Source organism: Acidovorax sp. 1608163 (genome assembly GCF_003669015.1).
Classification (GTDB): domain Bacteria; phylum Pseudomonadota; class Gammaproteobacteria; order Burkholderiales; family Burkholderiaceae_C; genus Acidovorax.
The window spans coordinates 2,047,844-2,278,529 of the sequence record NZ_CP033069.1 but is presented as its reverse complement, the minus strand read 5'-3'; the positions used below and the strand labels follow the sequence as shown (position 1 = coordinate 2,278,529).

The 230,686-nt window shown below is 63.3% G+C and carries 197 protein-coding genes and 7 pseudogenes (2 of these 204 cut by a window edge); 108 read left to right on the top strand and 96 right to left on the bottom strand.

Features of this window, described 5'->3' with window-relative positions:
• The 3 genes in view from EAG14_RS10190 to EAG14_RS10180 are tightly spaced (at most 5 nt apart) and all read right to left on the bottom strand, a layout consistent with a single transcriptional unit that may run on beyond the window.
• Positions 1-190, bottom strand: partial view of a hypothetical protein gene (locus EAG14_RS10190; protein WP_240456988.1) — the 5' portion only. The gene continues 146 nt to the left of window position 1, outside the view; only the first 190 of its 336 coding nucleotides appear in the window; its start codon is at positions 188-190; its stop codon lies beyond the left edge, outside the window.
• 5 nt (positions 191-195) lie between these two features.
• Positions 196-1,707, bottom strand: coding sequence for an HNH endonuclease (locus tag EAG14_RS10185; RefSeq protein ID WP_121728766.1), 1,512 nt, complete (start codon positions 1,705-1,707; stop codon positions 196-198).
• Positions 1,650-15,353, bottom strand: coding sequence for a LysM peptidoglycan-binding domain-containing protein (locus EAG14_RS10180; RefSeq protein WP_121728765.1), 13,704 nt, complete (start codon positions 15,351-15,353; stop codon positions 1,650-1,652). The genes EAG14_RS10185 and EAG14_RS10180 overlap by 58 nt, the downstream gene beginning before the upstream one ends.
• Before the next feature lie 255 nt (positions 15,354-15,608).
• On the opposite strand from EAG14_RS10180, the gene EAG14_RS10175 reads away from it, so the two are divergent.
• A complete protein-coding gene (locus tag EAG14_RS10175; RefSeq protein ID WP_162995953.1) occupies positions 15,609-16,250 on the top strand; it encodes a lipopolysaccharide assembly protein LapB in 642 nt (213 codons plus the stop codon).
• 7 nt (positions 16,251-16,257) lie between these two features.
• Entirely contained in the window at positions 16,258-16,680 is a 423-nt protein-coding gene (locus tag EAG14_RS22750) for a hypothetical protein (protein WP_162995952.1), read from the top strand.
• A gap of 209 nt (positions 16,681-16,889) precedes the next feature.
• Here the strand turns inward: EAG14_RS22750 and EAG14_RS10165 are convergent, their stop codons facing one another.
• Positions 16,890-17,969, bottom strand: a complete 1,080-nt coding sequence (locus tag EAG14_RS10165) for a tyrosine-type recombinase/integrase (protein WP_121728762.1) — start codon at positions 17,967-17,969, stop codon at positions 16,890-16,892.
• 162 nt (positions 17,970-18,131) lie between these two features.
• Between EAG14_RS10165 and EAG14_RS10160 the strand changes: the two genes are divergently transcribed.
• Positions 18,132-19,082, top strand: a complete 951-nt coding sequence (locus EAG14_RS10160) for a DNA-binding protein (RefSeq protein ID WP_240457048.1) — start codon at positions 18,132-18,134, stop codon at positions 19,080-19,082.
• A gap of 663 nt (positions 19,083-19,745) precedes the next feature.
• On the opposite strand, the gene EAG14_RS10155 is transcribed toward EAG14_RS10160, so the two are convergent.
• Complete coding sequence (locus EAG14_RS10155) at positions 19,746-20,696, bottom strand: DNA-binding protein (protein ID WP_240457047.1); 951 nt, start codon at positions 20,694-20,696, stop codon at positions 19,746-19,748.
• 157 nt (positions 20,697-20,853) lie between these two features.
• On the opposite strand from EAG14_RS10155, the pseudogene EAG14_RS10150 reads away from it, so the two are divergent.
• Positions 20,854-21,927: pseudogene (locus tag EAG14_RS10150) on the top strand (site-specific integrase).
• A 30-nt stretch (positions 21,928-21,957) separates the two neighbouring features.
• Here the strand turns inward: EAG14_RS10150 and EAG14_RS10145 are convergent.
• The 4 genes from EAG14_RS10145 to EAG14_RS10130 are packed head-to-tail and all read right to left on the bottom strand — an operon-like array spanning position 21,958 to position 23,562.
• Complete coding sequence (locus tag EAG14_RS10145; RefSeq protein WP_099655504.1) at positions 21,958-22,302, bottom strand: TIGR01244 family sulfur transferase; 345 nt, start codon at positions 22,300-22,302, stop codon at positions 21,958-21,960.
• 1 nt (position 22,303) lies between these two features.
• The gene (locus tag EAG14_RS10140) at positions 22,304-22,744 is read right to left on the bottom strand and encodes a YeeE/YedE family protein (protein WP_099655505.1); all 441 of its coding nucleotides are present in this window, start codon (positions 22,742-22,744) and stop codon (positions 22,304-22,306) included.
• Between the two features lie 33 nt (positions 22,745-22,777).
• Entirely contained in the window at positions 22,778-23,209 is a 432-nt protein-coding gene (locus EAG14_RS10135) for a YeeE/YedE family protein (protein WP_099655506.1), read from the bottom strand.
• Between the two features lie 2 nt (positions 23,210-23,211).
• Positions 23,212-23,562, bottom strand: a complete 351-nt coding sequence (locus tag EAG14_RS10130; protein WP_121730408.1) for a helix-turn-helix transcriptional regulator — start codon at positions 23,560-23,562, stop codon at positions 23,212-23,214.
• A gap of 105 nt (positions 23,563-23,667) precedes the next feature.
• On the opposite strand from EAG14_RS10130, the gene EAG14_RS10125 reads away from it, so the two are divergent.
• The 6 genes from EAG14_RS10125 (at position 23,668) to EAG14_RS10100 (ending at position 30,277) form a co-directional block, all read left to right on the top strand.
• Positions 23,668-24,528 carry an MBL fold metallo-hydrolase gene (locus EAG14_RS10125; RefSeq protein WP_121728760.1) on the top strand — a complete coding sequence of 287 codons (861 nt, stop codon included), beginning with the start codon at positions 23,668-23,670 and terminating at the stop codon, positions 24,526-24,528.
• Positions 24,529-24,624: 96 nt separating this feature from the next.
• A complete protein-coding gene (locus EAG14_RS10120) occupies positions 24,625-24,816 on the top strand; it encodes a DUF2892 domain-containing protein (RefSeq protein WP_099655508.1) in 192 nt (63 codons plus the stop codon).
• A 29-nt stretch (positions 24,817-24,845) separates the two neighbouring features.
• Positions 24,846-25,199 (top strand): carboxymuconolactone decarboxylase family protein, encoded by a 354-nt coding sequence (locus tag EAG14_RS10115; RefSeq protein WP_121728759.1) that lies wholly within the window; start codon positions 24,846-24,848, stop codon positions 25,197-25,199.
• 241 nt (positions 25,200-25,440) lie between these two features.
• Positions 25,441-25,977 (top strand): molybdopterin-dependent oxidoreductase, encoded by a 537-nt coding sequence (locus tag EAG14_RS10110; protein ID WP_121728758.1) that lies wholly within the window; start codon positions 25,441-25,443, stop codon positions 25,975-25,977.
• 18 nt (positions 25,978-25,995) lie between these two features.
• Positions 25,996-29,034: a hybrid sensor histidine kinase/response regulator gene (locus EAG14_RS10105; protein ID WP_121728757.1), complete on the top strand. Its 3,039-nt coding sequence runs from the start codon at positions 25,996-25,998 to the stop codon at positions 29,032-29,034.
• A 52-nt stretch (positions 29,035-29,086) separates the two neighbouring features.
• On the top strand, positions 29,087-30,277 hold the full coding sequence (locus tag EAG14_RS10100) for a two-component system response regulator (RefSeq protein WP_121728756.1): 1,191 nt from the start codon (positions 29,087-29,089) through the stop codon (positions 30,275-30,277).
• A gap of 34 nt (positions 30,278-30,311) precedes the next feature.
• On the opposite strand, the gene bioB is transcribed toward EAG14_RS10100, so the two are convergent.
• Complete coding sequence (bioB, locus tag EAG14_RS10095) at positions 30,312-31,400, bottom strand: biotin synthase BioB (RefSeq protein ID WP_371414412.1); 1,089 nt, start codon at positions 31,398-31,400, stop codon at positions 30,312-30,314.
• Between the two features lie 107 nt (positions 31,401-31,507).
• Between bioB and EAG14_RS22745 the strand changes: the two genes are divergently transcribed.
• On the top strand, positions 31,508-31,780 hold the full coding sequence (locus EAG14_RS22745; protein ID WP_162995951.1) for a hypothetical protein: 273 nt from the start codon (positions 31,508-31,510) through the stop codon (positions 31,778-31,780).
• 124 nt (positions 31,781-31,904) lie between these two features.
• Here the strand turns inward: EAG14_RS22745 and EAG14_RS10090 are convergent, their stop codons facing one another.
• The 9 genes from EAG14_RS10090 to scpA form a co-directional block, all read right to left on the bottom strand.
• Positions 31,905-32,411, bottom strand: a complete 507-nt coding sequence (locus EAG14_RS10090) for a YegJ family protein (protein WP_162995950.1) — start codon at positions 32,409-32,411, stop codon at positions 31,905-31,907.
• 190 nt (positions 32,412-32,601) lie between these two features.
• Positions 32,602-33,072: a VOC family protein gene (locus tag EAG14_RS10085; RefSeq protein ID WP_099741174.1), complete on the bottom strand. Its 471-nt coding sequence runs from the start codon at positions 33,070-33,072 to the stop codon at positions 32,602-32,604.
• 98 nt (positions 33,073-33,170) lie between these two features.
• Positions 33,171-34,016 carry a YdcF family protein gene (locus EAG14_RS10080; RefSeq protein WP_240456987.1) on the bottom strand — a complete coding sequence of 282 codons (846 nt, stop codon included), beginning with the start codon at positions 34,014-34,016 and terminating at the stop codon, positions 33,171-33,173.
• Entirely contained in the window at positions 34,013-36,061 is a 2,049-nt protein-coding gene (locus EAG14_RS10075) for an acetyl/propionyl/methylcrotonyl-CoA carboxylase subunit alpha (protein ID WP_121728754.1), read from the bottom strand. The genes EAG14_RS10080 and EAG14_RS10075 overlap by 4 nt, the downstream gene beginning before the upstream one ends.
• A gap of 9 nt (positions 36,062-36,070) precedes the next feature.
• A complete protein-coding gene (imm45, locus tag EAG14_RS10070) occupies positions 36,071-36,481 on the bottom strand; it encodes an Imm45 family immunity protein (protein ID WP_116749834.1) in 411 nt (136 codons plus the stop codon).
• Between the two features lie 15 nt (positions 36,482-36,496).
• Positions 36,497-38,029 carry an acyl-CoA carboxylase subunit beta gene (locus EAG14_RS10065; RefSeq protein WP_121728753.1) on the bottom strand — a complete coding sequence of 511 codons (1,533 nt, stop codon included), beginning with the start codon at positions 38,027-38,029 and terminating at the stop codon, positions 36,497-36,499.
• Between the two features lie 37 nt (positions 38,030-38,066).
• Positions 38,067-39,128 carry a methylmalonyl Co-A mutase-associated GTPase MeaB gene (gene meaB / locus EAG14_RS10060; protein WP_255408824.1) on the bottom strand — a complete coding sequence of 354 codons (1,062 nt, stop codon included), beginning with the start codon at positions 39,126-39,128 and terminating at the stop codon, positions 38,067-38,069.
• Positions 39,125-39,589, bottom strand: a complete 465-nt coding sequence (locus tag EAG14_RS10055; RefSeq protein ID WP_369803813.1) for a GNAT family N-acetyltransferase — start codon at positions 39,587-39,589, stop codon at positions 39,125-39,127. Before EAG14_RS10055 ends, meaB begins: the two co-directional genes overlap by 4 nt.
• A gap of 49 nt (positions 39,590-39,638) precedes the next feature.
• The gene (gene scpA, locus EAG14_RS10050) at positions 39,639-41,810 is read right to left on the bottom strand and encodes a methylmalonyl-CoA mutase (RefSeq protein WP_099741176.1); all 2,172 of its coding nucleotides are present in this window, start codon (positions 41,808-41,810) and stop codon (positions 39,639-39,641) included.
• A 128-nt stretch (positions 41,811-41,938) separates the two neighbouring features.
• On the opposite strand from scpA, the gene EAG14_RS10045 reads away from it, so the two are divergent.
• Entirely contained in the window at positions 41,939-42,574 is a 636-nt protein-coding gene (locus EAG14_RS10045; RefSeq protein WP_099741177.1) for a GntR family transcriptional regulator, read from the top strand.
• Positions 42,575-42,765: 191 nt separating this feature from the next.
• Positions 42,766-44,655: a long-chain fatty acid--CoA ligase gene (locus EAG14_RS10040; protein ID WP_121728752.1), complete on the top strand. Its 1,890-nt coding sequence runs from the start codon at positions 42,766-42,768 to the stop codon at positions 44,653-44,655.
• A gap of 12 nt (positions 44,656-44,667) precedes the next feature.
• Here EAG14_RS10040 and EAG14_RS10035 read toward each other — a convergent pair whose 3' ends face one another.
• Positions 44,668-45,771 carry a saccharopine dehydrogenase family protein gene (locus EAG14_RS10035; RefSeq protein WP_121730406.1) on the bottom strand — a complete coding sequence of 368 codons (1,104 nt, stop codon included), beginning with the start codon at positions 45,769-45,771 and terminating at the stop codon, positions 44,668-44,670.
• A 139-nt stretch (positions 45,772-45,910) separates the two neighbouring features.
• Between EAG14_RS10035 and EAG14_RS10030 the strand changes: the two genes are divergently transcribed.
• A complete protein-coding gene (locus tag EAG14_RS10030; RefSeq protein ID WP_240456986.1) occupies positions 45,911-46,396 on the top strand; it encodes an Lrp/AsnC family transcriptional regulator in 486 nt (161 codons plus the stop codon).
• Positions 46,397-46,599: 203 nt separating this feature from the next.
• Here the strand turns inward: EAG14_RS10030 and EAG14_RS10025 are convergent, their stop codons facing one another.
• Positions 46,600-47,187, bottom strand: coding sequence for a lysophospholipid acyltransferase family protein (locus EAG14_RS10025; protein WP_099655522.1), 588 nt, complete (start codon positions 47,185-47,187; stop codon positions 46,600-46,602).
• A 294-nt stretch (positions 47,188-47,481) separates the two neighbouring features.
• On the opposite strand from EAG14_RS10025, the gene dusA reads away from it, so the two are divergent.
• Positions 47,482-48,486: a tRNA dihydrouridine(20/20a) synthase DusA gene (gene dusA / locus EAG14_RS10020; protein WP_369803814.1), complete on the top strand. Its 1,005-nt coding sequence runs from the start codon at positions 47,482-47,484 to the stop codon at positions 48,484-48,486.
• A 42-nt stretch (positions 48,487-48,528) separates the two neighbouring features.
• Here the strand turns inward: dusA and EAG14_RS23295 are convergent, their stop codons facing one another.
• The 3 genes from EAG14_RS23295 to EAG14_RS23285 are packed head-to-tail and all read right to left on the bottom strand — an operon-like array spanning position 48,529 to position 51,262.
• On the bottom strand, positions 48,529-49,785 hold the full coding sequence (locus tag EAG14_RS23295; RefSeq protein WP_240456985.1) for a bifunctional diguanylate cyclase/phosphodiesterase: 1,257 nt from the start codon (positions 49,783-49,785) through the stop codon (positions 48,529-48,531).
• Positions 49,779-50,651, bottom strand: coding sequence for a CHASE domain-containing protein (locus EAG14_RS23585; protein ID WP_256371483.1), 873 nt, complete (start codon positions 50,649-50,651; stop codon positions 49,779-49,781). The genes EAG14_RS23295 and EAG14_RS23585 overlap by 7 nt, the downstream gene beginning before the upstream one ends.
• A complete protein-coding gene (locus EAG14_RS23285) occupies positions 50,651-51,262 on the bottom strand; it encodes a CHASE domain-containing protein (RefSeq protein ID WP_256371482.1) in 612 nt (203 codons plus the stop codon). The genes EAG14_RS23585 and EAG14_RS23285 overlap by 1 nt, the downstream gene beginning before the upstream one ends.
• A gap of 285 nt (positions 51,263-51,547) precedes the next feature.
• Between EAG14_RS23285 and EAG14_RS10010 the strand changes: the two genes are divergently transcribed.
• The 3 genes from EAG14_RS10010 to rsxB all read left to right on the top strand — a co-directional run bounded on the left by EAG14_RS10010 (position 51,548) and on the right by rsxB (position 54,955).
• Positions 51,548-52,621, top strand: coding sequence for a GTP pyrophosphokinase family protein (locus tag EAG14_RS10010; RefSeq protein ID WP_121728750.1), 1,074 nt, complete (start codon positions 51,548-51,550; stop codon positions 52,619-52,621).
• A gap of 226 nt (positions 52,622-52,847) precedes the next feature.
• Positions 52,848-54,251, top strand: coding sequence for a polyhydroxyalkanoate depolymerase (locus EAG14_RS10005; RefSeq protein ID WP_121728749.1), 1,404 nt, complete (start codon positions 52,848-52,850; stop codon positions 54,249-54,251).
• Entirely contained in the window at positions 54,248-54,955 is a 708-nt protein-coding gene (gene rsxB / locus EAG14_RS10000; RefSeq protein WP_121728748.1) for an electron transport complex subunit RsxB, read from the top strand. Before EAG14_RS10005 ends, rsxB begins: the two co-directional genes overlap by 4 nt.
• Before the next feature lie 68 nt (positions 54,956-55,023).
• On the opposite strand, the gene EAG14_RS09995 is transcribed toward rsxB, so the two are convergent.
• Positions 55,024-56,511: a methyl-accepting chemotaxis protein gene (locus tag EAG14_RS09995; RefSeq protein WP_121728747.1), complete on the bottom strand. Its 1,488-nt coding sequence runs from the start codon at positions 56,509-56,511 to the stop codon at positions 55,024-55,026.
• A 247-nt stretch (positions 56,512-56,758) separates the two neighbouring features.
• Between EAG14_RS09995 and dapC the strand changes: the two genes are divergently transcribed.
• The 6 genes from dapC (at position 56,759) to EAG14_RS09965 (ending at position 64,362) form a co-directional block, all read left to right on the top strand.
• Positions 56,759-57,964 (top strand): succinyldiaminopimelate transaminase, encoded by a 1,206-nt coding sequence (gene dapC / locus EAG14_RS09990; protein WP_099655528.1) that lies wholly within the window; start codon positions 56,759-56,761, stop codon positions 57,962-57,964.
• A 5-nt stretch (positions 57,965-57,969) separates the two neighbouring features.
• The gene (gene dapD, locus EAG14_RS09985) at positions 57,970-58,803 is read left to right on the top strand and encodes a 2,3,4,5-tetrahydropyridine-2,6-dicarboxylate N-succinyltransferase (protein WP_099658641.1); all 834 of its coding nucleotides are present in this window, start codon (positions 57,970-57,972) and stop codon (positions 58,801-58,803) included.
• A 95-nt stretch (positions 58,804-58,898) separates the two neighbouring features.
• Positions 58,899-60,059, top strand: a complete 1,161-nt coding sequence (locus EAG14_RS09980) for a PilT/PilU family type 4a pilus ATPase (RefSeq protein WP_099655529.1) — start codon at positions 58,899-58,901, stop codon at positions 60,057-60,059.
• Positions 60,060-60,105: 46 nt separating this feature from the next.
• Positions 60,106-61,299 carry a succinyl-diaminopimelate desuccinylase gene (dapE, locus tag EAG14_RS09975; protein ID WP_121728746.1) on the top strand — a complete coding sequence of 398 codons (1,194 nt, stop codon included), beginning with the start codon at positions 60,106-60,108 and terminating at the stop codon, positions 61,297-61,299.
• The gene (prmB, locus tag EAG14_RS09970) at positions 61,296-62,207 is read left to right on the top strand and encodes a 50S ribosomal protein L3 N(5)-glutamine methyltransferase (RefSeq protein ID WP_099741188.1); all 912 of its coding nucleotides are present in this window, start codon (positions 61,296-61,298) and stop codon (positions 62,205-62,207) included. Before dapE ends, prmB begins: the two co-directional genes overlap by 4 nt.
• A gap of 109 nt (positions 62,208-62,316) precedes the next feature.
• Positions 62,317-64,362: an ABC-F family ATP-binding cassette domain-containing protein gene (locus tag EAG14_RS09965; protein WP_121728745.1), complete on the top strand. Its 2,046-nt coding sequence runs from the start codon at positions 62,317-62,319 to the stop codon at positions 64,360-64,362.
• Positions 64,363-64,815: 453 nt separating this feature from the next.
• On the opposite strand, the gene EAG14_RS22740 is transcribed toward EAG14_RS09965, so the two are convergent.
• From EAG14_RS22740 to EAG14_RS09950, 4 genes and pseudogenes are all read right to left on the bottom strand, one after another.
• Positions 64,816-65,139: a hypothetical protein gene (locus EAG14_RS22740; protein WP_162995949.1), complete on the bottom strand. Its 324-nt coding sequence runs from the start codon at positions 65,137-65,139 to the stop codon at positions 64,816-64,818.
• Positions 65,140-65,274: 135 nt separating this feature from the next.
• Positions 65,275-66,012, bottom strand: coding sequence for an acetoacetyl-CoA reductase (gene phbB / locus EAG14_RS09960; protein ID WP_099655533.1), 738 nt, complete (start codon positions 66,010-66,012; stop codon positions 65,275-65,277).
• 206 nt (positions 66,013-66,218) lie between these two features.
• Entirely contained in the window at positions 66,219-67,397 is a 1,179-nt protein-coding gene (locus EAG14_RS09955) for an acetyl-CoA C-acetyltransferase (protein WP_099655534.1), read from the bottom strand.
• Positions 67,398-67,500: 103 nt separating this feature from the next.
• Positions 67,501-69,200, bottom strand: a pseudogene (locus tag EAG14_RS09950) (PHA/PHB synthase family protein).
• A 104-nt stretch (positions 69,201-69,304) separates the two neighbouring features.
• Here EAG14_RS09950 and EAG14_RS09945 point away from each other — a divergent pair.
• On the top strand, positions 69,305-69,631 hold the full coding sequence (locus EAG14_RS09945; RefSeq protein WP_121728744.1) for a hypothetical protein: 327 nt from the start codon (positions 69,305-69,307) through the stop codon (positions 69,629-69,631).
• On the opposite strand, the gene EAG14_RS09940 is transcribed toward EAG14_RS09945, so the two are convergent.
• The 3 genes from EAG14_RS09940 to EAG14_RS09930 all read right to left on the bottom strand — a co-directional run bounded on the left by EAG14_RS09940 (position 69,551) and on the right by EAG14_RS09930 (position 71,591).
• Positions 69,551-70,468, bottom strand: a complete 918-nt coding sequence (locus EAG14_RS09940) for a polyphenol oxidase family protein (protein ID WP_240456984.1) — start codon at positions 70,466-70,468, stop codon at positions 69,551-69,553. The two genes, EAG14_RS09945 and EAG14_RS09940, sit on opposite strands and share 81 nt — an antisense overlap.
• Positions 70,465-71,133: a maleylacetoacetate isomerase gene (gene maiA, locus EAG14_RS09935; protein WP_121728743.1), complete on the bottom strand. Its 669-nt coding sequence runs from the start codon at positions 71,131-71,133 to the stop codon at positions 70,465-70,467. Before maiA ends, EAG14_RS09940 begins: the two co-directional genes overlap by 4 nt.
• A 77-nt stretch (positions 71,134-71,210) precedes the next feature.
• Entirely contained in the window at positions 71,211-71,591 is a 381-nt protein-coding gene (locus tag EAG14_RS09930) for a MarR family winged helix-turn-helix transcriptional regulator (protein WP_240456983.1), read from the bottom strand.
• Between the two features lie 283 nt (positions 71,592-71,874).
• Here EAG14_RS09930 and EAG14_RS09925 point away from each other — a divergent pair, with 283 nt between their 5' ends.
• The 3 genes from EAG14_RS09925 to EAG14_RS09915 all read left to right on the top strand — a co-directional run bounded on the left by EAG14_RS09925 (position 71,875) and on the right by EAG14_RS09915 (position 73,767).
• On the top strand, positions 71,875-72,570 hold the full coding sequence (locus tag EAG14_RS09925) for a fumarylacetoacetate hydrolase family protein (RefSeq protein ID WP_099655539.1): 696 nt from the start codon (positions 71,875-71,877) through the stop codon (positions 72,568-72,570).
• 164 nt (positions 72,571-72,734) lie between these two features.
• Positions 72,735-73,286: an NUDIX hydrolase gene (locus tag EAG14_RS09920; protein WP_099655540.1), complete on the top strand. Its 552-nt coding sequence runs from the start codon at positions 72,735-72,737 to the stop codon at positions 73,284-73,286.
• Positions 73,287-73,302: 16 nt separating this feature from the next.
• Positions 73,303-73,767: a hypothetical protein gene (locus EAG14_RS09915; RefSeq protein ID WP_121728741.1), complete on the top strand. Its 465-nt coding sequence runs from the start codon at positions 73,303-73,305 to the stop codon at positions 73,765-73,767.
• Positions 73,768-73,899: 132 nt separating this feature from the next.
• Here the strand turns inward: EAG14_RS09915 and EAG14_RS09910 are convergent, their stop codons facing one another.
• The 4 genes from EAG14_RS09910 to smc form a co-directional block, all read right to left on the bottom strand.
• A complete protein-coding gene (locus EAG14_RS09910) occupies positions 73,900-76,362 on the bottom strand; it encodes a penicillin-binding protein 1A (protein ID WP_121728740.1) in 2,463 nt (820 codons plus the stop codon).
• A gap of 199 nt (positions 76,363-76,561) precedes the next feature.
• Complete coding sequence (ligA, locus tag EAG14_RS09905) at positions 76,562-78,694, bottom strand: NAD-dependent DNA ligase LigA (protein ID WP_121730404.1); 2,133 nt, start codon at positions 78,692-78,694, stop codon at positions 76,562-76,564.
• 145 nt (positions 78,695-78,839) lie between these two features.
• Entirely contained in the window at positions 78,840-79,988 is a 1,149-nt protein-coding gene (locus EAG14_RS09900) for a cell division protein FtsZ (RefSeq protein ID WP_121728739.1), read from the bottom strand.
• Between the two features lie 102 nt (positions 79,989-80,090).
• Entirely contained in the window at positions 80,091-83,615 is a 3,525-nt protein-coding gene (gene smc / locus EAG14_RS09895) for a chromosome segregation protein SMC (RefSeq protein ID WP_121728738.1), read from the bottom strand.
• A gap of 446 nt (positions 83,616-84,061) precedes the next feature.
• Between smc and EAG14_RS09890 the strand changes: the two genes are divergently transcribed.
• Positions 84,062-84,631, top strand: a complete 570-nt coding sequence (locus EAG14_RS09890; RefSeq protein WP_121728737.1) for a gamma-glutamylcyclotransferase — start codon at positions 84,062-84,064, stop codon at positions 84,629-84,631.
• 49 nt (positions 84,632-84,680) lie between these two features.
• Here the strand turns inward: EAG14_RS09890 and EAG14_RS09885 are convergent, their stop codons facing one another.
• Genes EAG14_RS09885 through imuA form a run of 3 tightly spaced genes read right to left on the bottom strand, consistent with a single transcriptional unit; the run spans position 84,681 to position 90,550 of the window.
• Positions 84,681-87,980 (bottom strand): error-prone DNA polymerase, encoded by a 3,300-nt coding sequence (locus EAG14_RS09885; protein ID WP_121728736.1) that lies wholly within the window; start codon positions 87,978-87,980, stop codon positions 84,681-84,683.
• Entirely contained in the window at positions 87,973-89,697 is a 1,725-nt protein-coding gene (locus tag EAG14_RS09880) for a DNA polymerase Y family protein (RefSeq protein ID WP_121728735.1), read from the bottom strand. The genes EAG14_RS09885 and EAG14_RS09880 overlap by 8 nt, the downstream gene beginning before the upstream one ends.
• Positions 89,660-90,550, bottom strand: a complete 891-nt coding sequence (gene imuA / locus EAG14_RS09875; RefSeq protein WP_121728734.1) for a translesion DNA synthesis-associated protein ImuA — start codon at positions 90,548-90,550, stop codon at positions 89,660-89,662. The genes EAG14_RS09880 and imuA overlap by 38 nt, the downstream gene beginning before the upstream one ends.
• A 195-nt stretch (positions 90,551-90,745) precedes the next feature.
• Between imuA and EAG14_RS09870 the strand changes: the two genes are divergently transcribed.
• A complete protein-coding gene (locus tag EAG14_RS09870) occupies positions 90,746-91,270 on the top strand; it encodes a superoxide dismutase family protein (protein ID WP_121728733.1) in 525 nt (174 codons plus the stop codon).
• Positions 91,271-91,420: 150 nt separating this feature from the next.
• The gene (locus tag EAG14_RS09865) at positions 91,421-92,035 is read left to right on the top strand and encodes a DUF4124 domain-containing protein (protein WP_121728732.1); all 615 of its coding nucleotides are present in this window, start codon (positions 91,421-91,423) and stop codon (positions 92,033-92,035) included.
• Positions 92,036-92,096: 61 nt separating this feature from the next.
• Here the strand turns inward: EAG14_RS09865 and EAG14_RS09860 are convergent, their stop codons facing one another.
• Positions 92,097-92,723, bottom strand: a complete 627-nt coding sequence (locus tag EAG14_RS09860; RefSeq protein ID WP_121728731.1) for an NTP transferase domain-containing protein — start codon at positions 92,721-92,723, stop codon at positions 92,097-92,099.
• 679 nt (positions 92,724-93,402) lie between these two features.
• Here EAG14_RS09860 and EAG14_RS09855 point away from each other — a divergent pair.
• The 5 genes and pseudogenes from EAG14_RS09855 to EAG14_RS09835 all read left to right on the top strand — a co-directional run bounded on the left by EAG14_RS09855 (position 93,403) and on the right by EAG14_RS09835 (position 96,954).
• Positions 93,403-93,885, top strand: a complete 483-nt coding sequence (locus tag EAG14_RS09855; protein ID WP_121728730.1) for a GreA/GreB family elongation factor — start codon at positions 93,403-93,405, stop codon at positions 93,883-93,885.
• A gap of 451 nt (positions 93,886-94,336) precedes the next feature.
• The gene (locus EAG14_RS09850) at positions 94,337-94,765 is read left to right on the top strand and encodes a hypothetical protein (RefSeq protein ID WP_121730403.1); all 429 of its coding nucleotides are present in this window, start codon (positions 94,337-94,339) and stop codon (positions 94,763-94,765) included.
• Between the two features lie 17 nt (positions 94,766-94,782).
• Entirely contained in the window at positions 94,783-94,992 is a 210-nt protein-coding gene (locus EAG14_RS09845) for a hypothetical protein (RefSeq protein ID WP_099658643.1), read from the top strand.
• Positions 94,993-95,374: 382 nt separating this feature from the next.
• Positions 95,375-95,754 (top strand): annotated as a pseudogene (locus tag EAG14_RS23280) (integrase); the annotation flags it as partial.
• 61 nt (positions 95,755-95,815) lie between these two features.
• Positions 95,816-96,954 (top strand): IS3 family transposase gene (locus EAG14_RS09835; RefSeq protein WP_371414366.1). Its coding sequence is split into 2 segments (ribosomal slippage): positions 95,816-96,065 and positions 96,065-96,954, totalling 1,140 coding nucleotides; the frame shifts between segments, so codons are not numbered across the junction.
• A 92-nt stretch (positions 96,955-97,046) separates the two neighbouring features.
• Here the strand turns inward: EAG14_RS09835 and EAG14_RS09830 are convergent.
• The 6 genes from EAG14_RS09830 to EAG14_RS09805 all read right to left on the bottom strand — a co-directional run bounded on the left by EAG14_RS09830 (position 97,047) and on the right by EAG14_RS09805 (position 104,221).
• Complete coding sequence (locus EAG14_RS09830) at positions 97,047-97,340, bottom strand: DUF1398 family protein (protein WP_240456982.1); 294 nt, start codon at positions 97,338-97,340, stop codon at positions 97,047-97,049.
• Between the two features lie 134 nt (positions 97,341-97,474).
• A complete protein-coding gene (locus EAG14_RS09825) occupies positions 97,475-97,945 on the bottom strand; it encodes a MarR family winged helix-turn-helix transcriptional regulator (RefSeq protein ID WP_121728729.1) in 471 nt (156 codons plus the stop codon).
• Positions 97,946-98,095: 150 nt separating this feature from the next.
• Complete coding sequence (locus EAG14_RS09820) at positions 98,096-100,315, bottom strand: bifunctional diguanylate cyclase/phosphodiesterase (protein WP_121728728.1); 2,220 nt, start codon at positions 100,313-100,315, stop codon at positions 98,096-98,098.
• A 386-nt stretch (positions 100,316-100,701) separates the two neighbouring features.
• Positions 100,702-102,975, bottom strand: coding sequence for a xanthine dehydrogenase family protein molybdopterin-binding subunit (locus tag EAG14_RS09815; RefSeq protein WP_121728727.1), 2,274 nt, complete (start codon positions 102,973-102,975; stop codon positions 100,702-100,704).
• 13 nt (positions 102,976-102,988) lie between these two features.
• Positions 102,989-103,450, bottom strand: a complete 462-nt coding sequence (locus EAG14_RS09810) for a (2Fe-2S)-binding protein (RefSeq protein ID WP_099741211.1) — start codon at positions 103,448-103,450, stop codon at positions 102,989-102,991.
• A gap of 198 nt (positions 103,451-103,648) precedes the next feature.
• Positions 103,649-104,221, bottom strand: a complete 573-nt coding sequence (locus EAG14_RS09805; protein ID WP_099741212.1) for a TetR/AcrR family transcriptional regulator — start codon at positions 104,219-104,221, stop codon at positions 103,649-103,651.
• A gap of 93 nt (positions 104,222-104,314) precedes the next feature.
• On the opposite strand from EAG14_RS09805, the gene pdxH reads away from it, so the two are divergent.
• The 3 genes from pdxH to EAG14_RS09790 all read left to right on the top strand — a co-directional run bounded on the left by pdxH (position 104,315) and on the right by EAG14_RS09790 (position 106,251).
• The gene (pdxH, locus tag EAG14_RS09800; RefSeq protein WP_121730402.1) at positions 104,315-104,953 is read left to right on the top strand and encodes a pyridoxamine 5'-phosphate oxidase; all 639 of its coding nucleotides are present in this window, start codon (positions 104,315-104,317) and stop codon (positions 104,951-104,953) included.
• Positions 104,954-105,115: 162 nt separating this feature from the next.
• On the top strand, positions 105,116-105,709 hold the full coding sequence (locus tag EAG14_RS09795) for a hypothetical protein (protein ID WP_121730401.1): 594 nt from the start codon (positions 105,116-105,118) through the stop codon (positions 105,707-105,709).
• Between the two features lie 185 nt (positions 105,710-105,894).
• Positions 105,895-106,251, top strand: a complete 357-nt coding sequence (locus tag EAG14_RS09790) for a hypothetical protein (RefSeq protein ID WP_121728726.1) — start codon at positions 105,895-105,897, stop codon at positions 106,249-106,251.
• Positions 106,252-106,329: 78 nt separating this feature from the next.
• Here EAG14_RS09790 and EAG14_RS09785 read toward each other — a convergent pair.
• The 13 genes and pseudogenes from EAG14_RS09785 to EAG14_RS09730 all read right to left on the bottom strand — a co-directional run bounded on the left by EAG14_RS09785 (position 106,330) and on the right by EAG14_RS09730 (position 117,038).
• A pseudogene (locus EAG14_RS09785) lies at positions 106,330-107,036 on the bottom strand (SDR family oxidoreductase).
• Between the two features lie 71 nt (positions 107,037-107,107).
• Complete coding sequence (locus EAG14_RS09780; protein WP_121728725.1) at positions 107,108-108,109, bottom strand: NADP-dependent oxidoreductase; 1,002 nt, start codon at positions 108,107-108,109, stop codon at positions 107,108-107,110.
• 138 nt (positions 108,110-108,247) lie between these two features.
• On the bottom strand, positions 108,248-108,859 hold the full coding sequence (locus tag EAG14_RS09775) for a TetR/AcrR family transcriptional regulator (protein ID WP_099655562.1): 612 nt from the start codon (positions 108,857-108,859) through the stop codon (positions 108,248-108,250).
• Between the two features lie 332 nt (positions 108,860-109,191).
• Entirely contained in the window at positions 109,192-109,407 is a 216-nt protein-coding gene (locus EAG14_RS09770) for a molybdopterin-binding protein (RefSeq protein ID WP_015013774.1), read from the bottom strand.
• A gap of 70 nt (positions 109,408-109,477) precedes the next feature.
• Positions 109,478-110,299, bottom strand: coding sequence for an ATP-binding cassette domain-containing protein (locus tag EAG14_RS09765; protein WP_099741216.1), 822 nt, complete (start codon positions 110,297-110,299; stop codon positions 109,478-109,480).
• Between the two features lie 4 nt (positions 110,300-110,303).
• Entirely contained in the window at positions 110,304-111,317 is a 1,014-nt protein-coding gene (locus EAG14_RS09760) for an aliphatic sulfonate ABC transporter substrate-binding protein (protein WP_121730400.1), read from the bottom strand.
• 17 nt (positions 111,318-111,334) lie between these two features.
• The gene (gene ssuC, locus EAG14_RS09755) at positions 111,335-112,222 is read right to left on the bottom strand and encodes an aliphatic sulfonate ABC transporter permease SsuC (RefSeq protein ID WP_121728724.1); all 888 of its coding nucleotides are present in this window, start codon (positions 112,220-112,222) and stop codon (positions 111,335-111,337) included.
• An 8-nt stretch (positions 112,223-112,230) separates the two neighbouring features.
• Entirely contained in the window at positions 112,231-112,593 is a 363-nt protein-coding gene (locus tag EAG14_RS09750; protein WP_099655565.1) for a VOC family protein, read from the bottom strand.
• A 31-nt stretch (positions 112,594-112,624) separates the two neighbouring features.
• Complete coding sequence (gene ssuD / locus EAG14_RS09745) at positions 112,625-113,788, bottom strand: FMNH2-dependent alkanesulfonate monooxygenase (RefSeq protein ID WP_121728723.1); 1,164 nt, start codon at positions 113,786-113,788, stop codon at positions 112,625-112,627.
• A 78-nt stretch (positions 113,789-113,866) separates the two neighbouring features.
• Positions 113,867-114,019: a hypothetical protein gene (locus EAG14_RS22735; protein WP_162995948.1), complete on the bottom strand. Its 153-nt coding sequence runs from the start codon at positions 114,017-114,019 to the stop codon at positions 113,867-113,869.
• A 48-nt stretch (positions 114,020-114,067) separates the two neighbouring features.
• Positions 114,068-115,039 carry a sulfonate ABC transporter substrate-binding protein gene (locus tag EAG14_RS09740; RefSeq protein ID WP_121728722.1) on the bottom strand — a complete coding sequence of 324 codons (972 nt, stop codon included), beginning with the start codon at positions 115,037-115,039 and terminating at the stop codon, positions 114,068-114,070.
• Positions 115,040-115,228: 189 nt separating this feature from the next.
• Positions 115,229-115,819, bottom strand: a complete 591-nt coding sequence (gene ssuE / locus EAG14_RS09735) for an NADPH-dependent FMN reductase (RefSeq protein ID WP_121728721.1) — start codon at positions 115,817-115,819, stop codon at positions 115,229-115,231.
• A 196-nt stretch (positions 115,820-116,015) separates the two neighbouring features.
• A complete protein-coding gene (locus EAG14_RS09730; RefSeq protein ID WP_121728720.1) occupies positions 116,016-117,038 on the bottom strand; it encodes a sulfate ABC transporter substrate-binding protein in 1,023 nt (340 codons plus the stop codon).
• 193 nt (positions 117,039-117,231) lie between these two features.
• On the opposite strand from EAG14_RS09730, the gene EAG14_RS09725 reads away from it, so the two are divergent.
• The 10 genes and pseudogenes from EAG14_RS09725 to EAG14_RS09680 all read left to right on the top strand — a co-directional run bounded on the left by EAG14_RS09725 (position 117,232) and on the right by EAG14_RS09680 (position 127,659).
• Positions 117,232-117,504, top strand: a complete 273-nt coding sequence (locus tag EAG14_RS09725) for an oxidative damage protection protein (protein WP_099655570.1) — start codon at positions 117,232-117,234, stop codon at positions 117,502-117,504.
• 223 nt (positions 117,505-117,727) lie between these two features.
• Positions 117,728-119,697, top strand: a pseudogene (gene mnmC / locus EAG14_RS09720) (FAD-dependent 5-carboxymethylaminomethyl-2-thiouridine(34) oxidoreductase MnmC).
• Between the two features lie 178 nt (positions 119,698-119,875).
• Positions 119,876-120,679 (top strand): sulfite exporter TauE/SafE family protein, encoded by an 804-nt coding sequence (locus EAG14_RS09715; protein WP_099655572.1) that lies wholly within the window; start codon positions 119,876-119,878, stop codon positions 120,677-120,679.
• A gap of 29 nt (positions 120,680-120,708) precedes the next feature.
• Positions 120,709-122,493 (top strand): nitrite/sulfite reductase, encoded by a 1,785-nt coding sequence (locus EAG14_RS09710; RefSeq protein ID WP_121728719.1) that lies wholly within the window; start codon positions 120,709-120,711, stop codon positions 122,491-122,493.
• A 36-nt stretch (positions 122,494-122,529) separates the two neighbouring features.
• Positions 122,530-122,919, top strand: coding sequence for a DUF934 domain-containing protein (locus EAG14_RS09705; RefSeq protein ID WP_121730399.1), 390 nt, complete (start codon positions 122,530-122,532; stop codon positions 122,917-122,919).
• A 25-nt stretch (positions 122,920-122,944) separates the two neighbouring features.
• On the top strand, positions 122,945-123,568 hold the full coding sequence (locus EAG14_RS09700; RefSeq protein ID WP_055393876.1) for a phosphoadenosine phosphosulfate reductase family protein: 624 nt from the start codon (positions 122,945-122,947) through the stop codon (positions 123,566-123,568).
• A gap of 19 nt (positions 123,569-123,587) precedes the next feature.
• On the top strand, positions 123,588-124,550 hold the full coding sequence (gene cysD / locus EAG14_RS09695; RefSeq protein WP_099655574.1) for a sulfate adenylyltransferase subunit CysD: 963 nt from the start codon (positions 123,588-123,590) through the stop codon (positions 124,548-124,550).
• Positions 124,550-125,923, top strand: a complete 1,374-nt coding sequence (locus EAG14_RS09690) for a sulfate adenylyltransferase subunit 1 (protein ID WP_121728718.1) — start codon at positions 124,550-124,552, stop codon at positions 125,921-125,923. The genes cysD and EAG14_RS09690 overlap by 1 nt, the downstream gene beginning before the upstream one ends.
• 130 nt (positions 125,924-126,053) lie before the next feature.
• Positions 126,054-126,383 carry a ferredoxin FdxA gene (gene fdxA, locus EAG14_RS09685; protein WP_099655576.1) on the top strand — a complete coding sequence of 110 codons (330 nt, stop codon included), beginning with the start codon at positions 126,054-126,056 and terminating at the stop codon, positions 126,381-126,383.
• A 202-nt stretch (positions 126,384-126,585) separates the two neighbouring features.
• Complete coding sequence (locus EAG14_RS09680) at positions 126,586-127,659, top strand: NAD(P)/FAD-dependent oxidoreductase (protein ID WP_121728717.1); 1,074 nt, start codon at positions 126,586-126,588, stop codon at positions 127,657-127,659.
• Positions 127,660-127,722: 63 nt separating this feature from the next.
• Here EAG14_RS09680 and EAG14_RS09675 read toward each other — a convergent pair whose 3' ends face one another.
• The 7 genes from EAG14_RS09675 to EAG14_RS09650 form a co-directional block, all read right to left on the bottom strand.
• Complete coding sequence (locus EAG14_RS09675; protein ID WP_121728716.1) at positions 127,723-128,130, bottom strand: hypothetical protein; 408 nt, start codon at positions 128,128-128,130, stop codon at positions 127,723-127,725.
• Positions 128,131-128,685: 555 nt separating this feature from the next.
• Positions 128,686-129,824 (bottom strand): IS3 family transposase gene (locus EAG14_RS09670; protein ID WP_371414366.1). Its coding sequence is split into 2 segments (ribosomal slippage): positions 128,686-129,575 and positions 129,575-129,824, totalling 1,140 coding nucleotides; the frame shifts between segments, so codons are not numbered across the junction.
• Positions 129,799-129,948 carry a hypothetical protein gene (locus tag EAG14_RS23745; RefSeq protein WP_371414417.1) on the bottom strand — a complete coding sequence of 50 codons (150 nt, stop codon included), beginning with the start codon at positions 129,946-129,948 and terminating at the stop codon, positions 129,799-129,801. Before EAG14_RS23745 ends, EAG14_RS09670 begins: the two co-directional genes overlap by 26 nt.
• Positions 129,949-130,491: 543 nt before the next feature.
• Entirely contained in the window at positions 130,492-131,445 is a 954-nt protein-coding gene (locus EAG14_RS09665) for an AEC family transporter (protein WP_121728715.1), read from the bottom strand.
• A 141-nt stretch (positions 131,446-131,586) separates the two neighbouring features.
• Positions 131,587-132,909 (bottom strand): chromate efflux transporter, encoded by a 1,323-nt coding sequence (gene chrA / locus EAG14_RS09660; RefSeq protein WP_121728714.1) that lies wholly within the window; start codon positions 132,907-132,909, stop codon positions 131,587-131,589.
• A gap of 208 nt (positions 132,910-133,117) precedes the next feature.
• Positions 133,118-134,128 carry a tripartite tricarboxylate transporter substrate binding protein gene (locus tag EAG14_RS09655; RefSeq protein ID WP_121728713.1) on the bottom strand — a complete coding sequence of 337 codons (1,011 nt, stop codon included), beginning with the start codon at positions 134,126-134,128 and terminating at the stop codon, positions 133,118-133,120.
• Positions 134,129-134,389: 261 nt separating this feature from the next.
• The gene (locus EAG14_RS09650) at positions 134,390-135,490 is read right to left on the bottom strand and encodes a beta-propeller fold lactonase family protein (RefSeq protein ID WP_121728712.1); all 1,101 of its coding nucleotides are present in this window, start codon (positions 135,488-135,490) and stop codon (positions 134,390-134,392) included.
• Positions 135,491-135,862: 372 nt separating this feature from the next.
• Between EAG14_RS09650 and EAG14_RS09645 the strand changes: the two genes are divergently transcribed.
• The gene (locus EAG14_RS09645; protein WP_121728711.1) at positions 135,863-136,837 is read left to right on the top strand and encodes a tripartite tricarboxylate transporter substrate binding protein; all 975 of its coding nucleotides are present in this window, start codon (positions 135,863-135,865) and stop codon (positions 136,835-136,837) included.
• Positions 136,838-137,147: 310 nt separating this feature from the next.
• Positions 137,148-137,441, top strand: a complete 294-nt coding sequence (locus tag EAG14_RS09640; protein ID WP_121728710.1) for a helix-turn-helix transcriptional regulator — start codon at positions 137,148-137,150, stop codon at positions 137,439-137,441.
• 49 nt (positions 137,442-137,490) lie between these two features.
• Here the strand turns inward: EAG14_RS09640 and EAG14_RS09635 are convergent, their stop codons facing one another.
• From EAG14_RS09635 to EAG14_RS09625, 3 genes are all read right to left on the bottom strand, one after another.
• The gene (locus tag EAG14_RS09635) at positions 137,491-139,464 is read right to left on the bottom strand and encodes a tetratricopeptide repeat protein (RefSeq protein WP_121728709.1); all 1,974 of its coding nucleotides are present in this window, start codon (positions 139,462-139,464) and stop codon (positions 137,491-137,493) included.
• A 263-nt stretch (positions 139,465-139,727) separates the two neighbouring features.
• Positions 139,728-141,014: a M20/M25/M40 family metallo-hydrolase gene (locus EAG14_RS09630; RefSeq protein WP_121728708.1), complete on the bottom strand. Its 1,287-nt coding sequence runs from the start codon at positions 141,012-141,014 to the stop codon at positions 139,728-139,730.
• Positions 141,015-141,131: 117 nt separating this feature from the next.
• Entirely contained in the window at positions 141,132-142,058 is a 927-nt protein-coding gene (locus tag EAG14_RS09625) for a LysR family transcriptional regulator (protein ID WP_099741234.1), read from the bottom strand.
• A gap of 108 nt (positions 142,059-142,166) precedes the next feature.
• On the opposite strand from EAG14_RS09625, the gene metE reads away from it, so the two are divergent.
• The 6 genes from metE (at position 142,167) to EAG14_RS09595 (ending at position 150,401) form a co-directional block, all read left to right on the top strand.
• The gene (gene metE, locus EAG14_RS09620; protein WP_121730398.1) at positions 142,167-144,560 is read left to right on the top strand and encodes a 5-methyltetrahydropteroyltriglutamate--homocysteine S-methyltransferase; all 2,394 of its coding nucleotides are present in this window, start codon (positions 142,167-142,169) and stop codon (positions 144,558-144,560) included.
• Positions 144,561-144,734: 174 nt separating this feature from the next.
• The gene (locus tag EAG14_RS09615) at positions 144,735-145,256 is read left to right on the top strand and encodes a MarR family winged helix-turn-helix transcriptional regulator (RefSeq protein WP_121728707.1); all 522 of its coding nucleotides are present in this window, start codon (positions 144,735-144,737) and stop codon (positions 145,254-145,256) included.
• 167 nt (positions 145,257-145,423) lie between these two features.
• Entirely contained in the window at positions 145,424-146,851 is a 1,428-nt protein-coding gene (locus tag EAG14_RS09610; RefSeq protein WP_121728706.1) for an efflux transporter outer membrane subunit, read from the top strand.
• A 166-nt stretch (positions 146,852-147,017) separates the two neighbouring features.
• Positions 147,018-148,355, top strand: coding sequence for an efflux RND transporter periplasmic adaptor subunit (locus EAG14_RS09605; protein WP_121728705.1), 1,338 nt, complete (start codon positions 147,018-147,020; stop codon positions 148,353-148,355).
• A gap of 12 nt (positions 148,356-148,367) precedes the next feature.
• Positions 148,368-149,999 carry a DHA2 family efflux MFS transporter permease subunit gene (locus EAG14_RS09600; protein ID WP_305781980.1) on the top strand — a complete coding sequence of 544 codons (1,632 nt, stop codon included), beginning with the start codon at positions 148,368-148,370 and terminating at the stop codon, positions 149,997-149,999.
• 198 nt (positions 150,000-150,197) lie between these two features.
• On the top strand, positions 150,198-150,401 hold the full coding sequence (locus EAG14_RS09595; RefSeq protein WP_099655589.1) for a hypothetical protein: 204 nt from the start codon (positions 150,198-150,200) through the stop codon (positions 150,399-150,401).
• Between the two features lie 44 nt (positions 150,402-150,445).
• Here the strand turns inward: EAG14_RS09595 and EAG14_RS09590 are convergent, their stop codons facing one another.
• The 4 genes from EAG14_RS09590 to EAG14_RS23580 form a co-directional block, all read right to left on the bottom strand.
• Complete coding sequence (locus EAG14_RS09590) at positions 150,446-151,027, bottom strand: EF-hand domain-containing protein (RefSeq protein ID WP_121728704.1); 582 nt, start codon at positions 151,025-151,027, stop codon at positions 150,446-150,448.
• A 128-nt stretch (positions 151,028-151,155) separates the two neighbouring features.
• A complete protein-coding gene (locus tag EAG14_RS09585; RefSeq protein ID WP_099655591.1) occupies positions 151,156-151,533 on the bottom strand; it encodes a PH domain-containing protein in 378 nt (125 codons plus the stop codon).
• 71 nt (positions 151,534-151,604) lie between these two features.
• Positions 151,605-152,156 (bottom strand): type I methionyl aminopeptidase, encoded by a 552-nt coding sequence (gene map / locus EAG14_RS09580; RefSeq protein WP_256371481.1) that lies wholly within the window; start codon positions 152,154-152,156, stop codon positions 151,605-151,607.
• On the bottom strand, positions 152,081-152,371 hold the full coding sequence (locus tag EAG14_RS23580) for a M24 family metallopeptidase (RefSeq protein WP_256371480.1): 291 nt from the start codon (positions 152,369-152,371) through the stop codon (positions 152,081-152,083). The genes map and EAG14_RS23580 overlap by 76 nt, the downstream gene beginning before the upstream one ends.
• 205 nt (positions 152,372-152,576) lie before the next feature.
• On the opposite strand from EAG14_RS23580, the gene EAG14_RS09575 reads away from it, so the two are divergent.
• Positions 152,577-152,735, top strand: coding sequence for a DUF3309 family protein (locus EAG14_RS09575; RefSeq protein ID WP_099655593.1), 159 nt, complete (start codon positions 152,577-152,579; stop codon positions 152,733-152,735).
• 39 nt (positions 152,736-152,774) lie between these two features.
• On the opposite strand, the gene EAG14_RS09570 is transcribed toward EAG14_RS09575, so the two are convergent.
• Positions 152,775-153,680, bottom strand: a complete 906-nt coding sequence (locus tag EAG14_RS09570) for a LysR family transcriptional regulator (RefSeq protein ID WP_121728703.1) — start codon at positions 153,678-153,680, stop codon at positions 152,775-152,777.
• 195 nt (positions 153,681-153,875) lie between these two features.
• Here EAG14_RS09570 and EAG14_RS09565 point away from each other — a divergent pair, with 195 nt between their 5' ends.
• The 16 genes and pseudogenes from EAG14_RS09565 (at position 153,876) to EAG14_RS09495 (ending at position 171,154) form a co-directional block, all read left to right on the top strand.
• The gene (locus EAG14_RS09565; protein ID WP_121728702.1) at positions 153,876-155,399 is read left to right on the top strand and encodes a CoA-acylating methylmalonate-semialdehyde dehydrogenase; all 1,524 of its coding nucleotides are present in this window, start codon (positions 153,876-153,878) and stop codon (positions 155,397-155,399) included.
• A 194-nt stretch (positions 155,400-155,593) separates the two neighbouring features.
• Positions 155,594-156,016, top strand: a complete 423-nt coding sequence (locus EAG14_RS09560) for a lysozyme inhibitor LprI family protein (protein WP_121728701.1) — start codon at positions 155,594-155,596, stop codon at positions 156,014-156,016.
• A gap of 219 nt (positions 156,017-156,235) precedes the next feature.
• Positions 156,236-157,402, top strand: a complete 1,167-nt coding sequence (locus EAG14_RS09555; RefSeq protein WP_121728700.1) for an acyl-CoA dehydrogenase family protein — start codon at positions 156,236-156,238, stop codon at positions 157,400-157,402.
• 83 nt (positions 157,403-157,485) lie between these two features.
• Positions 157,486-157,962 (top strand): TfoX/Sxy family protein, encoded by a 477-nt coding sequence (locus EAG14_RS09550; protein WP_121728699.1) that lies wholly within the window; start codon positions 157,486-157,488, stop codon positions 157,960-157,962.
• Positions 157,963-158,005: 43 nt separating this feature from the next.
• Positions 158,006-158,407, top strand: coding sequence for a DUF488 domain-containing protein (locus EAG14_RS09545; protein WP_121728698.1), 402 nt, complete (start codon positions 158,006-158,008; stop codon positions 158,405-158,407).
• A 118-nt stretch (positions 158,408-158,525) separates the two neighbouring features.
• Positions 158,526-159,411: pseudogene (gene mmsB / locus EAG14_RS09540) on the top strand (3-hydroxyisobutyrate dehydrogenase).
• Positions 159,412-160,113: 702 nt separating this feature from the next.
• Entirely contained in the window at positions 160,114-160,353 is a 240-nt protein-coding gene (locus EAG14_RS23270; protein ID WP_371414411.1) for a DUF1010 domain-containing protein, read from the top strand.
• Between the two features lie 471 nt (positions 160,354-160,824).
• A complete protein-coding gene (locus tag EAG14_RS09530) occupies positions 160,825-162,060 on the top strand; it encodes a hypothetical protein (protein WP_121728697.1) in 1,236 nt (411 codons plus the stop codon).
• A gap of 82 nt (positions 162,061-162,142) precedes the next feature.
• Positions 162,143-162,784: an HNH endonuclease gene (locus EAG14_RS09525; RefSeq protein ID WP_121728696.1), complete on the top strand. Its 642-nt coding sequence runs from the start codon at positions 162,143-162,145 to the stop codon at positions 162,782-162,784.
• Positions 162,785-163,259: 475 nt separating this feature from the next.
• Complete coding sequence (locus EAG14_RS09520) at positions 163,260-163,667, top strand: DUF2946 family protein (RefSeq protein ID WP_121728695.1); 408 nt, start codon at positions 163,260-163,262, stop codon at positions 163,665-163,667.
• A 194-nt stretch (positions 163,668-163,861) separates the two neighbouring features.
• The gene (locus tag EAG14_RS09515; protein ID WP_121730396.1) at positions 163,862-166,036 is read left to right on the top strand and encodes a TonB-dependent siderophore receptor; all 2,175 of its coding nucleotides are present in this window, start codon (positions 163,862-163,864) and stop codon (positions 166,034-166,036) included.
• 232 nt (positions 166,037-166,268) lie between these two features.
• A complete protein-coding gene (locus EAG14_RS09510; RefSeq protein WP_240456980.1) occupies positions 166,269-167,867 on the top strand; it encodes an ABC transporter substrate-binding protein in 1,599 nt (532 codons plus the stop codon).
• Complete coding sequence (locus EAG14_RS23740; RefSeq protein WP_371414410.1) at positions 167,864-168,355, top strand: hypothetical protein; 492 nt, start codon at positions 167,864-167,866, stop codon at positions 168,353-168,355. Before EAG14_RS09510 ends, EAG14_RS23740 begins: the two co-directional genes overlap by 4 nt.
• Positions 168,280-168,831, top strand: coding sequence for an ABC transporter permease subunit (locus EAG14_RS23735; protein WP_371414409.1), 552 nt, complete (start codon positions 168,280-168,282; stop codon positions 168,829-168,831). The genes EAG14_RS23740 and EAG14_RS23735 overlap by 76 nt, the downstream gene beginning before the upstream one ends.
• A 71-nt stretch (positions 168,832-168,902) precedes the next feature.
• Positions 168,903-169,706, top strand: a complete 804-nt coding sequence (locus EAG14_RS09500) for an ABC transporter permease (RefSeq protein WP_205603534.1) — start codon at positions 168,903-168,905, stop codon at positions 169,704-169,706.
• Positions 169,703-171,154 (top strand): ABC transporter ATP-binding protein, encoded by a 1,452-nt coding sequence (locus tag EAG14_RS09495; RefSeq protein ID WP_121728693.1) that lies wholly within the window; start codon positions 169,703-169,705, stop codon positions 171,152-171,154. Before EAG14_RS09500 ends, EAG14_RS09495 begins: the two co-directional genes overlap by 4 nt.
• 383 nt (positions 171,155-171,537) lie before the next feature.
• Here EAG14_RS09495 and icd read toward each other — a convergent pair whose 3' ends face one another.
• Positions 171,538-172,797, bottom strand: coding sequence for an NADP-dependent isocitrate dehydrogenase (gene icd, locus EAG14_RS09490; protein ID WP_099655607.1), 1,260 nt, complete (start codon positions 172,795-172,797; stop codon positions 171,538-171,540).
• A 320-nt stretch (positions 172,798-173,117) separates the two neighbouring features.
• Between icd and EAG14_RS09485 the strand changes: the two genes are divergently transcribed.
• Positions 173,118-173,564, top strand: a complete 447-nt coding sequence (locus EAG14_RS09485; RefSeq protein WP_240457041.1) for a DUF192 domain-containing protein — start codon at positions 173,118-173,120, stop codon at positions 173,562-173,564.
• A gap of 119 nt (positions 173,565-173,683) precedes the next feature.
• On the opposite strand, the pseudogene EAG14_RS09480 reads toward EAG14_RS09485, so the two are convergent.
• Positions 173,684-174,264 (bottom strand): annotated as a pseudogene (locus EAG14_RS09480) (superoxide dismutase).
• A gap of 182 nt (positions 174,265-174,446) precedes the next feature.
• Entirely contained in the window at positions 174,447-175,775 is a 1,329-nt protein-coding gene (gene xseA / locus EAG14_RS09475; RefSeq protein WP_121728692.1) for an exodeoxyribonuclease VII large subunit, read from the bottom strand.
• 352 nt (positions 175,776-176,127) lie between these two features.
• Here xseA and EAG14_RS09470 point away from each other — a divergent pair, with 352 nt between their 5' ends.
• The 6 genes from EAG14_RS09470 to adk all read left to right on the top strand — a co-directional run bounded on the left by EAG14_RS09470 (position 176,128) and on the right by adk (position 180,230).
• Positions 176,128-176,760, top strand: coding sequence for a MotA/TolQ/ExbB proton channel family protein (locus tag EAG14_RS09470; RefSeq protein ID WP_099655610.1), 633 nt, complete (start codon positions 176,128-176,130; stop codon positions 176,758-176,760).
• 85 nt (positions 176,761-176,845) lie between these two features.
• A complete protein-coding gene (locus EAG14_RS09465) occupies positions 176,846-177,220 on the top strand; it encodes an ExbD/TolR family protein (RefSeq protein WP_371414408.1) in 375 nt (124 codons plus the stop codon).
• 5 nt (positions 177,221-177,225) lie between these two features.
• Positions 177,226-178,341 carry a tetraacyldisaccharide 4'-kinase gene (lpxK, locus tag EAG14_RS09460; protein ID WP_121728691.1) on the top strand — a complete coding sequence of 372 codons (1,116 nt, stop codon included), beginning with the start codon at positions 177,226-177,228 and terminating at the stop codon, positions 178,339-178,341.
• A 32-nt stretch (positions 178,342-178,373) separates the two neighbouring features.
• On the top strand, positions 178,374-178,556 hold the full coding sequence (locus tag EAG14_RS09455; RefSeq protein ID WP_099741260.1) for a Trm112 family protein: 183 nt from the start codon (positions 178,374-178,376) through the stop codon (positions 178,554-178,556).
• A 14-nt stretch (positions 178,557-178,570) separates the two neighbouring features.
• Complete coding sequence (gene kdsB / locus EAG14_RS09450) at positions 178,571-179,410, top strand: 3-deoxy-manno-octulosonate cytidylyltransferase (RefSeq protein ID WP_121728690.1); 840 nt, start codon at positions 178,571-178,573, stop codon at positions 179,408-179,410.
• Positions 179,411-179,573: 163 nt separating this feature from the next.
• On the top strand, positions 179,574-180,230 hold the full coding sequence (gene adk, locus EAG14_RS09445) for an adenylate kinase (RefSeq protein WP_099655614.1): 657 nt from the start codon (positions 179,574-179,576) through the stop codon (positions 180,228-180,230).
• A gap of 143 nt (positions 180,231-180,373) precedes the next feature.
• Here the strand turns inward: adk and EAG14_RS09440 are convergent, their stop codons facing one another.
• Complete coding sequence (locus tag EAG14_RS09440) at positions 180,374-181,345, bottom strand: asparaginase (RefSeq protein ID WP_240456979.1); 972 nt, start codon at positions 181,343-181,345, stop codon at positions 180,374-180,376.
• 87 nt (positions 181,346-181,432) lie between these two features.
• On the opposite strand from EAG14_RS09440, the gene lexA reads away from it, so the two are divergent.
• Positions 181,433-182,107: a transcriptional repressor LexA gene (gene lexA, locus EAG14_RS09435; RefSeq protein WP_099655616.1), complete on the top strand. Its 675-nt coding sequence runs from the start codon at positions 181,433-181,435 to the stop codon at positions 182,105-182,107.
• A gap of 734 nt (positions 182,108-182,841) precedes the next feature.
• Complete coding sequence (locus EAG14_RS09430) at positions 182,842-183,849, top strand: D-2-hydroxyacid dehydrogenase family protein (RefSeq protein ID WP_121728688.1); 1,008 nt, start codon at positions 182,842-182,844, stop codon at positions 183,847-183,849.
• Positions 183,850-183,964: 115 nt separating this feature from the next.
• On the opposite strand, the gene EAG14_RS09425 is transcribed toward EAG14_RS09430, so the two are convergent.
• The 4 genes from EAG14_RS09425 to EAG14_RS09410 all read right to left on the bottom strand — a co-directional run bounded on the left by EAG14_RS09425 (position 183,965) and on the right by EAG14_RS09410 (position 187,846).
• Positions 183,965-185,095 carry a branched-chain amino acid ABC transporter substrate-binding protein gene (locus EAG14_RS09425; protein WP_099741266.1) on the bottom strand — a complete coding sequence of 377 codons (1,131 nt, stop codon included), beginning with the start codon at positions 185,093-185,095 and terminating at the stop codon, positions 183,965-183,967.
• A 131-nt stretch (positions 185,096-185,226) separates the two neighbouring features.
• Positions 185,227-185,427 (bottom strand): hypothetical protein, encoded by a 201-nt coding sequence (locus EAG14_RS09420; protein ID WP_121730392.1) that lies wholly within the window; start codon positions 185,425-185,427, stop codon positions 185,227-185,229.
• Between the two features lie 462 nt (positions 185,428-185,889).
• The gene (locus tag EAG14_RS09415) at positions 185,890-186,324 is read right to left on the bottom strand and encodes a DNA polymerase III subunit chi (protein WP_099655621.1); all 435 of its coding nucleotides are present in this window, start codon (positions 186,322-186,324) and stop codon (positions 185,890-185,892) included.
• Between the two features lie 4 nt (positions 186,325-186,328).
• Complete coding sequence (locus EAG14_RS09410) at positions 186,329-187,846, bottom strand: leucyl aminopeptidase (protein ID WP_121728687.1); 1,518 nt, start codon at positions 187,844-187,846, stop codon at positions 186,329-186,331.
• 23 nt (positions 187,847-187,869) lie between these two features.
• Here EAG14_RS09410 and lptF point away from each other — a divergent pair, with 23 nt between their 5' ends.
• From lptF to EAG14_RS09380, 6 genes are all read left to right on the top strand, one after another.
• Entirely contained in the window at positions 187,870-188,964 is a 1,095-nt protein-coding gene (lptF, locus tag EAG14_RS09405) for an LPS export ABC transporter permease LptF (protein WP_099741268.1), read from the top strand.
• Positions 188,961-190,073, top strand: coding sequence for an LPS export ABC transporter permease LptG (lptG, locus tag EAG14_RS09400; RefSeq protein WP_099743438.1), 1,113 nt, complete (start codon positions 188,961-188,963; stop codon positions 190,071-190,073). The genes lptF and lptG overlap by 4 nt, the downstream gene beginning before the upstream one ends.
• Before the next feature lie 23 nt (positions 190,074-190,096).
• Positions 190,097-190,477: a sirohydrochlorin chelatase gene (locus tag EAG14_RS09395; protein WP_121728686.1), complete on the top strand. Its 381-nt coding sequence runs from the start codon at positions 190,097-190,099 to the stop codon at positions 190,475-190,477.
• A gap of 121 nt (positions 190,478-190,598) precedes the next feature.
• A complete protein-coding gene (locus EAG14_RS09390; protein ID WP_056165626.1) occupies positions 190,599-191,540 on the top strand; it encodes a CysB family HTH-type transcriptional regulator in 942 nt (313 codons plus the stop codon).
• Positions 191,541-191,608: 68 nt separating this feature from the next.
• The gene (locus EAG14_RS09385) at positions 191,609-192,775 is read left to right on the top strand and encodes a pyridoxal phosphate-dependent aminotransferase (protein WP_121728685.1); all 1,167 of its coding nucleotides are present in this window, start codon (positions 191,609-191,611) and stop codon (positions 192,773-192,775) included.
• A 10-nt stretch (positions 192,776-192,785) separates the two neighbouring features.
• Positions 192,786-193,202, top strand: coding sequence for a hypothetical protein (locus EAG14_RS09380; protein ID WP_121728684.1), 417 nt, complete (start codon positions 192,786-192,788; stop codon positions 193,200-193,202).
• A 116-nt stretch (positions 193,203-193,318) separates the two neighbouring features.
• Here the strand turns inward: EAG14_RS09380 and EAG14_RS09375 are convergent, their stop codons facing one another.
• From EAG14_RS09375 to EAG14_RS09365, 3 genes are all read right to left on the bottom strand, one after another.
• On the bottom strand, positions 193,319-194,236 hold the full coding sequence (locus EAG14_RS09375) for a DMT family transporter (protein WP_121728683.1): 918 nt from the start codon (positions 194,234-194,236) through the stop codon (positions 193,319-193,321).
• A 106-nt stretch (positions 194,237-194,342) separates the two neighbouring features.
• Positions 194,343-195,290 carry a LysR family transcriptional regulator gene (locus tag EAG14_RS09370; protein ID WP_121728682.1) on the bottom strand — a complete coding sequence of 316 codons (948 nt, stop codon included), beginning with the start codon at positions 195,288-195,290 and terminating at the stop codon, positions 194,343-194,345.
• 88 nt (positions 195,291-195,378) lie between these two features.
• Positions 195,379-196,353 carry a quinone oxidoreductase gene (locus tag EAG14_RS09365; protein ID WP_371414416.1) on the bottom strand — a complete coding sequence of 325 codons (975 nt, stop codon included), beginning with the start codon at positions 196,351-196,353 and terminating at the stop codon, positions 195,379-195,381.
• Positions 196,354-196,838: 485 nt separating this feature from the next.
• Between EAG14_RS09365 and kdpF the strand changes: the two genes are divergently transcribed.
• The 6 genes from kdpF to EAG14_RS09335 all read left to right on the top strand — a co-directional run bounded on the left by kdpF (position 196,839) and on the right by EAG14_RS09335 (position 205,029).
• Complete coding sequence (gene kdpF, locus EAG14_RS09360) at positions 196,839-196,937, top strand: K(+)-transporting ATPase subunit F (RefSeq protein ID WP_233205375.1); 99 nt, start codon at positions 196,839-196,841, stop codon at positions 196,935-196,937.
• Positions 196,934-198,727 (top strand): potassium-transporting ATPase subunit KdpA, encoded by a 1,794-nt coding sequence (kdpA, locus tag EAG14_RS09355; protein WP_121728681.1) that lies wholly within the window; start codon positions 196,934-196,936, stop codon positions 198,725-198,727. Before kdpF ends, kdpA begins: the two co-directional genes overlap by 4 nt.
• A gap of 28 nt (positions 198,728-198,755) precedes the next feature.
• The gene (gene kdpB, locus EAG14_RS09350; RefSeq protein ID WP_121728680.1) at positions 198,756-200,822 is read left to right on the top strand and encodes a potassium-transporting ATPase subunit KdpB; all 2,067 of its coding nucleotides are present in this window, start codon (positions 198,756-198,758) and stop codon (positions 200,820-200,822) included.
• Between the two features lie 51 nt (positions 200,823-200,873).
• Entirely contained in the window at positions 200,874-201,491 is a 618-nt protein-coding gene (gene kdpC / locus EAG14_RS09345; protein ID WP_121728679.1) for a potassium-transporting ATPase subunit KdpC, read from the top strand.
• A gap of 67 nt (positions 201,492-201,558) precedes the next feature.
• Positions 201,559-204,288 (top strand): DUF4118 domain-containing protein, encoded by a 2,730-nt coding sequence (locus tag EAG14_RS09340; RefSeq protein ID WP_121728678.1) that lies wholly within the window; start codon positions 201,559-201,561, stop codon positions 204,286-204,288.
• 18 nt (positions 204,289-204,306) lie between these two features.
• On the top strand, positions 204,307-205,029 hold the full coding sequence (locus EAG14_RS09335) for a response regulator (RefSeq protein WP_108499364.1): 723 nt from the start codon (positions 204,307-204,309) through the stop codon (positions 205,027-205,029).
• Between the two features lie 7 nt (positions 205,030-205,036).
• Here EAG14_RS09335 and EAG14_RS09330 read toward each other — a convergent pair whose 3' ends face one another.
• The gene (locus EAG14_RS09330) at positions 205,037-206,002 is read right to left on the bottom strand and encodes a YafY family protein (RefSeq protein WP_121728677.1); all 966 of its coding nucleotides are present in this window, start codon (positions 206,000-206,002) and stop codon (positions 205,037-205,039) included.
• 92 nt (positions 206,003-206,094) lie between these two features.
• On the opposite strand from EAG14_RS09330, the gene EAG14_RS09325 reads away from it, so the two are divergent.
• On the top strand, positions 206,095-206,703 hold the full coding sequence (locus EAG14_RS09325; protein ID WP_121728676.1) for a glutathione S-transferase family protein: 609 nt from the start codon (positions 206,095-206,097) through the stop codon (positions 206,701-206,703).
• Positions 206,704-206,728: 25 nt separating this feature from the next.
• Here the strand turns inward: EAG14_RS09325 and rng are convergent, their stop codons facing one another.
• The 7 genes from rng to EAG14_RS09290 form a co-directional block, all read right to left on the bottom strand.
• Positions 206,729-208,219 carry a ribonuclease G gene (gene rng / locus EAG14_RS09320; protein ID WP_121730390.1) on the bottom strand — a complete coding sequence of 497 codons (1,491 nt, stop codon included), beginning with the start codon at positions 208,217-208,219 and terminating at the stop codon, positions 206,729-206,731.
• 32 nt (positions 208,220-208,251) lie between these two features.
• Positions 208,252-208,887 (bottom strand): nucleoside triphosphate pyrophosphatase, encoded by a 636-nt coding sequence (locus EAG14_RS09315; RefSeq protein ID WP_121728675.1) that lies wholly within the window; start codon positions 208,885-208,887, stop codon positions 208,252-208,254.
• Between the two features lie 257 nt (positions 208,888-209,144).
• Positions 209,145-209,612 carry a 23S rRNA (pseudouridine(1915)-N(3))-methyltransferase RlmH gene (rlmH, locus tag EAG14_RS09310; protein WP_066690244.1) on the bottom strand — a complete coding sequence of 156 codons (468 nt, stop codon included), beginning with the start codon at positions 209,610-209,612 and terminating at the stop codon, positions 209,145-209,147.
• A 74-nt stretch (positions 209,613-209,686) separates the two neighbouring features.
• Entirely contained in the window at positions 209,687-210,580 is an 894-nt protein-coding gene (gene rsfS / locus EAG14_RS09305) for a ribosome silencing factor (protein WP_121728674.1), read from the bottom strand.
• Positions 210,581-210,806: 226 nt separating this feature from the next.
• Positions 210,807-211,751: an oxygen-dependent coproporphyrinogen oxidase gene (gene hemF, locus EAG14_RS09300; RefSeq protein WP_121728673.1), complete on the bottom strand. Its 945-nt coding sequence runs from the start codon at positions 211,749-211,751 to the stop codon at positions 210,807-210,809.
• A gap of 146 nt (positions 211,752-211,897) precedes the next feature.
• The gene (gene purD / locus EAG14_RS09295) at positions 211,898-213,193 is read right to left on the bottom strand and encodes a phosphoribosylamine--glycine ligase (protein ID WP_121455666.1); all 1,296 of its coding nucleotides are present in this window, start codon (positions 213,191-213,193) and stop codon (positions 211,898-211,900) included.
• A 254-nt stretch (positions 213,194-213,447) separates the two neighbouring features.
• Positions 213,448-214,167: a YebC/PmpR family DNA-binding transcriptional regulator gene (locus EAG14_RS09290; RefSeq protein WP_099655640.1), complete on the bottom strand. Its 720-nt coding sequence runs from the start codon at positions 214,165-214,167 to the stop codon at positions 213,448-213,450.
• A 242-nt stretch (positions 214,168-214,409) separates the two neighbouring features.
• On the opposite strand from EAG14_RS09290, the gene EAG14_RS09285 reads away from it, so the two are divergent.
• The 3 genes from EAG14_RS09285 (at position 214,410) to EAG14_RS09275 (ending at position 218,232) form a co-directional block, all read left to right on the top strand.
• Complete coding sequence (locus EAG14_RS09285; protein ID WP_121728672.1) at positions 214,410-215,960, top strand: helicase HerA-like domain-containing protein; 1,551 nt, start codon at positions 214,410-214,412, stop codon at positions 215,958-215,960.
• A gap of 200 nt (positions 215,961-216,160) precedes the next feature.
• Positions 216,161-216,997, top strand: coding sequence for a hypothetical protein (locus EAG14_RS09280; protein ID WP_121728671.1), 837 nt, complete (start codon positions 216,161-216,163; stop codon positions 216,995-216,997).
• Between the two features lie 377 nt (positions 216,998-217,374).
• A complete protein-coding gene (locus EAG14_RS09275) occupies positions 217,375-218,232 on the top strand; it encodes an enoyl-CoA hydratase-related protein (protein WP_121728670.1) in 858 nt (285 codons plus the stop codon).
• Between the two features lie 9 nt (positions 218,233-218,241).
• Here the strand turns inward: EAG14_RS09275 and EAG14_RS09270 are convergent, their stop codons facing one another.
• Both EAG14_RS09270 and EAG14_RS09265 read right to left on the bottom strand, forming a co-directional pair.
• The gene (locus EAG14_RS09270) at positions 218,242-219,009 is read right to left on the bottom strand and encodes an amino acid ABC transporter permease (RefSeq protein ID WP_162995947.1); all 768 of its coding nucleotides are present in this window, start codon (positions 219,007-219,009) and stop codon (positions 218,242-218,244) included.
• 120 nt (positions 219,010-219,129) lie between these two features.
• Entirely contained in the window at positions 219,130-219,906 is a 777-nt protein-coding gene (locus EAG14_RS09265; RefSeq protein ID WP_099655645.1) for a basic amino acid ABC transporter substrate-binding protein, read from the bottom strand.
• A 204-nt stretch (positions 219,907-220,110) separates the two neighbouring features.
• Here EAG14_RS09265 and EAG14_RS09260 point away from each other — a divergent pair, with 204 nt between their 5' ends.
• Positions 220,111-221,085, top strand: a complete 975-nt coding sequence (locus EAG14_RS09260) for a threo-3-hydroxy-L-aspartate ammonia-lyase (protein WP_099655646.1) — start codon at positions 220,111-220,113, stop codon at positions 221,083-221,085.
• Between the two features lie 104 nt (positions 221,086-221,189).
• Entirely contained in the window at positions 221,190-221,819 is a 630-nt protein-coding gene (upp, locus tag EAG14_RS09255; protein WP_099741291.1) for a uracil phosphoribosyltransferase, read from the top strand.
• Between the two features lie 162 nt (positions 221,820-221,981).
• Here the strand turns inward: upp and EAG14_RS09250 are convergent, their stop codons facing one another.
• Positions 221,982-223,715 (bottom strand): nitrite reductase, encoded by a 1,734-nt coding sequence (locus EAG14_RS09250; RefSeq protein WP_099741292.1) that lies wholly within the window; start codon positions 223,713-223,715, stop codon positions 221,982-221,984.
• Between the two features lie 395 nt (positions 223,716-224,110).
• Here EAG14_RS09250 and EAG14_RS09245 point away from each other — a divergent pair, with 395 nt between their 5' ends.
• The 7 genes from EAG14_RS09245 to EAG14_RS09215 form a co-directional block, all read left to right on the top strand.
• Entirely contained in the window at positions 224,111-225,121 is a 1,011-nt protein-coding gene (locus EAG14_RS09245) for a BMP family protein (RefSeq protein ID WP_121728669.1), read from the top strand.
• A 224-nt stretch (positions 225,122-225,345) separates the two neighbouring features.
• A complete protein-coding gene (locus EAG14_RS09240; protein ID WP_121728668.1) occupies positions 225,346-226,317 on the top strand; it encodes a 5'-methylthioadenosine/S-adenosylhomocysteine nucleosidase in 972 nt (323 codons plus the stop codon).
• Positions 226,318-227,874: an ABC transporter ATP-binding protein gene (locus EAG14_RS09235; protein ID WP_121728667.1), complete on the top strand. Its 1,557-nt coding sequence runs from the start codon at positions 226,318-226,320 to the stop codon at positions 227,872-227,874.
• A 25-nt stretch (positions 227,875-227,899) separates the two neighbouring features.
• Complete coding sequence (locus tag EAG14_RS09230; RefSeq protein WP_121728666.1) at positions 227,900-228,961, top strand: ABC transporter permease; 1,062 nt, start codon at positions 227,900-227,902, stop codon at positions 228,959-228,961.
• A 114-nt stretch (positions 228,962-229,075) separates the two neighbouring features.
• Positions 229,076-229,999, top strand: coding sequence for an ABC transporter permease (locus EAG14_RS09225; RefSeq protein ID WP_121728665.1), 924 nt, complete (start codon positions 229,076-229,078; stop codon positions 229,997-229,999).
• Positions 229,996-230,541: a hypothetical protein gene (locus tag EAG14_RS09220; protein WP_205603508.1), complete on the top strand. Its 546-nt coding sequence runs from the start codon at positions 229,996-229,998 to the stop codon at positions 230,539-230,541. The genes EAG14_RS09225 and EAG14_RS09220 overlap by 4 nt, the downstream gene beginning before the upstream one ends.
• 65 nt (positions 230,542-230,606) lie before the next feature.
• Positions 230,607-230,686, top strand: partial view of an amidohydrolase family protein gene (locus EAG14_RS09215; protein ID WP_121728664.1) — the 5' portion only. 1,189 nt of this gene lie beyond the right edge of the window; 80 of the gene's 1,269 nt are visible here — the first part of the coding sequence; the start codon lies at positions 230,607-230,609; its stop codon lies off the right edge, out of view.

Below are 230,686 nucleotides of genomic sequence, written 5' to 3'. Positions count from 1 at the left end.
TGTCAGCGAAATTCATTTGCGCAGCCACAATTTCTCGCCAAGTGCCCTGCATATCGTAGGTCTTTGATAGTCCTGGTTCAAGTCGATTTAATATCTCAAGCTGATTATTATCAAGCATATTGATAGCGTCGAGAACAAAGCAGTCGAGCAGTCTTAGAAATGGATTTGAGTTGTAACGATTTGCAGTCATCATCTTTACCTTTTTGGCGCACCAGCTGGCCTAGCCCATTCAGCATATCCCCCAGCTGCACCGGGATCAGGATGGATAACTCTCCACCAATCCGAACCCGGCGTGTGCTGATTGCGTGGAACGAGTCTCATGACTCCAGTTTGACCGGCGGCCGCAGATGATGATGCATGCTCCCATGTCCAACCCTGTGGCGTCGACTTTGTACCAAGTTTAACTCCTAGCGCCTCCATCATGGCTGCCTGCTCCGGATCCTGAGCCAAACTCGCTCTCAAACTTTCTGCAGCTCGTTTGTTATGAGTTGCTGCGCTCTTTCCATAATCCTGCGGATTCAGCTTCATTTCGTATGCAACACTGTATCCCCTCGGGACTACATACATCGGCCCAATAGTCCAACTCAACATGCGCCCAACGGTGCTGTTGACCAGGATGTCTGGGTTCATGTTACCGATGGACTGCCCGAGGCTCGAAGCGAAATTGCGTAGGCCCATGCCTACCACCGACAAACCTTCGCCCACCCGCGCTATGCCAGCGCCTGTCGCCTGCATGCTGGAGAACATTCCGGCTAACTTCTCGTTGTCTTGGTAGCGGGTCATACCGCCCTGGTCCATCACCTTTTCGGTGTAGCTGCCCAGTTGCGCCATCTGCTCGCCGCTCATGCTGGCGATATACAGCATGGTGCTATCCACGTGGCTTCGCATATCCAACAAAGTATTTAGATATACGCCGGGTGCACTAGCAAGAACACCCGCATCGCCCCTCATAGCGTTGACCTGCGCATTGGTAAACAACCCAAGCTCATTCAGATTGTCTGCAATCCCCTGCGCTGACGCGCGACCCACACCGCCTGCGTTGGCCGTAGCAACTGCAATGCGTTGTACGGTGTTGGTATCGCCGAAGGCGCCCAGCATTGCCACCCTTTCCAGATCACGTTGACTGTCGCGTGGATTGTTCGTAAAAGTCAGGCTGCGGTCTAATATTTCTCGCATCACTGAAGGATCAGTCTGCATATCAATACGGAGGCTGTTGAGTGCGTCCAAGCTACCGCGCAATTCGGCCAGTCTGGCTGGGTCTTGGCCACCCATGCTGACGGCGGCATTGAGATCGTCCAGCGCGCTGTAGACGGATTCCTGATAACGTCGCCACTCAGCCGAGGCACCAACCTTGATGAGTTGAGAAGGAGCCCCACCAGGACCTGCCACGATCGGTCCAGATTCGAAGAGGTCAAACGCGGGCAAATCACTCAACCCATCATCTCCATAGGAGTCTTCCTGCACCGACAAGCCGCCGGCACGCAAGCTGCCATAGCTCAAACCTGAACCGCCACCGAGCCGCAAGCCCATACCGCCGTCATCTGAATCTAAACCGTAGAGCAACGCGTTTTCTGCCTGTACGTTCCGTGCTTGAGTCTCACGAGCTCTGGGACTCTCCGTCTCCTTACTCTGAGGCCTTATCGCATCGGCTAGGCTGCTGCCCAAAGCGTTGCCAAACGCATCCGCCGCGACTTGCTGGATCGCCACCTTGCCACCTCTTGCAATAGCGGCAGCCGTCCCCGCCCCAGCCCCGACAACGTGCCACGCAGCACCGCTCCCGCGGCCCCCATACCAAAGAACGCCTGGTTCGACGCATTGGCGTTGACATTTGTCTTGCCATCCACTGTCACTCCCAGCGCTTCATTCAACCCCCAACCCACCCCAGCGCCTACGGCAGCGCCGGCTACACCCTTCCAGTCAAAGCTCTTTTGCAGCCCGGTCATCACGCCAATCCCTTGGGTGAGTGCATTAGCCGTGGCGGCTCGGGCGATGGTGGTGCCCAAATTCGTACCCCCTAGCAACTCGGTGCCTGCCAGGCCAGCACTGATGCCCCCGCTCAGGGCCGCCAATCCCACGGCCTTCCAGCTAAAGCTGTCTTGCTCCCCGATCGCAATTCCAACCAACTGACTGGCAGCAGAGCCTGCGGCTGCACCAACTGCTGCACCCGCTGCCGTAACACCGCTCGCCCCGATCATGTTGGGTAAGATGTTTTGAAGCAGATACGGCGCATAGACAGCGACCACGACAGCCACAACGGCCATCAAAACCTTGCCAATCCCTCCACATCCCTTTTTACCCCCCGCTGCTGCAGGCTCGGGCAATACAGGATCTTGGCTGCCAATGACTTTGCCCGGCTCATACGGCCGCAGTGTGTCTGCGCTGTTGGCGCTCAACGGCACCTTGGGTACCGTCAGTGTCTGTCCCGCGATCAGGGGCGCATCTGCAGACACTGCCAGTGAATTGGCTTCTGCAATGCGCCACCACAGACCAGCATCGCCCAACACGCTACGGGCAATGTCTTTGAGGCTTTCTCCGCCCACGACGGTATAGGAGACTGGGCTGGTACTGCCGCCCTTAATCGGCATCGGCGATGCCCCCACGTAGAACTCCGCCGTGTTTACATAGTTGGGCGCTGCATTGTTGGCCGTCAGGGGTTTTTCGCTATCGGGGGCGCTACCATAGCGCGCCAACACCTCTCCACCGACCACCATCTGGCGCTGGATGTTGCCTGGATTCAAGCTGTCGCCTACCCAACCACCAATGTAGCCCCCAGCCTTGTTTTCAATACGGCTTGTCTGCGATGCGCCTTGATTGACGTACAGGACGTTACCTTGTGTATCGTTGACAAATGCACGGTTGAAACGCTTGGAGTAATCGACTTGGGTCGCGCTGTCACTCGCACTGGGCTGCACGATATTGCTGATGAAGCCGTTGGCGTCGTACCAGGTCTGGGTCTTGGCTGCTTCCTCAGGCCGCTGACCATCCTTGAGAGTCGTCGCAGTGTCTTGGACGTATCCACCGTTGACGCGCTTGTAGGTGTAGGTGGTAACCGATCCCTTGCCGTCGTCCCCCACCTGGCGATAGCCCAGCAAATTGCCTGCTGCGTCGTAGCCCAATCCAGTAGTGCTACCCGTGTTGTGGTATGCAACGCTAGAGTAACTCCGGACCGTGCGATTGTTCGGATCACGGCTGACCATCTTGGAGTTTTGAAGATGGCCGGTTGCATCAAACTGGTTGTAACGGTATTCGTTGAAGTTGCCCTCACGCGCATACAGGACTGATTGGGTCGCTACCGTGCGACCAGCTCCGTCGTAGTAATACCGATAAACCTGATCTGGACCACCCACCATCTGCATGTCCAGGCGATGCAAGTCATCGTAAGTATAGAGAGTGGTTCCCCCCTTGAATGGTCCACCCGTGCTGTCCGTGTTTTTGACGGCACTTTGTTCTTCGACTCGGTTTCCGGCAAGGTCATACCGGTATGTGTGCCACTCCAATGTGTCACCTGTTTTAGAAACGCTCCGGCTGCTGAGCTGGCGGTTCATGCTGTCGTAGGTGTAGCTCACAATCGACTCGTTGAGGGTTTCCTTCATGCCGGTAGGCTGGTTCTTGTCAGCCACCTGGGTGAGCACCCGGGTCTCTACGGAACTTCGATTACCTGATCGGTCATATTTGATGCGTACATCTGCACGACCATCAAAGGCCGCATAGAGGCGGTTTTGGCCATCGTAGAAGAGCTTGTTATCTTGGTAGACAACGTTTGCCACTTCACCATTGGTGAGAGTCGTCTTTTGCGTCACGCGCTCGGTGATCCGGTTGCCTGCCAGGTCGTAGGTATAGGTGCTGGTCTGGCCCAGGTAGTTGTCCTGGATGCGGATGAGCTGACCTGCGCCGTCGTACTGGTAGTCCAGGCTCTGGCCGTTGCTGGCGCGGGTTTGCAAGAGCTTGCCCGCGTTGGTGAAGGAATAGCTGTAGGTGACAGCACCATCGGTGCGCCCGGTGAGCTGGCCGGTGGTGTTGTAGGACCAAGTTTGAGCGCTCGTTGCGCCGTTGGCATCCTGCTGGGCAATCTTGCGGCCTGCGCTGTCGTAGCGGTATTGGACGGTGTAAGCCAGGGTGGCGGGGCCGGTGGAAGAGGGCACTTCTTGGCCGCTGGTGATGACGTTGCCGGATTTGTCGTATTGGTAGCGGGTGGCTTCGCCGTTGCCGTTGATCACGCGCACCTTACGGCCGGCTTCGTCGTACTCGTTTTGTTCCAGAAGGGTGTATGACTCGTAAGTCAGCTCAGCTCCGTTTTGGAGGTGTTGCTTATCCAAAGCTTGCGATGTGTCCAATGCACCCCGGGACACATCTTTGTCCAAAGAGACAACACTCCAACGAGTCTGAGCTTTTTCAAGACTGGCATTGACCAAACGGGAAAGCTGATCATATTGATAGTTTGTAACAACCTCTCTGCTGGAGTTCACAAGTTGCTTTGAACTTATCTTGTCTCCAAACATGTTGTATACGTAGCTGATCCTTCCGCCATCAGCGTGGCGCTCTTCCACCACGTTGCCTGCAGCGTCATAGACCTGCACATTGAGGTTGCCTGTCTCCCCCGCACCGGTGCCCACGCCGTCACGCACGCCAATCTGGCGGCCCAGCTGGTCGTAGTAGTAGCGGGTGGTTGCTGGGTTTACGTTGTTGAAGTTGAGCGGCTTACTCTGGGAAATAAGCTGATTGTTTGCGTTGTATTCGTAGGTTGTTTTGTATCGCAGACCGTCCGTCTGCGTGCGAGGGTCGTCCACCATGGTGAGGTTGCCCCAGCGGTCATACTCACGATTGGTGACGGCCCGGTTGGTCAGATTGATAGCTGGCGCAGCAAAAACCCGTATCTGGGGTGTAAAGGGTGCGGTTGTATCTTTCTGAATCAGTGCGGAACCTGCTCCTGATAAAGGAATGGTAATTGTTACATCTGTACGCGCAGTATAGGGTTTCTGACTGCTAGCTCCAGGATATTCAATTTCTATCTGAACCTTGTAGGTTTCACCTGGCCGCAGTGTTTCCAGTGAAAAACCTTGAAGGGCGGCTGATTTAGCAAACTGGGAACGACCATCGCCTTGTTTGAAGATAAATGGTGTGGTATTCCCGTCTGGCATGGCAGGCGTTACGGAAACCTTGACTCTCGCTCCCACCGCAGGCGTCGACCATTGCAAAACATTCAATGTCTGACCATCGATCATTGCCTTGGAAAGAGCTACTCCTGGTACGTTCGCTGTTGCAGCTGTCCCCGCTCGCAGCATATCGTACTGCGTAACCTCATATTCACTTGCTGAAGTTAGATAATCTCCAATGGTTAAATTTCCCTTTGAGTTTCCATCATAGATGGCATAGAGGGGAACTGTGCCCTCAATTGGCACGTATGAAATATAGCCATCAAGCTGATAGGCATTTTGATACCATCTATCGCTCCAAACCATATTGGCGGCTGGCTTTTCCTTAAGAATCACCGCGCTACCAATATCTGCAAAGTTGGCAGTCAATCGAAATATATTTTTCCCGCCGTAGATGTATTGATACAGACGTCCATTATTAGCAGTCTGCGTGGTTTCCACGTACCCAACTATTCCATCCCTCACTACTGCACCACTCGCTATCATCCCCTCCATTTCCGCGATGACGGTTGGATCAGCTGTCGTAATGTGGTGGTCAAGGCCTTGGTAGACCAAGTAGTATCTATAGAGTGGAACTCGCCCCGGCGCAGGTGTTGTCCAAACATACCCAACTATGCCATTGTTGATAACATTGTTTTGTGTTTTGACAATTGCTGGCGTCGTGTTGACAAGAGCTAAATCCGTAGGTTGGAGGACATTTCCTGTGGATCGGAGTTTTTCACCAGTTTTTGCATTTTCAAAGATGACTTCGTAGTCAAAAGCACCCGCACCAAAATTCAGAGCAACGCCCTGCATTCCCGCACCTAAACCAGAAGTTCGGCCATCTCCGTATGCAAATACCCCAGTTCCCACGGCGCGCTCCGTCCACGCGGCTGTGCTTCCGGATGTCTTATAGCGGAATTTGACTGTCCAATCGGCAGTGGGCTTTGCCCATTGCAGTACTCTATAAGGCTGCGTATCAATAACGGCACTGCCTTGGCTTACTCCGCTTGGTATTGGTGCATAACTATCTGTATCAGGAGATCCCGTACCATAAATTGTGAAGGTTCCATTTCCCACTTCTCGCGTTGCAGAAGATCCATCCTCCACATTTGTAATTCGATATTCATAACCACCTGGATCCAAACCTAGCTTGCTCAAATCAAAACGGTGGGCCGATCCAAATGCCTGCTGAAACTTTTCTGCAGCAGGAGTTGTCCACTCACCGTTAGATCCATAACGCCGGAATGAAAGGTAAGTTTTGCTAACTAAATTCTGGGGATAGCTAACCTCAATACTCAAACCCAATGCAGCAGAGTACAACTGCATTGGCTTAGTATTTGTTTGCCCAACAGGCACTGGGGTTAGACCTAAAAGGGCGTTCACATCACTTTGTGATGTGGTATACAAAATGCTGCCAACAACAGTGCTGCTCGTATTTCTTTGTAGGCCCCAAAATTTCACAGCCCCTTCGGGCACTTTGGTTGTAGCTGGATCTACCACATAGCCATCAATCCGCTTATATACCCACTTCCCAGGCGCAAGCGTACTATTGCCGGCTTGCAATTTTTGTGCTTCAGTAATGTTTGCCGTGTAAATTGTTACATCTGAACCTACAAGCTGTAGCCTGTATAAAGGGACAAGCCCAGCGGACTGCGTGCTATTGACATAGCCTGCTGTGCCTTCATCCAACCATCCATTTCCTTGGTTTAGGAGGCGGTCCCGTTCTGTAACATCCGTACTTAAAAAGTGCGCGGCTGAATAACGGTTGTAAAGTCTATATATTGGCGATCGCCCATCAGCCGCCTCACTCCAGATATACCCTGGACTTGTCGCTTGGCTCCAGTTCAGAGCCGTGACCTGCTCCGATGGTGCGACATCGTACAAGGATGCCCACTTGCCAAAAACATCCATTTTCTCCACTTGGATGCGTTGAATTTTTCCAATACCGTAGTATTGGTTGGCAAACGTATCATCCCACTTGAATACGTAGCCAGTTTTAGCCTCTTCAGCGCTAGCGATGACACTGCGTTTCAATCCATAAGATGCGGGGTGTTCACCTATAAATTGATCGTCTCTATTTTCCTCGGTGGTGTATTTAGCTGTGTCATACACCAGCGTAATTCGAACATCGCCACTGCCGAGATCTTCCAATGAGCGCCATACCAAGTCCACTTGGTTGAGCCCTCGATTGAGTTTCCCGTCCACCACACTGCTCTTTGTAATGACGCCATAGAGCATGTTCTGGCGGGTCGTCACACTCATCGCCTTCTCATTGACGCGCTCGGGCTCCAAGGTCTGCGTGAGACGCCCCAGCTTGTCGTAGCGCATGTCCGAGCGGCTGAACAGGGCAGGGCTGCCAGCCTGCGCTGCCAAGGTCGCTTGCGTGCTGGCATAGGTCTGCAGACCGGTTGCGCCTGTGGCCAGAATCTGTGAAGTCTGCTGACCCTCTACGTTATAGGCCAGCACCTTGTACACGCCGTCACCCGCGTTGGTACGCCACACGCGGCCTGCGTTGTCGTACTCGTAGGTTTCCTTGTGGATCAAGGTGGCGTTGGCGTCTGGAGTGGACGCAGCGCTTTCGGTGACGGATTTCTCCCTCAACTCTCCAAATGCGTTGTACACAAAGCTGGTTTTTCCCGCCAGTTGCACGCTTGTGTCCATGCTGCGCTGCACGGGCTTGGTTTGGCTGATCTGCCGACCCAGGTTGTCGTAGGCATAGGCGGTCCAGAGGGTTTCCTGACCGCTGGATCCATTGGCGTTTTTGACGGTAACGGTCTGCCATTCCTTGGCGAGCCTGCCAGCCGCGTCGTACGAGAAGAAGCGGCTGTTGTTCATGGCGTCCATCACCTGGATGGCTTTGCCGGATGCATCAAAGCGGGTCGCCGTATAGCGGCTCGCGCCAAGACCTAACTTAATGGCCCAGCCATCCGGTAGCACGCTCACACCGCTGGCCCGCTCGATGGTGAGCAGGGCGTTGCCATAGGCGTCACGCTTGAACTCGGTCCAAGCGCCGCCCTGGCCAGCGATCTGCGGCGCGATGACTGAGGTGACACGGCCCAGGGCATCGTAGTAGCTGTAAGTTTTTCCGCCCGCTGCGTCCGTGGTCAGCAACAAATTGCCGACAGCGTCATATTTGTAACTGGTGGTGAGGTCACCCCGGCTGTCTTTGACGGCGGCCGCAGTGCCATCCACTTCACTGTAGAGAACCCCTTTTTTGATCTCGGCAGTCTTGCGGTTCAGGTTGTCCCATTGGTACTCGGTGACACGATCGCCCTTGGCTGTATCCGCCTCAGGACGCGCCACCCCTTGAGCCTGGGCAAACTCCACCTTTTTGAGCAGGTTACCAGCCATGTCGTAGGACATGGTGGTGAGGTAGCCTGCAGGGTCAACGGTGGCGATGCGCTGGCCCAGCTTGTTGTATTCGTGGGATGTGAATGCCCAGCGGGATGAACCCTGGATGGATGAGACAGCGATCAGGTCCCCAAACGCGTTGTAGGAGTTGGTGGTGGTTTTGCGCCCGGTGCTTTGCTCGCCTGTCTGGCTGTCGTAGTTGAAGACGAGTGGCTCTTGGGTCTGCAACAAACGCCCCATCTTGTCGTAAGACATGATCAAGTCACGGTCTGCGACGTGACTCTTGGCGGACATGTGCGTGGCAATATCGCTGGCTTTGAAACCTGTGCTGGGGTTAGACAGGGTCAGGGTAGACGGCTCTGCATACCGCACTAGCCCTTCAGCATCACCCCAGCGGTTGCGGGTGTAGCTGGTGACGTAACCGACAGCGTCTATTTCGTAAGACACCCGGCCGAGGCGGTCGTAGGCCTTGTAGGACCAATTGCCGCTGACATCTCGACCTGCAATCGCATTGCCCAGCGTGTCGTATAAGGTTTCGCTGTAGAGCGATTGTGGCTGAGACTCCGAGCGGCTGGCAGCACCAGACTGTCCATTGGCTAACAGCGCTTCTTTGGACTCGGGAGCGTACACCCCGACAGCCGGGAAGATCGTGCGAATTTGCCGGCCCGCCAAGTCATAGCGGTATTCGGTGGTGCGCTGCTCTGGCAGTCCAGACGCCTCGATGCGGCTGATGAGGTTGCCCAGCGTGTCGTACTTGAGCTCGGTGACGATGCGCGAAATCTGCGTCTGGCTGTAGCTGGAGGCAGCAGTGGCGCCCAGACCGCCCTGGCTCTGGTTAACAACCTCAACCATAGGCGAGATCTCGCGAACCATGCGGCCTGCTTGGTCGTAGGCATAGGTCCAGACGGCGCCCAGGGGATTCGTGAAGGACGTTTTGTTGCCCAGGGCGTCGTAGGTGTAGCTTTCCTTGTGCCCCAGTGCGTCCGTGCGTTCTGTCAGGCGAGCAGCGCCGTCATAGACGTAGAAGGCGTGGCGATCCAGTGCCGAGGCTGCGCCTCCTGCCTGGCCGTACTGCACGGTATGGATGAGCTGGCCCGTGCCGTCATAGTCGTTGCTGATGGCGTAGCCAGCAGCATCCACTGTTGTTGCTACCCGGTTGGCACCGTCGAGCACCTGGATGGTCGCGCGGTCAAGATCAGCGTTGGTTTGCAGCCGTGCAAGGATTGCATCTACGGTGATGTCCGCTGCAGCCAGTCCAGTGAGACTGACTGCATTGGCATATGCAACTACGGTGACAGCGTTGGCGCCCGCAAGGGCCCCCGACGACTTGGTGCTTTGTAGCTTGCCGTAGAAGGTCTGGCGCACGCCGCCGGTGGCATCTACTTCCAGAACTTGGCGGTTGCCTTTGTCATACGCCCACGTTGAAGTCCGGTCACTTGGGGAAGTCTTGATGTAAGAGCCAATGGATGACTCATAGTAATTGCTTGGGTCAGATGGGCCAAAGACGGCTCCGGGCTTAAATATGGGTGGAGTGATCGCAGTAGCGTATTCAACGCGCTGCTTCAGATTGCCGTTGCGGTCATAGATGTTCCGGGTGGTGGCTCCGTTGGCCTCCACGGTGTACGTCAGTCGCCCGGCCTTGTCGTAGACATAGTCGGTGATCTGGTCGTTGGTACTCTGGGTGGCGCTTTGCGGTGTGCTGCTTGTGCTGATGGCGGTAGCAAAGCGCACCTTCTTGACAACATGACCATCGCGGTCATATCGCAAGTGCGTCACAGCCCTGGTGCCATCGGCAGTCCACGTCAGCCGATTGGCTGCGTCGTATATGTTCTTGGTGACAATGTTTTCGGCAGCACCGTCCTGGGCAGCGAGCTCTGCGATGAAGGACGCATCTGTGGGGTAGCTACTGATCTTGACAGGCTTTGCATAACTCACGCGTTGGGTGAGGTTACCGGCTGCGTCATAACTTAACTTGGTGGCCGCCCCCACAGAGTTGATGGTCGCCGCCACGCGCCCGAGACTGTCATAGGCACTTCGTGTCCATTGATCAAAGAGCTCGTCGCGTACCGGCTGGGGCAATGTTCCAGGCATCCAACCACCAGCACCCCCAACCTGGATGGAGTTGTAGAAACGACGCTGCTCCAACACGTTGCCGTTGCCATCGCGTACAAAGAGCGTGACCTCGCCGAGTCCGGTGACGATCGATTGCAGATGGTTGTTAGCGTCGTAGGTGCGGTACTCAATCTGATCGTTGGCGGACGCCACAATCTTGGAGCGAACCTGGGACTCCCAGCCAGAGGGCCCAAACACCGCCCCACCGCTGGCGTACTGCTGCAGCAAGTTCGCGTCTGTGAAAACCTGGCGGTACTGGGTGGTCTTGCTCACGCGACCGATCAGGTCGTAGGCAATCTCTTTGATGGAGCCAGCGCCATCAATCGACAGAATCTGGCGGTTTTCTTGATCGTAGAAGTAAAAGCTGACGTTGCCGTTGGCATCCGTGCTGCGAACGACATTGTTGTTCTTGTCGTAGACGTACGAGCGCGTGAGATTCAGCCCATCGGGGTCAATCTGTTCGCTGATTCGTCGGCCTGCTGTGTCGTACGTGTAACGCGTCACCGTGCCCTGGGGGCTGGTCACCTGCAGCGTCTGGCCTAGGCCATCGTAGGTGTAGCGAGTGGACAGTGCCAAGCCTTTGGCATCCACGATCTGCTCAATCAGCTGGCCTTGAGCGTCGTACTTGAGTTCGATGACGGAGCCTTCTGGCGATGTGATACTGATCTGGCGGCCCAGGGCATCGTAGGCGTAGGTCGTCGTCAGGTTCAATCCCGCCGAATCCACTGACCGGGTCAAGACCCGGTTGGCAGCGTCATACGTGACTTTGGTGCGAACACCGTTGGGATTCGTGCTCTCGATCAGGCGCCCAGCGCCATCGTAGGCATTGGCAGTGCGCACAATCTCTACGCCATTGGTGTCAAAGTGCCAGACCTCAACAGCAGAGCCCGTCTCTTGACCATCTGCGTTGTAGGTGTAGCTGGTTACGCTGCCACGGGCATCGGTGATGCTGATGGTATCGCCCAGGCGATTGAAGGTCTTCTTGAGAAGAATGCCGTCGTCGCTCGAGATGGTGACACTGTTCGTCGCAGCGTCATAAACGTAGGTTGTCGTATTTCCGACGGCGTCGTACTGTCGAATGACGCGATTGAATGCATCGTAGGTCGTTTCTGTGGCGGCTGACTGAGCATTGAGGCTGCGCACTTCTCGACCCAGTCGGTCAAACGTTTTTTGGCGAGTGAAGCCCTTGGCATCCACCCAACCGATCTGGTTGCCGAATGCGTCGTACTGGTAGCTGAACGTTGCAGCCAATCCCGTTGAGTCACGGGTTTGGTTAACGAGCAGGCCCCTGCGGTCATAGCCTGTCAGAGTGGTGGTGCTCGATGTGCTGGAGATCGCCTCAGTACGCTGGGTTTCTTGGCGGAACGTGCTGTAGACGTAGTTGCGCTGGAAGCCCAAGGCATCTGTAGTCTGCACCAAGTTGCCCACAACGTCGTAGGTGTAGCTGGTGACTTTGTCAGAGGCTGGGGTGCGGGCCGCAGTCAACAGACTCGTCAGCGTGGCGTTGACCAAGCCTCCGGCATTGGCCCCGGTGAGCGAGGTCAGCGCAATGCGCTTGCTGTAAGCGATGGTGGCACTGACTTGCCCAAAGTTGTTGTACTGGGTCTCGGTGACCTCGCCAAGGGCGTTGATGGTGTGGCTCAGTCGGCCATCACGGTCGTAAAAGAACAAGGTCTTGTTGCCGACTGCATTCGTTGTACTTGTGCGCCGGCCGGACAGGTCGTATGCGTGGGTGTTACCGTATTTAGCCCACACATCGTTGATCTGCGCCGTGGTCATTGACGCGGTGATCAGTGCATAGCCAGTTGCAGAGAGCTCAGCAACCAACCGCCCTTGCGCGTCATATTTCTTAGCGAGACTGGAAGCTTCTGTCGTTCCCGCCGCACGGGTGGTCTTGATCAGGTTGCCCACTTCATCGTAGGAATACTCAGTACGTGTGCCCAGGTAATCCGTGCTTGCCGCAATACGGTTCAGGGCGTCGTAGCTGGTCAGTGTGGTCTGGTCTTGAGAGCTACTGGCCGGCAGTACGAGCTGGCTGATGGAGACAGGCTGGCTCTGCGCCAAGTTGATGGCGCTTTGGCTGAGCTTGGTCGCAAAGCGTTTGCTTTCTATGAGCAGTCCCGCTGCGCTGTACTTGAACGTGGTGACGTAGCCTTCGGCATCGATTTCTGCTTGCACCTGGCCTGTGCCATCAAAGATCTTGACGGTGACCACGTCTTTGTCAGTAGTGGCTGGGCGCAGTGAGGCAAGCGTGGTGCCACCTAGCGAGGCGGTGGCTACGCCCGTGGAATAACGGACCGTTATGTAGCGAAGCCCTGCGGAGGTGTAGCGATGCTCTGTGAGGTATCCCTCAGCATCCAGACTGCCTTGCAGCAGACCATCCGCATCGTAGAAGTTGCGTGTGAGGCGATCCGTCGCGTTGTTCGCCGCGGGGGCGATGCTGGCGGCTGTGGGGGTGTTGCCCAGCGACGCCACCGCAACGCGATTGGCATATTGACGGATGGACAGCAACTGGGACTTGCCGTCGTAGGTGTACTCGGCCACCGAACCCAGGGCATCCACCGTTTTGAGGAGGCGGCCACTGTCATCGTACGCTCTCCACTCGCTGCGGTCTGCCGCGTTGGTCGCAGGGCGGATGCTGTCCAGCGTTGGATTGGAGGGCTGCCCGGACGCATTGACCAGCGTGGCCGTATTCACCGCTGCTGCATACCGGATGGTTCGGGTCAGCAAGCCCTGTTTGTTGTAGACGTACTCTGTCAGCGTGCCCGTGGGGTCAATGTCTGCGACCTTGCGACCGGCTTCATCCAGCAAGGTCCAGTTCCGCTCACCCGTGGGCCCCTGCGTCATGCGCAGCTGGCCATCGGCGTCATAGAAGTACTGGGTTTTACCCAGATCCGCCACGGTTGCAGTGGCTTGCTGCACGCTGATCAGTTGCCCAGCCTTGTTGTAGGTCTGGATGGTTCGCAGGCCATTGGCAGCGACTATCGTGGTCCGGTTACCTGCGTCGTCATAGGTGTTGACGGTGGTCTGCCCCAGGGCGTTGGTGGTCGACAGCAGCCGCCCCATCCCGTCGTAGGTGTATGTCGTGATGGCATTGCCGGAGCTGGTCTGCTGTATCGTTGACAGCAACTGGCCTGTCTGGCTATAGATATAGGTCTGGCGAACGATTTGGCCCGTAGTGTCCGTAACACCGGTAGAGGTGGTTTTTTGTGCGGCAGCACTTTCCGTGAGTTGACCTCGGGCATCGTATTGGTAGTCAACCCGAGAGAGGGTGGTCAGGTCCTGTTGCCCCGACCACGTCGTCATGGCGTCCAGAGTTGGAGTTTCGTCTGGCGCAAGTGCAGAAACAGGGTAGAACGAATTTTGAGCAAACTGCAGTGCGACAGTCCGCTCACCGTAGGCGTTGTAGCGGTACTCGGTTACACGACCTTCAGCGCTGATGGAGAAACGCATCAGGTTGGGGTTGGCCGTGTCGTAGACATAGCGCGCCGTCGTCGGGCCTTGAGGCACACCACTGCCAGCGCCATCCGGGTCAGCAACCGTGTATGTCGTCTCAGTGAGCAAACGATTGCTGCTGCTGAAGGTTCTGCGCACCGTATTGCCGACGGCATCGCGCTGCAGGACCTGGTTGCCTGAAGCGTCATACTCCATGGAGACGCTCTTGCCTTCGGCATCCGTCACCTGGATCACATCACCGTTGGCGTTGTAGAGATAGGAGGTTGTCAGCACCACCCCCTTGACGGAAGGCGAGTTGACACTGGTGAGTTGGCCTGCAGCGTCGTAAACGTAGGTGGTCTTGAGGCCCAGCGGATCTGTGACGGTCGTGGTGCGCGTCGCCAGGTCGTAGGCGAAGGTCGTGGTCTGGTTGAGCGCGTCGCGCACGGTGGCAACGCGATACTGTCCACCGGCCTGCACGTAAGTGAAGCTCAGGCTGGTGCCATCGCTTTGCGTGATGGAGGCAATCCGCTTGCTTGTGCCGTCGTAGGTATAGGTGGTAGTGTAGACCTTGGCATCCGAGACAACGTTGTCTGCGGGAGAGAGGTCCACCTGCACAGTGCTGAGCCGATTGCTGGTGTCGTAGGTATAGCGAACGCGCGTGGTGGTCTTCCCATCACTGGTCACCGAGCGAACCTGTGTCAGGTTGTTGCCGCTGTAGTCGTAATAGGTTGTCTCGCCGCTGGCCGTGGTGACAGATGCAAGGTTGCCACTGGGGTGATACGCGTAAGTCGTGACGTTACCGCTGCTGTCCTTGGAGCTGCGCAGCTGGCCGGTCGCGGCGTCATAGGTTTCTTGGGCCTGGGAAGCCCCATCAGCCCAGATAAAGCCGCTGCCTTGGGCCTTGATCTGGTCGTACGCGCCTGCGCCATCCTTGGACACATAGGCTGAGGCTGCAGCGTTCCATTCGTACACCGATACCGCGCCGTCCCTCGCAATGCGCGTGACCGTGCTGCCGGCGGTGTTTACCGTGCCGGAGAGCGTGAGTTGTTGGCGGTAAACCCCAGCGCTCCAGTTGTCCCCGTTGTCGTCGTTCAGCAGTCCCTGGCTGTTGTAGGTTCGAACAGCCTCAAAGCCACCACCATGGGCCATCAAGCGATCATCTGAATCGCTGAGCACCAAGTTACCGGTCGCGATATTGACAAAGGTCTGCTCGCCGTTGCGGCCTTGTGCAGCGTTGCCAAAGATGCCCCGTTGGGCCAACGTGGACAAAGAGCTTGTGCTGAGACCCAGACTGTTTCCGCTAACGATAGCAACCATGCTTGACACCTGTAGAGACTTTTACCCCCAGCAAACCAGCAGCGGGGGCACTAGCCAATACATCCACAGGATTTAAAAATCGTTTAGCGAAATCTGCTGGTTTGGCGCAGAAACAATCGGTGTTTTAGATTTTTTTCCTTTAAAATCAATAGGTTGAGATTCAAAATTTTTACTCTCATGAGTGCACATTGAAACAAAAGACCGTCAAAAAAGCGCAGCCATGGAGGGTGACCCTGCCGCGTTCAATGAGAATGGATGCAACAAGACCCCGGCGCTGACTTCATCGGGTGTCACCTCTCTGCATTTTTTGAACATTCCCCTATGAACCCCACCCCTTCGTTACCTCCGTGCTTGCAATCAGCGCTTGATGCCAGTGCCGATGGGAATTCAGAACTGGCCTTGGAGCTGTTTGCCCAGGCCGCTCAAGAGTTGCCTGAATCTGCCCTACCAGCGTTCTTAATGGCATCGGAATGGGCTTCGCTTGGCAACTTGGAAAAGGCGGAAGAGTGCTTCGCGGCGGCCATTCTGATAGCCCCGGATTTGCATCTCGCCCGCTATCAGCTTGGGCTGCTGCAGTTCAGTAGTGGCAGGGCCGCCATGGCGTTTGTGACTTGGCAGCCTTTGCTGGCACTTGGCAATCACAGCCCTCTTTTCTTGTGGGTGCAGGGCTTTTCTGCATTGGCGGACGACCGGTTCGCAGAAGCAAAGAAGTTGTTCCTCACAGGTGTGACTGCCAATGACACCAATCCACCCATGTCTAGCGATATCCAAAAGATCATCGCGGAAATTGACAAAATATTGGAAGCAAACCCCACGATAGGGGGGGGGCTGAGGCGTTGGAGGATGCAGAGAAAGACTCTCACTTCTTGCTATCCAACTACCAACAGCAAAATTTGATTCACTGATGAGTCGCATTGACGCCACTGCGGCGCTGCAAGCACTGCTACGTTCGCACACAGCCTCACCTGTCGGCACGAATCAAAGTCGACCGCAGTCGGTCGCCCCACCGAACTCTGCTGATGTCCAAAATACCTCGCTACATGGTGCCAAAGAGGGCGATAGCAGCAGCCCTGGTGGCGCGGACCTTGATGCACGCTTAGTGAGGCAACTTAAAGGCATCTCACATCAAGATCCCGGCAAACGCCGCAAGGCATTTCGATTCTTTTTGGAGTCGGTATTGCTCAAGGAGTTTGGTGAAGCCTGGGGTGCGGATGCTGGCTTCAAGCCACTCGTCGATCAGGTCGAGCAAATGATCCAATCTGATCCCGCGCTTCTTCAGGGTAGTTTGGCGACGGCGGATCATCTGCTGGAATCCCTACATCAGTAGAAGCACGTTGTGCAGGCTGTGGGGTTGGAGCAATGGCGGCGAAGATGAAAGACTGCCCATTGCGCCGTGATTTTGCGCGTGCAAAGCTATCCATCTCAACCTGTGGGTGCTGGTACTTATGGCGACGGGCATCATCAAACGGCAGCAATGTCGTAAGAAGCGCCGGCATCCCGCGCCTAGCAAACACACTCTATAGGTCAAACTTACGATCAGCTCGAGTCGACCTTTTTGGAGTCCAGCAAGTTCGCCGCCTGGCTCAGCCCAGATGATCGGAAATACCCCAGCACGGTTGCCACGTTCCGGTGTCCAGTCATAGCCATGGTGTCTGCCAACGGCACGTTCTGCGCTGCAGCCTCGGTAACAAATCCAGACCGCAGCGAGTGCGCCGAATAATCATCAGGCAAGCCTGCAAGGCTGGCGCGCTCCTTGACGATGTCGCGCACCGAAGCAGGGGAGAGTGCTCCTGCCAACTTCCCACCTTTCATCACGCGCCTGAAAATTGCTCCATCGGCGATGCAGGTTGCGGTCAGCCATGCTTGTAACGCCTCACCGGCCAGCCCCTCAATCGGTTTGTAGTTCTCTGGCCTGTCCCTGGCGTCTTGATTTGTCTTGGAGTGGGCCAGTACAAAAGTGAATGACGACGGACCATTGCGCCTGAGATTTTTCATGTCAGCCCCGGCAACCTCTGAGCGGCGCCGTCCTCCACTGGCAAAGGCAAAGAGGAGGAGGGCGCGGTCCCTCAGGCCTTTGAGGGTCGAGGTATCGCAGGTCTCGATCATTGCCATCAGCGGATCTTTCGTCAAAGCATCCTTCTTTTTGGGCAAGTCGCCGCGCTTGCCATAGGCGCGCCGGGTTTTCATCAAAAGCTCGCGGACTTTGGGATCCTGGCAGGGATTCTTGGCGGCTTTGAGCTGGTGGGTTTTCGAGAGAACTGCCACGCGGTGCACCAGTGTGTTGAGAGCCATCGGGCCTCGCTTGCCCTTGAAACCAGCCTCAACAAGCACCTCGTCGATCGCTAGCGGCAGTTCATGGGCCAGCCCGTCAGCCGTGGTGCGTTGAGCGTGGTCAACGATGAACTGAATCACAGCGCTGGGCGGCACCGGAAGCGAAATCGGTTGCCCATACCGCACATTGAACCAGGCAGCCCAGTACCGCAGCGCCGAGCGATAGCTCGCCAGGGTGTTGGCGGACTCGCCCTCGCGCATCAGATCCTCCACAGCACGCGCTGTGGCATCCGACAGCATTTCCGGCTGCAGCGCAGACACATTTCTTAGAGCTGGCAGGCGCATTTAGTCCCCTAACGCTTCATAATTGAAATTAAAATACATACAATGTATTGTTTGCAATGAATTTAAGTAAATTATCGCGATAAGCTCCGATTATCGTTGGTAAAAATCAAGTGGAGTAGGGCGATGCAACCAAATCTTGTAAGAGGTCCCCGCGGCGTGCAGATGGAAGATGTCTGGGCCGCCGCCGACGCTGTTCTGAATCAGGGTGAGCGCCCCACGATCGAGCGGGTGCGCCAGCAGCTCGGTCGCGGATCACCCAATACCGTAGGCCCCATGCTGGATTCGTGGTACGGCTCCTTGGCAAAGAGGCTGCTCACCCCCGGGGAGGCACTCGATAGCGCACAAGACCCAGGGGAGCAGCTGCCCGGCCCTGTGCTGAGAGCGGCAAAGACGCTGTGGGGGCGCGCGGTCCAACACGCCCAGGAGGCTGCGACTGCTGAGATGGCCCGGGCACAAGCCGAGCTGGACAAACGCGCAGAAGATCTTAAGCAAGCACAGCAAGATCTGGATCAGGAGCGGCAGCGCCTCCAAGACCGCAGTGAAGCCCTTGCGGTGGCTATGCAAGCCAAGGATGCTCAGATCGCGGAGGCGTCTGGGCAAGTCAGGGAGCTGCATGCGCAGCTGCAGGCATGCCAGAGCCAGCTTGATGAGGCTCGGGCCCAAAACATTCAGCTTCAACAGGCAGCAGAAGCACAGCGCCTGCGTCATGAAAGCGCAGAGGCCGAGCACCGTACAGAGCGCTTGAGACTGGAGGAGCGCGCCCAGGCCAACGAACGCCGGCTCAACACCGAGGTGGACCGGGTGCGTCAGGAGTCAAAAAAGCTTGCCAGCCAATTGGAGACCGACAACCGAAAGTCGGCTCTCGCACTGGCAGAGGCCGCCGAAAGGATGAGTACCTTGGAAGCCAGGTTGGCCACGTTGCAGGGCGAAAAGGCCCAGCTGGCGAAAGAACTTCAGCTGGCCCGGGACGAATCAACTATCTGGAAAGCAAAGCTTGACGAGCGCAGCAACGACATGTTTGCCGTACTCAATGAACTCCGGGATCGATTGCCCCCCAGCAACAGCGAGACAGCAGCCACAGCTGGACCAGGGCGGAACAGACGCAAACGGTAGAGCGAGATAGCAATAGGTCGGCGACGCAAAAGTAGACCTGCCTTCGGTCGCAAAAATAGGCTTTTTTGCGCCCAATTTCTGTTGCCCGGTTCACCAAGTCTTCAACCTAGCGGGATGTCAAACGAATTACCTCACCCGCCGAAGAGGCTCAAGCACCAGAAAGCAGCCTCAACCCCAAATCTTGTCGCGCTTAGCGCGTTATCTGAACCCAGCTTCTGCCGCCCGGCTATCACGTGCATGAGTTACAACTTCTCTTTAAAAATAGACACAACTTCAGTTAAGGAGACGGCTTCGATTTGAGCCTCTAGGCATAGAAACCATTTACTAGATGCGATGTATATTATGTTAAACGCCGCAAGCGCTATAGTCTTGATAGCTGCATGCGCTTGCTGTGCGGTGGTTCCGGCCAGATAAGCAGGCGGGTGAGGTAATTCGTTTGACATCTTCCGGGGTAATCGCTTTGATGTCCTTCGAGATATCTCACGCAACTTGTTGATCTATTGGGCATTTATTCAATTCATCTCAACAACTCCAGGTAATTCGTTTGACATCCCGCTGGACGAAGACACGGTGAGCCGGGCGACAGAAATTGGGTGCAAAAAAACCATTTTTGCGACTGAAGACAGGTCTACTTTTGCGTCGTCGACCTATTGCTGTCTCGCCCTACCGTTTGCGTCTGTTCCGCCCTGGTCCAGCTGTGGCTGCTGTCTCGCTGTTGCTGGGGGGCAATCGATCCCGGAGTTCATTGAGTACGGCAAACATGTCGTTGCTGCGCTCGTCAAGCTTTGCTTTCCAGATAGTTGATTCGTCCCGGGCCAGCTGAAGTTCTTTCGCCAGCTGGGCCTTTTCGCCCTGCAACGTGGCCAACCTGGCTTCCAAGGTACTCATCCTTTCGGCGGCCTCTGCCAGTGCGAGAGCCGACTTTCGGTTGTCGGTCTCCAATTGGCTGGCAAGCTTTTTTGACTCCTGACGCACCCGGTCCACCTCGGTGTTGAGCCGGCGTTCGTTGGCCTGGGCGCGCTCCTCCAGTCTCAAGCGCTCTGTACGGTGCTCGGCCTCTGCGCTTTCATGGCGCAGGCGCTGTGCCTCTGCTGCCTGTTGACGCTGAATGTTTTGGGCCCGAGCCTCATCAAGCTGGCTCTGGCATGCCTGCAGCTGCGCATGCAGCTCCCTGACTTGCCCGGCCGCCTCGGTGATCTGGGCATCCTTGGCTTGCATGGCCACCGCAAGGGCTTCACTGCGGTCTTGGAGGCGCTGCCGTTCCTGATCAAGATCTTGCTGTGCTTGCTTAAGATCTTCTGCGCGTTTGTCCAGCTCGACTTGTGCCTGGGCCATCTCAGCAGTCGCAGCCTCCTGGGCGTGTTGGACCGCCCGCCCCCAAAGCGTCTTTGCCGCTCTCAGCACAGGGCCGGGCAGTTGCTCGCCCGGGTCTTGTGCGCTATCGAGCGCCTCCCCAGGGGTGAGCAGCCTCTTTGCCAAGGAGCCGTACCACCCATCCAGCATGGGGCCCACGGTATTGGGTGATCCGCGACCGAGCTGCTGGCGCACCCGCTCGATCGTCGGGCGCTCACCCTGATTCAAAACAGCGTCGGCGGCAGCCCAGACATCTTCCATCTGCACGCCGCGGGGACCTCTTACGAGATTTGGTTGCATCGCCCTACTCCATCCAATTTTTACCAACGATAATAGGGAATTATCGTTAGTAAAACAGAATATTTATATTAAACAATACATTGTATGTATTAAATATTAATTCAAGGAAGTTTTCAGCATGCTCACCCCCATAAAAAGCCCTGCGGTGGCTTTAGAGCCCAGCCAACTTTCCGAAATGACCGCCCGCGCCGTGGATGAGCTGCTGCGCGAGGGGGAATCGGCCAATACGCTGGCCAGCTATCGCTCGGCGCTGCGGTACTGGGCCGCGTGGTTCAACCTGCGCTACGGGCGCCCCATTGCGCTGCCCGTAACGCCCAGCGTGGTGCTGCAGTTTGTGGTGGACCACGCCCAGCGCACCACCGAGACAGGCCTTGTGCACGAGCTGCCCACCGCGCTGGATGCAGCCCTGGTGGGCGCGGGCTTCAAAGGCAAGCTGGGCCCGATGGCACTCAATACCCTGGTGCACCGCGTGGCCGTGCTGTCCAAAGCACACCAACTGCGAGGGTTGGACAACCCCTGCCAAGACCCCAAAGTGCGTGAGCTGCTGAGCAAAACCAGGCGCGCCTACGGCAAACGTGGCGCCCTGCCGCAAAAGAAAGACGCGCTGACCAAAGCCCCGCTGATGGCCATGCTGGAGACCTGCGACGCCAGTCTGAAAGGGCGACGTGACCGGGCCCTGCTGCTGTTTGCGTGGGCCACGGGTGGGCGGCGGCGCTCTGAAGTGGCGGCAGCCGATATGAAAAGCCTGCGCAAGACGGGGCCCGCATCGTTCACTTACGCCCTCACCCACTCCAAGACCAACCAGAGCGCGGCAGACCGGCCCGAGAACTACAAGCCCCTGGAAGGCCTGGCCGCTGAAGCCCTGCAGGCATGGCTGAAGGCATCGGGCATTCAATAAGGCGCCATCTTCAGGCAGGCCAAGAAAGGCGGTAGCGTGGGCGCACCGCTGTCCGCAGCGTCCGTGCGGGACATTGTTCGCCGACGCGCCACAGCCGCTGGTTTGCCTGACGTGTACTCAGCACATTCTTTGCGCTCGGGCTTTGTGACGGAAGCCACCACGCAAAATATTCCCCTCGCAGACACCATGGCCATGACGGGCCACCGGAGTGTGGCGAGCGTGCTGGGCTACTTCAGGGCGTCAGGCAGCAACCCCGCAGCGTCGCTGTTGGAGCGTCAGGATGATCCCGCCTGAAAACACCCACAACGCACTCAAACCAAACCCTCAAAACGCGGCCTGCGCCAGGCTGAACAGCTGGGCGGACCGCGCCCCGGATCGGCAAAACGCCAGGACGGGACTGGGCATGGTGCGCAGCACCTCACCCATGGCCTGGGCTTGCTCGGCCGTGATGGCCCCGCCCACCACAGGCAGATAAACATATTGCAAGCCCGCTGCTTGTGCGGCCCCGGCCAGGTCTGCGCTGCGCGGCTGGGCGGGGCCGCCCTCTTCGTCCGGGCGATTGTTCACCACGGTTTTGTAGCCTTGCGATGCAACCTGCGCCATGTCTTGCGCCTGCAATTGGGGTGACACGGCAAAGTCTTGCGTCACAGCGATGAAGGAAGGCGCCATTTCAATGTCCCTTGGTGGAAGTGCGTTGGGCTTGGCGCTCCAACACCTCAAAAAGCCACATGCCTGCCAGCATGGCCGCGACAAAGGCCATGGCCTTGGGCTGGCCTGCGGCAGCCGAGACGATGGCTGGGCCCGGGCAAAAGCCCGCCAGCCCCCAGCCCACGCCAAACACCAGGCTGCCCAGCACCAGGCGCTTGTCTATATCTCGCGCGGTGGGCACATGCATGGCCCCTCCCAAAAAGCTGCGGGTGCGTTTTTTGGCCACGGCAAATGCAAAAGCACCTACGGCAATGGCCCCGCCCATGACAAAGGCCAACGAAGGGTCCCACAGCCCCGCCAGATCAAGAAAGCCCAGCACCTTGCCGGGGTCGGTCATGCCCGACAGGATCAAGCCCAGGCCAAAGAGCAGGCCCACCAAAAACTCAGACAGACGGTTTTTCATTTCGAGTCTTTCAAAACTTGGCGCTGCTGGACATCAGCCCAGCCAATGGCGCACCACATACACAGCCACAAACCCTGCGCCCATGAACGACACCGTCGCCACCAAAGAGCGCGGCGACAAGCGCGACAGGCCACACACCCCATGCCCACTGGTGCAGCCCGACCCGTAGCGGGTGCCCATGCCCACCAGCAAACCCGCAACCAGCACCATGGCCCAGCTGGCGTCCACCCGCACAGCAACGGAGCCCGCCAGCGCAAACCACAAGGCTGGTGCGGCCACCATGCCCAGCACAAACGACAGCCGCCAGCCCACATCGCCCGCACGTGGCCGCAGCAGCCCACCCACAATGCCGCTGATGCCCAGGATGCGCCCGTTGACGAGCACAAACACGGCGGCGGCCACGCCCAGCATCAGCCCGCCAGCCAGCGACATCCAGGGCGTGAAATGGCTCCAATCGATGGTCATGTTCAAGCCTCCTCGGTGGCTGCGGCCGCTGCAGCGGGGGCGCAAAACTGTTCAAACAACACCCCCATCACCGCCAGCGCCTGGGGGCTGGCAATGGCGTAGTAAATGTTCTTGCCCTCGCGCCGGGTGCTGACAAGGCCCTCTTCCCGCAGCACCCCCAGCTGCTGAGACAGCGTGGGCTGGCCAATGCCCACCAATGCCTCCAGCTCGCCCACGCGCTTTTCGCCTTCAGTCAATTGGCACAGCAGCAGCAGGCGGTCGGGGTTAGAGAGCGCTTTCATCAGGCGGCAAGCGGCATCTGCCGAGCTGCGCAGGGTTTCCAGGTCCATGGTGGCGTGGGTTTCAGCGGTCATGGGCATCGGCTCCGGTTTTTAATTTCATTGACGATAGTCTATTGACAAACAATATATCAGTCAACATACTATCTTCAACTTAATTGAAGGCATGAGGCATTCAACGTGAACCCCACCGTGAAAGCATTCTTTGACGCAGCCACCTGGACGGTGAGTTACGTGGTCTACGACCAACCCGGCGGCCACTGCGCCCTGGTGGATTCGGTGCTGGACTACGACGCCAAGTCGGGCCGCACCAGCACCCGCTCAGCCGATGCGCTGCTGGCCTTTGTGGCACAGCAGTCGCTCACGGTGCAGTGGATTCTGGAAACCCATGCCCATGCCGACCACCTCTCCGCCGCCCACTACCTGCGGGGAAAAGTGGGCGGAAAAATGGCCATCGGCGCAGCCATCACACAGGTGCAAAAGGTGTTCAAAGGCATCTTTCACCTGGAGCCTGCATTCCAGCCCGACGGCCGCCAGTTCGACCACCTGCTCCAGGACGGTGAAGTGTTTGCCATCGGCAACCTGCAAGCCCAGGCCCTGTCGGTGCCCGGGCACACCCCGGCCTGCATGGCCTTCCAGGTGGGGGATTCGGTGTTTGTGGGCGACACCCTGTTCATGCCCGATGTGGGCACCGCGCGCTGCGACTTCCCGGGCGGCAATGCGCACCACCTGTACCAATCCGTGCGCAAGCTGCTAAGCCTGCCAGCAGCCACGCGCCTGTTCATGTGCCACGACTACCCGCCGCCTGGCCGTCAGCCTACCTGGCAATGCACGGTGGTCGACCAGCGGGCGCACAACATCCACCTGCACGACGGTGTCACAGAAGCTGAATTTGTCAGCCTACGCACCCGCCGCGACGCCACGCTGGAGATGCCAGCGCTGATCCTGCCAGCCGTGCAAGTCAACATCCGCGCGGGCGCCCTGCCCCCGGCCGAGGACAACGGCGTGGCCTATCTGAAGATTCCGCTGAACGCCCTGTAACGCAGCCAGCCCCACGCAACCCTTTGCAGCGCCGTGCTGCAAAGGCATCACCAGGGCGCCCTCCAAGGCGCCCCGACAACCCGGAGGAAAGAAACCATGAAATTCAATGTAGGAACCGTGGACCGCGCGCTGCGCATCGTGGCAGGCCTGGTGCTGATTGCGCTGGCCGCAACGGGGGTGGTGGGCTGGTGGGGCTGGCTGGGCGTGATTCCCTTGGCCACCGGGCTGTTCCGCTTTTGCCCGGCGTACACCCTGCTGGGCATCAACACCTGCCCTCTGAACAAATAGCCCATAAAAAGCACAGAAAAGGCCCATCCATGAGTACGTTTGACCACACAGGCCTGATGCAAGGCATCAATGAAAGCCTGTCCACCTTCCGCAAGGCCCAGCCCGACACCATGCGGGGCTTTTCGCAGCTGGCGCAGGCCGCCATGGCCGAGGGCGCGCTGGGCGCCAAGCACAAAGAGCTGATTGCACTGGCCATTGGCGTCAGCCAGCGCTGCTCAGGGTGCATCGGCTTTCACGTCAAGGCCTTGCTCAAACTGGGCGCCACCCGCCAAGAGGTGGAAGAGATGCTGGGCGTGTGCGTGTACATGGGCGGCGGCCCCTCGCTCATGTACACCGCCGAAGCCCTGGCGGCTTGGGACAAGCTCGCAGTCGCCAGCCATTGAGCATAAAAATGGGCGCTAGCGCTTGATAATAAAGCGCGAGAAGCTACTATTTTTATAGCATACCTCCCCACTAGCGCCGCCCAGGTAGTGGCTGGCTGCGGAGCCTGCGCCGGATGCCACGCACGGGCCCATCGCGCAAATTTCCCTTACGCGGTTAACAATTGGCTGATATAACTTACATATTGCCAAGAAGCTTGCACCACCCCGGCAGCAAGGCCGCTACGTAGAGGGAGAGAGTCATATGGCTGCCGACCACCGCAAACGCAGCGCACTGCGCGCCTGGGCCTTGCGCACGTTGCCATTCGCCGCGCCACTGTTGCTGGTAAGCCATGTGGCCCAGGCGCTGGACAAGCCCACCGGCCCCGTGGTGCTCACGGTAGAGGGCAACATCAGCGCGCCCAACCAGGGGGCCAAAGCGCAGTTCGATATGCCCATGCTGGAGAAGCTGCCCCAGCACACCTTCACCACCCGCACCCCGTGGTACCCCGACGCCGTCACCTTCACTGGCCCTCTGCTGCGCGATGTGCTGGCCGCTGCGGGCAGCAAGGGCAATGCCATCACGGCAGTGGCGCTCAATGACTACAAGACGGAAATCCCGATGGACGATGTGCATCGGCATGAGGTGATCGTGGCCCGGCTGATGAACAACCGCCCCATGCCCGTGCGCGAGAAAGGCCCGCTGTTCATCATCTACCCCTTTGACACAAAGGCCGAGTTGCGCACCGAGCTGTACTACAACCGCGCCGCCTGGCAGCTCAACGCGCTGCGCATCCGTTAACGCCATCAGGAGGCCCGCATGCTGCGCAGCAAGCACTTCCTGAAACTCATCATCGCCAGCCTGGTGCTGGCCTACGTGGCCATTGCGGCGGTGCAATACCAGCAGTACCGCAGCGTGGAAGCCGTGATGCGCCGTGGCGACGTGAATGCGCTGTGGTCGTTTTTGCAGCTCAATGTGGAATACGAGCGCCTGGACCACGCGCTGCACCAGTTTGTGCTGGACCCAGAAAGCACCTCGCTGGACGCCGTGGCCCTGCGCTACGACCTGTTCCTCAGCCGCTTCAGTGCGCTCGAAAGCGGCAGCGCCCGCATCCTGATGCAAAACGAGCCCATTTATGGGCAAGCGCTGCGGGCGCTGCAACAGTTCGTCGCTGCGGGCGATGACTACTTTGGCCAGAGCGTCGATGTGCCATCGGGCCAAAAGAACATGCGCCTGTTGCGCACCCAGCTGGCCGAGCTGCGCGAGACGGTGCAAGAGCTGGCCTTGAATGCCTCGCGCCTGTCGGCCCTGCTGGGCGACCAGCGCAATGAAGAAGTGCAGAACCAGACGCTGATGACCACCGGGCTGACCAGCTTTCAGGCGCTGCTCACGTTTTTGCTGGCGTTTGCGATGGCGGGCCAGTTTGTGGCGCGCGAGCGGGCCAAGTCGCAGGCCATGCTGGCGCAGGCCGAGTTGGTCGAAGCCCTCAAGCGCAACGAAGAGGCACTGGAAGCACGCGTGGCCCAGCGCACCACCGAACTGCAGCAGGCCAACGAAGCCCTGCGCGAGCACGAGGAAGAGCTGGTCATCGCCCGGGCCAAGGCTGAAGACGCCTCTCAGATGAAGTCGGATTTTTTGGCCAACATGAGCCATGAAATCCGCACCCCCATGAACGCCGTCATCGGCATGAGCCACCTGGTGCTGGGCACCGAGCTGACGGCGCGCCAGCGCGACTACGTGCAAAAAATCCAGCGCTCCGGCCACCACCTGCTGGGGCTGATCAACGACATCCTCGACTTCAGCAAGATCGAGGCGGGCAAGCTGGAAGTGGAAGTGCTGGACTTTGACCTGCGCGGTGTGCTGGACAACGTGGCCAACCTGATTGGCGACAAATGCGCCGCCAAAGGGCTGGAGTTGATGTTTGACGTGGACCCCGACCTGCCCGACAACTTGCGCGGCGACCCACTGCGGCTTGGGCAGATCTTGGTGAACTACGCCAACAACGCCGTCAAGTTCACCGACCAGGGCGAGATCGTGGTGCGCGTACGCCAAGACAGCGCGGACGACAACACCCTGGTGCTGCGCTTTGAGGTGCAAGACACCGGCATCGGGCTCACACCCGAGCAGCAGTCCCGCCTGTTTCGCTCGTTTGAGCAGGCTGACTCGTCCACCACCCGCAAATACGGCGGCACCGGCCTGGGGCTGGCCATCTCCAAAAGCCTGGCAGAACTCATGGGCGGCGCGGTGGGCGTCACCAGCGCCCCAGGCCAAGGCAGCACCTTCTGGTTCACCGCCCGCCTGGGGCTGAGCGAGGCCCGCCAACAGCCCCTGCTGCCCTCGCCCGACCTGCGCGGGCGCAGGGTGCTGGTGGCCGACGACAGCGACCAGGCCCGCCACATCCTGTCGGTGCTGCTAGGGCGCATGAGCTTCGTCGTCACCACCGCCCGCAGCGGCCAAGAAGCCCTGGCCCTGGCCCGCAGCGCTGCAGCCGCAGGCGCTCCGTTTGAAATTGCCTTTCTCGACTGGAAGATGCCGGGCATGGACGGGTTCGAGACCCACCGGCAGCTCGCGCAGCTGCCCCAGCCGCCGGTGCCCGTCATCGTCACCGCCCATGGGCGCGAAGAGGCCCGCAAAGAGCTGGAGCACAGCGGCATTGCTCTCATGCTCACCAAGCCTGTTAGCCCCTCGCAGTTGCTGGATGCGGCCATGCAGGCCCTGGGCGGCCTGCGCACCGAGGTGCGCCAGGCACCGCATTCGCCCAGCAGTGCGTCGGTGCTGCAGGCCATCCGGGGAGCCCGGGTTTTGCTGGTGGACGACAACGACCTCAACCAGCAAGTGGGGGCAGACCTGCTGACCGACGCGGGCCTGGTGGTGGACGTGGCAGACAACGGCCAGGTGGCGCTCGACAAGCTCGCCCACACCGCTTACGACGCCGTGCTGATGGACATGCAGATGCCCGTGATGGACGGGCTGACCGCCACCCGCCTTCTGCGCGAAAACCCCGCCTGGGCCCAGTTGCCCGTGCTGGCCATGACGGCCAACGCCATGAGCACCGACCGCGAAAAATGCCTGCAGGCGGGCATGAACGGCCACATCGCCAAACCCATCGACCCAGACGAGCTGTTTGCCACCCTGCTGCGCTGGATTGCACCGCGCACCATCGAAGCGCCCCCTGCAGCCCCTGCCGCAGGACATGGCACACCCGCACCGCCCAGCACCGATGCCACCGAGCCACCCGTGGACGACCCGCTGGAGCGCATCCACGGGCTGGACACGGCCGCAGGCCTGCGGCGCGTGCTCGATAAACGGGCCGCCTACGTGGCGCTGCTGCGCAAGTTTGTGGCGGGGCAGGCATCGGCCATTGCCACCACGCGCAGCCAACTGGCGGCGGGGCAGCGCGATGCCGCGCAGCGCAGCATGCACACGCTCAAAGGCACGGCAGGCACCATCGGAGCCAGCCCACTGGCAACACTGGCCGAGGCAGCCGAACAGGCCTTGGCCCAGGGCCAGCCCGACAGCACCATCGAAGCGCGGCTGCAGTCAGCCGACACCGCCTGCAACACCTTGGTGGCGGCCTTGCAAAGCGCCCTGCCCCGGGAGGCTGCTGAGCCAGCCGATGTGCCAGAAGCACCAACCTCCAGCGCAGCCACCTCGCAACTGTTGGAGCGGCTGGACGCCCTGCTGGCCGACGACGACTCAGACGCCATCGAGCTGTTCAAGGAATCGGCCCCCGCCCTGCGCGCGGCCCTGGGGCCCCTGTATGCCGAGATGGAACGGGCGCTGGACAACTACCAACTGGTCGAAGCCCTGGCCGCCCTGCGCACCGTGCCCCATGCAGATGCCAAGGCTATTGCTTGAACACCCTGAACGCCTGAACGATAGATAACCACAACACGCAAGGAGGTCCGCCATGAACAGCCCACTCGAACCCAACGGCAAATGCACCGTGCTGGTCGTGGACGACACGCCCGACAACCTCTCGCTGATGAGCGGCCTGCTGCGCGCGGACTACAAGGTCAAACTGGCCCCCAGTGGCGAGCGGGCCCTGCAAATTGTGGCGGGCGAGAGCAAGCCCGATCTGATCCTGCTGGACATCATGATGCCGGACATGGACGGCTACGAGGTGCTGCGGCGCCTGCAGTTCAACCCCGAGACCGAAGACATTCCCGTCATCTTCCTCACCGCCATGAGCGCGTCAGACGACGAAACCACCGGGCTGGAACTGGGCGCGGTGGACTACATCACCAAGCCCATCAACCCCGCCATCACGCTGGCGCGGGTGCGCAACCATCTGCAGCTCAAGCGCGCCCGCGACCTGCTGGCCCACCACAACCACTACCTGGAGCAAGAGGTGGCCCGGCGCACCCGCCAAGTGGCCGAGCTGCAGGACGTGACCATCCGTGCCATGGCCTCGCTGGCCGAAACCCGCGACAACGAAACCGGCAACCACATCCGCCGCACCCAGCACTATGTAGAGGCGCTGGCGCGCAAGCTGCAAAACCACCCGCGCTTTGCAGAAGAGCTAAGCGAAGCGGCCATCGCCATGATCTTCAAGTCCGCCCCGCTGCACGACATTGGCAAGGTGGGCATTCCTGACCGCATCCTGCTCAAGCCCGGCCCACTCACCCCCGAAGAGTTTGAAGTGATGAAGACGCACACGACGCTGGGGCTGGAAGCCATCTTGTCGGCCGAGCGCGAGACCACGCAGGACAACCCGTTTTTTCGCTACGCCAAAGAGATCACCTACAGCCACCAGGAAAAATGGGACGGCTCAGGCTACCCCCTGGGCCTGGTGGGCAACACCATTCCACTTTCTGCCCGCCTCATGGCCGTGGCCGATGTGTACGACGCGCTGATCTCGGTGCGCGTGTACAAGCCGGCCTACAGCCATGAGCAAGCGGTGCAGATCATCCAGGACGGGCGCGGCAGCCACTTCGACCCTGACATGGTGGACGCCTTTTTGACACTGTCTGAGGAGTTTCGGCGCATCGCCTTGCGCTTTGCCGATGGTGAGCCCGCCCTGCACCAGGAAGCCGACCGCATGGCGGCCGATCTGCCCGCCGAGGCCATCGAAACCATCGTGCTGGACACCCGCAAGTAGTCTGCGCGGGCGATTACCCGCCCCGCGCCTTGTCTCAGCCGCAGGTGCTATCGCACGGCACAGCGTGGTGTGCTGCGCCGCCCGTCACGCCGTCCTCTTGGGCCTGGGTGCGGTGCCCGTTCAGCCCCAGTTTGGCCAGCAGCTGCACGTCGGCATCCACATCGGGGTTGCCCGTCACCAGCAGCTTGTCGCCATAAAAGATGGAGTTGGCACCGGCCATGAAGCACAGCGCCTGCACGGCTTCGCCCATTTGCTGGCGCCCAGCCGACAGGCGCACGCGCGCCTTGGGCATGGTGATGCGGGCCACGGCAATCACGCGCACAAAGTCAAACGGGTCGATGGGGTCGCTGTCGGCCAGCGGCGTGCCCGGCACGCGCACCAGGCTGTTGATGGGCACGGATTCGGGGTACGGCTGCAGGTTGGCCAGCTGCGCGATCAGGCCTGCGCGGTGCACGGGCGCCTCGCCCATGCCCACGATACCGCCGCAGCACACGCTGATGCCCGCGCTGCGCACGTTCTGCAGCGTGTCCAGCCGGTCCTGGTAGGCGCGCGTGCTCACCACGTCGGTGTAGTACTCGGGGGCGGTGTCGAGGTTGTGGTTGTAGTAGTCCAGCCCGGCATCCTTGAGCGCCTGCGCCTGGTGCGATTCGAGCATGCCCAGCGTGGCGCAGGTCTGCAGGCCCAGGCCCTTCACGGCACCGATCAGGGCGCTGACTTTCTCGATATCGCGGTCCTTGGGCGCACGCCAGGCGGCACCCATGCAAAAACGCGTGGCGCCCGCGTCCTTCGCGGCCTGGGCGGCACGCACCACCTCATCCACCTCCATCAGCTTTTCGGCCTTCACGCCGGTGTCGAACTCGGCCGCCTGCGGGCAGTAGCCGCAGTTTTCGGGGCAGCCGCCGGTCTTGACCGACAGCAGCGTGGCCAGCTCGATGTCACCGGCGGGCCAGTGCTGGCGGTGCACGGTCTGTGCTTCAAACAGCAGGTCCATCAAGGGCTTGTCGAGCAGCGCCTGGATGGCCTCGACCGACCAGGGGCCTGCAGGCTGCGGCATGGCTGCGGGGCGGCGGTGCAACTGCACAGCCTGTGGCGTGGCGGCAGTGGGGGTAGTGAATCCGGACATGGGGTGCTCCTTCAATGCATCTGCCTGCACCCACCGCACTAAGCGGCACGCGGGCAATGAGGGTGATGCGATGTCAGCGGCCCCAGCGTTGGGTTACGGCTTGGACCATGCATCGCGATGAAGTGCGGATTCTCAAACGAAAAAAGGTGCAGCAGCGCGCCACAGGGTCACAAAAAGTGCCAAGAAAAATGGCGCTTTATCAGCAGGCAATTTCAGTGATTTTTCTGGGCACAAAGGCAGCCGTTGACGCCAACTTCGATGCAATTGCATGCGCAGCTTGCTGCGCTTTGCAAGACCCTGCGGTAACTGCAGACATCCCTGCGCCAACTGCAGTCAACACGCAGGGCAAGCGCCGGGAGATAGCGCAGGTTTGCACGTGAAGTTGGGTGGATTTGGCCTGCGATGCCTGCGTGATGGCCGCCCATTGGCAAAAACCGCAGCGAAAAGATGGCAGAGGCTGCACCCAGCGGCCTCATACCCCCTCACACAGCCCTCTGCCCAGGCTCAGCACTCAAAACCGTAATCGCGGCGGTAGCGCTGAGCGTCGGCGGCCGGCATGTGTTTGAACATGACGCACACGGTGTAGCTGCCCTTTTGCTTGCCGCCCTGCACATAGCCCCAGTCCGACACATCGGCCCGGGTGAACTGCACGTTCTGCCCATTCTCCAGGTGCGTGACATAGCGGGGCTGGCCCGCCAGGGTGCCTGTGAAGCCTTTGGAAGTGACCTGGAACGGCGTGACCCAGATGTGCTCGTCGTTGCCGCCCCCTGAGAACTTCACCTTGATCTTGAAGCCGTCAGCGCCTGCGGGCGGCTTGGCGTGGATCTTCAAAAAGTCATCCAGCGTGGCGCGGGCCTTGTCAATCGCTTCTTCCATTTCCGCGTCTTGCGAAGAAATGTTGTAGACCTTGTCCTTGATCTTGCCCCCCTGCCCCTGGCTTTGTGCCTGGGTGGGCAAAGAGAAGGTCATCAACACCGAGACCGCACCGACGGCCAGCAAAGAGAGTTTCATGGACATTCGCACAAGGCTTGAACAAAGAAGCTGCGAATGTAAAACGGCGCAAAGCCCCGTGCCCCGGGCCGCACGAACGGCCTGGTCCCAAGGGTGAAAAACTGCACACGATGGCGCGCCAAAACAAAACGCCTTGCTGCGCAAGGCAGCAAGGCGTTGGCTTTGGCTTTGGCGTGGTCAGCGCAGCGGCTCAGCCCAATGCGGCAATCACATCCGCAGGCGCCTGCACCAGCTCAATCAACACACCCTCGCCCGCAATCGGAAACTCGTCGTTGCTCTTGGGGTGCAAAAACGTGATGTCGTAGCCTGCGGCGCCCTTTCGGATGCCACCAGGCGCAAAGCGCACGCCTTTGGCTGTGAGCCATTCCACCGCCTTGGGCAGGTCGTCGATCCACAGGCCAATGTGGTTGAGCGGCGTGGTGTGCACGGCGGGTTTCTTGTCAATGTCCAGGGGCTGCATGATGTCCACTTCCACCTTGAAGGCGCCCTTGCCCATGGCCAGAATGTCTTCGTCCACGTTCTCGCGCTCGCTCTGGAAGGTGCCGGTTTGTGTCAGGCCCAGCATGTCGACCCACAGGGTTTTCATACGCTGCTTGTCGGTGCCGCCAATGGCGACTTGCTGGATACCGAGGACTTTGAACGGGCGGGTACTAGCGCTCATGAATTACTCCTGAATTGATAGCTGCTAGCGCTTTTAGGATAAGTGCTAGAGGCCCATTTGATTTGAAATATGAACTGAAATATGGGCCACACCCCCGCTCACAGCTCACGCAGCAACCAGCTGCTGGCCATGGCGAAATACTCGCGCAGCCAAGCGTTGTAGCGGATGTAAAGCGGTGTGGGCGCCGCCACGGCCAGGGCGCGGGTGTAGCCGATCTTCTGGGCAATGCGCTGGGCGCGCAGGGTGTGAAAGTCGCTGGTCACCACCGCCACGGCAGAGTCCAGCCCCAAGCCCTGGGCTTGCAGCAATGGCAGGCTGTATTGCAGGTTCAGCTCGGTGCTGGTGCTGCGCTCTTCCTGAAGAATGCGCGCCGGGTCCAGGCCCTGCTCGCGCAGGTAGTTGCCCATGACCTGGCCTTCGCTCAGCGTTTCGCCAAAGTCCACCCCGCCCGACACCACCACCCAGGCCTGCGGGTGCGCGGCGGCCAGCGCGTGCGCTGTGTCCAGACGCGCCCGCAGCGCGGGCGATGGCTGCCCCTTGGGCGTGCCACTGCCCAGCACCACGATGGCCTGCGGAGTTACCGCCTTGTCAGCCTGGCCCAAGGCGTTCACCTGCTGCACCAGCACAGCCCAGAACACCCCTACGCTACACACCCATACCCCCAGCAAGAGCCAGCCAGTGCGCCACGCCAGGCGGCCCCAGCGCAAACGGTGAAACCCGTCACGCACCCCGTGCCAGCGCGCGCCCACAAAGCACAGCACCAGCCCCAGGGCCGCAGGCACGGTCACGCCCACCATGAAAAAGCCCATGGCCATCAGCACCAGGGCATCGGCCAGCAACACGCTGCCCACCAACAGGCAGGCGATGCGCGCCCAAGGCCAGCCACGGCGGCGCGCGCCACCGTGTCCGACAGCGCTGGCCGCCATGCCCAAGGGCTGGGTCACTGGAATTCCAGAATGATCTGGTCCACCGCCAGCGAATCACCCTTGCCCGCCGTGATCTTGCCCACCACGCCATCCTGTGCGGCAAAGAGGATGTTCTCCATCTTCATGGCTTCAATGACGGCCAGCTTCTCACCCGCTTGCACCTTCTGGCCGGGCTGCACCGCCACATCGACCAGCAGGCCGGGCATGGGCGAGAGCAGGAACTTGGACAGATCTGGCGGCGCCTTGAAGGGCATCAGCTTGTGCAGCCGCGCGCCCAGTGGCGACAGCACCAGTGCGTCGATCTGCGTGCCGTTGTGCGCAATGCGCAGCGCCAGCGGGTTCTTGCCCACGCCGCGCTCCACCTGGGCGGTAAAGCCCTGGCCGTTGCAGGCCCCCTGCACACGAATCTGGCCCAGCGTGGCGTTGCTACTGATTTGGTAGCTACTACCGCCCACTGTGACTGCGCTAGAGCCCGATTTGTCTTCAAAGTCAGACACCGTCACTTCGTGGTGCTGGTTTTGTCCCTCGGCGCCCAGCGTGACCACCACAAACTGCTCGCCCACCTTCACCTCGTGGCCCGCCAGTTGGCCGCTGATGCCGGAGGCGCGTGCACGGTAGCGGCGGTTCATGAACGCGGCCAGCGCCACCAGGAACAGCGGGTCGCTGTGCGGCACGTCTTCGGCGTGGAAGCCCTTGCCGTAGTTTTCGGCGATGAAGCCGGTGTTGAAGTCGCCCGTCACAAACTTAGGGTGCGCCAGCAGCGCGGCCTGGAACGGGATGTTGCTGCTGATGCCACGGATCACAAAGCCGTTGAGCGCGGCGCGCATCTTGGTGATGGCGTCGTTGCGGTCGGTGCCGTGCACGATGAGCTTGGCAATCATCGAGTCGTAGTACATGGGGATCTCGCCGCCCTCATACACGCCCGTGTCCACCCGCACGCCCAATTTTTTGGTCGTATCAGACTGGAACATGGATTCCTCCGGCGGCTGGAAGCGCACCAGGCGGCCGGTGGACGGCAGGAAATTGCGGAACGGGTCTTCGGCGTTGATGCGGCACTCAATGGCCCAGCCGTCGCGCTTCACATCGGCTTGCGTGAGGGGCAGCTTCTCGCCCGCCGCCACGCGGATCATCAGCTCCACCAGGTCGAGGCCGGTGATGCACTCCGTCACCGGGTGCTCCACCTGCAGGCGGGTGTTCATCTCCAAAAAGTAGAAGTCCTGGTCCTTGCCGACCACGAACTCCACCGTGCCCGCGCTCTGGTACTTGACGGCCTTGGCCAATTGCACCGCTTGCTCGCCCATGGCCTTGCGGGTGGCGTCGCTGATGAAAGGCGACGGCGCCTCTTCGATCACCTTCTGGTGGCGGCGCTGGATGGAGCACTCGCGCTCGTTCAGGTAGATCACGTTGCCGTGGCTGTCGCCCAGCACCTGGATCTCGATGTGGCGCGGCTCCTGCACAAACTTCTCTATGAAGATGCGGTCGTCGCCAAAGCTGTTGCGAGCTTCGTTCTGGCAGCTGGCAAAGCCTTCAAACGCTTCCTTGTCGTTGAACGCCACGCGCAAGCCCTTGCCACCGCCCCCGGCCGAGGCCTTGATCATCACGGGGTAGCCAATGCCCTTGGCAATCTCCACCGCCTGCTCAGGGCCAGCGATGGCGTCGTTGTAGCCCGGGATGGTGTTGACCTTGGCTTCGTTGGCCAGCTTCTTGGACGCGATCTTGTCGCCCATGGCCGCAATGGAATGGGCCTTGGGGCCGATGAACGCAATGCCTTCGTCCTCGCAGCGCTTGGCGAAGGCTTCGTTTTCAGAGAGGAAACCGTAGCCGGGGTGCACGGCCTGTGCGCCAGTCTGTTTGCAGGCCGCAATGATCTTGTCGGCCAGCAGGTACGACTCGCGGCTGGGCGCGGCGCCAATGTGCACGGCCTCATCGGCCAGCTTGACGTGGCGGGCTTCCTTGTCGGCGTCGGAATAGACGGCGACGGTGGCGATGCCCATTTTCTTGGCCGTTGCAATCACTCGGCAGGCGATTTCGCCACGGTTGGCGATGAGAATTTTTGTAAACATTGCTTTGCCCTACTCAACTTGGAGATCCCGCGAAGCGGCGGCTTCGCGGTGGTTGATACACATATTGCTTGGATATTGAGGAATCACCAGCACTTGCTCCACCGAGCATTCTGGATAGATCCATCGTCCCCAATTCGCCCTGAGCCATTCAACAGACAAAGAGCTTGCGTCAGGCTGAAACTTCGCTTCCAGAGGAAGTTCGATCAGCGTAAGCCCAGCTTTTTGCCCCGTACAGACAATCAAACTCAAACCGCAATCGGAGACCCGTGACTCCAGACACATCAAATCAACGACTGGCTCGTATGGCCACTGAGCAGCCGTAATTCGAAGCACAGTTCCGCGCCAAAGCCCTGGCACCACCAACTGCGACAGCGGCTGCCAATCGGCGCGAATTTGAGGCTGAAGATCAGCGGTGTCCATGCTCAAGCTCTCAGATCACAGCGGAATGTTGCCGTGCTTGCGCCACGGGTTTTCGAGCTTCTTGTCGCGCAGCATGACCAGACTGCGGCAAATGCGCTTGCGCGTCTCATGCGGCAGGATCACGTCGTCGATAAAGCCGCGTGCACCGGCCACAAACGGATTGGCAAAACGCTGCTTGTATTCGGCCTCACGCGCGGCCAGCTTCACGGGGTCGTTCTTGTCTTCGCGGAAGATGATTTCCACCGCGCCCTTGGCGCCCATCACCGCAATCTCGGCGTTGGGCCAGGCCAGGTTCACGTCGCCGCGCAGGTGTTTGGAGCTCATCACGTCGTATGCACCGCCGTAGGCCTTGCGGGTGATGACGGTGATCTTGGGCACAGTGCACTCGGCGTATGCGTACAGCAGCTTGGCGCCGTGTTTGATGATGCCGCCGTACTCCTGGCTGGTGCCGGGCATGAAGCCGGGCACGTCCACAAACGTGACCACGGGGATGTTGAACGCATCGCAAAAGCGCACAAAACGCGCGGCCTTGATGCTCGACTTGATGTCCAGGCAGCCCGCCAGCACCAGCGGCTGGTTGGCCACGATGCCCACGGTCTGGCCTTCCATGCGGGCAAAGCCGATGAGGATGTTCTTGGCGTACTCGGGCTGCAGCTCGAAGAAGTCCCCATCGTCCACCGTCTTGAGGATCAGCTCCTTCATGTCGTAGGGCTTGTTGGGGTTCTCGGGCACCAGGGTGTCCAGGCTCAGGTCCATGCGGTCAGCCGGGTCGTTGCTGGGGCGCACCGGGGCCTTCTCACGGTTGTTGAGCGGCAGGTAGTTGTACAGGCGGCGCAGCATCATCAGCGCCTCCACGTCGTTCTCAAACGCCATGTCGGCCACACCGCTGTTGGTGGTGTGGGTCACAGCGCCGCCCAGTTCCTCGGCGGTGACCTCTTCGTGCGTCACGGTCTTCACCACTTCGGGGCCGGTCACGAACATGTAGCTCGAATCTTTGACCATGAAGATGAAGTCGGTCATGGCGGGCGAGTACACGGCGCCACCGGCGCTGGGGCCCATGATCATGCTGATCTGCGGAATCACGCCGCTGGCCAGCACGTTCTTCTGGAACACGTCGGCATAGCCGCCGAGGGACGCCACACCTTCCTGGATGCGGGCGCCGCCCGAGTCATTGAGGCCGATGACCGGTGCGCCGACCTTCATGGCCTGGTCCATCACCTTGCAGATCTTTTCGGCATGGGTTTCGGAGAGTGCTCCGCCAAACACCGTGAAATCCTGGCTGAACACGAACACCAGGCGGCCGTTGATCATGCCGTAGCCCGTCACCACACCGTCGCCGGGGATCTTGTTGTCCTCCATGCCAAAGTCGGTGCAGCGGTGCTCGACAAACATGTCCCATTCCTCGAACGTGCCGTCGTCCAGCAACAGCTCGATGCGCTCGCGCGCGGTGAGCTTGCCCTTGGCGTGCTGCGCATCAATGCGCTTTTGCCCGCCGCCCAGGCGTGCGAGGGCACGCTTTTTCTCCAGTTGATCCAGGATGTCTTGCATGGTCGTCCTTTGGTGAATTCGGTTTATTGCTTACGATTTATTTGATAGCTGCTTGCGCTTGTCCAGCTTGCGCTAGCAGCAGATTTCGTGCTGCAGTCGATGCCGCAATGCGTCCTGCGGCCACATCGGCCTGCATCTGGGGCAGTAGCTCACGCACCTGCGGGTGCTGGCGAAACGCGAGCTTGAGGCCTGCGTCGATGCGCTCCCACATCCAGGACAGCGCCTGTTTCTCGCGCCGCGTGGCCAGGCGGCCGTTGGCGGATTGCAGCTGGCGGAACTGCGTGACGGCGGCCCAGAAACTGTCTACGCCCTGCCCCAGCAGCGCGCTGATTTGCACTACCTTCGGGTGCCACAGCGTTTCGTCGTGGTGGGCGTTCTCGGGGTTGCCGTGTTGGCTGAGCAGGCGCAGGCTCGATGTGATCTGCGCCTCGGCGCGCGTGGCGGCGTTCTTGTCGATGTCGGCCTTGTTGATGACCACCAGGTCCGCAATCTCCATCACGCCCTTCTTGATGGCCTGCAGGTCATCGCCCGCGTTGGGCAGCTGCATCAGCACAAACATGTCCGTCATGCCCGCCACCGCGATCTCGCTCTGGCCCACGCCCACGGTTTCGACAATCACCACGTCGTAGCCTGCGGCCTCGCAGACCAGCATGGCCTCGCGCGTCTTCTCGGCCACGCCGCCCAGCGTGCCGCTGGAGGGGCTGGGGCGGATGTAGGCCTTTTCGTGCACCGACAGGTGTTCCATGCGCGTCTTGTCGCCCAGAATGGAGCCGCCCGAGACGGTGCTGGAGGGGTCGATGGTGAGCACGGCCACGCGGTGGCCCTGGTCGATCAGGTACAGGCCCAGGGCTTCGATAAAGGTGGACTTGCCCACACCCGGAACGCCGCTTATGCCAAGGCGGAAAGCTTTGCCGGTGTGCGGGAGCAGCGCGGTGAGCAGCTCGTCTGCCTGCGCGCGGTGGTCAGTGCGGGTGGATTCGAGCAGCGTGATGGCCTTGGACATGGCGCGGCGCTGCACGACACCAGCGTCACCGGCGATACCGTCCAGCAAGCCGCTGACCGAAGGCTGCCGCGCAATCGTGGTCGGGGACGCGGTCATTCGGCACTCTCCAGAGACCGCCACTCGTAGTGCACATCTACGCCTTCCTCGCCCGTCTTCACGAAACCGTGGCGCTGGTAGAAGCGGTTGGCGTCACTGCGCTGCAGCGCAGTCACGCGCAGCACCCTGCCTTCACGGCGAGCCCTGTCCTGCACTTGGGACAGCACTGCAGCGCCTACACCAGCGCACTGCCAGTCAGGGTGCAAATACAGGTGCTGCAGTCGCAAAGCGCGCTCGCCCTCAGGGCGCACCGTGACAAATCCCATGCGATGTCCGTCGGGTGCCTGCAAATGTTGCATGTGTTCGGGCACGAAAGCCGCGCGCAGTCGTTCGCGAGAGCGCTCTGGGGTGTACCGCCCCACTCGCTCCAGGCTTTCACGCATGGCAGCCGTGCGCAACACCAGCATGGGCTCGAAGTCAGCCTCGACCACGGGATGCAAGGTGAATGCAGGGGTGTTCAATGCAACATCTCCAAACGGCACTCCACTAAGCGCGTGGGCGATACCTCACTCATGCTACGAAGGCCTTGCGAATCTGCTCCAGCACATCCTTCGCGCTGGCCGGAATCGGCGTGCCAGGGCCGTAGATGCCCTTCACACCCGCTTCGTACAGGTGCTCATAGTCCTGCGCCGGAATCACCCCGCCCACAAACACGATGATGTCGTCCGCACCCTGGTCCTTGAGCGACTGGATGATGGCGGGCACCAGCGTTTTGTGGCCTGCGGCCAGCGTGCTCACGCCCACGGCGTGCACGTCGTTCTCGATGGCCTGGCGGGCGCATTCCTCGGGCGTCTGGAAGAGCGGGCCCATGTCCACGTCAAAGCCTAAGTCGGCAAACGCGGTGGCCACCACCTTGGCGCCCCGGTCGTGGCCGTCCTGGCCCAACTTGGCGATCATCACGCGGGGGCGACGGCCTTGTTCTTCGGCAAAGGCGTTGATTTCGGTCTTGAGTTTGTCCCAGCCTTCGGCCGAGTCATAAGCGGCTGCGTACACACCGGTCACCTTTTGCGTATCGGCGCGGTGGCGCCCAAACACCTTTTCGAGCGCGTCAGACACTTCGCCCACGGTGGCGCGCAGGCGCACCGCCTTGATGGCCAAATCCAGCAGGTTGCCGCTGCCGTCTTCTGCTGCAGAAGTGAGAGCATCCAGCGCTTGCTGGACAAGCGCTGGGTCACGTTTTGCCCGGATATTTTTCAGGCGCTCAATCTGGCCGTCGCGCACCTTCATGTTGTCGATCTGCAGGATGTCGACCGGGTCTTCCTTGGCCAGCTTGTATTTGTTGACGCCAACAATCACGTCCTTGCCGCTGTCAATGCGCGCCTGTTTCTCGGCGGCAGCAGCCTCGATCTTGAGCTTGGCCCAGCCGCTGTCCACGGCCTGCGTCATGCCGCCCATGGCTTCGACCTCTTCGATGATCTTCCAGGCGGCATCCATCATGTCCTGGGTGAGCTTCTCCATCATGTAGCTGCCGGCCCAAGGGTCGATCACGTTGGTGATGTGGGTCTCTTCCTGGATGATGAGCTGAGTGTTGCGCGCGATGCGGGCACTGAACTCGGTAGGCAGCGCGATGGCTTCATCCAGCGCGTTGGTGTGCAGGCTCTGCGTGCCGCCGAACACGGCTGCCATGGCTTCGATGGTGGTGCGCACCACGTTGTTGTACGGGTCCTGCTCGGTCAGGCTCCAGCCGCTGGTCTGGCAGTGGGTGCGCAGCATCAGGCTCTTGGGGTTCTTGGCGCCGGTCTCTTTCATGATGCGGCACCACAGCAGGCGCGCAGCGCGCATCTTGGCCACTTCGAGGTAGAAGTTCATGCCGATGGCCCAGAAGAAGCTCAGGCGCCCGGCGAACTCGTCCACGTCCAGGCCCGAGGCGATGGCGGTCTTCACATATTCCTTGCCGTCGGCCAAGGTAAAGGCCAGCTCCAGCGCCTGGTTGGCCCCAGCCTCCTGCATGTGGTAGCCCGAGATCGAGATCGAGTTGAACTTGGGCATGTTCTTGGCCGTGTAGCCAATGATGTCGCCAATGATCCGCATCGAGGGCTTGGGCGGGTAGATGTAGGTGTTGCGCACCATGAACTCTTTCAGAATGTCGTTCTGAATGGTTCCTGAGAGTTGGTCTTGCGAGACGCCCTGCTCTTCGGCCGCCACCACGTAGCCTGCCAGCACGGGCAGCACGGCGCCATTCATGGTCATGGAGACGCTGACCTTGTCGAGCGGAATCTGGTCGAACAGGATCTTCATGTCCTCGACCGAATCGATCGCCACGCCCGCCTTGCCTACGTCGCCCGTCACGCGCGGGTGGTCGCTGTCGTAGCCCCGGTGGGTGGCCAGGTCGAAGGCTACCGACACACCCTGCCCGCCCGCGGCCAAGGCCTTGCGGTAGAAGGCGTTGGATTCTTCAGCGGTCGAGAAGCCTGCGTATTGGCGAATCGTCCAGGGGCGCACCGCATACATAGTGGCCTGGGGGCCGCGCAGGTAGGGCTCAAAACCAGGCAAGGTGTTGGCGTACGGCAGGCTGGCTGTGTCTTCGGCGGTGTACAGCGGCTTGACGGTGATGCCGTCGGGTGTCACCCAGTTCAAGGCGTTCACATCGCCACCGGGGGCCGACTTGGCCGCCGCCTTGGCCCATGCCTCTAGCGAAGCGGCAGCGAACTCGGGGGCGTTGTTGTGGGGTTTGTCACTCATGGCGAAAGCTTCTCCGAAGATGGCGTGGGTGCGTAAAACGGCGCGAGGGCTGGTCCCGATGTGGCGGCGAGTTTACATCATTCATAATTATTGATTCAAAATATTCCAGCCAGCTTACAATCCGGGCCATGTCTGCTGTCACCCTTACTCCCCGCGCGCTTTACGAAGAAGTTGCCGAGCAATTGCGCCAGCGCATCTTCCGGCGCGAGCTGCAGCCCGGCTGCTGGATTGACGAGCTCAAGATTGCGGAAGAGTTTGGTATCAGCCGCACCCCCCTGCGCGAGGCGCTGAAGGTGCTGGCCGCCGAAGGCCTGGTCACGATGAAGGTGCGCCGTGGCGCCTATGTGACGGAGATGAGCGAAAAAGACCTGCGCGACGTGTACCACCTGCTCAGCCTGCTGGAGAGCGACGCCGCAGGCGTTGTGGCCGAGCGTGCCACGCCCGAGCAGCAGCAGACCCTGCAAGCGCTGCACGCCGAGCTGGAAGGTGCTGTGGCCGACCGCGAAAAATTCTTTGCCGTCAACGAGCGCTTTCACATGCTGGTGCTGGAGATGGCGGACAACCGCTGGCGCAGCCAGATGGTGGCCGACCTGCGCAAGGTGATGAAGCTCAACCGCCACAACTCGCTGTTCAAACAAGGGCGCATCGAGGACTCGTTGGCAGAGCACCGGGCGATTCTGGAAGCCATGCTGGCGCGAGACGCAGCCGGCACCATGCAGGCCATGCAGACGCACTTTGCGCAGGGGCTGGAAGCCGCTACATAAAGGCTGACGTGAGCGGGCCAGGACCTGCTCGGCATTCCTGAGCACAGCAGTCATTGCAGGACGTAACGAAGCCTGCACGGTGGTTATCATGCCCGGCACCCAAAATTAGGGTTTGTACCAAGTCCTTTCCGAGCACACGGTCCATCCGATGCGTGCAGAGAGCCTCCCGGCGCCCCGCTTTCCTCCGCCCCATGACACCCTCCCCTCGCGATATCGCCAGCGTCCAGACGCTCCCCCAACTCCTGGCCTACCGCGTGGCCAGCACCCCTGAGGGCGAGGCCTATCGCGCCTTCAACCCGGCCACCCATGCCTGGGAGAGCTGGAGCTGGCAACACACGTCGCTGCAGGTGCAGCGCTGGTCGGCGGCCATTGGCGCCATGCAACTGCCCCAGGCCGCCCGCATCGCCATCCTGCTGCCCAATGGGCTGAACGCACTGTGCGCAGACCAGTCCACCTTGGCTACGGGCTGTGTGCCCGTGCCGCTGCATGCCATCGACAACCCCGGCAGCATTGCCTACATCCTGGCCGACTGCGAAGCCTCGATGCTCATCCTGGGCCAGCGTGCCCAATGGGACAAGATATGCGCTGTGGGCACGCCCTTCCCGGCCCTGCGCGCGGTGGTGTTCACGGATGAAGATGCCCCCGCAACCGAGGCCAGCGCGGCAGACAAGGCTGGCGCTTCAATGCCACTGGACGGCCCCTTGGTCGGCTCACTGGCGCAATGGCTGGAGGGGGCGGACCAAGCCCCCTCGCTGGCCCAGTGGCCCACTCCCACACCCCCAGGGGCCGATGACCTGGCGGCCATCGTCTACACCTCTGGCACCACCGGCAAACCCAAGGGCGTGATGCTGACGCACCGCAACGTGGTCAGCGATGTGAAGGCGGTGCTCGAGCGCATTGCCCCCACGGCGCAAGACGTATTTCTGTCGTTCCTGCCGCTTTCGCACACGTTTGAGCGCACGGGTGGCTACTACCTGCCCATTGCAGCGGGCAGCTGCGTGGCCTATGCCCGGTCGGTGCCGCTGCTGGCGGAAGACCTGCGCACGGTGCGCCCCACGGTGCTGGTGTCCGTGCCCCGCATTTACGAACGCATCCATGCCAAGGTGCAAGAAAAGTTGTCGCGTTCGCCCTGGAAAATGCAGCTGTACGAAGCCGCGCAAAGCAAGGGCTGGGCACGCTTTTGTGCCGCGCAGGGCCTGCCCGCCCCTGCGCCGGACGATGCCAAGGCCGCAGGCTGGATGGCCGCCCTGCCCTGGCCCTTGCTGCGCGCCCTGGTGGCTGCGCCGCTGATGGCCCAGTTTGGTGGCCGCGTGCGGGTGGCGGTGAGTGGCGGCGCCCCTCTGTCACCCACCATTGCCAAGTGCTTTTTGGGGCTGGGCCTGCCGCTGATCCAGGGCTACGGCATGACGGAGACATCCCCCGTGGTGTCGGTCAACGCGCCAGAAGACAACGACCCCGCCTGCGTGGGCAAGGCCCTGCCCGGCGTGGAGGTGCGCATTGGCGAGAACCGCGAGCTGCAGGTGCGTGGCCCCATCGTGATGAAGGGCTACTGGAAGCGCCCGGAGGACACCGCCAAAATCTTGAACGCCGACGGCTGGCTGGGCACGGGCGACCAGGCGGACATCGTGAACGGGCGCATCTATATCAAGGGCCGTATCAAGGAAATCATCGTCACCTCCACCGGCGAAAAGATCCCGCCGGGCGACCTGGAGCTGGCCATGCTGGCCGACCCGCTGCTGGAGCAAGCCTTTGTGGTGGGCGAGAACCGCCCCTTCATCGCCTGCGTGGCCGTGCTCAACCTGCGGGAATGGCAGCACCTGGCCGCCGACCTGGGGCTGAACCCGCAAGAAGCCGACAGCCTTCAGCACCCCAGCGTGCACCGCGCCGTGCTGGCTCGCATTGAAAAGAACACCGCCAGCTTTGCACGCTACGCCGTGCCCCGCGCCGTGCACCTGACGCTGGCGCCCTGGACGATTGAGAACACCTTCATGACGCCCACCCTCAAGCTCAAGCGCACCAACCTGATGGGGCATTTTGAGCAGGCGATTGAAGGCATGTACCAAAAGCCCGGCGGGCGTTGACGCACTGAGGCCTTAAAGCACCAGCGCACTGTCCCCCGCATAGGCCACTCCAAACCGGTTGGCCAAAAAATCTGCCAACGCCACCGCCTCTTGCCCCACAAAGCCTTGTTGCGGCAACCGGCCCTGGGCGACCAGGTCCAGCGCCGTGCAAATGCCTGCGGCAGTGGTGAGCTGGATGGCGCTGAGCCGGTGCCCCGCCAGCTCGGTGCCCACAATGTGGGCTGAGTACGACTCTTGCAGCAAACGCCCACCGCGCAGGCCCGAGGCGGTGGCAAACACCACGATCACGTCCTGATCGGTCGTGGGAATGGCGGTCTCCAGAATGTCCTTGAGCAAATCGCGCCGCTCGCGCAGGCGCAGGTCGTTGAGCAGCAGCTTGAGGATGGCGTTGTGGCCTGGGTAGCGGATGGATTGGTAGTCCACCTGCCGGGCCTTGCCTGCCAGCGTTTCGGTGAGCGTGCCCAAGCCACCCGAGGTGTTGAAGGCCTCGTACTCCACGCCATCCAGTGCAAAGGTTTCCAGGCCTTCGAGTGCGGGCACGGTGGTGCGCACGCCGTCCACAATGGCTTCGCAGGGGTTGCAGTACTCGTTGATGAGGCCCTCGGTGCTCCAGGTCAGGTTGTAGCGCAAGGCGCCCTGCGGGTAGCGCGGCAGTGCCCCCACGCGCATGCGCAGCGTGTGCAGGGTGTCAAAGCGCCGGGCCAGGTCGTTGCCCACAATGCCGATGAACCCAGGCGCCAGGCCGCACTGGGGCATCAGCACGCTGCGGGCATGGGCCGCCAGGGCGCGGATGGCCTGGGTGCTGGCAACGTCTTCGGTCAGGTCAAAGTAATGCACCCCTGCGGCGGCGCAAAGCGTTGCCACCGGCACGGCGCGGTGAAACGGCAGTGCGTTGAGCACGGCAAAGCAGCCGCCGATGGCGGCCTGCAGGCTGGCCTCATCTGTGGCCAGTTGGGTGGACACCCCCAGGGCCGCCGCCTCGGCCAGGCGCGCCGGGTCGCGGTCTACCACCAGGACGTCGTAGTCGCGGGTGTGCTGCAGCAACAGCGCCATGGCAAAGCCGATGTGGCCAGCGCCGAGGATGGTGACGGCGTGACGGGTGGAAGTGGTGGCCATGGCAGTGCTCCTGGTGTGGGCTTGCGGCATGCCCGCAAGCCGGTGTGAAAGATGCCCTGATCCTAGGCAAGGGTGCTGTCAATGTGTAGCAGCCAAACCGTCGAAAGATGGGTTTTGTTTTGTCATAGCGGCGAATATCATGGCCACTATGACGTTTGAGCCCACCCCACCCGCCTCCCCTCCAGTGCTGGACGCCACCGACCGCCAGTTGCTGAGCCTGCTGCAAGCCAACGCCCGTGAGGGCACGGCCCAGTTGGCGCGCAAGTTGAGCCTGGCGCGCACTACGGTGGTGGCGCGCATTGCGCGGCTGGAGCGCACGGGCGTGGTGACTGGCTATGGCGTGCGGCTGGGCACTCGGCTCGATGCCACCACCGTGCGGGCCTGGTGCAGCATCAGCGTGCTGCCCAAGGCTGCGCCCGCCGTGCTGCGTGCACTCGAGGCGATGGCCGAGGTTGAAGAGGTGTCGGCCGTGAGCGGGCCGTTTGACTACCTGGTGTTTTTGCGCTGTGGCAGCCACGAGCAGCTCGACACCTTGCTCGACCGCGTGGGCCAGCTCGATGGCGTGCACCAGACGCAGACCAGCATCGTGCTCAGCCGCAAGATTGATCGCAGGCAAGTAGGGTGACATCCCCCTGATCGGCTGCGCCGCTTCCCCCTTCTCTCGACTCGCTGCGCGCATCGAGAAGGGTGAGGCGCCAGCGCGGCAGCACTGGCCTGGGCCGCGTCAGTCATGACCCGCACGCCCGCAATTAAACGCTGAGCGCTATGAATATTGAAGCTTCCAGCGCTTATCCAGAAAGCGCTAGAGGCCCATTTTTATGCAAACCCTCAGGCCTCGAACTGCGTAGGGTTCTTGCCCTGGATGGGGGCATAGAACGCCTTGATGACGGCCATGTCGGCCTCCAAATCGCCTGTGGGCTCGAACACAGGCCCCAGCCCGCCCACCTTGCGGCCATAGTCCACAAACGCCAGCACGATGGGCACACCAGCCTGCTGAGCAATGAAATAAAACCCCGTCTTCCAGTGCCGCGTTTTGCCGCGTGTGCCTTCAGGGGGCACGATGAGTTGCATGGGCCCCTGGGCATCCCGCATGGCCTGGGCCGAACTGGCAACCAGGTTGTTCGATTGTTCCCGGTTCACCGGGATACCGCCCAGCCAGCGCATCACGCCGCCAAACGGCGCCTTGAACAGGCTGTGCTTGCCCATCCAGTACACCCTCAGGCGCAGTGAAAAGGCGAGCATCAGTGTGTAGGGCAAGTCCCAGTTGCTGGTGTGAGGGGCGGCAATCAGCACGCACTTGGCAGCGTGGGATGGCAAAGCGCCTTCTACCCGCCAGCCAGTCAAGCGCAAAGTGGCTACAGACAAGGCGCGCAGCAAGGTGTTGACCACCGGGGTGTCAAAAATGGTGTGGTGCATGGACAAAAGGGAAACGCCCCCTGATAGGGCTCTGCTGCAAGTATCGCCGAAACGTTTTGCGACATTTCGCAAGGAAAAAGCCACCGAAAGAGCAAGCCATTCAGCTATCAAAAAAATAGCTATTAGCGCTTTCAGATAAAGGCTTGGGTGGCATTTTTACCCACAACATCCCCTGCATCGCACCTGGGCTGGTGGGATAATCCGTCACTGCACGCTGGGATGGCAGCCTTGCTGCCTCTCCCTGGCGCGCAACTTCGCCGCCACGCTCACCTTGTCTTTTCTTACTTGAATCCTGTGGAAACCAAACATAGCCCCTGGCGCATGTCCATCGCCCCCATGATGGACTGGACGGACCGCCACTGTCGCTACTTTCACCGCCTGCTCACCCAGCACACCCTGCTGTACACAGAAATGGTGAATGCAGGGGCCATCATCCACGGCGGCACCGAACGGCACCTGCGCTACAACGCCGAAGAACACCCTGTGGCCCTGCAGCTGGGCGGCAACGAACCTGACAAGCTGGCCCAAGCAGCGCGGCTGGGCCAGGAATGGGGCTATGACGAGATCAACCTGAACTGCGGCTGCCCCAGCGACCGTGTGCAGCGCGGTGCGTTTGGCGCCAGCCTGATGAAAGCCCCCCAACTGGTGGCCGACTGCGTAAAGGCCATGAAGGACGTGGTGGCTGTGCCCGTGACGGTGAAGCACCGCATTGGCATCGACAAGGACGAAAGCTACGGATTTGTGCGCGACTTCATCGGCACCGTGGCGGACGCGGGCTGCACGGTGTTCATCGTGCATGCGCGCAATGCCTGGCTACAAGGCCTGAGCCCAAAGGAAAACCGCGATGTCCCGCCGCTGCGCTACGAGGTGGTGCACCGCCTCAAAGCCGAGTTTCCGCAGTTCACCATTGCCATCAACGGAGGCATCACCACCGATGCAGTGGTGCAGGAACAGCTGGGGCACCTGGACGGCGTGATGATTGGCCGCGAGGCCTATCACAACCCCTGGTGGCTGGCACGCTGGGACGCGCTCTACTATGGTGGCGCGCCCTGCCCCCTGAGCCGCGACGCGGTGGAGTTGGCGATGGTGGAGTACATGGAGCGCGAAGCGGCGTTGCACGGCACACCCTGGGCCCACATCGCGCGCCACATGCTGGGCCTGCGCCACAGCTTGCCGGGGGCACGCATCTGGCGCCAAGTGTGGAGCAACCACCTGCTCAAAGACCGGCCTGCACGCGAAGTGTTTGCCCTGGCCCAACAGGCGGTGGCGGACTCCTTGGCCAACCACCAAGAGCATTGAGAATGGCCTGCTGAGCGGGCCTGGCAGCCCAGTCCGCAGGCGCTACGTGCCAAGGCCTATTTGCTTGTCCAGCCAGGCTCCCAGTGGCTGCGGGCGCCCGAACAGATACCCCTGCAGGCATTCGCAATGGCTTTGGATGAGGAAGTCTGCCTGCGCCTGTGTCTCGACCCCTTCAGCCACCACCCGCAGCTTGAGGTGACCGGCCACCGCCAGGATGGATTGCACGATGGCCGTATCGTTGGGATCCCCCGGGGTGTCCTGAACAAAGCTCTTGTCAATCTTGAGTTCGTACAGTGGCAGCCGCTTGAGGTACGCCAGGCTGGAATAGCCGGTGCCAAAGTCGTCGATGGAAAACCGCACGCCCAACTGCACCAGCTCTGTCATGCGGGCGATGGTGTCGTCCAGGTTCTCGATCAGCAGGCTTTCGGTCACCTCCAGGATCAGCAACTCGGGCTTGGCACCGGTGGCGGCCAGCACATTGCGGATGCGCTCCACAAAGTCTTCCTGCCGAAACTGCCGCTCGCTTACATTGACAGAGATCGACAGCGCCTGCCCTTGCGCCTGCAGCTTGGCCAGGGCATCACAGGCCTGGCCAATCATCCAGTCGCCCATGCGCAGGATGAGCCCTGACGCCTCTGCCAGGGGAATGAAGCGGCTGGGCGGCACGTTGCCGCGCTCGGGGTGGTTCCAGCGCATCAGCAGCTCGCCGCCCACCACGGCACCCAGGGCATTGACCTGGGGCTGCACATACACCGCCAATTGCCCTTCGGCTGCGGCTTTCTTCAGGTCTTGCTCCAGCGCCAGGCGCTCTTGCACATCGGCCTGCATCGCGGCTTCATAAAAACGGATGCGATTGCGCCCCATGTCTTTGGCGCGGTACATGGCTGTGTCTGCTTCGCGCAGCAGGTCTTCGGTGCCCTCGGCTTGCTTGGGAAACAGCGTGATGCCGATGCTGCTGGTGCTGCTGTAGAGATGGGTCTGGATGCTGTAGGGCACCTCCAAGGCGGCGCGCACGGTTTCGGCCACAAGCAACGCTGCCCGGCCTGCCCCTTCGATGTCAGTCCCCAAATGCCCGATCAGCATCACAAACTCGTCCCCACTGAGGCGCGCCACCGTGTCGCCCGGGCGCAGCAGGCTGAAAAGGCGCTGCGCCACCTGCTTGAGCATGGCATCACCCACCGTGTGGCCACGGGCATCGTTGATCTGCTTGAAATTGTCCAGATCGACAAACAGTACCGCCCCCATCTGCTTGGATGTTTGTGCGGCCGCGACGGCCTGCTCCATGCGGTCCATCAGCATGCGGCGATTGGGCAGCTGGGTGAGCGCATCAAAGTAGGCGAGCTGGTGCGAGCGGGCCTCGGCATTTTTGCGCTCGGTGATGTCTCGCGACAGCGCGATGAAACACGGCGGCTCTCCGGGTCCCCCCCAGGCTTGCGGGCTATGGACAACTCAAACCAATAGGGCTGGCCTTGCAAGTCCAGGCGAAATTGATGGCCTGCCGAGTAGCCTGTGGCTGTGGCCGCCTGAATGGCAGCGCGGCAGCCAGCCGCGGCGTCAGGCTGAACAATGTCCTCCAGCTGCATGCCCACGAAGTGGCGGGCTGGCTCGGCCAGCGGGGCAAGGTGACCGCTGCGACAGTATGCAATGCGTCCATCGGGGCCGATTTCCATGAGCAAGTCTGGAATGGCGTTGAGTGTGCTGGCCAACTCGTCGCGCGCGCCGCGCAGCTCAGCCGTCATGGCATAAGCCAAGGCTTCGGCCCTGGCACGGCCCGTGGCCAGCAACCAGGCAAACCAGCCAAGCACCACGCTGAGCAATGCGCCAATCAATGCCGACAGGTGGTGCGTCTCGTACTCGTAGCGATCTTCAAAGGCAGGCAGCGGCACCATGCGCAGATTCCAGGTACGCCCCCCGAACACCATGGGGCGAATGGCCTGGCGTTGTGCCTGCCCGTGCTCAAGGCGGGCATCGGTGTACAAGTAATTGCTGCCGTCCTGGGCATCGCCGTCCAGCACATCCAGGCCGATGTCAGAGTCAAACTCTCTGGACAGCCCGGCAACCACCTCTGCTAAATGAAAGGGGGCAGACACCCAGCCCAACAATGCGGCACGGCGCTGTTGCAACGTGTCCAGTGCGGCACCGTTGGCATAGATGGGGAGGTACATCACCAAACCCCTGGCCCCCCCGCCGGTTCGTCTTGCGCCAGCGGCAACAAGGCGGACACCGCCAGGGCACCCGTGTCTGCCGCACGGTCCAGCGCCTCGCGGGCCGCAGGAACCATATAGGCATCCAGCCCCAGAACACGCTGGTTTTCAGCATCCAGGGGCTCGATGTGGGTGACTGCAGCGTAGGTGGGCCGATCACCCGGCGGGCGCACGGTGTACTGGGGAAAGCCGCGCTGTCGCATGTCCTCAATGTGCGACGACAGAGACGCCGCGGGGAGCTTCAAAATGAGCGATATTCCCTTGAGCCCCGGGCGAGTCTCTTGCAACTGCAGTGAGCTGACATAGGAGCGAAACTCCTGCCGGTCAATGCGCTCTGAGCCCTCGAAGTACCCGCGCGTGCCGCGCAAAACCATCTCGTAGGTGGCCATGCGGTCAGCCAGGTTGTAGCCAATGCGCTCCGCCGCAACCTGAAAGTTCACGTCCCGCCGCTCTCTGCTGCCACGCTCTTCGCTTCGCCAGTGGGCATAGGTCAGACTCAACATCACCAGCGACAGCACAGGCGCCAATACCCAGCCCCAGCGGCGCTGTAGTGCTGAAGCATGTTCCGGCAAGGGGGGTATTGCTTGTGGGGGTGGGAGCATCGTTCGGTCTAGGGGCCGAACCAGCCTTTTGGCTGGCACGCAGCAAACAGCATAGCCGCTTGCATCAGCGCATTATCAACAGGCCGAGATGGCCAAGACATGATTTTTTACAATGTGTGCGCATCTACGGCACGGGCTGGTGCCGTGGCTGTGTGGCGAGTGTGTACGCTATCCCAGCCCGATGGGCAGCTGCAGGGGGAGCCCTAACCAAACACCACAGCGCGCCCGCCAAGACAAACCTTAGAACATCGCACCATGTCGCAGATTGATTTGGAATTCGAAGAATCTCAGTTTCGAGCCTTTTATGCAGACCACCTGCCCCAATTGCAGGCGGCATGCGCTGGTGTGATCCACACTTTGGAGCAGTTGGTGGCGGCTGCGCCGGGGATAGAGGTCTCCAAGTTAGAAGGCCGCGTCAAAGACGTTGAAGAGTGCATTCGCAAGTTCCGCCGCAAGTACAGGGCGGCCCTGGAAGAGAGCAACACACCGTATGAAATCCAGCCGTGGATCACCGACTTGATCGGCGTGCGAGTGGTGTGCCTGTATGAAGACGAGCTCGAAAAAGTAGCCCAACTCGTGCAGTCGCACTACGCCGTGATCGAGGTCACCAACAAGGCTGCGGCCGTGGAAAGCACGGAGACCGAGTTTGGCTACAAGGGCCTGCACCTGGACCTGCGTGCCAAAACCTCTTCAAAAACCCAGGCTGAATCAGCAACAGAAGCCCCCTGGCCTTTTGAGCTGCAGATCCGCACCATCATCCAAGACTCTTGGAGTGTGCTGGACCACAAGATCAAGTACAAAAAATCCATTCCGGGGCAGCTCAAGCGGCGCATCAATGTGCTGTCGGCGTTGTTTGAGCTGGCAGACCGCGAGTTCTTGCAGATCCGCGATGCCACTGCGGCAGAGTTGCTGCAGGCGCCAGACGAAACCGCAGAGCCCGCGACCGAAGCACAGCAAGATGCCCTGCAGGCGCCCAAGGCGTCGGCACTGGGCAGCGAGCTCAACGCGTTCACCTTCCTCAAGATTGCCAACCACTTTTTCAAAGACTTCGAGTTCGAGGCCTCCAAGGTGGACAGTTTTGTGGCCGATATCCAGCTGTGGCAGCCTGGAATGACCCGCTCGCAATTCAATGAACTGCTGCGCCACACCATTGGCACAGTCAAGCGCTACAAGCAGCATTTTGAAGAGCAAAACCCACAGGCCTCGTTCAACCCGTTTACGGTGATGCGCCACTGCCTGTACCTGGGCCAAAAAGGCCAGTTTCGCCCGGCCTTGCGCAATGTGGCGCGGCAGGCCTTTGAGAGCTGGCTGCAAGAAAACCAGACCTGATCGCTTGGCAAGGCCTAGTTCATCAATAAAATATGCCGCTAGCGCTCTATACAAAAGCGCTGAAAGCTATATTTTTTATAGCAAAAATGCCTTGTGCATGGGCAGGTAGCATGGCATTCACGGGCGCCAAGCTGTCGCAAAGGCGACTCGTGATTGGTGGTTTTACTCCATTCCTTTGTTACGGAGTGCTGCTATATTGCACTGCAACATAACGGAGTTTCGCCCCATGCTCTACCAGATCTACGAAACCCAGCGCTCCCTGATGGAGCCCTTTGCTGACTTTGCGCAAGCAGCATCCAAACTCTTCAGCAATCCGGTTTCGCCGTTCAACCAGGTTCCGCTGGCACAGCGCCTGTCGGCTGGCTACGACCTGCTGTACCGCCTGGGCAAAGACTACGAGAAACCCACCTTTGACATCCCCAGCGTAGATGTGGACGGCGTGGGGGTGGCGATCCATGAGCGCATTGAGCTGGACAAGCCATTTTGCGAACTGCGCCGGTTCAAGCGCTTTTCAGACGATCCCGCTACCCTGACCAAGATCAAGGGTCAGCCGGTGGTGCTGATCGTGGCACCGCTGTCTGGCCACTACGCCACACTGCTGCGCGACACCGTGCGCACCATGCTCAAGGACCACAAGGTCTACATCACCGACTGGAAGAATGCCCGCCTGGTGCCGCTGTCCGAAGGTGAATTCCACCTGGACGATTACGTCAACTACGTGCAGGAGTTCATTCGCTATCTGCAAGGGACCTATGGCAACTGCCACGTCATCAGCGTGTGCCAGCCCACGGTGCCCGTGCTGGCCGCTGTGTCCCTCATGGCCAGCCGGGGCGAGACCACGCCGTTGACCATGACCATGATGGGCGGCCCCATTGACGCCCGCAAGTCGCCCACATCGGTGAACAACCTGGCGATGAACCGCAGCTTTGAATGGTTTGAGAACAACGTGATCTACCGGGTGCCAGACAACTTCCCTGGGGCTGGTCGGCGCGTGTACCCCGGCTTTTTGCAGCACACCGGTTTTGTGGCGATGAACCCTGATCGCCACGCCTCCAGCCATTACGACTATTTCAAAGACCTGATCAAAGGCGACGACGCCAGCGCCGAAGCCCATCGCAAGTTCTATGACGAGTACAACGCTGTGCTGGACATGGATGCGGATTACTACCTGGAGACCATCAGCACCGTCTTCCAGGAGTACAGGCTGGTCAATGGCACCTGGGATGTGCGTTCGCCCGATGGCAAAGTCGAGCGCGTACGCCCGCAGGACATCACCACCACCGCCTTGTTTACGGTAGAGGGCGAGCTGGACGACATCTCTGGCTCGGGCCAGACAGAGGCCGCCCACGACCTGTGCACCGGCATTGTGCGCAAAGAGCAACGCCATCTGGAGGCCAAAGGTGCTGGGCACTACGGCATCTTCAGCGGCAGACGCTGGCGCGAACTCGTGTACCCGCAGGTCAAGGCGTTCATTGTGGAACACCAGTTGAGCGCAGCCCCGGTGAGCAAGACGGCGACCTCTCGCACAGGGGCGGCAGCGCCAGCCCCCGCAGAATCGGCAACGGCTGCAGCCGTTACGTCAGCCCCTACCCAGCGATCCCGCCGAGCCACCTCGGCACGCAAGGCTTGAGCCCTGCCCAGCCCGCCACAGCGGGCATCGCCACGACCGCCGAACTGGCGCGCCGCATCGATGCGGCGCTGCCCCAAACCCAATGCACCCGCTGCGGCTACCCGGACTGCGCCACCTATGCGCAGGCCGTGGCCGTGGGCGCAGCGGGCATCAACCAATGCCCACCCGGCGGTGCGCAGGGCATTGAGCGGCTCGCAGGCATCATGGGTGTGCCACCGCTGGCAATGAACCCTGAGCACGGACAAGAGTCGGTTCGTGCCGTGGCGTTCATTGACGAAAACTGGTGCATCGGCTGCACGTTGTGCATCAAAGCCTGTCCCACCGATGCCATCGTGGGCGCCAACAAGCTGATGCACACGGTGATAGAGCCGTATTGCACAGGCTGCGAGTTGTGCGTGCCCGCCTGCCCGGTGGATTGCATTGAGCTGGAGAGCGTGACCGGCGACCGTACAGGCTGGGCCGCCTGGAGTGCCGAGCAAGCCAACGAGGCGCGCGAGCGTTACGCCGCACGCCAACAGCGCCTCGCCCAAACCGGGGCGCAGGATGAAACAGCCGCAGACATCCGGCGCAGCTTGCTAGAAGAAGACGCGCCCCCTGCGAATGCACCTGCGGAGCCACCATTGCAGGACGCAGCGGCCACTAGGCGCGCAGCGATTGCCGCAGCCATGGAGCGCGCAAGACAATTGCGTGCGGGCGGCAGCTGAAGCGAGCCGACTCCACCCAGCCAGACACACTGACAAGTTCTGGCCTGCCCTCTGCCCAACTAGCCAAGCTACCGGGCTGCTAAGGTTTTGTAGACGCCACACCCCACATACCAGTCGTCTACCTGGCTGACGAACGACATCTTGGTCTGCACAACCCCAGTGGCGGGATTGGTGATGTCGTATTCCACCCAACCGGGCCCTTGCTGGGCCTGGGTCACGATGTCGGACACCAATTGGTCCCCGGCAATGCCCGGAATGTCTTGCACCCGCGTGCCTACTTTGGCGGGGTTGCCTCCAAAGGCCAGGTAGCGTCCCGAGTCATCGAGCACGAACACATACATGTCGCGGTCATGGAAGCCTGCAGCCTTGTCCGTGATCCGGCCCAGAAACTGCTCGCGCGGGCTGGAGCGGCGCAATGCCACCGCCTTGCGCACCAGCGCTACCGCCTCTTCCGCCGTGCCCTGTTGCAGCCTGAAGGCTGCCACCGCCTGGTTCAGCGTGCTGGCACGCTGCTCCAGTGCCTCGGCCTGCTGCACGGCCAGCCCCACCATCTGCGCGTTGTCCTGGGTGATCTGGTCCAGCTGCTGCACCGCACCGCTGATCTCTTTGAGCCCCGTGCTTTGTTCGTTGCTGGAGTTGGCAATCTCACTCATGCTGGCGGCCACACTGTGGATGCCCCCCGCCACGGCCGAAATCCCTTCGCCTGCGGAGCGAATCAGGCCCGCGCTGTCTTCCACCTGCCCCACTGAAGTCTGGATCAGGTCACGGATCTCGCGGGCCGCCTCGGCGGAGCGCTGGGCCAGCATGCGCACTTCGCTGGCCACCACCGCAAAGCCCCGGCCCTGCTCGCCCGCTCGGGCAGCCTCCACCGCAGCGTTCAGGGCCAGGATGTTGGTCTGAAAGGCGATACCGTCAATCACGCCAATGATCTCGCTCATGCGGCGTGCACCCTGTTGGATAGCCTCCACGGATTGCACGGCTCGGCCCATGGCCTGGGCACCGCTATCCGCGGCCTGTCGCACCTGGGCGGCCTTCTGATCGGCGCTCAGGGCTGTGTGGGCATTGTTTTGCACGGTCGAAGACAACTGCTCCACGCTTGCCGCCGTTTCCTCCAGGTTGGCAGCCTGCTGCTCGGTGCGGTCGGCCAGAGCCCGATTGCCCTGCGCCAGGCTTTGCCCCGCGTGGGCAACCAGCGCCGCATTGCTGCGAATGTCTGCCACCATGGCCGAAAGTTTGTAGACCATCTGGTCTAGCGAACGGGCCATATCACCCATCTCGTCACGGCCTTGCAGGCTGGCGTGCACGGTCAGGTCACCCTGGGTCGTTTTGCGCATGGAGCCAGCCACCGCCTCCATGTCTTGGGCCATGCTCACCCACAGCGCCAGTTGCAGGTACAGCATCAGCGCACAGGCAGTGGCCGTCAGCCAATACGGAGCGGAAAGCCCCGCCAACACCACGGCCAGTAAGGCCAGCACAGTACCCCATGCCACTTTGCCAGGCCAGCGCATGCGCCGCATCAGCTGCAACCCCGGGCTCAGTGGAGAAAACGCCGCCATGTCTTTTGTCCCTTGTCTCTATTTGTATATGGGCCATGCTAGGAGGCCGCTCTTACGCTCGGTTGACGAAAGGCGAGGTGGGCGGGTAAACGATAGGCCACAGAAACCACAACCCAACCCCAATCCAGCCCCAAGGTTTTAATCACGCCGTCTGGGTGCGACTGGAGAAACGCCCCCAGTGCCCACCCGCAAACAGCCTTCCATGACGCAATCAAGGTAGTGCATGCATCCACCATAATGCAACCCCATGAATTCCCTGCTCTCTCACTTGCAGCCTTATCCGTTTGAAAGGTTGCGGCAACTTTTCGCTGAGGTCACGCCTCCAGCCCACTACTCACCCATCAGCCTGGGCATGGGAGAGCCTCGCCACCCCACGCCGCAATTCATCAAAGACACACTTTGCAACAATTTGGAGGGATTGGCTAGCTACCCCGCCACCGCAGGGGATATTCGCCTTCGCACGGCATTCACCGACTGGATTGCCCGCCGTTACCAGCTTGCGCTGAGCCCAGCCACCCAGGTGCTGCCTATCAATGGCTCCCGCGAAGCCCTGTTTGCCTTTGCGCAAACGGTGGTGGATGCAGCCCAACCCGACCCTGTCGTGGTATGCCCCAACCCGTTCTATCAAATCTATGAGGGCGCTGCTTTGCTGGCGGGGGCCACGCCCTACTATGCGCCCAGCGATCCAGCGCGCAACTTTGCGGTGGATTGGGACAGCGTTCCGCAAGAGGTCTGGAAGCGCACACAGCTGATTTTTGTGTGCTCGCCCGGCAACCCCACCGGGGCTGTCATGCCACTGAGCGAGTGGCACAAACTGTTTGCGCTGAGTGACCGGTACGGCTTTGTGATCGCATCGGACGAGTGCTACAGCGAGATCTATTTCCGTGACGAGCCGCCGTTGGGTGGACTCGAAGCTGCTCACAAGCTGGGGCGCCACGATTTCAAAAACCTGATCTCCTTTACCAGCCTGTCCAAGCGCAGCAACGTGCCAGGCCTGCGCAGCGGCTTTGTGGCGGGCGATGCGGCCCTGATGAAGAGTTTCTTGCTCTACCGCACCTACCACGGCAGCGCCATGAGCCCTATCGTGCAAGAAGCCAGCATTGCCGCCTGGGCCGACGAAGAGCATGTGGTGCAAAACCGCGCCCTGTACCGCAAGAAGTTTGCCCAGGTCACCCCGCTGCTGGCAGGCGTGATGGAGGTGGCGCTGCCCGACGCCGGCTTTTACCTGTGGGCCAAAGTGCCCGACGCACTGGGCATGACCGATGCCGAATTCGCGAAGGCGCTTTTGGCTCAATACAATGTCACGGTGCTGCCTGGCAGCTACCTGGCTCGCGAGGCCCAGGGCAGCAACCCCGGTGCCCAGCGCGTGCGCATGGCCCTGGTGGCCGACACCGAAGAATGCGTGGAAGCCGCGCTGCGCATCGTCCAATTCATCCAATCCCGTACTGCTTGAACAACATGAGCCAACAACTGCAAAACACCATTGAAACCGCATGGGAAAACCGTGCCAGCCTCTCCCCAGCATCCGCCCCCAAGGAAGTGGTCGATGCCGTGGAACAGGTGATTGCCGAACTGAATAACGGCACCCTGCGCGTGGCAACACGTGAAGCCGTCGGCCAATGGACCGTGCACCAATGGATCAAGAAGGCTGTGCTGCTGTCCTTCCGCCTCAAAGACAACGAAGTGATCCAGTCGGGCGACCTGACCTTCTACGACAAGGTGCAAACCAAGTTTGCGCACCTGAGTGCCGATGAACTCAAGGCCACTGGCGTGCGCGTGGTGCCTCCAGCCGTGGCACGCCGTGGCAGCTACATCGCCAAGGGCGCCATCCTGATGCCTTCTTACGTCAACATCGGCGCCTACGTGGGCGAAGGCACCATGGTGGACACCTGGGCCACCGTGGGCTCTTGCGCACAGATCGGCGCAGGCGTTCACCTGTCGGGTGGCGTAGGCATTGGTGGCGTGCTGGAGCCACTGCAAGCAGGCCCCACCATCATTGAAGACAACTGCTTCATCGGCGCCCGCTCTGAAGTGGTCGAAGGCGTTGTGGTCGAAGAAAACTCGGTGCTGGGCATGGGCGTGTACCTGGGCCAAAGCACCCCCATCTTCAACCGCGCCACGGGCGAGATCAGCTATGGCCGCGTGCCTGCTGGCTCCGTGGTGGTCAGTGGCAACCTGCCCAAGACGGCCGCCAACGGCGCGCCTTACAGCATGTATGCCGCCATCATCGTCAAGCAGGTCGATGCGCAAACGCGCTCCAAGACCAGCATCAACGACTTGCTGCGCGACTGATTTCGCCCACCTGCGACGCGCCCGCGTGATTGCCGCCGAAAACTTGAACGAAGCCCGCTGAGACTGTTGGCAGACCGATACGAGAGGGATACACCATGAGTACGATGGAGCGGATTCTTCGCCTGATGAGCGAGAAAAAAGCGTCAGACGTTTACCTGTCTGCCAACGCCCCGGCGCTGATCAAAATCAACGGCGAGTGCATCCCGATCAACAACCAGATTCTTCCGCCGGATGCACCACGCAACCTGTTGTCTGAAATCGTTCCCGCAGAACGCATCGAAGAGCTGGAAGAAACGGGTGAGTTGAACATGGGCGTGCCGCTCAATGGTGTGGGGCGCTTCCGCGTCAGCGCCATGCGCCAGCGTGGCAGCTACGCGGTGGTGATTCGCTTCATCTCGCAGCAGATCCCGGAGTTCTCTACGCTGAACCTGCCACCGGTACTCACCGAGCTGATCATGGAGAAGCGCGGCCTGATTCTGGTGGTGGGCGCTACGGGCTCTGGCAAGAGCACGACGCTGGCGTCGATGATCGACACGCGCAACGCCGCCATGTCAGGGCACATCCTCACCATCGAAGACCCTGTGGAATACCAGTTCCGCAACAAGAAATCGATCGTGAACCAGCGCGAAATCGGCAGCGACACCCAGTCACTGCAAACCGCGCTCAAAAACGCGCTGCGCCAGGCCCCCGATGTGATCTTGATCGGTGAAATCCGCGACCGCGAAACCATGTCCTCGGCCATTGCCTATGCGCAATCCGGTCACCTGTGCCTTGCCACCTTGCACGGCAACAACAGCTACCAGGCCCTCAACCGCATCTTGAGCTTCTACCCCGTGGAAGTGCGCCCCACCATGCTGGGCGACCTGGCCTCAGCGCTCAAAGGCGTCATCTCACAGCGCCTGGTGCGCACCACCGACGGCGGCCGCGTGCCAGCGGTGGAGGTGATGCTGAACACCAAACTGGTGTCTGATCTGGTGGAAAAAGGCGACTTTTCTGGCGTCAAAGAGGCCATGGAAAAATCCATGGCCGAAGGCTCGCAGACCTTTGAAGAAGCGCTGGCCCACCTGATCGTGGAAAAAAAGATCGACCGCAAGGAAGGCATGGCCTACGCGGATTCACCAACCAACCTGATGTGGCGCCTGCAAAACGACTTTGCCCTGGCCGCCAATGCCGCCAAGGCGCAAAAAGAAGCCCGCGACACCCCCGATGACCAGCCCTCGTTCACCGAGATCGTGCTGGACGTCAAAGGCGGCTGAGCCGCAACGCAACGGCACAGCGCCCCTCGAAACCTTGTGATTGCCAATGACCCGTACCCTGCAACTGGCTGAACAGCTGATCTCCCTGCCCTCCGTCACGCCTTTGGACGAGGGCTGCCTTGAACTGCTGGCAGCGCGCTTGCAGCCCCTGGGCTTTGTGTGTGAACGGCTGGACAGTGGCACCGCAGACTTTCGGGTCAGCAACTTATGGGCAAAAAGGCCTGCAGCGCCCTCAGAAAAAGCGCAAGCAGCTATCAAAACCATAGTATTCGCAGGCCATACCGATGTGGTTCCCACGGGTCCCTTGGCCCAGTGGAGCAGTGACCCGTTCACGCCGACGCACAAAGACGGCAAGCTGTATGGCCGAGGCGCCAGTGACATGAAAACCTCGATCGCCGCCTTTGTGGTGGCGGTCGAAGAATTTCTGACGGCTTCGCCGGATGCGCCCCTGCACATGGCCTTCTTGCTGACCAGCGACGAGGAAGGTCCATCCGTCGACGGCACCAAGGTGGTGGTTGAGCAGCTCAAGGCGCGGGGCGAAGTGCTGGACTATTGCATCGTGGGCGAGCCCACGTCGGTCGAGCGCACGGGCGACATGATCAAAAATGGCCGCCGTGGCACGCTCAGCGGCAAGCTCACCGTGCGCGGCATTCAGGGCCACATCGCCTACCCGCAACTGGCGCGCAACCCCATTCACCAAGCCATGCCCGCCCTGGCAGAGTTGGCAGCCACCGAGTGGGACCAAGGCAATGCCTTCTTCCCCCCCACCAGTTGGCAGGTCAGCAACATCCATGGCGGCACAGGCGCCACCAACATCATCCCGGGCGACGTGGTGATCGACTTCAACTTCCGTTTTTCGACCGAATCCACCGCCGACGGCCTACAGCAGCGCATGCATGCCGTGTTGGACCGCCATGGCCTGGAATACGACCTGCGCTGGACGCTGGGCGGGCAACCCTTCCTCACCACGCCGGGTGAATTGGTCGAGGCAGCGCAGCAAGCCATCTTGGGCGAGACAGGGCTGACCACCGAACTGTCCACCACTGGCGGTACCAGCGATGGGCGCTTCATTGCCCAGATCTGCCCTCAAGTGATTGAACTCGGCCCGCCCAACGCCACCATCCACAAAATCGATGAGCATGTGGTGGTGGCCGACATCGAGCCACTCAAAAACATCTACCGCCGCACGCTGGAAAACCTGCGCACCCAAGCCCTGGACCGTGCGGCGGTGGCCGCATGAGCGCCCCCATCACACTGTCTGCACTCGTCGCGCAGGCCGCACACCAGCTGCAATCTGCAGGCCTGGCGTTTGGCCATGGCACCACCAATGCGCAAGATGAGGCCGCCTGGCTGGTGCTGTGGCGCCTGGGCTTGCCACTGGACACCGACTTGTCAGAGGCATCGGACTCCGAAGCGCAGCGCAGTGTGTCCGCAGACGAGCAGGCCGCGGTGGCGGCATTGCTGGAGCAGCGAATCCATACCCGCAAACCCGCCGCATACCTGACCCAGGAGGCTTGGCTGCAAGGCGTACCGTTCTACGTGGATGAGCGCGCCATCGTGCCGCGCAGCTTCATTGCCGAGTTGCTGGCCGACGGCAGCATTGACGATTTTTTGGGTGAACACACACGCCGCGTACTGGACCTGTGCACCGGCAACGGGAGCCTGGCTGTGTTGGCGGCCATGGCTTATCCCGACATTGAAGTCACCGGCGCCGACATTTCTTCCGATGCACTGGCGGTGGCGCGCATCAACGTGGACAAACATGACTTGGCGTCGCGCATCACGCTGCAGTTGTCAGATGGCTTGTCCGCACTGCCCGGTCCTTGGGATTTGATTCTGTGCAACCCGCCTTACGTTAACGCCCAAAGCATGTCTAGCCTGCCGGCAGAATACCGGGCCGAGCCTGAGCTGGCGCTGGCGGGTGGCACTGACGGCATGGACTTCATCCGCCAACTGCTGCAAGACGCCCCTTCGCGCATGAGTGAACATGCCGTGCTTGTGCTCGAGATCGGCAACGAGCGCGAATTCTTTGAAGCAGCCTTCCCCACATTGCCTGTGTTTTGGCTGAATACCAGCGCGGGTGAAGACCAGGTTTTGCTGGTGACTCGGCAGGCCTTGACCGCCCAATCCCGGCTCACGGCACAATAGAGGGTTACGGGCCCCCTTTTTTGCGTCGGTTGCCCCTATAAGGCAGCCTTTAGCCCCAGCTTCTTAACGCCACCCGCCCCGTGCGGGTGCGCTTTTTTCTGAACTCCGGATGATCACCCTCAAGAACGTTACCTTGCGACGCGGCGCCAAAGTCGTGCTCGACAGCGTTTCCGCCACCATCAACCCTGGCGAAAACGTGGGCCTCGTAGGCCGCAATGGTGCAGGCAAGTCGAGCCTGTTTGCCTTGCTCAGCGGCAAACTCCATGAAGACGGCGGAGACTTCCACATCCCCAGCAGCTGGCGCATGGCCGAGGTGGCGCAGAACATGCCCGAGACCGACCAATCGGCCACCGACTTTGTGCTGGAGGGCGATACCCGCCTGGCCGAAGTCCAGCAACAGTTGCTCGACGCAGAAGCCAGCGACGACGGCATGGCCATCGCCCATGCCTATTCAGACCTGCACGACGCCGGCGCCCACGATGCCGTAGCACGTGCACAGGCATTGATTTTGGGCCTGGGCTTTCGCGTCAGCGAACTGGACCATCCCGTCAACAGCTTTTCGGGTGGCTGGCGCATGCGCCTGCAACTGGCCCGCGCACTGATGTGCCCCAGCGATTTATTGCTGCTGGACGAGCCCACCAACCACTTGGACTTGGACGCCCTGGTCTGGCTTGAAGCCTGGCTCAAGCGCTATGCAGGCACCATGATCGTGATCAGCCATGACCGCGAGTTTCTCGATGCCATCACCAACGTCACCCTGCAAATCCAGCAAGGCGAGTTGAACCGCTACGGCGGCAACTACAGCAAGTTCGAAGAATTGCGCGCCCAGCAGCTTGAACTGCAACAGGCCAGCTTCTCCAAGCAACAGGAAAAGATGGCCCACCTGCAGAAGTTCATCGACCGCTTCAAGGCCAAGGCCAGCAAGGCCAAGCAGGCGCAAAGCCGCGTCAAGCAGCTCGAACGCATGGAGAAGATTGGACCGGTGCTGGCCGAAGCCGACTTCACCTTTGAATTCAAGGAACCGGCCAACCTGCCCAACCCGATGCTGGCCATCAGCGATGCGTCGTTCGGCTATGTGGACGACGAGGGCATGCCCACCACCATCCTCACGGGCGTCAACCGCTCCGTGCTGGCCGGTCAGCGCATTGGTATTTTGGGCGCCAACGGCCAGGGCAAATCCACTCTGGTCAAAACCATCGCCCGCACCATGAAAGCCCTGGGCGGCAGCGTGACCGAAGGCAAGGGCCTGAACATCGGCTACTTTGCCCAGCAAGAACTAGACGTGTTGCGCCCTGCAGAAAACCCGCTGGAGCACATGATCCGCCTGGCCAAGGAACTGGGGGCCGACGCCAAGCAACCCAGCCGCGAGCAAGACCTGCGTAGCTACCTGGGCACCTTCAACTTCACGGGCGACATGGTCAAGCAGGCCGTGGGCACCATGAGCGGGGGCGAAAAAGCCCGCTTGGTGTTGGCCATGATCGTCTGGCAGCGCCCCAACCTACTGCTGCTGGACGAACCTACCAACCACCTGGACTTGGCAACCCGCGAAGCCCTGGCCATGGCCCTCAACGACTTTGACGGCACCGTCATGCTCGTCAGCCATGACCGCTCGCTGCTGCGCTCGGTCTGCGAAGACTTCTGGATGGTGGGCCGTGGCGTCGTGGGGCCCTTTGATGGCGATCTGGACGACTACCAGCGCTACCTGCTGGAAGAATCCAAGCGCCTGCGCGAGCAGGCCCGCCTGGATGAGGTGGCTGCACGCTCTGTGGCGGCCACAGCACCATCGACCCCAGCACCTGTGCCCGAAAAGACCGCCGAAGTGGCCAAGCCCTCCGCAGCCCAACCACCGGCGACAGCCCCTGCAGTGCGCGACAGCAAAGAGCAACGCCGCCTGGATGCCCAAACCCGCCAGCAACTCGCAGACAAGGCCCGCCCTTTGAAGAAAGAGCTGGAGCAAATCGACAAGCGGCTGGCGGCACTGTCTGCCGAACGCGCAGACCTGGAAGAACGCCTGACACAACCGCTGCCCCCTGCAGAGATTGCAGACTGCGGTAAACGGCTCAAACAAGGAAACGATGAAACGCAGGCGCTGGAAGAACGGTGGCTGGAAGTTTCTGGGGCCCTTGAAGAAATGGGCGCCACCAGCACACTGTAATGTGCAATAAAGTGTATATTTTTTGCGATCATATCGGGCTCTATCGCTTACCTATTCAGCGTAGAGTGCTGCATCTTTTATAGCATCTCCATCCACCGCAAAATCGTTGCATTTTTTTGCAGAATGGCGTCAACCTGCACTGCGGTGAGCGCGTTGTTGGTCTATCACAGGAGTTTTCCAGTATGAACCGCACCGCAATCTTGACCGCTTGGCCCGACGACGAACGCGATCGCAAACGCGCCCCAGCGCGCTGCTGAAGCGTTATGCGGCCCCTCACAGGACCGCTTTGCACCTGAACCTCCCCCTTCATTCCTTAAACCCCGCTCTGCGGGGTTTTTTATGTCTTACCGCCCAGCTGCCTTAAAAAATATTGCAGCAGCCTGTCAACCCAAGGTAAACGGTGTGCGTTGTAGGTCTATCTCAGGAGTTTTTCTCGTATGAACATCACTGCAATCACCACCGCTTGGCCCGACGACGAACGCGATCGCAAACGCGCTCCAGCCCGTTGCTGAAGCAGGATACCGTTCCCAAGAACGGATGCATTTTCAGATTACTTCCTTTCAAAACCCCGCTTTGCGGGGTTTTTTCATGGGCAGATGCGATGTCATTTTTCTGGATTGACCTGTCAACCGTCTGTTTCTGAGCCGCGTTAAAGATCCATCTAAGGAGCTTTTCAGCATGACAACCACCGCAATTTTGAACGCCTGGCCTGACGATGAACGCGATCGCAAGCGCGCTCCAGCCCACGCTTGACAACGAAAGTGCATCAATCCGCATACGGTGTCATCTAAGCGCCCAATAAAAAACCCCGCTGAGCGGGGTTTTTTATTGGGCGCTTTGCCCTGTAGCTTGGGCGATGGCTGTGGGGTTCACTCAAAGCAGATCCATACAGCACGCCCACTAGCATCGGCTTTAGCCCATGTGCAAGCCGCCATTCACGGAGAAGTCGGCCCCCGTGGCGTAGCCGCCCTCTTCCGAGGCCAGCCAGGCGATGATGGACGCGATTTCGCTAGGCTCACCCAGTCGCTTGACGGGCACGGTGGCCACAATTTTTTCCAGCACGTCCGGGCGAATGGCCTTGACCATGTCCGTACCGATGTAGCCAGGGCTCACAGTGTTCACCGTTACGCCCTTGGTGGCCAACTCTTGCGCCAAGGCCATGGAGAAGCCGTGCATGCCCGCTTTGGCTGCAGAGTAGTTGGTCTGGCCTGCTTGGCCCTTCTCGCCATTCACGCTGCTGATATTGATGATGCGGCCCCAGCCCTTTTCCACCATGTCGGCAACCACTTGCTTGGTCACGTTGAACATGCTGTTGAGGTTGGTTTCGATCACCGCATCCCAGTCTTCGCGGGACATTTTCAAGAACATGCGGTCACGGGTGATACCTGCGTTGTTCACCAGGACATCGATGGTGCCGTGCTCGGCCTTGGACTTGGAAAAGGCTTCCACGGTGGAATCCCAATCGCCCACATTGCCCACCGATGCGTAGAACGAGTACCCCAGAGCCTTTTGTTCTGCCAGCCATTTGCCATGGTCGCGTGTAGGGCCACAGCCAGCGATGACCTTGAAGCCATCTTTGTGCAAACGCTGGCAGATGGCGGTGCCAATGCCGCCCATGCCACCGGTTACATACGCTACTTTTTGGCTCATGCGATTTCTCCTTGTGTTAGTGATCTGCCTCGCACCACTCTACCCAAGATTTATGTGCTCCCAGTGCAGGTAAACACTGGGGCATGTGGTCTTTTTGAAAAAAAGCACGGAAACAGCTGAGCCGTCGCATGGCTACAACGGGCACGAAAAAGGCCGCGCACCTTGCATGGTGCGCGGCCTTGACACGATCAAGCCAGCCGAAGAACTTAGCGTTCCAGCGCCAACGAAACCCCCATGCCACCGCCGATACACAGTGCGGCCAAGCCCTTCTTGGCGTCACGGCGCTGCATTTCATGCAGCAGCGTCACCAGGATGCGGCAGCCAGAGGCACCAATGGGGTGGCCAATGGCGATGGCGCCGCCATTGACGTTGACCTTGGCAGGGTCAATGGCCAGTTCTTTATTGACGGCGCAGGCTTGCGCAGCAAACGCCTCGTTCAGCTCAAACAGATCGACATCGGCCGCATTCCAGCCAGCGCGTTGCAGCGCCTTGCGCGATGCGGGCACAGGGCCCATGCCCATGGTGGCGGGGTCCAGGCCGCTGGTGCCGAAGGCGGCAATGCGGGCCAGGGGTTTGAGACCCAAGGCCGCAGCCTTTTTGGCGCTCATCACCACGACAGCGGCAGCGCCATCGTTGATGCCCGAGGCATTGCCTGCCGTCACGCTGCCAGCCTTGTCAAAGGCGGGGCGCAGGCCGGCCAGGGCTTCAGCGTTGGACTTGCGATTGATGAACTCATCGGCATTGAACAGAATCGGGTCACCCTTCTTTTGCGCCAGGCTCACGCCCACGATTTCATCGGCAAATTTGCCTGCGTCTTGCGCCGCTGCTGCTTTTTGCTGGCTGGCCAGGGCCAGGGCGTCCTGCATGTCCCGGGTGATGCCGTATTGCTTGGCCACGTTTTCGGCGGTGATGCCCATGTGGTACTGGTTGTAGACGTCCCACAGGCCGTCCACGATCATGGTGTCCACCATCTTCCAGTCGCCCATGCGCTGGCCGTCGCGCGAGCCATTGAGCACGTGGGGCGACAGGCTCATGTTTTCCTGGCCACCCGCCACCACGATCTCACTGTCGCCCCAGGCAACGGCCTGGGCCGCCAGCATCACGGCCTTCAGGCCGGATCCGCACACGGCGTTGATGGTCAGTGCTGGAGTTTCCTTGGCAACGCCCGCCTTCATCATGGCTTGGCGCGCAGGGTTCTGGCCCACGCCAGCGGCCAGCACCTGGCCCATGATGACTTCACCAATCTGATCGGACGACAGCCCGGCGCGTGCGATGGCTTCACGGATCACCACAGCGCCCAGCTCCGTCGCAGGCGTCTTGGCCAAAGAACCACCAAACTTGCCCACCGCAGTGCGGGCAGCAGAAACGATAACTATGTCTTCCATGAAAGTCCTTTCTAGGTGAATAGGTGCACAGACTGCGGCAGCAATTCAACGCTGCCTCAACCTGCGGGGGTTGTCTCGGTGAATATTCTCGCAGCCCTTCAAGTCAGGACTTTTGCTTAACGTAGCGGCCCGGCGCGGGCTCAATGGCCTTGAACTTGGCGCCCTTGCCGTAGGCCTTGGACGCAGCAACCTGCTTGCCCGCATGGGCCTTGAGCCATGCAGACCAGTCGGTCCACCAGCTGCCGGGGTGCTCGGTGGCGCCGCTGAGCCATTGGTCCAGCGTGGCGGGCAGCTTGCCGTCGGCACGTATCCAGTGGCTGCGCTTGTTTTTGGCGGGGGGGTTGATCACGCCTGCGATGTGCCCCGACGCGCCCATGACAAAACGCTTTTTGCCTGGCAGCACCTGGGTCGATGCATAAGCTGCGTTGATCGGCACGATATGGTCCTCGCGCGAGCCGTAGATGTACACCGGAAGGGTGAGCTGCCCCAGGTCCATCTTCTCGCCACACACGGTGAGCTTGCCGGGCTGCACCAGGTTGTTTTCAAGATAGAAATTGCGCAGGTACCAAGCGTAAAAAGGCCCAGGCAGGTTGGTGCTGTCGCTGTTCCAGTACAGCAAGTCAAACGGCGGTGGCGTTTCGCCCTTGAGGTAGTTACCCACCACGTAGTTCCAGACCAGGTCATTGGGGCGCAAAAAGCTGAAGGTGGATGCCAGATCCTGCCCCTTCATCAGCCCACCCTGGCCCATCTGCATCTCTCGGAACTTCACGAAGGCTTCATCAATGAACACATCCAGGATGCCGGTGTCGGTGAAGTCGATCAGCGTGGTGAGGAAGGTGGCGCTGGCCACAGGCTCTTGCCCCCGCGCTGCCAGCACGGCCAGGGCATTGCTCAAGATGGTGCCCCCACGCAAAAGCCCAGCGCGTTGATCTGATCGGCCCCGGTGATGCTCTGCACCACGTCGATCGCAGCCATGGCGCCGTCTTCCACGTAGTCGTCCCAGGTCTTGTGGGCCAGCTCGTCGTGGGGGTTGCGCCAGCTCACCACAAAAGTGCGGTGGCCCTGCTCCACTGCATAGCGGATGAGCGAGTTGTCGGGCTGCAGGTCGAGAATGTAGAACTTGTTGATGCAAGGAGGCACCAGCAAGAAGGGCCGCTCGTACACCTTGGCCGTGAGCGGCTTGTATTCAAGCAGTTGGAACAACTCGTTCTCAAACACCACCGCGCCCTCGGTGGTGGCCACATTGCGCCCCACTTCAAACAGGCTTTCATCGGTCATCGACACATGGCCCTGGCGCAGGTCGTGCAGCAGGTTCTGCATGCCTTTGGCAATGCTCTCGCCCTTGGTCTCGATGGCTTTTTTCTGCGCCTCGGCATTGAAGGCCAGGAAGTTGCTGGGGGCCATGGCCGCCATCCATTGCTCTACGCCAAAACGGATGCGTGCCCGGGTTTTTTCGTCGCCTTCCACTGCATCGGCCAGGCCCATGAGGGTGCGCGCGTTGAGCAGGTAAGCGGCGGCTGAAAATGCCGCCACCGGGTTGCTGGCCCAGCCCTCACCGCTGAAGCGGCGGTCTTTCACCTCGGGCGTGCCTTGCAGGCTTTGGGCCCACAGCGCCTGGGCTTCTTTCATGTACTGATCTTGCAGCGCCTGCAGCTTGGCAGGGGCCAACTGCACGGAAGGCGCCTTGCCAGGAACGCCTCCCAGGTCCAGGTGCTGGAAGGATTGCAGTGCCTTGGCCCAGCTGTCTCCAAAGATCTGTTGGAATTGCTGGGCGCTTTGGGCCCAGAGTGCTTCAGAATTCATGCTGCTTCCTCAAAGGTTAGTCAGTCGCACGGGGCTTTGAAGTCATTGTTGCCCACTGCCTGGGGCATGGCAACCCGCATTCAGCGTTTCACCCACATACACCAATGTACCTTGTCCTTATTGCCTGGCTTTACGTGACCCTGATGATGGCGGTGGCCGAGGCCAGCAGCCCCACGGGCACCCTGTTTGGCGCCATCATGACCTTTGTGCTGTATGGCCTGCTGCCCATGGGCATCGTGGGCTATATCCTGGGCACGCCATCGCGCAAGCGGGCCATCAAGGCGCGTGAGATGGCAGAGCAAGCGGCCTATGAAGAAGCCCAGGCGCGCAAATCTGAGAATGCAGCAGCTTCAGCCGCGCCAGATGCAAGCGGCCAGCCGCCCGCTGCCGCCGAGCACGGCAGTGTCCCGCCGGTGCGAAAAGAACCGTGACGACTGCGTGACCGTGCACCAGCCGGGGCTGCTGTCGTTGCCGTAAATGGCCGTGACGCCCAGGGCCTGCAAGCGCAAACGGGCCAGCGCGGCCAAATCTGCCAGCCACTTGCCGGGCTGGGTGGGCGATGGGGCAAAACAGGTGGTGTATTGCGGCGCGTGCGCACAAAACGCCTCACGCACTTCAGCCCCCACTTCGAACGCGTCGGGCCCAATGCACGGCCCCAGCCAGGCCAGGGTGTCGGCAGCCACAGCAGCAATCCCAGCCCCATCATTTGCTACATTTTTAATAGCTGCCTGCGCTTTTTGATTAAGCGCTAGCGCCGTATCTTGTTCAAAAACGGAGCGCATGGCAGATTCCAAAACCCCCACCCCACCCTGCCCCGCCAGCCCCCGCCAACCCGCGTGGGCAGCAGCCACCACCAAGCCGCTGCGGTGGGCCAGCAGCACCGGCAGGCAATCGGCCACCATGATGGTGCAGACCACGCCCGAGTCGGTGGCCACGCAGGCATCGGCCTCGGTGCCGTCGGGGTTGGATTCGCTCAGTGCGGCCACCGCTGTACCGTGCACCTGGCTCAAGAAAACGGGGCGGGCCCCCGGTGTGCGCTGGGCCAGCAAAGCTTGCAGCCGGGCGCGGTTGGCTTGCACGGCCTGCGGGTCATCACCCACGTGGCTGCCCAGGTTCATGCAGGCGTAAGGCCCCTCGCTCACCCCGCCCGTGCGCGCCGTGCACAGGGCATGCACACCGGGCGGCGCAGGCCAGTCGGGCACCAACCAGTGCTCGGGCAGAGCCCACGCGGCAGGCTGCGTGGGCACAGCGTCTGTTGCGCGCGTCACGCCGCGTTGTCCGGGCAGGCCGAGGGCTGGGCTTGCTGAAATGCGGGCAAAGCCATGCACGCATCAAACGCCGCCATGGTCAGCGGCAAGCCGTCCAGGTTCACATCAAAGCGCTTGCCGTTGAAGATCTGCGGCACCAGGCAGCAGTCAGCCAGGGTGGGCGCATCGCCCCAGCAATACACCGACGGGGCCAGGCCAGCGGCAGCGCGCTCAGTGGCCAGCAGCACCAGTTGGCGCTCAAATGCCTCCAGTCCCTGGCGCACCCAGTGGCGGTACCAGGTGGTCTTGGCATCTTCGTCTGCGCCCAGGGTGCCGGTCAGGTACTTGAGCACGCGGGGGTTGTTCAGCGGGTGGATCTCGCACGCCACCATTTGCGCCAGGGCGCGCACGCGGGCACGCGCCAGCGGGGTGCTGGGCAGCAGGGCGGGGCTGGGGTGCAACTCTTCCAGGTATTCCATGATGGCAATGGACTGGGGCAGCACGGCGCCTTCGTCCGTCACCAGCGCGGGCACCAGCGCATCGCCCACCAGGCTGGCATAGGCCGGGTCGCGGTGCTCGCCGCGCAGCAGGTGCACCGGCAGGTAGTCATACGGCAGGCCCTTGATGTGCAGCGCTATGCGCACACGGAAAGAGGCCGAAGAGCGAAAGTAGTTGTAGAGCTTCATGGTGAGTGGCCCATCGACAGGCAACAAAAGACGAAAGAAGGCGTGGTGGCGTGGACCGTCGCGGGGCGGCAGGCCTATCAGGTTGCGCAGGCACTGCCCCCCAGCGGGTTGCCGCTGAACACCAGCTTGGTCAGCAATGCATTGAGCTGGCGCTGCTCTTCCGGTGTCAGGGGTGCCACCAGGCGCTCTTGCACCCGCTGGGCGGCGGGGCGCATTTTCAGCACGGCGGCTTCGCCCTCGGGGGTGATCCACAGCAGCTTGCGGCGGCGGTCCTGGGTGTCGGGCTCGCGCCGCACCCAGCCGCGGGCCTCCAGGCGGCCAATGACCGAGCCCGAGGTGGCCGCATCAAACGCCACGCGGGCAGCCAGTGTCACCTGGTCTTCGCCTGGCTGCTCCAGCAGCGCATGCAAGATGGCGAACTGCACAGGGGTCACATCAAAATCAGCGGCTTCTTCCATGAAAAGCGCCACCGACCGCTGGTGCGCCCGCCTGACCAGATGGCCTGGCGCGGTGTGTAAATCGAAGCTCTTTGGCATGCGCGCGAGTGTAGCGCCCCACCCTGGTGGCGATAGCCGCCCACAGCGGTGGCCCAAGCCCACTGCGAGGCTCGGGCGGCAGCAAGCCAGCGCAGCCCGTGGCACACTGCAAAGTCCTTGCAAACGACATGGCTGCAGCCCATGCTTTGGCACCGTTTTCAGACCGCATTCAACACACAACCAGCAATAACCAGGAAAGGCAGACATGAGCTACGTATTTCAACCGGCCGCCGTCACCAGCGTGCCCGTGGTGGGCAGTGGTGCACAGTTTCCCGTGCACCGCATTTATTGCGTGGGCCGCAATTACGAAGAGCACGCCAAAGAGATGGGCTTCACCGGCCGCGAGCCGCCCTTCTTCTTCATGAAGCCTGCCGATGCCATCGTGTACACCGCCCCCGGCGAAACCACGCCCCTGCCCTACCCCAGCCTCACGGCCAACCTGCACCATGAGATCGAGCTGGTGGTGGCCATTGGCAAAGGTGGCAAGAACATCGCCGCAGCCGATGCCTTGCAGCACATCTACGGTTACGCCGTGGGCCTGGACATGACCCGCCGCGACCTGCAAAACGACATGAAAAAGCAGGGCCGCCCCTGGTGCATTGGCAAAGGGTTTGACCACAGCGCCCCCATCGGCCCCATCACCCCCGCAGCGCAGGCGGGCGACGTGGGCCGGGCCGCCATCTGGCTGCAGGTCAATGGCGCAGACCGCCAGCGCAGCACCGTGGCCCAGCTGATTTGGAACATTGCCGAAACCATCGAGCACCTCTCCACTGCTTGGGAGCTGCAGCCCGGCGATCTCATCTACACCGGCACCCCCGAAGGTGTGGGCGCCGTAGTGACCGGCGATGTGCTGGAAGGTGGCGTAGACGGCCTGGGCAGCATCCGCCTGAAGCTGGTGTAAACCAGCCTGGGGCTGGCAGCGATTTTGAAGCGCCACGCCAGCCCCCATGCGTGCAGCCAGGCCGGCCTGCGCAGCGCATCCCTTTGCCTATGGCACTACATATTTCATAGCTGGCAGCGCTTATTCAACAAGCGCTGCGGGCCGATTTGATTCAAAATCCCCGCATGACCTTTCGCAGCCCCATCAAACACTGCCGCAACTGCGGCACCGCCGTGGTGTACCGCCAGCCCGACGATGGCGACACCAAGCTGCGTGCCGTGTGCCCCGCCTGCCACACCGTGCATTACGAAAACCCGCTGAATGTGGTCGGCACCGTGCCCGTGCTGGCTGATGGCCGCGTGCTGCTGTGCAAGCGCAACATCGAGCCACGTTGGGGCAAGTGGACGCTGCCCGCAGGCTTCATGGAGCTGGACGAAACCACCGCCCAAGGCGCCGCCCGCGAAACCGACGAAGAAGCCGGTGCCCAGATCGAGATGGGCCCGCTTTTCAGCGTGCTGAACGTGCCCCGCGTGGGACAGGTGCACTTTTTCTACCGCGCCAGCTTGCTCAGCGAGCAGTTCAACCCCGGCTTCGAAACCATCGAAGCGCGCCTGTTCACCGAAGACGAAGTGCCGTGGGACGAGATAGCCTTTCGCACCGTCAAAGAAACACTGCAGGCCTACTTTGCCGACCGCAAAGCTGGCGCGTTTGGGCTGCATTGCATTGACATTGAGTGAGAGGCTGCGCGTGCCCATGCGCCACACCCATAGCATCATGGTGAAACAGGCATGGGTGGTGGCAGGCTTGGCGATCCATGCCTGCGCCAGTGCCGCAACTCCCTGCACAGGCATAGACCGGTCACTCTCGGCAGCCCAGCAGCGCAACTACGCAGCGGCCATAGAGCAGCACCTCAACCAGCAACTGGGCCCTGAGGTGCAGCAGAAAATCACCACGGCGCCGCAAGACATCCGGCAGGTTTTTCGGCTGGGCACATGGCATATCGTCTACGTCCACACCCACGTGTCTGACGAACCCTTTTTGTTCTACCCGCAGCCACCCGACAAGGCCGCAGCCTACGTCACCGCCTGGGCTGGCAGTGCTGCCTCTGACGAGGCTCCCAGCATTCGCGCTTGGCTGCGCAAGAACGCGCCGGGCATCCCACCAAAGCTGGCCCGGTGTTTTGCATGGCAGGTCACCGCAGCCAGGGACGTGCAGTGATCGGGTGCAGGCCTAAGAACCTGTTCAAAGCACCAGTTCATAGAACGCGTTCAAGGGACACGTACACCCCCTCACACCATCAACAGCGCGGTTGAAAAGTGCGCAGCGTGCAACACCAGCGCGGCGGCGCCCTCACTGGTCTCCGTCGCGCGCGGGCCGCTCGGTAGCTGAAGGCACCACCACCCCAGGCACCGGGTTGGCCGCAGCCTCGGTCGGCGTCAGCGGCACCTGGCCGCCAAACACTGCACCGCCCTGGCCCCCCTGACCACTTTGCCCTCCCATTGCGCCAGGCGATGCGCCCGGTGTGTACGGATCGCCATCACGGATCACCGGCGGCAGTGCCCCAGGGGGCATGGGCTGAGACGGCTGCGGAACAGGGTCCGTCCCCACCTCGGGCGGCGGCGGCACATCGCGGCCAAACAAATCGCGCACCCAGCTGCGTACGCCGTTCATGGCATCGCCCAGCACGCTGGGGGCTTCCTCGTCAATGAAGCGGTCGCGGCCGTCCAGGGTGTTGGTGCGGAAGGCCTGCTGCAAAAATTCGCCCACCATGGGCAGCGCGCTGTGGGCGCCCTGGCCCCAGTAGTCGCTGCGCAGGGTGATGCGCCCATCGTTAAAGCCGACCCAGGCACCCGCCACCACACGGGGGTTCAGGGCAATGAACCAGCCGTCGGTGTTGTCTTGCGTGGTGCCGGTTTTGCCGGCCAAGTCAGCGCGCAGGCCGTAGCGGCTGCGCAGGGCCGCGCCCGTGCCCCGATCGATGGTGCCGCGCATGGCGTTGCGCAGGGTTTGCGCGGCCTGCAGAGGCATGGCCTGCTCGGGTGCGGGCGGCGCAAAGGTTTGCAGCACCTTGCCGTGGCGGTCTTCAATGCTGGTGATGAGGATCGGCTCGATGTAGCGGCCTGCGTTGGCAATGCTGCTGTAGGCCGTGACCATTTCGCGCAGGGTGACGGGGCTGGTGCCCAGGGCCAGCGATGGCACTTCTTCGAGCTTGCTTTCGCGCACGCCCATGGCGCGGGCCAGCTCGGCCACACGCTGGGGGCCCACCTTGTACATGACCTGGGCGGTGATGGTGTTCTTGGAGAAGGCCAGGCCGTCGGCCAGCGTCATGGGGGCGTTGCTGGGCGCACCGCCATCGGTGGGGCGCCACACCTGGTTGCCGCCCAGCGGAATCTCCACCGCCTCGTCCATCAGCTCGTCGGTGGGCAGCGCGCCTTGCATGAAGGCCGCACCGTACACAAAGGGCTTGAAGGTGGAGCCGGGCTGGCGGCGGGCAGCCTGCACATGGTCGAACGGGTCGGCCGCAAAGTCGCGGCTGCCCACCCAGGCCAGCACGTGGCCGGTGACCGGGTCCATGGCCATGAAGCCCGCCTGCACGCGGGTCTTTTCCTGCTTCAGCGCGGCCATGAAGCGGCTGTCTGCCAGCAGGGTTTTGAGGGCCTCGTCCGGCGGCGCGCCTTCGGCCAGCGCGTTGCGGTAGTCGTTGGTCTCGCGCACCAGCGTGTGCACCAGCTCGCTCTTGGGGTTCCAGCCGTTGCGGGCCGACCAGGCATTGTCGGCAATGCCTTGCAACTGGCGGCCTTGGCGCGCCACGGCCTGGTTGGCCATGGCCTGCAGGCGCGAGTCGATGGTGGTGCGCACGATGAGCCCATCGGCATGCAGGCTGTAGCCGTTGGCATCGGCCCAGGCAATGAGCTGCTTGCGCAACTGCTGCGCAAAGTGCGGGGCCAGGCCCATGGCCTCGGTCTGGCGCTCAAAGTCGATGCGCAGGGGGCGCTTTTGCAGGGCGGCCAGCTTGTCTTGTTCGAGCTTGTCGCGCTTGACCATTTGCGCCAGCACGATGTTGCGCCGCGCCTGCGCGCGCTCGGGCTGCGTCACGGGGTTGTAGTAGGCCGTGCCCTTGAGCATGCCAATCAGCGTGGCACTCTCGAGCAAATTGAGCTTGTCGGCCGACTTGTCGAAATACGTGCGAGCGGCCATTTCGATGCCGTAGGCGTTGTACAAAAACGGCACGGTGTTGAGGTAGGTCTCCAGGATTTCGTCCTTGGAGTACGCCCATTCGATCTTGAAGGCAGTGATGGCCTCCTTGAGCTTGCGCGTGAGGGTGCGCGAGCGGCCGATTTCTTCCGGGAACAGGTTGCGCGCCAGCTGTTGCGTGATGGTGGAGCCGCCCTGCGGATCGCCCCGCAGCGTGTGCAGCACCGACGACGCTGTGCGCCGGAAGTCCATGCCCGAGTGCTCGTAAAAGCGGTGGTCTTCGGTGGCAATCAGGGCGTTGACCACATGGGGCGAGATACGGTTGAGCGCCACCCATTCGCGGTTGGCCCAGCGGTACTCGGCCAGCACCTTGCCGTCCACCGACAAGAGCTGCGCGGGCCGCTCGGTCTTGGCCTTGGTGATGTCGGCAATCGACGGGGTGAACGGGATGAGCAGCAGCGTGTACACCGCCAGCAGCACCGGCAGGGCCAGCGCCAGCCAAAGCCAGGTGCGCCAGCTGCGGGGCTGAAAGCGGGCCCAAAGGGTGCGCAAGGTTTGCAGCACCCAGCGCGCCCCAGCCAGCAGGCCCGTGCGCAATGTGGAGAGAAAACGGAGCATGGTTCAGTTCAACCCGGATGGGGCTGCGCGATAGAGGGAGATAGGGGATGCGCCAAGGAGCGCCCTGGCTTCGACAGGCTCAGCCCGAACGGTTGGGAGCTAGCGGGATCGTCGCATGGGGGCCAGGTTACCCAGCCAAGGCGTGCCAAGCCATGTGGACACGGTCTGATCGCGGCCCAAACAGCATAAGCCGCCACACTCACGCGGCACCGCCCTCGCCCGCACCGGCCAGCAGCGCCAGCATGCCTGCCTCGTCCAGCACAGGCACGCCCAGCTCCTCGGCCTTGGCGAGCTTGCTGCCGGCCTCTTCCCCTGCCACCACGTAGCTGGTCTTTTTGCTGACCGAGCCCGACACTTTGGCGCCTGCGGCTTCCAGCATGTCTTTGGCCGCATCGCGGCTGAGCGTGGGCAAGGTGCCCGTCAGCACAATGGTCTTGCCCGCCAGCACCTGCGGGCCCCGTTCGGTGGGTGCCCCCTCAGGCCAGGTCACGCCGCAGGCGCGCAATTGCTCCACCACCTCGCGGTTGTGGGGCTGCTGGAAGAAGGTGTGCACGCTGCGCGCCACGATGGGGCCCACATCGGGCACTTGCAGCAGTTGCTCCTCGGTGGCAGCCGATGCGGCGTCCACCCCCATCAGCGCATCGAGCGTGCCAAAGTGCTTGGCCAGGTCTTTGGCAGTGGACTCGCCCACATGCCGAATGCCCAGCGCAAACAAAAAGCGCGGCAGCGTGGTTTGCTTGGACTTTTCCAGCGCGGCCAGCAGGTTCAGGGCGGATCGGTCGGCCATGCGCTCGAGCATCACCAGGGCGCTCAGGCCCAGACGGTACAGGTCGGGCAGCGTGCGGATCACGTTGGCATCCACCAGCTGGTCCACCAGCTTGTCGCCCAGGCCCTCCACATCCATGGCGCGGCGGGCGGCAAAGTGCAGGATGGCTTCCTTGCGCTGGGCTGCACAGAACAGGCCGCCTGTGCAGCGGTGGTTGGCCTCGCCCTTTTCGCGCACCACCTCGCTGCCGCAAATGGGGCACTGCCGGGGCATCCGGAAGTTGTGGACATAGGCTGGGCGCGGGCCGGATGCCATCACGCCCACCACCTCAGGAATCACATCGCCCGCACGGCGCACGATGGCCGTGTCGCCCACGCGCACCTTCTTTTTGCGGATTTCAAACACGTTGTGCAGCGTGGCGTTCGTCACCGTCACACCACCCACAAACACCGGCGCCAAGCGTGCCACGGGCGTGAGCTTGCCGGTGCGGCCCACCTGGATGTCGATGCCCTCGATGCGGGTCGCCATCTCTTGCGCGGGGTACTTGTGCGCCACGGCCCAGCGCGGCTCGCGGGTCTTGAAGCCCAGGTCGCGCTGCAACTGCAGCGCGTTGACCTTGTAGACCACGCCGTCGATGTCGTAGGGCAATGCATCGCGGCTGGCGCCCACCTGTTGGTGGAATGCTACCAATTCCGTAGCACCTTGCGCAATCTGCACCTGCGCTGCGACCGGAAACCCCCAAGATTTCAGGGTCTGCAGCATCTCGTAATGCGTGCGAAACACCGGCCCGCCCTGGTCAGGCGGCGTGATGGCGCCCAGGCCGTAGGCGAAAAAGCTCAGCGGGCGCTGGGCAGTGATGTTCGAATCCAGCTGGCGCACCGCCCCCGCGGCGGCGTTGCGCGGGTTCACAAAGGTCTTGCCACCCTGCTCGCGCTGGCGCTCGTTCAGGGCATCAAAGTCGGCCCGGCGCATGTAAACCTCGCCACGCACTTCTAGCACTGGGGGCACGCCCTCGGGCAAGCTCAACGGGATCTGGCGGATGGTGCGGATGTTGTGCGTCACGTCCTCGCCCACCTCGCCATCGCCGCGCGTGGCGGCCTGCACCAGGCGGCCACGCTCGTAGCGCAGGCTCATCGCCAGGCCATCAAACTTGGGCTCAGCCACGTATTCGATGGCGGGGTCGGCCTCGCTCAGCCCCAGCTCGCGCCGCACGCGGGCATCAAACGCCTGCGCGCCCGTGGCCTCGGTGTCGGTCTCGGTGTGGATGCTGAGCATGGGCACCACATGGCGCACCGAGGCCAATCCCTCCATCACCGCACCAATCACGCGCTGCGTGGGCGAATCGGGGGTCAGCAGGTGCGGGTGCGCCGCTTCCAGCGCCTGCAACTCGCGGAACACGCGGTCGTATTCGGCGTCGGGCACGGTGGGCTCGTCCAGCACGTAGTACTGGTGCGCCCAGTGGTTGAGCTGGGCGCGCAATACGGCAGCTTGCGCTTCAAAATTGATAGCTGCTTGCGCTTGATTGGCGGGCGCTGTAGCCGAAAAAAGGTCAAAGCTCTCGGTCATGATGGGCAATCGGCTTGGTAAGGCACGGTGCCTGCAAAAGGCGCGGCAAGCGCCAGAGACACCGAGCAAGGGCCGCCCCGCAGCAAAGGTGTCGTCCCCCTGGAGGGGGAAGACGCCGAAGGCGGCTCAGGGGGTGTTTCATGTCCTAACTGAACAACCGCCGCGCCAGCACCGACCCTGCCGACAAATCGCGCGCATCGAGCTGGTCGTACAGCAGCTCCAGGTCAGCGGCAATCGGGTCCATGGCCATGGCGGGCAGGGGCTGGCCGTTTTGGTCGCACAGCACGCCGTCCATGGCCTGGGCCAGGGAGGCGCCCACGTCGCGCAGGCGGGCAAAGGGTTGTTCGGTGCGGTGCACCTGGGCCACGTCCAGGCTCAGGCTGATGTCGCGGATGGCGGATTGGTCTGGGTCGTCGGCCAGGGCGGCCTGCGTGTCGTAGCCCAGGGTGAGCACGGGTGGCAGGCCTGGCGTGCTGGCGGGCAGCACCAGGCGCCCGGGCATGGAGCCCACCACAAAGCCCACACGGGCGGCGTTTTGCAGCAGGTAGCCAGGGCTCCAGGCGGCCTGGCGGGCGCGCAGCATGAACATGAGTTGCGCGTCGTGGTCGCTGGCGAACTGGTCCAGTTCGCGGGCGCGGGCCACTTCCTGCAGCATGTCGGGGAAGTCCGGGGCGGCGTTGATGGCGTCGGCAAAGCCTTGGGCCTTCATCACGAATTCGGAAAACTCGATTTCGTTGAGCGCGCCCATGCGGTTGGCCAGTTGCACCCCGGCCTGGAAGCTGCGGTAACGCTGGCCGGGCGCGGGGGTCTCCCACTGCTGCGTGGCGTCGTTCAGGCCTTCAATGGCGAAGGGCTTGCTGCCCGCGCGGCGCGTGGGGGGCAAGGCGACCAGTGCGGCGTCGCCAGACACGAGGTGCTCCAGTTGCAACGCAGCGATGACGTCGATCAGCGGGTCCAGCCCCGGGCGGCGCTCCAGCGTGGGCAAAGGGGCGGGCATGCGCAGGGCATCGTCCGCGTCCACGGCGTGTTCGTGGGGTTCGGGCCCTCGGTCCAGGCCCGCATAGCTGGCAACGGCGTCCGGGCCCAGGTCTGCGTCCATTGATGGCTCCTGGCGCAGCGTGGGCTCGGTCAGGGCGTCGCCCGCACCGGGTGTGGATGCGTGGCTGCCGTGGGCGTCCGGTGGCAGGGCTTTTTTGGGTGCGTTGCGGTGCAGGGTCCAGGCGTTGTAGGCCACGATGGCCGCCAGCACCAGCCCACCGGTGATTGCCAGACTCAGTAACAGGGATGAGTTCATGGGGTCAGTTCAAATCGATAGGACTTGCACAAGCGGGGACGCCGTACGGGCCTTGCTTTGCGGCAGGCCGGTGGACTGAGCCTTGTTGTGCGTCCGTCATGGTCAAGCATCGGCCATGGACAGGGCGGACTCCATGTCCACCGCCACGATGCGCGAGACGCCTTGTTCCTGCATGGTCACGCCGATCAGTTGCTCGGCCATTTCCATGGCGATCTTGTTGTGGCTGATGAACAGGAACTGGGTGCTTTTGCTCATGCTGGAGACCAGCTTGGCGTAGCGTTCGGTGTTGGCATCGTCCAGCGGCGCGTCCACCTCGTCCAGCAAGCAAAACGGCGCGGGGTTGAGCTGGAAGATGGCAAACACCAGCGCAATCGCCGTGAGGGCTTTTTCACCGCCTGACAGCAAGTGAATGGTCTGGTTCTTTTTGCCGGGCGGCTGCGCCATCACCTGCACGCCCGAGTCGAGGATTTCATCGCCGGTGATGATGAGCTTGGCCTGCCCGCCGCCGAACAGCTCGGGGAACATGCGGCCAAAGTGCCCGTTCACCGTCTCGAACGTGCCCGACAGCAACTGGCGGGTTTCGCCATCGATCTTGCGGATCGCGTCTTCCAGCGTGTTCATGGCCTCGGTCAGGTCGGCCGTTTGCGCGTCCAGGAACACCTTGCGCTCACGCGCCAGGTTCAGCTCATCGAGCGCGGCCAGGTTGACGGCGCCCAGCGCGGCAATCTCGCGGTGCAGGCGGTCGATTTCGCCTTGCAGGCCTTGCATGCGCACATTGCCATCGGCAATGGACTGGGCCACGACCTCCAGGTCGGCCTGGGCGTCGGTCAGCAGCGTGGTGTATTGCTCCAGGCCCAGGCGCGCGGCCTGTTCCTTGAGCTGGAAATCGGTGATGCGCTGGCGCAATGGGTCGAGCGCACGCTCAAGCTGCATGCGGCGCTCGTCGCTGCCGCGCAGCTTGGCCGTCAGGTCGTCGTATTCGCTGCGCTGGGCGGACAGGGCTTTTTCGCGCTCCATCTTCAAGTCCAGCGCCTGCTGCAGGCCGCCCTTAGCAGCGGCGTCTGACAGGCGGGCCAGCTCATCGCGGGCACGCTGCTGCTCGTCGGTGAGCGCGGTGGCCTGCTGGGTGGCTGTTTCGATGGAGCGGTTCAGCTCCGCGCGGCGCGCTTCCAGGCTGCGCTGGGAGAAGGTGGCCTCTTGCACCTGGCGCTCCAGCATGCGCTGCTGCTCGCGGCAGGCGTTCAGCTTGCGCTCGGTCTCGATCACGCGGTCGCCCAGCTGGGCTTCGCGCTCCTGGCTGTCGGCCAGTTGCATGTCCAGCTCTTCAAAGCGGGCCTCGGCGGCCACGCGGCGCTCTTGCAGGTCGGCCAGCTGGGCTTCCACCTCGGCAATGTCCGCGCCAATTTGCTCGCTGCGCGCACGGGTCTGCTCGGCCAGCTGCGTCAGGCGCAGGGTTTCCACCTGCAGCTCGTGGGCGCGGCTTTGGGCCTCGGTGGCCTCGCGGCGGGCGGCCACCAGGCGCTGCGATGCGTCGGCATAGGCGGCTTCGGCGCGGACCAGCGCGGTGCGCGATTCGTCGGCAATCAGGGCCTGGGCACGCAGTTCTTTTTCCAGGTGCTCAATTTCTTGGGCACGCGCCAGCAGGCCCGATTGTTCGGAGTCTTGCGCGTAAAAGCTCACGCTGTGGCTGCTGACGGCATGGCCCGTGGGCACGTAGATCACTTCGCCAGGCGGCAGGCTGGCGCGGCGGTTCAGGGCTTCGTCCAGCGTCTGGGCAATGGTGCAGCCCTGCAGCCAGTCGGTCAGCACGGCGCGCAGGCTGGCGTCGTTGATGCGCAGCAGGTCTGCCAGGCGGGTGTGCGTGCCCGTGGGCTCGGGCACACCGGCGGCGGGGGCGCTGTAGAAGGCCAGGCGGGCCGGGGGCGCATCGCTTTCGTTCGAGCCGAGAAAGCCGCGCACCATGTCCAGGCGCCCTACTTCCAGCGCGCCCAGGCGTTCGCGCAGGGCGGCTTCCAGGGCGTTTTCCCAGCCGGGCTCGATGTGGATGCGGCTCCACAGGCCCTGCATGCCATCAAGGCCGTGCTTGGCCAGCCAGGGGCGCAGCTTGCCGTCGGTCTTGACCTTTTCCTGCAGTGCCTTGAGGGCTTCCATGCGGGCCGACAGGTCGGTCTGGCGGGCGCTCTCGGTGTTCACGTCCTGCTGGCGGGCGCGGCGGTCATCGTCCAGCTGGGGCACGCTTTCTTGCAGCTCGGCCAGGCGGGCTTCGGTGGTTTCGGCAAGTTCCTGCGCGGCTTCGAGCTGGCTGCGCAGGTTGATGAGGCGGGCTTCGTCCGGCGCGGCCAGGGCGTTGCGGTCGGTGCGCAGGCGCTCGTAGCGGGTATCAAGCTGGCGGCTTTGTTCGTCAATGCTGCGCTGCTCTGCGGCCAGCACGCCAATTTGCTGCTGCACCTGCACCACGCTGGCGCGCTGCTCGCTGGCGCGGCTTTGGGCCTGGCGCAGGGCTTCTTCCAGGTCGGGCAGCTGCATGGCCTGCTCTTCCATCTGGGCGGCCAGCAGCTCGGCGCGCTCTTCGGCGTCTACACCCGCACCGGCCAGGTTTTCCAGCTCGATGTCGGCCTCTTCCTTGCGCGACTGCCACTGGGCAATCTGCTCGGCCAGGGTGACCAGGCGCTGCTCCACACGCACACGGCCTTCGACCACGTAGCGGATTTCGGCTTCGAGCCGCCCCACTTCGGCCGTGGCCTCGTACAGCTTGCCTTGCGCCTGGTTGACTTGATCGCCTGCAGCGTAGTGCGCCTGGCGGATGGTTTCGAGGTCGGACTCCACCGCGCGCAGATCGGCCATGCGCGATTCGAGGTCGTTCACGGCCTGCAGGCCATCGAGGCGCACCTTGGTCTGCTCGGCCTCGGCGTCGGCGCGCTTCAAGAACCACTGCTGGTGCTGCTTGAGGGTGGCGTCGGCGTTCAGTGCGTTGTATTTGGCAGCCACCTCGGCCTGTTTTTCCAGCTTTTCGAGGTTGGCGTTGAGCTCACGCAGGATGTCTTCCACCCGCGTGAGGTTTTCGCGCGTATCGGCCAGGCGGTTTTCCGTCTCGCGGCGGCGCTCTTTGTATTTGGAGACCCCGGCCGCTTCTTCGAGGAACAGGCGCAGCTCTTCCGGGCGCGATTCGATGATGCGGCTGATGGTGCCCTGCCCGATGATGGCGTAGGCGCGTGGCCCCAGGCCTGTGCCCAAAAACACGTCCTGTACATCGCGGCGGCGCACGGGCTGGTTGTTCAGAAAATAGCTGCTGGTGCCGTCGCGGGTGAGCACGCGGCGCACGGCCACCTCGCCGTATTGGCCCCACTGGCCGCCTGCGCGGTGGTCGGAGTTGTCAAACACCAGCTCCACGCTGGCGCGGCTGGCCTGCTTGCGGGTGGTGGTGCCGCTGAAGATCACGTCCTGCATGCTCTCGCCGCGCAGCTCGCTGGCCTTGCTCTCGCCCAGCACCCAGCGCACCGCATCCATGATGTTGGATTTGCCGCAACCGTTCGGGCCCACCACGCCGACCAGTTGCCCGGGCAGCATGAAGTTGGTGGGTTCAGCGAACGACTTGAAGCCGGAGAGCTTGATGGAGGTAAGACGCACGGGTCAGGCAGATGGGGCTGGGGGCAAGGACAACGGCGAAAACGGCGCGCACAACGCCAATGGCGCTAAAAAAAGGCTCCCCAGGAAGCTGCAGGCGACCTGGACAGGCCCGGATGATACCGCGCCGCAAGGGGCTGGCCGGTGGCGCAAGGCCCGCCTGGGGCTGCGCCATGGCGCAGTGCAACATGGTTGGGCAATATTTCAATAAAAACACGGCTCTAGCGCTTGATAGATAAGCGCTGGCAGCTATCAATACAGGAGTAATCCATTACCCACCCATGGCTGACCAGCATTCAGGGGCTCCCACACAGCGGCGGCACGCTCGGCGCAGTCCTCCAATAATGCGGCCCACGCCCCGTTGGCTTTGATTTCTGGCCCCGTTCCTGCTTTCTTCGCTGCATGACCCCCTGCCCGCCCCTGCCCCCCACCGCCGCGACCCCGCTGCCATGCTGGCCCAGACGATGGCGCAGTGGGATGCGCGGCACGACCTGTGGCTGTTTGGCTATGGCTCGCTGATCTGGCGGCCAGACTTTGACTACGCCGAGCAGCGCCCGGCCAAGGTGCATGGCTGGCACCGGGCGCTGAAGATGTGGAGCCGTGTGAACCGGGGCACGCCTGAATGCCCGGGGCTGGTGTTTGGGCTGCTGACGGGTGGCAGTTGCCGGGGCATGGTGTTCCGCATTGACCGGCACCGGGTGCCCGAGGTGATGCCCGGCCTGTGGGCGCGCGAGATGGTCAACGCCGTGTACGACCCGCGCTGGCTGCCCTGCCAGACGCCGCACGGCACGGTGAGCGCGCTGGCCTTCACCTTGTCGCGCCGCAGCCCCAACCACACCGGCGTGCTGCCCGACCCGGAATACACCCGCATCTTTGCCCAGGCCCGGGGGCGCTACGGCACCACGCACGACTACGCCAAAGCCACCCACGAAGGGCTGCTGAAAATGGGCATCCACGACCGGGCACTGGCCCGCCTGCTGGCGCTGGCGCCCAACGACAGGACTGAGCGGAAAGACTGAACAAGGCCACGGACTGCCCCGCCCCTGTGGCCTGTTGTGGCCTGTGGCATCAATGAAAGTCCCGGCTGCCGTGCAGCGCCCCGCCCAGGCGGCCCAGCAGCGGGGTCAGGTCTTTGAAGCGCTGGGCGACCAGGTGGCGCACGGCGGGCACCCCGGGCGCAGCGCCCTGCCCGCCGCCCGGTGGCGGCACCGGCCCCGTCGCGCATTGCCACACCCCCTGCACGGCCAGCAGTTGTGATCTCAGCAGTGCATCGCGCCACGACTCGATCAAACCCGGCCACACGATGACGTTGACCGGGCCGGTCTCATCCTCCAGCGTCACAAACATGGTGCCCTTGGCCGTGCCCGGCCGCTGGCGCACGGTGACGATGCCGCAGGCGCGCACCGTGCAGCCATTTGGCATGGTTTGCAACTGCAAGGCCGTGAGCAGCCGCCAGCGTGCCAGGCGTGGGCGCAGCAGGGCCAGCGGGTGGCGGCGCAGGGTGAGGCCCGTGGCGGCGTAGTCGAAGACGATCTCCTCGCCCTCTGGCGCCTGGGGCAGCTCCAGCGGCACCTCGTTGACCGGGGCATGGCGCAGCAGCGCGGGGGCGCGGTGCTGGGCGGCGGCGTCCCACATTTGCTGGCGGCGGTGGCCTGACAAGGCGGCCAGCGCGTCGGCAGCGGCCAGGGCCTGCAGGTCGTGCCGCTCCAGCCCGGCGCGCAGGGCCAGGTCTTCGGTGCTGGCAAAGCGGTGGTGCGGCGCCTGCACACGGGCCTGCAGCACGCGCTTTGCGGCATCGGCATGCAGGCCGCTGACCAGCCGCAGCCCCAGGCGCACCGCAGGCTGGGGCAAGGCGGCGGGCCGCACGCCAGGGATGGGCCGGGGGGGCTGCAACCGCTGCGGTGCGCCTTCCAGGGTGCAATCCCAGTCGCTGGCATTCACGTCAATCGGCAGCACGCGCACGCCGTGGCGGCGGGCGTCTTGCACCAGTTGCGAGGCGCTGTAGAAGCCCATGGGCAAGGAGTTGAGCAGCGCCGCCAGAAAGCACGCAGGCTCGTGGCATTTGAGCCAACTGCTGCTGTAGGCCAGCAAGGCAAAGCTATGGGCGTGGCTTTCTGGAAAGCCGTATTCCCCAAAGCCCAGCATCTGCCGGAAGATGGCCTGGGCAAAGGCTGGCTTGTATTCGTTGTCCACCATGCCGTCGATCAGGCGCTTCTCAAACTTGTGCACGCCGCCCGTGCGCTTCCAGGCGGCCATGGATCGGCGCAGCGCATCGGCCTCGGCGGCTGAGAACTTGGCGGCGATCATCGCGATCTGCATCACCTGTTCCTGAAAAATCGGCACGCCCAGCGTGCGCTCCAGCGCATCGATCAACTCGGGCTTTTCCAGCACCAAAGGCAACTGTTGGCGCCGCCGCTCGCGCGCCTGTAAATACGGATGCACCATGCCGCCCTGGATGGGGCCGGGTCGCACGATGGCGACCTCCACCACCAGGTCGTAAAACTCGCGCGGCTGCAGGCGCGGCAGCATGCTCATCTGGGCGCGGCTTTCGATCTGGAACACGCCCACGGTGTCGGCGGCGCAGATCATGTCGTAGGTGTGCGGGTCTTCGGCCGGGATGTCGGCCAGCCGCCAGCGCTCACCCCGCAGCGTGGCGCGCAGGTCTAAGCAGCGGCGCAGCGCGCTGAGCATGCCCAGCGCCAGCACGTCCACCTTCATCAGGCCCATCTCGTCCAGGTCGTCCTTGTCCCACTGGATGATGGAGCGGTTGTCCATGGCCGCGTTTTCGATCGGCACCAGCCGCGACAGCGGCCCCTGCGTGAGCACAAAGCCGCCCACATGCTGGCTCAGGTGGCGCGGAAACCCATGCAGCTCGCCCGCCAGCTCCAGCCACAGCGCGGCGGTGTGCGCCCCCAGGCTCTGGCCCAGCGATGCGGCCAGGGCCTGCAGCTTGGGGCCTGCCAGTTCCTTGTCAAACCACTGGTGCTCTTTGGCAAACGCATCCACCACCGCCGGGTGCACGCCCAGGGCCTTGCCCACGTCGCGCAGCACGCTGCGGGTGCGGTAGGTGGTGACCACGGCGGCAATGGCGGCCCGGTCGCGCCCGTATTTGCTGTAGATGTACTGAATGACCTCTTCGCGCCGGTCGTGCTCAAAGTCCACATCGATGTCGGGCGGCTCCTTGCGGTCTTTGCTGATGAAGCGCTCAAACAGCAGGTGCGAGCGGGTGGGGTCCACCTCGGTAATGCCCAGGCAAAAGCACACGGCCGAGTTGGCCGCCGAGCCGCGCCCCTGGCACAGGATGCCCTGGCTGCGCGCATAGCGCACGATGTCGTGCACCGTCAGGAAGTACATCTCGTACTCGCAGCCTGCAATCAGCGCCAGCTCGCGCTCCAACTGGGCCTGCACCCCAGGCGGCACGCCCTCGGGGTAGCGGCCCTCCGCACCTGTGTGGGTGAGCCAGGCCAGGCCCTGGGCGGGCGTCATGCCGGGGGGCACGGCCTCTTGCGGGTATTGGTACTTGATTTCGTCCAAGTGGAAAGTGCAGCGCTGCGCAATCTGCACCGTAGCCTGCAGCAGCTCGGGCGGGTAGATGCCTGCCAGCCGCACGCGCTGGCGCAGATGCCGCTCAGCATGCGGCTGCAGCGCAAAGCCGCATTGCGCCACGGGGCGACCCAGGCGCACAGCGGTAATCACGTCCTGCAGCGGCTTGCGCGAGCGCACATGCATGTGCACATCGCCCGCCGCCACCAGCGGCACGCCCACCGCCGCGCCCGCCTGCTGCAGCGTGGCCAGCCACAGGTCGTCGTCGGGGGCCAGCAGCAGCTCGACCGCCAGCCAAAAATCCAAGCCAAATAGGGCTCTAGCGCTTTTTAATAAAGCGCTAACAGCTACCAAATTAATAGCATCTTGCGCCGTGCGCTCGGGCACCAGCAGCAGCTCGCAGCTTTGCAGCTGGCGCACATCGCTCAGGGGCCCCATCTGGTAATGCCCCTTGACCGCACTGCGCCGCGCCGTGGTGATGAACTGGCACAGGTTGCCCCAGCCCTGCGCATTGCGCGCCAGCGCCACCAGCCGAAACCCGGGGTACGCAAACTCGCTGCCCACGATGAGGTGCAGCCCCAGCGCCTTGGCCCGAATATGGGCGCGCACCACGCCCGCCACCGAGCATTCGTCCGTCAGCGCCAGCGCGCGGTAGCCCAGCGCGGCGGCGCGCTCCACCAGCTCGTGCGGGTGCGATGCGCCGCGCTGGAAGCTGAAGTTGGAGACGCAGTGCAGCTCGGCGTAGTCGGGCAGCGCCCGGGCGGGGGCAGCGGCCTGCTCGCCAGCCAGAGGATGCAATGGCAGGTGGGCAGCGCGTTCAGCCATAAATGCCGTGCAAAAACCAGCGGTCTTGCCGGGTGGGCATGCCTGCATCTGTGGGGGCCTGGGCCGATGGGGCTGTTTGGGGCAAACGCTCGCGGTACACCCACACATGCCCAGCGCGCTCGTTGTGGGCCACAAAGTAGTCGCGCACCACCAGGCCAGGGGCTGGACCATGGGACGGGGTGGCGTTGCCTGCGGCGTCAGGGCCATCCGCCCTATCAGCGGTTGGGTCGCTCAACGCGGACTCCCACCAGGCCGCCTCCAGCCGGTGCGGGCCTGCCAGCAGCCGTAGCGGGCCCTGGTAGCACGGGCGGCTGCCCTGCAACGTCAGGCGCTGCGGCGGGCGCAGCAGCCAGGTGGGCCACAGGCTGGCGTCGGGGGCCTGGGAGGCCTGGGGGGCGGAGGGCCCAGACGCTGGCAGCCCACCACCCTGCCCCTGCGAGCCTGCAACCGCCCCACCCTGCGCCAAGGCCTGGCTGGCGGGCTGCCAGCGCTGCATGCATTCGGGCCGGTGGTCTGCCACCAGGGCCACGCACTGCACCTGCTCTGGCCCCAGGCGGGCCGACAGGCGCTCCACCCACTGGTGCCAGCTTTCGCTGCGGGCATCGTCTTGCGCGCTGCGCCCGTCACGCACTGTGGGGGGCAGCAGGCTGGCGCTGGCGTGCGGCATGGGCGCGGTCTCCAGCGCGCGCAGTGCGATCTGGTTGACGGGCGCGGCCAGCAGGGTGCGGGCCAGGTGCTCGGCCAGCAAACGGCGCAGGTGGGCCAGGGCCTGGGTGGGCTGGGCCGTGCGCACAGGCAGTGCCTGCCAGGGGGGCACGGGCTTGCCGTCTACCTTGCGCAGGTCATGGTGCCAGGCCAGCTCCAGCGCCAGCACGCCCTGCTGGCGTGCCTGCAGCCAGGCCTGCAGGGCTTGCAACAAGGCGTGGGCCGACCACAGCAGCGCATCGGCCGAGGTGGCCAGCGCGGGCAGCTCGGCCGTCAGGGCAAACACCTCGGGCAGCTCCAGCCAGGTGTGCTGGTGGGGGGCTTCGCCGTAGGCGCAGTCCAGCGCCCGCAGCGCGGCCGCCCCCAGCCGCCGGGCCACCCCGTCGCGCGGCAAGGCGCGCAACTGGCCCCAGGTGTTGCACCCCATGCGCGCCAGGCTGGCCACATGGGGGCGCAGCGCCGTCAGGGTGTGCAGAGGCAGGTCGTGCGGCACGCGCCGGGGCATGGCGTGGCGCACAGGGTGTGCATGGGGCGCCGTGCGCTGCCCGCCCACCGCACCGGCCTCTGCCGCCAGTTGCAGGCGCAGCAGGGCCAAGGCCTGGAAGGCGGTGGGGCCTTCGGCAAAGGGGGTGGTGAATGGCGTGGCCAAAGGTGCCGCAGACAGTGCCGCACAGGGCATGGATGCGGCCTGTGCGCCCCCCACCTTTGGCCCTGCCTGAGCCGCCTGCCAGGCAACATCGGCGCCCAGCGTATCGCCGCTAGGCGTATCCCCCCATGGCGGGGCATTGGCATGCAGTTGCGCCAGCAGGGCTGCGCGGCCGCCCCACAGGCGTTCGGTGGTCGATACCTCCAGCAGCAAGGCTTCGTCCACCCGGGCCACGCGGGGGGTAAAGCGCAGCGCCCACCATGCCTCGGTGCCGGGCAGGCCCGGCACCACAGCACTGGTCGCATCTGCAGAACTTGCAGAGCGGGCATCAGACGACGGCAGGCACGGCCACGCGATCCAGTGCATGCACCACCCCTTTCCATCCCGCGGCCACATCGCCCGGCAGCACTACCTTCACGGGCACTTTCACCGGGGCCGCCACCGGCACCGGCAGGCCCTGCCCCCGCCGCTGTTGGCTGCGCGCCGCCGCTGCGGCCAGCACCTGCGCCAGCCGGGCAGAGCCGCCGGGCAGCACCACCGGCTGCGCCAGCGGCGGCCCCCGGCGCTTGAGTACCTGCACCTGCATCGCCAGCGGCGCGCCCACATCACCTTGCACCCACAAGCGCAGCGGTGCGGGCGATGCCTGCTGGCGCGCATGGGCCGGGCGCAGCACCCACAACAGTTGCCCCATGTGCGCAGCAGCCAGCTGCAGGCGGCGCAACTGCTCGGGCAGCGCCTGCGGCAGCCAGGCCACCACGGCCAGTACATCGCGGCAGCGCAAGGCCTGCTCTGTGGCCCACAGTGCAGCGGTGGCCGTGCCGCCTGCCTGGGTGGGGCTGGGCTGCACCTGGCATAAGCGCTCGGGCGGCAGCCCGGCGGCCTGCAAGGCGGGGGCAAAGGGCTCAAACGGTGGCGCCACCAGCACCACCGCCCCTGGCCGCGCCGCCGCGGCCTGCGCCAATGCGGACTGCAACAGTTGCCAGGCATGGCGGCTGGGCTCGGGCTGCAGCACTTCGGTCAACGCCCCCACAGGCCAGCCGCCGCCGGGCAACTGCGCATCCAACGCCGCATGGCCGGTGGGCTGGGTGGCCTGCACCGCGCTGGACGCCATGACATCACACAACTGGTTACCCAGCCACACCCCGGGCAGTTGCACAGGGCCTTTGGCAAACGCACTGCGCAGGGGCGCCGTCAAAGGCGCAATCGATAAGGCAGACATGGTGGGTGGACTCGGTGGGGTGGTGGCTGTGCGCCCGTCGGGTGCATGCAGCGCATGTTAACTGTATTTTTATACAGTATTTTATAAAAATCCCCTCACCTCGCCTGCACAAACCCTGGCGCTGCCCTGCCACCCGCAGCCCATAGCCTGCACAATGCCTGCGTTTCCCCATTCTTCTTACTTCAGGAGCTTGTTATGAACCCTCGCTTTGGCTTTGTTTTGGCCTCGGTGGCCATGGCCGCATTGGCTGGCTGCGCCAGCTATTCCGCAGGCCCCAGCGCCAGCGCCCAGCTGCAAGCCACCAAAGGCAACACCACCACCGGCACCGTGCGCTTTGTGCAAAGTGGCGATGTGGTGAAGGTGAGCGGCGAGATCGCCGGCCTCAAGCCCGGTGCCGAGCACGGCTTCCACATCCATGAAAAAGGCGACTGCAGCAGCGGCGACGGCATGAGCGCAGGCGGCCACTTCAACCCCGGCGGCAAATCGCACGGCCACCATGGCATGGGCGAGCACCACACCGGCGACCTGCCCAGCCTGAAGGCCGACGCCAACGGCGTGGCCAAGTTCAGCTTTGAATCGGGCACCATCCGTGTGGGCAGCACCGACAACAACATCGTCGGCCGCGGCCTCATCGTGCACCGCGACCCCGACGACTACAAAACCCAGCCCACCGGCAACGCCGGGCCCCGGCTGGCCTGTGCGGTGATTGCGGCCCAGTAAACCGCACCCGTCCTGCGCACGACGGCACCCCGCCTCCGCTAGCTCGGCCCCAAGCCGCTGCCCTCTGCAGCGGCTTTTTTATGCGCCAAAGTTCCGTACACGGTCAGCGCACACAGGGGCTCAAACGTTGCACTCGGTACAGGAGGAACCATGAGAACAAGCACACTGATGGGAATCGCCATTTGCGCGGTCATGATCTCGACAGCCCAAGCCCAAGTACATCGCTGCACCAACGCAGCAGGCCAAAGCATCTACACCGATGCTCCTTGCGCCGAAGGGCAAACCAGCAAACTGGTCGAGCGCCAAAAAAGCGCGGCAGAGATTGCACAGGAGCGCGCCAACGCAGACGCCGCGACCGATAGAAAGTACCGAGCACAAGCGGCCGAGCGCGCCCAGCAAGACGCACCGCCCTCCTCCCCCAGTCAAGCCGGCACCCAAACGCCCCTTGCCGCCACACCGGCCTGCAAAAGTGCGCAGAAAGAGATGGAGTTCGTGTCCAGCATTCGAACCCTGTCGCCAGATGAAAAACGCATGCGCACCAATGCCGCCATCACCAATGTGAACGCCGCCTGCGGCACCAACACCCCGCTGATGCAAGAGCCGCCCAAGGTGATTGTGAAAGCCAACCCGGTCATTACCCACTGCGACAGCGGGTTCTGCTACGACGATGCCGGGGCCGTTTACAAAAAGACCAATGCAGATTCCATCACCGCTGGAGATGGCCGCATTTGCACCAAGTCAGCAGGCATCTGGCGTTGCTCCTGAGCCCACTGCGCAGACCGCCGGGGTCTGCTGAATCGTCCCCGCCGGGGCGGCAATGAACGGATCAGCCGAGGCCTTCTTCGGCTGACCTCTGCGCAAACTCACCCCTCGCCAGCCCCCGCTGCGCTGGCAGCGCCTGAGTCTTCGCCCACAACGCCTCAGCCCGCTCCAGCGCCTGCACGGTGTCAATGTCTGTCACCACGCCCTCGTCCTGCACTGGCACAGCCAGCCCGCGCCCCTGCTGCGCCCAGTGCCGCACCACCGGCGCTGCCCCCTTCTCGCCAGACAAAGCCAGCAAGCCCTCCAGGCAATCCCGCCCAAACGCCACCGGGTGCCCCCGCTCACCCGCAAACTCCGGCCACGCCACCACGGCACGCTGATCGAGCAGCACCTGCGCCATGGCCTGCAGCGTGGCGGGCTGCACCAGCGGCAAATCGCCCGGCAACACCAGCCAGCCCACAGCGTTGGCCGCGTGGCGCACTGCGGCGGCAATCGAATCGCCCATGCCCGGGTGCCCCGCATCTTCCACATGCCACGGCAAACCGCTGGCGCGCACGGCATCCAGCGTGTGCTGCAGCACCGGCTTGCCCGCCAGCAAGGACTGCAGCTTGTGCACTGCGCCACCGGAGGCTTTGAAGCGTTCGCCACGGCCGGAGGCGAGGATGAGGACAGTGGGTGGTGTCAATGGCATGGGTGTGGATAGATCGAAATGCTGGGTGCTGAAGCCAGCCGCATCATGGCATCCATGCGTCCTAAGAACCTGTTCAAAGGTTTTATAGAAATTTAAGGCGATTGATAAAGAAAAACAGGGGCCGCCAAAGAATCTGCGGGCTGTGGCCATGTTGACGGCGGCCTCTGCCGCGCTAAACAGCACGACCACGGCAAGCCCGCCGAGGGGCGCAAGGCCCGCGTTCCTGAAACCCGGGCACAAAGTGACCGTGGAGAACAAAGTGCCATCCGCGCGGTTGAGATGAAGTGATTGCAGCGCACGCACCCAAGTCACAAGCTTCGAAATTGATAGCTGCCAGCGCTCATCCAGAAAGCGCTGGCAGCACTTTTCATCAAAGTTTATGGCCTGCAGCGCCCGGAAGAGCTTCGGGCCCATAGCTAAAGTTAAGGATGTCCGGCATACCCCTCGCGAGGCGGTGATAACGCGGGTCGGGATGGGCCACAAGGCGTCTTTTTGCAGCCAATAGCCGTGCTATTGGCAAGAAAAGCAACGCAGTGGACCGCCCGAAGCCGTGCTATCACCGTCCGCAGGGAGTTATGCAGGACATCCTTAACCTGCAGCCCACAGAAGCGTCGAAAGCTGTGGGGCCCTTCACAATCAAGAATTACCGCCCGCTTGTTCGAGATATCTCCCCTTCACCATGGATAAATTTTTGCTTCAACAGCATGTGTTGGCACGGCTCGCCGAGGACCTGCTGCAAGCCGAGCAGGCAACGCGGACGGCTCATGAAACCGCGACTCACGAAGAAAACATCGCCGAAAACAAATACGACACATTGGGACTCGAAGCGGCCTACTTGGCCGCTGGCCAAGCTCGGCGCGCCGAAGCCATCCGCGAGGCAATTGCCACTTGGCGCCAATTCCGCCCCCGCCCCTACGACCCCAGCCAAGGCATACAGCTCGGCGCACTGGTCTGCTTGGTCGATTCCGAGGGAACGCAGCAAAAGCTCTTTCTCGGCCCGGATGGAGGCAGCATGAAGTTGGCCTGCGGCGCTCAGGTCATTCAGGTCGTCAGCAGCCAAGCCCCTCTGGGCAGGGCCATGCTGGGCAAATGCGCAGGTGATGAGGTGTTGCTACAGGTCGCGCCCATCCGACAGCAGTTTGAGGTGGTGCAGGTTGACTAAGGGCGGCTAACAAAACCCAGCGCAGCGGCCTTGGCTAGGCGTTGCGTCGCAGGCTGGTTTCGGACTTTCAGTCGCCCCCATGGGCAGGCAGTTTTCGACCCGAAGCGATCTGCCCCGGTGCCATACGGATCTGCCATGTGCAGTCGTTCAGTTAAAGTCCCGGCCCTTATGGCGGCTAACACCCTCCTGGAGTCGTTGTCCCGTCTTGTCGTACCGCTCGCACTGCCAGCGACGCAACGCCTAGCCTGGGCCGCTTCGCTGGGTTGTGTTTTGGTGCCCTTATAACCTGTTCATCGGGCGCGTTTTGTCCGTTTCGAGCACTTCGCGTCTGAAGGGGCATTGGCTCCCCAGTGGCTCGGTCTGAAAACACAATCTGCGACTTGGGGTGGGATGGCAACCGATGGGACTGATGCGGCTGTGTAAGCTGCCGCTTGAAAAGCAAGGAAAAAATATGCTGTTAACCGATATAGCCGTCGAACACACTTTGGTGTCCAAAAAGGATGGCGTTCGTCAAACTTTCTTGCTGCATCCTTTTACCGATACACAGCGCGATTCACTTGGCAAATTCGAGCTCGTTCGCGACGTCAGCCAGCCCGGACTCAAAGACGTAAAGCGCTCCACCTTCGTATCGTTTCACCAATTGGCGGAGCTGTATGCGAAAGGCCTGCTCGAAGAATTCGGGTTTTCCGTTCGCATGTGTCCGGGCCAAGGTACGTATCCGGCCAAACTTCCAGCCAAAAAGATACTGCCCACCAGCATCAAGCCTGGCTCTTCGTTCGACCTGGCAGTTCAAAAGGTGGATATTGCCAAACCTGCCACTCGCGAATTAAGAACCGCCTTGCTTCGCGCCAACGTCAAAATTGAAGAATCACAACGCTGATTGATATGGGAGCCACTGTGAATCCACCCATTGCCCATGCTGAACTCATCGCCACGTTCAAACGGGCCGAGGCAGATGCCGCTCACAAGTTCGGATTGATCAAAGCTGCTGCGGATAAGGGGCCCAAGGCAATCCAAGCCGCCTCCGAAACAGCTGCAAAGGCAGCAAAACGCAGGGACTCGTATGCAAAAAAGCTGGGCAATCTGGGGGTGAATCTCAAGGATTGAGCGCCGCCAAGCCTACGGCGTGACACCAGCCATCGGAGACTGCTCACAACGGACACTGATCGTCAAAATAACTCTGCAACCTGAAAATAAAACCTGCAATGGAAGTTGCACCGATTGGCATGCCTTCCAAGCGCCGCAGTTGAAGCATCTTCTGTTTTCGGATGGCAAAGGAGTGTGCAGAGATGGATGAGCCGCTTCAGGCTGGTTGCTGTCGCTCAAGACACAACCATTGAACGGCTGGTGTTAGCGAGAGCAGACGGTGAGGAACATCATCAGGCGCTTTGCTGGATAGCAAAAACCGACACAGCTAGCGTGGTCACTCGTGGACAACATCATCTAGAAGGTGCATGGTTTCGCCCCGCCCACTCGATGGGAGACCATCATGGAATCCGTTGCAACTGTCGTTCATCGCGAGCCCTGGAATAAGGGAAAAATCGTTGGTCAGAAGGCTCCCTCAAGCCTAAGGACATCTGGGCGCTGCGAGTACGCCTGCAGATGGAGAACAGGGTTCGCGAGCTTGCACTCTTTAACTTGGGAATTGACAGCAAGCTGCGCGGATGCGACTTGGTCGCCCTGAAGGTCCGCGATGTTTGCCATGGCGATCAAGTCGCATCTCGAGCGACGGTAATGCAGCACAAAACACATCACCCCGTCCAGTTCGAGATAACGGCGACCACCCGTGAAGCGCTTCAGCAATGGATCAAGACCGCCAAGCTGAAATCAGAAGACTTTCTCTTTCCGAGCCGACTCCACAAGTCGCCACTGGACTTCACCCGGTTCAATAGACACCTATCAAGGTCGAAATTGAACTGGAGAGTGAGAAATGAAGAGAGTGCGATACCCGGCTGAGTTCAAGGCAGAAGCCGTCAAACAGGTGACCGAGCGTGGTCATGGGGTAGTGGATGTAGCCAAGCGATTGGGCATGTCGGACAAAAGCCTGTACCTGTGGGTGCGGCTTGCCAAAGAGCAATCGAGCGCAGGGGGGGCAGAGACAAGCCAGCTCAAGGCCGAGGTATCCCGGCTCAAAGCGGAGCTCAAAAGGGCCAATGAGGAGCGCGACATCCTAAAAAAGGCCGCAACGTACTTTGCCAAGCTGTCCGGGTGAAGTACGCATTCATGGCCGAACATAAAGGCCAGTTCCGGCTCAGCAGCATGTGCCGCGTTCTGCGCGTACAGCGCAGTGGCTATTACGCTTGGAAGGCCAATCCAAAGTCCAAACGCGCCTTAGCCGACGATGTCTTGCTGGCAAGCATTCGGCAATCCTTTGACGACAGCCACGGGATTTATGGAAGCCCACGCATCCTGCGGGACTTGCGAGAGGACGGTATGGCGTGCGGTCAAAAACGTGTAGCACGCCTGATGCGCCAGGCCCAACTGCGCTCAGTGCGTGGTTACAAGCGGCCACGCTACCGAGTCGGTCTTCCTGCGACTGCCGCACCGAACCGGTTGCAACGTGAGTTCACGGTCACGCTACCGAACCAAGTGTGGGTCACCGACATTACCTATATCCGAACCCATGAGGGCTGGTTGTACCTAACGGCCGTAATTGACCTGTACTCGCGCATGGTGGTCGGCTGGGCGATGAACTCCAGCATGGCTACAGAGTTGGTGTTGGATGCGCTCACGATGGCAGTGTGGCGCAGGCGCCCAACGGGTCCAGTGATGATCCATTCCGACCAAGGAAGTCAGTTTGGCAGTGACGACTTCGCCCGCTGGTGCAAGGACAACCAATTGGTGCCAAGCATGAGCCGACGTGGAAACTGTTGGGACAACGCGGTAGCAGAGTCCTTCTTCAGCAGCTTGAAGAAGGAGAGAATCAAACGCCATATCTATGCCACCAGGCAAGACGCCAAGTCAGATGTGTTTGACTACATCGAAGGTTTTTACAATCGAATCCGTCGGCACAGTCACCTAGACCAACTGAGTCCGCTGGCATTCGAACAACTTCGAAACGGAAGTTGAAATATGTCTACGAAACCGGGTGAAGTCCAGCCCAGTGAAAAACCAATGTGATCTTTCATGCTCCTTCCATGCTCGGTTGGTGGCGCGCTGGGTTAGTTGGGGAAGCGCTCAATGTGCATTTCACCTCGTCGACCCAGATAAGTAACGTGACGGCCCGCAATCCAGACTGTGTAGCCCACACAGCCTGCGCGCTGCGAGAGCTTCTTGAACTCGGGGTACATCACGCGACCCTGCTGCGCTCCTAAGATCGCGGCCCGAACCGCGTCGCCATCAAACGCATCGGCAATGCCATGCTGCGGGCGCTCGAAACTGAAGTCGGCCGTGGAGCCGTCGGGCAAGTAGTAGGTGGTGCGGCCGCAGCGGTAGTCCACGTGATAGGACTCCACCCCGGCCCCACCAACTGACCAATGACTTGACCAAAGTGGACTGTGCCCTGGTTGGATGCGTCAAAGGTGGCCAGGATAGCGGCGCGAATGCTTTCATTCATGTGCTTCTTTCTGGTTGATGGATGCTTGTGAAATCAGGCAGTTGGAATGTCTTTGAGCTGGTGATGTCGTACCAAGGCCTGCATGGCTTGGGTCAGCGCCAGGCGCTCTGCGGCAGGCAGGTGACCAAAGAAGTGGCCATCATTGGCATCGGCCAGCGCCGCCAGTTGCGGTACCAAGGCCTTTCCCGCTGCTGTGAGACCCAGGTTCTGCTCGCGGGCACGGCCATCGACCAGTTGCCGACCGGCCAGCCCTTTCTCTTCCAGACGAGTCATCACCTTGGACGTTGCCCCCTTGGTTAGACCCAGGGACTGGATCAGTTCGGCGTGCGTGGTTGTATCTTGGGACCACAGCGTACGCAAGGCTACCCATTCGGTGACCGTGACCCCCTTTTCTTCCAGCAGTTGCTGGAAGCGGATGGACACATGGTTGGACACAAAGCGGAGCCAGAAGCCCAGATGGGCTTCTACCGGAGAAGGTGCAGTTTTATATCTTCGAGCGGACATTAGGTTTCCCTGAAAACTATAGATAGTTTAGTTTCCATGAAAACCAGAGTCAATATAGACGCGCAGTGGGTTGAAGACAGGTTTTGTGTTTTGTGTTTGAGGCCACTACCGTGACCAAATAGGCATGTGTGGTTGACCTCTCGCATGCATTCAGCGGCGAGTCGCTAAGCGTGTTAAGCCGAGGCCATAGGCCACTTCAAAGTCAGCGGCAGACATTGGCTTGGCGAACAGGTAGCCTTGCCCTTCGTTGCAGTGTTCGCGGCGCAAGCTTTCAAGTTGTGCTTCCGTCTCGATCCCTTCTGCAATAGCCTCTAGATCAAAGCTGCGGGCCATATCAAGGATGGCACGGACTACCGACGCTTCTCGTTTGGAAGTGAGCATCCCTTGCACAAAGGCGCGATCAATTTTGATGCGTGTGATGGGGTAGCTGGTCAGGAGACTTAACGACGCATAGCCGGTACCGAAGTCGTCAAATGAGAGTCCCACACCAAGGTTGCGCAGGCGGCGCAGCGTATCAAGGACCACTGCATCTTGGTCCAGCACGACATTCTCCGTGACCTCCAGCTCCAAAGCGCTTGGAGGAAGACCGTGGCGCATAAGCGTTTCGCTCACATCTTTGACCAAATCGTTCACGCGAAACTGTGCGCTGAACAAGTTGATGCCCATCCGCAGCATTGGTGCCCCATTGCGCCGCCAGAACGCGGCTTGAGCGCAAGCCTCATCTAAAACCCATGCCCCCACCCTGGCGGCGAGGGGCCCTTCCTCCAACGCGGGAAGGAATGCGGCGGGCGCCAGCAACCCACGTTGCGGGTGTTGCCAGCGAATCAAGGCCTCGGCCCCAGCCAATGAGCCGTCGCGTAAATTCACCTGCGGCTGGTAGAAAAGCACGAACTCGCCTTGATCCACCGCACGATGAAGCTCTATTCCATACAGGTGCCGAGCTACCGCCTGCATGCGCAGTGCCTGCACAAAGATGAAGCTGTGGCCGCGGCCATTGCGCTTGGCCTCATGTAGCGCCAAGTCCGCATTGCCAACCAATTCCAAGGCTTCATGCGCGTGCAAGGGTGCCAGAGCGACCCCACAGCATGCGCTCAGATGCAACTCGTGCTCTTCAACGGTGGTGGCCTGTTGAATGCAATCGAGGACCCGTTGCGCCAACAAGTGGGCAGCCTCCAAAGACTCCACTCCTGGGCAAAGAAGCGCAAACTCATCGCCGCCGAGGCGTGCAGCCATCGGCCCTTGCGAAAGATGAGCCTGATGCAATTCGTGTCCCGCAAACGTCGCAAGCAACTGCGCAACTTTCTGCAGAACTGCATCGGCAATCACCGGACCCAATGTGTCATTCAAGTCTGTGAAGCCATCAAGATCCACGATCAATGCGGCGGCAGGCGAAGGGACCAGCAACACTTCCTGGATGCGTCGATAAAAGCAAGCTCGATTGGCTAAGCCTGTCAATGCATCGATATTGGCCAATCGGCGCAACTCAGCTTCCTCATGCCTTTGCACGGTGAGATCCTTAAGCACGGACTCAAAACGCAAGTGGCCTTGGTGACGCCAGCAAAACAGCGATAAGCCCAGCAGAAACTCTGTGCCATCCTTGCGCAGGCCTCTCACCTCAGTCGGAATGTCAATTCCCTCTAGCGAACCCATCTGCGTCGCGCGCTCCATCCCTTCACGAAGCCGCAGACGCTCTTGTATGGATAGCAAGGACTCCAAAGGCCTGCCAATGCATTCGGACGGGTGGTAGCCATGCAGCAACGCTGCGGCTGTGTTGATCGCAATAATGCTGCCCTGATCGTCAAACCATGCCACAGGGCTTGCGGAACTGCCCGCGTATTCCTCAAACGACGGTCGTGTTCGCTCGGAATAAATTTCGATCCGGTGCAGTTCCAGTCGATCCGAAGCCATGCGCGCAAGCTCATGCAGGCGTTCTTGGTCGTCACTGGTGAAGTCCCGATGAGGCTGGGTATCCAGCACACAAAGTGCCCCCATAGGATGGCCATCAGGGGAAAACAAAGGTACGCCTGCGTAAAAGCGCACACCATTCGACCCAGTCACCAGAGGATTGTCGTGAAATCGTAAATCCTCCAGGGTATCCGGTACCACCATTACTCCGGTTTGCGCAATCGCATGGGCGCAAAACGAAACATCACGGCTCATGTCGACGCCCGCATTCAAGCCGGTGCTGGCGGCAAAAAAAACATGGTCATCACCAATCATGTTGACCGCAGCCATTGGCATGCCGAACATACGGGCCGCAATTCGGACGACCGGATCCAAGCTGGGCAACGTCTTCTTGCTATGCAGGCCGTGGTCGGCCAATGCCTCCAAGCGCTCGGACTCTGCGTTGAGTATGGGCGGACACTTCATGCACGGTGATCCATCAGTACGAAAAGGCCTCAGAACCCTGCCAGACGTCTACCTTGCGCACCAGCGCCACAAAACAGGTTCAGGCAGTCCCCTTGTAAACATAAATCCATGTCGCTGCAACAATAATTTAACATTGTCTACCAACAGTCCGGCGGTCCGGTCCGTCGCAAATTAGGGATAGGTACTGCCGGGTGCCCAAATGGGGAGGCTCGTGCTATCGGCAGGAGAAAAGAAAGTCACCAAGCTTCCCAAGAATCGAAATGGGACGAAAACGGCTTGCCTAAGCAATGCCCAGCACGCCGAACTGAAGCAGCTAGCAGATGGATGGGTCATAAAAAAAGCGCCGGACTTTTTCAAACCCGGCGCTTTCATTTCATCCAACCCGATCAAGCCAACTTGAACGGCAGCTCTCGCGGCGTCTTCCCCGTCAACCGTGCCACCGCATTCGCAAACGCAGGTGCCAACGGTGGCAACCCGGGCTCGCCCATGCCGGTGGGCGGCTCGGCGCTCGGCACGATGTGCACGGCCACCTGGGGCATGTCGGTGATGCGAGGCACGGCGAAATCACCGAAGTTGCTTTGCTCCACCACGCCATCCTTCAGCGTGATGGCGCCGCCGGGCAGGCACATCGACAGGCCCATCAGCGCCCCGCCCTGCACCTGGGCCTCTACGCTCTTGGGGTTGACGGCCAGGTTGCAGTGCACGCCCGCCGTCACGCTGTGCAGCTTGGGCGTGCCGTCTTTGCTGACGGAGGCTTCCACCACGTACGCGACCACGGAGCTGAACGACTCGTGCACCGCTACGCCCCAGGCACGGCCTGCGGCGAGCTTCTTTTTGCCGTAGCCGGACCGGTCTACCGCCAGTTGCAAGGCGGCCTTGTGGCGGGGGTGTTTGTCGCCCATCAGGCGCAGGCGGTAGGCCACGGGGTCCTGCTGGGTGGCGCGGGCCACTTCGTCCAGCAGGGTTTCCATGGCATAGGCGGTGTGGGTGGAGCCCACGCTGCGCCACCACAGCACGGGCACGTTGACCTGCGGGTGGTGCACGGACAGTCGCATGGGGATGTTGTAGGGCTCTTTCATGCCCTCCACCGCGGTGGTATCCACGCCGTTTTTGACCATGAAGGCCTCGAACGGTGAGCCCTTAAGGATGGACTGGCCGACGATGACATGGTCCCACGCCAGGATGTTGCCCTGGGCGTCGAAGCCGATCTCGGCGCGGTGCACGTGCATGGGGCGGTAGTAGCCGCCTTTGATGTCGTCCTCGCGGCTCCACAGGGTGCGCACGGGGGCGGTGATGCCTGCGGTGCGCGCGGCCTTGGCCACGCCGCAGGCTTCCACCACGTAGTCGCTGGTGGGGATGGCGCGGCGGCCAAAGCCGCCACCGGCCATCTGGGTGTGCACCTTCACGTTTTGCGGCTGCAGGCCCAGCACCTTGGCGGCGGCCATGGCGTCCAGGCCGGGCATCTGGGTGCCCATCCACAGGTCGACCTTGTCACCGTCGAGCTTGACGGTGCAGTTCAGCGGCTCCATGGGCGCGTGGGCCAGGTACGGAAAGGTGAACTCGGCGCTGATCTTTTGCGGCGCGTTGGCCAGCGGGGCCACATCGGCGGGGATGGCGATGGTGCCGGTCTGCTTTGCCAGGGTGCGGTATTGGGTGAGCAGCTGGGCGGTGTCGGGCTTTTCAACGCTGGCCGTATCCCATTCCACCTTGAGCGCATCGCGCCCCTGCTTGGCGGGCCAGTAGCCTTCGGCAATCACGGCCACGCCTTCGCCGCCGCGGTCGGTGGGCACGCGCAGCACGGCTTTCACGCCTGCAATGGCTTTGGCGGCGCTGTCGTCCAGCGACTTCAGCTTGGCGCCAAACACCGGTGGGCGGGCCACCACGGCCGTGAGCATGCCGGGCAGACGCACGTCAATGCCGTAGTCCTGCTGGCCGCTGGATTTGGCCTTGGCATCGAGCCGGCCCGTGGGCTTGCCGATGATGCGGAACTGCTTGGGGTCTTTGAGGGTAACTTTCTCGGGCACGGGCTGCTGCATGGCGGCCTCGGCCAGCGCACCGTAGGCCAGCTTTTTGCCGCCGGGGCCCACCACAAAGCCTGCGTTGGTGCGCAGGGCCGATGCGTCTACACCCCACTGCGCGGCAGCGGCAGACACCAGCATGGCGCGGGTGCGTGCCCCCAGCTCGCGATACTGGGTGTACGAGTTTTTCAGAGAGTTGGAGCCGCCCGTGAGGTGCATGCCAAAGGCGGGGTCGGCATAGGCGGGGTTGGCGTCACCGTGCACGCTGCGCACCTTGGCCCAGTCGGCGTCCAGCTCTTCGGCCAGGATCATGGGCAGGCCGGTTTGCACGCCCTGGCCAAAGTCCAGGCGGTTGATGGTGACGGTAACGGTGCCATCGATGTCGATGCGCACAAAGGCCGAAGGCTGCTCAAAAGGCTTGAGCCCGGCAGGTGCTGCGCCTGCGCCCTGTGCGGTAGCGACCAACGGGTAGGCCCCCAGCGCAAAGCCGGATGCGGCTGCGGCCTTGAGGAAGGTGCGGCGCGCCACGCCTTCGGGGGCTGCGGCGCTTGCTTCTGTATTGATAGCGCCTTGCGCTTGATCCATAAGCGCTACCAAGCCTTTTGGCATGTGTGCGCGTGCTGTTTGAGCGTCGAAATGCATGGTGTTCTCCTGCTCAGGCCAAGGTTTTGGCGGCGTCGTGGATGGCGGCGCGGATGCGCACATAGGTGCCGCAGCGGCAAACGTTGCCTGCCATGGCCGCGTCGATGTCGGCGTCAGAGGGCTTTTTCTTGCCCTTGAGCAGCGCGGTGGCGCTCATGATCTGGCCGCTTTGGCAGTAGCCGCACTGGGCCACGTCGTGCTTGACCCAGGCGGCGTGCACGGCCTTGCCCACCTTGTCGTTGGCGGTGACGGCTTCAATGGTGGTGATCTTTTGGCCCGCAGCGGCCGAGATGGGGGTGATGCACGAGCGCACGGGCGCGCCGTTCAGGTGCACCGTGCAAGCCCCGCACAGTGCCTGGCCGCAGCCAAACTTGGTACCGGTCATGCCCAGCGTATCGCGCAGGGCCCAGAGGATGGGGGTGGAGTCGTCGGCGTTGACGGCGGTGTCTTTGCCGTTGATGTTCAAGGTTGGCATCGTGGGGTGCTCCTGGTTGGGGTGCGGTGGGGGAAATAATTTTGGCTGAATTATTATTCGACTAAAAATTTCTTGCAGCGGACTGCCGGTTTTTGACTTGGCTGGGCCAGTCTGGCTTGGCCTGCGGCCCGGAATCTCTATCGTCCAAAAACTCTGGCGTGGTGCTTCACGGCGAGCATTGGCACAACGCAGCCAAGGTCAGGCCTTGAGGGCATCCCAGCACAGGCTGAATGCGGTCTGGTGCACGGCATCGTCGTCTGGCAGCACACCGGTGCGTATCAGGTTGGCGGTTTCGCGCACCGAGCCGAGCAGGCTGGCCGTGAGCAGCGAGCCATGCACGGGCTTCAAAATCTCGTTGCGCTGGCCCTCTTCCATCAGCGCAAAAAAGCCAGCCATCAGCCGGGTTGAAAACTCGCGGTTGCCCTGGGTGAACCAGGGCGAGTTGTAGTACTGCTCTTGAAACACCACCTCGGCGTACTGGTCGAGCCGGTGGCGCAGCAGGTTGAGCCAAGTGCGCCGCACCCTGGCCTTGAAAGGCATGGCGGGCTCCACACCGCGCATGATGCGTTCGGCCGTCACGGTTTTGGCGTCTTGGTAGAGCTGGCTGATCAGCTCGTCCTTGGAGGGGTAGTAGACATACAGCGTGCTAGTGGCAATGCCAGCGGCGCGGGCAATCTCGGCCATGGTCAGCCCGCTCAGGCCCGTTTGTGCCACCAGATCAAAGGTGGCCTGGGCAATGGCGCGCTGCTTTTCGTCGTCTTTGGGTTTCATGGCGGGGCCAATATAAACGAATAGATATTCGCTCACAAGCGGGCAAACACCGAACCGGTCGGTGCCCCGCCCCCCAGATGCACAATGGCAGGCATGACCACATCCATCGCAGACCTTCGCAAGAGTTACGAGCGTGCCGAGCTGAACGAAGACGCCTCGCACGCTGCCCCCCTGCAGCAGTTTGACCAGTGGCTCAAGGAAGCCATCAGCGCCCAAGTGCCCGAGCCCAATGCCATGACGCTGGCCACCGTGGGCGGCGACATGCGCCCCAGCACGCGCATCGTGCTCATCAAGGGCTATGACGAGCGCGGGATTGTCTGGTTTACCAACTACGACAGCCGCAAGGGTCGCCAGATTGCGGGCAACCCGTTTGCAGCGCTGCAGTTTCATTGGGTGGAGCTGGAGCGCGTGGTGCGCGTGGAAGGCCGCGTGGAAAAAGTGAGCGATGCCGAGAGCGACGAATACTTCCACAGCCGCCCGCTCGATTCGCGCATTGGCGCCTGGGCCAGCCCGCAAAGCCAGGTCATCAGCGGCCGTGGGGTGCTGGTGGCCAACGCAGCCAAATACGGCGCGCAGTTCATGCTCAAGCCGCCACGCCCGCCGCACTGGGGCGGCTACCGCCTGGTGCCCGACCAATGGGAGTTTTGGCAAGGCCGCAAAAGCCGCCTGCACGACCGCTTGCGTTACCGCCTGGACGGCACCGACTGGCTGCGCGAGCGGCTGGCGCCGTGAGAAGACGGGCTGATGTGGCCTGCTGATCCAACGCGGGGATTCAACGCATGGATTCAGCGCTCTGACCGCACGTTTCAATCCCCCTCCCCAACCCGGCCCAGCGCCGGGCTCTTTTTTTGATAGCCCCAGCCCCCTATGCCCGCCCATTCTGGCAACGCACCGATGCGTTCAACACACCGCTCACCACATTCCGCGCTGACCATCGCCACGACTGCCGTGCTGGCCTGTGCCGCGCTGGCAGCGTGCAACCAAACTGCAGCGCCGCCACAACCCACGGCCGCTGCGCAGCAAGCCAACGACCGCTTTGCCGCCATCACCGCCGCGTGCACCCAGTTCCTGGCCGCGCGTGAGGCGCATGTGGACCCCTTCAACGAGCCAGGCACCCAAGACAACGGCACCTGGGCCAAGACCGGCTACAGCCCTGCCCTGGTACAGCCCGAGGTCAACGCCACCGAATCGCTCGTGACGCCCTTTGTGGGCAAGATCGTCATCAAAGACAACGAGGCCCGGGCCACGGCCGCCACCGAGGCAGAGGCGAAGGCCATCACGCTAACGCCAGCGCACCTGCTCTCCAACCGCACACACACGCTGGTGTACAGCTTTGACGGCAAACAGTGGCGCTGGCAAAACGGCCAGCGCCTGACCAAAGCCCCCGGCCAGAACGACGCCATGGTGGCGCTGACGCAGGCAGAGGTATCGGCCCCCGGGCCGAAGGGGTTTGCAGGGTGCCTGCCGCAACAGCAACCGACCCAATAGCTATTAAAAATATAGCTGCCAGCGCTTTACTGTAGAGCGCCAGACGGCAATTTCATTGAAAATGCGCGCATAAATGGCAAAGCGCGAAGCGCCCTGGTGCGCCGCTGCGCGTGCCCCCAGCGTTGAGCGCAGATACCATAGGCAGCATCCCCCCAAACCTCGGCGGCCTACACCCACTGCCCGATATGCTCACGTTCCTGTACTACGCACTCATGCTTTTGGTCGGTTTCTTCTTTTACCGGCATGGGCAAAAGCTGCTCAACCAAGGGCATAGAGACGACAAAGGCGAGCCCACCCAGGGCATGGTGGGGCCGGTGGGTTTTTTGGTGCTGGGCGCTGCCGGCAGCTATCTGTTGTTTGCCCTGCTGCGCGCGCTGGCGCGGGGCGAGGTGCCTTGCGTGGGCAAGGGCTGTGCCGGGCAGATTTACACGCTGGCGGAGCAGACCGGGCAGTACTGGGCCAACGTGTTTTTCCTGGCGTGGTGCGTGGTGGCGTTTGGCTACGCGCTGTATGTCACGCTCAAGATCTGGTTTCGGCCCTAGGCATCCCCCTTTCGATGGAGCCACAAGGCCTAAAGCCGCTTCACTGCGTGCAGGGCAAGCAAGCCGCCCTGCACACCGTCAGGCCTGCGTCGGCAAGTAGCCAGGGCGGTCTGCCGCCATCGACTGCTTGACGTGCTGGGTGATCTCATCGGCCAGCACTTCGTCTGCGCCCGCCTCCAGCCCATCCAGCGCGCGCTGGACGATCTGCTCGGGGCTGGTCTTGGGTACTTCAAAGCCGCGGGTCAGGTCGGTGTCCACATAACCCATGTGCAGCCCCAGCACCTGCGTCTTTTGCGCGGCCAACTCGTAGCGCAGCGCATTGGTCAGCGACCAGGCGGCCGACTTGCTGGCCGAGTAAGCCGCCAGTTCACCGCCGTTGACCCACGAGGCCACCGACAGCACATTGAGCAATGCCCCGCCACCGTTGGCCTGCAAGACGGGGGCAAACACTTTGCTCACACGCAGCATGGCGAAAAAGTTGGTTTCAAAGAGCCTGCGGGTGACCTCTTCGCTGTCAGCAGCCAAAAATCCGCCAGGCTGGGCGATGCCTGCGTTGTTGATCACGAGCGTGACGTCTGACGCCAACGCGGCAGCAGCGGCGACATCGTTGGGGTTGTTCACATCCAGGCGCAGGGCCTGCAAGCCAGCCTGGGGGTGATGGTGGCAGGATCACGCGCACCGGCGTACACCTTGCGCACACCACGGGCGAGCAACTCGCGGGCAAATGCCAAACCGATGCCGCGATTGGCACCGGTGATGAGGACAACAGCGTTTTCAATCTTCATGGAAATCTCCAGGGGGTGGGAAAAGTTGTGGGGTATGAAAGGGATTAGCGAGGAAGCGCCAGCAACGCCGGTCAGCGCACCTTGACGACAACCTTGCCCTTGGCGCGCCCAGCTTCTACATAGGCCAGGGCTTCGTTGGTGGCGTTGAACGGAAAGACTTTGTCGATCACCGGGCGGATGGCGCCCGCTTCGATGAGGCGGGTGATCTCTTGCAACTGGCCACCGTGCGCCCGCATGAAGAGGAACGAGTAGCCAATACCCAGCTTGCGGGCACGCCGCCGGGTGCCTGCGCTGAGCAGGCGCATCACCAGTCGCACAAAGCCGGGGGCACGGATGTCCTTGCCAAATTCAGGGTCTGGCGGGCCAGAGATGGAGATGAGCCGACCGCCCTTTTTCAGCACCCGCAGGGACTTGGCCAGCGCCTGGCCGTCTTGGCTGTGAAGGACCACGTCGTAGTCGCGCAGCACGTCTTCAAAGTTTTGCGTCTTGTAGTCGATGACCACATCCGCGCCCAGGCTCTTGACCAGGGCCGCATTGCCCGCGCTGGTGGTGGTGGCCACGGTGGCGCCCAGGTGCTTGGCCAGCTGGATGGCAAAGGTACCCACGCCACCCGAGCCCGCCTGAATGAACACCTTCTGCCCTTTTTGGAGCTGGGCCTTTTCCACCAGGGCCTGCCAGGCCGTCAAGCCCACCAAGGGAATGGACGCCGCCTCTTCCATCGTCAGGCCACGGGGCTTGGCAGCCAGCGATGACTCTTTGACAGCCAGCAGCTCTGCAAAAGCGCCAATGCGGAAATCGTCAGGGCGGGCGTACACCTCGTCGCCGGGCTTGAACTGCTGAACGCGCGAACCGACCTTGACCACCACACCGGCCACGTCATGCCCGAGGACGAGGGGCAGCTTGTAGGGCAGGATGAGTTTGAACTCACCGCTTCTGATTTTTGCGTCGAGCAGGTTGACGCCAGCGGCATGCACCGCCACCAGCACCTCGTCGTCGTGCAGGTCGGGCTGCGGGATGTCGGCAGGCCGCAGCGCACCCTGCTTGGCATAGCGATCGAGGACAAAGGCTTTCATGGGGTTTCCTTATTGCAGCGGGGCCAACGTGGTTGAGCGTGCCAAGCGGGCTTCAAGGTGCAGGCCACACCGTTTGCCTCAAATTTCGCATGACAATCATCATATAAAAATGCAAAAAAAAGCGCGCGGCTGACAGAATCAGCCCGGCGCGCCGGGGGGCGTCAGGTGCTTGATGGCGGCCTCGCGCAGGCTGTCTGACAAGGCGGGCTCATCCACAGCACGGGCCAGCACCAGGGCGCCCACCATGGTGGCAATGGTGACCAGTGCGCCCTCATGGGCTTCAGGCTGGCCCCACTGCGGCGACTGGCGGGCAATCAGGTCGACCATTTCCTTGATGTGCCGGGTCGCGACACGGCGCACCTCGGGGGTCTGGCGCACGGTCTCAGAACCCAGTGCGGCCAGGGGGCAGCCCGTTTCGACGCCCTCGACATGCTGTTTGGAGAGGTAGGCGTTGAGCATGGTCACCAGCGCCCGCTGAGAGGACTCGCCCGCCACGACGTTTGCAACGAGCGCCGCAGATTCCGCACACGCCTGGGCCGCAGCTTCGGTCAACATGGCTTCGCGGGACTCAAAGTGCGCATAGAAGGCGCCGTGCGTCAGGCCCGCCTCCTTCATGATGTCTGCCACCCCCGTGCCGTGATAGCCCTGGCGGCGGATCGCCCGCGCAGCCACCGACACGATGCGTTCGTGGGTGGCCTCTTTGGCAGCGGCTCGGGCATTGGGCTGTCTATTTCGCATGACACATATCATACGTTTTATCCGGCGCACTGGCAAGCGCCCCCTGGCCGGGTGCCCCGTGCCCGCACTTTGCCTGGTCAGCACCAAAAAACTCAGGCCCTGTGCAAGGGCCTGAGGGGTGCAGCGCGCGGCAGGTGCTGCTTTGAACGGAAGCAAAAATGCTACGCTTTCAATAGCACCTCGCGCTTATATATAAAGCGCTAGACGCCAATTTAATTATGCAGCAGGCCTCTTTGAACTTGAAATATCCGTTCGGGTTGAGCTTGTCGAAACCTTGCGCGGCGCTTCGACTGCGCTCAGTGAACGGTTCAAGCAGGTTCCGTGCCGACCCCATAAAAATCAACTCACAGCTTGGCGATGGACACCTCGGTGGACTTGACCAGCGCGACGACGTCGGAGCCGACGACCAGGCCCAGGTCGTCCACCGAACGGGTGGTGATGACGGAGGTGACGATGCCCCAAGGGGTTTCGACATCGACCTCAGAGACGACATCGCCACGGATGATTTCGCGCACTTTGCCCTTGAACTGGTTGCGTACGTTGATGGCTTGAATGGACATGGGGTTCTCCTTGAAAGTCCGTTGGTAAAAGGCTGACGTTGATAAAAAGGAAGCGGATAACGAAAACGGATCAGATGGCCCAGCGCAGGCCGTGGGCGGGCACACCGGGCCAGCTCGCACCGCCTGCAGCGGACTCGGGGTCGGGCTTTTGCAGCACGCGGTCGAGGATGCGTTTTTCCAGTGCGGCAAAAGCGGCGTCGCCGTGGGATCGTGGGCGTGGCAAGTCAATGCGTTGGTCCAGCGCAATTTGGCCGTCCTCGATCAGGATCACGCGGTCGGCCAGGGCCACGGCTTCTTGCACGTCGTGGGTGACGAGCAGCGCGGTAAAGCCGCTGCTGCGCCACAGGCCTTCGATCAGGCGGTGCATTTCGATGCGGGTGAGCGCATCGAGCGCGCCCAGGGGTTCATCCAGCAACAGCAGGCGCGGGTTGTGGACCAAGGCGCGGGCCAGGGCCACGCGCTGGCGCTGGCCGCCGGACAGGCGCGCTGGCCATTCGCCCAGCCGGTCGCCCAGGCCCACGCGGGCCAGCACGTCGGCGGCTGCGCCGCGCTGTGCGGGCGGCAGGCCCAGGGCCACGTTGTCGGCCACGCGCTTCCAGGGCAGCAAGCGCGAGTCCTGGAACATGATGCGGGTGCTGTCGCTCAGGCCGCTCACGCCCTCGCCGTCGATGCGGATGGCTCCGCCCGAGACGGATTCCAGCCCCGCCACCAAGCGCAGCAGCGTGCTTTTGCCGCAGCCGCTGCGGCCCACGATGGCGACAAACTCGCCGGGTTCGATCACCAGGTCGGCCTTTTTGAGCACGCTGCGCGCGCCGTAGCGCTTGTCCACGCCGCGCACTTCCAGGCGCACGCCGGTGCCTGCGGGCTTTGCGGAAGAAAGGGGTTCAGTCATGGCATCAGGCTCCGGGTTTGAAAAGGGCCACGTCCAGCGCGTTCACGCGCCGTGGCAGGAGTTTTTCGGACAAGAAGGCATCGGCAATGCGCTGCTGCTCGGCCAGCAGGCCGGGCTGCACGGCGCGCACGTCGTAGCTGCGGCGGCTGTTGGCCTGCTCCACCGTGGCGGCGTCCAGCCCCCACACCGGGGCGAGCAAGGCAGCCGCGTCTTGCGGGCTTTGCTTGACCCACTGTCCGGCTTTTTTCAGCTCGGCAAACAGCACCTGCAGCACATCGGGCCGCGCCTGGGCAAACGGGGTGGAGGCGAGGTAGTAGCGCTGGTACGAAGCGATGTCGCCCTGCCCCTGCCCACGGCCGTCCGCAATCACCCGCACGGCCGATTGGCGCTGCACGGCGGCCAGGAACGGGTCCCACACCACCCAGGCGTCGATGGCACCGCGCTCAAAAGCGGCGCGGCCATCGGCGGGAGTGAGGTAGGCGGGCTCGATGTCCTTGAACGCGAGGCCCGCTTTGTCCAGCGCGGCAATCAGCAGGTAATGCGCGCCTGCGGCCTTGGCAAAGCCCACCTTCTTGCCCTTGAGGTCGGCCACGGTTTTGATGGGCGAATCCGCCCGCACCACGATGGCCTGGGCCGAGGGCGATGGGGCCTCTTGCGCCACAAACGTGAGCTGCGCGCCTGCCGCCTGGGCAAACACGGGCACGGTGTCGGCCACATCGGCGCTCACGTCCACGTTGCCCAGGTTCAGGGCTTCGAGCAGCGGCAGGCCGCTGGTGAACTCGTGCCAGCTCACCTTGACTTGCAGGGGCGCCAGCAATTGCTCCAGCGTGCCACGGGTCTTGAGCACCACGGCCAGGGTGGACGACTTTTGATAGCCCAGGCGCAGCACCTGGGGCTTGGCGGCGCTGCCCTGGGCCTGGGCCCATGTAGTCCAGCCGGTGGCAGCGCTCAGCACAGCCAACGTGCGCAGGGCCTGGCGGCGGGTAGCAATGGCAGCAGTGGTGTGCAGTCGGGTCATGTCCATGTCCTCCTGCATCACGCGGCCTGGTAGCCGGGGTGCCAGCGCAGCCAGTAGCTTTCCAGCATCTTGGCAAACACGTCGGCCAGCTTGCCCAGCAAGGCGTAGAGCAGGATGCCCACGAGCACGATGTCGGTCTGCAGGAACTCACGGGCGTTCATGGTCAGGTAGCCAATGCCCGCCTGGGCCGAGATGGTTTCGGCCACGATGAGGATCACCCACATCAGCCCCAGCGAAAAGCGCAGCCCCACCAGGATGCTGGACAGCGCCCCGGGCAGGATGATCTGCTGGTAGAGCTGCCAGCGGCTCAGGCCGTAGGTGCGGCCCATTTCGATGAGGCCAGGGTCTACATTGCGGATGCCGTGGAAGGTGTTGAGGTAGATCGGGAAGAACACCGACACGCTGATGAGGAACAGCTTGGCCGACTCGTCAATGCCAAACCACAGGATGACGAGTGGGATAAGTGCCAGCGCGGGGATGTTGCGCACCATCTGGATGGTGGAGTCCAGCAGCGTCTCAAAAAACCGCACCGAGCCAGTGAGCAGGCCCAACACCAGGCCCAGCCCGCCGCCAATGGCCAGCCCCGCCAGGGCACGGCCCGCGCTGACCTTGACGTGCGTCCACAGCTCGCCCGAGGCGGCCAGGGCCCACGCGGCCTTGATCACATCCAGCGGCGCAGGCAGCACGCGGGTAGAGAGCCAGCCCAGCGACGAGGCAATTTGCCACAGCACGATGAGGCCCACGGGCACGGCCCAGGGCAGCAGGCGTTGGCCCACGTTGCGGGCAAACAGGGCCAGTTGCGATGGCAGCACCGGGCTGCCGGACTCGTCAGGGGTGTCGGAGACAGTAGCGGCAGAACCTGCAGGGGCGACCTGCAGCTCGCGAACGTTTTGAATTTGGGTCATGCGATGGCTCACGGTGTGTGATCGGGTTCCAGAAACTCCAGCTGGTTGCCCGCTGGGTCTTTGACGTAAAAGCGCAGGTAGCCAGGCAGCGCGCGGTTCTCTACCAGCGGCAGTTGGGCCTGCAGCAGGCGGCCGCGCAGCGCGGGCAGGTCTTGCACCTCAAAGGCCAGGTGCGACACCGCAGGCGCGGGCTGCCACTGCTCGGTGGGCACCAAGTCAATGCGCTGGGTGCCTGCCACAAAGCGCAGCGCATTGCCCGCTTGCAGGCGCACTTCAGGCAGGCCCAGCAGGCTGTTGTAGAAGTTGCGAATCTGCCCCTCGGCCCCCGAAGGAAAGGGCAGCTGCACGTGGTTGATGGAGTGGACGACCATGGTGAATGTCCTGTTTCGCCGTGCCGCCAGCTCAGCTTTGCGACGCCTTGGGCACGTACTGGTTGCCCACGGTTTCGCCAAAGGGGCCCAGCGGGTTGCCACCGGTGAGCTTTTCCTGCACCTTGACGGGCAGAAGCGGAAACACCAGCTCGGCAAAGCGGTAGGCTTCTTCGAGGTGTGGGTAGCCCGAGAGCACAAAGGTGTCCAGCCCCAGGTCGGCGTATTCCTGGATGCGGGCGGCCACGGTTTCAGGGCTGCCCACCAGGGCCGTGCCCGCGCCGCCGCGCACCAGGCCCACACCGGCCCACAGGTTGGGGCTGATCTCCAGGTCTTTGCGGCTGCGCTTGGCGCCACCGGCGTGCAGCGCGGCCATGCGGCGCTGGCCTTCAGAATCCATGCGGGCAAACACGGCCTGGGCGCGCACCACGGTGTCGTCGTCCACATGGCTGATGAGTTCTTCTGCCGCAGCCCAGGCTTGCTCCTCCGTCTCACGCACGATGACGTGCAGGCGGATGCCGAATTGCACCGTGCGGCCCAGCTTGGCGGCACGCTCGCGCACATCGGCCACTTTCTTGGCCACTTCGGCCGGTGGCTCTCCCCAGGTGAGGTAGGTCTCGACCTGCTCGGCCGCCAGGTCGTGCGCTGCGGCAGACGAGCCGCCGAAGTACACCGGAGGGTGGGGCTTTTGCAGCGGCGGGAACAGCAACTTGGCGCCCTTCACGCTCAGGTGCTTGCCCTCGTAGTCGTAGGTTTCGCCAGCGTGGCTGCGGGCCAGAATTTCGCGCCAGATGCGGATGAACTCTGCCGACTGCTCGTAGCGCTCGGCGTGGTCGAGAAACACGCCGTCGCCCTCCAGCTCGGTCTGGTCGCCGCCGGTGACCAGGTTGATGAGCAGGCGCCCGCCCGAGAGGCGGTCGAACGTGGCGGCCATGCGGGCGGCCAGCGCGGGCTGATGCAGGCCGGGGCGCACCGCCACCAAGAACTTGAGGTTGCGCGTGACGGGCAGCAGGGTCGATGCAATGACCCACGGGTCTTCGCACGAACGTCCGGTGGGGATGAGCACGCCTTCGTAGCCCAGGCTGTCTGCCGCGACGGCCACTTGCTTGAGGTAGTCGTGGCTGAGCTGGCGGCCGCCCTTGGCGGTGCCCAGGTAGCGGCTGTCGCCGTGGGTGGGGATGAACCAGAAAATCTGCATGGAGGTCACCTGTGTGCTGGGGGGCTGAGAGTGTTTTGGGGCCCCGGCCTTGGGGCCAGGTGCCTGTTTTTTTGGGGGTCAGTACGAGATCGCAAAACCGAAGGTCGGTGCACGCCCCGCGCCGTTGCAAGGCCTGACACTCAGCCCCCAGGCCTGGGCCGTGACGCACAGCATCTGCTGCAGGCGCTGGTGCAGAGGAAATGGCATGGGTGCAGGCGTACGGGTGGGCATGGTGGGCTCCTCGGTCAGTGCATCAATAGGGCTACAGCGGTGCCTGGATTACTTCAGGTCCACAGGGGCGGCGTGCAGCAGGTTCAGCTTTTTGGGGATCAGCTTCAGGTCAAAGAAGGTGTCGGCAATGGCTTGCTGCTCGGCCAGGATGTCGCGGGTGACCACGGTGGTGCCATAGCCCACGCGGCCCACAAACAGCTCGGTGATGGAGCGGTCCAGCCCCAGCACTTGCGCCAGCTCGGCGGCGGCCTCGGCCTTGTTCTTGGAGATCCAGGTCTCGATGGTGTTGACCTCGTCCACGGCAATGCGCAGCACCTCGGGGTGGCGGGTGGCAAAGTCGCGCGAGGTGAAGTAGTACGCACGGTTATTGACCACGCCCTGGGCGTTGGCCAGGATGCGGGCGCCCAGCGTTTTCTCGGCCGAGGCGAGGAAGGGGTCCCAGATCACCCAGGCGTCTACCGCGCCTTTTTCAAAGGCAGCACGGGCATCGGGCGGCGCCAGGAAGACGGATTGCACGTCGGCGTACTTCAGCCCGTGCTTTTCCAGCAGCTTGACCAAAAAGTAATGCACATTGGAGCCCTTGTTGTAGGCCACGCGCTTGCCCTTGAGGTCGGCCACGGTGCGGATGGCCGAGTCCTTGGGCACCACCACGGCCTCTACCGCCGGACGGGGCACCGAGGAGCCCGCGTACACCAGCGGCGCGCCAGCGGCCTGGGCAAAGATGGGGGGTGCTTCGCCCACGTCACCAAAGTCGATGGAGCCGACGTTGAGCGCTTCGAGCTGTACAGGGCCGGCGTTGAACTCGGTCCAGGTCACCTTGGCGCCCAGCGGGGCCAGGCGCTTTTCGAGCGTGCCACGGGCCTTGATGAGCGAGAGCCAGCCTTTTTGGTGGCCCACCCGCAGCACGGGGGCTGCGGACGACTGGGCCAAGGCCGGGGTGGCCAGACCTGCAGCGGCCAAGCCGGTAGCAATGCTGGTCGCCAGCACTTGGCGGCGTGAAGATGAAAAACGGTGTGTCATGGGATGCTCTTTTGGGGTGGTTCAGTCGCCCAGGCGGTGGTGCTATCGGAAATCAGCGATCCGCTATCGCCGTGCAGCGGGCAACAGTGCCCCCTGCCCTGCAACCTGGGCATGTCAACAAATCAAGGGGAGAAGAATCAGGCCCAGGGTGGAGGCTTCTGCGCCCCCACCGCTGGCCTGGTGGCTGCGTTACACGCTACATCGCACCTGCGAGAAGTGGACGGGCTCGAAGCGTCCGGCCTGGGCGGGTGTGGGCTTGAGGGTTTCGGTGATCAGCAGATTCACCGCATCGTCCAGCCGCGCAGCGATGTCGCTGTGCACGTCGTAGCCGCCCTCGGGCGTCACGGCCACTTGCGAATCGGTGGCGTAGATGCCGGGCAGGATGTGCTTGGCACCCAGCGACTGCAGCACGGGCCGCAGGGCGTAGTCCAGCGCCAGCATGTGGTGCGGGCTGCCACCTGTGGCCAGGGGCAGCACGGTTTTGCCCTTGAGCGCGGTTTGCGGCAGCAGGTCCAAAAACACCTTGAGCACGCCACTGTAGGCGGCCTTGTAGACCGGGGTGGCCACCACCAGCACGCGGGCCTGGGCCACCTGGTCGGCCGCAGCCACCACGGTGGGGTGGCCAAAGTCGGCCAGCAACAGGGCCTGGGGCGAGAGGTCGCGGATGTGGATTCGGTCCACCAAGGCACCTCGGGCGTGCAGGCGCTGCGACACGGCATCCAGCAAGGCGGCAGAGCGGGAGCGCTCTGAAGGGCTGCCGGCAATCAACAAGGCGGACATATCTTTCCTTCACTACTGTTTTGATAGCTGCCAGCGCTTGATAGATAAGCGCTAGAGCCTGATTTTCTTCAAAGGATGCGTTCAGGCTGTGCTCCGCCCTGCCCGCACTGCACGGCTTGGCAGGCGGGTCCATCCAAAGCCCTGGCATGGCCGGGGCCCGTGGTGCACGGAGGGCTGGGCGCGGAGTACGGGCCGGTTACTTCTTGGTGTAGATCAGGTCGAAGCTGGCGCCGTCGGCAAAGTGGTCCTTGGCCGCCTTGGTCCAGCCGCCGAAGGCGTCGTCGATGGTGAACAGGTTCAGCTTGGGGAACTGCTTGGCGTACTTGGCCTTGGCCTTGTCGGAAATGGCGGGGCGGTAGAAGTTTTTGCCTGCAATGTCCTGGCCCTCTTCGGTGTAGAGGAACTTGAGGTATTCCTCGGCCACGGCACGCGTGCCCTTCTTGTCCACGTTCTTGTCCACCACCGTCACGGCGGGCTCGGCCAGGATGGAGATGGAGGGCGCGATCACGTCGAACTTGGTGCCGAATTCTTTTTCGAGCAGGTAGGCCTCGTTCTCCCAGGCCACCAGCACGTCGCCCTGGTTGCGCTGGGCAAACGTGATGGTGGAGCCGCGTGCGCCGGTGTCGAGCACAGGCACATTGCCATACAGCTTGGCCACAAAATCTTTGGCCTTGGCGTCGCCGCCGTACTTGCGCTTGGCAAACTCCCACGCGGCCAGGTAGTTCCAGCGGGCGCCGCCCGAGGTCTTGGGGTTGGGCGTGATCACGCTGATCCCGGGCTTGACGAGGTCATCCCAATCCTTGATGCCCTTGGGGTTGCCCTGGCGCACCACCAGCACGATGGTGGAGGTGTAAGGCGAGCTGTTGTGCGGCAGGCGCTTTTGCCAGTCTTTGGTGATCCAGCCGCCGTTGGTGTGCAGCGCATCGGTGTCGCCCGCCAGCGCCAGGGTGGCCACGTCGGCGTCCAGCCCGTCGATGATGGAGCGCGCTTGCTTGCCCGAGCCGCCGTGGCTTTGCTTGATGGTCACGTCCTGGCCGGTCTTGGCCTTCCAGTATTTGGCGAACGCCTGGTTGAACTCCACATACAACTCCCGCGTGGGGTCGTACGACACATTGAGCAGCGTCACAGACTGCGCAAACGACGGCAGTGCCGTCAGGGCCAAAGCGCCTGCAAAGGCTGCGGCAAATGGAAACTTGATAAAGTCGCGGCGAAAGTTCATGGAGGGCCTCGTTTATTGGAATGCGGGGCGGTGCAAAACACCGATGAAACGCATTCTGGAAGGCCCTCTTAAAAACTGGAACTACTGAGATTTCAGTTCTTTATATCCAAATCATCTGAGGCAAGCTCAACGTCCGCACCTGCTGGCGCCTGATGCCGTCTCGATTTCACATAGACCACGACAAGGAACCACCATGGCACGCACCGTCCAATGCATCAAACTCGGCCAAGAGGCAGAAGGCCTGGACTTTCCGCCCTACCCTGGCGAGCTGGGCAAGCGCATCTGGGAAAGCGTGAGCAAGCAAGCCTGGGCCGACTGGCTCAAGCACCAAACCATGCTGGTCAACGAAAACCGCCTGAACCTGGCCGACGCCCGCGCCCGCCAGTATTTGGCCCGGCAGATGGAGAATCACTTTTTCGGCGGCGGCGCAGACGCCGCAGCGGGCTATGTCCCGCCCAGCGCATAACGAAGCCAAGCGAAGTGCAGCGCTGCGAGAAGTGGTTTCGCTAAAACCACTTCTTTGGTGGCGCAGCGGGCTATGTCCCGCCCAGCCAATGATCTAGCACAACCGCAGGCTCCCCGGCTTCCGGTACAAAGCAGCCTCAGCACGGCGCCCTTGCGGCGCCATTTCTTTTTCTGAGACGCACGCAAGGCTTGCGCGATTTCGATTTTCAGCAGCCCCTCACCCCATGTCCGAGCCCATCGACTGGTTGCCCGACGGCACCCCCTACAGCCCCCGCTTTGCCGACCGCTATCACAGTGAAAACGGCGGCCTGGACCAAGCCCGCCGGGTGTTTCTGCAAGGCTGCGGCCTGCCTGCGGCCTGGGCCGGGCAGCCCCAATGGCGGGTGCTGGAGACAGGCTTTGGCTTTGGGCTGAACTTTCTCGTCACCTGGGCCGCATGGCGGGCCGACGCGCAGCGCCCCCGCCGGCTGCACTTTGTGTCGACCGAAGCCTGGCCGGTGAGCGCTGCCGACCTGCTGCGCGCCACCACCGCCCACCCCGAGCTGGCCCCCTTGGCCGAGCAGTTGCATGCGCAGTGGTGGGGCCTGCTGCCCGGCGTGCACCGCCTGGCGTTTGACGAGGGCCGCGTGTTGCTCACCCTGTATGTGGGCGATGCGCAAGAGATGCTGCGCCAGCAGGCGCCCACGGCCGACTCGGTGTACCTCGATGGCTTCAGCCCCTCGGTCAACCCCGACATCTGGAGCACACACACCCTGAAGGCCGTGGCGCGCTGCTGCCGCCGGGGCACACAGCTGGCCACCTGGACCATTGCCCGCGCCGTGCGCGATGCACTGGCCGAATGCGGCTTTGAAGTGCAGCGCGTGCCCGGCGTGCCCCCCAAGCGCGACAACCTGCACGCCACCTACAACCCCCACTGGGAGCCACGGGCCCGCACGGCCACCTTGCCCGATGCCGCCCCCCATGCCACCGCACAACCGCAGCATTGCTTGGTGATTGGCGGCGGCCTGGCGGGTGCCGCCACTGCCGCCAGCCTGGCCCGTCGGGGCTGGCAAGTGCAGGTGCTGGACCAGGCCAGCGAGCCCGCCGCAGGGGCATCGGGCCTGCCTGCCGGGGTGTTTGCGCCCCATGTTTCGCCTGATGACGCCGTGCTGTCGCGCCTGTCACGCAGCGGCGTGCGCACCACACTGCAGCAGGCGCAACAACGTCTGCAGGCCGGACAAGACTGGGGCCCCACCGGCGTGCTGGAGCACCGCACCGATGGCAGCCCCGGCCTGCCCGCCGACTGGCAAGACGGCCCCGGTGCCGACTGGACCACCCCCGCCCCACCCGATGCCCGCGAGCACGCGGGCCTGCCACCCGATGCCGTGGCCTGCTGGCACGCCCAGGCGGGCTGGATACGCCCCCCCAAATGGTGCGAGCACTGCTGCGTGAACCCGGCGTCACTTGGCAAGGCCAATGCCAGGTGGCCAGCCTGCGGGCAATGCCTGCTGCGGGCGGAGCAGACGCCACCGCTGCATTCACCACATGGCAAGCCCTGGATGCCCAAGGCCAGGTGCTGGCGCAAGCCCCGGTGGTGGTGATTGCCGCAGGCGCTGGCAGCCCCACCCTGCTGACCGACCGCTGGCCCCTGCAGCCCGTGCGCGGCCAGGTGTCGTGGGGGCGCTATGCCGCCCACCTGCCGCCGCCCGCGCCCTTTCCGGCCAACGGGCATGGCAACGTGGTGCCGTCTTTTGGGCTGTGCAGCAACAATGAATCGGCAGGCGAAGCCTTTGAGCGCGCATGGATCATGGGCTCGACCTTCGAGCGCAACGTGACGGAGCTGCCCGCCAGCGCCGCCGACCAGCAGGCGGCGCACGCGTCACACTGGGACAAGCTGCAAACCCTGCTACCCACGGCCGCACGCCAGTTGGCCCCGCGCTTTGAGGCCCGTCTGGCCCACGCCGCAGAGACCACCGACACGCCGCCCGCCGTAGAACACTGGGCCGCCGTGCGCTGCACCGCCCCAGACCGCCTGCCCATCGTGGGACCTGTGGACGCGCAGGCACTGCCTGGCCTGTGGGTGTGCACCGCCATGGGCGCACGCGGGCTGACGCTGGCCCTGCTGTGCGGCGAGCTGCTGGCCGCCCGCCTGAATGCCGAGCCTTTGCCGCTGGACGCCAAGCTGGCGCGGGCGCTGTCGAGCGAGCGGATGTGAGGGCGCGACAAGCGTCTGTGCAAAGCGAGACATGAGGGGGCGTAAGCCGCCCGCCACAGTGCACCGTCTCAAAAATCGGGCGCAAAGCCCCTCCAATCCTTGCTTATATAAATATTTGCATATTGGCAGAGCAAAACAATAGTTTGCATCCATAAGCCGCCCCTCTACATTCGCGGCCATGCATGAATTGGCGTTTGTCTTTGCGGGGTTTGCAGTGGGCCTGATCGTCGGGCTCACGGGTGTGGGCGGCGGCTCGCTGATGACACCCATCCTGATCTTCTTCTTCGGCATCAAGCCCCACATGGCCGTAGGCACCGACCTGCTGTTTGCCGCTTTCACCAAGATGGGCGGCACCGTGAGCCTGGCCCGCCAGCGGCTGGTGCCCTGGAAGGTGGTGGGCCAACTGTGCGCAGGCAGCATTCCGGCCGCACTGCTGGCGCTGTGGGCTTTGCAGGTGCTGGGCCCCGCCAGCGGCACGGCCCAGCGCATCATGACCACCACCTTGGGCTTTGCCCTGCTGCTGACGGCTGCGGCCACGCTCTACAAGGCCGTGGCCTTTTCTGCCCAGCGCCAGGCGGCCGAAGCCGCAGCCCGCAAGAACCACACTGGCGACCCCACACGCCCTCGCCACTGGAGCCTGCCCATCCTGATGGGCGCCGTGATCGGCACGCTGGTCACCTTCACCTCGGTGGGCGCAGGGGCCATTGGCGTCACCGTGCTGCTGCTGGTCTACCCCATGCTGCCGCTGCCGCGCATCATTGGCGCCGACATCGCCTACGCCGTGCCATTGACCCTCGTGGCCGGTCTGGGACACGCATCGCTGGGCTCGGTCGATTGGCCTTTGCTTGCACAATTGCTGGCTGGCTCGCTGCCGGGCATCTGGCTGGGCTCTCGCCTGGTCACCCGCACACCTGAGCGGCTGATTCGCTCTGCCCTCTCGCTGTTGCTCGCCTGGGCGGGCTTCAAACTGATCTTGATTTGAGTTGCACGCACTGAACTGCACTGACCACGATGTACCAATACACAGAATTCGACCAACAATTTGTGCAACAGCGGGCACGGCAATTCCGTGACCAGCTCACGCGCTGGCAAACCGGCAAGCTGTCGGAAGACAACTTCCGCCCACTGCGCCTGCAAAACGGCTGGTATGTGCAGCGCTACGCGCCCATGCTGCGCGTGGCGGTGCCCTACGGCGAAATCGCCAGCCGCCAGCTGCGCGTGCTGGCCCAAATTGCCCGCGAATACGACGAACCGGAAGCCGCCGTCTTCAAGGCCGCCATGGAAGGCCAGGGCAAGCTGGGCACCACCTTCCTGCCCAAGAACTGCGCCCACTTCACCACCCGCACGAATGTGCAGTTCAACTGGATTCCGCTGTCCAAAAGCGCGGACGTGATGGACCTGCTGGCCAGCGTGCAATTGCACGGCATTCAGACCAGCGGCAACTGCATTCGCAACACCACCACCGACGCCCTGGCAGGCATTGCCGTGGATGAGATCGTGGACCCGCGTCCCTATGCGGAAATCATCCGCCAGTGGACCACGCTGCACCCCGAGTTCGCCTTCCTGCCCCGCAAGTTCAAGATCGCCATCAGCGGCGCCAAGGACGACCGCGCTGCCACCGGCTGGCACGACGTGGGCCTGCACCTGCTCAAGAACGACGCTGGCGAGATCGGCTTCAAGGTGTTTGTGGGCGGCGGCATGGGCCGCACGCCAGTGATTGGTACCGTGATCCGCGAGTTCCTGCCCTGGAACCAGATCATGAATTACATCGAGGCCATCGTGCGCGTGTACAACGAGCACGGCCGCCGCGACAACAAGTACAAGGCCCGCATCAAGATTTTGGTCAAGGCCGAAGGCCAGCAGTACATCGACGATGTGGAAGAAGAGTACCGCCAGATCCTGGAGATCGACGGTGGCCCGCACACCATTCCGCAGGCCGAGTTTGACCGCGTGGCCTCCTGCTTTGTGACACCGAAGCTGGCCGACATTGCCGACGTGCCTCCCGCAGCCTTGCAGGCCTCGCTGGACGCGCAGGCGGCAGAGCATGTGATGTTTGGCCGCTGGCTGCAGCGCAACGTGCACGCACACCAAAACCCGCAACTGCGCGCCGTCACGCTGTCGTTCAAGCGCCCCGGCCAGTCGCCCGGCGACGCCACCAGCGAACAACTCATCGCGCTGGCCGATCTGGTGGACAAATACTCCGCTGGCGAAGCCCGCGTGACGCACGACCAGAACGTGCTGCTGCCCTGGGTGCATGCCAGCCGCCTGTTCGCGCTGTGGCAAGAGGCCAAGGCCCTGGGCCTGGCCAGCGCCAACGTGCAGCTGCTCACCGACATGATCGCCTGCCCCGGTGGCGACTTCTGCGCGCTGGCCAATGCCCGCTCGCTGCCCATTGCCGAGGCCATCACCCAGCGCTACCAAGACCTGGACGAGCTGGACGACATCGGCGAGATCGACCTGCACATCAGCGGCTGCATCAACAGCTGCGGCCACCACCACAGCGGCCATATCGGCATCCTGGGTGTGGATAAGGACGGCAAGGAGTGGTACCAGGTCACGCTGGGCGGCTCCGATGGTTCGGACCTGTCGAGCGCTGCCGTCGCAGGCAAGGTGATTGGCCCCTCGTTCTCGGCGGCCGAAGTGCCCGACGTGATCGAGGCCGTGCTCGGCACCTACCGCGACCTGCGCGAAAGCGGCGAGACCTTCCAGAACACCGTGCGCCGCACCGGCCTGGACCCGTTCAAGGAAGCCGCAAAGCTCGCCCGCCACAAAGACGAAACCCTGGCCACGGCCTGAGGCCGCCCTGCCACTGATCTCCGAACGATGATGAACCTGAAACTTCTCGCATCCCACGAACACCAGCCCCCGGCGGAAGGCGACGCCCGCGTGGTGGCGCTGGCCAACGATGCCGACGCCATGGCCCTGCCACTCGATGGCGTGGAACGTGTGGACCTGCACTTCCCCAACTTCACCGATGGCCGTGCGTTCAGCCAGGCCTTCTTGCTGCGCCGCCGCCGTGGCTTTGCGGGCGAAATCCGCGCCACAGGCGATGTGCTGATCGACCAGCTGGTGCAGATGCAGCGCACAGGCTTTAGCAGCGCCGTGCTGGCCGAGGGGGTGGACGCCGCCGATGCCCAGCGCCAGTTTGAGCTGTTCCCCGGCTTCTACCAGGGCGACGCCGTGAACCCCCAGCCGCTGTTTGCCCACCGCACCGCCGCCTGAGAACCCAACCGCAAAGCCCCGCACCATGAGCCAAATCGATCTCGCACGCATCAACGCCGACCTCGGCCGCAACGCCCCAGACCTGGTGGCCTGGGCGCTGGGGCTGGGCCAGCCCGCCATCGTCACCACCAACTTCCGCCCCTTCGAGGCAGTGATCCTGCACATGGTCACGCAGGTCAACCCTGATGTGCCGGTGGTGTGGATGGACAACGGCTACAACACCGAAGCCACCTACCGCTTTGCCGACGAGGTGACGAAGCAGCTGGGCCTGAAGCTGCAGATTTACCTGCCACGCCGCTCGCGTGCGCACCGCGAAGCCGTGGAAGGCGCCACCCCCGCGCTGGATGACCCACGCCACGCCGCGTTTACCGAAGAAGTGAAGCTGGAGCCTTTTGCCCGCGCCCTGCGCGAGACCGCGCCCAAGGTGTGGTTCACGGCCCTGCGCGCCACCGACACTGCCGTGCGTGCCCAGATGGACCCCGTCAGCATCAACCCTGACGGCCTCATCAAGGTGGCCCCCCTGCTGCACTGGTCATCCAAAGACCTGCACGAGTACTGCGTCAAACACGGCCTGCCCAACAACTTTGACTACGTGGACCCCACCAAGGGCGAAGACAACCGCGAGTGCGGTTTGCATCTGGCCCACTGATTCCACAGCAGCACCGACCATGAACGCCCGCACCGATGCAGCCCAGCTGCAAAACAACAACATGAGCTACCACCTCAACAACTCGCACCTCGACGCCCTGGAAGAAGAAACCATCTTCATCCTGCGCGAAGTCGCCGCCGCCTTCGAGCGCCCCGCCCTGCTGTTTTCGGGCGGCAAGGATTCGCTCGTCATGCTCAAGTGCGCCGAAAAGGCCTTTGGCACCAAAGCCAGTGGTGGCGGCATTCCGTACCCGCTCTTGATGATCGACACGGGCCACAACTTCACCGAAGTGACGGATTTCCGTGACTTCCGCGCCAAGGAACTCGGTGCCGAACTCATCGTGCGCAACGTCGAGGATTCGATGGCGCGCGGCACCGTGCGCCTGGCCCACCCGGGTGAGTCGCGCAACGTGCACCAGTCCGTCACGCTGCTCGAAGCGATTGAAGAATTCCGCTTTGACGCGCTGATCGGCGGCGCCCGCCGCGACGAGGAAAAGGCCCGCGCCAAAGAGCGCATCTTCAGCCACCGCGACAGCTTTGGCCAATGGCAGCCTAAGGCCCAGCGCCCTGAGCTGTGGACGCTGTTCAACACCCGCCTGCAGCCCGGCGAGCACTTCCGCGTGTTCCCCATCAGCAACTGGACCGAGCTCGATGTGTGGCAGTACATCGACCGCGAGCAGATCGCCCTGCCCAGCATCTACTACACGCACAAGCGCCAGGTGGTGGACCGCAAGGGCCTGCTGATGCCCGTGACCGAACTCACACCGCCACGCGACGGCGAGGTTGTGGAAACCCGCGACGTGCGCTTTCGCACCGTGGGCGACATCACCTGCACCGCACCCGTGGAGAGCACGGCGGCCACCCCAGCCGACATCGTGATCGAAACCCTGGCCGCCGACGTGAGCGAACGCGGCGCCACGCGCATGGACGACAAGACATCGGACGCTTCGATGGAGAAGCGCAAGAAGGACGGGTATTTCTGATGACCACTATCAATTCAATAGCTGCCAGCGCACAACCAGCAAGCGCTGGAGGCCAAAATAACCATATTTCCGCCCTCAAGTTCATCACCTGCGGCAGCGTGGACGATGGCAAGAGCACGCTGATCGGCCGCCTGCTGGTCGACAGCAAGGCCGTGCTGCAAGACCACCTGGCGGGCGTGCAGCGCGGTGGCGAAACCGACCTGGCCCTGCTGACCGATGGTCTGTCTGCCGAGCGCGAGCAAGGCATCACCATCGACGTGGCCTACCGCTACTTCGCCACCGAGACGCGCAAGTTCATCATTGGCGACGCACCCGGCCATGAGCAGTACACCCGCAACATGGTCACCGCAGCCAGCAGCGCCGACGCCGCCGTGGTGCTGGTCGATGCCACCAAGCTCGACTGGCAAAACCCCGAGCTGGCCCTGCTGCCCCAAACCCGCCGCCACAGCCTGCTGGCCCACCTGCTGCGTGTGCACTCGCTGGTGTTTGCCGTGAACAAGCTCGACGCCGTGGCTGACCCGGCCCTGGCCTGGAAGCACATCCAGGGCGCGCTGGCCCGCTTTGCCCAGGCCGCAGGCATTGCCGTGCGCGCCACCGTGCCCGTGTCGGCCCTCAAGGGCTGGAACGTGGTGGACGCCAATGCAGGCTGGTGCGGCTACCAAGGCCCCACGCTGCTGCAGGTGCTCGAAGCGCTGCCCAACACGCCCGCCGACACAGCGCTGCCCCTGGCCTTCCCGGTGCAATGGGTCGAGAAATCCTCCTCCTCGTCGTCCGATACCTCCCAGGGCCGCCGCGTGTTCTGGGGCCGTGTGGCCTCGGGCAACGTGGCGCCCGGCACCCCCGTGCAAATCTTCCCCAGCGGCCAACTGGCCACGGTCGCCCAGGTGCTGGACCACGCCCGCCGCCCCAAGGACGTGCCCGCTGGCACCAGCGCCGGCATCATCCTCGACCGCGAGGTGGACGTATCGCGTGGCGACTGGATTCTGGCTGCGCCCACCGCCGCAGCAGCCCCGGCCGACGACGACTTTGGCGACACCCCAGCGGCCGTGCCAGCGTGGCCTGCCAGCCGCGAGCTGCGCACCACCGTGGCCTGGATGGACGACGAGCCGCTGGTCGCAGGCCGCGTGTACTGGGCGCTGCATGGCCACCGCTGGGTCAAGGCCAAGGTGAAAGCCGTGGTGCACAAGCTCAACATCAACACGCTGGCCGAAGAAGCCGCCACGCAGCTCGACCCCAACGCCATCGGCCATGTGGAGCTGCTGCTGCAAGAGGCGATTCCGGCCGCCGCTTTCGGCAAAGCCCGCGTGCTGGGCTCGCTGATCTTGGTGGACACCGCCAGCCACAAGACCGCTGGCGCGGTGCTGGTGAACTGACCCAGCGCAACAAAACCGCCTTGAAAATGCCCTGAGTCCCCCTTGCGGACTCAGGGACCCTGTTACTGATGGTGGGTGAAGGCCTTAAAATCGTGGGTTTTCACCGACCGACCCCACACAATTTCCAGCCATGACCCACGTCGTTTCCGAAAACTGCATCAAGTGCAAGTACACCGATTGTGTGGACGTTTGCCCCGTGGACTGCTTCCGCGAAGGCCCGAACATGCTTGTCATCGACCCCGATGAATGCATCGACTGTGCCGTGTGCATCCCCGAGTGCCCCGCCAACGCCATTTTTGCCGAAGAAGACCTGCCCGCCGATCAAGTGGCCTTCATCAAGCTCAACGCCGACCTGGCCTTTGCCGACGGCTGGAAGAGCATCACCAAGCGCAAGCCCGCACTGCCCGACGCCGACCAGTGGAACGGCACCCCAGGCAAGATCGCTGACCTGGTCAAGTGATTCGCAACACACCGTTCACACTGCGCTTTGGCTTGCATCAGCGCAGCGCAGGGCTGACACAAGCCCAGCCCGAACGGTGGTTGCCCACACAGCACTGGTTGACACAGCGCAGCGGGGCGTCTTGCGCTGATTTGCTCGCCCCCCCTCGCACACTCACTCGCTTGCGTTCCCGTTCCTGCGGCTGCATCCAGGAGCCACAGCGATGATCCAAGAAACCGATGCCGTCGTCATCGGCGCGGGCCCCGTCGGCCTGTTCCAGGTGTTTCAGCTGGGCCTGCAAGGCCTGGCGGCCCACATCGTTGACGCACTGCCCTACGCGGGCGGCCAGTGCGTAGAGCTGTACGGCGACAAACCCATCTACGACATCCCCGGCGTGCCTGTGTGCACCGGCCACGAGCTGGCCGCCCGGCTCACCGACCAAATCGCCCCCTTCAAGCCCCAATGGCACCTGGGCACACAGGTCGCCGCACTGCAGCCGCAGCCCGATGGGCGCATCGCCGTCACCACCCAGCAAGGCACCCAGCTGCTGGCACGCGCAGTGTTTATCGCCGCAGGCGTGGGCGCCTTCGTGCCCCGCGCCCTCAAGGTCGAAGGCATCGAGGCCTTTGCAGGCACACAGCTTTTTTACCAGCACCTGCCGCCTGCCGCCACGCTGCAAGGCCAGCGCCTGGTGGTGCACGGCGGTGACGACGCGGCCGTGGCTTGCGCCATTGCAGCCGCCACCGCAGCCGAATCACCCGCCGCCAGCGTGGTGCTGCTGCACCGCCGCGATGTCTTCAGCGCCCCGCCCGACCAGCTTGCACAGCTGCATGCCCTGCGCGATGCCGGGCGCATCGAAGTCGTGGTCGGGCAAATCACCGGCATCACCCGCGACACCAGCATCAACCGCGAGGGCAAGCGCCTGACCGCCCTGCAAACCCTGACGCCCGAGGGCACCGAGCTGGCCGTGCCCATGGATGTGCTGGTCGTCGCCCTGGGCGTCTCCCCCCGCCTCGGCCCCATCGCCGACTGGGGCCTGGCCATGGAACGCAAGCAACTGGTGGTAGACACCGCCACCTTCCGCACCAGCGCGCCCGGCATCTACGCCGTGGGCGACATCATCACTTACCCCGGCAAGCGCAAGCTGATCGTGTGCGGTTTTCACGAAGCCACCCTGGCCGCCTTCGCCGCCGCCGAAGCCCTGAGCGGCAAGCCTGTGGTGCTGCAGTACACGACGAGCAGTACGCATCTGCATCAGTTGTTGGGGGTGGGGGCGGCTGCGATCGTGAACGGGTGAAGGCAGCGAGGAGCTGCCAGTCAACTCAAAAGAAAGCTGCGCTCAACGTTCGACATAAGCGGCCTACCGTAGGCGGGTCCGCTTGATGGAGGCGTCACGCGTTTCATGAAGCACCTGGCGAGCTAAATAGCCAAAAGAGGGGCCCGTTCCGGGGAGTGCTGCGACGACCGGATACGACACTGTGGCATTGATGAATGTTTCAACGTTGAGCATCTGCCGGCTGGTTCGCGAAACCATAACCTCAAACTCCCAGAACTCCAACGAATCGGTAAGCCAGATGCCCGTATGGAGATCACCTTCTTGCTCAGGCACCACGAAGTAGCGAACTAACAGACCGGCCTGTGGCTGCAAAGCACGCTCTTGGAGTGCTGAGCGAAGCCACTGAGGCAGGGCTGCACCAATGCAGGCCGCTCGCCTGATCGCGGTTTGCGTCTCCGCCGCTTGCTGCTGGACGTTGCGTTGAATTCCCATGACGCCTAACGATTAAGGCCAGCGGAGGCCGCAGGCCGTCCGTTCTGGGCTGATTTGTTATGCGATGTTTTATGACGATGCATCAAACGTCACCTAAACCCTTAAAGACCAGTTTTGAATTTGCATCGAACCCGGCGACCAAATACGTATCAACACCGAACTTCCATACCCAAAATTGCACTGCATTTGACCTCAATGCTGCCTCACAGTTTCCGAGCCATCGATCTTTGGTACATAGCTCTAGTTGCGGCTGTGTCCAGATTGGCTCTTTTCCCACAGTTGATAGAACTACAGACTTGCTCATTCCTACTTCCAGCTGAGACTCTTTAATCGACGGATAAATTATCCAAAAAAGTCCTGCCGCAAAAAAAGCGAGAAGGGATGCGCCAGCCGACCATTCCAATAGCTTTACGACCTTCAAATACAAGCCATCTCCTCTACGCATAACGTTGAAGCTCAGCGGGCGGCGTAGCCGTCCGCTGGAGCGACCAGTTAGCCAGGGCAGGCCCAACCGCGCCGCTTGCTTTGGACTTCACCCGGTTTCGTAGACATATTTCAACTTCCGTTTCGAAGTTGTTCGAATGCCAGCGGACTCAGTTGGTCTAGGTGACTGTGCCGACGGATTCGATTGTAAAAACCTTCGATGTAGTCAAACACATCTGACTTGGCGTCTTGCCTGGTGGCATAGATATGGCGTTTGATTCTCTCCTTCTTCAAGCTGCTGAAGAAGGACTCTGCTACCGCGTTGTCCCAACAGTTTCCACGTCGGCTCATGCTTGGCACCAATTGGTTGTCCTTGCACCAGCGGGCGAAGTCGTCACTGCCAAACTGACTTCCTTGGTCGGAATGGATCATCACTGGACCCGTTGGGCGCCTGCGCCACACTGCCATCGTGAGCGCATCCAACACCAACTCTGTAGCCATGCTGGAGTTCATCGCCCAGCCGACCACCATGCGCGAGTACAGGTCAATTACGGCCGTTAGGTACAACCAGCCCTCATGGGTTCGGATATAGGTAATGTCGGTGACCCACACTTGGTTCGGTAGCGTGACCGTGAACTCACGTTGCAACCGGTTCGGTGCGGCAGTCGCAGGAAGACCGACTCGGTAGCGTGGCCGCTTGTAACCACGCACTGAGCGCAGTTGGGCCTGGCGCATCAGGCGTGCTACACGTTTTTGACCGCACGCCATACCGTCCTCTCGCAAGTCCCGCAGGATGCGTGGGCTTCCATAAATCCCGTGGCTGTCGTCAAAGGATTGCCGAATGCTTGCCAGCAAGACATCGTCGGCTAAGGCGCGTTTGGACTTTGGATTGGCCTTCCAAGCGTAATAGCCACTGCGCTGTACGCGCAGAACGCGGCACATGCTGCTGAGCCGGAACTGGCCTTTATGTTCGGCCATGAATGCGTACTTCACCCGGACAGCTTGGCAAAGTACGTTGCGGCCTTTTTTAGGATGTCGCGCTCCTCATTGGCCCTTTTGAGCTCCGCTTTGAGCCGGGATACCTCGGCCTTGAGCTGGCTTGTCTCTGCCCCCCCTGCGCTCGATTGCTCTTTGGCAAGCCGCACCCACAGGTACAGGCTTTTGTCCGACATGCCCAATCGCTTGGCTACATCCACTACCCCATGACCACGCTCGGTCACCTGTTTGACGGCTTCTGCCTTGAACTCAGCCGGGTATCGCACTCTCTTCATTTCTCACTCTCCAGTTCAATTTCGACCTTGATAGGTGTCTATTGAACCGGGTGAAGTCCACAGAGAACCACGAATTACGCTTCGAGGCTGGCAAATTTGCGCCGCAGAACGGGCAGTGCGAAATAAGTAGTAGCTCCGCTGATGGCTAGCATATGAGACCGTACTCTTCAAAGACGGGCGACCAATAGATGCGCTTGTCAGTGGAGCCGAGTAGCCTGCTCGTTGCCTTGGGGTAGTGCATGTTCGCTTGGTGCGTCATGGACTCGCAGCAGTGCTGCTTCTGTACTTGGGGTTCGTCCTTAAGCGGCAGCGAGAAGTTCATGTGATGCCCAACTCAATGTAGGCGGCAAAACCCGGTTGATACATCCGGTGCGTGACGATACATCTTTTGAAAAAAGTCTCGCAATCCGCATGCTTGTTGGCTTGCAAACCACGGCAATGTGCAAATAAACAGGTATAAATTTTTCATGAAACCCGGCAAGGGTTAAGTCGGCCAACTATAGCGGGACAGTAAGCCCAACAGAACTTGCCTACTGCGTGCTCTGTGCGGCCACATCCATCAATTTGGAATCCACAGCAGCTTCGGAGTCCTGCTATCCAAGTTTGCTCGAGACAAGCGCTGAGTTCACGCTGCCCAAATTCACACCGACACGCACCACCTTCCCCCTCACACCACAAACCGCGTAGTCAACAAAATCACCACCGGCATAGTCACCAGCGCCAGCACCGTCGATACCGCCACGCTGGCCGTGACTTCATCCTGCGCCACCTCGTAGCGCTGCGCAAACAAGAACACATTGGCCCCCACGGGCAGCGAGGCGGCCACGATCATCACGGCCAGGGGCAGGCCTGACAGGCCCAGCGCCCACCCCAGGGCAGCCAGCAGCAGGGGGTGCACCACGCACTTGGCCAGGGCGATACGCAGTGCCGCTTTGAAATGGTGCCCCACGGGGGTGAAGACGAGTGTGACCCCCACCAACAGCAGCGCCAGCGGGCCCAGCGCCTGGCCCAGCAGTTGCAAGGGCTTGTCGACCACGGCGGGCAGGGTCAGCCCGGTCTGGGCGAACAACAGCCCCACCACGATGGGCAGCGGCACGGGGTGCAATACGCCGTTGCGCACGGCCTGCAGCACGGTGCGCCACATGGGTGGGGGCGTGGCGTCGGACTGGCCCGCGTGCTCGCGGGCGGCGGCCAGTTCAAACACCACGGTGGCGGCCGTCAGCAATATGAGGGAGTGCACCGAAATCAGCGTGAACAGCGTGACCAGCCCGGCATCGCCAAACACAAGGCCCACCAGTGGCACGCCAATCATCAAGGTGTTGCTGAACGTGTTGGCCAGCGCACGGGCGGCGCCCAGGCGATTGAAGCCCTGCAGCGCCATGGTGGCGCCATACAGCGCGATGAAGGCGGCAAAGTAGATGGCCACGGGGCCAAAGTTCAGGTCCTCGATGTGCACAGTGCTCATGGTGCGAAACAGCAGTGCGGGCGACAGCACCATGAAGACGAGGTTTGACAGGTCTTTGACCGCGCTGCTGCGAATCCAGCCCTGGCGCCCCGTCAAAAAGCCGATGGCGATGAAGAGCACGACGGGGACGAGCGAGGAGATGACAGGAGAGTTCAAAGCAGCACGCGAAAGCAGAACCAATGAATGCCCGAGAACCGGGCCGCTGGGCAGAATCGCCAAAATACTACCATTTTGATAGCTGCTAGCGCTTATTCAGCAAGCGCCAGAGGCCGATTCAATACCAAAATCCAATCATACTCAACCGACCACCAAGGCCTGCCAGCCCCACCCAGCCAGCGCGGTGCCCAGCACCACGACCCACGGTGGCACGCGCCACCACAGCAGCGCCGCCAGGGCGATGGCGGCCAGGGCCACATCGGCAGGGCCATGCAAGGCACTGCTGGCCACGGGGTGCCACAGCGCTGCCAGCAGCAGGCCCACGACAGCGGCATTCACCCCCGCCAGCAGGCCACGCGCACCGGCCCGCTGGCGCAGCTGCGCCCACCAGGGCAAGGCCCCGGCCACCAGCAAAAACGCGGGCAGAAAAATGCCCAAAACGGCCAGCACCGCAAAGCCCGCGCCCGCCCAGCCCGGTGCCATGGCGGCGCCCAGGAAGGCAGCAAACGTGAACAGCGGCCCAGGCACCGCCTGCGCGGCGCCATAGCCTGCCAAGAACGCGTCGCCCGCCACCCAGCCTGAGGGCACCACGGCCGACTGCAGCAGCGGCAGCACCACATGGCCGCCGCCAAACACCAGCGCCCCGGCACGGTAAAACGCATCCAGCACGGCCCAGCCCGTAACCACATTCGCCGCGTTCGTTGCAGTGGTTGCACCTGCTGCGCTGGCCTGCCCCCACCAGGGCAGCGCCACCAGCAGGACTGCAAACACGGCCAGCAGCGCCAGCCCTGCCCTGCGCGAATACGGCACGGCCCAGGCATCGGCTGCAGGGGCGGGCTGCAACGCTGGGCCACGGCCCCAGGCCCACCAACCCACCAGGGCAGCGCCCACCATGGCCCCCATCTGCCCCGCCACACCGGGCTGCCACAGGGTGATAGCGCAAGCCGCGCCCATCAAGGCCACACGCCCGGCGCTGGTGCACAGGCTGCGCGCCATGCCCCACACGGCCTGGGCCACCACGGCCACCGCCACCACCTTGAGCCCCTGCACCAGCCCGGCAGGCAAGCCCGCCCCACCCGACGAAAAGCCCAGCCCCAGCGCCGCCAGCACCAAGGCCGAGGGCAGCGTAAAGCCCACCCAGGCCGCCAGCGCCCCTAGCCAGCCGCTGCGCATCAAGCCCAGCGCCATGCCCACCTGGCTGCTGGCTGGTCCGGGCAAGAACTGGCACAGTGCCACCAGATCGGCATAGCTGTGCTCATCCAGCCAGCGGCGGCGCACCACCAACTCGTCGCGAAAGTAGCCCAGGTGCGCCACCGGCCCGCCAAACGAGGTGAGCCCCAGACGCAAAAACACCCACAGCACAGCCCAGGGGCTGGAGGCAGTGGGTGGAGAAAGCGGTGCCTGAAGTGGGTCAGGAGGCAGACCGTGGGGCGGTGTTTGGTGCGGTGGCTGAGGGGATGTCATGCAGGGTGGGACGTTGATACAGATTCGCGCTCCGCTCGTCCGAGTCCAAACCGTTCAGGCTGAGCCCTTCGACAGGCTCAGGACCGGCTTGTCGAAGCCTTGCGCAGCGCTTCAACAAGCTCAGCATGAACGGTTTGGTGTTTTTGAGAGCCCTCGGGAAGAGAAAGCACGCAGGGCGCCTACTCTGCCACACCCCACCTGCCCTGGGTCAATCGACCTTGATGTTGGCCGCCTTGATCACCTGGGCCCACTTGTCCACCTCGGCCTTTTGAAAGGCAGAAATCTGCGCCACGCTCAGGTCAGCGGGCTCCATGCCAAAGCCGGTCAAGCGCTTTTGCATGTCGGGCTGGGCCAGGATCTTGCGGATCTCGTCGTGCAAACGCGTCACCACCGGCGTGGGGGTGCCTGCGGGCACAAAGATGGCTTGCCAGGACTGCACCTGAAAATCCTTGAGCTCGGCCACGCCCGACTCGGCCACGGTGGGCACATCGGGCATGGACGCCAGGCGCTTGGGCGATGTCACGGCAATGGCGCGCAGCTTGCCGCTTTGGATGTGCGGCGAAGCCACCACGGTGGTGTCAAACATCATGTCCACCTGCCCGCTGATCACGTCCTGAATGGCCGGGCCGCTGCCCTTGTAGGGCACATGCGTGAACTTGACGCCCGACTTGTAGCCCAGCAGCTCCACCGCCAAATGCTGCGAACTGCCCGTGCCTGCCGATGCCGACGACAGCCCGCCCTCTTTGCCGCGCGCGGCGGCCAGCACGTCTTTGATGGTTTTGTGGGGGCTGTTGGCGGCCACCACCAGCACCACAGGGTTGGTGCCGATCAGCGTGACGGGGCTGAACGACTTGATGGGGTCGTAGCCCAGCTTGGGGTACAGACTGATGTTGATGGCATGCGAGCTGACGGTGCCGCCCAGCAGCGTGTAGCCGTCAGGGGCCGAGCGCGCTGCGGCCTCCGAGCCAATGCTGCCTGCGGCCCCACCCTTGTTCTCCACCACCACGGTGGTACCCAGTGCGGTGCCCAGCTGCTGGCCGATCAGGCGCGCCAGCGTGTCGGTGGTGCCGCCTGCGGCAAACGGCACCATGTAGCTGATGGCTTTGCCTGTGGGCCAGGTGCCCTGGGCCACCACGGGGGTGGCCAGCAGGCTGCTGGCTGCGGCGATGGCGGTGAAGGCTGCGAGGGTGGACCTGTGGACAAAGGTTCGGCGTTGCATCGGGGCTCCTGGCTCTGAATGGACGGATGGATGAAATAGGTGAAGGGGTCTGCAAGCCCCGAGTGTCCTGAGTTGGAGATTCGTTTCATAAAGATGCCGAGAATCGCCGCCATGCTGCGTTGCAAATCCTCGCGATAGCGACGGCTATCGCTGCGGTTTGCGCCTTGCCTGACGACGATTTCGACTTCTTTATTTCATCAACGAACTTCCAACTCAGGACACTAGCGATACGCGTTGCCAGGGCTTTCAGTCAATACGACATCAAGGCAAATCGACGATCTCGACCCAGTTCGGGTTCTTGCCCACAGGCACGCGGGTGGGTGTGCCAGGCACGCCGGTGGCGGGGTCAATCGGGTGCACCGAGACGCTGTGCGACTCTTGCCCTGCTGCGATGAGGAAGCGGCCGGAGGAATCCACCGCAAAGCCGCGTGGTGACTTCTCGGTAGGCACCTGGCCCAGGGGCTGCAGCTGGCCCGTGGCCGGGTCGACCTTGAAGCTGCTCAGGGTGCTGGAGGTGCGCTCGGACGCATACAGCGTGCGCCCGTCGGGCGACAGGTGCACGTCGGCCGCCCAGGGCTTGCCGGTAAAGCCTGCGGGCAAGGTGGCGGTGCGCTGCACCTGGCGCAGGGTGCCCCGCTCTTTGTCGTAGGCCATCACGTTCAGGGCTGCGTCCAGTTCGTTGAGCACGTACATGGTGGTCTGGGCGCGGTTCCACACAAAGTGGCGGGGGCCAGACTTTTCAGGCGCCACGGTGGTCAGCGCACTCTCGTGGGCCGTCAGGCGGCCGGTCTCGGCGTCAAATCGCCAGGCCGACAGGTTGTCACCGCCCAAGCTGGTGGCAAACACGTAGCGGTTGCTGGCGTCTGCGTGGATGGCGTGGGCGTTGGGCGTGGTCGGAATCAGCTGGTGCACCGCCCCCACCGCGCCGTCTTTGCCAATGCTGTTCACGGTGATTTTGTGCCCCGGGTACGACGCGGCAAGCAGCCAGCGGCCGGTGGCGTCGGTGTCGATGTTGGCCATGCTGTCGGCCAGGGCCGCTTCGCCCAGCTTGCGCAGCTTGCCGCTGGCGGGGTCGATGGCCAGGCTCACCACCCGAAACGGCTGCGAGCGCAAGGCCACGTACAGCACGCGCTTGTCTGGGCTCACGGCCATGGGCATGGCGGTGCCGCCCAGGGGCACGGTTTCGACCGGCTTGAGGGTGCCCGCGCTGCGGTCCAGCTCCAGCACCGAAAGGTCCTGGCTGTCTGCATTGGAGACATACACCCAGGTCGCGGCCGATGCCGCTGAAGAGGCTGCCAGGCACACCAGACCGGCCGCCAAGGGCGTTGTCCAGCGAATGCTGCGTTGTGGGGTAGAGGCCATCGTTGCGTCCTTTGTCTTTCGCTGTGTAGCGGTTTGGTTTTGCAAACGTTGTGCGTTGTCGTACAACGTTTGCGAATTTTGAGACGAACGGGGCCGGTGTGCCAAAGGGATTACCCGTAGCAGACCGTGGAGATTGGTCCGTGCAAGCCGGAAGCGCCGAGGCTTTTTGAATTAGGGACTTTCCCTAGGTAAGCGGTACCGTTTCACACGCTTGAAAACGCTGCGAAAGCCCTGTACCACGGGGGTTGAGACAGAACTCCACGCCAGCTTCCGCCCTCCCCGCCAAGCCCAGCCTCCAACCCCAGACCTTGTTTCGCAAACCACACAGTTGTACGATGACAAACAACAAAACCCAGACCCAGGAGACCCTCCATGCCATTGTTCCGCCGCACGGCCTTGCTGGCCGGCATTGCCGCCCTCGCCGCCACCAGCGCCTTCGCCCAAAACGCTGCCGAATGGCCCACCAAGACACTGCGCATCGTGGTGCCCTACCCACCCGGCGGCAGCTCGGACATCATTGCTCGCTCCATCAGCCAGTCGCTGTCTGAAGCGCTGAAGCAGACCGTCATCGTCGAAAACAAGGCGGGCGCCAATGGCAACCTGGGCGCCGACTTTGTGGCCAAGGCCGATCCGGACGGCTACACCATGCTGCTGTGCGACGTGGGCGCGCTGGCCATCAGCCCCTCGGTCTACACCAAGCTGTCGTTCGACCCCTCCAAGGACCTGCGTGGCGTGACCATGCTGGCCTACTCGCCCCACCTGCTGGTGGTGCACCCCTCGGTGCCCGTGAACAACCTCAAGGAGCTGGTGGCGTATTCGAAGAAAAACGACCTGAACTTTGCCGTGACCGCCACCGGCAGCGCCCCCCACTTGGCTGGTGTGGCGCTGGAGCGCGCCAGCGGTGCGCGCTGGCAGTACATCCCCTACAAGGGCGGCGTTACCGCCATCCAGGACACCGTGGCAGGCCAGACCCAGATCCTGATGAACGGCATGCTGGCCACCCTGCCCCAGGTGCAAAACGGCAAGCTCAAGGTGCTGGGCGTCTCCAAATCCACCCGCATGCCCCTGATTGGCGACGTGCCCACCATTGCCGAGCAAGGCGTGGCAGGCTATGAATCGGGCACCTGGCAAGGCGTGCTGCTGCCACGCGGCACCCCCGATGCCATCATCCAGAAGCTAAACAAGGCCCTGATCACCGCCATCCGAGCCCCAGAAATCCGCTCGCGCCTGGCCGGACAAGGCGCCGAAGTGGTGACCATGACCCCTGCCGAGCAAGACCAGTTCTTTGCCAAGGAACGCGCCCGCTGGGCCAGCGTGGTGTCTGCCGCCAAGATCAAGCTGGACTGAGCGGAGCCCCCGCAACGCACGGGGCGCGAACCAAAGGGGCTTCGGCCCCTTTGTCGTTGTCGGCAGCCCAGATCACAACGGTTTGCCAGGGCACGAGCGCGTGCATATGGAGCCGGCCTCTTTGAACTTGCAATATCCGTTCGGGTTGAGCTTGTCGAAACCTTGCGCGGCGCTTCGACAAACCCGTCCGGAGCCTATCGAAGGGCTCAACGTGAACGGTTCAACGGTTCAAGCAGAGGTTCGCGCCGGATCAATAATGTGGGACGAACCTGTTCCCGATAACCTGCTTCATTTGCCTGCCCACCTGCCCATGACCCAAGCCACCACCGCGCCCCTGGTTCTTCACATGCCCGCCCCCAGCGCCAGCGAACTCAAGGCCGCCCGCATTGCCGCAGGCCTGAGCCAGGTGCAAGCGGCAGAACTGATGGGCTACCCGGTGCAGCAAGGCAGCCGGGGCGGCCTGCAGTCGCGCACCTGGCAAGCGCTGGAGAGCGAGAGCGACGAGCGCACCATGCAAGGCCCGGTGTTTGCCATGTTTTTGCTGCTGACGGGGCAGCACTCTACGCATGCGCTGACCGTCAAGGCACAAACCAGCGCTTCGTAGAACCTGAGGGCCTGCGAGCGCGGGCGCCGCGCCGCCGCAAGCCCCCTCGTCAACGGCGCTCGCGCGTCGCCTTGAACAGCAGCAGCGTGCACACCGCCATGCCCACCAGCGGGATGGCGGCCAGCAGCGCCACCACAGCGCGGGCCAACGGCGGCCAGTCCAGGTCCCCCGTGGTGCGCCACGCGCCCACAGCCCCCACCAGCCCAAACGCCATCAGGCCCATGCGAAAGCTGGCACCGGGTTTGAAGAAAGCAATCACCAGCACCACGTTGGCAATGCCCACCATCAAGGCCAGGTGGCCCCAGTGCATGGAAACACCGGTGCCCTGGTGCCCCCTCAAGGCGTCGCTTTCTTCATCCTCATCGTCATCCACCCGCTGGCTTGGCCTGCTGGGTAGAGTGCCAGATGGCGCCGCAGCCGCTGGAGGGCCCATGCCCGTAGTCGCTGCCGCTGCGGCCCCACCCATGGCCTGGCGCACCACCGGGGCGGGCCCCGCCGCCGGAGCCAGACCGCGCTGTTGCAACACCGCACGCAGCTGGCCGGGCTCGCGCAGCGCCGCCACCAGGGCGCGCACAGGGCCTTGTTCGTTGGGTGCCAGGCGCAGGTCGTCCACCCGCATCGTGGTGCCACCTGCGTTGGCCATCATGAACAGCGCCTTGGCCACCAGCACGTCCTTGGGGCCACCGGTACCCACCTCGATGAAGGTGCCCAGGTTGTAGGTGGCATCGGCATGGCCCGCTTCAGCCGCCTGGGCATACCAGGCGCGGGCCTGGGCTGCATTCGCCGGGCCGCCTTCGCGGCCATGCTGGTCGGCAATGCCCATGTACTGCGCTGCATGGGGGTTGCCCTCGCGGGCAAACCAGCCCACGAAATCGCGGGTGGCAGTGCCTGTCCAGACCTGCGCAGCAGCGCCCACACCCGTGCTGGGTTTGGCCTCTACAGGCGCCAGGCTCAGGCCCTGGGGCGATGCCGCTTCGTCCTTGCGCTGCTGGCGTTTTTGGGCCTGCTGCCGCTGCTCTTGTGCTGCGGCACTCCATTTAGCGGCAGCGGCCTTGTCCACCGGGCCGCCCCAACCATGCTCGTACATCAGTGCCAGCAGGCGCTTGGCGGGCTCATGGTCCCATTCCGCAGCGCGCTGGCACCAGTAGCGGGCGTTTTCAAAGTTGGGCTCTTCCCAGCCTGTTACCGCCTCCAGCGCCCGCTGAAAGGCAGCCACCTCGTGCCCCTGCAGGGCCGCAACCTCCAGCCCGCCCGAGGCTTCGATGCGCTTGCGGCTGTACAGCATCGTCTGCTCGGTGCGGTCAAAGGCATCATCCACCGCCTTGCGCTCAGCGTCGATCAGTTGCAGCAGTGGCTCCCCGGCGGTGGCCTTCAGCCGCGCCAGCAAGGCCTGGATGCGCAACTTGGCCTCGGGGGGAAAGCGCTCGGCAAACGCCTGGGCATCCGCCTGTGTTTCCGGGTTGTGCGCGCCCATCAGCTGCAGCGCAGCCGCCAGGTCAAAGTGCCTGCGCTGGCCCAGAATGCCAAAGCGCATGGCCCGGCCCAGGGCGTAAATGGCGTGTGTGTTGCCGCGTGCGGCCCAGGCCCGGTACTCGGCCCAGGCGGTGGCGTCGTCACCCGCTTTGCGGGCACGCACGGCGCGGTGCACCTGCAGGTCGGGCTCCTCAGGCACGTCGCCGTTGCCCAGGTAGTGCACGCCACTTTGCGGGTCATACAGGCTCAAGCCCAGCCGGGTGGCCTGGGCCCAGGCGTGGTCAAAGGCATCGTCCCAATGCGGGGTCCGGGTGTTGATGCCAAAGCCCAGCGTCGGGAAGGTGGTGACGCCCTCCTCGCTGCCATCCAGCCACACGTCCATGGATTCGGGAAAACGGGCGTGCAGCGCCTGGCCCCAAAGCAGAAACTTCGGGTTCTGCGCCGTCTCAGGTCCGTCGGACACACGCTCGAACTGCGCATCGGCCTCGGCCTTGGTGGTGGGCCAAGGCCAGTCGGCGGGCTTCTCCCACAACTGCAAGGTGTAACTCATGCATCCCTCCCAGCGCAGCGTTGGCGCCTTTTTGTGAAGGGGCAGATTTTAGGATTTGAAGCAAAAACAGGCTGTAGCGCTTTCAATACAAGCGCAAGCAGCTATTTAATTCATAGCAAACAACGGCCTGTACGCGCTGCCAGCGCGAGCCGCTGCGCCCAAAACAATGCCCTGGCAGGCATCAAAAAACCCCACGTGGGCAGGCCGGTGGGGTTGACGCATGAAGCAGCGAATGGGGGCCACGAGCCCCCTACCCGTTCAGATCACTTCAGCACACCGCGCGAGATGTCCATGATCATGCGCGTGGCCAGGTACAGACGCGGCACGATGGTGTTGATCTGCACGTACTCAGCATCGTTGGAGTGCGCGCCGTAGCCCGACAGGCCCATGCCCTCCACCACCGCACCCTTGGTCTTGAGCGCCGCAAACGCTGCGTCAGTGCCGCCGCCGGTGGCTTTTTCCACCACGTTGAGCGACATGCCCAGCTCCTGGTAGATCACCTTGCCATAGCCCGCCACGCGGCGGGAGGCATCGCTGGCCTCCAGCGGCGGGCGGCGCACTTCAAACTTCACATCCACCTTGGATGCGGGCAGCAGCTTGCTCTTGACCTTCTCTTGCAGGCCTTTCTCCAGCCCGTCAAAGTCCGCCACACGCAGCGCGCGCGCATCGGCCTGGGCCGTGGCCTCGGCCGGAATCACGTTGCGGTTGGTACCTGCCTTCGACACCGTCCAGTTCAGCTTGAGGCCTTCGTCGGTCTTGGACAAATCCTTCATCTGCAGCAGCTGGTGCGACAGCTCGTACAGAGCGTTCACGCCATCCTCGGGCTTGGCCCCGGCGTGCGACGCCTTGCCCTGCACCGTGAGGTAGGCCGCCCCAATGCCGCTGGTGGCCAGACGCAGCGTGCCGTCGGTGCCCCCGCCTTCAAACGAAAACACCACATCCTGCTCGGCCGCCACGCGGGTGATGGTGCTGCGCCAGCCGGGCGAGCTGATTTCTTCATCGCCATTGATCAGCACGGTGAGCGTGCCGTAGTCCTTGAAGTTGAGCTTTTGCAGCACAGCGATGGTGTGCAAGATCAGGGCAATGCCCTGCTTGTCGTCTGAAATGCCCAGGCCGTAGGCCTTGTCACCATCGATGCGAAACGGCTGGCCTTTGAGCATGCCTTTCAGGTACACCGTGTCCATGTGCGCGATCAGCATGATCTTCTTGGTGCCCGTGCCCTTGAACACGGCTTGCACCGCAGGCCCCACCTTCTCGGGGGTGTCGTCCAGGCGGTAGACATCGCTGGTCTGCAGCACCTCCACCGCACCGCCCAGTTGCTTGAGCTGGCCAGCAATGCGCTCAGCAATCTGGTTGAGCCCCTCGATGTCCTTGCTGCCCGACTCGATGTGCACCAAGTCACGCAGGGTATCGAGCAGCGGCTGCTGCTCTTGCTGGGCCAGGGCGTGCACATCGGCCACGGGCGCAGCCTGGGCGGCGAGCGCAAAGGCCATGGCCAAGGCGGCCATGAGGGGGCGAATCACAGAAGGGGCAGTGGACTGGTGTGGCATGGGTGTTCGAGCAAAAAGGAGGACGCGGAGGTGGTGTGGATGGCCATTATGGGCGCATGAAATACAAATTTCACACCCAACGCGTTTTGCAACATCCATGCCAAACCCTGCACGCCATCACAGCAACTCCACGCCTTTGAGCGTCACAAAACTCGTCTCGCGCGTAACCTGCACAAAGTCCTGCAGGTACGGCTTGGCCGACAGGCTGGGCAGGCAGGCGGCGTGCAGCTCGCCGCGCAGGCCTTTATCGCCAATCGGTCTGGCAGTCACGTATCCCCGGTCCAGATAGCTCTGCACCGCCCACAGCGGCAGCGCCGCCACGCCGCGCCCGCTGGCCACCAGCTGCAGCATGGCCACCGTCAGCTCGGTGGTGCGGCGCGGGGGGCGCACGCCGGCGGGCTCCAGCACCTGGCGGATCAAATCGAGCATTTCGTCGGGCACGGGGTAGGTGATGATGGTCTGGTCGGCAAAGTCCTGCGCCACCAGATGCGGCTTGGCCACCAGCGGGTGCGTGTTGGCCAGCAGCGCGCGGATCTCGAAGCCAAACAGCGCGTGGTAGTCCACGCCCGCCTCGTCGGCATCCACCTCCGACACGATGGCCACATCGGCCCGGCCCTGGTGCAGCAGGCCCACGGGGTCGGCATGAAAGCCGCTCACGATGTCCAGTTCCACCTCGGGCCAGCGGGTGCGAAACGCATCCATGGCGGGCATCAGCCAGTCAAAGCAGGTGTGGCATTCCACCGCAATGCGCATCTGCCCACCCTGCCCCAGCACCAGGCGGGCGATGTCGCGCTCCGCCCCTTCCACCTGGGGCAGCATGGCATCGGCCAGCGCCAGCAGGCGCTCGCCCACGGCGGTGAACTGCGGCGGCACCGATTTGCGCTCGAACAGTGGCTGGCCGTAGCGGTCTTCCAGCAGCTTGATCTGGTGCGACAGCGCCGACTGCGTGAGGTTGAGCAGCTGCGCGGCCCGCACCAGGCTGCCGCTGTCACGCAAGGCCACCAGCGTGCGCAGGTGGCGCACTTCCAGAATCGACTGGTTCATTATTAATTTTCAAGTTAATCAACTAAAACTTTCGTTTGAATAATAAACGAGCCCGCGCGACCATCGGTGCCTTCATTGCATTGCTCCATTCAGAAGAAGGAAATCACCATGTCGCTCGCCGCAGTCGCCGTAACCGCCGCCACCCGCCGCCCCGTGCTCACCCACACCCTGGGGTTTCCGCGCATGGGGGCGCAGCGCGCGCTGAAATTCGCGCTCGAATCCTTCTGGCGCGGCGAGAGCACCGAGGCCGAGCTGCAGGCCGCCGCCGCCCAGTTGCGCCAGCAACACTGGCAGGCGCAGGCCGACGCGGGCCTGGGTTGTGTGACCGTGGGCGACTTTGCGCTGTACGACCATGTGGCCAACCACATCCAACTGCTGGGCTGCGAGCCTGCGCGTTTTGGCTTTGATGCCCACACGCCCGAGCTGGCGCGCTACTTTGCTATGGCCCGGGGCGTGTCGGCCCAGGCCACATCCGACCACGCGGGCTGTAGCGCCGGTTGCCAGGCTAAGCACCCCACTGCAGGCCAGCCCGCACTGGAGATGACCAAGTGGTTCGACACCAACTACCACTACCTCGTGCCCGAGTTCAGCGCCCACACCCAGTTCCACCTGGCCAGTGAGCGCCTGTTTGCCGAGGTGGCCGAGGCCCAGGCGCTGGGCCACCGCGTCAAGGCCGTGTTGCTGGGGCCGCTGAGCTTTTTGTGGCTGGGCAAATCCAAGGCGGCGGGCTTTGACCGCTTCAGCCTGCTGGAGTCCCTGCTGCCCGTGTACGAGGCCGTGCTGGCACGCCTGAAGGCCCAAGGCGTGGAATGGGTGCAGATCGACGAACCCATCCTGGGCCTGGACCTGCCCGATGCGTGGCGCCATGCCTTTGAGCCCAGCTACTGGCAACTCGCCCGCAGCGCGCCCAAGCTGTTGCTGGCCACCTACTTCTCGCCCCTGGCCGAAAACCTGCGCCTGGCCTGCCAGCTGCCCGTGGCCGGGCTGCATGTGGACGCCGTGCGCGCGCCCGACGAACTGGTGGGCGTGGCCGACTGGCTGCCCTCGCACAAAGTGCTGTCGGTGGGCATGGTGGATGGCCGCAACATCTGGCGCACCGACCTGGATGCGGCCCTGGCCAAGCTGCGCCCCGTGGCCGACAAGCACCAGGGCGAGCTGTGGCTGGCACCGTCGTGCTCGCTGCTGCACGTGCCGCTCAGCTTAGAGGCCGAGACGCAGCTGGATGGCGAGGTGAAATCCTGGCTGGCGTTTGCGGTGGAAAAACTCGATGAGCTGCGCGTGCTTGCCACCGCCTTGTCGCAAGGCGAAGCGGCGGCAGACGACGAACTGCACGCCGCCCGCACCGCCCTGGCCGCCCGCCGCGCCAGCCCGCGTGTGCACCGCGCCACCGTGGCGGCCCGCATTGCCGCCGCAGCGCCCGGGGCCGACCAGCGCGCCAGCGCCTTCCCTGCCCGGCAAAAGGCCCAGCGCGCACGGCTGAAGCTTCCGCTGTTGCCCACGACCACCATTGGCTCGTTCCCGCAGACGGCGGAGATCCGCGCAGCCCGTGCCGCCTTCAAGCGCGGGGCACTCGATGCCGCCCACTACCAACAGAAGATGGAAGCTGAAATTGCCCTGGCCGTGCGCAAGCAGGAAGCGCTGGGCATTGACGTGCTGGTGCACGGCGAGGCCGAGCGCAACGACATGGTCGAATACTTTGGCGAGCAGCTCAACGGCTTTGCCTTCACCGCCAACGGCTGGGTGCAAAGCTACGGCTCGCGCTGCGTAAAGCCGCCCATCATTTACGGCGACGTGGCCCGCCCCACGCCCATGACGGTGGACTGGACGCAGTACGCGCAGAGCCTGACGGCCAAGCCCATGAAAGGCATGCTCACCGGCCCCATCACCATCCTGCAGTGGAGCTTTGTGCGCGACGATCAGCCCCGCGCCACCACGGCCGACCAGGTCGCCTGGGCCATCCGCGACGAGGTGTGTGACCTGGAAGCCGCAGGCATCGCCATCATTCAGATTGACGAGCCCGCCATCCGCGAGGGCTTGCCGCTGCGACGCGCGGGGTGGAAGAGCTACCTGGACCGCGCCACGCGCGCCTTCCGCATCAGTGCCAGCGGCGTGCGCAACGACACGCAGATCCACACCCACATGTGCTACAGCGAGTTCAACGACATCCTGCCCGCCATCGCGTCCATGGACGCGGATGTGATCACGATTGAGACGAGCCGCTCGGACATGGAGCTGCTGCAAGGGTTCGGTGATTTCCGCTACCCCAACGAGATCGGCCCTGGCGTGTACGACATCCATTCGCCCCGCGTGCCTGGCGTGCAGGAGATGGCTGCGCTGCTCGAAAAAGCCGCCGAGGTCGTGCCCGTGGAGCACCTGTGGGTGAACCCCGACTGCGGCCTCAAGACCCGGGGCTGGCCCGAGACCGAAGCCGCCCTGCGCCACATGGTGCAGGCCGCACAGGAAGTGCGCGAGCGGTTGCTGGAGGAAGCAGCATTGCAGTAATTTATGGGCCTAGCGCTTACCAATAAAGCGCTAGAAGCTATCAATTAGATAGCAAAATCTATCTCACCGAGGTGCAGGCCAGCGCCTCCCGCAGCCTCCAATGGCCCTCACGGGGACTCAGGAATTTAGTCATTGCCAAGACAATAATTGTCTAGTCAATTAAATTCCATCCCCATGACTTCCGCCTCCGACACACCCCGCGCCCCAGCGTCTGCGCCCGTCTTTTACCGCGCAGAGCACTACCAAGCCCATCAGCTTCAGCCTGAAAACAGCGTGGGCTACCTGCTGCGCAAGGTGATGTCTTCCATCCGCACACAGGCCGATGCACAGCTGGCAGTGCACGACCTGACCTATGCGCAGTGGCTGCCCCTGTTCAAGCTGTCTCTGAGCGACCAGACCACCGTCGCCAACCTGGCACGTGACCTGGAGACCGACCCCGCCTCCATGACCCGGTCGCTGGACCGCATGGAAGCCAAGGGCCTAGTGGCGCGCGAGCGCTCCACGGTCGACCGGCGCGTGGTGCAGCTCAAGCTCACAGCCGAAGGCCAGCGCATTGCCGCGCTGGTGCCCCCGGTGCTGGCCGATGTGCTCAACGGCCACCTGAGCGACTTCAGTCACGACGAGTGGCAATTGCTGCTGAGCCTGCTGCGCCGCATGCTGGTGAATGGAAAACCCCCTGTGCCGCCTTCCCCCTGAAGGGGGGCGCCACCGGTGGCCTGGCAAAGCCAGCTCCACGGTGGCCCTGGCCTGGGTCGTGCCAGTGCCAAACGCCCTCGCTGTCCTCCACACAACACCCCAAAACCATTCTGGAGAATCCCGTGAACACCCCAACAACCCCCCTGCCCTCCACCCGCTCGGCCTTGATGGCCCACTTCGCTGTGTCGGCATTGGCCCTGGCGGCAGCCATCTTCCTGGTCGGCTGCGCAAGCCCTGGCCCGAGCCACACGCCACTGGCGCAAACCACCCCAGCGGCCCTGGGCCTGAATGCAGGCACGGAGACCGTTGCCCCCGCCCAGTGGTGGACCACGCTGGGCGATGCGCAGCTCAACACCCTGATCGACCAGGCCCTGCAAGGCAACCCCAGCCTGGCTGTAAGCCGCGCCCGCCTGGAGCAAGCCGTGGCCCTGAGCCAGGTGCGCGAGGCCGCCAACGGCCCGCAGGCCACGCTGGGTGTGGACGCCACCCGCCAGCGCTACACCGCCAACGGCCTGGTGCCCGCCCCCGTGGCTGGCAACACCTACAACAGCGGCACCGTGCAGGCATCGCTGAGCTGGGCGCCCGACTTTTTTGGCCAGCACGCTGCTGAACTGCAAGCCGCCCTGGGCCAGGCCCGCGCCGCCCAGGCCGATGCAGCCGCTGCCGCCAACACCCTGGCCGCCCAGGTCGGCCGCAGCTACGTGGCCCTGGCCCGGCTGGTGGCCCAGCGCGATGTGGCCGTGCGTGCGCTGGAGCAGCGCGAGGAACAGCGCAAGCTCACCCAAGAGCGCACCGCCGCAGGCCTCGACAGCCAGGTCGAGCTGACCCAGGCGCAGGGTGCCGTGCCCGACGCCCGCACCCAGATCGAAGCACTGGAAGAGCAAATCACCCTGGGCCGCCGCCAGTTGGCCGTGCTGACGGGCCAGGCACCCGATGCCTTGCCTGCGCTGACGCCCAGGCTCACCGCGCTGCAACCCACTGCGGTGCCCGACACCCTGGGCGCAGACCTGCTGGGCCGCCGCCCTGACGTGGTGGCAGCCCGCTGGCGGGTAGAGGCCGCCAGCCAGGGGGTGAACAGCGCCAAGAGCGAGTTCTATCCCAACATCAATATTGGCGCGTTTGTGGGCCTGAACTCACTGGGGCTGGACAAGCTGTTCAACGGCAGCTCGCGCCAGATGGGCGTGACACCTGCGCTGCGCCTGCCCATTTTTGACGGTGGCCGCCTGCGCGCCCAACTGGGGGGCCGCCAGGCCGAGCTGGACGCCGCCATCGCCCAATACAACGGCGCCGTGCTCGATGCCGTGAAGGAAGCAGGCGACGCCGTGACCTCCATCCAGTCGCTCACCCGCCAGCAGGCACTGCAGGACGACGCTGTGGCCAGCGCAGAAAAAGCCTACCGCTTTGCCCAAGACCGCTACCGCGCGGGCCTGGGCAACTACCTGGTCGTGCTGAGCACCGAAAGCCAGGTGCTGGCCCAACGCCGCCTGGCCGTAGACCTGCGGGCCCGCCAGCTGGACACGCGCCTGGTGCTGATGAAAGCACTGGGTGGCGGCTGGACCGATGACACGGCGGTGCTGCGCACCGCTGCGAAATAAGCGCAAAAGTCCAACGCAGAAAGCCACTCAACGCCCCTTCATGCACACCCCACCCGTTCACGCAGAGCCTGTCGAAGCGCCGCGCAAGGCTTCGACAAGCTCAGCCCGAACGGTTGGAGGAAAACAAACAAAACCATAAACAACACATTCCCGAAAGACCACTGCCATGACTGCTGCCAGCGAACCCCTCACCGCCAACGAAGCCAACACCGCCCGCCGCCGGGGCCTCACCCTCATTGCCGCCGCTGTGGCCATCGCTGCCCTCGGCTGGGGCGGCTGGCACTGGGCCAACGGCCGCCATATCGAAACCACCGACAACGCCTACGTGGCAGGCAACGTGGTGCAGATCACGCCGCAGATCGGCGGCACCGTGGTGTCCATCGGCGCCGACGACACCGACTTTGTGAAGGCGGGCCAGTTGCTCGTCAAGCTGGACCCGGCCGACGCCCGCGTGGCGCTGGAGCAAGCCGAGGCCCAGCTCGCCCAGACCGTGCGCGAAGTGCGCACGCTGTTTGCCAACAACTCCACCCTCAAGGCCCAGGTGAGCCTGCGCAGCGCCGACCTGGCCCGCGCCCAGGCCGACGCCGCCCGCATGCAAGACGACGTGACCCGCCGCGCCCCGCTGATGGCCAGCGGCGCCGTGGGCAAGGAAGAATTCCAGCACGCCAACGCCCAACTGACTGCGGCCAAGAGCACCGTGGCCGCCGCCCAGGCCGCCGTGGTGGCCGCACAAGAGCAACTGGTGGCCAGCCAGACGCAGACCGAAGGCACCTCCATCGAGCAGCACCCCAATGTGCAGCGCGCCGCCGCCCGTGTGCGCGAGGCCTATCTGGCCGTGCAGCGCGCCCAGCTGGTGGCACCGCTCGATGGCCACGTGGCCAAACGCGGCGTGCAAGTGGGCCAGCGCGTGCAGGCAGGCGCCCCGCTGATGACGCTGGTGCCGCTGCATGACCTGTGGGTGGACGCGAATTTCAAGGAAAGCCAGTTGCAAACCCTGCGCATCGGCCAGACCGCTGAGCTGGAAGCCGACGTGTACGGCACCAAAGTGGTCTACCACGGCACGGTGACCGGGCTGGGTGCTGGCACGGGCGCGGCCTTTGCGCTGCTGCCTGCGCAAAACGCCACGGGCAACTGGATCAAGGTGGTGCAGCGCGTGCCCGTGCGCATTGCACTCGACCCCAAGGAAGTGGCCGAGCACCCGTTGCGCGTAGGCCTGTCGATGGAGGTGAAAGTGAACACCGCCGACCAAAGCGGCAAGAGCCTGGCCGACACGCAGCGCACCACACCCGTGGCCGCCACCGCCGTGTTCGACGCGCAGTTCAAGGCCGCCGACGACGAAGTGGCCCACATCATTGCCGCCAACCTGGGTCGCAAGGCTACTGCGGCCATCGCAACGGCCCCCTCCAGCAGTGCCAAGGCTGCCAACCAAGCCACGGCCGTGCCCAGCCAGCACCACGCATCGGCCCCGGCACAACCCGCCGTGCAAACCCCTGTGGTGCAGTAAGCGGGGCGCACCATGACTGCCGCCAACCCCACCGCTGCCCCCGCAGACCAGGCCCCCGCCCGGGCGGCCCCTGCAGTGGCTGCGCCCCCTGGGCCGCCACCAGCCTACCCACCGCTCAAGGGCACGGCTCTGTTGCTGGGCACGCTGTCGCTGTCGCTGGCCACGTTCATGAACGTGCTCGACTCGTCGATTGCCAACGTCTCCATCCCCGCCATCGCCGGTGACCTGGGCGTGAGCCCCGGCCAAGGCACCTGGGTCATCACCAGCTTTGGCGTGGCCAATGCCATCTCCGTGCCGCTCACGGGCTGGCTCACGCAGCGCTTTGGCGCGGTGCGCCTGTTCACCATGAGCGTGCTGCTCTTCGTGCTCACCTCCTGGCTGTGCGGCTTTGCGTCGTCGCTGGAGATGCTGGTCTTCTTCCGCGTGCTGCAGGGCCTGGTGGCCGGGCCGATGATTCCGCTGAGCCAAACCCTGCTGCTGGCCAGCTACCCACGCGCCCTGGCGGGCACGGCGCTGGCGCTGTGGGGGGTGACCACGCTGGTGGCGCCGGTGGTCGGGCCGCTCTTGGGCGGGTGGATCACCGACAACGTCTCCTGGCCCTGGATCTTCTACATCAACGTGCCCGTGGGCCTGCTGGCGGGGTTGCTGACCTGGGGCATCTACCACAAGCGCGAGACCCCCATCCGCAAACTGCCCATCGACACCGTAGGCCTGACGCTGCTGGTGCTGTGGGTGGGCGCGCTGCAGCTCATGCTCGACAAGGGCAAGGAGCTGGACTGGTTTGCCTCGGGCGAGATCATCACCATGGCCGTGATTGCCGTGGTGGCGTTTGCCGTGTTTTTGGTGTGGGAGCTGACGGACAAGCACCCAGTGGTGGACTTGAAGCTTTTCAAGGGCCGCAACTTCACCTTTGGTGCGCTGGCGTTGTCGGTGGCCTACGCGCTGTTCTTTGGCAACGTGGTGTTGCTGCCGCTGTGGCTGCAGCAGTGGATGGGCTACACCGCCACATCGGCCGGCATGGCGCTGGCGCCCGTGGGCGTTTTCGCCATCTTGCTCACACCCCTGGTGGGCAAAAAGGTAGGCCAGTGGGACCCCCGCCGCATGGCCACGGGTGCATTCATCGTGTTCAGCACCGTGCTGTGGATGCGGTCGCAGTTCACGGTGCAGACGGACTTCATCCACATCCTGATCCCCACCCTGCTGCAGGGCGCGGCCATGGCGTTCTTCTTCATCCCGCTCACCACGCTGACGCTGTCTGGCATTGCGCCCGAGCGCATTCCGGCAGCGGCGGGCTTGTCCAACTTCGTGCGGATCACCGCCGGGGCCATGGGCACGTCCATTGCCACCACGCTGTGGGAGAGCCGCGCCGCCATGCACCACGCGCACCTGACCGAAGGGCTGGTGCAGGGCCAGGGCGTGTTTGCGCAAACGCTGGACGGCCTGGTGGCCTCGGGCCTCACGCAGATGCAGGCGCTGGCGCAGATCAACCGGCTGATTGACCAACAGGCGTTCACGCGGGCGGCCAACGACATCTTCCTGGGCTCGGCAGGGCTGTTCCTGCTGCTGATCGGGTTGATCTGGCTGACCAAGCGCCCCGCCAAGGCCGCTGGAGCAGGCGCTGCCGATGCCGCTGGGGCCCACTGACGGGCCATTCAGCACCAACGGTGCCGCCCACCACGGCGTGCCCGTCACCCGTGCAGGCCGTTGCGCCCCTCGCGCAGACCCCGTCTGCGCGAGGGGGCCGCCTCTTTATTCTGGGTAAAGCCCGCCGAAAACCCCCAAAGCACAGCGCACCGGCCCTGGCACCCCGCATACTCGGGCTTACCACTTCAAGGAAACGAGATGAGCCTGGTGATTCGCGATGCGTCGCCCAGTGAAAAACGAGGCAACGCCATGGCGGCGGCCCTGGCCAAAGAACAGCTGGAGTACGCGATTCAGATCGTTCAGAACGTTCGCCCCCAAAGCGCGGGGGATGGGGCCTTGATCGGTGCGGTCATGCAAGCCATTGCCATGAACTACGCGGCAGTGCCGCAGCCCAATCGTTAGAGCGCCCTGCGCTGCATGCGTGCGCAGCAACGGGCGTTGATGGGCTAAACGGTTTTCACGCCCTTCTTCTCCAGCGCAGCAAACGCCGTGGTCAGCGCGGCAAACTCCTTGGCGCTCACGGCCCCGTCACCTTTGCCATTGCTGGGGCTGGCAACGCCGCCGCTGCCCGCGCCGTCCATCACCTGCATCAACGCTTGAGACAGCTCACTGCCCGCTTTGGAGCCCTGCGTATTGGCCAGCCCCTGCAAAAATTCATCGCGTGAAATGGATCCGTCTTTGTTCGCATCCAGCCCGGTGGCCAGCTGTTCTTTCTGTGCCTCGGTGGCCCCAAACTGGGTGAGCAGCGATTGAAAATCTTGCTTGGAGACAGAGCCCCCCTGGCCCGATCCCTGCGCGCCCCCCGCCCCGGTGGCAGCCGTAGCAACCGCCTGCGCGCTTTGCGTCAGTGCCTTGCCCGCAGCGCCCGCCAACGCCTGGGCCTGTGGGCTCAGGTGCACCACCGAAGCGGGGCCTGCCTCTGCGGTATCCGCAGGCCGTCGCGCAGCGGGCGCTTTGCCTGCGTTGCTGGACGATGCGTTGAAAATCATGGAGGCCACGGAGGCCAAGCCAGAAATAAGGGGGGACATTGCGGTGTGCTCCTGTGGGGCGACAACGCCAGTGCCTTGTTCTCCCCAAGGCCACAGCTTCGCCCAATGCCCCCGAGCGTACGCAAAGGCAGGCCCGGCAATGGCCCGAAAACACCGCGCTTTGCGCCCTACTTCAGCACATAGCTGGCCAGCACCGCCTGCACTTCGTAAATGCTGAGCCGTTTGTTGAACTGCTTTTGGAACGGCGTTGCACTGCCAGAGATCCAGATCTTCAACTCTGCATCCAGATCGAAAGTGCCCCCGGTCTCAATGCTGAAATGGGTGATGCTTTTGTACGGCAGCGAGTGGTATTCCACCTTGCTGCCCGTCATGCCCTGCTTGTCCACCAGCACCAGCCGTTTGTTGGTGAACACAAAGTAGTCGCGAATGAGCTGGTAGGCATGCTCCACCACTTCGCCCGGTGCCAGCACCTTGGCAAACTCCTGCTGAATCTGCTGCGCATCGATCTTGGAGGCATTGCCCATGACGGCGTCTAACAATCCCATGTGTTTTCTCCTGGGTCAAACTGCTTGAATGGTTGGACGGACATAAACGGAGCCTGCATGGCCTGGGCTAGTCAAGGCCAGGGCGTCAGCACCTCGTGGCCCGTTTCGGTCACCGCAACCATGTGCTCCCACTGGGCAGACAGCGATCGGTCGCGCGTCACCACGGTCCAGCCGTCGGCCAGCTCCTGGGTGTCGCGCTTGCCTGCGTTGATCATGGGCTCGATGGTGAAGACCATGCCGGGCTCCAGCACCAGCCCCTGGCCGCGCTGGCCGTAGTGCAGCACCTGCGGCTCTTCGTGGTAGGTCTTGCCAATGCCGTGGCCGCAATACTCGCGCACCACGCTAAAGCGCTCGCGGTGCGCCACCGTCTGGATGGCGTGGCCCACATCGCCCAGAGTGGCCCCGGGCTTGACCTGGGCAATGCCTGCCTGCATGGCCTCCAGCGTCGTGTCCACCAGGCGGCGCGCCAGCGGGCTCACGGCGCCCACCAGGTACATGCGGCTGGTGTCGCCATACCAGCCGTCCTTGATCACGGCCACGTCGATGTTCAGGATGTCCCCTCGCGCAGCACCTGCCCCGGCGAAGGGATGCCGTGGCACACCACATGGTTGAGCGAAGTGCACACCGTCTTCGGAAACCCCAGGTAGCCCACATTCGCGGGCACCGCCTTTTGCACGTTGACGATGTAGTCATGGCACAGCCGGTCCAGCGCCTCGGTGCTCACGCCGGGGCGCACATGCTCGGCAATCATGTGCAGCACATCGGCCGCCATGCGGCCTGCGGCGCGGGCCATGGCAATGTCTGCGGGGGATTTGATGAGGTGGGGTTTCTTCAGCACAAAGCGTTGGGCACTGCAGCGGCAGCGCCGTGGGTGGAAAAGCGGTGATGGTATGCGCTTGGCTCGGCCATCCCAAGGGCTTTTTGGATTTCGGGGGCGCCCCCAGTGTCGGAAAACCCTGACCCGCATGCGCGCGCACCACCTGCAAGCGCGACTGGCGTCGGCCCCAACAATCCATTTACCGCAACACAACGCACAGGCCGCCATGTCACTCTCACTCATTCTTTTGATCGTCCTCATCCTCATTCTGGTGGGGGCATTGCCCACCTGGGGCCATAGCCGGGCATGGGGCTACGGGCCCAGCGGAGGCGTCGGGCTGGTGGTGCTGATTCTGGTCGTGCTGCTGCTGACGGGCAGGATTTAAGGCATAGACACACGGGGTGCACCCGTGAGCACCCCATCGTCACGACCGGGGTGCAACGCCCGGCAGCAACAGGGGCTTGCTTGCAACAGCCGTCTCACGCAAAAACGCCCAGGTCACCTGCATGCGCGCCAGGTGTTTGGCTTCAGACGGCATGCTCATCCAAAAGGTGCGGGTGAATCGCGCCTCTTCGGGCAGCACGCGCGCCAGCACCGGGTCACGGTCGGCCAAAAATGCGGGCAACACCGCCAAACCCGCGCCAGCGCGCACCGCCTCGTACTGCGCGGTGATGCTGGTGCTGCGAAAGGCAAACCGCTCGGGCGGGTACAGCGCGTCCAAAAATTGCAGCTCTTTGGTGAACAGCAGGTCGTCCACATAGCTCACAAACGCATGGTGGCGCAGGTCCTCGCGGCACGACACCAAAGGCTTGCGCGCCAGGTATTCGCGCTGGCCATAGAGGTACAGCGCGTAGTCCGACAAGCGGCTCACGATCACCGACCCGCGCGTGGGCCGCTCCAGCGATATGACGATGTCCGCCTCGCGCCGCGACAAATGCAGCATGCGCGGCAAAGCCAGCAGGTCGATCGACAGGTGCGGGTGCTTGCGGGTGAGGTGTGCGAGCTGCGGCGCCAAAATCAAGGTGCCAAAGCCCTCGGTGGCCCCCACACGCACCAAGCCCGAGGGGCCTTCGTGCGACGCCGGTGCCGCGCGCTCGGCCCCCAGCACTGCAGACTCCATCGACTCCACCGCAGGCAGCAACTGCCGCCCGGCCTCTGTCAGCCGATGGCCGCCCGCCTCACGGGCAAACAGGGCCACGCCCATCTGCTTTTCCAGGGCCTGGATGCGGCGGGACACGGTGGTGTGCTCCACCGACAGGCGCCGCGCCGCGCCCGCCAAAGTGCCCAGGCGGGCCAATTCCAAAAAATAGCGCAGGTTGTCCCAGTCCATCCCCAGTCCTTTCACCCACAGCGCACGAGGTACATCTGTCTGCGGAGCCATCGATGTGCAAATTTGCAGATCAAAAGTGCATTCATTCGTATTGTCTTGCAAATTTTGCACAGATACGATGCACCCGTTGCGCTTGGAACCGGACGCCTGGAGCCGGAAAGCGCGCCACGCGATAACCCTTTGAGGAGACACACCATGAACGCCCCCACTTCCACGGCCGTGCTGGCCCCCACCGTCAAGCTGCTGATTGGCGGCAAGTTTGTCGAATCCCAAACCACGCAGTGGCGCAACGTGGTGAACCCCGCCACGCAAGAGGTGCTGGCCCGCGTGCCGTTTGCCACGCCTGAAGAAATCAACGCCGCCGTGGCCTCGGGCAAAGAGGCGTTCAAGACCTGGAAGAAAACCCCCATCGGCACGCGTGCCCGCATCTTCTTGAAGCTGCAGCAACTCATCCGCGAAAACATGGCCGAGCTGGCCGCGCTGCTGACGGCCGAGCAAGGCAAGACCCTGCCCGACGCCGAAGGCGATGTGTTCCGCGGCCTGGAGGTGGTGGAGCATGCCGCTGGCATTGGCAACCTGCAACTGGGCGAGCTGGCCAACAACGTGGCCAATGGTGTGGACACCTACACCGTGATGCAGCCGCTGGGCGTGTGCGCGGGCATCACGCCGTTCAACTTTCCGGCCATGATTCCGCTGTGGATGTTCCCCATGGCCATTGCCACGGGCAACACGTTTGTGCTCAAGCCCTCTGAACAGGACCCCATGGTGACCATGCGCCTGTGCGAGCTGGCGCTCGAAGCGGGCATCCCGCCCGGCGTGCTGAACGTGGTGCATGGCGGCGAAGACGCCGTGAACGCCATTTGCGACCACCCCGATATCAAGGCCATCAGCTTCGTAGGCTCCACCAAGGTGGGCACGCATGTGTACAACCGCGCCAGCCTCAACGGCAAGCGCGTGCAATGCATGATGGGTGCGAAGAACCACGCCATCGTGGTGCCCGATGCCAACAAGGAACAAACCCTGAACGCCCTGGCCGGTGCCGCCTTTGGCGCCGCAGGCCAGCGCTGCATGGCGCTGTCGGTGGTCATTCTGGTGGGCGAATCGCAAAAGTGGATTCCTGATCTGGTGGCCAAGGCCCAAACGCTCAAGGTGAGCGGCGGCACAGAAAAAGGCACCGACGTGGGCCCCGTCATCTCGTGCGCCGCCCGCGACCGCGTGGTGGGCCTGATCGAGCGCGGCATTGCCGACGGCGCCACGCTGGAGCTGGACGGCCGCAACCCCAGCGTGCCCGGCTACGAAAAGGGCAACTTTGTGGGCCCCACCATCTTCAGCGGCGTAAAGCCCGGCATGTCCATCTACGACCAAGAGATTTTTGGCCCCGTGCTGTGCCTGGCCGCTGCCGACACGCTGGACGACGCCATCGAGTTCATCAACGCCAACCCCAACGGCAACGGCACGGCCATCTTCACGCAAAGCGGCGCAGCAGCGCGCAAGTTCCAGGAAGAGATCGACGTGGGCCAGGTCGGTATCAACGTGCCAATCCCTGTGCCCGTGCCGATCTTCTCGTTCACCGGCTCGCGCGCCTCCAAGCTGGGCGACCTGGGCCCCTACGGCAAGCAGGTGGTGATGTTCTACACCCAGACCAAGACCGTGACGGCACGCTGGTTTGACGACAGCACCGTGAGCCAGGGTGTCAACACCACGATCAGCTTGAAGTAACGGTTGCCAAGGGCTTGGTGCGTGCGATGGGCCCCACCAAACCGCCCGTTCACGCTGAGCCTGTCGAAGCGCCGCGCAAGGCTTCGACAGGCTCAGCCCGAACGGTGGGGGGTGCCCTTGGGCTCCATTCACCATTCAGCCTGAGCTTTTCGAGGGCCCTCAAAGCCATGCGTTGGCAGTGTTAAAACCAGGCCATGCAATGCAATCACACATCGACGAAAGTGGCCCCCTGGACTGCAACAGCCCTGCTGCTCAGCGCAGCCCTGCTCACCAGCCCCAGCGCCCATGCCCAGGCCGGTGCGGCCTGCAAACCCACGGGCACCGTGGCAGAGATCAATGCCTGCGCCGTGCAAGAGTTTCAAGCGGCAGACACCACCCTGCAAATCCTGTACGAAGACGTGATGCGAGCCCTGTCTGCCCACGAACGCCCGCAACTGCGGCAGGAACATTCCGCCTGGGTGCGCGAACGCACGGTGCAATGCAAGCGCGAGACCCAATCCACCGAAACCCAGCCCGAAGGCCCGCGCCTGTACCAACAGTGCCTGACGCGCAAGACGCAAGAGCGGCGCAAAGGCCTGATGCGCTGGCTGAGCAACGACAGCCCGGCCAAGCCGTGATGACTTGCCAAGCACCACCCCACACCGTTCGGGCTGAGCCTGTCGAAGCCAGGGCGCAAGGCTGGCAAGCCCTTCGACAGGCTCAGGGCGAACGGGGTGGACTGATCAAACCACGCGTTCTCCGGCCCCCGTTCAGGCTGAGCCTGTCGAAGCCTCGCACAGCGCTTGCACAGACCGAATCCGCCCCCAGCGCCACACCACAAAACAAGAGACAACGCCATGGACTTTGAGCTGACCGAAGAACAACGCGCCTTTGCCCAAACCGCCCGCGACTTTGCCCTGGCTGAGCTGGCACCGCACGCCGCCCAGTGGGACGCCGAGGGCATCTTCCCAAAGGAGGCCATCGCCAAGGCGGGCGAGCTGGGCTTTTGCGGCCTGTATGCGCCCGAAGCCGCAGGTGGCCTCGCCCTGCCCCGCCTGGACGCCACTCTGGTGTTCGAGGAAATGGCCGCCATCGACCCCAGCACCACCGCCTTCATCACCATCAACAACATGGCCACCTGGATGCTGGGCACCTGGGCCACACCCGCCGTGCGCGACCACTGGGGCCCGCTGCTCACCACCGGGCAAAAGCTCGCCAGCTACTGCCTGACCGAGCCCGGCGCGGGCTCAGATGCCGCCTCGCTCAAGACCCGGGCCGAGTTGGTGGGCAACGAATACGTCATCAACGGCAGCAAGGCCTTCATCAGCGGCGCAGGCGCCACCGATGTGCTTGTGCTCATGGCGCGCACCGGGGATGCGGCATCCGGCGCCAGCGGCATCAGCGCCTTTGCCGTGCCAGCCGATGCACCCGGCATCACCTACGGCAAAAAGGAACACAAGATGGGCTGGAACAGCCAGCCCACCCGCACCATCAGCTTTGACAACGTGCGCATCCCCGCCGACCACCTGCTGGGCCGCGAGGGCGAAGGCTTCAAGATCGCCATGAAAGGCCTGGACGGCGGGCGCATCAACATCGCCACCTGCTCGGTGGGCGCCGCGCAAGGCGCACTCAACGCCGCCCAACAGTACATGCAAGACCGCAAGCAGTTTGGCAAACCCATCGCCAGCTTCCAGGCCCTGCAGTTCAAGCTGGCCGACATGGCGACCGAGCTGGTCGCAGCCCGCCAGATGGTGCGCCTGGCTGCCAGCAAGCTTGACGCCGGGGCCCGCGACGCATCCACCTACTGCGCCATGGCCAAGCGCTTTGCCACCGATGCAGGCTTTACCGTGGTGAACGAGGCCCTGCAACTGCACGGCGGCTACGGCTACATCCGCGAATACCCGCTGGAGCGCCTGCTGCGCGACGCCCGCGTGCACCAGATTCTGGAAGGCACCAACGAAATCATGCGCGTCATCATTGCGCGGCGCATGCTGGATGGGGATGCGACGGAGGTGATTCGCTGATGCGCAGCCCACCAGAACGCTCTGTTTTTGATAGCTGCTTGCGCTTATGCATTAAGCGCTAGAGGCATATTTCACTCAAAACCATGCCCGCCCGCCCCCTCTCCGACGAAACCCTGCACCTGATCGATGCCCTGCGCACGGCCCTGGCGCAGCGCAGCGATGTGGACGAGCGCACCATGTTCGGCTGCTACTGCTTCTTTGTGGACGGCAAGCTGTGCGTGGGCGTGAAGGGCGAGGAGCTGCTGGTGCGCTTGCCGCCCGAGCGGCATGGCGAGTTTCAAGAGATGCAGAACACCCGCGAACTCTCGCCCGGCGGAGGCATGCAGGGCTACTTTTGGGTGGAGCCCAATGGCTACGCCACACGGGCGCAGTGGAGCTTTTGGCTGACCGAGGCCCTCGCCTACAACCCACTGGCCAAGGCATCGCCGCGCAAGAAGAAGGCAAGCACCGCCCCGGCTGCGGCCAAAAAGGCACCCACCAGCCAACGCAGCAGCCCCAACGTCAAGCCCAAGAAACCAGCCGCTGCCAAGAAGCACAGCATCTTCGAAGCCGACGACTAATCCGCCCCACCGCCCAACCCCCCCCACCCGGAGCCCCACCACCATGCCCCTGCGCATCGTCCGCCTTGGCACCCCACGCGCCGCCGACGAAGGCACGCGCATCGGCACCGTGCGCCGCCCACCGCGTGGCGTGCCCAAGGCCGAGTTCGCCAGCCGCGACTACTACGACGTGTGGTATCCCCTGCTCTCGCCCAGCTCTGACTTGATGGCCCAGGGCCAGCAGGTGCCCAGCGGCACCGATGGCGACAAGGCGTGGGAGGCCTTTGTGAAGCAGTTTCGCAAAGAGCTGGCCCAACCCGAAGCCAGCCGCACACTGGATTTGCTGGCCGCCCTCTCGCACCACAGCGCCCTGTCGCTGGGCTGCTACTGCGAAGACGAGGCGCGCTGCCACCGATCGGTGCTGCGCGCCGAGCTACACAGCCGTGGCGCAGACATCAGCCCTTGAACATCACGTCTCAATTTAAAGCCTTTTGGCCGCTAGGGCTTGATAAATAAGCGCTAGCAGCTATCAATTTGATACCAAACCCATTCATTACCGCGACAACACCAAGGAGACACACACCATGAAAATCGCATTCATCGGCCTCGGCAACATGGGCGGACCCATGGCACACAACCTGCACAAGGCAGGCCACGAGGTGCGCGCGTTTGACCTGTCCCAACCCGCCCGCGACAAACTGGCCGCAGACGGCGTGCCCATCGCCACCGACGCCAAAGCCGCTGTGCAGGGGACCGAAGTCGTCATCAGCATGCTGCCCGCCAGCCAGCATGTGGAAGGCCTCTTTTTGGGCGCGGGCGACCTACTGGCCCAGCTGCCTGCAGGCACGCTGGTGATTGACTGCTCCACCATCGCAGCCGCCACCTCTCGCAAAGTGGCCGAAGCCGCCAAAGCCAAGGGCGTGGCCTTTATCGACGCGCCCGTGTCCGGCGGCACCGGCGGCGCCATTGCAGGCACCCTCACCTTCATGGTGGGTGGCGACACCGCCGACCTGGAACGCGCCCGCCCCATCCTAGAAAAAATGGGCGCCAACATCTTCCACGCAGGCAGCGTGGGCGCAGGCCAAACGGCCAAGATCTGCAACAACATGCTGCTGGGCATCTTGATGGCAGGCACCAGCGAAGCCATTGCCCTGGGCGTAGCCAACGGCCTGGACCCCAAGGTGCTGAGCGAAATCATGCGCCGCAGCTCGGGCGGCAACTGGGCGCTGGAGAAGTACAACCCCTACCCCGGCGTGATGGAAACCGCGCCCGCCAGCAAGGGCTATGCGGGGGGTTTGGTACGGACTTGATGCTCAAGGATTTAGGCCTGGCGCAGGAGAACGCGATGGCGGTGAAGGCTGCTACGCCACTGGGGGCATGGCGCGCAATTTGTATGCGGTGCACAGCCTGGCGGGGCATGGGGGGCTGGATTTTTCCAGCATTATTAAGATGGTGCAGAAAAAATTTTGATGGATAGGGCTGCGGCTCTTTGAGGGCAAGAGCGGGCGCTGTGGCATATCGTTACAGCGCCCGTGTGCTTTTCATCCGCGATTTTTTAGGTTTGCCTAATCGGGGGGCGGAATGATTTGGCTGGGCGAAACCATGGCTGAATTTTTTATCAGACCCACGACCGATTTTGTGGTGTCGTCCATTTCTAGTTAGACATCGTGATGCCATCGCTCGCTGCACTCACATTCATCGGCACCTGCGCCGCAATGTTCGCCTGGCTTGTACCTCCTCAGCACGTTCCTCTAGTAATATGGCCTTTTGTATTTCTCGCATTGGCGGCAGGCGCAGTGTTCAGTTGGCTGCATCAAAAAGCACCACAGACGCCTTCGGGGTGGCTTATGTTCGTTGTAGTCGCTATTACAGCTGCTGCATTCTTAGGCTTGGTAGACGCACTGTTTTACGGTCTGGCGAGCAGCCACGTGATTTTGGATTTATTCGCCGCAGGTTGCGGGGTAATAATTGCAGTTGCCGGCGCGCTTCGGAGCTTATTGCTAGGGCAAAAGAACGATGTCTAACCCTGCGCTCAAGTTCGCTCCCTCTGGTCGCTGGGACGCGCCTTCGGCGCGCCCCTTAGCTCTACGTTAGTCCCTTCACACTCCGCTTTATGCAGGCCGCCATTAACTCCAGCGTTTTGCCCTTCTCAAAGGTTTCTCCTTTGGGGCTTTGGCGCTCTGCTGGGCTTCGCCTGCGTTCGCCTCGTCGGTTTCAAGCCTTTTTGGCCTCTGGCGCTTGTGCAGCAAGCGCTATCAGCTATTTTTTTGTAGCGCCGCGCCGCTTCGGTGGCCCAGCGCTTTTGCGTGGGCCGCGCCCGTCTCCAATTCAGGGATTTTCCTTTTGGCCTTCGGGTCTAACGCTGCGCTCAAGCGGACCCGCATTCTGCGGTCCGCTTATCTTGTCCGTTAGGCCGCATATGCTGGCATTTTTTCTTCGGTTAATTTGTGACATTGCTCAAATAGTTATTGCACTTGCCACCCTGTTTATTGTTTTTATTACCTGGAATTAGCGGAAAATAAGGCAACTAGAGAGATTTTGCAGTGGAATCCATAAGGGAACTGCAGTTTCATCACTGCCCAGCCTAGCGGAAAATATGGTTTTCAGCGGCACTGGATTGAGCATGACATCGAAGAACGAGCGGACAAATCGTGGATTACATTTATTCCTGCGTCCTCCACAATGGGAGAAGTTGCATGCGCCATTCGCTACAACAAGTTTGGCGTTATCTCCGCAAGCATTGATCCAAAGTGAATCAAAATTGGTAAAAATAGTGCTACCTCTGACCCGGCCTAACCCTTCCCCCCAGCCTGCGGCCTCCGTAGCCGCTTACATTAAACGTTGGACATCAAAAATCACACAACCATTGCACAGGACTAGATAATGCCGCAGGAGCTACCAAGTGAGATTGAGTACTGGTATGACGTTGAGGATCATATCGATCTCGATTGGTTCGAACGCTATATCAACCAGATTGAAAGCTTTGCCAACAATGCAGAAAAGGTTCGAATCGAAGTCTGGATGTGCCCCGCTGCCTCAACACGGAGGACAATCTTCTACACTAGCGCTGAAGCAAGAGTGTTCATCACGAGCGAATGGCCGAATATTGAAGAGAGCGTAATCACCCAATATGCGGGAAAAGTACGGCAGTCTTTGCTCCATCACCAACATCACTATCTCAGAATCCGAATCGACGAAACGCCGGAACTGCCGGCTTCGCAAGCAGTGGCAGCTTTGCAGAAAAATTTCAAGTTGGTTCCGAGTAAGCCGCACCCATACAAGTATCGCAAGAGTTCGATTGAATTTGAGGTCGGTCAATGGAGCCCTAAGGACTTTGGAATTGGCGTGGAAGCCATAGCCAAGGCCATTGGACCGAATCCATACCTTGAGAATGCATTCGTAAAATCCTTCGATGGGGAAATTGAGCGGCTTACCCCCTTCTTCACTTTGGAGTCGTTTTACGAGTACCTAAACCGCCGCGCCTCTACCTTTGGAGAAGTCTCTGTACAACTTCGCGCTCGAAGCATCACCGTAGGAATTAGCTCTCCTACCGATCACAAGAAACTTCGAATTCGTACATCAATCCCTCCTGAGAAAGTTGATCCATTGATTGACGCATGGCCAAGCACCCTCAAACTTAAGCAAGTAAAGGCTATGGATACCGGGGATTTTTTCACAGGTTCTGTTCCGTCGGAGAAGGACGAGAGTAAATGGATGAAGTTGGGGGTGCCAATCGCTACTGCCCTCATAACGGCCTTTTCAGTCACGAGTATGGTTAGCCTTAAGAAGGCTATCTGGCCCGAGCAGAAGCTAATTCTCGTCAGCCCCAAGCAAGAGGGCGTAAATTCTGCGTGGATTGGAAAACGCCTTGAAGTTGACTGGTATCTTCAACCAGAGCAGCCTTCGTTCCGCAATATTGCCAAAGATGTCTCTGCCGTTGTCAGCTTGACAGATCAGGCAGGGCAACCGAAAGAAGTTTCAGGCAAGCCCCCGGTAATTTTCGATGTTACCCCTGGAACGTACAACCTTGCGGTTAATGTTGAGGGCCTGCCAACACTTCGTATGCAAGTAAAGGTAGACAGACCATCCGCCGAAACGTCGTCTGGCCCTCCCAAGTGAGGCCCAACCAATCATTCCACTGGACCTGTCGCGGCAAGCCGTGCCAGTCCAGTGAATTCAAACGTTAAGCCCACTCGCGCTTATGAAGTACACAGTAAACATAGACGACATTGAGCAAGCCTTGTTTGCCTTGGGAGGAGAAGCAAAAGCGAAGGCTATCCAAGACCAAGTGCTTAAGGTCCACTGCGGAGAATCCATTCCTGACAACTATCAGCATGAGAAGTCCTTCCGGCAAACAATCCAGCGCAAGATGGAAGACTACTGCCCACAGGCAGAAGGCTTCGATTTGAGCAAAAAGGAACCCAAGTTCATCCGCGTTGGGCATGGCCTATATCGACACGCAAACGGATCGGGTAAGAGAGAGTTCACGGCGGCGGAAGAGGTGCCTGATGCAAAACAGTATGTCGAAGGCGCAACCAGATCGATCGCGGTCAATGCATACGAACGCAGTGCAGATGCAAGGAATAAGTGTGTTGAACACTACGGCTACAAGTGCCAATGCTGTGGCTTCAGCTTTGAAGAAAAGTATGGCGAGCTGGGTAAGGCATTCATTCATGTTCATCACGTCAAACCGCTGGCTGAAATCAAGAACAGCTACGTCGTAGATCCCATCAAAGACTTAATTCCGCTCTGCGCAAACTGCCACGCAATGGTTCACAGAGCCTCACCTGCAATTTCAATCGAAAAATTGAAGGCAGAGATCAAATGCCGGTCACAGGCCTAACTGGTCGGTCAAGCGGACGCCAACACAGGCCATGCCTTCGGCATTCTCATGGCCTGTGTTTGTGCCCTGCGCACCTTCGGTGCTCCGGCGCCGCTTACCTTGGGCGTTAGTAGGCTGCTGCAATACCTCCCGGCAACTCCAACAACTGCGTTCCAAATAGTCGCGTAACCTCTGGGTGCCTCAAAAAATCGCTTGTAGGCCCTTTTATGAGGTCGAGCTTTCCGGTTGGCATCGGCAGACTGGTATTTCAGCAGCCTGTTAGAGGCCCCCTTTCAAAGTCTTTATTTTTGAGACTTTGGTTCAGCGGCATCAGCACTCACATGCCAGCAACTGGGCTATCAACCGCCCATATATACGAAAATACCTACTGATTTTTGTGCGTTGACACCAAAATAGAGAAAGATCACGCTCATTTTTCAACGTGTGCGCATCAAAGCAAATAGCTGCCGCACTTGAGTATGATTCGCACCCCCTCATGCTGCGCCGCACCATCCCCGCCCTGCCCCTCCACATTCTGCTTCTGCTGGCCGCGTTGTTCAACGCCCTGGCAGGTGTGCCCCTGCACGAGGCACGGCACATTCGCGAGGCGGTGCGCAGCGTGCAGGTGGCCCCAGCAGCCGCCAGTGGAGTGCAGGCTGATGGAGCTGATGAAGCGCGCTTGGATGCAGCCAGCGGCGAGCAAGACAAGGAAGAAACCCACGCCACCTGCGCCTGGTGCCTGACGCATGCGCTGGATGCGGGGCTGGCCCATGCAGCGGCCAAGCCGCAGCCACCGCCCACAGAACCCCGTATGGCCCTGCCGCAAGGCGTGGGCACCTTCACGGCCCAGCAGGTGCGCTGGCCGTTTGCTGCCAGAGACCCTCCGCCAGCCCAACGGGCCTGACACGGTTCAGGCCCCAGCCAGCTTGCGCCCTTTGAACATGTTCTTGGGCGCATCCCCCCTTTTTTGCAGCCATGCATTCACCCCGCCGGGGTGTGTGCGGGCGTGAGGCTGTTTGCGCCCCATCGCATTGCGGATGGGTGCCCTGCCCCGCTGCCTTCTGGCTTTTGCATTCATTGCTTTTGGACTGGTTTGCCATGCGTTCTTCTTTGGTTTCTTTTTCTCGCTCCGCCCCTCTGCCGCGCCCCACGCTGACGGCTTTGGCAGTGGCTGCCCTGGTTGCCTCTGCTCCCGCCGCCTGGGCGGCTGAGGGCGATGTCATCACCCCACCCACCCTGTCTGCCGTAGATGTGGTGGGCCGCAGTGCCTTGGGCACCTATTACGCCGACGAGGCCGAGGGGGCCAAGACCAGCCTGCCGCTGCGCGAGCTGCCGCAGTCGGTGCGCGTGATGTCGCGCCAGACGCTGGACGACCTGGGCGCTACGCGGCTGGATGATGTGCTGGACTATGTGGGCGGTGTCTCGCGCCAGAACAACTTTGGCGGGCTGTGGGACAACATTGCCATTCGCGGCCTGCCGGGCAACGAGAACACGGGCATGGCGACGCTGCTCAACGGGTTTTCGTCCAACCGGGGCTTTAACGCGCCGCGTGACCTGTCGGGCGTGGAGCGCATCGAGTTTTTGAAAGGCCCTGCCGCTGCGCTGTATGGCAGCAGCGAGCCTGGCGGCACGCTCAACATCGTGAGCAAAAAGCCGCTGTGGAAGGCCGCGCATTCCGTCGAGGCCTACGCGGGCAGCCACGGCCTGGGGCGGGCGGCGCTGGACACGACGGGCCCCATCTCTGACAACCTGGCCTACCGCCTGAACGTGGCGGTGGAAGACAAGGGCAGCTTTCGCGACCAGGTGAGCGCGCAGCGCCAGGTGGTGGCCCCGGCCTTTACCTGGAAGCTCTCGCCCAACACGGTGCTCGAATACACCTCGGAATACCTGCGCCACGCCACGCCGCTAGACCGGGGTGTGGTGGCGGTGAACAACCAACTGGGCGCGGTGCCTGTGAGCCGCTTTTTGGGCGAGCCCGCCGACGGCGATGTGACGGTAACCAACCAGACGCACCAGCTGGTGCTGTCGCACGAGTGGAATGCCGACTGGCGCAGCCGCACGGGCTTGTCGTACCGCGAGACGGGGTTGAAGGGCTATTCGACCGAGGCCAGCGCCTTGCAGGCCGATGACCGCACCCTGCGACGCCAGCGCCGTTACCGCGACTTTCAGTCGGACGACGTAGCGCTGCAGGCCGAGCTGCAGGGCACCGTGCGTGCGGGCGGGCTGGAGCAAGAGGTGCTGGTGGGGCTGGAGAGCTACCGCTTTCACATGGATTCGCTGATGCTGCGCGCCAACCCCAGCGCCAGCGCGCCCTACGCCATCGACATCTTCAACCCCGTGTACGGCCAGGCCCAGCCCACGCCGGGCCGCAACACCGATACCCGCGAGAAGCAGCGCAACACCGCGCTGTATGTGCAAGACACCCTGAAGCTGGGCGAGCAGTGGCGCGTGATGGCCGGGCTGCGGGCCGACAACTACGACCAGAGCCTGCAAAACCGCCTGAACACGACGACCACCGTGCAAACCCCCTCGGCCGTGTCGCCGCGCCTGGGCGTGAGCTGGCTGCCCGCGCAGGGCTTTACGGTGTATGCCAACGCGGGCAAGTCCTTCCGCCCCAACACGGGCAGCGATGCGGCAGGCAATGCCTTTACCCCCGAAAAAGCCCGCGCCCTGGAACTGGGCGCCAAGTGGGAGAGCGCTGACCAGCGCCTGGGCGCCACGGCGGCGCTGTTTGACATCACCAAGCGCAACGTGTTGACCAGTGACCCGCTGAACGCGGGCTTCTCGGCCGCTGCAGGCGAGGTGCGCAGCCGGGGGCTGGAGCTGGACGTGGCGGGCCGCCTGAGTGCCCACTGGCGCCTGAACGCCAGCCTGGTCTTCAACGACGTGGAAGTGAGCCGCGACAACACGCTGGAGGTGGGCGGGCGCCTGCTGAACGTGCCCAAGGTGAACGGCAGCGTGCTGGCCGTGTACGAAGACGCTTTGGCCAACGGCCAGCGCTGGGGCCTGGGCGGTGGCGTGACCTACATGGGCAAGCGCCTAGGCCAGGCCCGCACGCAGGCCGAGGCCAATGCAGGCACCGCCGCGTTTGACCTGCCCAGCTACACCACGGCCAAGCTGCTGGCGTACTGGCGCCTGAGCCCCACGGTGAACCTGACGCTGGACGTGGACAACCTGTTCGACAAGGTGCACTACACCAGCTCGTACAGCCGCGTGTGGGTAACGCCTGGGGCACTGCGCACCGTGACGGTGGGGCTGCAGGCCAAGTTCTGACGCTGGCTCTGGCCATCAAGCAGTGCAGCCACGCCATGCCCGCTAGCGTTCCATCATCCGTTGAAACCATGCGTGCCCGAGCCACCGTTCGAGCTGAGCCTGTCGAAGCCAGGGCACAGGCCGTGCAGGCCCTTCAACAGGCTCAGCGTGAACGGGCAGGGAATGGGCGGGCAGAGGCAAGTTGCCTTCGCACGCCGCCCAACCTCTCTCAAACACAAACCAGGAGATTTTTTTGAAACACGGCTTCAAGCCCGCCCCGCCACCACAGGGCTGCACACGCCGCGCCGCGCTGCAAACGGCCAGCGCCTGCATCACCGCAGGCGCGGCCCCCAGGGCGCTGGCCCAGGGCGGCGCAGCCCCTGCCACCTTGCAAATCGTGGGCCCGTGGGAGTTCACCAGCCTCTCGCCCGCCAGCAGCGGCTTCATGCTGCTGAACCTGCAGGTGTGCGAAACCCTGCTGGGCGCCAGCGACAACGGCCGCCCGCAGCCCGCGCTGGCCGAGCGCTGGCAGGTGTCTGCCGATGGGCTGGCCTGGCAGTTCACGCTGCGGCCCGGTGCGCGCTTTCACAACGGCAACCGGGTCACCGCGCAGGCCGTGGTGCAAAGCCTGCAGCGCGCCCAAAAGGCGCCCGCCTTGCTCAGCAACGCGCCCATCACCGCCATCACCGCCGAGGGGGATGGCGCACTGCGCATTCGCCTGGCCCGCCCGCACAACGCCCTGGCCGCCCAGTTGGCGCACTACAGCACGCTGGTGCTGGCGCCCGAGAGCTATGGCGCAGACGGCAAGGTGCAGCGCATCATTGGCAGCGGCCCCTATCGCATCGCCAAGCTGGTGCCGCCCCAGCAGGTGGAGACCGAGGCGTTTGACGACTATGACCGCCCCGCCTCCACGCCCGCCCCTGCGATACGCAGCGTGGCCTACCTGGCCGCTGGCCGCGCCGAAACGCGGGCGCTGATGGTGGAAGGCGGCCAGGCCCACCTGGCCTATGGGCTGGACCCGGCCAGCCTGCGGCGGCTCAAGCGCCATGCCAAGGTGGGCATCACATCGGTCACGCTGCCGCGCACCGTCATCGTCAAGCTCAATGCCACGCTGCCCGGCCTGCAAGACGTGCGCGTGCGCCAGGCGCTGAGCCTGAGCATTGACCGTGCAGGCATTGCCCAGGCCCTGATGGGCGACGAAGCCCTGGCCGCCACGCAGCTGCTGCCCCCCACGCTGGCCGACTGGCACCACCCCGCCCTGCCCCCGCTGCGGCACGACCCCGAAGCTGCCCAGCGCCTGCTGCGCGAAGCGGGCTGGCAGCGCCACACCGACGGCCTGCGCGGGCCGGACGGGCAGCCGCTGACCTTGGCGATACGCACCTTTTTAGACCGGCCCGAACTGCCCCTGGTGGCCACCGCGCTGCAAGAGCAGTGGCGCCTGGCGGGCATTGCCGTGAAGGTGCAGATCGGCAACTCGGGCGACATCCCCATGGGCCACCGCGACGGCACGCTGCAGTTGGCCCTGGCTGCACGCAACTACACCAATGTGCCCGACCCGGCGGGCACGCTGGCGGGCGATTTTTCTGCCCAAGGCGGCGACTGGGGCGCCATGGGCTGGCACAGCGATGCCGTGGTGCAGGCCCTGGCCGAGCTGATGCGCAGCACGCCCGATGCGCGCCGTGCGCAGGCGCTGCGCGCCACCGTCACGCAGGTGCTGCAAGACGAACTACCCGTCATCCCCATCGCCTGGTACCGCCAGCACGTGGCCGTGAACCGCCGCCTGCAAGGCGTGTCGCTGGACCCGCTGGAGCGCAGCTACCGGCTCACTGAGATGCATTGGAGCAACGCATGAATCTTTCCCTTCGCAACCCCTGGCTGCACATGCTGGGGCGGCGCGGTCTGCAGGTGGTGGCGCTGGCGCTCATCATCGGCACGCTGTGCTTTTTCATGGTGCGCGCACTACCGGGCGACCTGGCCATGCGCGTGGCCGCCAGCCGCTATGGGCTGGACCTGGTCAGCGGCGCGGCGGCCGATGCCGTGCGCGCCGAGCTGGGGCTGAACCAGAGCGCCCTGCAAGGCCTGCTGGGCTGGTGGAGCGACATGGCCACGCTGAACCTGGGCCAGTCGCTCATCACCCAGCGCCCCGTGTGGGTGGAGGTGGCCCACCACCTGGGCGCCACGCTGCGCCTGTCTGCCGCAGCGCTGGCGGTGGCCCTGGCCATGGGCGTGCCCCTGGGCCTGTGGGCAGGCCTGCGCCCCGGGGGGTGGCCGACCGCGCCAGTTGGGCGCTGGCCGTGGTGCTGCGTGGCACGCCGCCGTTTTTGCTGTCGGTGCTGCTGATGCTGCTGGTGGCGGTGCACTGGGGCTTTTTGCCCGTGGCGGGCGACGACGACAGCGCCAGCCTGGTGCTGCCTGCGCTGGCGCTGGGCCTGGGCCTGGGTGCAGGCCTTGCCCGCGTCACGCGCAGTGCCATGCAAGAGGTGGCCCAATCGCCCGCATTTGAATTTGCCCGCACCAAGGGGCTGAGCGACCTGCAAGCCGTGCTGCGCCACGGCCTGCGCGCCGCCGCGGTGCCCGTGGTGGCCTACCTGGGCGTGCAGACGCTGTTTTTGGTGGAAGGCGCGCTGGTGGTAGAGACGCTGTTTGCCTGGCCCGGTATTGGCCATGCGCTTGTGCACGCCATCTTTGGGCGCGACATCCCCGTGGTGCAAGGCGCGGCGCTGGCGATGGCGCTGCTGTTTGTGGTGTTCAACCTGCTGCTCGATGCAGCCTGCGTGGCGCTGGACCCACGCCAACAACGGGGGGTGGCCGCATGACCGCACCGCACACAATGACGACCACCCTTGCGGAGGTGGCTGCGGCCACACCGCCACTGTCACAGCCCTCCATGGGCAGAGCAAAACCCGCTGCTTCGTGGCAGCAACGCACGGGCCTGGTGCTGATTGGGCTGCTGGCCCTGTGGGCGCTGCTGGGCCCCTGGCTGGTGGGCGCCAGCCCCATTGAGCAGAACCTGCGCAACCAGCTGGCCACGCCCGGCGCAGCGCACTGGCTGGGCACGGATGTGCTGGGCCGCTCGTGGCTGGAGCGGCTGGCGCATGCCACGCAGCTCTCATTAGGCATGGCGCTGCTGGCGGCCTTGAGTGCGGCCGTGCCCGGCACCCTGCTGGGCGTGCTGGCCGCGTGGCGCGGTGGGCGCACCGAGCGGGTGCTGCTCATGCTGGCCGATGCGGTGCTGGCCATTCCTGGCCTGCTGCTGGTGCTGCTGATTGCGGCGCTGGCCCCGGGCCAGTTGTGGGCGCTGTATGTGGGCATGGCCACTGCGCTGTGGGTCGAATACTTTCGCGTGTGCCGGGCCATGGCGCGGCCTGTGCTGGCGGGCGATGCGGTGCAGGCATCGCGCCTGCTGGGCTTTGGCCGGGCCTACGTCCTGCGCCGCCACCTGCTGCCCGCGCTGGCGCCCACGCTGGGCACGCTGCTGGCCTTTACCACCGCGCAGGCGGTGCTGGCGCTGGCCGCGCTGGGCTTTGTGGGCGTGGGGGCGCAGCCCCCTACGGCCGAGCTAGGCCTGATGATCACCGAGGCCATGCCTTATTACGAAGAAGCGCCCTGGCTGATTGCCGCCCCCACTGCCGTGCTGCTGTGGCTGGTGGCCGCCATGATGCTCATCCAACCCGAGCGGGAGGCCGCATGACCCAAGCAATCCACGCAACCCAACCAACCCATGCCACCACCGCCCTGCTGGTGGTGGACAACCTGGCCATCCATGTGGGCGACCGCGCCCTGCTGCAGGGCATTTCGTTCCGGCTGCATGCTGGCGAGGCGCTGAGCCTGGTGGGCGAAAGCGGCGCGGGCAAGTCGCTGCTGGCCCAGGCCATCATGGGCAACCTGCCGCCTGCACTGCGGGCATCGGGCGCCATCACCATCGACGGCGTGACCACGCGTGCCGAAGACGCCAGCGCCCGCCGCGCACTGTGGGGCCGCAAGCTGGCCCTGCTGCCGCAGGAGCCGTCGGTGGCCCTCAACCCCTTTCAGCGCGTGGCGCCGCAACTGGCCGAGGTCTATGCCCTGCTGCACGCGCAGCCGCCTGCCGACGCCGCTGAACGCGCGCAGCAAGAGCTGGCCCGCGCTGGCCTGGGCCAGGCCACAGGGCACTACCCCTGGCAACTGTCGGGCGGCATGGCGCAGCGGGCGGTGGCCGCCATCACCCTGGCAGGCGGCGCACCGGTGCTGATGGTGGACGAGCCCACCAAGGGCCTGGACAACCACTGGCGTGACCGCACGGTGGCGCTGTTCCGTGGCGTGCTGCAGGCGGGCGGCTGCCTGCTGGCCATCACGCACGACATGGCCGTGGCGCAGGCGCTGGGCGGCCAGGTCATCGTGCTGCGGCACGGGCAGGCGGTAGAGCAAGGCCGCATCGACGAGGTGGCGGCGCAGCCCGCGCACCCCTTTACCCGCCAGTTGATGGACGCCGACCCGGCCCGCTGGCTGCCGTTTGCCGCGCCGCAGGTGGGCGAGAGCGTGGTGCAGGCCCAGGGTATCTCCAAAGCCTATGGCGCGCAGCAGCTGTTTGCCCCCATGGACCTGCAGATCCACAGCGGCGAGCGCGTAGCCGTGCAAGGCCCCAGCGGCACAGGCAAGAGCACGCTGGGCAATGTGCTGCTGGGCCTGCTGCGGCCCGACACAGGCCGCGTGGCCCGCAATGCAGGCCTGCGCCCCCATGCGTTTCAAAAGCTGTACCAGGACCCGGTGGGCTCGTTTGCACCGCACATCAGCCTGGCCCAGTCACTGCGCGATGCCGCCCGGCTGCACCGCTGCGACTGGAAGGCCGTGCAGCGCCGGCTGGAGCAACTGCGCGTGCCCGAAAGTCTGCTGGCGCGCAAGCCCGAGCAAGTGTCGGGCGGCGAGCTGCAGCGCATTGCCCTGGCCCGCGTGCTGGTGGCGCAGCCCGCCCTGCTGTTTGCCGACGAGCCCACCTCGCGCCTGGACCCAATCACGCAGCAAGAGGCCATCCAGATTTTGCTGAGCGCCACGCAGGAGACCGGGGCCGCGCTGATGCTGGTGACGCACGATGAGCACCTGGCGGCGGCAGTGGCTACGCGGCGGATTGGGCTAACAGCGGGGCCACAGGCTGACCGCTGATTGCTGATTGCTGATTGCTGATTGCTGATTGCTGATTGCTGATTGCTGATTGCTGATTGCTGATTGCTGATTGCTGATTGCTATCAATAAAATAGCTGCTTGCGCTTATCTATCAAGCGCCAGAGGGCGAAAAGCCTGATTAGCGACTTGCCTCAGACGCCTTCTCGTCCCCACCCGTTCGGGCTGAGCCTGTCGAAGCCTTGCACGCACGCGGCAAGCCCTGGCTTCGACGGGCTCAGCCCGAACGGATGCAGGGGTATCTGGCAAGTTGCTAATCAGGCGAAAAAGACAAAAGCCTCCTGCAATCACAGATTGCAGGAGGCTTTTTGCTGGGGCGCTTGTTGTGCGGTGGCTGACTCTGTTCAAACCAGCCGCCCTGCACCTCACATCTGGTCGATCATCACCTGACCAAAGCCCGAGCAACTGACCTGCGTGGCGCCGTCCATCAGGCGGGCAAAGTCATACGTCACCTTCTTGCTGCCAATGGCTTTTTCCAGCGACTTCAGGATGAGGTCGGCCGCTTCCTTCCAGCCCATGTGGCGCAGCATCATCTCGGCCGAGAGGATTTCGGAGCCGGGGTTCACATAGTCCTTGCCCGCGTACTTGGGCGCGGTGCCGTGGGTGGCTTCAAAGCAGGCGACCGAGTCGGACATGTTGGCGCCCGGCGCAATGCCGATGCCGCCCACCTGCGCGGCCAGTGCGTCGGAGATGTAGTCGCCGTTCAAGTTGAGCGTGGCCACCACCGAGTACTCGGCGGGGCGCAGCAAAATCTGCTGCAGGAAGGCATCGGCAATGCTGTCCTTGATGGTGATTTCCTTGCCCGTGTTGGGGTTGGCAAACTTGCACCATGGGCCGCCGTCGATCAGCTCGGCGCCAAACTCCTTCTGCGCCAGGGCGTAGGCCCAGTCGCGGAAGCCCCCTTCGGTGTACTTCATGATGTTGCCCTTGTGCACGATGGTCACGTTGGGCTTGTTGTGGTCGATGGCGTACTGGATGGCCTTGCGCACCAGGCGCTCCGTGCCCTCGCGCGAGACGGGCTTGATGCCGATGCCCGAGGTGTTGGGGAAGCGGATCTTGGTGGCGCCCAGCTCGTTCTGCAAGAAAGCGATGAGCTTCTTGGCCTTGTCGGATTCGGCGGGGAATTCAATGCCTGCGTAGATGTCTTCCGAGTTCTCGCGGAAGATGACCATGTTGGTTTTTTCAGGCTCTTTGAGGGGCGACGGCACGCCCTTGAAGTACTGCACGGGGCGCAGGCACACGTACAAGTCCAGCTCCTGGCGCAGGGCCACGTTCAGCGAGCGGATGCCGCCGCCCACGGGCGTGGTGAGCGGGCCCTTGATGGACACCACATAGTCGCGCACCGCCTGCAGGGTTTCGTCGGGCAGCCACACGTCGGGGCCATAGATGCGGGTGGCTTTTTCGCCCGCGAACACTTCCATCCACTGGATCTTGCGCTGGCCGCCGTACGACTTGGCCACAGCAGCATCCACCACCTTGATCATCACGGGCGTGATGTCACGGCCCACGCCATCGCCCTCGATGAAAGGGATGATGGGCTGGTCGGGCACGTTCAGCGACATGTCGGCGTTGACGGTGATCTTCTGCCCCTCGGCAGGAACCTGGATGTGCTGGAAAGCGGTCATGTACGGAGGTCTCCGGTGAGGACTGAGTCGGGCTCAGCCAAGGATTGAGAGGGTGCCACCTGCGCGGCCCATTTTTCATTTTAGGCCCGTTCCCAGCGCCCCTTGGCAGGCCACGCGCGCCCTGTGTCGCCTTGCGGAACCTGTGGCGCGCAGCCGCCTCCAAGCCCAGCGCAGTGTGTTGCCGAGCCGTTTCATCGAAGCCACCCCAACTTGGATCAAAATGCCCAGCATGCTGCGCAACGAGCCATCTTTGCGCCCTCCCCCCGCCAACTGCCTGAATCCAAAGACCCCATGCCAAGTCATTTGCTCTCTTCCCCCGGCTGCTGATCGCAGGCCTGATCACCTTGGCTACTGCGCTGCCAGCCAGCGCCCAGAACCAGCCCCAGATGAATCTGCAGCGCGTGGAAATCACCGCAGGCATGCACCGCATCGATGCCCAGGTGGCCGCAGCCCCGCAAGAGCGGCAAACCGGCCTGATGCACCGCAAGGAAATGCCAGCGCACGAGGGCATGCTGTTTGTCTTTGAGCAGCCCGCCACGCAGTGCTTCTGGATGAAGAACACGCTGTTGCCGCTGACGGCGGCCTTTGTGGCCGATGACGGCACCATCGTGAACCTGGCCGACATGAAGCCACAGACCGAGGACTCGCACTGCTCGGCCAAGCCGGTGCGCTACGTGCTGGAAATGAACCAGGGCTGGTTTGCCCAAAAAGGCATCAAGCCGGGCAGCAAGCTGGTGAGCGCTGCAGTGTTCAGCACCAAGAAATAACCAGCCAATCTACAAACTGCCAACAAGCCTCCAGCCCATGACTGCGCAGGCTTTGCCCATAAAAAAACGGCCTTGCGGCCGTTTTTTTATGCCCGGATGAAACCAGGCATGAAGCGAAATCAAGCGAAGTTAGCTTCGGCAAACTTCCAGTTGACCAGCTTGTCCAGGAAGGTTTCCACGAACTTGGGACGCAGGTTGCGGTAGTCGATGTAGTAGGCGTGTTCCCACACGTCCACGGTGAGCAGGGCCTTGTCGGCGGTGGTCAGGGGCGTGCCAGCGGCGCCGGTGTTGACGATGTCAACGCTGCCGTCGGCCTTCTTCACCAGCCAGGTCCAGCCGGAGCCAAAGTTGCCCACGGCGCTCTTGACGAAGGCTTCCTTGAAAGCAGCGTAGGAGCCGAACTTGGCGTTGATGGCGTCGGCCAGGGCGCCTGTGGGTTCGCCGCCACCGTTCGGGCCATGCAGTTCCAGAAGAAGGTGTGGTTCCAGATCTGGGCTGCGTTGTTGTAGATGCCGCCGGACGACTTCTTGATGATCTCTTCGAGCGACAGCGACTCGAATTCAGTGCCCTTTTGCAGGTTGTTCAGGTTCACCACATAGGCGTTGTGGTGCTTGCCATGGTGAAACTCCAGCGTTTCCTTGCTGTAGTGGGGGGCCAGGGCGTCGATGGCGTAAGGCAGCGGGGGAAGGGTATGTTCCATGGTGGTGTTTCCTCGTGGTTTGCAATGCTGGAAGGTGGGAGGCGGCTTGACAGGCAAGCCGCCCCACGCCTGGCGCGCAATTTGACGCGACGTGGCATTGTAGGAAGATCAATAGCCTTGTGCAGAGAAGTGGAGATACATCGCAACACCGCATGGCCGCAAGCGCTGCGCGCCCACAGCCCTCACAACAGGCGCGGCTGCCCCACCGTCAAGTCCAGCACCCCATCGGCCAGCGTGGCCCGCAGCGCATCGCCCGGGCGGGCCTGGCCCACACCTGTGACGGTGTGGCCATCGCTGTCGGTCAGCAAGGCATAGCCGCGCTGCAGCACCAGTTGCGGGTTCAGCAGCTCCAACTGCATGCGAGCGCGCTCCAGCCGGTCAGACTGCTGCGCCAGCTGGCGGGTCACTTTGATAGGCAAATCGGCCTTTAGCGCTTTGTGCTTAAGCGCTAGCCGCTCTAAATTCAATAGCATGCCATGGCGCATGCGCTGTGCGCAGCGGGCCAAGCGCAGTTGCTCGCGCGCGGCCAGGCCCGACGGGCGCCCCAGCCGCTGCGCGGCTTGGTCCAGCCGCTGGTGGCGTGCGTCCAGCTGGCGCTGCACGGCGGTGTCTAGGCGGTCGGCGAGCAGGTCCAGCGCGCCCAGCCACACCTCGCGCGGCTGCGCCACCAGCTCGGCCGCCGCCGTGGGCGTGGGCGCACGCAAATCGGCGCAGAAGTCGGCAATGGTGAAGTCGGTCTCGTGCCCCACGCCGCTGACCAGGGGCACAGGGCTTTGCACCACGGTGCGCGCCAGTTGCTCATCATTGAAGGCCCACAGGTCTTCCATCGACCCGCCACCGCGCACCAGCAGGATGACGTCGATAGGGACAGCGTTCCCTGGCTCGGGGCCCCAAGGCGCGCCAGCGCCCTCGGCCCAGGCGTACATCTGCCGCAGCGCAGCCACCATGGACTGGGGGGCCGCCGCGCCCTGCACCTGCGCCGGGATCAACGCCACCGGGATGTGCGGCACCCGGCGGCGCAGCGCCGTGACCACATCGTGCAAGGCTGCCGCCCCCAGCGAGGTGACCAAGCCAATGCCGCGCGGCTGCAGCGGCAAGGGGCGCTTGCGCCGCGCGTCGAACAGGCCTTCGGATTCGAGCTGGGCCTTGAGGCGCAAGAACTGCTCAAACAGGGCGCCCTGCCCTGCGCGCTGCATGCTCTCCACAATGAACTGCAAGTCGCCCCGGGCCTCGTAGACCCCCAGGCGGCCACGCACCTCGACCAATTCACCATCTCTGGGAGAAAAGTCAAGCAGCCCGGCCGCACGGCGGAACATGGCGCAACGCAACTGGCCCGCGGCGTCCTTGATCGAGAAATAGCAATGCCCGCTGGATGCGCGCGAGAAGCCAGTTATCTCGCCCCGCACCGCGACAGGGTTGAAGCGCGCCTCCAGCGCATCAGCAATGGCGCGGCACAGCGCGCCGACTTCCCACACACGCGGCGTGGCTGCGGGGGTGGACGCCTCAAACATGGGCCACCACGGGCCTTGGCGCAGCCGCGTGGCCCCAAGTACTCCACAGCGCGGGCGACGCACCAGCGCCACACACCCCGGCCAAGCCAACACCCTGCAAAAGACGCAAACACGTACAAGTCATTGTTTTATATGGATTTTTTGCTGTGCAATTTTTCATCAATCTGTTACAACGCCCATTTGGCGCCGCTTTGGCGGGGATACCCACCCGCTTACCCACAAAGTTATCCACAGATTTTGTGGGCGAGGCCTGCGCACCGAAGGCGGCGATTTCTCGTAACGGTTTGTGACCTCAAAGCGCCAGCCGCCTGGGCCATAATTGCCGACTGACTTCACCTGAGCGGAGAGAGAATTGCTGTCCATCATACAAGCCGCAGGCTGGCCCATTTGGCCCCTCATTGCCTGTTCTGTCCTGGCTCTGGCCTTGATTTGCGAGCGCTTTGTTTCCTTGAAAACAGCCCGCATCGCCCCCCCCAAACTGCTGGACGAGGCCATCACCGTGTCCTCCCGCTCGCTACCCACCCCGGACGTCGTCAACCAGTTGGCCCAAAGTTCGGCCCTGGGTGAGGTGCTGGCCTCGGGCCTGCGTGCGCTCAATGCCAACCCCCAGTGCAGCGAAACCGACCTGCGCGCCACCATGGAGGGCAGCGGCCGGGCCGTGGCCCACCGCCTGGAGAAGTACCTGAGCGCGCTGGCCACCATTGCCTCGGCCGCCCCGCTGCTGGGCCTGCTGGGCACCGTGATCGGGATGATCGAGATCTTTGGCTCGCAAGGCGGCAACACGGGCGCCCTGGGAGGCGGCAACCCCGCCCAACTGGCCCAGGGTATCTCCATCGCCCTGTACAACACCGCGTTTGGCCTGATCGTGGCCATCCCGGCGCTGATCTTCTGGCGCTACTTCCGCGGCCGGGTCGATGCCTACCTGCTCACGCTCGAATTGGCGTCTGAGCAGTTTGTGCGCCACATCCTGCGCCACCGCAAGTAAGCAAACAGGCGGCCCAGCGTATGCCCATGAACTTCCGCCCCGAGCGAAGGATGAGCCGGAAATCAACCTGATTCCGTTCATCGACGTGCTGCTGGTGATCCTCATCTTTTTGATGCTGACCACCACCTACAGCAAGTTCACCGAACTCAAGCTCACCCTGCCAGTGGCCGATGCCGAGCAGCAACGCGACCACCCCAAGGAGGTCATCGTTGCCGTGGCAGCCGATGGCCGCTACGCCGTCAACAAGGGCGGTGTGGAGGGCAAGAGCGTGGACGCTGTGGCCCAGGCCCTGCGCGGCGCCGCCAGCGCAGGCAAAGACAGCGTCGTCATCATCAGTGCCGATGCCATGGCGCCCCACCAGTCGGTGGTGACCGTGATGGAAGCGGCCCGGCGCGTGGGCCTGACACAAATCACCTTCGCGACCCAATCCACCGCTGGCGCGCGCGCAAGCAACCGCTGAGCGGCATGGCAACCCCCACGCCGCAGCCGCCTTCCTCGGCCTCGCGGCCCGGGGGTGTGCAGCCAAACGCTCTCCCCCCAAAAATCAGTGGCACCCATGGCTGGCCCGCCCTGTGGCAGCGCCGCAGTGCGCTGAGCTGGGCCCTGTGGCCCGTGTCTCAGCTGTACCGCGCGCTCATGGCGACCCGTGCCGCGCTGTACCAAACCGGCCTGCTGCACTCCGAGCACCCTGGGCGGCCAGTGATCGTCGTGGGCAATGTGGTGGCCGGGGGCTCGGGCAAAACGCCGGTGGTGATGGCGCTGGTCCAACACCTGCAAAGCCAGGGCCTGCGCCCTGGCGTTGTCTCCCGCGGCTATGGCCGCACCACCCAGGGCTGCCTGGCGGTTTTGCCCACCTCGGCGGCCAGCGAGGTGGGTGACGAGCCCTTGCTGATCGCACAGCAGTGCCGCGTGCCGGTGTACGTCGCCAGCAAGCGCACCCTGGCGGCGCGCACCCTGCTGGCACAGCACCCCGAGGTGGACGTGCTGGTCTGCGACGATGGCCTGCAGCACTTGGCGCTGCAGCGCGATCTGGAAATTTGCGTCTTCAACCCCCACGGCACAGGCAACGGCTTTTTGCTGCCCGCAGGCCCCCTGCGCGAGCCTTGGCCCCGGCGGGTGGACTGGGTGCTTTACACGGGTGATGCGCCGCCACCCAGCCTCGCCAGGGCACCAGCCACTGGTGGCACTTTTGGGCTGCAACGCCACCTTGCCAGTTACGCCGTGGCGGCCGATGGGCGCCAGGTACCTTTGAACACGCTGCAGGGCCAACCTGTGCACGCAGTGGCTGCCATCGGCCAGCCGGGCCTGTTCTTTGGCATGCTGAGATCCGCAGGACTGACATTGGCCACCCAGGAAGCCCTGCCAGACCACTATGATTTTGATAGCTGGCAGCGCTTATCCGATCAGCCCGAGGTGCTTGTTTGCACTGAAAAAGACGCTATCAAGCTGTGGAAACAGCACCCCGACGCCCTGGCCGTGCCCTTGCAGATCACGCTGGACGATGGCTTTCTTCGCCAATTGAAGGAACGGCTGGCCAGCCTGGCTTCGCCGCTATCATCCCCCGACCCTTTCGCGCGCTGAGCGCGCCGCTTTTTCAGATTGAACACGCCGCCATGGACCCCAAACTGCTTGAACTGCTGGTATGCCCCGTCACCAAAGGCCCCCTGACGTTTGACCGGGAGAACCAAGAGCTGGTTTCTCGCAGCGCGCGCTTGGCCTACCCCGTGCGCGATGGCATTCCGGTGCTGCTGGAAAACGAAGCCCGCACCCTGAGCGACGAGGAGCTGGAGGCATGAGCGACGGGCCAGCGATGCAAGGCCTCTCGCCCAGCTCCGCTGCGATCAGCAGCGCCCCATTCACCGTGCTGATCCCCGCCCGACTGGCGTCTTCACGGCTGCCCAACAAGCCGCTGGCCGACATTGCCGGGACACCCATGGTGGTGCGCGTGGCCCAGCGCGCCCAGCAAAGCCAGGCCCAGCGCGTGGTGGTGGCGGCGGACGATACCCTCATCCTGCAAGCTTGCCAACAGCATGGCATCGAGGCCGTGCTGACCGACAAACACCATGCAAGCGGCAGCGACCGCTTGGCACAGGCCTGCGAGCAACTGGGTTTGCAAGGTGACGACATCGTCGTCAACGTGCAGGGCGATGAGCCGTTGATAGACCCGGCCCTGATCAACGCCGTGGCGGGCCTGCTGGCCACACAAGCCCAGGCCAGCATGGGCACAGCAGCCCACCCCATCGCATCGAGGGACGACTACCTGAACCCCAACGTGGTCAAGGTCGTGCTCGATGCCCAGGGCTTGGCCCACTATTTCAGCCGCGCGCCCATTCCGTGGTCGCGAGACCATTCGGACATCGCCTGGTGGGATGCCGCCACCCCAAGCCCCGTGGCCCACAGCGCCGCAGGTTTTTCGCCGCTGCGCCATGTCGGCATCTACAGCTACCGTGCGGGCTTTCTGCGGCAGTTTCCCCAATTGCCCGTCGCCCCCACCGAGACCGTGGAGGCCCTGGAGCAACTGCGCGCGCTGTGGCATGGGCACCGCATCGCCGTGCACATTGCGGCCACAGCGCCCGGCCCAGGGGTGGACACACCGGAAGATTTGGCAAAAGTCCGCACATTGCTGGCCCCTGCCGTCCCCCATCGCTGAGCAGGCTGCACACCGGGAAAACACAGTCGCCAAAGCAGCGGCAGCGTAAGGCTGTACCAAGCTGTCACATGCTATCCTTGCCCGCAACGAGAGCACGGCATCCCGGGCGGACTTTCACGCCCCCGCCAGCCCTGCCGCACGATTTCTAACCTTGAGGACCTCCATGAGACTGATTCTGTTGGGCGCGCCTGGCGCCGGAAAGGGCACGCAAGCCACCTTCATCTGCCAGAAGTACGGCATTCCTCAAATCTCCACCGGAGACATGCTGCGCGCCGCCGTCAAGGCCGGCACGCCCCTGGGTCTGCAAGCCGATGCAGTGATGAAGGCCGGCGCACTGGTCAGCGACGAGCTGATCATCAATCTGGTCAAAGAGCGCATCGCCCAGCCCGACTGCGCCAAAGGTTTCCTGTTCGACGGATTCCCCCGCACCATTCCCCAAGCCGATGCCATGAAGGCTGCTGGCGTCAAGCTGGATTACGTGCTCGAAATCGACGTGCCTTTCGAAGCCATCGTGGAGCGCATGAGCGGCCGCCGCTCGCACCCTGCCAGTGGCCGCACCTACCACGTCAAGTTCAACCCACCCAAGGTGGAAGGCAAGGACGATGTGACGGGTGAAGATCTGATCCAGCGCGACGACGACAAGGAAGAAACCGTCAAGAAGCGCCTGCAGGTCTACAGCGACCAGACACGCCCCTTGGTGGATTACTACAGCAACTGGGCACAACAAGAGCCCACGCAGGCCCCCAAGTACCGCGCCATCAGCGGCACGGGCACAGTGGATGAGATCACCGCCCGCGCATTTGAAGCGCTGAGCCACTGACCTTTGAGGGGCGCCTGCCCCGATCCATTCCGGCGGCAAACCGCCCAGAAAAAACCCCTTGCCGTAGCACTGCAGCAAGGGGTTTTTTCTATGCCCGGCAGCCCCGTCCACAGGTCAGCCCGAAAGGGGGCAGCAGTGCCAGATCACACAGCCTGCGCCACATTGCGTGACATCAGGTCCAACATCAGCTGAATCCGCGCCTTGATGGGAGACAGCCCCGCTGCTCCGGCAAAGTCGCCTGCGGGCCCCACCAACGTGTGCCCTTGCCCGCACCGGGTAGCGGTCACCACGCAAACGCCCTGCTGCTGCGCGCGCAGCAAAGCCTCCTTCAGCGCATGGTGGATGGAGCCATTGCCCGTAGCGGCGATCACCAGGCCCTGCACACGCGCCTGCACCAAGGCATCCACTACGCGACCGTTGGCGCCCGCCCCACTGCACACCACCTCCACCCAGGGCCAGTCTGCAGCGGCAGGCATCCTGTGCAGCAATGCAGCATGGGCGCCCCGACACCCTGCACCGGGCTCCCGCGCCCAACGCACTTGCCCCTCCTCCACCCACCCGCACGGCCCCGCCTCGCCGGACGTGAAAGCGTCCACACGGTAAGGAAATGCCTTGTGAACCTGCTTTGCGGAATGCACGACGCCCGCAGCCACAGCTAACACACCGCCAACGCCGGGATGGATCACAACGGCGACAGCATCCAGCAAGTTCTGTGGCCCGTCAGGCGTCAAGGAACTGGCCGGCCGCATCGCACTGACCAGAACAACGGGCTTGGAAGCGTCCAACACCGCACTCAAAAACCACGCCGTCTCTTCCAGCGTGTCGGTGCCGTGGGTGATCACCACCCCTTTCACCTGGGGGTCTGATAACACCTGCTGGCAGCGCAGCGCCAACGCACGCCACACCTCCCAGTCCATGTCTTTGCTGTCGATCTGGGCAATTTGCTCAGATTCCAAAACATGCCCTTGCAGCGCCTTGCCCAGCCCCGGCACGCCTTGCAGCAAGTCCGCGACACCCACCTCCGCCGCTTTGTAACCCACGTTGTCCTCCGCACTCGCGGCCTTTCCGGCAATCGTGCCGCCCGTCCCCAAAACGACGATTTTTTGCGTACTCACTTGCGCACTCCAAAAAACTGGTGAAAAATACAGGTACTGGATTAAAAAACAGTAACCCTAAACCCTCAGCAAGCCGCAGACACAGTCATGTTCGACAACCCCAAACTCACGGCCCGGCAACAACAGATTCTGGACTTGATCCAGACCGCCATCGCACGCACAGGGGCCCCCCCTACCCGTGCAGAGATCGCCACAGAGCTGGGTTTCAAGTCGGCCAATGCGGCAGAAGAACACCTGCAGGCCCTTGCGCGCAAAGGCGTCATCGAGTTGGTCAGCGGCACGTCGCGTGGCATTCGGCTGCGCAGCGACACGGTTCGTGCCATCAATGCCGCCAGAGGGCAGCACTTTGCGGCACCGCTGCAGCAAGTGTCTCAGCTCTTCCTGCCGCTGATTGGGCGCGTGGCTGCTGGCTCCCCCATTCTCGCGCAGGAACATGTGGACCAAACCTACTGCGTGGAAAACAGCCTCTTTCAGCACAAGCCAGATTACCTCCTCAAGGTGCGAGGCATGTCCATGCGCGACGCAGGCATCATGGACGGGGACCTGCTGGCAGTGCAGGCCACCAAAGAGGCTCGCAATGGCCAAATTGTGGTGGCCCGCCTGGGCGACGAAGTCACCGTCAAACGGCTCAAACGCACCGCCAAGGGGGTTGAGCTTTTGCCCGAGAACCCCGACTACCCTGTCATTACCGTGCAGCCTGGGGAGGCCTTTGAAATCGAGGGATTGGCCGTGGGCCTCATCAGAAACACGATGCTGATGTAAACCCAACACCAGATGCGCAACCCCTCAGGTGGCGGGCGTTTGACGAGGTAGCCACACCTTGTCAGCCCTGGGGGACGCTGTGTTTTTGAAATCCTGCCTATGTTCATCCACCGATCTTCGGAGTATTCACATGGGAATTGGATCTTTGACTCTCTCCTCGTTCGCCTCGCCCCTGCAAGTGCTTTCACGCTGGCTCGCACCCAGGGTACTTGGTCAAGCCCAACTTGGCGGTGAGGTCGTTGCAGGCAACGCGGCCCTGGGCAGCAAGCAAGCCAACCCATGCAAGTTTGCCCAAGGCTTGGTGCTTGAAACGCCTGCACCACAGGCTCAGCGCCCAGACCACCCCAAGGCCCATGCTCCAGCCCGAAGTGCATGCTTGGCAGCCGAGACAAAGCTGGCGCATCGCCCACTGCCCCACAGCACCCATTCAATGCGTCGCCCCCCTGCGCGGCAGGTGCTGCGGGTTGTGCACTCGTCCTGCAACAACGGCTTCGACAAGTTGTTTATTTCGGGCCGAATGGCCGATGTGTGTGCAGAGCTGGACAGGCTTGCAGCGCGAGAGACCTTGGCCTGACAGCTGTGAGCCTTTTTCCGATCTCGCAGGGGACCGTAAACAAACCCTTGATTAATCGAAGACATCAAACTGCCGCACCACACATCGCGTTGCATTTATCTGCGCCATCGTTTGTTCACCGCGCTACCTGAGGGCCGCGCGGGCAAGGCACAATATCGGGATGAATATTGTGATTTTGGACGATTACCAAGACGCAGTGCGCAAGCTCCATTGCGCCACCCGACTAGACGCCTACACCGCCAAGGTCTACACCAACACTATCAAGGGGTTAGGCCAGTTGTCGGTGCGTCTGCGTGATGCAGACATCATCGTGCTGGTGCGCGAGCGAACGCAAATCACCCGCCAGTTGGTTGAAAAGCTGCCTCGACTCAAACTGATTGCGCAAACTGGCAAAGTGGGCAGCCATATCGATGTGGCTGCCTGTACGGAGCGCGGAATTGCAGTGGCAGAAGGCGTGGGCTCTCCAGTAGCCCCCGCCGAGTTGACTTGGGCACTGGTGATGGCAGCCTCTCGCCGCCTTCCTCAATACATCGCCAACCTCAAGCATGGCGCTTGGCAGCAGTCAGGACTCAAAAACGCGTCCATGCCCCCCAACTTTGGCATTGGAACGGTGCTGAGGGGCAAAACGCTGGGCATTTGGGGCTATGGACGCATAGGGCAATTGGTGGCGGGGTATGGCCGCGCATTTGGCATGAATGTGCGCATCTGGGGCAGAGAGGCCTCAAGAGCCCAGGCGCTAACCGATGGCTACCAGATCGCAACCACCCGCGAGGAGTTCTTCTCTCAGTGCGATGTCATCTCCCTGCACTTGCGGCTGAATGAAGAGACACGCAGTATTGTTTCTTTGGAAGATTTGTCCTGCATGAAGCCGACGGCACTGCTGGTCAACACGTCCCGAGCCGAGTTGATTGAACCTGACGCACTGATTGCTGCGCTCAATCGCGGACGGCCCGGCATGGCCGCAGTGGATGTTTTCGAAAGCGAGCCCATCCTGCAAGGGCATGCGCTCTTGCGGCTGGAAAACTGCATCTGCACGCCCCACATTGGGTACGTGGAACAGGACAGCTATGAGTTGTACTTCGGTGCAGCCTTTGACAATGTAGTGAACTTCATCAAAGGCACGCCCACCAACATTGTGAACCCTGGGTCACTGCAAGTGCGCCGCTAAGGGCGGGAACCCGCCCCCCGGCCCAGGACTTTTCGCGCCATTCTGGCTAAAAAACAAAGGCCCCCTGCTTGTTTCAAGCAGGGGGCCTTTGCGCATCAGAAGCTACTGAACGGATTTAGTTCAGAGGCGTCTTCTTGCCATCCTTGTACACGTACAAGGTGATGGCAGGGTTCTTCATTTCGCCATTGGGTTCAAACTGGATCGTGGATGTCACGCCCTTGAAGTTGGACTTCAGCAATTCTGGGGTGTAGACCTTAGGATCGACCGAGTTGGCACGCTTCATTGCATCCACCAGCAAGAACGTCGCGTCGTAGGTGTAAGGGCTGTAAACCTGGAATTGGTTAGGGTACTTGGCATCGTACTTGGCCTTCCAGGCCTTGCCGCCAGGCATCTTGTCCAGCGATGCGCCGCCTTCAGCGCAGATCACGTTGGCCAAAGTCTTAGCGCCTGCTGCGAGCTTGGCAATTTCAGAAGTGCACACGCCGTCGCCGCCGAAGTACTTCACATTGCCCATGCCCAACTGCTCCATCTGGCGCAGCATGGGGCCGGCTTGTGGGTCCATACCGCCGAAGAAGATGGCATCAGGGTTCTTGGACTTGATGGCGGTCAGGATGGCCATGAAGTCGGTCGCCTTGTCAGTCGTGAACTGTTCGTCCACCACCTTCATGCCCTTGGCTGCGGCTGTCTTCTTGAACACATCAGCCACGCCTTGGCCGTAAGCCGTACGGTCATCCACGATCGCAACGGTCTTCAGCTTCAGGGTGTCGATGGCGTAGAAAGCCAAACCGGAACCCAACGCATTGTCATTGGCGATGATACGGAAGGTGGTCTTGTAGCCTGGCTTTGTCAGGTTGGGGTTGGTCGCAGCGCCCGTGACGTGGGGGATACCGCAGTCGTTGTAAACCTTCGATGCGGGAATCGTCGTACCGGAGTTCAAATGGCCCACAACGCCAGCAACCTTGGCATCGCACAGTTTTTGTGCAGCGGCTGTCCCTTGCTTTGGATCAGCAGCGTCATCTTCCGCCTGAAGCTCAAACTTGATCTTCTTACCGCCGATGGTGACACCTTGGGCGTTCAACTCTTCAATGGCCATGCGAGCGCCATTTTCGTTGTCCTTGCCGTAGTGAGCCTGCGCGCCAGAAACAGGAGCCACGTGACCGATCTTGACCACCTGCTCTTGTGCAGAGGCCACGCCGGCAACAGCTGCGATAGCAGCAACCACGGTCAGTTTCAACTTCAATTGCATATCAATCTCCAGTAAAGATAAACGCTGAGAATTTTTCTTGTGTCTCAACGCAGTGGAACATATCGCAATTTACAGGCCAGCCCATTAGGGAACACGATTAAATGCAGGGGAAACCACAGGGGAATACCCTGTCATCCTTGAGGTACGTCAGGGTGTGCGCTCGCCAGTTCGTCTGCCACGGCTTCATAGACCGCGTGGCGCACCACGGACTCAATCTCTTCGCGCAAGCGTGGCAGCACCGATCTGGTTTGCTCCTGCACCACCGTGGCGATGGCCTCACGCAACCGCTGGTCCAGCACCACATCCACACGCTGCATCACCCGATGAACCATGTACTCCTCGGTTCCTTCAGGCAACGATCTGGCGGGCGGACGAACATCAGCGCGGGCTTCTTTGGCAACGGCCATTGGGGCTGGGGAAGCCACCGCTGGACTGGAGGAGCCTAAGGCACCCGCGCCCACTCCTGCAGCAGATACCGGGGCCAGGGCCGTCGCAGCAGAACGCGCAGCGGCGCCTACAGCGCCCCCTTTTCCGTCCCCCGAAATACCCCGAGCAGGCAGGCTTGGCGGCACAGGGAGCGCCTGAGCAGAAACAGCACCTGTCGCGCCCCCTCTCACCAACGAAGTGCCCGAAACCTTCTCCGTAACCACCGGAGTGGAGGGAGCCACCGAAGCAGGCGGAGGTTTCGGCACCGATGTAGGGGCTGCGACACTTTGCCCTGATGGGGTTTGCACCACTTCGGTGAGTGTCGGGACAAAACGCGGGGGGACTCTGGGAGGTGCTGTAGACATTCTTCACCCCCCCTTCAACACCAAATCGTGCCGAACAATCGCGTAGCCACGCGCCGCGTAGTGCTTCCATCGCAGCCGCGCTTGGCCCCGGTCTTGTTCGTCCGTGGAACTCACCACCTCAATGAGCCGAGAAAACCGCTCAAACGCAGCAGGCACTTGAGCCCCCAAATTGAGCAACACGTCCTGGTGCGGTGTTGCGCCCAACTCAGCAGACAACACGACTGGAGATACCGCCAACTGGTCCTCATCGGCATCGTCGAAGCAGTGCGCAACAAAGTCCTGCGGCGACACCGACCAAAGCATGCGATCCAGGTCCACCAAAACAGGTTTGGGTGCCAAGATCACCAGTTGGGCCCCCGCCCGCTGGGCCTTGCGCGCAAAGCGGCACGCATAGGCCAGTTTGTCTGGCGCATTGAAGTGAAAGGCGATCTCTGTCATTGGCTCAGCTGGCGGCCGATGCACGCTTTACAGGCTTGGCGCGGGGTTTGGCTGCAGGTTTTTTTGCGACTTCTTTAGCAGCTGCTGCGGCCTGCGTCAGCAGGTACTGAAACAACAAGCCCACAGGACGCCCGGTAGAGCCCTTGGCCGCACCCCCCTTCCAAGCGGTGCCCGCAATGTCCAGGTGCGCCCAGGGGATGTCCCCCACAAATTTTTGCAAGAACTTGGCAGCCGTAATAGAGCCACCAGCCCGCCCAGCCACATTGCCCATGTCAGCAAAATTGCTCTTGAGTCCATCGGCATAGTCATCGTCCAGGGGCATGCGCCAGCACAGGTCCAGCGACACATCACCCGCCTGCTGCAAAGCCAGGGCCAAGTCATCGCGGTTGGCATACAGGCCGCTGCGGACGCCACCCAGGGCAATCACGCAGGCGCCAGTCAGGGTGGCAATGTCAATCAGCGCCGCGGGCTTAAAGCGCGCCGCGTACGTCAGCGCATCACACAACACCAAGCGCCCTTCGGCGTCGGTGTTCAAGATCTCGATGGTCTGGCCGCTCATGCTGGTGACCACATCGCCCGGTTTTACGGCGCGGCCGTCGGGCATGTTCTCGCACGCAGGGATCAAGCCCACCACATTCAATGCGGGCTGCAGCTCAGCCAGGGCCTTGAATACGCCCAGCACACTGGCAGCGCCACACATATCGAACTTCATCTCGTCCATCTCGCCTGCAGGCTTGATGGAGATGCCGCCGGTGTCGAAGGTGATCCCTTTGCCCACCAGCACCACGGCCGGGGTGTCTTTGGCTGCACCACGGTAGTGCAATTCAATGAACCGCAGGGGCTGCTCCGCCCCCTGGGCCACGGCCATGAACGCGCCCATGCCCAGCTTTGCCACTTCGGCAGGACCATGCACCTTGCATTGGATGCGAGGCTGCTTGGCCAGCGATTTGGCGGCCTCGGCCAACATCGTCGGCGTGGCATGGTTCGCAGGCCTGTTGCCCCATTCACGGGCAAACTCAACACCGGCAACCAACGCCACTCCTTCATCAAACTCTGACCGGACCTTGATGACATCAAACACCCCCACCACGCAACGCACCAAAGCCCGCGCTTCTGCTTTGGACTTGGTGGTGGTGTAAACATAGCTGGCCTCGGCCACGGCCTGGACCAGGGCGCTGACAGCGGGACCCGACAATGCAGCGGAAGACACCACAGCCATGCGCTTGACCTGCGGCCCCTTGAGCAGGGCAGACAGCGACAGCACCGCTTGGCGAACAGCACGCGCAGACCCATCACCCGCCCCCAGCAACACCACACGCCGGGCAACGGCTGCAGGCGCGTTGTAGCACTGCAGCACTTTGCCCAGCTTGGCACTGAAGTCACCTTGCTTGATGGCTTGCCCTGCCAAGGCCGACAGCGGGTCCTTGCCAGCCTTGAACTCCTCAGTCACCAAAACAGCCAACAAGTCGCATTTTTCGCTTGCGGCGGCATCCAAATCCAGTTTCTTCAGATCAAAGTTCATAATCGGTGTTTTCCTTCGAGCCAATGTTATTCGATTCATCTATTCGCAAGGAGCTGGCGCGCAGCTTCGGCGCGACGCTGGTGGTGCTGGTCACCGTGGTCATGACCATGATGCTGATCCGCACCCTGGGACAAGCCTCACGTGGCAGCGTCAATCCTTCTGACGTCATGCTCGTGATGGGGTTTACCGTGCTCGGTCAACTGCCCATCATTCTCAGCCTGAGCCTGTTTGTTGCGGTGGTCAGCACACTCTCCAGAATGTACCGTGAGAGCGAGATGGTCATCTGGTTTGCCAGTGGCCGTGGGCTGGTCAGCCTGCTGCCGCCTCTGCTGCGCTTTGCCTGGCCCGTCATGGCCGTCATCGCCGTGCTATCGCTGGCAGTCTGGCCCTGGTCCAACACCCAGATCCAGGAACTGAAAACCCGCTACGAACAGCGCAGCGACATTGACCGCATTGCCCCCGGCGAATTCCAGGAGTCGGCTAACGGTAGTAGGGTGTTCTTCATTGACAAAGACGCACCCGACACCCAGGCTGGCAACAACATCTTCATCGCTACGTCGGTAGGCGACAAGGAATCCGTGACCAGCGCACACAGTGCGCGCATGGAAATCAAGGGCGAGGACCGTATCGCCATCTTGATCAACGGCCAACGACTGGAATCCACGCGAGACAAGGCGGGCCTCAAAGTCAGCGAATTTGAAGAATATTCCACCCGCATTGGCTCTGCACCGCCGGGCGCTGTGGAAGAGTTCTCCGTCAAGACCCGCTCCACCCCAGCCTTGTTAGCCCAGCCGGTGCCCGCCAACTTGGCAGAACTGGGATGGCGCGCAGGCCTGGCGCTGGCTGCGCTCAATTTTGTGGTGCTTGGCCTGGCGCTGGCCAGCGCTAACCCCCGAGCTGCGCGCAGCACCAGCATGGTGCTGGCGCTCTTCGCATTCATCATCTACTACAACCTCATGACATTGGGTCAAAGCTGGATTGGCTCCGGCCGCATGGGGCTGGTCGGGTTCATGGTGCTGCTGCACGGTGGCACGCTGGCCGTAGGCCTGCTGCTGCTGGCCATCCGGCACAACCAGTGGACGCCTAGCCGCCTGTGGGCACCAAGGAGCCCTGCGTGAACACCTTACGCCGCCTCATTCACCGCGAAGCTGTTTTTGCGGTCACCTTCGTGACCATCGGCTTTTTGGCGCTGTTCTTCTTTTTTGACCTGGTGGACGAACTGCGCTGGATTGGGCGCACGGGGGAAAACGGCTACCAGCTGTCGCACGCCCTGCTGTTTGTGACGCTCAGCATCCCCAGCCATCTCTACGAACTGCTGCCCATCACGGTGCTCATTGGCACCATCTTTGTGATGGCGCGCCTAGCGCAAAGCTCGGAGTTCACCATCATGCGCACCAGCGGCATGGGCCCTTGGCTGGCCCTGCGCACCCTGCTCACCTTGGGTGGTTTTTTTGTGCTGGTCACGTTTGCCGTGGGCGACTACCTGGCTCCACTGACCGACAAGGCCGCCCAACTGATCAAGGTACGCCACCTGGGCAAGCTCAGCGCTGGCGCCACAGGGGCCTGGCTCAAGGAAAAGCAGGACAACCACTCCTACGCCGTCAACGTGCGCGCCATTGGCCCAGACAGTGGCTTGGTCGATGTGCGGATCTTTGAGTTCGACGAACAAGGCCGCATCGCCTCACAAACCCATGCAGCGACAGGGCAGGTCAGCACGGGCCAGTCAGGTGCCTGGAACCTGAGCGATGTACAGCGCAGCGTTTTCTTCCAGCGCGGCGACACCGAAGCCCGTGTAGAACACCAGAAATTGCCCGAGTGGCAATGGAGCACCCATATCAGCGCAGACATGGTGGCCGCCTCCCTGCTCAAGCCAGACCGCATGGCCACGTTCGACCTGTTCCAGTACATCCGCCACCTCGACAGCAACGGGCAATCGGCACAGAGGTACGAGATCGAGTTCTGGCGCAAAGTTTTTTACCCCCTCAGTTGCCTGGTTATGGTGGTGCTGGCACTGCCCTTCGCCTATTTGCACTTTCGCTCCGGCGGTATTGCGGGTTACGTGTTTGGCGGGGTGATGGCCGGCATCAGCTTCTTCCTGCTCAACAACGTGTTCGGCTATGCGGGCAACCTGCAAAACTGGTCGCCCTGGCTCACTGCTGCGGCGCCCGGCCTCATTTACTCATTGCTGTCACTGGCCGCTTTTGGGTGGCTTGTGCTCCGGCGTTAGCGCGGCTTATCTCTTTGGCAGCCATGACAACCTCCTCATCCGCCGTCGTGCTTTTCTCACACGGCTCTCGCGATCCTCTGTGGCGCGCCCCCCTGGAGGCCGTTGCTACCCACATCCAGGCCGCACAGCCCCACCGCCCTGTGGCGTGCGCCTACTTGGAGCTTTGTGAGCCCAACCTCGGCCAAGTGGTGCAAACCCTGGTGGACAAAGGTGCCGCCGCCATCACCGTGGTCCCCATGTTTTTAGGCACTGGCAAACACGCCCGTGAGGACTTGCCCCTGTTGGTAGGCGAACTTCGCACCCAGCACCCCGGTATCACCTTTCATGTGCAACAAGCCATCGGCGAAGACACCCGCATGACCGCGCTGATGGCCCACATTGCATGCGAAACCCCGGCCACCTGAACCAGCAAGCCAGCCCGCCCGACCACTCCAGGCGGGTTCTGCAAAGTGGCTGATACGGTGGCAAAGCCTATTCTTTAGACGAATGCAGCATAATGATGAAAATCTTTAGTCTTCATCAGATATGAACCTGCACCAATTCCGCTTCGTTCAAGAGGCTGCACGCCGTAACCTCAATCTGACCGAAGCCGCCAAGGCCCTGCACACCTCCCAGCCCGGTGTCTCCAAGGCCATCATCGAGCTGGAAGAAGAATTGGGCGTGGACATCTTCGCGCGCCACGGCAAGCGCCTCAAGCGCATCACCGAGCCGGGCCAGCACGTGCTCAAGAGCATCGAAGTCATCATGCGCGAGGTAGGCAACCTCAAGCGCATCGGCGAGCAGTTCAGCGCGCAGGACAGCGGCACGCTCAGTATCGCCACCACCCACACCCAGGCCCGCTACGTGCTGCCGGTGCCGGTGGCCCGCCTGCGCGAGGCCTACCCCAAGGTCAACATCAGCCTGCACCAGGCCACGCCGCACGAAGTGGCCCGCATGATCATCGACGAGGTGGCCGAGATCGGCATGGCCACCGAGTCCCTGGCGGACTACCCAGAACTGGTCACCCTGCCCTGCTACGAATGGCAGCACGTGCTGGTGGTGCCCACCGACCACCCGCTGGCGCAAAAGGAGCGCATCGGCCTCGATGACCTGGCCCATGAAGCCCTGATCACCTACCACCCCTCGTTCACCGGCCGCGGCAAGATCGACCACGCCTTTGCCGCCCGCAAGCTGCAGCCGCGCATCGTGCTCGAAGCCATCGACTCGGACGTGATCAAGACCTATGTGCGCCTGGGCCTGGGCATCGGCATCGTGGCCGAGATGGCGATGCGCGACGATCCGCTGGGCGACCTGGTGGTTCGCCCCGTGGGCCACCTGTTCGGCCAGAGCGTGGCGCGCGTGGCCTTCAAGCGCGGCGCCTACCTGCGCAACTTCGTCTACAAGTTTGCCGAGCTGCTCAGCGACCGCCTGAGCCGCGAACTCATCGCCCGCGCGATGACCGGCCATGTCAACGACTACGAGCTGTGACTCCGGGCCAACCCCAGAGACGTCCCTGACCCAATCCAAGCTTTTCACGCCTTCCACGCTGCTGCGCCATGACCCAAGCCACCGCCCGCACACCCGCCTTCCCCAGCAAGCTGCCCAACGTGGGCACCACCATCTTCACCGTGATGTCGGCACTGGCCGCAGAGCACCAGGCCGTCAACCTGGGCCAGGGCTTTCCCGACTTTGAATGCGCCCCCGAGCTGGTGAACGCCGTCACGGCGGCCATGCAGGCCGGGCACAACCAGTACCCGCCCATGCCCGGGGTGCCGGTGCTGCGCGAAGCCGTGGCCCGCAAGATCGAAGCGCTGCATGGCCGCGCCTACAACCCCAACACAGAGATCACCATCACGGCCGGCGCCACGCAGGCCATCATCACCGCCATCCTGGCCGTCGTGCACCCGGGCGACGAAGTCATCGTGCTCGACCCCTGCTACGACAGCTACGTGCCCAACATCGAGCTGGCGGGCGGCAAGGCGGTGCGCGTGCCGCTCACGCCCGGCACCTTCCGCCCCGACTTCGGCAAGATCAGCGCGGCCATCACGCCGCGCACCCGCGCCATCCTCATCAACAGCCCGCACAACCCCAGCGCCACCATCTGGACGGCCGAGGAGATGCGCCAGCTCGAGGACCTGCTCGCGCCCACCGACATCCTGCTCATCAGCGACGAGGTGTACGAGCACATGGTGTTCGACGGCGCCGAGCACCAGAGCGCCGCGCGCTTTCCGGGCCTGGCGGCGCGTGCTTTCATCGTGTCGAGCTTTGGCAAGACCTTCCACGTCACCGGCTGGAAGGTCGGCACCGTGGCGGCCCCTGCAGCGCTGACGGCCGAATTCCGCAAGGTGCACCAGTTCAACGTGTTCACCGTGAACACGCCCATGCAGCACGGCCTGGCCGCCTACCTGCAAGACCCGGCGCCTTACCTGCAGCTGCCCGCGTTCTACCAGGCCAAGCGCGACCTGTTCCGCCAGGGCCTGGCGGACTCGCGCCTGAAGCTGCTGCCCAGCACCGGCAGCTACTTCCAGTGCGTGGACATCTCGGCCGTGAGCAATTTGAACGAATCGGACTTCTGCCAGTGGCTCACCCGCGAAGTGGGCGTGGCGGCGATTCCGTTGTCGGCGTTCTACGGCGACGGATTCGACCAGCGCGTGGTGCGTTTCTGTTTCGCCAAGAAGGACGACACGCTGCGCGCCGCGCTGGAGCGGCTGCGCAAGTTGTGAGACGCGGACCGTGGCTGCACTGAATTTCTCGGCTCCGAGCATCGTCGCGCCGACGCCATCCAACAAGCTGTTGCCGTTTGAAAAGGCGCTGCTCGATGCCACGGCTGCCGCACTGCCCCCGGCGGACGGCCGCTTGCTGGCGCAGCAGGTGCTCTGCATCAACAACATCCGCCGCGTGTCGGACTGGAAGCAGATCGAGCTCTACAGCAAACGCTGGCTCTGGCACCGGTGGCCCGCGGACGTGCTGTTTGCCCGCAAGGAGAAGTTTCGCCTTGCCACCGTGTCGTGCCGGTTCGGCGTCAAAGACGCGCACGTCGAGGTCTGGGCGGTGGATGGCCATGTGTCTGCGCTCAGCGCCTCCACCGGCCTGAGCGGCCTGTCCATCGCCGGGCCGCTGAGCATCCTGGCGGTAGATCCGGGCAGTTAAAAACCCCTTATCTTCGATAAAAAAGGGCTGTACCGCGCTCCCACCGCGCGCTACCAGCTACCAAATAGATAGCAAACATCTGCACAACCCCGCAGGTGCTCCTACCTCCGCCCCCATCACCGGCTGGTCTGCCTTGCCATCCACACCCCGGTGGCCGCCAACGCCATCCCCGCCAGCGCCCAGCCGCTGAGTGTCTCGCCAAACACCGCCCAGGCCACCAACGCGGTCATGGGCGGGGTCAGGTAGAACAGACTGGCCACGTTCACTGCGCCGCCCCGGCGGATCAGCAAATTCAGCAAACTGACAGCGCCCAGTGACAGCACTAGCACCAGCCAGCCCAGCGCGAACAGGAACTCGCCGCTCCACTGCACCGCCATGGTTTCCGTCGCGTACGCCAGCACGGCCATGGCCACCACGCACGGCAGGTACTGGATGACCGAGCCGGTGCGCAAATCGAACGCAGGGCAAAAGCGCTTTTGGTACAGCGTGCCGGCCGTGATTCCCAGCAGCGCCAACACGGCCGGCAGCAGCATGCCCACCAGCGCGCCGCCCGGCACCGTGGCCACCTTGCCGGCCACCACCAGCGCCACGCCGGTAAACCCCAGAGCCAGGCCCGCCCACTGCGCGGGCCGCACCTTCTCGCCCAGCAAGGCGCCCGCCACCAGCGCGGTCAACAGCGGCTGCAGCCCCACCACCAGCGCCGTGATGCCCGACGGCAGCCCGTGGCCGATGGCGATGAAGACGCCGCCCAGGTACACCCCATGCACCAGCAGGCCCGACACGCCGATGTGCAGCCACGCCCTGCCCGACGGCGGCCAGGGAGCCCGCACCAGCGTCACCACCGCCAGCATCAGCACGGCGACGATCGCGAAACGAATGGCCAGAAAGGTGAGCGGCTCCACATACGGCAACCCCAGCTTGGCGCCGATGAAGCCGGTGCTCCACAGCGCGACGAAGAGCAAGGGCATGAACGCGTCGAGCGTGCCCGGCGTGGCGGTGGGGTGCTGCTGGGGCTGGGGCGTTGCCTGGGTCATGGAATGTCAATGAAAGAAAAAGCACAGGGCGGCGTCTGCGCACCATGCAGGAAAACAAAGTCGGCAACGCCAAGCCAGCCGTCAAGCCGCGAAGCCGCACCGCCATTCACCGCGGCGCATCCACGGCAGCCTGCGCCAGGGCCTTGCCCGCCCGCGCCGCAAACCAGGCCACCACCCAGGTGCGAAAAGCCGCCATCGCCGCCGTGCTGAACCGGGCCGAGGGCCGCACCAGGTAGATCCCCGCATCGGCATTGAGCTGCCACTGCGGCAGCACATGCACCAGCTGGCCCGATGCGATGCCGGGGTTGATCAGCCAGTCGCCACCCGCCAGGATGCCAACGCCCACCAGGGCGGCCGCCAGCAGCGCCTCATTGTCGTTGCTGACCACCGATCCGCGCACCACCACGCTGTGGCTCGCGCCTGCCTGCGTCAACTGCCACTCGGGGTACGACTGCAGGCCGGTGAAGCCCAGGCAATTGTGCTGCGCCAGGTCTGCGGGCAGCTGCGGGGTGCCGTGCTTTGCCAAGTAGGCCGGCGCCGCCGCCATGATGCGGCGGTGGCTGCACAGCCGCGTGGCCACCAGCCGGCTGTCGGCCAGCTGGCCGATGCGGATCGCGGCGTCAAAGCGCTCGCCCACGATGTCTACCAGCCGGTCGGCGTACTCCAGCTCCAGCGTGACCTGCGGATGGGCCAGCGCAAATTCGGCCACCATCGGGCTGAGCAGGCGCCGCCCCATGGCGGCAGGCACCGACACGCGCAGCCGCCCGCGCACCTGCGCTGCACCGTCGGCCGCTTCCTTCTCGGCCTGTGCGATCAAATCCGTCGCCTCGCGCACCTTCTCTACCAGGCGCTGGCCGGCGTCCGTCAGGTGCAGTTGGCGCGTGGTGCGCTCGACCAGCCTCACGCCCAGGCGGCGCTCCAGCGCGTTCAGGCGCTTGGACAGCACCGAGGGGTGACGCTGCAGCGCGCGGCCCGCCGCCGCAAACGAACCCGCGTCGCTCAGGGCAAGAAGGGTGGCCAGTTCATCGGCGTGCTGGCTGTCGAGCAGGTCCATCGGGTGTCAAAAGCGCCATGGGGAAGCAAAGAGGTGAAGAACCCGTTCAAGATCTTTGCAGGGTCCCCGAAAAGATCTTGAACAGGTTCTAAGGAGCCAGGATGATCGCACCTTGCGAGCGCCCCTGCTCCAGGTCGGCATGTGCCATAGCCACATCGGCCAGCGCGTAGCGGCGCCAGATGCGCGGCGTGATGATGCCGGCCGCCACGGCCCGCAGCACGTCCTGGGCGCGCTGCTGGTACTCCGCCGCCGTGGCCGTGTGCGCGGCCAGCGAGGGGCGCGTGAGGAACAGCGAGCCCTTGGCATTGAGCGTGCCCACCGCGATGGGCGCAGGCACACCCGAAGTGGCGCCGAAGGACACCAGCAGGCCGCGCGGACGCAAGCTGTCGAGCGATGCCTCCAGCGTGGCCCGACCGATGGGGTCGTACACCACGTCGGCCCCGCTGCCGTGGGTGGCCTCGCGCACCTGGCCCGCCAGCGTGGCGGGGTCGAACACGAACACCGCGTCGCAGCCCGCCGCCCGGGCACGCTCCACGCTTTCGGGCTTGGATACGACGCCCATCACAAAGGCCCCCAGGTGCCGCGCCCAGGCACACATCAGCTGGCCCAGCGCGCCGCCTGCCCCGTAGATCAGCACCTTCGAGCCCGGGACGACGGGATACGTCGTCTTGAGCAGATACTGCGCCGTGATGCCCTTGAAGAGCACCGCCGCCGCCTCGTCCAACCCCAGCGCATCCGGCAGCCTGACCAGCCGCTCGGCCGGGAACAAGCGCGCGCTGGCATAGGCGCCCACCGGCCCGGTGGCGTAGCCCACACGGTCGCCCACCGCCACATTCGCCACCCCCGGCCCCACGGCCACCACGTGCCCAGCGCCCTCCAGCCCCAGGCCGGACGGGAACGCGATGGGCACCGCGCCCTTGCGCTGGCTCACGTCCAGCGGGTTCACGCCGATGGCTGCCTGCGCGAGCCACACCTGGCCGGGGCCGGGCACTTCGGGCTCCGCCACCTCCAGCCGCAGGGCGTCCGGCTCGCCGGCGGCATCGATCCGCACTCTCTGGTGCATTGGGGGCATGGGTTTTTCCTTGTCGTTGGGTTCCATGCCGCAAGCGTAATTTCCGGTGCCGCGCTGAACAATCCGGGCGGGTGCATTTGACCCGTGCATGCGGTGCAGCAACCGCAGCCGGGGTGAGCGTGCGGTCTGCGGCGCCAGCCACTCTCGCGCCGAGCACCATTTCTGCATAAAAATTGCCCCTACCGCTTGATCAGCAAGCGCCAGAAGCTACATTTTTAATAGCAAACACTCACAACGACCCGTAGCCCCGCCCAGCCGCCGAACCCTCCGTCTTGATACGTTCTTGATAACCCGCCCTGCACTCTTGCGGGCATCTTGATGCGCCGATTCCTAGCATCGGTGGCATGCCGCAAGGCTTTCAAGGAGAAGGACATGGACTGGATTTTTATGGTGGCTGGCGGCCTGCTGTGGCTCGCGGTCTACGGGCTTGCCCGGGGCTGTGCCCGGCTGCAGGCGCGCGGCCAGGGGGGGCGGTCATGATGACGAGCGGCTGGATGATCCTCGCGGCCGTGCTGGCCGTGGCGCTGCTGGTGTATCTGGTCGCAGTGCTGCTGCGCCCGGAGGACTTTTCATGAGCACCGGTGCCTGGCTTCAACTGGCAGTGTTCATGGCACTGCTGCTCGCACTGGCATGGCCCCTGGCCCGTGCCATCGATGCGGTGATGAGCGGCCGCTTCGCGCTCGGGCGCAGGTTGGAATCGCCGCTGTTCAAGCTGGCAGGCGTGAACCCTGCGCAGGACAGCGGCTGGCTGCGCTATGCGCTCGGCCTGCTGCTGTTCAACGGCCTGGGCCTGCTGGCGGTGTATGCGCTGCAGCGCCTGCAGGGCGTGTTGCCGCTCAACCCTCAGGGCATGGACGCGATCACGCCGGACTCGGCCTTCAACACCGCCATCAGCTTTGTCAGCAACACCAACTGGCAGGGCTACGGCGGCGAGAGCACCATGAGCTACCTCACGCAGATGCTCGCGCTCACGGTGCAGAACTTCCTGTCGGCCGCCACGGGCATCGCGGTGGTGGTGGCGCTGGTGCGCGGCTTCGCGCGGCATTCAGCCCAAGGGATCGGCAACGTCTGGGTCGACCTGACCCGCGCCACGCTGTGGGTGCTGCTGCCCCTGTCGCTGGTGCTGGCCGTCGTGTTTGCCGGCCAGGGCGTGATCCAGAACCTGTCGCCCTATAGCGAGGTGCACACGATCGAGCCCGTGAACTACGAGGCGCCGAAGGTCGACGCCGCAGGCCAGCCCGTGCTGGACGCCCAGGGCGCGGCCGTGACGGAGCCCGCCACCCAGGCCACGCAGACGCTGGCCATGGGCCCCGTGGCATCGCAGCTGGCGATCAAGATGCTGGGTACCAACGGTGGCGGTTTCTTCAACGCCAACTCGGCCCACCCGTTTGAGAACCCCACGGCCGCGAGCAACCTGCTGCAGATGCTGGCGATCTTCCTGATCCCCGCGGCGCTGTGCCTGGTGTTCGGCCGCATGGTCGGCGACGAGCGCCAGGGCTGGACCATCCTGGCCACCATGAGCCTTCTGTTCGTCGTGGCGGTGGTGGCCACCACCGCCTTCGAGCAGCAGGGCAACCCGCTGCTGGCGTCGCTGGGCGTGGACCAGGCGGCCAGCAGTCTGCAGGCGGGCGGCAACATGGAAGGCAAGGAGACGCGGTTTGGCATCGCCACCTCGGCGCTGTTCGCCGTCATCACCACGGCGGCCAGTTGCGGCGCGGTGATCGCCATGCACGACAGCTTCACGCCCCTGGGCGGCATGGTGCCGCTGGCGCTGATGCAGATGGGCGAGGTGGTGTTCGGCGGTGTCGGCTCGGGCCTGTACGGCATGCTGGTGTTCGCCATCATGGCGGTGTTCATCGCCGGGCTCATGATCGGCCGCACACCCGAATACCTGGGCAAGAAGATCGAGTCGCACGAGATGAAGCTCGTGTCCATCGCCATCCTCGTCACCCCGCTGCTGGTGCTGCTGGGCACCGCCGTGGCGGTGATGACCGAGGCCGGCCGCGCCGGCATCCCCAACCCCGGCGCCCACGGCTTCTCCGAAGTGCTGTACGCCCTGTCGTCCGCCGCCAACAACAACGGCAGCGCGTTTGCCGGGCTGTCTGCCAACACGCCGTTCTACAACACGCTGCTGGGCGTGGCCATGTGGCTCGGGCGCTTTGGCGTGATCGTGCCGGTGCTGGCCCTGGCCGGGTCGCTGGCAGCCAAGAAGCGCACCGCCGCCACCGACGGCACCCTGCCCACCCACGGCCCGCTCTTCGTGGCGCTGCTGGCCGGTGTGGTGCTGCTGGTGGGCCTCTTGAACTACGTGCCATCGCTGGCGCTGGGGCCCGTGGCCGAGCACCTGGCGCTGTGGGTTCGCTGAACGGATAACAAGAAAAAAGGAAATTGCCATGAGCCGCACAACATTGACCCTGTTCGACCCCGCCCTGGTACGCCCCGCGCTGCTGGAGGCTTTCAAGAAGCTGGACCCGCGCGTGCAATGGCGCAATCCGGTGATGTTCGTGGTGTATGTGGGCAGCGCCTTCACCACCGCGCTGGCGGCCAGCCAGCCGCAGGCCTTCACCGCCGCCGTGGCCCTGTGGCTGTGGGTCACGGTGCTGTTCGCCAACTTCGCAGAGGCCATGGCCGAGGGCCGCAGCAAGGCCCAGGCCGCGTCGCTGCGCGGCCTGAAGAAGCAGACCTGGGCCAAGAAGCTTGAGGGCCACTTCGACCGCACCACCCCGCGCACCGACATGACGTGGCTGCCGCTCGAAGCCGACAACCTGCGCAAGGGCGACATCGTGCTGGTGGAGGCCGGCGACACCGTGCCGGCCGACGGCGAGGTGATCGACGGCGTGGCCTCGGTGGACGAAAGCGCCATCACCGGCGAATCCGCCCCGGTGATCCGCGAATCGGGCGGCGACTTCAGCGCCGTGACCGGCGGCACCCGCGTGCTGTCCGACTGGATCGTGGTGCGCGTGGCCGTGAACCCGGGCGAGACCTTTGTCGACCGCATGATCGCCATGGTCGAGAACGCCAAGCGCCAGAAGACGCCCAACGAGATCGCGCTGACCATCCTGCTGGTGGCGCTGACCATCGTGTTCCTGGGCGTGGTGGCCACGCTGCTGCCGTTCTCCATCTTCGGCGTGGCGGCCACCGGCCAGGGCCAGCCCGTGGGCCTGGTGGTGCTGGTGGCGCTGCTGGTGTGCCTGATCCCCACAACCATCGCCGGTCTGCTCAGCGCCATCGGCGTGGCGGGCATGAGCCGCATGATGCAGGCCAACGTGATCGCCACCTCGGGCCGCGCGGTGGAGGCCGCGGGCGACGTGGACGTGCTGCTGCTGGACAAGACCGGCACCATCACCCTGGGCAACCGCCAGGCCAGCCAGTTCGTCTCGGCCCCCGGCGTGACCGATGCGGGCCTGGCCGATGCCGCCCAGCTCGCCTCGCTGGCCGACGAAACGCCCGAGGGACGCAGCATCGTGGTGCTGGCCAAGCAGAAGTTCAACCTGCGCGAGCGCGACATCGAAGCCCTGGGTGCGCAGTTCGTGCACTTCACCGCCCAGACCCGCATGAGCGGGGTGGACCTGCCCGGCCCACGCCTGCTGCGCAAGGGCGCGGCCGACGCCATCCGCAAGCATGTGGAGGCCCTGGGCGGGCGCTTCCCCACCGCCGTGCAGACCGCGGTGGACGACGTCTCGCGCCGCGGCAGCACGCCCCTGGTGGTGGCCGACGGCGCCCACGTGCTGGGTGTGGTGGAGCTCAAAGACGTGGTCAAGGGCGGCATCAAGGAGCGCTTTGCAGAACTGCGACGCATGGGCATCAAGACCGTGATGGTGACCGGCGACAACCGCCTGACGGCCGCCGCCATTGCCGCCGAGGCCGGTGTGGACGACTTCCTGGCCGAGGCCACGCCCGAAGCGAAACTGCAGCTCATCCGCAGCTACCAGGCCGCCGGGCAGCTGGTGGCCATGACCGGTGACGGCACCAACGACGCGCCCGCCCTGGCCCAGGCCGACGTGGCCGTGGCCATGAATACGGGCACCCAGGCCGCCAAGGAGGCCGGCAACATGGTGGACCTGGACAGCAACCCCACCAAGCTCATCGAGATTGTGGAGACCGGCAAGCAGATGCTGATGACACGCGGCTCGCTGACCACCTTCAGCATCGCCAACGACATCGCCAAGTACTTCGCCATCATCCCGGCGGCCTTCGTCACCACCTACCCGCAGCTGTCGGCGCTCAACTTCATGCAGCTGGCCAGCCCCAGCTCGGCCATTTTGTCGGCGGTGGTCTTCAACGCCCTGGTCATCGTGTTCCTGATCCCGCTGGCCTTGAAGGGCGTGGCCTACCGCGCCGTGGGTGCCGCCGCGCTGCTGCGCCGCAACCTGGCTATCTACGGGCTGGGAGGGGTGGTGGTGCCGTTCATCGGCATCAAGGCGATCGACATGGTGCTGGCTGCCGTCGGCCTAGCCTGAGCCCAGCCCCCTCCGAAGACACAGATCACAGAGTCATTGAAAGGAAAAAGTATGCCTATCCGTATCCCCCGCGACGACTTGCCCACCAACCCAGGCGGCCTGCTGCGCCCTGCCTTCACGCTGTTCGTTGTGCTGTCCATCGTCACCGGCCTGCTGTACCCGCTGGCCGTGACCGGTGTCGCACAAAAAGCCTTCCCGCACCAGGCCAACGGCAGCCTCATCACCCAGGGCGGCAAGGTGCGGGGCTCCGAGCTGATCGGTCAGTCGTTCACCGAGCCCGGCCACTTCTGGGGCCGCCCCTCGGCCACGGCGCCCATGCCGTACAACGCAGCAGCATCGGGCGGCTCCAACCTGGGCCCCACCAACCCGGCGCTGGCAGAGGCCGTCAAGGCCCGCATCGACGCCCTGCGCTCTGCCGACCCGGGCAACACCCGCCCCGTGCCGGTGGACCTGGTCACCACATCGGCCAGCGGGCTGGACCCACACATCAGCCCGGCAGCCGCCGCCTACCAGAGCGAACGCGTGGCCCGTGCCAGGGGCCTGCCCGTGGCGCAAGTGGAGACGCTGGTGCAGCGGCACACCGACACCCCTTGGCTGGGCCTGCTGGGTGAACCGCGTGTGAACGTTTTGGCCTTGAATCTGGCACTCGATTCGCTATCAAATAAATAGCTATCAGCGCAATTAATACTAGCGCTTGAGGCCTATTCGACATCAGATTGGTGGATACACTGTGCCCATGCAGGATCGCCCCGACCCCGACGCGCTGCTGCAGCGCATCCAGCAAGAGCAGGCCCAGCAGCAGCGCGGGCGGCTCAAGGTGTTTTTTGGCGCCTGTGCGGGGGTGGGCAAGACCTTTGCCATGCTGTCCGCCGCCCGGGCGGCACAGGCGCAGGGCCTGCCCGTCACCATTGGCGTGGTCGAGACGCATGGCCGCACCGACACCGAGGCGCTGACCGCCCACCTGCCCCATCTGCCGCTGCGCGCCATGCCCTACAAAGACCGCACCCTGCCCGAGTTCGACCTGGACGCCGCCCTGGCCTGGGGCGCCGCGCACTCTGAGGGCCTGGTGCTGCTGGACGAACTGGCCCACAGCAACGTGGCCGGATCGCGCCACCCCAAACGCTGGCAAGACGCCGAAGAACTGCTGGCCGCAGGCATCGACGTGTGGTCCACCATGAACGTGCAGCACCTGGAGAGCCTGAACGACATCGTCAGCGGCATCACCGGCATCCGCGTGTGGGAGACGGTGCCCGACCAGTTTTTTGACGCTGCCGACGAAGTGGTGGTGGTAGACCTGCCGCCCGACGAGCTGCTGGCGCGCCTCAAAGCTGGCAAGGTCTACCTGCCCCAGCAGGCCGAGCGTGCCGCTGCCAACTTCTTTCGCAAAGGCAACCTGCTGGCCCTGCGTGAGCTGGCCCTGCGCCGCACCGCCGACCGGGTGGACGACGAAATGCGCGCCTACCGCCGCGCCAGCACCACCACCGCCGAGGCCGTATGGCCCAACCGCGAGGCCCTGCTGGCCTGCGTGGGCACGGGCGACAACGCCGAAAAAGTGGTGCGCAGCTGCGCCCGCCTGGCCGCCCAGCTCGACCTGCCGTGGCACGCCGTGCATGTGGAAACGCCCGAGCAGCAAGGCCAGTCGGCCACCCTGCACCCGCAGGTGGAGCGCACGCTGAAGATCGCGCAGCAACTGGGCGCCGCCGCCTGCGCCGTGCTGCCTGCTGCCCAGCCCGCCCAGGCCCTGGTGCGCTATGCGCGCGAACACAACCTGGTGCGTGTGGTGATGGGCCGCAGCGCGCGCCGCTGGCCGTGGCAAGCCACACTGGCGGAGCAGGTCGGCCAACTGGCGAGCGACCTCGACCTGCTGCAGGTCGGCACGCTGGTGGGCCGAACAGGCAGCACAACCCCGGCAGACAACGCCAAGCCCATCGCTAGCACCACCCCGTCCGCCACGCGCCCGCCCTTCTGGCCCGGCTACATCGCCGCAGCCCTGGCCTGCTGCATTGCCGCCGTCGTGGCCACCCCGCTGGCCAATGTGCTGGAGCTGACCAACATCGTCATGCTGTTTTTGCTGGTGGTGGTGGGGGTGGCGCTGCGTTTTGGTCGCGGCCCGGCCATCATGGCGGCGTTTCTGGGCGTGGGGTTCTTTGACTTCTTCTTTGTGCCGCCCCGCTTCAACTTCGCGGTGAGCGACGCGCAGTACATCGTCACCTTCGCCGTCATGCTCGTGGTGGCCCTGGTGGTGGGCCAGCTCACCGCCGGGCTCAAGGTACAGGCCGAAGCCGCCACCGACCGCGAGCACCGCGTGCGCAGCCTCTACGACATGGCGCGTGACCTGTCTGCCGCCCTGCTGCCCGAACAGGTGGCCGAGATTGGCGCACGCTTTATCACGGGGGAGTTCAGCGCAGGCAGCACGCTGGTGGTGGCCGACGATGACAACCGCCTGCAGGTGCTGCCCGGAGGCACCGCCCCCGTGGACATGGCCGTGGCGCAATGGGCGTTTGAGCGCGGCGAGCCCGCTGGCCGGGGCACGGACACCTTGCACTCCAGCCCCACGCTGGTGCTGCCGCTCAAGGCGCCCATGCGCATCCGTGGCGTGCTGGTAGTGGCCATGCCGCAAAGCCAAGTGCCGGGCGTGGAACCCCGCCGCCTGCTGCAGACCTGCGCCTCGCTGCTGGCCATTTCGCTCGAACGCATCCACTACATCGACGTGGCGCAAAAGAGCACCGTGCAGATCGAGTCCGAGCGGCTGCGCAACTCGCTGCTCTCGGCCATCTCGCACGACCTGCGCACCCCGCTGGCCTCACTGGTCGGCCTGGCCGAATCGCTGGCCATGGTGCAGCCGCCCCTGCCTGCCCATCAACAAGAGTTGACCGGGGCCATCCAGCAATCGGCCCAGCGCATGAGCGCACTGGTCAACAACCTGCTGGACATGGCCCGCCTGGAGGCCGGGGCCGTACAACTCAACAAGGCCTGGCAGCCGCTGGAAGAAGTGGTGGGCAGCGCCCTCGCCGCCAGCGCCCCGGCCATCGCTGCGCACCGGGTCGAAGTGACTCTGCCCGACGACCTGCCGCTGCTGCAGATCGATGCCGTGCTGATGGAGCGCGTGCTGGTCAACCTGCTGGAAAACGCTGCCAAGTACACCCCCGCAGGCACCACCATCCATATCAGCGCGCAGCCCCAAAGCGATGCGGTGGCACTGACCCTCACCGACGAAGGTCCTGGCCTGCCCAAAGGGCGCGAAGAGTTGCTGTTTGAAAAGTTCGAGCGCGGCGCCCGCGAGAGCGCGACGCCCGGCGTCGGCCTGGGGCTGGCCATCTGCCGCGCCATCGTGCAGGCGCATGGTGGCAGCATCCGAGGCGATACGATCTTGAACGCCCAAGGCCAGGCTGCCGGGGCGCGCTTTACGCTGCTGCTGCCACGCGGCACACCGCCCACCGACCTGGGCGACGACGCCGACGCCTGACACCCTTGCATCCATGCCATGACCGACCTGCCCACGCACATCCTCATCGTTGAAGACGAAGCCGATATCCGCCGCTTTGTGCGCCTGACGCTGGAGACCGAAGGCCACACCGTACACGAGGCCGCGACCCTGCAGCGCGGCCTGATCGAAGCCGGCACCCGCCGCCCCGACCTGGTGGTGCTGGACCTGGGGCTGCCCGACGGGGATGGCGTCGATTTGATCCGCGACCTGCGCACCTGGTCGGCCATGCCCATCATCGTGCTCTCGGCCCGCAGCGCCGAAGCCAGCAAGATCGCGGCGCTGGACGCAGGGGCCGACGACTACCTCGTCAAACCCTTTGGCTCCGGCGAGCTGATGGCCCGCGTGCGCGCGCAGCTGCGGCGCAGCCAAAGGACATCCGGCGCCGAAGCCACACCCGTCATCCAGTTCGGCCCCATCACCGTGGACCTTGCCCGCCGTACGGTGGAGCGCCGCACGCAAAGCAATGGCGAAGGCGATGGCAGCGAGGCCCTGCACCTCACGCCCATCGAATACAAGCTGCTCACCTATCTGGCCTCCCAGCCTGACCGCGTCATCACCCACGCCCAGCTGCTCAAGGCCGTATGGGGCCCAGGCCATGCTGAAGACACGCACTACGTGCGCGTACACATGGCCAACCTGCGCAAGAAGGTGGAGGACAACGCCTCCATGCCCCGGCACTTGCGGACTGAGGCGGGTATCGGGTACCGGTTCGTACCCTGACGCCAACTCACGAACTGCGCGCGCCAGTGCAACGCAACGCCCGCTCCCCCGCCACGCGCAGCCGCTCCTGCAGCGACGCGGGCGCCAGCACCTCAAACTCCACATCCAGCGCCATGAGCCAGAACACCAGTGCATCGCTGGCGGCGCATGCCAGCTGGCACTGCTGCCCATCGGCCCGCGTTGTGACCACACCGGCCGACTGCGGAATGCGCCGCGCCATTTCTGCATAAGGGGCATGCAGCACCACCTGCGCCTGGTCGGGGTGCGGCGCTGCGGTGATGGAGCGCGACACGTACGCCTTGAGGTCGCCGCCGTCCGGCCCGGGGCGCGGCGAGAAATGCGCGCCGACTTCGGGCTTTGCCACCATGCGGTCGATGCGAAAGGTGCGCCAGTCGCCACGGTCGTAGTCCCACGCCACCAGATACCAGCGCATGCCGGTGTGCACCACGCCTTGGGGCTCCACCGAGCGCTGGGTAGCGCGCCCCTTGCCGTCTTCGTACGAGAAGCCAAGCCGCAACTGGTCGCGGCAGGCCGATGCCAGCGTGGCCAACAGCGAGGCCTCCACCACCGGCCCGACACGGTCCAGGGGCAGGATGGTGGAGCGCAAGGCGTCCACCTGTTCGCGCAGCCGCAGGGGCATGGCCTGCTCCAGCTTGACCAGAGCGCGCAAGGCGGGCTCTTCAATGCCGACCACGGCGCCCGCGGTGGCGGTGCGCAGCGCAATCGATACAGCCAGGGCTTCTTCGTCGTCGAGCAGCAACGGGGGCAGCGCCTGCCCCGCGCGAAAGGCATAGCCGCCCGCCACGCCACTGCTGGCCTGCACCGGATAGCCGAGCTGGCGCAGGCGGTCCACATCGCGCCGCAGGGTGCGCGGGTGCACTTCCAGGCGCTCGGCCAGTTCGGGCCCCAGCCAGTGGCTGCGGGTTTGCAACAGGGACAGCAGGCGCAGCAGCCGGGTCGATGAAGTCAGCATGGTGCGACTGTACGGTGGATTGCGGACCGAAACTGTCCGCAATGGCTTCTACAGTGGTGCCACCTTTTACCCACCACCCCAAGGAGTTTTCGATGTCCATCGTCCTTTACTGGCACCCCATGTCGAGTGCCACCCCTATTGCCTGCGCCCTTGCCGAGCTGGGCGTACCCCACGAGCGCGTGAAGATCGACATCCGCGCTGGCGCACAGCACCGCCCGGAGTACCTGGCCCTCAACCCCAACGGCAAGGTGCCCACGCTGACGGTGGACGGCGCCCCCATGTTCGAGGCCCTGGCCATCCACCTGTGGCTGGGCCACCGCTACGGCGTCGAGCGCGGGCTGTGGCCCACTGCGGGCACGCCCGAGGCGCTGCAGGCCTTGTCATGGTGCACCTGGGCGTATGTGACCTACGGCACGGTCCTCAAGCACCTGCATGTGGCGACGCAGGGCGACGAGGCACTGCGCAGCCCTGCCTATGCGAAGGCAGCCACTGCGGGGCTGAACGATCTGCTGGCGCTGCTGGACGCACGGCTGGCCAAGCAGCCCTGGATGCTCGGCGCAGACTATTCGCTGGTGGACTTGGTGGTGGGCTCGGTGCTGGGCTACAGCGTGTACCTGGGGGCACCCGTCAATGCGCACCCGCATGTGCAGACCTGGCTGGCCCAGGTTCAGGCACGCCCGGCCATGCAGATCGACGCCTGAGGCAAGCAGTCGAACAACGTGGCTGCTACAGCAGCACGATGTCGTACTGCTCCTGCCCCACCGCGCTCTCGGCCTGCAGCGAGATGGGCTTCTTGATGAAATCCGAGAGGCCAGCCAAGTGCTGGCTTTCCTCGTCCAAAAACAGCTCCACCACCCGCGCCGAGGCGACCACGCGGAATTCGCGCGGGTTGAACTGACGGGCTTCGCGCAAGATCTCGCGCAGGATGTCGTAGCACACGCTGCGCGCAGTCTTCACACTGCCCTTGCCCTGGCAGGCTTCGCAGGGCTCGCACAGCATGTGGGCGAGCGACTCGCGGGTGCGCTTGCGCGTCATCTCCACCAGGCCCAGTTGCGAGAACGTGCCCGACGACATGGTCTTGACCCGGTCGCGCGCTAGCTGCTTCTTGAACTCCGACAGCACGGCCTGCTGGTGGTCCTCGCGCACCATGTCGATGAAGTCCACGATGATGATGCCGCCCAGGTTGCGCAGGCGCAGCTGGCGGGCAATGGCCTGCGCGGCCTCCAGGTTGGTCTTGAAGATGGTGTCGTCGAAATTGCGTGCGCCCACGTAGCCACCGGTGTTCACGTCGATGGTGGTCAGCGCCTCGGTCTGGTCCACGATCAGGTAGCCGCCCGATTTCAGATCGACGCGGCGCCCCAGGGCCTTGGCCACTTCTTCGTCGATGGAGTACAGGTCAAAAATCGGCCGCTCGCCCTTGTAGTGCTGCAGCTTGCCTGCGGCGGCGGGCATGAACTCTTGCCCGAACGCACGCAGGCGGTGGAACTGCTCCATCGAATCCAAACGGATGGTCTGCGTGTGATCACCCACGAGGTCGCGCAGCACGCGCTGCAGCAAATCCAGGTCCTGGTGCAAGAGCGAGCCCGCAGGCAGCTTGAGCGAGGCTTCCTTGATGCGCGCCCAGGTCTTGCGCAGGTAGGCAATGTCTTCGGCCAACTCTTCGTCCGTGGAGTCTTCGCCGTTGGTGCGCAGGATAAAGCCACCGCCCCCACCCGTGGACTTGTCACCCACCAGGGCCTGCAGGCGAGACCGAAGGGCATCGCGCTCGGCAGGCGGAATCTTTTGCGACACGCCCACATGGTCGTCCTGCGGCAAAAACACCAGCAGGCGGCCCGCGATGCTGATCTGTGTGGACAGCCGCGCGCCTTTGGTGCCGATGGGGTCCTTGATGACTTGCACCATGAGCGACTGCCCCTCGAACACTTGCTTTTCAATGGGCAGTTGCGGCTCGGTCTTTCGGGCAAACGATGGTGGTTCGCCATCGGGCTGGCGGTGCCACACATCGGCCACATGCAAGAAGGCCGCACGCTCCAGGCCAATGTCGATAAAGGCCGACTGCATGCCCGGCAGCACGCGCGAGACCTTGCCCAGGTAGACGTTGCCCACCAGCCCGCGCTCGAGCGTGCGCTCTAGGTGCAGCTCTTGCACTGCGCCATGCTCCACCACGGCCACGCGGGTTTCCTGGGGTGACCAGTTGATCAGAATGTCTTGATGGATGGAGGCGGCCATGGTGTGAATGCAGTGAGGACTTAGACAGCAAAACCGATGGAGCGCAGCAGCTGGGCCGTCTCAAACATAGGCAGGCCCATGATGCCTGAATAGCTGCCATGCAGCACAGGGATGAAGGCAGCGGCTGCGCCTTGAATGCCATAGGCCCCGGCCTTGCCCAAGGGCTCGCCCGTGGCCACATAGGCGGCGATTTGCGCCGGGGTCAGCGGAGCAAAGGTCACCTCAGACACCGACAACGCCTGCAGCCGCTGGGCCACTGCGCCTTGCCCGCCCTGCCCCGCCTGCACGGCCACCGCAGTGAGCACCCGGTGCGTCTGGCCCGACAGCTCGGCCAGCATGCGCGCCGCATGGGCGGCATCGTCGGGCTTGCCGTAGATGGCGGGGCCCAGCGCCACGGTGGTGTCGGAGCACAGGATGGGGGCTGAGGGCAACCCACGGCGGGTGCAACGGGCCACAGCGGCATCAAGCTTGAGACCGGTGACACGCATGACGTAGTCGTCCGGGCTTTCGCCAGGCAACACGGCTTCGATGCCCTCGGCGTCTTCAGCCACATCGCCCTGAACGTTGGGCAACAGCAGCTCATGGCGCACGCCCAGTTGCTCCAGCAACTGACGGCGGCGTGGACTTTGGGAGGCAAGGTAGATGAAGTCGGGCATGAACAGATTTTGAATAAAAATCCCTGATTGGCGACCTACCTCAGACGCTTTCTCGTCCCCACCCGTTCGGGCTGAGCCTGTCGAAGCCTTGCACGCACGCGGCAAGCCCTGGCTTCGACGGGCTCAGCCCGAACGGATGCAGTGGTATCTGAGGCAAGTCGCTAATCAGGTAAAAATCAGCTCTAGCGCTTTCTCACCATGCGCAAGCAGCTATAAAAACAAGAGCAATCTGTGAGCCAACGCAAAGCACGCACGCCTCACTCGCGGTGGTAGGGGTGCCCAGCGTTCACAGACCAGGCCCGGTACAGCTGCTCAATCAGCAGCACACGCACCATGGCATGGGGCAGCGTCAAATCCGACAGGCGGATGCGTTCGTGTGCCGCCTGGCGAAAGGCTGGGTCCAGCCCGTCGGGCCCGCCAATGACCAGCGCCACGTCGTCGCCACCCAGCTGCCAGCCCTTGAGCCGATCGGCCAGGGCCTTGGTGGTGAGGTTGGTACCGCGCTCGTCCAGTGCCACCACGCGGGTGCCGCGTGGGATGGCGGCTTCGATGCGCTCACGCTCTGCGGCGTACAGCGTCTCCAGCGTCTTGGAGCCGCGTGGCTCGGTTTTAACGGCCTTGAGCTCGACCTTGAGCTCGGGCGGAAAGCGTTTGGCGTAGTCGTCGTAGGCGGTTTGTGCCCAATCGGGCACCCGCTGCCCGACGGCAACAATCAGCAGCTTCATGGATCAACCTGGATGCGTGAAAAAGACAGCGCGCTACGCGCCCAGACACGCTGGGTGCGCAGCGTGCAGGCCCATCAACCCTTGCGGGCCGGGGCCTTTTTGGCGGCGGGCTTTGCAGCGGGCTTGGCGGCAGCTTTCGGGGCGGCCTTGGCTGCGGTTTTTGCTGCAGGCTTGGCCGCTGCGCGTGCGGGGGCCTTAGCGGCGGGCGACTTCTTGGCCGCAGGCTTCTTGGCGCCCACAGGTTTGACGACCACGGTCTTGACCGGTGCCTTGGTGGCTGCGGGCTTCTTGGCGGCTGTTGTGCCTGCTGCCTTGTTGGCAGGTTTGGCAGCGGTGGTCTTGGAAGAGGCTTTGGCCGTGGGCTTGGCGGCAGCGGTTTTGGCCGGTGCCGCTTTTGCTGCTGTTTTAGCGGCCGTCTTGGCCACAGCCTTCACCGTGGCCTTGCCAGAGCGCGCGGGCGCGGTGGGCGCAGCGGCTGCCTTTTTGGCGGGGGCCTTCTTGGCTGCAGTCTTCGCATCCGACTTGGCAGCCTTCTGGGCCGACTTCTTATCGGCCAGATCGGCGGCAGCCGTGGAAGACGGCTTGGCCGCTCCCAGCTTCAGGCGCACGGGCACTTCGCCCCACAGCTCTTCCAGGCGGTAGTACTGGCGGATGGTGGGCTGCATGATGTGCGCCACGGCCGAGCCGCAGTCCACGATGATCCATTCGCCGTTGTCTTCACCCTCGATGCGGGGCTTGGAAAAACCCGCTTCCTTCACGGCGTCGCGCACGCTGGCGGCCAGCGCCTTGGTCTGGCGGTTGGAGGTGCCCGATGCCACGATCACCCGCTCAAACAGCGGCGACAAGTGCTCGGTGTTGAAGACCTGGATGTCTTGCGCCTTGACGTCTTCCAGGCCATCAACGATGGCACGCTGGAGCTTGGTCACGTCTTTTTTGGCAGCGGTTTCCGATTTGGTGGAGGTGGTCATCAGGCAGAGAAGTAGAAAGGGTGGAATCAATATAGCGCGCAACGCAGCGCACAGCCAGAGGGGCTACGCCTTGGGTGTTGCGCACGGGCGCAGAGGCGTTAATAGGTGTTTTTGGCCTCTTGCGCTTATAGATCAAGCGCTGCCAGCTATTGAAATTATAGCTTTTGGGCCGTGGCGGGGTTCAAGACCCCTGATTGGCAGGCCCTAAAACACGGCAGTGCACTGGCTACAGCCAGTCGCGCCGCACCAAAAACTGTTGCATCAAGGCCGCTTCGGGCGAGCCCGGCTCGGCTTGGCGCTGGTACGACCAGGCCACCAATGGCGGCATGGACAGCAGGATCGACTCGGTGCGCCCGCCCGACTGCAGGCCAAAGTGCGTGCCCCGGTCCCACACCAGGTTGAACTCGACATAACGGCCCCGGCGATAGAGCTGGAAGTCGCGCTCGCGCTCGCCATAGAGCGTGTCCTGGCGCTTTTCCACGATGGGCAGGTAGGCCTTGAGGAAGGCATCGCCCACCGACTGCGTCATCGCCAGACTCTGGTCAAAGCCCAGCTCCGAAAAGTCGTCATAGAACACGCCGCCCACACCGCGCTGCTCGCTGCGGTGCTTGAGGTAGAAGTATTCGTCGCACCACTGCTTGAAGCGCGGGTACTTGTCGTCACCAAAGGCGCTGAGCGCATCGCGGCAGGTGCGGTGAAAGTGCACGGCGTCTTCCTCAAATCCGTAGTACGGCGTGAGGTCCATACCACCGCCAAACCAGCAGGTCGGTGCCTGGCCAGGGTGGCCGGCCGCAATCATGCGCACATTCATGTGCACCGTGGGCACATAGGGATTGCGTGGATGGAACACCAGCGACACGCCCATAGCCTCGAACGGCGCGCCCGCCAGCTCGGGCCGGTGCTGCGTGGCCGAGGGCGGCAGTTGCGGGCCACGCACATGGCTGAAGCCGCAGCCTGCGCGCTCGAACACCCGGCCGCCTTCCATGATCTTGGTGACGCCGTCGCCCTGCAGCGGCTCGCCCGGTGGCTTGCTCCAGGCATCGGCCAAAAAGCGCACCCCGCCCTCGCCTTCCACAGCCTCCAGAGCCTCGGTGATGCGCGCTTGCAGGCCCAGCAAGTAGCTGCGCACGGTGGCCACGGTAGTGGCGGGGTTCAATCCGGGTTGTTGCATTTTGGTGGTCCGTTGCGCGGGGTGCCAGGCACACCCGCAAACTGGCGCGGCGCAGGCACAAGAACCTATTCAAAGGCGCCGAGCAAAAACAGCCCTGCCGCCGCGGCGCCCCTTGAGCGGGGGACGCCGTAGCGGCAAAAGAGGCATCACTTCACAGCGCGGTAGCCAATGTCGGTGCGGTACTGCGCGCCGTCGAACTGGATGTTCTTGGCCACTTCGTACACCTTTTGCTGCGCTTGCTTGACCGTGTCGGCCAGCGCAGTCACGCACAGCACGCGGCCGCCAGACACCTTCAACTGGCCATCTTCCAAAGTGGAGCCTGCGTGGAACACCACGGCATGGTCCAAAGCCGTGTCCGACTCGTTGAACAGCGGCACGCCGGTGATCACGTCGCCCTTGCGTGGGCTGTCTGGATAGCCGTGCGCCGCCATCACCACGCCCAAGGCGGTGCGGCGGTCCCACTGCAGCTCCAGCTGGTCAAGCTTGCCATCGGCGGCGGCGGCCATCACATCGCTGAAGTCGCTTTTCAGGCGCATCAGAATGGGCTGAGTCTCTGGGTCGCCCATGCGGCAGTTGAATTCGAGCGTCTTGGGCTGGCCCTTGGCATCGATCATCAAGCCTGCGTACAGGAAGCCGGTGTAGGGAATGCCGTCTTTTTCCATGCCCCGGATGGTGGGCAGGATGATTTCGCGCATGGCGCGGGCGTGCACATCGGCCGTGACCACGGGCGCGGGCGAATACGCACCCATGCCGCCGGTGTTGGGGCCTTCGTCGCCGTCCTTGAGGCGCTTGTGATCCTGGCTGGTGGCCAGGGCCACCACGTTCTTTCCATCGCACAGCACGATGAAGGAGGCTTCTTCGCCTTCCAAAAACGCTTCAATCACCACGCGCGCACCGCCCTCGTTGTGCGCCACGCCGTACTTGTTGTCCACCAGCATGAAGTCCACGGCGTCGTGGGCTTCTTGCAGCGTCATGGCCACCACCACGCCCTTGCCAGCGGCCAGGCCATCGGCCTTGATGACGATGGGCGCGCCCAGGCGGTCCACAAAGGCGTGGGCTTCGGCCGGGTCGGTAAAGGTGTCGTAGTCGGCCGTAGGAATGCCGTGGCGGCGCATGAACGCCTTAGAGAAAGCCTTGGAGCTTTCCAGTTGCGCCGCCGCCTTGGTGGGGCCAAAAATACGCATGCCATTGGCGCGGAACTCGTCCACCACACCAGCGGCCAGCGGTGCCTCGGGGCCCACCACCGTCAGGGCGATCTTCTCGGCCTGGGCCCACTGGCGCAGCTCGCGCACATCTGTCAGGGCCACGTTTTCGAGCTTGGGGTTCAAAGCCGTGCCGCCATTACCCGGGGCCACGTACACCTTCGTCACCTTGGGCGACTGGCTCAGTTTCCAGGCCATTGCGTGTTCACGGCCGCCGCCACCAATCACAAGTACTTTCATAGGAACCTTTAGTGAAATCCTGGCGCTGCAACGCACTATTGCCGACCGCCAAAATTCCGGATTAATCTCAGATATTCACTGAACCGCGCATCGCAAACAGGAGGATGCAACTGACGCGGCCAAGGCCAGTGCCACCGCGCAAGGGCCGCCAAGACACTCCCGTGTCGCTAACGCTCCGTGCGCTGGTGGCGTCCCCTCCCGCAAGCGAAGCGCAGCGAGAGAGGGGGAAGGCGCGAAGCGCCTCAGGGGGAGCTTCACAGAGCCGCGTTGTGATAAACCTCTTGCGTATCGTCCAGGTCTTCCAGCACGTCCAGCAGCTTTTGCATCTTGGCGGCATCGTCGCCCGTCAGCTCAATCGTGTTCTCAGGCCGCATGGTCACACTGGCCACCTCAGGCGTCAGGCCTGCGGCCTCCAGGGCGTTCTTCACCGCTTCGAAGTCGGCTGGGGCCGTCAGCACTTCTACCGCGCCGTCGTCATCGGTCACCACGTCCTCCGCGCCCGCCTCCAGGGCCACTTCCATCACCTTGTCTTCGCTGGTGCCGGGGGCAAAAATCAGCTGACCACAGTGCTTGAACTGGAACACCACCGAGCCCTCGGTGCCCATATTGCCACCGTGCTTGCTGAACGCGTGGCGCACTTCAGCCACGGTGCGCACACGGTTGTCGGTCATGGTGTCGATCATGATGGCGGCGCCACCAATGCCATAGCCTTCGTAGCGGATTTCTTCGTAGGTCAGGCCTTCGGCGTTGCCCGTGGCCTTGTCGATGTTGTATTTGATGCGGTCGGCGGGCATGTTGGCCGCCTTGGCCTTGTCCACCGCCAGGCGCAGGCGGGGGTTGGCAGACAGATCGCCGCCACCGGCACGGGCCGCCACAGTGATTTCACGAATGATGCGGGTCCAGATCTTGCCGCGTTTTTCATCCTGGCGCCCCTTACGGTGCTGGATATTCGCCCATTTACTGTGTCCTGCCACGAGAGATCCTTTTGTATTGATTTAATCTAGCCTGCTGATTTTACTTTTTGCGAGGAGCCTGCCGGACTTGGAGCGTCGAAAGCGAAAATCGGCCCCAGCGAGGACAGTTTTTGCCGGATTTGCAGCCTCATAGCCCAGCTATGGGGCAAAAAGACGGTGAAAAATGGACCGCTGCGGTCGATTTACAGCCGACGATTTCCAAGTCCGACAGGCTCCTAGACCGTACCCCGAGGAAACCCCAAATGGCCGACCCCATGCTGATTGCCAAGCACGCCGACACCGAATGCCACCTGCTGCCAGGGCTGGCCAACCGCCACGGGCTCATCACCGGCGCCACGGGCACCGGCAAGACGGTGACCCTGCAAACCCTGGCCGAGAATTTTTCCCGCATCGGCGTGCCGGTGTTCATGGCCGACGTGAAAGGCGACCTCACCGGTGCCAGCCAGCCCGGCAAGATCGGCGACAAGCTGGCAGGCGTGCTCAAAGAGCGCGGGCTGGACTTGCCAGCGCCCCAGGCCTGCCCAACCACGCTGTGGGATGTGTTTGGCGAGCAAGGCCACCCGGTGCGCGCCACCATCTCCGACATGGGTCCGCTGCTGCTGGGCCGCATGCTCAACCTGAACGAAACCCAGTTGGGCGTGCTCAACCTGGTGTTCAAGATTGCCGACGACAACGGCCTGCTGCTGCTGGACCTCAAGGACTTGCGGGCCATGCTGCAGTATGTGGGCGACAACGCCAAGGACTTCACCACCGAGTATGGCAACGTCAGCTCCGCCAGCGTGGGGGCCATCCAGCGCGGGCTGCTGCAGATCGAGCAGCAAGGCGGCACGCAGTTCTTTGGCGAGCCCATGCTCAACATCCAGGATTTCATGCAGACCGTGGATGGGCATGGCGTCATCAACATCCTGGCGGCCGACAAGCTCATGAATGCGCCGCGCCTGTATGCCACGTTTTTGTTGTGGATGCTGTCTGAGTTGTTTGAGCAATTGCCCGAAATCGGCGACCCCGAGCAGCCCAAACTGGTGTTCTTCTTCGACGAAGCCCACTTGCTGTTCAACGAAGCGCCCAAAGTGCTCATTGAGCGCATTGAGCTGGTGGTGCGCCTGGTGCGCTCCAAGGGCGTGGGCGTGTATTTCGTCACGCAGAACCCGCTCGATATCCCCGACAGCGTGCTGGCGCAGCTGGGCAACCGCGTGCAGCACGCGCTGCGCGCCTTCACCCCCCGCGACCAAAAGGCCGTGAAGGCCACGGCCACCACCATGCGGCAAAAACCCGGGCTGGACATTGAAACCGCCATCACCGAGCTGGCCGTGGGCGAGGCGCTGGTGAGCTTTCTGGACGCCAAGGGCCGCCCCAGCGTGACCGAGCGTGTGTTTGTGCTTCCCCCGGCCAGCCAGTTGGGCCCCATCACCCCACCGCAGCGCCAGGCGCTCTTGGCGCAATCCCTGGTGGCAGGCGTGTATGAAAAGGCCATCGACCGTGAATCGGCCTACGAAAAGCTCAAAGGCCGCACCGACGAAGCCACAACGCAGGCGCCTGCAACGGGCACCAACGGCACCAATGGCACATCCAGCCCTGGCACCCCAGCAGCACCAGCCGATGCGGGCGGAGGGCTGCTGGGCGGGCTCAACGACGTGCTGTTTGGCACCACCGGCCCACGCGGTGGCAAACGCGATGGCCTGGCCCAGACCATGGCCAAGTCTGCCGTGCGCACCATGGGCACCACGCTGGGCAAGGAGATTTTGCGCGGCGTGCTGGGCAGCATTTTTGGCGGCAGTGGCAAGCGGCGCTGATTTCGCTCAAAGCCGGTGCACAGCAAAACCCGGGCGGTTGCCAGCGCAGGCGCTGCCCGGTGTATCCCCAGCGCTACAGCCCACCCAATCTTTGGGCAGCGCACCACCAGGAGACCTGTGACTTCCATATGACAGTCACCAATTCGTCACAAAACAGGCGTTGAATCGATCCCAACAAAAACAACAACAAAGGAGGATCGATGACAAAAACCGAAATCGCACTGCTGCGCTGGGGCCAGCTGCCCATGTTCGCCGCCATCGTGGGCTGGATACTGGGCTTTGTCGGGGTGGCCGCAGGCCTGTGGCGCCCTCACTGGTACTGGGTCTTGTATTTCATTGCCACCGTGGCGATAACCGCGCTGTGCATCCAGCGAACCACAGCAGCGCGTGAGCGCTACATCCGCGAAGCCCCCTTGCCCCGCTTTTTGCAGCGCAAACTGCGCGAGGCCTACCCGCAGTTGAGCGCCAAGGATGGCGAGCTGGTCGAACGGGGCCTGCGGCAGTTCTTTCTCGCCTGCCTGCGCAGCCGCCAGTTTGTGGCCATGCCCTCACAGGCGGTCGATGTGCTGTGGCATGAATTCATCTTGCACACGCAGGCCTACAAGCTGTGGTGTACCCATGCGCTGGGCCGCTTTTTGCACCACACCCCAGCCGAAGCCCTGGGCCGCAGGGGCATGCACAACGACGGCCTGCGGCGCGCCTGGTTCTGGGCCTGCAAGGAAGAATCCATCGACCCCAAGGCCCCCAGCCGCCTGCCCCTGCTGTTTGCCCTGGATGCCAAGTTCGCCATCCCCAACGGGTTCCACTATGTACCCGACTGCCGCCTGACGGGCGCGCCGAGCACCACAGCGGCCAGCTCGAACAGCGGCTGCGGCGGCTCCCCCTACTGCGGCACCGATTTTTCGGACGGCAGCTACAGCGGTAGCTCGGGCGACTTTGGCGGGGCCGACAGCTCGGACGGCGCAGGGGGTGGAGGAGGCGATGGCGGCGGCGACGGGGGTGGCTGTGGAGGTGGCTGCGGCGGGGGCGGCGATTGAGTCCACGCCGGGTAAGCCCTAGGGATGTCCTGCATAACTCCCTGCGGACTGTGATAGCACGGCTTCGGGCGATCCACTGCGTTGCTTTTCTTGCCAATAGCACGCTATTGGCTGCAAAAAGATGCCTTGTGGCCCATCCCGACCCGCACTACCACCGCCTCGCGAGGGTTATGCAGGACATCCCTAGCGGGCACCCGTGACAGCCCAGCACCAATCGCAAATCGCAAATCGCAAATCGCAAATCGCAAATCGCAAATCGCAAATCGCTATTAAAACAATAGCTTCCAGCGCTTTCATTTCAAGCGCTAGAGGCCAATTTAACCCAAAGTCGCCCAGGCGACGAACAGCAACGGGCGGGCGCCCTAGAGTGTCAGGCCATGAACACCGACATCACCGCCCTCACCTGCTTTACCCTCAGCACCACCGCGCAGGTGGCTCACTTGGTTTTGAACAAGCCAGAGGCCCTGAACACCATGCACCCCACCTTCTGGCGCGAGCTGGACGCGGTGCTGGCCCACCTGCACCAGGCGGGCGAGGCACGGGCGCTGGTCATCAGCAGCACGGGCAAACACTTCAGTGCGGGCATGGCGCTCGAAACCTTTGGCGGCGCCATCACCATGGACGACCAAAGCCCCGAGGGCCGCGCCGCCATTTTTGACCTGCTGACCGACATGCAGGCCACCTTCACGCGGCTGGAGAACCTGCGCATTCCCGTCATTGCGGCAATCCACGGCGGCTGCATCGGCGGCGCGGTGGACATGGTGACAGCCGCCTGCATCCGCTACGCCACGCAGGATGCGTTCTTCTGCATCCAGGAGATCAACATCGGCATGGTGGCCGACGTGGGCACGCTGCAACGCCTGCCCAAACTCATCCCGCTGGGCGTGGCGAAAGAGCTGGCCTACACCGGCCGCCGCCTGGGTGCGGCCAAGGCCCAGGGGTATGGCCTGGTCAACGAAGTGTTTGACACGCAAGAGGCCATGGTGGCCGCAGCCCTTCAGTGCGCGCAAGAGATTGCCAGCAAGCCACCCGTGGCCATCTGGGGCACCAAGCAGGCCATCCACTACGCCCGCGACCATTCGGTGGAAGACAGCCTGCGCCAGATGGGCTGGCTGCAGGGCGCGATCTGGAGCAACCAGCATGTGCGCGAATCCGTTACCGCCATGAAGCAAAAGCGCGCGGGCAACTTCCCTGCGCTCACGCCACTGCAGCGGTTCAGCGATTCGGCGGGTTAATAAGTCAAACTAGCTGCGATCGCTGCGCGCCAGGTGGTATTCCAGCCGCCGCAAGGCGGTGGTCAGCGCCAGCGTCATGAGCCAGTAGGCCAATGAAATGGCCAGGTACGGCTCCCAATACCGCGCATAAGCCCCCGCCACCGTGCGTGCGGCGTAGGCCATTTCGGCCAGGCCGATGGCTGACACCAGCGACGTATCCTTGAGCAGCGCAATCATGTTGTTGCCCAGCGGCGGCAGCATGCGCCTAAAGGCTTGCGGCAGCACCACATAGCGCATCACCTGCATGGGCGTGAAGCCCAGCGAGCGCCCGGCATCAAACTGCCCCTTGGAGATGGACTGAATGCCCGCGCGGAACACCTCTGAGATGTAGGCGGCCGAGTTGAGCGTGAGCGCTGCAATGCCCGAGATCAGCGCCCCATGCTCTTGCTTGAGCGTGCGCGCCAGCTCGCCATCAATCAGCAGCCCTGACACGGGGTGGATGAACAGCGGCATCACCGCAAAGTGCATCAGCAAAATTTGCACAAACAGCGGCGTGCCCCGGAAAAAGCTCACATACACCGTCGAGGGCCAGCGCAGCAAGAAGCGGCACACCCAGTTCCACGGCGCATGACGTGCCTGGGCCAGCCGGGCCAGCGCCAGCAACAGGCCCCAGGTACCGCCCAGCAGCACACACACCACCGTCATGCCCAGCGTCATCAGCGCGCCGCGCCAAAACAGCTCACGGTACTCCACCAGAATGTCCGGCCGGAACCAGCCAAACCACAGTTCAGGTTCCATCACCCCTCCCAATCAATAGCAGTAGCAAATAGCGTTGCGCCCCACCAGGAGCTCCCTCAGGCCCCCAGCAAAAACGGCCGCAAACGCGGCCGCAGTGCATGGCAAACCCATAGGCAGCGATCAGCGGGCCTTGTATTCCTTGGCAAACCACTTCTTGTAGATTTCGCCATAGCTGCCATCGGCACGGATGGCGGCCAGACCGGCATTGAGCTTGTCTTGCAGGGGCTTGTCGCCCTTCTTCACCACAATGCCAAAGCCCTCTTCGGGAAAGCTGGGGTCTTCCACCGTCTTGAGGGCGGGGTTCTGGCTCACGCGGTAGGCAATCACGCCGTTGTCGCCAATGGCGGCATCCACGCCGCCACCTGCCAGCTCGGAGATGATGAGCGGGGTGCTTTCAAAGCGGCGGATGTTGGGGCTGGTCTTGCCGAACTCGCGCGAGGCCACATCGTCGGCCGTCGAGGCATTCACCACGGCAATTTTCTTGCCGTTCAGGTCCTTGAGGGTGGCCACCGTGCTGCTCTTGGGCACGGCAATCAGCTGGTGCGCCGCGAAGTACGGGTTGGAAAAGTCGTAGCTTTGGCGGCGCTTGTCGTTGATGGTGACGCCGGAGATCACCAGGTCCACATCGCCATTGTTCAGGGCCGCAAAAATGCCGCTCCAGGGGGTGTTGATGACCTTGATCTTGAGCCCTTGCTGCTTGGCAATGGCGTTGATGATGTCGATGTCGAAACCGACGATCTGCTTGTCTTTGTTTTCGAACGCAAAGGGCGCGTAAGTGGCGCTGGAAGCGACAGTAAGTTCCCGCGCCGGGGTGCCTTGGGCCAAAGCCCCCACGGTAAAACCAAGCGAGGCGACCAGGCCAAAGCCCAGGGCAAAGATGCGTCGAGACTGTTGCATAAGAATAGGACCCATGGGGGGAAAAGGAGGTCTGCAGTATAACCAGCAGTCCTTTGAAGGACTTCAAATTTCATAGCTGCTTGCGCCCTGTTTGCGGGCGCCAGAACCCATTTTTTGCACGCAGTTGGTGCAATGCCTATGATGCACAGTGTTTGCAGCGTTTTGTCGTGCGCGGGCCAGCCGCTCGCGCGGAGGCCCCCTTTCATGACCATGACCCGCTTGCCTGTGCCCACCTTTGATGACATCACCGCAGCCGCCCAGCGGCTGCAGGGCATTGCCCACCGCACGCCAGTGCTGCGCTCTACCAGTGCGGACGAGAGCACCGGGGCACATATTTTCTTCAAGTGCGAGAACCTGCAGCGCACCGGCGCCTTCAAGTTTCGCGGGGCGTACAACACGCTGCAGCAGTTCACGCCCGAGCAGCGCGAGCGCGGCGTGCTGGCGTTTTCTGCAGGCAACCACGCCCAGGCCATCGCCCTTTCGGCCCGGCTGCTGGACATGCCTGCCGTCATCGTCATGCCCGAAGACGCACCCGCCGCCAAAATGGCCGCCACCCGCGAATACGGCGCGCAGGTGGTGACCTACAACCGCTACACCGAAGACCGCGAAGCCATCAGCCAGCGCCTGGCGCAAGAGCGCGGCATGACCCTGGTGCCACCGTTTGACCACCCCCACGTCATCGCCGGGCAAGGCACTGCCGCCCTGGAACTGCTGCACGAGGTGCCCGACCTGGACTACCTGTTCGTCTGCGTGGGCGGTGGCGGCCTGCTGGCTGGCAGCACGCTGGCCGCGCAGGCCGTGGCCCCGCAATGCCGCTTGGTGGGCGTGGAGCCCGAGGCGGGCAACGACGGGCAGCAGTCGTTCAAAGCCGGACACATCGTGCAGATTGCCACACCCCACACCATTGCCGACGGCGCGCAAACACAGGCCCTGGGACAGCTCACCTTCCCCATCATTGCCAAGGGTGTGGAAGACATGGTCACCGCCACCGACGAGCAACTGGTGCAGGCCCTGCGCTTTTTTGCAGAGCGCATGAAGATGGTGGTGGAGCCCACGGGCGCCCTCGCCTTTGCTGGGGTGTGCAACGGCAGTGTGGATGTGCGCGGCAAGCGTGTGGGCGTGCTCATCAGCGGCGGCAATGTGGACCTGGCCCGCTACGCCCGCTTTCTGGCCGATTGACCCCACCCCGATCCGTGCCGCAAGTCAAAGCCGCGGGTTTTACCCAATGGTAGAAAATACGGGCTGCACCTTTGTGCCCTTTTCACGCTAATACAAGTTTTCTCATGAGCAACGTCACCGTCATCACCCACCCCCTCGTCCAGCACAAGCTCACGCTCATGCGCAAGAAAGACGCCAGCACCAACAGCTTCCGGCGCCTGCTGGGCGAGCTGTCCACGCTGATGGCCTACGAGGTGACCCGCGACATGCCGCTGCAAGATGTGCAGATCGAAACACCACTGGAGACCATGACGGGCAAGATGATCGACGGCAAGAAGCTGGTGCTCGTCTCCATCCTGCGCGCAGGCAACGGCTTTTTGGACGGCATGCTCAACGTGGTGCCCGGTGCCCGCGTGGGCCACATCGGCCTGTACCGCGACCCCAAGACGCTGCAGCCGGTCGAGTACTACTTCAAGATGCCCTCCGAGATGGAAGAGCGCGACATCATCGTGGTCGACCCCATGCTGGCCACCGGCAATTCGGCCGCCGCCTGCGTGGACCGGCTCAAGCAGCTCAAGCCCCGCTCCATCAAGTTCGTGTGCCTGCTGGCCGCCCCTGAGGGCGTGGCCACGCTGCAAAAGGCACACCCCGATGTGCCGATCTTCACCGCCGCTATCGACCGCGAACTCAACGACCACGGCTACATCTTGCCGGGCCTGGGTGACGCGGGCGACCGCATCTTCGGCACCAAGTAAGGCCCTGCGCCTGCACTGCAGGCGTAGAAGACCTGGCCCTGTCCCATAAAAAAACACCGCAGGGCTTGATACCCTGCGGTGTTTTTTTGTGCCCTGGCTTTCACGCCAGGGCCCTGATACTTCTGCACACCGTGCGGGCAAGCCGCACAGTGGCTTGGGCCATCAATACACGTCGTGCTGCGTGTTGTTGATGTTGAAGTGACCCGTAGGGGTGATCAGGCGTGGGTCCTTGATCACAGCCTTGAGCTTGAGGGTCTTGTCGTCCACCACCACCAGGGCCGATTGCTTGTCCTTGGCAGACCAGACAGCAAACCACACCTCGTCGCCCGCCTTGTTGAACTCCGGCTGCACCACGCGCTTGGCGCCGCCATCGTCTGGCAGACCCGCCCACTCGGCGATCGGCAGCACGGTGTAGCCCTTGTCCAGGTTCTTGATGTCGTACACCACCACCGACTGCGAGATCTTTGGATCAGGATTGAGTGGAGCGTCCGAGTACAAGTGCTGCGACTTGGGGTGGCTCTTGATGAACAGCGCACCGCCGCCTGGGCCCTTGATCTTGGCCACTTCCTTGAACGCATACTGGGCATGCTTCTTGGGGTCGGTGCCGATCAGCGAGATGGTCTCGTCACCCAAGTGACCTGTGGACCACACAGGACCGAACTTGGGGTGCACAAAGTTGGCGCCACGGCCGGGGTGCGGTGTCTTGCCCACATCCACCAGCGCCTGCAGCTTGCCTTCCTTGGCATCTACCACGCCAATCTTGTTGCTGTTGTTGGCAGCCACCATGAAGTAGCGCTTGCTCGAGTCCCAGCCACCGTCGTGCAGGTAACGGGCAGAGCCCAGTTCGGTGATCTTGAGGGCGTCCACATCCTTGTAGTCCACCATCAGGGTCTTGCCGGTTTCCTTAACGTTCACGATGAACTCAGGCTTGAAGTGCGAGGCCACGATCGAAGCCACGCGGGGCTCGGGGTGGTATTCCTGCGTGTCCACGGTCATGCCACGGGTCGAGACGATCTTCATGGGCTCCAGCGTGTCGCCATTCATGATGACGAACTGAGGGGGCCAGTAGGCGCCAGCAATGGCCAGCTTGTCGGTGAAGTCGCCCTCCTTGCCCTTGTACTTGGAGGTGTCCACCGAACGGGCTTCCAGGCCAATGCGGATTTCAGCGACGTTGTCAGGCTTGGCCATCCACAAATCGATCATGTTCACGCGGCCATCGCGGCCGATCACGAACAGGTAGCGGCCCGATGCCGAGGTGCGCGAGATGTGCACCGCGTAGCCGGTCTTGATGATGTTGATGATCTGCTTGGTGTCGCCATCGATCAGCGCCACTTCGCCCGCGTCACGCAGCGTGGTCGAGAAGATGTTGGCGATGTTGTAGTCGTTCATCTTCTTGGTTGGGCGGTCCTTCGGCGGCACCAGCACCTTCCAGGTCTTCTTCATGTCCGCCATGCTCCACTCGGGAGGCATAGGGGGGTCTTGCTGGATGTAGCGGGCCATCATGTCCACATCGGACTCGCTCATCTCACCCGAAGTCTGCCAGTTGGGCATGCCAGCGGGCGAGCCATAGGCGATGAACACCTTGAGGTAATCCGTGCCCTTGGGCAGCGTCACATCGGGCGTCAGGGGCTTGCCGGTGGCGCCCTTGCGCAGCACGCCATGGCAGCCAGCGCAACGCTCAAAGTAAGTTTGGCGAGCACGGTCAAACTCGGCCTGCGTCATTTTGGGCGCGGCAGGGTTTGTGCTTTGGTACATCGGCTGATTGGCCAAAGGGGACGAGCCTGCCTGGTAGTTCATCTCGGCGGGTGTCACGCTCTTCTTGTCATCGGCATACGCCGTAAGGGCCAGAGTGGACATTGCCAGTGCCGCAAGGCGCGCCAGCTTTCGGGTTGTCATGGGGACTCCTTGTATGTCGCGGCCCAAGATGGCTCATTCCATCCCTCCAACTGGCCTGCTGCGGGCTGCGACGACTGGGTTTCAGCAGGCTCGCAGCCATTTTTCGCCAGCCTCCCCACAGCCGCTTTGATACCTGTCAAATGATTCATTCAACATGCACCATTAAACCAACATCCAACGGCTGCCTAGAGGGAAATCCTTGATCACGTCACGACCGGCCTGGAAGGCAGCCCACCACGCACTTCTGGCAGACTGTGCAGCGCAATCCCGCCATGGAACGCCCGCCGCACAGCTGCATGTGCGGGCCATCGCTGGCGTGCAAATTGCTAGTTTCATTGTGTTCTGGAGGCCGTGCACGGCCTCTCCTTCGCCAGTCCCACCCAAGGAACCGCACCATGACCACTCGCCGCATCTTCACCGGACGCCTGCTCTGCACCTCCATGGCCCTCTCGGCCGCCATGGCGATGGCGCCCTCACTGGCTGCAGCGCAGTCCAAGCTCAAGGTCGCTGCGATCTACACCGTGCCCTTTGAGCAGCAGTGGGTCAGCCGCATCCACAAGGCGCTGAAGGCCGCCGAAGCGCGCGGCGAGATCGAATACAAGGCCAGTGAAAACGTCAGCAACGCCGACTACGAGCGCGTGATGCGCGAGTACGCCACCGGCGGCAACCAGCTCATCGTGGGCGAAGCCTTTGCGGTGGAAGCCGCCGCCCGCAAGGTGGCCAAGGACTTTCCCAAGACTTCGTTCCTGCTCGGCTCGTCGGGCAAGCCGCAGGCGCCCAACTTCAGCGTGTTCGACAACTACATCCAGGAGCCCGCCTACCTCAGCGGCATTATCGCGGGCGGCATGACCAAGACCAACAAGATCGGCATGGTGGGCGGCTTCCCCATCCCCGAAGTCAACCGCCTGATGCACGCCTTCATGGCGGGCGCCAAAGAGACCAACCCCAAGGTCGAGTTCACCATCACCTTCATCAACAGCTGGTTTGACCCCCCCAAGGCCAAGGAAGCCACCTTCGCCATGATCGACAAGGGCGCCGATGTGCTCTACGCCGAGCGCTTTGGCGTGAGCGATGCGGCCAAGGAAAAAGGCAAGCTCGCCATCGGCAACGTGATCGACACCCAGCCGCAGTACCCCGACACCGTGGTGGCGTCGGCCCTGTGGCACATGGAGCCCAGCATTGAGCGCGCGCTCAAACTGGTCAAGGACGGCAAGTTCACCGCCGAGGACTACGGCCCGTATTCGATGATGAAGAACAAAGGCTCCGAACTCGCACCCCTGGGCACGTTCGAGAAGAAAGTGCCGGCCGACATCGTCGCCAAAGTTAAGGCCAAAGAAGCCGACATTCTCGCGGGCAAGTTCACCGTGAAGGTAGACGACAGCCAGCCCAAGTCCACGGCCAAATAAGGGGAGTGGATGACAAAACTCTTCTGGCGTTGTTGCTGTGTCTTGTCGTACTTGCAGTACTGCCTGCGACACAGCGCCTAGCCAGAACCGCTGCGCTGAGCTTTGTCAGCCACTCCAAATCACCAATGCGAGACAAAGCGGGTGAACACCTGGGCCACCACTCATCAAGGTGGCCCTTTTTTGTTGTCGTTTTCCGTACGTCTCTGTCCCTGCCTGGTATGTCCATGACCACCTCTTTGTCCATCCCCTTGGGCCACTCCGTCGCCTCTCGTTTCACCCGCCTGCTGTGGTCACTGGCACTGGCTGGCGCACTTGCTGGTTGTGCATCCGGCCCGACAGGCAAGACGGCGGTCCGGCTGGACGACACACCCCGCATCGCCGTCATCTCCGCCTTTGCGCCCGAGCTGACCGTGCTGCTGCCCCAGGTGCAGCAGCCCACCCAGCACAGCATCAACGGCGTGGAGTTCACCACCGGCACGCTCGAAGGCAAGCCCGTGGTGGTGTTCCTCTCCGGCATCAGCATGACCAACGCGGCCATGAACACGCAGCTGGTGCTCGACCGCTTCAACGTGAGCCATGTGGTGTTCAGCGGTATTGCGGGCGGCGTGAACCCCGGCCTGCACATTGGCGACGTGACAGTGCCTGCGCAGTGGGGCCAGTACATGGAGTGGCTGATGGCGCGCGAAAATCGGCCTAGCCAGTACAGCGCCCCCGCCTGGATGAAAAGCGAGCTGACCCTGCCCGCCTTCGGCATGATGCACCCGCGCCCGGTGGAAGTGCGATCGGCTGCAAACCCCCAACTCAGCAAGAAATTCTGGTTTGAAGCCGACCCCAAGATGCTGGCCACGGCACGCAGCCTGCAGAACGTGGCCCTGGAGCACTGCCTAGCTGCCACCTGCCTCAAACAACGCCCGCAACTCGTAGTGGGCGGCAACGGCGTATCAGGCCAGGCGTTTGTGGACAACAAGGCCTTCCGCGAATACGCCTTCAAGACCTTCGAGGCCAACGTGCTCGACATGGAAACCGCCGCCACCGCCATGGTCGCGCACAGCAACGGCGTGCCCTACATCGCCTTCCGGTCGCTGAGCGATCTCGCCGGTGGCGGTGACGGCGAGAACGAAATGGGCACCTTCATGGGCCTGGCGGCCGCCAATTCGGCCAAGGTGTTGCGGGCGTTTCTGGCGGCGTGGAAGTAGATGGCCTCCACCAACGCCCCCGTCCTGAAACTGTCGGGCATCACCAAGCGTTTTGGCAAGCTCGTCGCCAACGACGCCATCAGCCTGACCCTGGCACGCGGCGAAGTGCTGGCCCTGCTGGGCGAAAACGGCGCAGGCAAGTCCACACTGATGTCCATCCTGTTCGGGCACTACGTGGCCGACGAAGGCAGTATCGAAGTCTTTGGCCAGCCCCTGCCGCCCGGCCAGCCGCGTGCAGCGCTGGCGGCTGGCATTGGCATGGTGCACCAGCACTTCACGCTGGCCGACAACCTCACGGTGCTGGACAACGTGCTGCTGGGCAGCGAGCCGCTGTGGCAGCCCTTCTCGCGCCGCAGCGAGGCGCGCACCAAGCTGCTGGCCGTGTCGCAGCAGTTTGGCCTGCCAGTGAGCCCCGATGCAAAGGTGGGCAGCCTCTCGGTGGGCGAGCGCCAGCGGGTTGAAATCTTGAAGGCCCTGTACCGGGGCGCCCGCATCCTCATCCTGGACGAACCCACCGCCGTGCTCACCCCGCAAGAGAGCGAGGCGCTGTTTGACACCCTGGCGCAGATGGTGGCGCAGGGCCTGTCCATCATCTTCATCAGCCACAAGCTGGGCGAGGTGCTGCGCGTATCGCACCGCGTGGCCGTGCTGCGCCAGGGCAAGCTGGTGGCTGAGGCGCCTGCGCAGGGCACCACCCAGGGGCAATTGGCGCAATGGATGGTGGGCCATGCGATTGAGGCGGCAGAGCGCCGCCCCGCGCGGAGCGTGGGCGATCCCATCTGCACCCTCAACAACGTGAGCACCGCGCACACGGGGCGCGATCGGTTGAACAATGTGTCCCTCACCTTGCGCGCCGGCGAGATCGTGGCGATTGCGGGCGTGAGCGGCAACGGCCAGGTGGCACTGGCCGACCTGCTGTGCGGAGTGCGCAGCGCCTCCACCGGCCAAGTCACGCTGCGTGACGCTCCGCTGCAAGCCCGGCCCGCGTGGCTGGTCAGCCAGGGCGTGGCCCGCATCCCCGAAGACCGCCACGCCGTGGGCGTGGTGGGCGACCTGCCCGTGTGGGAGAACGCGGTGGCCGAACGCCTGCGCGGCCCCTGGTTTGCGCACCCGTGGTTCCGCGCCTTCTGGGTCAAACGCCGCGCTGCGCGCCAGCATGCGCAGCGCGTGGCCGAGACCTTTGACGTGCGCGGCGGCGGGCCGGACACCCCCGCCCGGTCGCTGTCCGGCGGCAACATGCAAAAGCTCATCCTGGGCCGGGCGCTGATGCCGCCGAAGGACGCAGCGGGCTACACCGCGCCTGCACCCCAGCTCATCGTGGCCCACCAGCCCACTTGGGGGCTGGATATTGGTGCGGTGATGTTTGTGCAGCAGCAGCTCATCAACGCGCGCGATGCGGGAGCGGCCGTGCTGCTGATCTCGGACGATCTGGACGAAGTGCTGGCGCTGGGTGACCGTGTGGCCGTCATGCACGACGGACAACTGAGCGAGGCGCGACGCGCCGAAGACTGGACACGCGAAGCCATCGGCCTGGCCATGGCGGGCGCTGCCCATTGAGCGACAACAACAAGAACAACCCAGCATGAGACTCGAAAAACGCAACCACACATCCCCCGCCGCCTACGTTCTGGCGCCGGTGGGTGCCGTGGTGTTCACGCTGCTCATCAGCGGCCTGCTGGTGCTGTGGGCCGGAGCGCCGGTCGGCCGCACGTATGCATTGCTGCTGCAAGGCGCCTTCGGATCGGTGTTTGCGCTGACCGAAACCCTCACCCGCGCCACGCCGCTGATCCTGACCGGGCTAGCCGCCGCCGTGGCCTTCCGCGCGCGGCTGTTCAACATTGGGGCCGAGGGGCAGCTTTATGCCGGGGCGCTGGCCGCCGTGGCCGTGGGCGGCATGCATGGCGGCACGGGGCTGGAGTGGTCGCCCTATGTGCTCTTTCCCCTGATGATGCTGGCGGCTGCACTGGCGGGCGCCGCGCTGCTGCTGGGCCCGGCACTGATGAAGGCGCGGTTGGGGGTGGACGAGGTGGTGACCACGCTGCTGCTCAACTTCATCATGCTGCTGCTGGTGTCGGCCCTGCTCGATGGGCCGATGAAAGACCCGCTCTCCATGGGCTGGCCGCAGAGCGTGGCGCTGCAGGGCGACCTGGAACTTGCCAAGCTGGTGCCGCAGACGCGGCTGCACACGGGGCTGCTGTGGGCCGTATCGCTGGCGGTGATGCTGTGGGCGCTGCTGGCGCGCACGGTGCCGGGGTTTGACATTCGTGCTGCAGGGGCCAATGCACGCGCTGCTGCCTTTGCGGGCGTGCCTATCACCCGCACCGTGGTGCTGGTCGCCCTGCTCTCGGGCGGGCTGGCCGGGCTGGCGGGCGCCATCGAGGTGGCGGGTCGCACGAGTTATGTGACGCTCGACATGTCGCCTGGCTATGGCTACAGCGGCATCGTGATCGCCATGCTGGCGGGGCTGCACCCGCTGGGCGTGATCGCGGCGGGCACCTTTGTGGCGGGCGTGCTGGTGGGGGCGGACAGCATGAGCCGCGCGGTGGGCGTGCCGACCTACATTGCGGATGTGATCGTGGCGACTTCGCTGATTGCGGTGCTGGTGGCTGGGCTACTCACCCAATACCGGGTGCGCTGGAAGTGAGCACGCCATGAACAAGCCAGTGCATCTGAGTTTCAAGCCAAATCAGCCTCTAGCGCTTATCCAAAAAGCGCTGGCAGCTATCAAAAATGAAGTAAGCAGCACCGAGGCGGGCACATGACCGAGCTGCTTGACATCCTCGCCAACCCCGCGTTCTGGATCGCCACCCTGCGGGTCGCCACCCCCCTCATCCTGGGCACGCTGGGCGTGCTGCTGTGCGAACGCGCTGGGGTGCTCAACCTGGGCATTGAAGGCATCATGGTGGCGGGCGCCTTCACCGGCTGGCTCACGGTGTATGCAGGCTACGGCCTGTGGACCGGGGTGCTGGTGGCGGCGCTTACCGGCGCTGTCTTCGGGCTATTGCACGCCTGGCTCACCGTGGGGCTGGCGCTATCGCAACATGTGTCCGGCCTGGGCATCACGCTGCTGGCCACCGCACTCAGCTACTACGGCTACCGCGTGAGCTTCCCCAAGGTCAATACGCCGCCCACCATCGAGCCGCTTGCGCCGATGGAGTGGCTGGGCGTTCCCATCCTTTCGGCTCAAACACCGCTCACGCTGCTGGCGCTGCTGCTGGTGCCGCTATTGGCCTGGGTGCTGATGCGCACGCCGCTGGGCTTGGCGGTGCGCATGGTGGGCGAGAACCCGCAGGCGGCAGAGGGCCAGGGCATTTCGGTGGCGGCCACACGCACAGGCGCCATTGCGCTCGGGTCGGCGCTGATGGGGGTGGCGGGGTCGTTCCTCACGCTGTCGGCGTTCAACGCGTTTTTCTTCAACATGATCAACGGGCGCGGCTGGATCTGCGTGGCGCTGGTGGTGTTTGCGTCGTGGCGGCCCGGCAAGGCGCTGCTGGGTGCGCTGCTGTTTGCGTTTTTTGATGCGCTGCAGTTGCGCCTGCAACAGGCGGGCGATGCGTGGCTGCCGTACCAGGTGTATTTGATGCTGCCGTACCTGCTGTCCATCCTGGCGCTGGTGCTGGTGGCGCGCAAGGCGGCTTATCCTCAAGCCCTGATGAAGCCATACCGCAAGGGGGAACGTTGATCCGTCGCACCGCCATTGTTTCGCTGGCCTGGGCCTGTGCGGCCCTGACCGCCATGTGCCAACCCGCATGGGCTCTGGGCATTGAGGCGCCCTACTCCGCGCACGCCACGCCGCCCAATGTGGACTGGGTCCAGGTGTGCGGCGAATGGCCCGCGCCACGCGATGAGAGCCCCGGTGGCGGCACCTACCGCGTCGTGCACGCCAGCCAGTACGCGCAATCTTTCATCTATGTGCAGTGGCTGCAGCGTGACCGCAGCGACAGCGCGATCGAAGTTGCCACGGTGGGCGTGCCAGAGATCAACAACGACCACGCCGAATGGCAGCTGAGCCGCTTGCGCTGCCAAGCCACGGCCCAGGGCATTCGGATCACCGCCAAGGCCGAGTCTGGCCACGAGGAAGGCACCTTTGACGTGACCCTGGAGGCAGGCCACCGCCCTGGTGACCTACGTTACCGCCGCACGCCTGCACGGCGCACCACCGTGTCGCCACCGCCCAGCAGGCCGGGCGGCAGCCAACGTCTCACCGCCCCCAAGACGCCGTAACTCCGCCCCATCCCTGCACGCACGCCACCCGCTCGCTCACTCGCTCACAGCCTCACCCCATGCCCATGCTGGATTTGCTCCTCACCCACGCCACCCTGCCCGATGGGCGCCAGAACATGTCGATCGCCGTGCAAGGCGGCCGCAT

Coding starts and splice junctions, on each gene's coding strand:
- EAG14_RS10180 (WP_121728765.1), bottom strand. CDS start 15,353: ATGGTTGCTATCGTTAGCGGAAACAGTCTGGGTCTCAGCACAAGCTCT.
- EAG14_RS10175 (WP_162995953.1), top strand. CDS start 15,609: ATGCAACAAGACCCCGGCGCTGACTTCATCGGGTGTCACCTCTCTGCA.
- EAG14_RS22750 (WP_162995952.1), top strand. CDS start 16,258: ATGAGTCGCATTGACGCCACTGCGGCGCTGCAAGCACTGCTACGTTCG.
- EAG14_RS10165 (WP_121728762.1), bottom strand. CDS start 17,969: ATGCGCCTGCCAGCTCTAAGAAATGTGTCTGCGCTGCAGCCGGAAATG.
- EAG14_RS10160 (WP_240457048.1), top strand. CDS start 18,132: ATGGAAGATGTCTGGGCCGCCGCCGACGCTGTTCTGAATCAGGGTGAG.
- EAG14_RS10155 (WP_240457047.1), bottom strand. CDS start 20,696: ATGGAAGATGTCTGGGCTGCCGCCGACGCTGTTTTGAATCAGGGTGAG.
- EAG14_RS10145 (WP_099655504.1), bottom strand. CDS start 22,302: ATGGCGCCTTCCTTCATCGCTGTGACGCAAGACTTTGCCGTGTCACCC.
- EAG14_RS10140 (WP_099655505.1), bottom strand. CDS start 22,744: ATGAAAAACCGTCTGTCTGAGTTTTTGGTGGGCCTGCTCTTTGGCCTG.
- EAG14_RS10135 (WP_099655506.1), bottom strand. CDS start 23,209: ATGACCATCGATTGGAGCCATTTCACGCCCTGGATGTCGCTGGCTGGC.
- EAG14_RS10130 (WP_121730408.1), bottom strand. CDS start 23,562: ATGACCGCTGAAACCCACGCCACCATGGACCTGGAAACCCTGCGCAGC.
- EAG14_RS10120 (WP_099655508.1), top strand. CDS start 24,625: ATGAAATTCAATGTAGGAACCGTGGACCGCGCGCTGCGCATCGTGGCA.
- EAG14_RS10115 (WP_121728759.1), top strand. CDS start 24,846: ATGAGTACGTTTGACCACACAGGCCTGATGCAAGGCATCAATGAAAGC.
- EAG14_RS10110 (WP_121728758.1), top strand. CDS start 25,441: ATGGCTGCCGACCACCGCAAACGCAGCGCACTGCGCGCCTGGGCCTTG.
- EAG14_RS10105 (WP_121728757.1), top strand. CDS start 25,996: ATGCTGCGCAGCAAGCACTTCCTGAAACTCATCATCGCCAGCCTGGTG.
- EAG14_RS10100 (WP_121728756.1), top strand. CDS start 29,087: ATGAACAGCCCACTCGAACCCAACGGCAAATGCACCGTGCTGGTCGTG.
- bioB (WP_371414412.1), bottom strand. CDS start 31,400: ATGTCCGGATTCACTACCCCCACTGCCGCCACGCCACAGGCTGTGCAG.
- EAG14_RS22745 (WP_162995951.1), top strand. CDS start 31,508: ATGCATCGCGATGAAGTGCGGATTCTCAAACGAAAAAAGGTGCAGCAG.
- EAG14_RS10090 (WP_162995950.1), bottom strand. CDS start 32,411: ATGAAACTCTCTTTGCTGGCCGTCGGTGCGGTCTCGGTGTTGATGACC.
- EAG14_RS10085 (WP_099741174.1), bottom strand. CDS start 33,072: ATGAGCGCTAGTACCCGCCCGTTCAAAGTCCTCGGTATCCAGCAAGTC.
- EAG14_RS10075 (WP_121728754.1), bottom strand. CDS start 36,061: ATGTTTACAAAAATTCTCATCGCCAACCGTGGCGAAATCGCCTGCCGA.
- imm45 (WP_116749834.1), bottom strand. CDS start 36,481: ATGGACACCGCTGATCTTCAGCCTCAAATTCGCGCCGATTGGCAGCCG.
- EAG14_RS10065 (WP_121728753.1), bottom strand. CDS start 38,029: ATGCAAGACATCCTGGATCAACTGGAGAAAAAGCGTGCCCTCGCACGC.
- meaB (WP_255408824.1), bottom strand. CDS start 39,128: ATGACCGCGTCCCCGACCACGATTGCGCGGCAGCCTTCGGTCAGCGGC.
- scpA (WP_099741176.1), bottom strand. CDS start 41,810: ATGAGTGACAAACCCCACAACAACGCCCCCGAGTTCGCTGCCGCTTCG.
- EAG14_RS10045 (WP_099741177.1), top strand. CDS start 41,939: ATGTCTGCTGTCACCCTTACTCCCCGCGCGCTTTACGAAGAAGTTGCC.
- EAG14_RS10040 (WP_121728752.1), top strand. CDS start 42,766: ATGACACCCTCCCCTCGCGATATCGCCAGCGTCCAGACGCTCCCCCAA.
- EAG14_RS10035 (WP_121730406.1), bottom strand. CDS start 45,771: ATGGCCACCACTTCCACCCGTCACGCCGTCACCATCCTCGGCGCTGGC.
- EAG14_RS10030 (WP_240456986.1), top strand. CDS start 45,911: ATGGCCACTATGACGTTTGAGCCCACCCCACCCGCCTCCCCTCCAGTG.
- EAG14_RS10025 (WP_099655522.1), bottom strand. CDS start 47,187: ATGCACCACACCATTTTTGACACCCCGGTGGTCAACACCTTGCTGCGC.
- EAG14_RS23295 (WP_240456985.1), bottom strand. CDS start 49,785: ATGCTGATGGACCGCATGGAGCAGGCCGTCGCGGCCGCACAAACATCC.
- EAG14_RS23585 (WP_256371483.1), bottom strand. CDS start 50,651: ATGTACCTCCCCATCTATGCCAACGGTGCCGCACTGGACACGTTGCAA.
- EAG14_RS10010 (WP_121728750.1), top strand. CDS start 51,548: ATGTCGCAGATTGATTTGGAATTCGAAGAATCTCAGTTTCGAGCCTTT.
- EAG14_RS10005 (WP_121728749.1), top strand. CDS start 52,848: ATGCTCTACCAGATCTACGAAACCCAGCGCTCCCTGATGGAGCCCTTT.
- EAG14_RS09995 (WP_121728747.1), bottom strand. CDS start 56,511: ATGGCGGCGTTTTCTCCACTGAGCCCGGGGTTGCAGCTGATGCGGCGC.
- dapC (WP_099655528.1), top strand. CDS start 56,759: ATGAATTCCCTGCTCTCTCACTTGCAGCCTTATCCGTTTGAAAGGTTG.
- dapD (WP_099658641.1), top strand. CDS start 57,970: ATGAGCCAACAACTGCAAAACACCATTGAAACCGCATGGGAAAACCGT.
- EAG14_RS09980 (WP_099655529.1), top strand. CDS start 58,899: ATGAGTACGATGGAGCGGATTCTTCGCCTGATGAGCGAGAAAAAAGCG.
- dapE (WP_121728746.1), top strand. CDS start 60,106: ATGACCCGTACCCTGCAACTGGCTGAACAGCTGATCTCCCTGCCCTCC.
- prmB (WP_099741188.1), top strand. CDS start 61,296: ATGAGCGCCCCCATCACACTGTCTGCACTCGTCGCGCAGGCCGCACAC.
- EAG14_RS09965 (WP_121728745.1), top strand. CDS start 62,317: ATGATCACCCTCAAGAACGTTACCTTGCGACGCGGCGCCAAAGTCGTG.
- EAG14_RS22740 (WP_162995949.1), bottom strand. CDS start 65,139: ATGCGGATTGATGCACTTTCGTTGTCAAGCGTGGGCTGGAGCGCGCTT.
- phbB (WP_099655533.1), bottom strand. CDS start 66,012: ATGAGCCAAAAAGTAGCGTATGTAACCGGTGGCATGGGCGGCATTGGC.
- EAG14_RS09955 (WP_099655534.1), bottom strand. CDS start 67,397: ATGGAAGACATAGTTATCGTTTCTGCTGCCCGCACTGCGGTGGGCAAG.
- EAG14_RS09945 (WP_121728744.1), top strand. CDS start 69,305: ATGTACCTTGTCCTTATTGCCTGGCTTTACGTGACCCTGATGATGGCG.
- maiA (WP_121728743.1), bottom strand. CDS start 71,133: ATGAAGCTCTACAACTACTTTCGCTCTTCGGCCTCTTTCCGTGTGCGC.
- EAG14_RS09930 (WP_240456983.1), bottom strand. CDS start 71,591: ATGGAAGAAGCCGCTGATTTTGATGTGACCCCTGTGCAGTTCGCCATC.
- EAG14_RS09925 (WP_099655539.1), top strand. CDS start 71,875: ATGAGCTACGTATTTCAACCGGCCGCCGTCACCAGCGTGCCCGTGGTG.
- EAG14_RS09920 (WP_099655540.1), top strand. CDS start 72,735: ATGACCTTTCGCAGCCCCATCAAACACTGCCGCAACTGCGGCACCGCC.
- EAG14_RS09915 (WP_121728741.1), top strand. CDS start 73,303: ATGCGCCACACCCATAGCATCATGGTGAAACAGGCATGGGTGGTGGCA.
- EAG14_RS09910 (WP_121728740.1), bottom strand. CDS start 76,362: ATGCTCCGTTTTCTCTCCACATTGCGCACGGGCCTGCTGGCTGGGGCG.
- ligA (WP_121730404.1), bottom strand. CDS start 78,694: ATGACCGAGAGCTTTGACCTTTTTTCGGCTACAGCGCCCGCCAATCAA.
- EAG14_RS09900 (WP_121728739.1), bottom strand. CDS start 79,988: ATGAACTCATCCCTGTTACTGAGTCTGGCAATCACCGGTGGGCTGGTG.
- EAG14_RS09890 (WP_121728737.1), top strand. CDS start 84,062: ATGCTGGCCCAGACGATGGCGCAGTGGGATGCGCGGCACGACCTGTGG.
- EAG14_RS09885 (WP_121728736.1), bottom strand. CDS start 87,980: ATGGCTGAACGCGCTGCCCACCTGCCATTGCATCCTCTGGCTGGCGAG.
- EAG14_RS09880 (WP_121728735.1), bottom strand. CDS start 89,697: ATGCACTGGATCGCGTGGCCGTGCCTGCCGTCGTCTGATGCCCGCTCT.
- imuA (WP_121728734.1), bottom strand. CDS start 90,550: ATGTCTGCCTTATCGATTGCGCCTTTGACGGCGCCCCTGCGCAGTGCG.
- EAG14_RS09870 (WP_121728733.1), top strand. CDS start 90,746: ATGAACCCTCGCTTTGGCTTTGTTTTGGCCTCGGTGGCCATGGCCGCA.
- EAG14_RS09865 (WP_121728732.1), top strand. CDS start 91,421: ATGAGAACAAGCACACTGATGGGAATCGCCATTTGCGCGGTCATGATC.
- EAG14_RS09860 (WP_121728731.1), bottom strand. CDS start 92,723: ATGCCATTGACACCACCCACTGTCCTCATCCTCGCCTCCGGCCGTGGC.
- EAG14_RS09855 (WP_121728730.1), top strand. CDS start 93,403: ATGGATAAATTTTTGCTTCAACAGCATGTGTTGGCACGGCTCGCCGAG.
- EAG14_RS09850 (WP_121730403.1), top strand. CDS start 94,337: ATGCTGTTAACCGATATAGCCGTCGAACACACTTTGGTGTCCAAAAAG.
- EAG14_RS09825 (WP_121728729.1), bottom strand. CDS start 97,945: ATGTCCGCTCGAAGATATAAAACTGCACCTTCTCCGGTAGAAGCCCAT.
- EAG14_RS09820 (WP_121728728.1), bottom strand. CDS start 100,315: ATGAAGTGTCCGCCCATACTCAACGCAGAGTCCGAGCGCTTGGAGGCA.
- EAG14_RS09815 (WP_121728727.1), bottom strand. CDS start 102,975: ATGCATTTCGACGCTCAAACAGCACGCGCACACATGCCAAAAGGCTTG.
- EAG14_RS09810 (WP_099741211.1), bottom strand. CDS start 103,450: ATGCCAACCTTGAACATCAACGGCAAAGACACCGCCGTCAACGCCGAC.
- EAG14_RS09805 (WP_099741212.1), bottom strand. CDS start 104,221: ATGAAACCCAAAGACGACGAAAAGCAGCGCGCCATTGCCCAGGCCACC.
- pdxH (WP_121730402.1), top strand. CDS start 104,315: ATGACCACATCCATCGCAGACCTTCGCAAGAGTTACGAGCGTGCCGAG.
- EAG14_RS09795 (WP_121730401.1), top strand. CDS start 105,116: ATGCGTTCAACACACCGCTCACCACATTCCGCGCTGACCATCGCCACG.
- EAG14_RS09790 (WP_121728726.1), top strand. CDS start 105,895: ATGCTCACGTTCCTGTACTACGCACTCATGCTTTTGGTCGGTTTCTTC.
- EAG14_RS09780 (WP_121728725.1), bottom strand. CDS start 108,109: ATGAAAGCCTTTGTCCTCGATCGCTATGCCAAGCAGGGTGCGCTGCGG.
- EAG14_RS09775 (WP_099655562.1), bottom strand. CDS start 108,859: ATGATATGTGTCATGCGAAATAGACAGCCCAATGCCCGAGCCGCTGCC.
- EAG14_RS09770 (WP_015013774.1), bottom strand. CDS start 109,407: ATGTCCATTCAAGCCATCAACGTACGCAACCAGTTCAAGGGCAAAGTG.
- EAG14_RS09765 (WP_099741216.1), bottom strand. CDS start 110,299: ATGACTGAACCCCTTTCTTCCGCAAAGCCCGCAGGCACCGGCGTGCGC.
- EAG14_RS09760 (WP_121730400.1), bottom strand. CDS start 111,317: ATGACCCGACTGCACACCACTGCTGCCATTGCTACCCGCCGCCAGGCC.
- ssuC (WP_121728724.1), bottom strand. CDS start 112,222: ATGACCCAAATTCAAAACGTTCGCGAGCTGCAGGTCGCCCCTGCAGGT.
- EAG14_RS09750 (WP_099655565.1), bottom strand. CDS start 112,593: ATGGTCGTCCACTCCATCAACCACGTGCAGCTGCCCTTTCCTTCGGGG.
- ssuD (WP_121728723.1), bottom strand. CDS start 113,788: ATGCAGATTTTCTGGTTCATCCCCACCCACGGCGACAGCCGCTACCTG.
- EAG14_RS22735 (WP_162995948.1), bottom strand. CDS start 114,019: ATGCCCACCCGTACGCCTGCACCCATGCCATTTCCTCTGCACCAGCGC.
- EAG14_RS09740 (WP_121728722.1), bottom strand. CDS start 115,039: ATGACACACCGTTTTTCATCTTCACGCCGCCAAGTGCTGGCGACCAGC.
- ssuE (WP_121728721.1), bottom strand. CDS start 115,819: ATGTCCGCCTTGTTGATTGCCGGCAGCCCTTCAGAGCGCTCCCGCTCT.
- EAG14_RS09730 (WP_121728720.1), bottom strand. CDS start 117,038: ATGAACTTTCGCCGCGACTTTATCAAGTTTCCATTTGCCGCAGCCTTT.
- EAG14_RS09725 (WP_099655570.1), top strand. CDS start 117,232: ATGGCACGCACCGTCCAATGCATCAAACTCGGCCAAGAGGCAGAAGGC.
- EAG14_RS09715 (WP_099655572.1), top strand. CDS start 119,876: ATGCATGAATTGGCGTTTGTCTTTGCGGGGTTTGCAGTGGGCCTGATC.
- EAG14_RS09710 (WP_121728719.1), top strand. CDS start 120,709: ATGTACCAATACACAGAATTCGACCAACAATTTGTGCAACAGCGGGCA.
- EAG14_RS09700 (WP_055393876.1), top strand. CDS start 122,945: ATGAGCCAAATCGATCTCGCACGCATCAACGCCGACCTCGGCCGCAAC.
- cysD (WP_099655574.1), top strand. CDS start 123,588: ATGAACGCCCGCACCGATGCAGCCCAGCTGCAAAACAACAACATGAGC.
- EAG14_RS09690 (WP_121728718.1), top strand. CDS start 124,550: ATGACCACTATCAATTCAATAGCTGCCAGCGCACAACCAGCAAGCGCT.
- fdxA (WP_099655576.1), top strand. CDS start 126,054: ATGACCCACGTCGTTTCCGAAAACTGCATCAAGTGCAAGTACACCGAT.
- EAG14_RS09680 (WP_121728717.1), top strand. CDS start 126,586: ATGATCCAAGAAACCGATGCCGTCGTCATCGGCGCGGGCCCCGTCGGC.
- EAG14_RS09675 (WP_121728716.1), bottom strand. CDS start 128,130: ATGGGAATTCAACGCAACGTCCAGCAGCAAGCGGCGGAGACGCAAACC.
- chrA (WP_121728714.1), bottom strand. CDS start 132,909: ATGACATCCCCTCAGCCACCGCACCAAACACCGCCCCACGGTCTGCCT.
- EAG14_RS09655 (WP_121728713.1), bottom strand. CDS start 134,128: ATGCAACGCCGAACCTTTGTCCACAGGTCCACCCTCGCAGCCTTCACC.
- EAG14_RS09650 (WP_121728712.1), bottom strand. CDS start 135,490: ATGGCCTCTACCCCACAACGCAGCATTCGCTGGACAACGCCCTTGGCG.
- EAG14_RS09645 (WP_121728711.1), top strand. CDS start 135,863: ATGCCATTGTTCCGCCGCACGGCCTTGCTGGCCGGCATTGCCGCCCTC.
- EAG14_RS09640 (WP_121728710.1), top strand. CDS start 137,148: ATGACCCAAGCCACCACCGCGCCCCTGGTTCTTCACATGCCCGCCCCC.
- EAG14_RS09635 (WP_121728709.1), bottom strand. CDS start 139,464: ATGAGTTACACCTTGCAGTTGTGGGAGAAGCCCGCCGACTGGCCTTGG.
- EAG14_RS09630 (WP_121728708.1), bottom strand. CDS start 141,014: ATGCCACACCAGTCCACTGCCCCTTCTGTGATTCGCCCCCTCATGGCC.
- EAG14_RS09625 (WP_099741234.1), bottom strand. CDS start 142,058: ATGAACCAGTCGATTCTGGAAGTGCGCCACCTGCGCACGCTGGTGGCC.
- metE (WP_121730398.1), top strand. CDS start 142,167: ATGTCGCTCGCCGCAGTCGCCGTAACCGCCGCCACCCGCCGCCCCGTG.
- EAG14_RS09615 (WP_121728707.1), top strand. CDS start 144,735: ATGACTTCCGCCTCCGACACACCCCGCGCCCCAGCGTCTGCGCCCGTC.
- EAG14_RS09610 (WP_121728706.1), top strand. CDS start 145,424: ATGGCCCACTTCGCTGTGTCGGCATTGGCCCTGGCGGCAGCCATCTTC.
- EAG14_RS09605 (WP_121728705.1), top strand. CDS start 147,018: ATGACTGCTGCCAGCGAACCCCTCACCGCCAACGAAGCCAACACCGCC.
- EAG14_RS09600 (WP_305781980.1), top strand. CDS start 148,368: ATGACTGCCGCCAACCCCACCGCTGCCCCCGCAGACCAGGCCCCCGCC.
- EAG14_RS09595 (WP_099655589.1), top strand. CDS start 150,198: ATGAGCCTGGTGATTCGCGATGCGTCGCCCAGTGAAAAACGAGGCAAC.
- EAG14_RS09590 (WP_121728704.1), bottom strand. CDS start 151,027: ATGTCCCCCCTTATTTCTGGCTTGGCCTCCGTGGCCTCCATGATTTTC.
- EAG14_RS09585 (WP_099655591.1), bottom strand. CDS start 151,533: ATGGGATTGTTAGACGCCGTCATGGGCAATGCCTCCAAGATCGATGCG.
- EAG14_RS09575 (WP_099655593.1), top strand. CDS start 152,577: ATGTCACTCTCACTCATTCTTTTGATCGTCCTCATCCTCATTCTGGTG.
- EAG14_RS09570 (WP_121728703.1), bottom strand. CDS start 153,680: ATGGACTGGGACAACCTGCGCTATTTTTTGGAATTGGCCCGCCTGGGC.
- EAG14_RS09565 (WP_121728702.1), top strand. CDS start 153,876: ATGAACGCCCCCACTTCCACGGCCGTGCTGGCCCCCACCGTCAAGCTG.
- EAG14_RS09560 (WP_121728701.1), top strand. CDS start 155,594: ATGCAATGCAATCACACATCGACGAAAGTGGCCCCCTGGACTGCAACA.
- EAG14_RS09555 (WP_121728700.1), top strand. CDS start 156,236: ATGGACTTTGAGCTGACCGAAGAACAACGCGCCTTTGCCCAAACCGCC.
- EAG14_RS09550 (WP_121728699.1), top strand. CDS start 157,486: ATGCCCGCCCGCCCCCTCTCCGACGAAACCCTGCACCTGATCGATGCC.
- EAG14_RS09545 (WP_121728698.1), top strand. CDS start 158,006: ATGCCCCTGCGCATCGTCCGCCTTGGCACCCCACGCGCCGCCGACGAA.
- EAG14_RS09530 (WP_121728697.1), top strand. CDS start 160,825: ATGCCGCAGGAGCTACCAAGTGAGATTGAGTACTGGTATGACGTTGAG.
- EAG14_RS09525 (WP_121728696.1), top strand. CDS start 162,143: ATGAAGTACACAGTAAACATAGACGACATTGAGCAAGCCTTGTTTGCC.
- EAG14_RS09520 (WP_121728695.1), top strand. CDS start 163,260: ATGCTGCGCCGCACCATCCCCGCCCTGCCCCTCCACATTCTGCTTCTG.
- EAG14_RS09515 (WP_121730396.1), top strand. CDS start 163,862: ATGCGTTCTTCTTTGGTTTCTTTTTCTCGCTCCGCCCCTCTGCCGCGC.
- EAG14_RS23740 (WP_371414410.1), top strand. CDS start 167,864: ATGAATCTTTCCCTTCGCAACCCCTGGCTGCACATGCTGGGGCGGCGC.
- EAG14_RS09500 (WP_205603534.1), top strand. CDS start 168,903: ATGGGCAGAGCAAAACCCGCTGCTTCGTGGCAGCAACGCACGGGCCTG.
- EAG14_RS09495 (WP_121728693.1), top strand. CDS start 169,703: ATGACCCAAGCAATCCACGCAACCCAACCAACCCATGCCACCACCGCC.
- icd (WP_099655607.1), bottom strand. CDS start 172,797: ATGACCGCTTTCCAGCACATCCAGGTTCCTGCCGAGGGGCAGAAGATC.
- xseA (WP_121728692.1), bottom strand. CDS start 175,775: ATGTTTGAGGCGTCCACCCCCGCAGCCACGCCGCGTGTGTGGGAAGTC.
- lpxK (WP_121728691.1), top strand. CDS start 177,226: ATGGCAACCCCCACGCCGCAGCCGCCTTCCTCGGCCTCGCGGCCCGGG.
- EAG14_RS09455 (WP_099741260.1), top strand. CDS start 178,374: ATGGACCCCAAACTGCTTGAACTGCTGGTATGCCCCGTCACCAAAGGC.
- kdsB (WP_121728690.1), top strand. CDS start 178,571: ATGCAAGGCCTCTCGCCCAGCTCCGCTGCGATCAGCAGCGCCCCATTC.
- adk (WP_099655614.1), top strand. CDS start 179,574: ATGAGACTGATTCTGTTGGGCGCGCCTGGCGCCGGAAAGGGCACGCAA.
- lexA (WP_099655616.1), top strand. CDS start 181,433: ATGTTCGACAACCCCAAACTCACGGCCCGGCAACAACAGATTCTGGAC.
- EAG14_RS09430 (WP_121728688.1), top strand. CDS start 182,842: ATGAATATTGTGATTTTGGACGATTACCAAGACGCAGTGCGCAAGCTC.
- EAG14_RS09425 (WP_099741266.1), bottom strand. CDS start 185,095: ATGCAATTGAAGTTGAAACTGACCGTGGTTGCTGCTATCGCAGCTGTT.
- EAG14_RS09420 (WP_121730392.1), bottom strand. CDS start 185,427: ATGGTTCATCGGGTGATGCAGCGTGTGGATGTGGTGCTGGACCAGCGG.
- EAG14_RS09415 (WP_099655621.1), bottom strand. CDS start 186,324: ATGACAGAGATCGCCTTTCACTTCAATGCGCCAGACAAACTGGCCTAT.
- EAG14_RS09410 (WP_121728687.1), bottom strand. CDS start 187,846: ATGAACTTTGATCTGAAGAAACTGGATTTGGATGCCGCCGCAAGCGAA.
- lptF (WP_099741268.1), top strand. CDS start 187,870: ATGTTATTCGATTCATCTATTCGCAAGGAGCTGGCGCGCAGCTTCGGC.
- EAG14_RS09395 (WP_121728686.1), top strand. CDS start 190,097: ATGACAACCTCCTCATCCGCCGTCGTGCTTTTCTCACACGGCTCTCGC.
- EAG14_RS09390 (WP_056165626.1), top strand. CDS start 190,599: ATGAACCTGCACCAATTCCGCTTCGTTCAAGAGGCTGCACGCCGTAAC.
- EAG14_RS09385 (WP_121728685.1), top strand. CDS start 191,609: ATGACCCAAGCCACCGCCCGCACACCCGCCTTCCCCAGCAAGCTGCCC.
- EAG14_RS09375 (WP_121728683.1), bottom strand. CDS start 194,236: ATGACCCAGGCAACGCCCCAGCCCCAGCAGCACCCCACCGCCACGCCG.
- EAG14_RS09370 (WP_121728682.1), bottom strand. CDS start 195,290: ATGGACCTGCTCGACAGCCAGCACGCCGATGAACTGGCCACCCTTCTT.
- EAG14_RS09365 (WP_371414416.1), bottom strand. CDS start 196,353: ATGCACCAGAGAGTGCGGATCGATGCCGCCGGCGAGCCGGACGCCCTG.
- kdpF (WP_233205375.1), top strand. CDS start 196,839: ATGATGACGAGCGGCTGGATGATCCTCGCGGCCGTGCTGGCCGTGGCG.
- kdpA (WP_121728681.1), top strand. CDS start 196,934: ATGAGCACCGGTGCCTGGCTTCAACTGGCAGTGTTCATGGCACTGCTG.
- kdpB (WP_121728680.1), top strand. CDS start 198,756: ATGAGCCGCACAACATTGACCCTGTTCGACCCCGCCCTGGTACGCCCC.
- kdpC (WP_121728679.1), top strand. CDS start 200,874: ATGCCTATCCGTATCCCCCGCGACGACTTGCCCACCAACCCAGGCGGC.
- EAG14_RS09340 (WP_121728678.1), top strand. CDS start 201,559: ATGCAGGATCGCCCCGACCCCGACGCGCTGCTGCAGCGCATCCAGCAA.
- EAG14_RS09335 (WP_108499364.1), top strand. CDS start 204,307: ATGACCGACCTGCCCACGCACATCCTCATCGTTGAAGACGAAGCCGAT.
- EAG14_RS09330 (WP_121728677.1), bottom strand. CDS start 206,002: ATGCTGACTTCATCGACCCGGCTGCTGCGCCTGCTGTCCCTGTTGCAA.
- EAG14_RS09325 (WP_121728676.1), top strand. CDS start 206,095: ATGTCCATCGTCCTTTACTGGCACCCCATGTCGAGTGCCACCCCTATT.
- EAG14_RS09315 (WP_121728675.1), bottom strand. CDS start 208,887: ATGCCCGACTTCATCTACCTTGCCTCCCAAAGTCCACGCCGCCGTCAG.
- rlmH (WP_066690244.1), bottom strand. CDS start 209,612: ATGAAGCTGCTGATTGTTGCCGTCGGGCAGCGGGTGCCCGATTGGGCA.
- rsfS (WP_121728674.1), bottom strand. CDS start 210,580: ATGACCACCTCCACCAAATCGGAAACCGCTGCCAAAAAAGACGTGACC.
- hemF (WP_121728673.1), bottom strand. CDS start 211,751: ATGCAACAACCCGGATTGAACCCCGCCACTACCGTGGCCACCGTGCGC.
- purD (WP_121455666.1), bottom strand. CDS start 213,193: ATGAAAGTACTTGTGATTGGTGGCGGCGGCCGTGAACACGCAATGGCC.
- EAG14_RS09285 (WP_121728672.1), top strand. CDS start 214,410: ATGGCCGACCCCATGCTGATTGCCAAGCACGCCGACACCGAATGCCAC.
- EAG14_RS09280 (WP_121728671.1), top strand. CDS start 216,161: ATGACAAAAACCGAAATCGCACTGCTGCGCTGGGGCCAGCTGCCCATG.
- EAG14_RS09275 (WP_121728670.1), top strand. CDS start 217,375: ATGAACACCGACATCACCGCCCTCACCTGCTTTACCCTCAGCACCACC.
- EAG14_RS09270 (WP_162995947.1), bottom strand. CDS start 219,009: ATGGAACCTGAACTGTGGTTTGGCTGGTTCCGGCCGGACATTCTGGTG.
- EAG14_RS09265 (WP_099655645.1), bottom strand. CDS start 219,906: ATGCAACAGTCTCGACGCATCTTTGCCCTGGGCTTTGGCCTGGTCGCC.
- EAG14_RS09260 (WP_099655646.1), top strand. CDS start 220,111: ATGACCATGACCCGCTTGCCTGTGCCCACCTTTGATGACATCACCGCA.
- upp (WP_099741291.1), top strand. CDS start 221,190: ATGAGCAACGTCACCGTCATCACCCACCCCCTCGTCCAGCACAAGCTC.
- EAG14_RS09250 (WP_099741292.1), bottom strand. CDS start 223,715: ATGACAACCCGAAAGCTGGCGCGCCTTGCGGCACTGGCAATGTCCACT.
- EAG14_RS09245 (WP_121728669.1), top strand. CDS start 224,111: ATGACCACTCGCCGCATCTTCACCGGACGCCTGCTCTGCACCTCCATG.
- EAG14_RS09240 (WP_121728668.1), top strand. CDS start 225,346: ATGACCACCTCTTTGTCCATCCCCTTGGGCCACTCCGTCGCCTCTCGT.
- EAG14_RS09235 (WP_121728667.1), top strand. CDS start 226,318: ATGGCCTCCACCAACGCCCCCGTCCTGAAACTGTCGGGCATCACCAAG.
- EAG14_RS09230 (WP_121728666.1), top strand. CDS start 227,900: ATGAGACTCGAAAAACGCAACCACACATCCCCCGCCGCCTACGTTCTG.
- EAG14_RS09225 (WP_121728665.1), top strand. CDS start 229,076: ATGACCGAGCTGCTTGACATCCTCGCCAACCCCGCGTTCTGGATCGCC.